The sequence below is a fragment of the Acidovorax sp. AC410 genome, assembly GCF_979253235.1.
In genome coordinates this window covers 6,689,747-6,912,420 of record NZ_CEEDCG010000001.1, presented here as the reverse complement: position 1 = coordinate 6,912,420, position 222,674 = coordinate 6,689,747, and the positions used below count along the sequence as shown (strand labels likewise).

206 protein-coding genes, 2 tRNA genes, 2 other RNA genes and 3 pseudogenes (2 of these 213 running past the window's edge) are annotated in these 222,674 nt (G+C 66.9%); 107 read left to right on the top strand and 106 right to left on the bottom strand.

The window, feature by feature from the left end; translation table 11 throughout:
* From rseP to AC0IZS_RS32075, 9 genes and pseudogenes are all read left to right on the top strand, one after another.
* A protein-coding gene (gene rseP / locus AC0IZS_RS32115) for an RIP metalloprotease RseP (RefSeq protein WP_471639361.1) crosses the window boundary here: on the top strand, nucleotides 1-423 show its final stretch. 939 nt of this gene lie to the left of the window's left edge; 423 of the gene's 1,362 nt are visible here — the last part of the coding sequence; the start codon falls outside the window, past its left edge; its stop codon occupies nucleotides 421-423.
* Between the two features lie 45 nt (nucleotides 424-468).
* Nucleotides 469-2,765 (top strand): annotated as a pseudogene (gene bamA, locus AC0IZS_RS32110) (outer membrane protein assembly factor BamA).
* Nucleotides 2,765-3,286: an OmpH/Skp family outer membrane protein gene (locus AC0IZS_RS32105; RefSeq protein ID WP_471639360.1), complete on the top strand. Its 522-nt coding sequence runs from the start codon at nucleotides 2,765-2,767 to the stop codon at nucleotides 3,284-3,286. The pseudogene bamA and the gene AC0IZS_RS32105 overlap by 1 nt, the downstream one beginning before the upstream one ends.
* Nucleotides 3,287-3,316: 30 nt before the next feature.
* On the top strand, nucleotides 3,317-4,297 hold the full coding sequence (lpxD, locus tag AC0IZS_RS32100; RefSeq protein ID WP_471639359.1) for a UDP-3-O-(3-hydroxymyristoyl)glucosamine N-acyltransferase: 981 nt from the start codon (nucleotides 3,317-3,319) through the stop codon (nucleotides 4,295-4,297).
* Between the two features lie 16 nt (nucleotides 4,298-4,313).
* Complete coding sequence (gene fabZ, locus AC0IZS_RS32095) at nucleotides 4,314-4,754, top strand: 3-hydroxyacyl-ACP dehydratase FabZ (RefSeq protein ID WP_322595751.1); 441 nt, start codon at nucleotides 4,314-4,316, stop codon at nucleotides 4,752-4,754.
* Between the two features lie 13 nt (nucleotides 4,755-4,767).
* Entirely contained in the window at nucleotides 4,768-5,565 is a 798-nt protein-coding gene (gene lpxA, locus AC0IZS_RS32090; RefSeq protein WP_471639358.1) for an acyl-ACP--UDP-N-acetylglucosamine O-acyltransferase, read from the top strand.
* Nucleotides 5,566-5,587: 22 nt separating this feature from the next.
* Entirely contained in the window at nucleotides 5,588-6,760 is a 1,173-nt protein-coding gene (gene lpxB, locus AC0IZS_RS32085) for a lipid-A-disaccharide synthase (protein WP_471639357.1), read from the top strand.
* Nucleotides 6,720-7,376, top strand: coding sequence for a ribonuclease HII (rnhB, locus tag AC0IZS_RS32080; protein WP_471639356.1), 657 nt, complete (start codon nucleotides 6,720-6,722; stop codon nucleotides 7,374-7,376). Before lpxB ends, rnhB begins: the two co-directional genes overlap by 41 nt.
* A gap of 34 nt (nucleotides 7,377-7,410) precedes the next feature.
* Nucleotides 7,411-8,202: a TrmH family RNA methyltransferase gene (locus tag AC0IZS_RS32075; RefSeq protein ID WP_471639355.1), complete on the top strand. Its 792-nt coding sequence runs from the start codon at nucleotides 7,411-7,413 to the stop codon at nucleotides 8,200-8,202.
* A gap of 17 nt (nucleotides 8,203-8,219) precedes the next feature.
* On the opposite strand, the gene AC0IZS_RS32070 is transcribed toward AC0IZS_RS32075, so the two are convergent.
* Nucleotides 8,220-9,023 (bottom strand): hypothetical protein, encoded by an 804-nt coding sequence (locus AC0IZS_RS32070; RefSeq protein WP_471639354.1) that lies wholly within the window; start codon nucleotides 9,021-9,023, stop codon nucleotides 8,220-8,222.
* Nucleotides 9,024-9,470: 447 nt separating this feature from the next.
* Here AC0IZS_RS32070 and carA point away from each other — a divergent pair, with 447 nt between their 5' ends.
* The 8 genes from carA to AC0IZS_RS32030 all read left to right on the top strand — a co-directional run bounded on the left by carA (nucleotide 9,471) and on the right by AC0IZS_RS32030 (nucleotide 17,375).
* Nucleotides 9,471-10,643 (top strand): glutamine-hydrolyzing carbamoyl-phosphate synthase small subunit, encoded by a 1,173-nt coding sequence (carA, locus tag AC0IZS_RS32065; protein WP_471639353.1) that lies wholly within the window; start codon nucleotides 9,471-9,473, stop codon nucleotides 10,641-10,643.
* Nucleotides 10,644-10,664: 21 nt separating this feature from the next.
* Entirely contained in the window at nucleotides 10,665-11,075 is a 411-nt protein-coding gene (locus tag AC0IZS_RS32060; RefSeq protein WP_471639352.1) for a hypothetical protein, read from the top strand.
* A gap of 10 nt (nucleotides 11,076-11,085) precedes the next feature.
* Nucleotides 11,086-14,331, top strand: coding sequence for a carbamoyl-phosphate synthase large subunit (carB, locus tag AC0IZS_RS32055; RefSeq protein WP_471639351.1), 3,246 nt, complete (start codon nucleotides 11,086-11,088; stop codon nucleotides 14,329-14,331).
* 127 nt (nucleotides 14,332-14,458) lie between these two features.
* Nucleotides 14,459-15,151 carry an AraC-like ligand-binding domain-containing protein gene (locus tag AC0IZS_RS32050; RefSeq protein WP_471639350.1) on the top strand — a complete coding sequence of 231 codons (693 nt, stop codon included), beginning with the start codon at nucleotides 14,459-14,461 and terminating at the stop codon, nucleotides 15,149-15,151.
* A gap of 6 nt (nucleotides 15,152-15,157) precedes the next feature.
* Entirely contained in the window at nucleotides 15,158-15,424 is a 267-nt protein-coding gene (locus AC0IZS_RS32045) for a helix-turn-helix transcriptional regulator (RefSeq protein ID WP_471639349.1), read from the top strand.
* 127 nt (nucleotides 15,425-15,551) lie between these two features.
* Nucleotides 15,552-16,280 carry an alpha/beta fold hydrolase gene (locus tag AC0IZS_RS32040; protein ID WP_471639348.1) on the top strand — a complete coding sequence of 243 codons (729 nt, stop codon included), beginning with the start codon at nucleotides 15,552-15,554 and terminating at the stop codon, nucleotides 16,278-16,280.
* A 134-nt stretch (nucleotides 16,281-16,414) separates the two neighbouring features.
* On the top strand, nucleotides 16,415-16,891 hold the full coding sequence (gene greA / locus AC0IZS_RS32035; protein WP_322595762.1) for a transcription elongation factor GreA: 477 nt from the start codon (nucleotides 16,415-16,417) through the stop codon (nucleotides 16,889-16,891).
* Between the two features lie 19 nt (nucleotides 16,892-16,910).
* A complete protein-coding gene (locus AC0IZS_RS32030) occupies nucleotides 16,911-17,375 on the top strand; it encodes a DUF4149 domain-containing protein (protein ID WP_471639347.1) in 465 nt (154 codons plus the stop codon).
* 6 nt (nucleotides 17,376-17,381) lie between these two features.
* Here AC0IZS_RS32030 and AC0IZS_RS32025 read toward each other — a convergent pair whose 3' ends face one another.
* A complete protein-coding gene (locus AC0IZS_RS32025) occupies nucleotides 17,382-18,155 on the bottom strand; it encodes a glycosyltransferase (protein WP_471639346.1) in 774 nt (257 codons plus the stop codon).
* 5 nt (nucleotides 18,156-18,160) lie between these two features.
* Nucleotides 18,161-18,637: a YhbY family RNA-binding protein gene (locus AC0IZS_RS32020; protein ID WP_322595765.1), complete on the bottom strand. Its 477-nt coding sequence runs from the start codon at nucleotides 18,635-18,637 to the stop codon at nucleotides 18,161-18,163.
* A 33-nt stretch (nucleotides 18,638-18,670) separates the two neighbouring features.
* Here AC0IZS_RS32020 and AC0IZS_RS32015 point away from each other — a divergent pair, with 33 nt between their 5' ends.
* From AC0IZS_RS32015 to AC0IZS_RS31990, 6 genes are all read left to right on the top strand, one after another.
* Entirely contained in the window at nucleotides 18,671-19,333 is a 663-nt protein-coding gene (locus AC0IZS_RS32015) for an RlmE family RNA methyltransferase (RefSeq protein ID WP_471639345.1), read from the top strand.
* 203 nt (nucleotides 19,334-19,536) lie between these two features.
* The gene (gene ftsH, locus AC0IZS_RS32010; protein ID WP_471639344.1) at nucleotides 19,537-21,465 is read left to right on the top strand and encodes an ATP-dependent zinc metalloprotease FtsH; all 1,929 of its coding nucleotides are present in this window, start codon (nucleotides 19,537-19,539) and stop codon (nucleotides 21,463-21,465) included.
* 185 nt (nucleotides 21,466-21,650) lie between these two features.
* Nucleotides 21,651-22,502, top strand: a complete 852-nt coding sequence (gene folP, locus AC0IZS_RS32005) for a dihydropteroate synthase (RefSeq protein ID WP_471639343.1) — start codon at nucleotides 21,651-21,653, stop codon at nucleotides 22,500-22,502.
* A 68-nt stretch (nucleotides 22,503-22,570) separates the two neighbouring features.
* Complete coding sequence (gene glmM / locus AC0IZS_RS32000; RefSeq protein ID WP_471639342.1) at nucleotides 22,571-23,905, top strand: phosphoglucosamine mutase; 1,335 nt, start codon at nucleotides 22,571-22,573, stop codon at nucleotides 23,903-23,905.
* 4 nt (nucleotides 23,906-23,909) lie between these two features.
* Entirely contained in the window at nucleotides 23,910-24,422 is a 513-nt protein-coding gene (locus tag AC0IZS_RS31995) for a GNAT family N-acetyltransferase (protein ID WP_471639341.1), read from the top strand.
* A 212-nt stretch (nucleotides 24,423-24,634) separates the two neighbouring features.
* Nucleotides 24,635-25,675, top strand: a complete 1,041-nt coding sequence (locus AC0IZS_RS31990) for an amino acid ABC transporter substrate-binding protein (protein WP_471639340.1) — start codon at nucleotides 24,635-24,637, stop codon at nucleotides 25,673-25,675.
* 18 nt (nucleotides 25,676-25,693) lie between these two features.
* Here the strand turns inward: AC0IZS_RS31990 and AC0IZS_RS31985 are convergent, their stop codons facing one another.
* Genes AC0IZS_RS31985 through AC0IZS_RS31975 form a run of 3 tightly spaced genes read right to left on the bottom strand, consistent with a single transcriptional unit; the run spans nucleotide 25,694 to nucleotide 29,555 of the window.
* Nucleotides 25,694-26,824, bottom strand: a complete 1,131-nt coding sequence (locus AC0IZS_RS31985; protein WP_471639339.1) for a CaiB/BaiF CoA transferase family protein — start codon at nucleotides 26,822-26,824, stop codon at nucleotides 25,694-25,696.
* An 8-nt stretch (nucleotides 26,825-26,832) separates the two neighbouring features.
* Entirely contained in the window at nucleotides 26,833-27,807 is a 975-nt protein-coding gene (locus tag AC0IZS_RS31980; protein WP_471639338.1) for a Bug family tripartite tricarboxylate transporter substrate binding protein, read from the bottom strand.
* A gap of 38 nt (nucleotides 27,808-27,845) precedes the next feature.
* The gene (locus AC0IZS_RS31975) at nucleotides 27,846-29,555 is read right to left on the bottom strand and encodes an acyl-CoA dehydrogenase family protein (protein ID WP_471639337.1); all 1,710 of its coding nucleotides are present in this window, start codon (nucleotides 29,553-29,555) and stop codon (nucleotides 27,846-27,848) included.
* Between the two features lie 104 nt (nucleotides 29,556-29,659).
* Between AC0IZS_RS31975 and AC0IZS_RS31970 the strand changes: the two genes are divergently transcribed.
* Entirely contained in the window at nucleotides 29,660-30,556 is an 897-nt protein-coding gene (locus tag AC0IZS_RS31970) for a LysR family transcriptional regulator (RefSeq protein WP_471639336.1), read from the top strand.
* Nucleotides 30,557-30,673: 117 nt separating this feature from the next.
* Here the strand turns inward: AC0IZS_RS31970 and AC0IZS_RS31965 are convergent, their stop codons facing one another.
* From AC0IZS_RS31965 to azu, 3 genes are all read right to left on the bottom strand, one after another.
* Complete coding sequence (locus AC0IZS_RS31965; RefSeq protein WP_471639335.1) at nucleotides 30,674-32,071, bottom strand: 3-deoxy-D-arabino-heptulosonate 7-phosphate synthase; 1,398 nt, start codon at nucleotides 32,069-32,071, stop codon at nucleotides 30,674-30,676.
* A 3-nt stretch (nucleotides 32,072-32,074) separates the two neighbouring features.
* On the bottom strand, nucleotides 32,075-32,353 hold the full coding sequence (locus tag AC0IZS_RS31960) for a hypothetical protein (RefSeq protein ID WP_179679308.1): 279 nt from the start codon (nucleotides 32,351-32,353) through the stop codon (nucleotides 32,075-32,077).
* 124 nt (nucleotides 32,354-32,477) lie between these two features.
* Nucleotides 32,478-32,945, bottom strand: a complete 468-nt coding sequence (gene azu, locus AC0IZS_RS31955; RefSeq protein WP_471639334.1) for an azurin — start codon at nucleotides 32,943-32,945, stop codon at nucleotides 32,478-32,480.
* Between the two features lie 195 nt (nucleotides 32,946-33,140).
* On the opposite strand from azu, the gene AC0IZS_RS31950 reads away from it, so the two are divergent.
* Entirely contained in the window at nucleotides 33,141-35,780 is a 2,640-nt protein-coding gene (locus AC0IZS_RS31950; RefSeq protein WP_471639333.1) for a diguanylate cyclase domain-containing protein, read from the top strand.
* 15 nt (nucleotides 35,781-35,795) lie between these two features.
* Here the strand turns inward: AC0IZS_RS31950 and AC0IZS_RS31945 are convergent, their stop codons facing one another.
* Entirely contained in the window at nucleotides 35,796-38,024 is a 2,229-nt protein-coding gene (locus AC0IZS_RS31945) for an EAL domain-containing protein (protein WP_471639332.1), read from the bottom strand.
* 285 nt (nucleotides 38,025-38,309) lie between these two features.
* Here AC0IZS_RS31945 and AC0IZS_RS31940 point away from each other — a divergent pair, with 285 nt between their 5' ends.
* Genes AC0IZS_RS31940 through AC0IZS_RS31920 form a run of 5 tightly spaced genes read left to right on the top strand, consistent with a single transcriptional unit; the run spans nucleotide 38,310 to nucleotide 43,819 of the window.
* Nucleotides 38,310-39,155 (top strand): GNAT family N-acetyltransferase, encoded by an 846-nt coding sequence (locus tag AC0IZS_RS31940; RefSeq protein WP_471639331.1) that lies wholly within the window; start codon nucleotides 38,310-38,312, stop codon nucleotides 39,153-39,155.
* Entirely contained in the window at nucleotides 39,155-40,033 is an 879-nt protein-coding gene (locus AC0IZS_RS31935; protein WP_471639330.1) for a UDP-2,3-diacylglucosamine diphosphatase, read from the top strand. Before AC0IZS_RS31940 ends, AC0IZS_RS31935 begins: the two co-directional genes overlap by 1 nt.
* Complete coding sequence (locus AC0IZS_RS31930) at nucleotides 40,030-41,121, top strand: glycosyltransferase family 4 protein (protein ID WP_471639329.1); 1,092 nt, start codon at nucleotides 40,030-40,032, stop codon at nucleotides 41,119-41,121. Before AC0IZS_RS31935 ends, AC0IZS_RS31930 begins: the two co-directional genes overlap by 4 nt.
* Before the next feature lie 38 nt (nucleotides 41,122-41,159).
* On the top strand, nucleotides 41,160-43,355 hold the full coding sequence (ppk1, locus tag AC0IZS_RS31925; protein WP_471639328.1) for a polyphosphate kinase 1: 2,196 nt from the start codon (nucleotides 41,160-41,162) through the stop codon (nucleotides 43,353-43,355).
* Nucleotides 43,355-43,819: a SixA phosphatase family protein gene (locus AC0IZS_RS31920; protein ID WP_471639327.1), complete on the top strand. Its 465-nt coding sequence runs from the start codon at nucleotides 43,355-43,357 to the stop codon at nucleotides 43,817-43,819. The genes ppk1 and AC0IZS_RS31920 overlap by 1 nt, the downstream gene beginning before the upstream one ends.
* Nucleotides 43,820-43,873: 54 nt before the next feature.
* Here AC0IZS_RS31920 and AC0IZS_RS31915 read toward each other — a convergent pair whose 3' ends face one another.
* From AC0IZS_RS31915 to AC0IZS_RS31900, 4 genes are all read right to left on the bottom strand, one after another.
* Entirely contained in the window at nucleotides 43,874-44,449 is a 576-nt protein-coding gene (locus AC0IZS_RS31915; protein ID WP_471639326.1) for a hypothetical protein, read from the bottom strand.
* A gap of 52 nt (nucleotides 44,450-44,501) precedes the next feature.
* Nucleotides 44,502-45,980, bottom strand: coding sequence for a Ppx/GppA phosphatase family protein (locus tag AC0IZS_RS31910; protein ID WP_471639325.1), 1,479 nt, complete (start codon nucleotides 45,978-45,980; stop codon nucleotides 44,502-44,504).
* Nucleotides 45,981-46,050: 70 nt separating this feature from the next.
* Nucleotides 46,051-47,241, bottom strand: coding sequence for an ABC transporter substrate-binding protein (locus tag AC0IZS_RS31905; protein WP_471639324.1), 1,191 nt, complete (start codon nucleotides 47,239-47,241; stop codon nucleotides 46,051-46,053).
* A gap of 20 nt (nucleotides 47,242-47,261) precedes the next feature.
* Nucleotides 47,262-47,750, bottom strand: a complete 489-nt coding sequence (locus tag AC0IZS_RS31900) for a fasciclin domain-containing protein (RefSeq protein WP_471639323.1) — start codon at nucleotides 47,748-47,750, stop codon at nucleotides 47,262-47,264.
* Nucleotides 47,751-47,943: 193 nt separating this feature from the next.
* On the opposite strand from AC0IZS_RS31900, the gene pstS reads away from it, so the two are divergent.
* The 7 genes from pstS (at nucleotide 47,944) to phoR (ending at nucleotide 54,635) form a co-directional block, all read left to right on the top strand.
* Nucleotides 47,944-48,984, top strand: coding sequence for a phosphate ABC transporter substrate-binding protein PstS (gene pstS / locus AC0IZS_RS31895; RefSeq protein ID WP_471639322.1), 1,041 nt, complete (start codon nucleotides 47,944-47,946; stop codon nucleotides 48,982-48,984).
* 129 nt (nucleotides 48,985-49,113) lie between these two features.
* A complete protein-coding gene (pstC, locus tag AC0IZS_RS31890) occupies nucleotides 49,114-50,076 on the top strand; it encodes a phosphate ABC transporter permease subunit PstC (protein ID WP_238541777.1) in 963 nt (320 codons plus the stop codon).
* On the top strand, nucleotides 50,073-50,969 hold the full coding sequence (pstA, locus tag AC0IZS_RS31885) for a phosphate ABC transporter permease PstA (protein ID WP_471639321.1): 897 nt from the start codon (nucleotides 50,073-50,075) through the stop codon (nucleotides 50,967-50,969). The genes pstC and pstA overlap by 4 nt, the downstream gene beginning before the upstream one ends.
* Before the next feature lie 26 nt (nucleotides 50,970-50,995).
* Complete coding sequence (gene pstB / locus AC0IZS_RS31880) at nucleotides 50,996-51,781, top strand: phosphate ABC transporter ATP-binding protein PstB (RefSeq protein ID WP_471639320.1); 786 nt, start codon at nucleotides 50,996-50,998, stop codon at nucleotides 51,779-51,781.
* Nucleotides 51,782-51,791: 10 nt separating this feature from the next.
* Complete coding sequence (phoU, locus tag AC0IZS_RS31875; RefSeq protein ID WP_007847672.1) at nucleotides 51,792-52,493, top strand: phosphate signaling complex protein PhoU; 702 nt, start codon at nucleotides 51,792-51,794, stop codon at nucleotides 52,491-52,493.
* 15 nt (nucleotides 52,494-52,508) lie between these two features.
* Nucleotides 52,509-53,225 (top strand): phosphate regulon transcriptional regulator PhoB, encoded by a 717-nt coding sequence (phoB, locus tag AC0IZS_RS31870; RefSeq protein ID WP_145698020.1) that lies wholly within the window; start codon nucleotides 52,509-52,511, stop codon nucleotides 53,223-53,225.
* 57 nt (nucleotides 53,226-53,282) lie between these two features.
* The gene (gene phoR / locus AC0IZS_RS31865; RefSeq protein ID WP_471639319.1) at nucleotides 53,283-54,635 is read left to right on the top strand and encodes a phosphate regulon sensor histidine kinase PhoR; all 1,353 of its coding nucleotides are present in this window, start codon (nucleotides 53,283-53,285) and stop codon (nucleotides 54,633-54,635) included.
* On the opposite strand, the gene AC0IZS_RS31860 is transcribed toward phoR, so the two are convergent.
* The 5 genes from AC0IZS_RS31860 to AC0IZS_RS31840 form a co-directional block, all read right to left on the bottom strand.
* Nucleotides 54,592-55,956: an MATE family efflux transporter gene (locus AC0IZS_RS31860; protein ID WP_471639318.1), complete on the bottom strand. Its 1,365-nt coding sequence runs from the start codon at nucleotides 55,954-55,956 to the stop codon at nucleotides 54,592-54,594. The two genes, phoR and AC0IZS_RS31860, sit on opposite strands and share 44 nt — an antisense overlap.
* Nucleotides 55,956-57,665 carry a hypothetical protein gene (locus AC0IZS_RS31855; protein ID WP_471639317.1) on the bottom strand — a complete coding sequence of 570 codons (1,710 nt, stop codon included), beginning with the start codon at nucleotides 57,663-57,665 and terminating at the stop codon, nucleotides 55,956-55,958. Before AC0IZS_RS31855 ends, AC0IZS_RS31860 begins: the two co-directional genes overlap by 1 nt.
* Before the next feature lie 147 nt (nucleotides 57,666-57,812).
* A protein-coding gene (locus AC0IZS_RS31850; protein ID WP_471636968.1) for an IS3 family transposase occupies nucleotides 57,813-59,053 on the bottom strand; the annotation gives its coding sequence in 2 pieces (ribosomal slippage) (nucleotides 57,813-58,696 and nucleotides 58,696-59,053; 1,242 coding nt in all).
* A 115-nt stretch (nucleotides 59,054-59,168) separates the two neighbouring features.
* A complete protein-coding gene (locus AC0IZS_RS31845) occupies nucleotides 59,169-59,435 on the bottom strand; it encodes a type B 50S ribosomal protein L31 (RefSeq protein ID WP_007847661.1) in 267 nt (88 codons plus the stop codon).
* Between the two features lie 124 nt (nucleotides 59,436-59,559).
* On the bottom strand, nucleotides 59,560-60,741 hold the full coding sequence (locus AC0IZS_RS31840) for a citrate/2-methylcitrate synthase (protein WP_471639316.1): 1,182 nt from the start codon (nucleotides 60,739-60,741) through the stop codon (nucleotides 59,560-59,562).
* Nucleotides 60,742-60,837: 96 nt separating this feature from the next.
* On the opposite strand from AC0IZS_RS31840, the gene AC0IZS_RS31835 reads away from it, so the two are divergent.
* Nucleotides 60,838-62,226, top strand: a complete 1,389-nt coding sequence (locus AC0IZS_RS31835) for a CoA transferase (RefSeq protein WP_471639315.1) — start codon at nucleotides 60,838-60,840, stop codon at nucleotides 62,224-62,226.
* Nucleotides 62,227-62,297: 71 nt separating this feature from the next.
* On the opposite strand, the gene rho is transcribed toward AC0IZS_RS31835, so the two are convergent.
* Nucleotides 62,298-63,560 (bottom strand): transcription termination factor Rho, encoded by a 1,263-nt coding sequence (gene rho, locus AC0IZS_RS31830; protein WP_007847642.1) that lies wholly within the window; start codon nucleotides 63,558-63,560, stop codon nucleotides 62,298-62,300.
* A gap of 261 nt (nucleotides 63,561-63,821) precedes the next feature.
* Nucleotides 63,822-64,154 (bottom strand): thioredoxin TrxA, encoded by a 333-nt coding sequence (gene trxA / locus AC0IZS_RS31825; protein WP_057205675.1) that lies wholly within the window; start codon nucleotides 64,152-64,154, stop codon nucleotides 63,822-63,824.
* Between the two features lie 108 nt (nucleotides 64,155-64,262).
* On the opposite strand from trxA, the gene AC0IZS_RS31820 reads away from it, so the two are divergent.
* The 3 genes from AC0IZS_RS31820 to AC0IZS_RS31810 are packed head-to-tail and all read left to right on the top strand — an operon-like array spanning nucleotide 64,263 to nucleotide 71,715.
* Complete coding sequence (locus AC0IZS_RS31820; protein ID WP_471639314.1) at nucleotides 64,263-66,809, top strand: PD-(D/E)XK nuclease family protein; 2,547 nt, start codon at nucleotides 64,263-64,265, stop codon at nucleotides 66,807-66,809.
* Nucleotides 66,806-70,312, top strand: a complete 3,507-nt coding sequence (locus tag AC0IZS_RS31815; RefSeq protein ID WP_471639313.1) for a UvrD-helicase domain-containing protein — start codon at nucleotides 66,806-66,808, stop codon at nucleotides 70,310-70,312. The genes AC0IZS_RS31820 and AC0IZS_RS31815 overlap by 4 nt, the downstream gene beginning before the upstream one ends.
* Nucleotides 70,313-70,350: 38 nt before the next feature.
* Entirely contained in the window at nucleotides 70,351-71,715 is a 1,365-nt protein-coding gene (locus AC0IZS_RS31810) for a TIGR03862 family flavoprotein (protein ID WP_471639312.1), read from the top strand.
* A gap of 161 nt (nucleotides 71,716-71,876) precedes the next feature.
* On the opposite strand, the gene AC0IZS_RS31805 is transcribed toward AC0IZS_RS31810, so the two are convergent.
* Both AC0IZS_RS31805 and ffs read right to left on the bottom strand, forming a co-directional pair.
* On the bottom strand, nucleotides 71,877-72,431 hold the full coding sequence (locus tag AC0IZS_RS31805) for a hypothetical protein (RefSeq protein WP_471639311.1): 555 nt from the start codon (nucleotides 72,429-72,431) through the stop codon (nucleotides 71,877-71,879).
* Between the two features lie 400 nt (nucleotides 72,432-72,831).
* Nucleotides 72,832-72,928: signal recognition particle sRNA small type (gene ffs, locus AC0IZS_RS31800), an RNA gene on the bottom strand.
* 233 nt (nucleotides 72,929-73,161) lie between these two features.
* On the opposite strand from ffs, the gene AC0IZS_RS31795 reads away from it, so the two are divergent.
* The gene (locus AC0IZS_RS31795; protein ID WP_471639310.1) at nucleotides 73,162-73,839 is read left to right on the top strand and encodes a hypothetical protein; all 678 of its coding nucleotides are present in this window, start codon (nucleotides 73,162-73,164) and stop codon (nucleotides 73,837-73,839) included.
* A gap of 83 nt (nucleotides 73,840-73,922) precedes the next feature.
* Here AC0IZS_RS31795 and AC0IZS_RS31790 read toward each other — a convergent pair whose 3' ends face one another.
* On the bottom strand, nucleotides 73,923-74,327 hold the full coding sequence (locus AC0IZS_RS31790) for a DUF4345 domain-containing protein (RefSeq protein ID WP_471639309.1): 405 nt from the start codon (nucleotides 74,325-74,327) through the stop codon (nucleotides 73,923-73,925).
* 70 nt (nucleotides 74,328-74,397) lie between these two features.
* On the opposite strand from AC0IZS_RS31790, the gene AC0IZS_RS31785 reads away from it, so the two are divergent.
* Nucleotides 74,398-74,988 (top strand): TetR-like C-terminal domain-containing protein, encoded by a 591-nt coding sequence (locus AC0IZS_RS31785; RefSeq protein WP_471639308.1) that lies wholly within the window; start codon nucleotides 74,398-74,400, stop codon nucleotides 74,986-74,988.
* Nucleotides 74,989-75,007: 19 nt separating this feature from the next.
* On the opposite strand, the gene AC0IZS_RS31780 is transcribed toward AC0IZS_RS31785, so the two are convergent.
* Nucleotides 75,008-76,573, bottom strand: a complete 1,566-nt coding sequence (locus tag AC0IZS_RS31780; RefSeq protein WP_471639307.1) for a methyl-accepting chemotaxis protein — start codon at nucleotides 76,571-76,573, stop codon at nucleotides 75,008-75,010.
* Between the two features lie 241 nt (nucleotides 76,574-76,814).
* Here AC0IZS_RS31780 and dnaX point away from each other — a divergent pair, with 241 nt between their 5' ends.
* The 6 genes from dnaX to AC0IZS_RS31750 all read left to right on the top strand — a co-directional run bounded on the left by dnaX (nucleotide 76,815) and on the right by AC0IZS_RS31750 (nucleotide 82,177).
* Nucleotides 76,815-78,788: a DNA polymerase III subunit gamma/tau gene (gene dnaX / locus AC0IZS_RS31775; protein ID WP_471639306.1), complete on the top strand. Its 1,974-nt coding sequence runs from the start codon at nucleotides 76,815-76,817 to the stop codon at nucleotides 78,786-78,788.
* 82 nt (nucleotides 78,789-78,870) lie between these two features.
* Nucleotides 78,871-79,203, top strand: a complete 333-nt coding sequence (locus tag AC0IZS_RS31770) for a YbaB/EbfC family nucleoid-associated protein (protein WP_007847962.1) — start codon at nucleotides 78,871-78,873, stop codon at nucleotides 79,201-79,203.
* Nucleotides 79,204-79,433: 230 nt separating this feature from the next.
* A complete protein-coding gene (gene recR, locus AC0IZS_RS31765) occupies nucleotides 79,434-80,030 on the top strand; it encodes a recombination mediator RecR (protein WP_471639305.1) in 597 nt (198 codons plus the stop codon).
* Between the two features lie 103 nt (nucleotides 80,031-80,133).
* Nucleotides 80,134-80,559 carry an MAPEG family protein gene (locus AC0IZS_RS31760; protein WP_057205690.1) on the top strand — a complete coding sequence of 142 codons (426 nt, stop codon included), beginning with the start codon at nucleotides 80,134-80,136 and terminating at the stop codon, nucleotides 80,557-80,559.
* A 187-nt stretch (nucleotides 80,560-80,746) separates the two neighbouring features.
* The gene (locus AC0IZS_RS31755) at nucleotides 80,747-81,799 is read left to right on the top strand and encodes an ABC transporter substrate-binding protein (RefSeq protein WP_471639304.1); all 1,053 of its coding nucleotides are present in this window, start codon (nucleotides 80,747-80,749) and stop codon (nucleotides 81,797-81,799) included.
* 225 nt (nucleotides 81,800-82,024) lie between these two features.
* Nucleotides 82,025-82,177 carry a DUF3096 domain-containing protein gene (locus AC0IZS_RS31750; protein WP_471639303.1) on the top strand — a complete coding sequence of 51 codons (153 nt, stop codon included), beginning with the start codon at nucleotides 82,025-82,027 and terminating at the stop codon, nucleotides 82,175-82,177.
* Between the two features lie 158 nt (nucleotides 82,178-82,335).
* Here the strand turns inward: AC0IZS_RS31750 and AC0IZS_RS31745 are convergent, their stop codons facing one another.
* A complete protein-coding gene (locus AC0IZS_RS31745; RefSeq protein WP_471639302.1) occupies nucleotides 82,336-83,919 on the bottom strand; it encodes a transglycosylase SLT domain-containing protein in 1,584 nt (527 codons plus the stop codon).
* The gene (gloB, locus tag AC0IZS_RS31740) at nucleotides 83,916-84,692 is read right to left on the bottom strand and encodes a hydroxyacylglutathione hydrolase (protein WP_471639301.1); all 777 of its coding nucleotides are present in this window, start codon (nucleotides 84,690-84,692) and stop codon (nucleotides 83,916-83,918) included. Before gloB ends, AC0IZS_RS31745 begins: the two co-directional genes overlap by 4 nt.
* Here gloB and AC0IZS_RS31735 point away from each other — a divergent pair.
* From AC0IZS_RS31735 to AC0IZS_RS31715, 5 genes are all read left to right on the top strand, one after another.
* A complete protein-coding gene (locus tag AC0IZS_RS31735; RefSeq protein ID WP_471639300.1) occupies nucleotides 84,691-85,518 on the top strand; it encodes a class I SAM-dependent methyltransferase in 828 nt (275 codons plus the stop codon). The two genes, gloB and AC0IZS_RS31735, sit on opposite strands and share 2 nt — an antisense overlap.
* Before the next feature lie 37 nt (nucleotides 85,519-85,555).
* Nucleotides 85,556-86,005: a ribonuclease HI gene (rnhA, locus tag AC0IZS_RS31730; protein WP_471639299.1), complete on the top strand. Its 450-nt coding sequence runs from the start codon at nucleotides 85,556-85,558 to the stop codon at nucleotides 86,003-86,005.
* A 140-nt stretch (nucleotides 86,006-86,145) separates the two neighbouring features.
* Complete coding sequence (locus AC0IZS_RS31725) at nucleotides 86,146-87,543, top strand: efflux RND transporter periplasmic adaptor subunit (RefSeq protein ID WP_471639298.1); 1,398 nt, start codon at nucleotides 86,146-86,148, stop codon at nucleotides 87,541-87,543.
* Between the two features lie 33 nt (nucleotides 87,544-87,576).
* A complete protein-coding gene (locus AC0IZS_RS31720) occupies nucleotides 87,577-90,726 on the top strand; it encodes an efflux RND transporter permease subunit (protein ID WP_471639297.1) in 3,150 nt (1,049 codons plus the stop codon).
* A 152-nt stretch (nucleotides 90,727-90,878) separates the two neighbouring features.
* Nucleotides 90,879-91,640, top strand: a complete 762-nt coding sequence (locus AC0IZS_RS31715; RefSeq protein ID WP_471639296.1) for an enoyl-CoA hydratase/isomerase family protein — start codon at nucleotides 90,879-90,881, stop codon at nucleotides 91,638-91,640.
* Nucleotides 91,641-91,691: 51 nt separating this feature from the next.
* Here the strand turns inward: AC0IZS_RS31715 and AC0IZS_RS31710 are convergent, their stop codons facing one another.
* From AC0IZS_RS31710 to AC0IZS_RS31685, 6 genes are all read right to left on the bottom strand, one after another.
* Nucleotides 91,692-92,735, bottom strand: a complete 1,044-nt coding sequence (locus tag AC0IZS_RS31710; protein WP_471639295.1) for a reverse transcriptase family protein — start codon at nucleotides 92,733-92,735, stop codon at nucleotides 91,692-91,694.
* Complete coding sequence (locus tag AC0IZS_RS31705; RefSeq protein WP_471639294.1) at nucleotides 92,698-93,006, bottom strand: helix-turn-helix domain-containing protein; 309 nt, start codon at nucleotides 93,004-93,006, stop codon at nucleotides 92,698-92,700. Before AC0IZS_RS31705 ends, AC0IZS_RS31710 begins: the two co-directional genes overlap by 38 nt.
* Before the next feature lie 36 nt (nucleotides 93,007-93,042).
* The gene (locus tag AC0IZS_RS31700) at nucleotides 93,043-93,279 is read right to left on the bottom strand and encodes a hypothetical protein (protein WP_471639293.1); all 237 of its coding nucleotides are present in this window, start codon (nucleotides 93,277-93,279) and stop codon (nucleotides 93,043-93,045) included.
* 476 nt (nucleotides 93,280-93,755) lie between these two features.
* Complete coding sequence (locus AC0IZS_RS31695; RefSeq protein WP_471639291.1) at nucleotides 93,756-94,397, bottom strand: glutathione S-transferase family protein; 642 nt, start codon at nucleotides 94,395-94,397, stop codon at nucleotides 93,756-93,758.
* A gap of 34 nt (nucleotides 94,398-94,431) precedes the next feature.
* Complete coding sequence (locus AC0IZS_RS31690; RefSeq protein WP_471639290.1) at nucleotides 94,432-95,340, bottom strand: helix-turn-helix transcriptional regulator; 909 nt, start codon at nucleotides 95,338-95,340, stop codon at nucleotides 94,432-94,434.
* Nucleotides 95,337-95,840: a YbhB/YbcL family Raf kinase inhibitor-like protein gene (locus AC0IZS_RS31685; RefSeq protein ID WP_471639289.1), complete on the bottom strand. Its 504-nt coding sequence runs from the start codon at nucleotides 95,838-95,840 to the stop codon at nucleotides 95,337-95,339. Before AC0IZS_RS31685 ends, AC0IZS_RS31690 begins: the two co-directional genes overlap by 4 nt.
* A gap of 174 nt (nucleotides 95,841-96,014) precedes the next feature.
* On the opposite strand from AC0IZS_RS31685, the gene AC0IZS_RS31680 reads away from it, so the two are divergent.
* On the top strand, nucleotides 96,015-96,500 hold the full coding sequence (locus tag AC0IZS_RS31680; RefSeq protein ID WP_471639288.1) for a VOC family protein: 486 nt from the start codon (nucleotides 96,015-96,017) through the stop codon (nucleotides 96,498-96,500).
* A 183-nt stretch (nucleotides 96,501-96,683) separates the two neighbouring features.
* Nucleotides 96,684-97,943: an MFS transporter gene (locus AC0IZS_RS31675; RefSeq protein ID WP_471639287.1), complete on the top strand. Its 1,260-nt coding sequence runs from the start codon at nucleotides 96,684-96,686 to the stop codon at nucleotides 97,941-97,943.
* A gap of 17 nt (nucleotides 97,944-97,960) precedes the next feature.
* Here AC0IZS_RS31675 and AC0IZS_RS31670 read toward each other — a convergent pair whose 3' ends face one another.
* Nucleotides 97,961-98,974 carry a LacI family DNA-binding transcriptional regulator gene (locus AC0IZS_RS31670; RefSeq protein ID WP_471639286.1) on the bottom strand — a complete coding sequence of 338 codons (1,014 nt, stop codon included), beginning with the start codon at nucleotides 98,972-98,974 and terminating at the stop codon, nucleotides 97,961-97,963.
* A gap of 422 nt (nucleotides 98,975-99,396) precedes the next feature.
* Between AC0IZS_RS31670 and AC0IZS_RS31665 the strand changes: the two genes are divergently transcribed.
* From AC0IZS_RS31665 to AC0IZS_RS31650, 4 genes are all read left to right on the top strand, one after another.
* Nucleotides 99,397-100,356 (top strand): Bug family tripartite tricarboxylate transporter substrate binding protein, encoded by a 960-nt coding sequence (locus AC0IZS_RS31665; RefSeq protein ID WP_471639285.1) that lies wholly within the window; start codon nucleotides 99,397-99,399, stop codon nucleotides 100,354-100,356.
* Nucleotides 100,357-100,421: 65 nt separating this feature from the next.
* Nucleotides 100,422-101,573: an L-talarate/galactarate dehydratase gene (locus AC0IZS_RS31660; protein ID WP_471639284.1), complete on the top strand. Its 1,152-nt coding sequence runs from the start codon at nucleotides 100,422-100,424 to the stop codon at nucleotides 101,571-101,573.
* A gap of 43 nt (nucleotides 101,574-101,616) precedes the next feature.
* A complete protein-coding gene (gene garD / locus AC0IZS_RS31655) occupies nucleotides 101,617-103,224 on the top strand; it encodes a galactarate dehydratase (RefSeq protein ID WP_471639283.1) in 1,608 nt (535 codons plus the stop codon).
* A gap of 47 nt (nucleotides 103,225-103,271) precedes the next feature.
* Complete coding sequence (locus tag AC0IZS_RS31650; protein ID WP_471639282.1) at nucleotides 103,272-104,042, top strand: SDR family oxidoreductase; 771 nt, start codon at nucleotides 103,272-103,274, stop codon at nucleotides 104,040-104,042.
* 4 nt (nucleotides 104,043-104,046) lie between these two features.
* On the opposite strand, the gene AC0IZS_RS31645 is transcribed toward AC0IZS_RS31650, so the two are convergent.
* Complete coding sequence (locus tag AC0IZS_RS31645; RefSeq protein WP_471639281.1) at nucleotides 104,047-104,388, bottom strand: metalloregulator ArsR/SmtB family transcription factor; 342 nt, start codon at nucleotides 104,386-104,388, stop codon at nucleotides 104,047-104,049.
* 94 nt (nucleotides 104,389-104,482) lie between these two features.
* Here AC0IZS_RS31645 and AC0IZS_RS31640 point away from each other — a divergent pair, with 94 nt between their 5' ends.
* Together AC0IZS_RS31640 and ubiG (AC0IZS_RS31635) are read left to right on the top strand one after the other, a co-directional pair.
* Nucleotides 104,483-104,863 (top strand): thiol-disulfide oxidoreductase DCC family protein, encoded by a 381-nt coding sequence (locus AC0IZS_RS31640; RefSeq protein WP_471639280.1) that lies wholly within the window; start codon nucleotides 104,483-104,485, stop codon nucleotides 104,861-104,863.
* A 37-nt stretch (nucleotides 104,864-104,900) separates the two neighbouring features.
* A complete protein-coding gene (ubiG, locus tag AC0IZS_RS31635; protein ID WP_471639279.1) occupies nucleotides 104,901-105,605 on the top strand; it encodes a bifunctional 2-polyprenyl-6-hydroxyphenol methylase/3-demethylubiquinol 3-O-methyltransferase UbiG in 705 nt (234 codons plus the stop codon).
* Between the two features lie 6 nt (nucleotides 105,606-105,611).
* On the opposite strand, the gene AC0IZS_RS31630 is transcribed toward ubiG (AC0IZS_RS31635), so the two are convergent.
* The 8 genes from AC0IZS_RS31630 to AC0IZS_RS31595 all read right to left on the bottom strand — a co-directional run bounded on the left by AC0IZS_RS31630 (nucleotide 105,612) and on the right by AC0IZS_RS31595 (nucleotide 112,903).
* A complete protein-coding gene (locus AC0IZS_RS31630) occupies nucleotides 105,612-105,938 on the bottom strand; it encodes a thioredoxin family protein (RefSeq protein ID WP_471639278.1) in 327 nt (108 codons plus the stop codon).
* Between the two features lie 84 nt (nucleotides 105,939-106,022).
* The gene (gene moeA / locus AC0IZS_RS31625; RefSeq protein WP_471639277.1) at nucleotides 106,023-107,312 is read right to left on the bottom strand and encodes a molybdopterin molybdotransferase MoeA; all 1,290 of its coding nucleotides are present in this window, start codon (nucleotides 107,310-107,312) and stop codon (nucleotides 106,023-106,025) included.
* Nucleotides 107,309-107,950 (bottom strand): molybdenum cofactor guanylyltransferase MobA, encoded by a 642-nt coding sequence (mobA, locus tag AC0IZS_RS31620; protein ID WP_471639276.1) that lies wholly within the window; start codon nucleotides 107,948-107,950, stop codon nucleotides 107,309-107,311. Before mobA ends, moeA begins: the two co-directional genes overlap by 4 nt.
* 60 nt (nucleotides 107,951-108,010) lie before the next feature.
* Nucleotides 108,011-109,147, bottom strand: a complete 1,137-nt coding sequence (gene moaA, locus AC0IZS_RS31615; RefSeq protein ID WP_471639275.1) for a GTP 3',8-cyclase MoaA — start codon at nucleotides 109,145-109,147, stop codon at nucleotides 108,011-108,013.
* Between the two features lie 64 nt (nucleotides 109,148-109,211).
* The gene (locus AC0IZS_RS31610; RefSeq protein WP_322595855.1) at nucleotides 109,212-109,973 is read right to left on the bottom strand and encodes an SDR family oxidoreductase; all 762 of its coding nucleotides are present in this window, start codon (nucleotides 109,971-109,973) and stop codon (nucleotides 109,212-109,214) included.
* A gap of 60 nt (nucleotides 109,974-110,033) precedes the next feature.
* Nucleotides 110,034-110,621 (bottom strand): DUF2889 domain-containing protein, encoded by a 588-nt coding sequence (locus tag AC0IZS_RS31605; protein WP_471639274.1) that lies wholly within the window; start codon nucleotides 110,619-110,621, stop codon nucleotides 110,034-110,036.
* Nucleotides 110,622-110,672: 51 nt separating this feature from the next.
* On the bottom strand, nucleotides 110,673-112,106 hold the full coding sequence (locus tag AC0IZS_RS31600; RefSeq protein ID WP_471639273.1) for an aldehyde dehydrogenase family protein: 1,434 nt from the start codon (nucleotides 112,104-112,106) through the stop codon (nucleotides 110,673-110,675).
* Nucleotides 112,107-112,198: 92 nt separating this feature from the next.
* The gene (locus AC0IZS_RS31595) at nucleotides 112,199-112,903 is read right to left on the bottom strand and encodes a Crp/Fnr family transcriptional regulator (protein ID WP_471639272.1); all 705 of its coding nucleotides are present in this window, start codon (nucleotides 112,901-112,903) and stop codon (nucleotides 112,199-112,201) included.
* Between the two features lie 109 nt (nucleotides 112,904-113,012).
* On the opposite strand from AC0IZS_RS31595, the gene AC0IZS_RS31590 reads away from it, so the two are divergent.
* The gene (locus tag AC0IZS_RS31590) at nucleotides 113,013-113,540 is read left to right on the top strand and encodes an Mpo1 family 2-hydroxy fatty acid dioxygenase (protein WP_471639271.1); all 528 of its coding nucleotides are present in this window, start codon (nucleotides 113,013-113,015) and stop codon (nucleotides 113,538-113,540) included.
* Between the two features lie 113 nt (nucleotides 113,541-113,653).
* Nucleotides 113,654-114,532 carry a bile acid:sodium symporter family protein gene (locus AC0IZS_RS31585; protein ID WP_471639270.1) on the top strand — a complete coding sequence of 293 codons (879 nt, stop codon included), beginning with the start codon at nucleotides 113,654-113,656 and terminating at the stop codon, nucleotides 114,530-114,532.
* Nucleotide 114,533: 1 nt separating this feature from the next.
* On the opposite strand, the gene AC0IZS_RS31580 is transcribed toward AC0IZS_RS31585, so the two are convergent.
* The 6 genes from AC0IZS_RS31580 to AC0IZS_RS31555 all read right to left on the bottom strand — a co-directional run bounded on the left by AC0IZS_RS31580 (nucleotide 114,534) and on the right by AC0IZS_RS31555 (nucleotide 122,612).
* Nucleotides 114,534-116,837 carry a DUF1631 family protein gene (locus AC0IZS_RS31580; protein ID WP_471639269.1) on the bottom strand — a complete coding sequence of 768 codons (2,304 nt, stop codon included), beginning with the start codon at nucleotides 116,835-116,837 and terminating at the stop codon, nucleotides 114,534-114,536.
* Between the two features lie 98 nt (nucleotides 116,838-116,935).
* Nucleotides 116,936-118,096, bottom strand: a complete 1,161-nt coding sequence (locus AC0IZS_RS31575; protein WP_471639268.1) for an ABC transporter permease — start codon at nucleotides 118,094-118,096, stop codon at nucleotides 116,936-116,938.
* Entirely contained in the window at nucleotides 118,096-119,271 is a 1,176-nt protein-coding gene (locus AC0IZS_RS31570) for an ABC transporter permease (RefSeq protein ID WP_471639267.1), read from the bottom strand. Before AC0IZS_RS31570 ends, AC0IZS_RS31575 begins: the two co-directional genes overlap by 1 nt.
* A gap of 7 nt (nucleotides 119,272-119,278) precedes the next feature.
* On the bottom strand, nucleotides 119,279-120,316 hold the full coding sequence (locus tag AC0IZS_RS31565; protein ID WP_471639266.1) for an HlyD family secretion protein: 1,038 nt from the start codon (nucleotides 120,314-120,316) through the stop codon (nucleotides 119,279-119,281).
* Between the two features lie 2 nt (nucleotides 120,317-120,318).
* On the bottom strand, nucleotides 120,319-121,770 hold the full coding sequence (locus AC0IZS_RS31560; protein WP_471639265.1) for a TolC family protein: 1,452 nt from the start codon (nucleotides 121,768-121,770) through the stop codon (nucleotides 120,319-120,321).
* A gap of 20 nt (nucleotides 121,771-121,790) precedes the next feature.
* On the bottom strand, nucleotides 121,791-122,612 hold the full coding sequence (locus AC0IZS_RS31555) for a metal-dependent hydrolase (protein WP_471639264.1): 822 nt from the start codon (nucleotides 122,610-122,612) through the stop codon (nucleotides 121,791-121,793).
* Nucleotides 122,613-122,729: 117 nt separating this feature from the next.
* On the opposite strand from AC0IZS_RS31555, the gene AC0IZS_RS31550 reads away from it, so the two are divergent.
* On the top strand, nucleotides 122,730-123,335 hold the full coding sequence (locus AC0IZS_RS31550; protein ID WP_471639263.1) for a TetR/AcrR family transcriptional regulator: 606 nt from the start codon (nucleotides 122,730-122,732) through the stop codon (nucleotides 123,333-123,335).
* A gap of 1 nt (nucleotide 123,336) precedes the next feature.
* Here AC0IZS_RS31550 and AC0IZS_RS31545 read toward each other — a convergent pair whose 3' ends face one another.
* Together AC0IZS_RS31545 and AC0IZS_RS31540 are read right to left on the bottom strand one after the other, a co-directional pair.
* Nucleotides 123,337-123,723, bottom strand: coding sequence for a VOC family protein (locus AC0IZS_RS31545; RefSeq protein ID WP_471639262.1), 387 nt, complete (start codon nucleotides 123,721-123,723; stop codon nucleotides 123,337-123,339).
* 79 nt (nucleotides 123,724-123,802) lie between these two features.
* Nucleotides 123,803-125,878 (bottom strand): sodium-translocating pyrophosphatase, encoded by a 2,076-nt coding sequence (locus AC0IZS_RS31540; RefSeq protein ID WP_471639261.1) that lies wholly within the window; start codon nucleotides 125,876-125,878, stop codon nucleotides 123,803-123,805.
* Nucleotides 125,879-126,155: 277 nt separating this feature from the next.
* On the opposite strand from AC0IZS_RS31540, the gene ppa reads away from it, so the two are divergent.
* Together ppa and AC0IZS_RS31530 are read left to right on the top strand one after the other, a co-directional pair.
* Nucleotides 126,156-126,698, top strand: a complete 543-nt coding sequence (gene ppa, locus AC0IZS_RS31535) for an inorganic diphosphatase (RefSeq protein ID WP_007848109.1) — start codon at nucleotides 126,156-126,158, stop codon at nucleotides 126,696-126,698.
* A 192-nt stretch (nucleotides 126,699-126,890) separates the two neighbouring features.
* Nucleotides 126,891-128,708, top strand: coding sequence for a methyl-accepting chemotaxis protein (locus AC0IZS_RS31530; protein WP_471639260.1), 1,818 nt, complete (start codon nucleotides 126,891-126,893; stop codon nucleotides 128,706-128,708).
* 88 nt (nucleotides 128,709-128,796) lie between these two features.
* Here the strand turns inward: AC0IZS_RS31530 and AC0IZS_RS31525 are convergent, their stop codons facing one another.
* Entirely contained in the window at nucleotides 128,797-129,609 is an 813-nt protein-coding gene (locus AC0IZS_RS31525; RefSeq protein ID WP_471639259.1) for an alpha/beta fold hydrolase, read from the bottom strand.
* Between the two features lie 361 nt (nucleotides 129,610-129,970).
* Between AC0IZS_RS31525 and AC0IZS_RS31520 the strand changes: the two genes are divergently transcribed.
* The 3 genes from AC0IZS_RS31520 (at nucleotide 129,971) to AC0IZS_RS31510 (ending at nucleotide 134,297) form a co-directional block, all read left to right on the top strand.
* Nucleotides 129,971-130,495 (top strand): chemotaxis protein CheW, encoded by a 525-nt coding sequence (locus AC0IZS_RS31520; protein WP_471639258.1) that lies wholly within the window; start codon nucleotides 129,971-129,973, stop codon nucleotides 130,493-130,495.
* Nucleotides 130,496-130,531: 36 nt separating this feature from the next.
* Nucleotides 130,532-132,406: a methyl-accepting chemotaxis protein gene (locus AC0IZS_RS31515; RefSeq protein ID WP_471639257.1), complete on the top strand. Its 1,875-nt coding sequence runs from the start codon at nucleotides 130,532-130,534 to the stop codon at nucleotides 132,404-132,406.
* A gap of 139 nt (nucleotides 132,407-132,545) precedes the next feature.
* Nucleotides 132,546-134,297, top strand: coding sequence for a methyl-accepting chemotaxis protein (locus AC0IZS_RS31510; RefSeq protein ID WP_471639256.1), 1,752 nt, complete (start codon nucleotides 132,546-132,548; stop codon nucleotides 134,295-134,297).
* Nucleotides 134,298-134,481: 184 nt separating this feature from the next.
* Here AC0IZS_RS31510 and AC0IZS_RS31505 read toward each other — a convergent pair whose 3' ends face one another.
* Complete coding sequence (locus AC0IZS_RS31505; RefSeq protein WP_471639255.1) at nucleotides 134,482-135,369, bottom strand: aldo/keto reductase family oxidoreductase; 888 nt, start codon at nucleotides 135,367-135,369, stop codon at nucleotides 134,482-134,484.
* Nucleotides 135,370-135,488: 119 nt separating this feature from the next.
* Between AC0IZS_RS31505 and AC0IZS_RS31500 the strand changes: the two genes are divergently transcribed.
* Nucleotides 135,489-136,412, top strand: coding sequence for a LysR family transcriptional regulator (locus AC0IZS_RS31500; RefSeq protein WP_471639254.1), 924 nt, complete (start codon nucleotides 135,489-135,491; stop codon nucleotides 136,410-136,412).
* A gap of 77 nt (nucleotides 136,413-136,489) precedes the next feature.
* Nucleotides 136,490-136,801, top strand: coding sequence for a hypothetical protein (locus AC0IZS_RS31495; RefSeq protein ID WP_471639253.1), 312 nt, complete (start codon nucleotides 136,490-136,492; stop codon nucleotides 136,799-136,801).
* A 15-nt stretch (nucleotides 136,802-136,816) separates the two neighbouring features.
* Here the strand turns inward: AC0IZS_RS31495 and AC0IZS_RS31490 are convergent, their stop codons facing one another.
* Nucleotides 136,817-138,040, bottom strand: coding sequence for a GNAT family N-acetyltransferase (locus tag AC0IZS_RS31490; protein ID WP_471639612.1), 1,224 nt, complete (start codon nucleotides 138,038-138,040; stop codon nucleotides 136,817-136,819).
* 107 nt (nucleotides 138,041-138,147) lie between these two features.
* Here AC0IZS_RS31490 and AC0IZS_RS31485 point away from each other — a divergent pair, with 107 nt between their 5' ends.
* Complete coding sequence (locus tag AC0IZS_RS31485; RefSeq protein ID WP_471639252.1) at nucleotides 138,148-139,812, top strand: NAD+ synthase; 1,665 nt, start codon at nucleotides 138,148-138,150, stop codon at nucleotides 139,810-139,812.
* A 71-nt stretch (nucleotides 139,813-139,883) separates the two neighbouring features.
* A complete protein-coding gene (locus AC0IZS_RS31480; RefSeq protein ID WP_015013651.1) occupies nucleotides 139,884-140,222 on the top strand; it encodes a P-II family nitrogen regulator in 339 nt (112 codons plus the stop codon).
* Nucleotides 140,223-140,344: 122 nt separating this feature from the next.
* Here the strand turns inward: AC0IZS_RS31480 and AC0IZS_RS31475 are convergent, their stop codons facing one another.
* The 6 genes from AC0IZS_RS31475 to AC0IZS_RS31450 form a co-directional block, all read right to left on the bottom strand.
* The gene (locus tag AC0IZS_RS31475) at nucleotides 140,345-140,938 is read right to left on the bottom strand and encodes an LOG family protein (RefSeq protein WP_471639251.1); all 594 of its coding nucleotides are present in this window, start codon (nucleotides 140,936-140,938) and stop codon (nucleotides 140,345-140,347) included.
* Entirely contained in the window at nucleotides 140,931-141,335 is a 405-nt protein-coding gene (locus AC0IZS_RS31470; protein WP_471639250.1) for a diacylglycerol kinase, read from the bottom strand. The genes AC0IZS_RS31475 and AC0IZS_RS31470 overlap by 8 nt, the downstream gene beginning before the upstream one ends.
* Before the next feature lie 79 nt (nucleotides 141,336-141,414).
* Nucleotides 141,415-141,960: an RDD family protein gene (locus tag AC0IZS_RS31465; protein ID WP_471639249.1), complete on the bottom strand. Its 546-nt coding sequence runs from the start codon at nucleotides 141,958-141,960 to the stop codon at nucleotides 141,415-141,417.
* A gap of 32 nt (nucleotides 141,961-141,992) precedes the next feature.
* The gene (locus tag AC0IZS_RS31460) at nucleotides 141,993-142,895 is read right to left on the bottom strand and encodes a DUF3106 domain-containing protein (protein WP_471639248.1); all 903 of its coding nucleotides are present in this window, start codon (nucleotides 142,893-142,895) and stop codon (nucleotides 141,993-141,995) included.
* A 20-nt stretch (nucleotides 142,896-142,915) separates the two neighbouring features.
* Entirely contained in the window at nucleotides 142,916-143,371 is a 456-nt protein-coding gene (locus AC0IZS_RS31455; protein ID WP_471639247.1) for a DUF3619 family protein, read from the bottom strand.
* Nucleotides 143,368-143,937, bottom strand: a complete 570-nt coding sequence (locus tag AC0IZS_RS31450; RefSeq protein ID WP_471639246.1) for an RNA polymerase sigma factor — start codon at nucleotides 143,935-143,937, stop codon at nucleotides 143,368-143,370. Before AC0IZS_RS31450 ends, AC0IZS_RS31455 begins: the two co-directional genes overlap by 4 nt.
* Before the next feature lie 318 nt (nucleotides 143,938-144,255).
* Between AC0IZS_RS31450 and AC0IZS_RS31445 the strand changes: the two genes are divergently transcribed.
* From AC0IZS_RS31445 to pbpG, 6 genes are all read left to right on the top strand, one after another.
* Nucleotides 144,256-146,055 carry an acetolactate synthase 3 catalytic subunit gene (locus tag AC0IZS_RS31445; RefSeq protein ID WP_471639245.1) on the top strand — a complete coding sequence of 600 codons (1,800 nt, stop codon included), beginning with the start codon at nucleotides 144,256-144,258 and terminating at the stop codon, nucleotides 146,053-146,055.
* A gap of 175 nt (nucleotides 146,056-146,230) precedes the next feature.
* On the top strand, nucleotides 146,231-146,722 hold the full coding sequence (ilvN, locus tag AC0IZS_RS31440) for an acetolactate synthase small subunit (RefSeq protein ID WP_007857867.1): 492 nt from the start codon (nucleotides 146,231-146,233) through the stop codon (nucleotides 146,720-146,722).
* Nucleotides 146,723-146,785: 63 nt separating this feature from the next.
* Nucleotides 146,786-147,802 carry a ketol-acid reductoisomerase gene (gene ilvC, locus AC0IZS_RS31435; protein ID WP_007857869.1) on the top strand — a complete coding sequence of 339 codons (1,017 nt, stop codon included), beginning with the start codon at nucleotides 146,786-146,788 and terminating at the stop codon, nucleotides 147,800-147,802.
* A gap of 276 nt (nucleotides 147,803-148,078) precedes the next feature.
* The gene (gene pssA, locus AC0IZS_RS31430; protein ID WP_471639244.1) at nucleotides 148,079-148,912 is read left to right on the top strand and encodes a CDP-diacylglycerol--serine O-phosphatidyltransferase; all 834 of its coding nucleotides are present in this window, start codon (nucleotides 148,079-148,081) and stop codon (nucleotides 148,910-148,912) included.
* Between the two features lie 206 nt (nucleotides 148,913-149,118).
* Nucleotides 149,119-150,657: a 2-isopropylmalate synthase gene (locus AC0IZS_RS31425; RefSeq protein ID WP_471639243.1), complete on the top strand. Its 1,539-nt coding sequence runs from the start codon at nucleotides 149,119-149,121 to the stop codon at nucleotides 150,655-150,657.
* Between the two features lie 115 nt (nucleotides 150,658-150,772).
* A complete protein-coding gene (gene pbpG / locus AC0IZS_RS31420; RefSeq protein WP_471639242.1) occupies nucleotides 150,773-151,852 on the top strand; it encodes a D-alanyl-D-alanine endopeptidase in 1,080 nt (359 codons plus the stop codon).
* A gap of 84 nt (nucleotides 151,853-151,936) precedes the next feature.
* On the opposite strand, the gene AC0IZS_RS31415 is transcribed toward pbpG, so the two are convergent.
* The 4 genes from AC0IZS_RS31415 to AC0IZS_RS31400 form a co-directional block, all read right to left on the bottom strand.
* Entirely contained in the window at nucleotides 151,937-152,812 is an 876-nt protein-coding gene (locus AC0IZS_RS31415; protein WP_471639241.1) for an IclR family transcriptional regulator, read from the bottom strand.
* A gap of 90 nt (nucleotides 152,813-152,902) precedes the next feature.
* Nucleotides 152,903-153,688, bottom strand: coding sequence for an arginyltransferase (locus AC0IZS_RS31410; RefSeq protein WP_471639240.1), 786 nt, complete (start codon nucleotides 153,686-153,688; stop codon nucleotides 152,903-152,905).
* Nucleotides 153,685-154,443: a leucyl/phenylalanyl-tRNA--protein transferase gene (aat, locus tag AC0IZS_RS31405; protein WP_471639239.1), complete on the bottom strand. Its 759-nt coding sequence runs from the start codon at nucleotides 154,441-154,443 to the stop codon at nucleotides 153,685-153,687. The genes AC0IZS_RS31410 and aat overlap by 4 nt, the downstream gene beginning before the upstream one ends.
* A 90-nt stretch (nucleotides 154,444-154,533) precedes the next feature.
* The gene (locus AC0IZS_RS31400; RefSeq protein WP_471639238.1) at nucleotides 154,534-155,202 is read right to left on the bottom strand and encodes a lysozyme inhibitor LprI family protein; all 669 of its coding nucleotides are present in this window, start codon (nucleotides 155,200-155,202) and stop codon (nucleotides 154,534-154,536) included.
* Between the two features lie 168 nt (nucleotides 155,203-155,370).
* Between AC0IZS_RS31400 and AC0IZS_RS31395 the strand changes: the two genes are divergently transcribed.
* Together AC0IZS_RS31395 and AC0IZS_RS31390 are read left to right on the top strand one after the other, a co-directional pair.
* Nucleotides 155,371-155,970, top strand: coding sequence for a putative pterin-binding protein (locus tag AC0IZS_RS31395; protein WP_471639611.1), 600 nt, complete (start codon nucleotides 155,371-155,373; stop codon nucleotides 155,968-155,970).
* Between the two features lie 22 nt (nucleotides 155,971-155,992).
* Nucleotides 155,993-156,415 (top strand): SRPBCC family protein, encoded by a 423-nt coding sequence (locus tag AC0IZS_RS31390; protein ID WP_471639237.1) that lies wholly within the window; start codon nucleotides 155,993-155,995, stop codon nucleotides 156,413-156,415.
* Nucleotides 156,416-156,431: 16 nt separating this feature from the next.
* On the opposite strand, the gene AC0IZS_RS31385 is transcribed toward AC0IZS_RS31390, so the two are convergent.
* From AC0IZS_RS31385 to AC0IZS_RS31375, 3 genes are all read right to left on the bottom strand, one after another.
* A complete protein-coding gene (locus AC0IZS_RS31385; protein WP_471639236.1) occupies nucleotides 156,432-156,614 on the bottom strand; it encodes a DUF3606 domain-containing protein in 183 nt (60 codons plus the stop codon).
* Between the two features lie 23 nt (nucleotides 156,615-156,637).
* A complete protein-coding gene (locus AC0IZS_RS31380; protein ID WP_471639235.1) occupies nucleotides 156,638-156,877 on the bottom strand; it encodes a hypothetical protein in 240 nt (79 codons plus the stop codon).
* 116 nt (nucleotides 156,878-156,993) lie between these two features.
* Complete coding sequence (locus AC0IZS_RS31375) at nucleotides 156,994-157,575, bottom strand: helix-turn-helix domain-containing protein (RefSeq protein ID WP_471639234.1); 582 nt, start codon at nucleotides 157,573-157,575, stop codon at nucleotides 156,994-156,996.
* Between the two features lie 86 nt (nucleotides 157,576-157,661).
* On the opposite strand from AC0IZS_RS31375, the gene AC0IZS_RS31370 reads away from it, so the two are divergent.
* Nucleotides 157,662-158,201: a GNAT family N-acetyltransferase gene (locus AC0IZS_RS31370; protein ID WP_471639233.1), complete on the top strand. Its 540-nt coding sequence runs from the start codon at nucleotides 157,662-157,664 to the stop codon at nucleotides 158,199-158,201.
* 23 nt (nucleotides 158,202-158,224) lie between these two features.
* On the opposite strand, the gene def is transcribed toward AC0IZS_RS31370, so the two are convergent.
* Entirely contained in the window at nucleotides 158,225-158,764 is a 540-nt protein-coding gene (gene def / locus AC0IZS_RS31365) for a peptide deformylase (RefSeq protein WP_471639232.1), read from the bottom strand.
* A gap of 227 nt (nucleotides 158,765-158,991) precedes the next feature.
* Here def and AC0IZS_RS31360 point away from each other — a divergent pair.
* The 3 genes from AC0IZS_RS31360 (at nucleotide 158,992) to AC0IZS_RS31350 (ending at nucleotide 160,076) form a co-directional block, all read left to right on the top strand.
* Nucleotides 158,992-159,067, top strand: a tRNA-Asn gene (locus AC0IZS_RS31360).
* A gap of 112 nt (nucleotides 159,068-159,179) precedes the next feature.
* A tRNA-Asn gene (locus tag AC0IZS_RS31355) sits at nucleotides 159,180-159,255 on the top strand.
* Between the two features lie 569 nt (nucleotides 159,256-159,824).
* Nucleotides 159,825-160,076 carry a hypothetical protein gene (locus tag AC0IZS_RS31350; RefSeq protein ID WP_471639231.1) on the top strand — a complete coding sequence of 84 codons (252 nt, stop codon included), beginning with the start codon at nucleotides 159,825-159,827 and terminating at the stop codon, nucleotides 160,074-160,076.
* 69 nt (nucleotides 160,077-160,145) lie between these two features.
* Here AC0IZS_RS31350 and AC0IZS_RS31345 read toward each other — a convergent pair whose 3' ends face one another.
* From AC0IZS_RS31345 to AC0IZS_RS31315, 7 genes are all read right to left on the bottom strand, one after another.
* Nucleotides 160,146-160,772, bottom strand: coding sequence for a hypothetical protein (locus AC0IZS_RS31345; protein ID WP_471639230.1), 627 nt, complete (start codon nucleotides 160,770-160,772; stop codon nucleotides 160,146-160,148).
* Nucleotides 160,773-160,786: 14 nt separating this feature from the next.
* Complete coding sequence (locus AC0IZS_RS31340; RefSeq protein ID WP_471639229.1) at nucleotides 160,787-161,080, bottom strand: H-NS histone family protein; 294 nt, start codon at nucleotides 161,078-161,080, stop codon at nucleotides 160,787-160,789.
* Between the two features lie 65 nt (nucleotides 161,081-161,145).
* The gene (locus AC0IZS_RS31335) at nucleotides 161,146-161,634 is read right to left on the bottom strand and encodes a hypothetical protein (RefSeq protein WP_471639228.1); all 489 of its coding nucleotides are present in this window, start codon (nucleotides 161,632-161,634) and stop codon (nucleotides 161,146-161,148) included.
* 29 nt (nucleotides 161,635-161,663) lie between these two features.
* Nucleotides 161,664-162,896 (bottom strand): hypothetical protein, encoded by a 1,233-nt coding sequence (locus AC0IZS_RS31330; protein WP_471639227.1) that lies wholly within the window; start codon nucleotides 162,894-162,896, stop codon nucleotides 161,664-161,666.
* Between the two features lie 455 nt (nucleotides 162,897-163,351).
* On the bottom strand, nucleotides 163,352-164,110 hold the full coding sequence (locus AC0IZS_RS31325; protein ID WP_471639226.1) for a hypothetical protein: 759 nt from the start codon (nucleotides 164,108-164,110) through the stop codon (nucleotides 163,352-163,354).
* Nucleotides 164,111-164,275: 165 nt separating this feature from the next.
* Nucleotides 164,276-164,617 carry a helix-turn-helix domain-containing protein gene (locus AC0IZS_RS31320; protein ID WP_471639225.1) on the bottom strand — a complete coding sequence of 114 codons (342 nt, stop codon included), beginning with the start codon at nucleotides 164,615-164,617 and terminating at the stop codon, nucleotides 164,276-164,278.
* Nucleotides 164,618-164,711: 94 nt separating this feature from the next.
* Complete coding sequence (locus AC0IZS_RS31315; RefSeq protein ID WP_471639224.1) at nucleotides 164,712-165,260, bottom strand: hypothetical protein; 549 nt, start codon at nucleotides 165,258-165,260, stop codon at nucleotides 164,712-164,714.
* Nucleotides 165,261-165,404: 144 nt separating this feature from the next.
* On the opposite strand from AC0IZS_RS31315, the gene AC0IZS_RS31310 reads away from it, so the two are divergent.
* Nucleotides 165,405-166,043 carry a hypothetical protein gene (locus AC0IZS_RS31310; RefSeq protein ID WP_471639223.1) on the top strand — a complete coding sequence of 213 codons (639 nt, stop codon included), beginning with the start codon at nucleotides 165,405-165,407 and terminating at the stop codon, nucleotides 166,041-166,043.
* A gap of 179 nt (nucleotides 166,044-166,222) precedes the next feature.
* On the top strand, nucleotides 166,223-166,666 hold the full coding sequence (locus tag AC0IZS_RS31305) for an SHOCT domain-containing protein (RefSeq protein ID WP_471639222.1): 444 nt from the start codon (nucleotides 166,223-166,225) through the stop codon (nucleotides 166,664-166,666).
* A gap of 91 nt (nucleotides 166,667-166,757) precedes the next feature.
* Here the strand turns inward: AC0IZS_RS31305 and AC0IZS_RS31300 are convergent, their stop codons facing one another.
* Nucleotides 166,758-167,681 (bottom strand): LysR family transcriptional regulator, encoded by a 924-nt coding sequence (locus AC0IZS_RS31300; protein ID WP_471639221.1) that lies wholly within the window; start codon nucleotides 167,679-167,681, stop codon nucleotides 166,758-166,760.
* A 74-nt stretch (nucleotides 167,682-167,755) separates the two neighbouring features.
* Between AC0IZS_RS31300 and AC0IZS_RS31295 the strand changes: the two genes are divergently transcribed.
* Together AC0IZS_RS31295 and AC0IZS_RS31290 are read left to right on the top strand one after the other, a co-directional pair.
* Complete coding sequence (locus AC0IZS_RS31295; RefSeq protein WP_471639220.1) at nucleotides 167,756-168,334, top strand: GNAT family N-acetyltransferase; 579 nt, start codon at nucleotides 167,756-167,758, stop codon at nucleotides 168,332-168,334.
* Nucleotides 168,331-169,533, top strand: coding sequence for an MFS transporter (locus tag AC0IZS_RS31290; protein ID WP_471639219.1), 1,203 nt, complete (start codon nucleotides 168,331-168,333; stop codon nucleotides 169,531-169,533). The genes AC0IZS_RS31295 and AC0IZS_RS31290 overlap by 4 nt, the downstream gene beginning before the upstream one ends.
* A gap of 48 nt (nucleotides 169,534-169,581) precedes the next feature.
* Here the strand turns inward: AC0IZS_RS31290 and AC0IZS_RS31285 are convergent, their stop codons facing one another.
* From AC0IZS_RS31285 to AC0IZS_RS31275, 3 genes are all read right to left on the bottom strand, one after another.
* On the bottom strand, nucleotides 169,582-170,340 hold the full coding sequence (locus AC0IZS_RS31285) for a 3-hydroxyacyl-CoA dehydrogenase (protein WP_007857914.1): 759 nt from the start codon (nucleotides 170,338-170,340) through the stop codon (nucleotides 169,582-169,584).
* Between the two features lie 130 nt (nucleotides 170,341-170,470).
* Complete coding sequence (locus tag AC0IZS_RS31280; RefSeq protein ID WP_471639218.1) at nucleotides 170,471-171,523, bottom strand: extracellular solute-binding protein; 1,053 nt, start codon at nucleotides 171,521-171,523, stop codon at nucleotides 170,471-170,473.
* Nucleotides 171,524-171,870: 347 nt separating this feature from the next.
* Nucleotides 171,871-172,419, bottom strand: coding sequence for a phasin family protein (locus AC0IZS_RS31275; RefSeq protein WP_322591765.1), 549 nt, complete (start codon nucleotides 172,417-172,419; stop codon nucleotides 171,871-171,873).
* A gap of 200 nt (nucleotides 172,420-172,619) precedes the next feature.
* On the opposite strand from AC0IZS_RS31275, the gene AC0IZS_RS31270 reads away from it, so the two are divergent.
* The 9 genes from AC0IZS_RS31270 (at nucleotide 172,620) to AC0IZS_RS31230 (ending at nucleotide 183,467) form a co-directional block, all read left to right on the top strand.
* Entirely contained in the window at nucleotides 172,620-173,597 is a 978-nt protein-coding gene (locus AC0IZS_RS31270; protein ID WP_471639217.1) for a histone deacetylase family protein, read from the top strand.
* A 2-nt stretch (nucleotides 173,598-173,599) separates the two neighbouring features.
* Nucleotides 173,600-174,058: an acyl-CoA thioesterase gene (locus AC0IZS_RS31265; protein ID WP_471639216.1), complete on the top strand. Its 459-nt coding sequence runs from the start codon at nucleotides 173,600-173,602 to the stop codon at nucleotides 174,056-174,058.
* A 135-nt stretch (nucleotides 174,059-174,193) separates the two neighbouring features.
* Entirely contained in the window at nucleotides 174,194-175,414 is a 1,221-nt protein-coding gene (pncB, locus tag AC0IZS_RS31260; protein ID WP_471639215.1) for a nicotinate phosphoribosyltransferase, read from the top strand.
* An 8-nt stretch (nucleotides 175,415-175,422) separates the two neighbouring features.
* Nucleotides 175,423-176,832: a sodium:proton antiporter gene (locus AC0IZS_RS31255; RefSeq protein ID WP_471639214.1), complete on the top strand. Its 1,410-nt coding sequence runs from the start codon at nucleotides 175,423-175,425 to the stop codon at nucleotides 176,830-176,832.
* A gap of 18 nt (nucleotides 176,833-176,850) precedes the next feature.
* On the top strand, nucleotides 176,851-177,837 hold the full coding sequence (locus AC0IZS_RS31250) for a 2-hydroxyacid dehydrogenase (protein ID WP_471639213.1): 987 nt from the start codon (nucleotides 176,851-176,853) through the stop codon (nucleotides 177,835-177,837).
* A gap of 76 nt (nucleotides 177,838-177,913) precedes the next feature.
* Nucleotides 177,914-179,698, top strand: coding sequence for a DNA recombination protein RmuC (locus tag AC0IZS_RS31245; RefSeq protein ID WP_471639212.1), 1,785 nt, complete (start codon nucleotides 177,914-177,916; stop codon nucleotides 179,696-179,698).
* Entirely contained in the window at nucleotides 179,695-180,876 is a 1,182-nt protein-coding gene (locus AC0IZS_RS31240; RefSeq protein WP_471639211.1) for an MFS transporter, read from the top strand. Before AC0IZS_RS31245 ends, AC0IZS_RS31240 begins: the two co-directional genes overlap by 4 nt.
* 186 nt (nucleotides 180,877-181,062) lie before the next feature.
* On the top strand, nucleotides 181,063-182,403 hold the full coding sequence (locus tag AC0IZS_RS31235; protein WP_471639210.1) for a surface lipoprotein assembly modifier: 1,341 nt from the start codon (nucleotides 181,063-181,065) through the stop codon (nucleotides 182,401-182,403).
* A gap of 17 nt (nucleotides 182,404-182,420) precedes the next feature.
* Nucleotides 182,421-183,467 (top strand): FecR family protein, encoded by a 1,047-nt coding sequence (locus AC0IZS_RS31230; RefSeq protein WP_471639209.1) that lies wholly within the window; start codon nucleotides 182,421-182,423, stop codon nucleotides 183,465-183,467.
* A 91-nt stretch (nucleotides 183,468-183,558) separates the two neighbouring features.
* On the opposite strand, the gene AC0IZS_RS31225 is transcribed toward AC0IZS_RS31230, so the two are convergent.
* The 5 genes from AC0IZS_RS31225 to AC0IZS_RS31205 all read right to left on the bottom strand — a co-directional run bounded on the left by AC0IZS_RS31225 (nucleotide 183,559) and on the right by AC0IZS_RS31205 (nucleotide 187,977).
* Nucleotides 183,559-184,422 carry an LOG family protein gene (locus AC0IZS_RS31225; protein WP_471639208.1) on the bottom strand — a complete coding sequence of 288 codons (864 nt, stop codon included), beginning with the start codon at nucleotides 184,420-184,422 and terminating at the stop codon, nucleotides 183,559-183,561.
* A 94-nt stretch (nucleotides 184,423-184,516) separates the two neighbouring features.
* Complete coding sequence (crcB, locus tag AC0IZS_RS31220) at nucleotides 184,517-184,903, bottom strand: fluoride efflux transporter CrcB (RefSeq protein ID WP_471639207.1); 387 nt, start codon at nucleotides 184,901-184,903, stop codon at nucleotides 184,517-184,519.
* 80 nt (nucleotides 184,904-184,983) lie between these two features.
* Complete coding sequence (locus tag AC0IZS_RS31215) at nucleotides 184,984-186,294, bottom strand: TRAP transporter large permease (RefSeq protein ID WP_471639206.1); 1,311 nt, start codon at nucleotides 186,292-186,294, stop codon at nucleotides 184,984-184,986.
* A 127-nt stretch (nucleotides 186,295-186,421) separates the two neighbouring features.
* The gene (locus tag AC0IZS_RS31210) at nucleotides 186,422-186,958 is read right to left on the bottom strand and encodes a TRAP transporter small permease (RefSeq protein WP_471639205.1); all 537 of its coding nucleotides are present in this window, start codon (nucleotides 186,956-186,958) and stop codon (nucleotides 186,422-186,424) included.
* Between the two features lie 2 nt (nucleotides 186,959-186,960).
* A complete protein-coding gene (locus AC0IZS_RS31205; protein ID WP_471639204.1) occupies nucleotides 186,961-187,977 on the bottom strand; it encodes a TRAP transporter substrate-binding protein in 1,017 nt (338 codons plus the stop codon).
* Between the two features lie 195 nt (nucleotides 187,978-188,172).
* On the opposite strand from AC0IZS_RS31205, the gene AC0IZS_RS31200 reads away from it, so the two are divergent.
* A complete protein-coding gene (locus AC0IZS_RS31200) occupies nucleotides 188,173-188,703 on the top strand; it encodes a winged helix DNA-binding protein (protein WP_471639203.1) in 531 nt (176 codons plus the stop codon).
* Nucleotides 188,704-188,758: 55 nt separating this feature from the next.
* A pseudogene (locus tag AC0IZS_RS31195) lies at nucleotides 188,759-192,402 on the top strand (hydantoinase B/oxoprolinase family protein).
* 3 nt (nucleotides 192,403-192,405) lie between these two features.
* Here AC0IZS_RS31195 and mnhG read toward each other — a convergent pair.
* The 16 genes and pseudogenes from mnhG to gyrA form a co-directional block, all read right to left on the bottom strand.
* Nucleotides 192,406-192,780: a monovalent cation/H(+) antiporter subunit G gene (gene mnhG / locus AC0IZS_RS31190; protein WP_471639202.1), complete on the bottom strand. Its 375-nt coding sequence runs from the start codon at nucleotides 192,778-192,780 to the stop codon at nucleotides 192,406-192,408.
* On the bottom strand, nucleotides 192,777-193,055 hold the full coding sequence (locus tag AC0IZS_RS31185; protein ID WP_322591709.1) for a K+/H+ antiporter subunit F: 279 nt from the start codon (nucleotides 193,053-193,055) through the stop codon (nucleotides 192,777-192,779). Before AC0IZS_RS31185 ends, mnhG begins: the two co-directional genes overlap by 4 nt.
* Nucleotides 193,052-193,552 (bottom strand): Na+/H+ antiporter subunit E, encoded by a 501-nt coding sequence (locus AC0IZS_RS31180; protein WP_471639201.1) that lies wholly within the window; start codon nucleotides 193,550-193,552, stop codon nucleotides 193,052-193,054. Before AC0IZS_RS31180 ends, AC0IZS_RS31185 begins: the two co-directional genes overlap by 4 nt.
* Complete coding sequence (locus tag AC0IZS_RS31175; protein WP_471639200.1) at nucleotides 193,552-195,270, bottom strand: monovalent cation/H+ antiporter subunit D; 1,719 nt, start codon at nucleotides 195,268-195,270, stop codon at nucleotides 193,552-193,554. Before AC0IZS_RS31175 ends, AC0IZS_RS31180 begins: the two co-directional genes overlap by 1 nt.
* Nucleotides 195,270-195,635: a Na+/H+ antiporter subunit C gene (locus tag AC0IZS_RS31170; RefSeq protein WP_322591706.1), complete on the bottom strand. Its 366-nt coding sequence runs from the start codon at nucleotides 195,633-195,635 to the stop codon at nucleotides 195,270-195,272. Before AC0IZS_RS31170 ends, AC0IZS_RS31175 begins: the two co-directional genes overlap by 1 nt.
* Nucleotides 195,635-198,621: pseudogene (locus tag AC0IZS_RS31165) on the bottom strand (monovalent cation/H+ antiporter subunit A). The gene AC0IZS_RS31170 and the pseudogene AC0IZS_RS31165 overlap by 1 nt, the downstream one beginning before the upstream one ends.
* Nucleotides 198,622-198,765: 144 nt before the next feature.
* Nucleotides 198,766-199,200, bottom strand: coding sequence for a ComEA family DNA-binding protein (locus AC0IZS_RS31160; protein WP_471639199.1), 435 nt, complete (start codon nucleotides 199,198-199,200; stop codon nucleotides 198,766-198,768).
* A gap of 77 nt (nucleotides 199,201-199,277) precedes the next feature.
* Nucleotides 199,278-200,432 carry a lipopolysaccharide assembly protein LapB gene (gene lapB / locus AC0IZS_RS31155; protein WP_471639198.1) on the bottom strand — a complete coding sequence of 385 codons (1,155 nt, stop codon included), beginning with the start codon at nucleotides 200,430-200,432 and terminating at the stop codon, nucleotides 199,278-199,280.
* Nucleotides 200,422-200,733: a LapA family protein gene (locus AC0IZS_RS31150; protein WP_179681181.1), complete on the bottom strand. Its 312-nt coding sequence runs from the start codon at nucleotides 200,731-200,733 to the stop codon at nucleotides 200,422-200,424. Before AC0IZS_RS31150 ends, lapB begins: the two co-directional genes overlap by 11 nt.
* Nucleotides 200,734-200,845: 112 nt before the next feature.
* Nucleotides 200,846-201,196, bottom strand: coding sequence for an integration host factor subunit beta (locus AC0IZS_RS31145; protein WP_057206225.1), 351 nt, complete (start codon nucleotides 201,194-201,196; stop codon nucleotides 200,846-200,848).
* Between the two features lie 78 nt (nucleotides 201,197-201,274).
* Nucleotides 201,275-202,960 (bottom strand): 30S ribosomal protein S1, encoded by a 1,686-nt coding sequence (gene rpsA, locus AC0IZS_RS31140; RefSeq protein WP_007852596.1) that lies wholly within the window; start codon nucleotides 202,958-202,960, stop codon nucleotides 201,275-201,277.
* Between the two features lie 196 nt (nucleotides 202,961-203,156).
* Nucleotides 203,157-205,211, bottom strand: a complete 2,055-nt coding sequence (locus AC0IZS_RS31135; RefSeq protein ID WP_471639197.1) for a bifunctional 3-phosphoshikimate 1-carboxyvinyltransferase/cytidylate kinase — start codon at nucleotides 205,209-205,211, stop codon at nucleotides 203,157-203,159.
* Nucleotides 205,211-206,095: a prephenate dehydrogenase gene (locus AC0IZS_RS31130; RefSeq protein ID WP_471639196.1), complete on the bottom strand. Its 885-nt coding sequence runs from the start codon at nucleotides 206,093-206,095 to the stop codon at nucleotides 205,211-205,213. The genes AC0IZS_RS31135 and AC0IZS_RS31130 overlap by 1 nt, the downstream gene beginning before the upstream one ends.
* A 99-nt stretch (nucleotides 206,096-206,194) precedes the next feature.
* A complete protein-coding gene (gene pheA / locus AC0IZS_RS31125; protein WP_471639195.1) occupies nucleotides 206,195-207,292 on the bottom strand; it encodes a prephenate dehydratase in 1,098 nt (365 codons plus the stop codon).
* A gap of 52 nt (nucleotides 207,293-207,344) precedes the next feature.
* Nucleotides 207,345-208,454: a 3-phosphoserine/phosphohydroxythreonine transaminase gene (gene serC, locus AC0IZS_RS31120; protein WP_471639194.1), complete on the bottom strand. Its 1,110-nt coding sequence runs from the start codon at nucleotides 208,452-208,454 to the stop codon at nucleotides 207,345-207,347.
* A 142-nt stretch (nucleotides 208,455-208,596) separates the two neighbouring features.
* Nucleotides 208,597-211,260, bottom strand: a complete 2,664-nt coding sequence (gene gyrA / locus AC0IZS_RS31115; protein ID WP_471639193.1) for a DNA gyrase subunit A — start codon at nucleotides 211,258-211,260, stop codon at nucleotides 208,597-208,599.
* A gap of 222 nt (nucleotides 211,261-211,482) precedes the next feature.
* Here gyrA and ompA point away from each other — a divergent pair, with 222 nt between their 5' ends.
* The 4 genes from ompA (at nucleotide 211,483) to ssrA (ending at nucleotide 214,154) form a co-directional block, all read left to right on the top strand.
* The gene (gene ompA, locus AC0IZS_RS31110; RefSeq protein ID WP_471639192.1) at nucleotides 211,483-212,130 is read left to right on the top strand and encodes an outer membrane protein OmpA; all 648 of its coding nucleotides are present in this window, start codon (nucleotides 211,483-211,485) and stop codon (nucleotides 212,128-212,130) included.
* Nucleotides 212,131-212,314: 184 nt separating this feature from the next.
* Nucleotides 212,315-213,043 carry a bifunctional 2-polyprenyl-6-hydroxyphenol methylase/3-demethylubiquinol 3-O-methyltransferase UbiG gene (gene ubiG / locus AC0IZS_RS31105; protein ID WP_471639191.1) on the top strand — a complete coding sequence of 243 codons (729 nt, stop codon included), beginning with the start codon at nucleotides 212,315-212,317 and terminating at the stop codon, nucleotides 213,041-213,043.
* A 22-nt stretch (nucleotides 213,044-213,065) separates the two neighbouring features.
* Nucleotides 213,066-213,755: a phosphoglycolate phosphatase gene (gph, locus tag AC0IZS_RS31100; protein ID WP_471639190.1), complete on the top strand. Its 690-nt coding sequence runs from the start codon at nucleotides 213,066-213,068 to the stop codon at nucleotides 213,753-213,755.
* A gap of 12 nt (nucleotides 213,756-213,767) precedes the next feature.
* Nucleotides 213,768-214,154, top strand: a transfer-messenger RNA (tmRNA) gene (gene ssrA, locus AC0IZS_RS31095).
* 95 nt (nucleotides 214,155-214,249) lie between these two features.
* Here the strand turns inward: ssrA and AC0IZS_RS31090 are convergent.
* The 5 genes from AC0IZS_RS31090 to AC0IZS_RS31070 are packed head-to-tail and all read right to left on the bottom strand — an operon-like array spanning nucleotide 214,250 to nucleotide 219,718.
* Nucleotides 214,250-214,732, bottom strand: coding sequence for a DUF2127 domain-containing protein (locus AC0IZS_RS31090; RefSeq protein WP_471639189.1), 483 nt, complete (start codon nucleotides 214,730-214,732; stop codon nucleotides 214,250-214,252).
* Nucleotides 214,733-214,774: 42 nt separating this feature from the next.
* On the bottom strand, nucleotides 214,775-215,368 hold the full coding sequence (locus AC0IZS_RS31085) for a DUF2894 domain-containing protein (RefSeq protein ID WP_471639188.1): 594 nt from the start codon (nucleotides 215,366-215,368) through the stop codon (nucleotides 214,775-214,777).
* Nucleotides 215,365-216,015, bottom strand: coding sequence for an OmpA family protein (locus tag AC0IZS_RS31080; RefSeq protein ID WP_471639187.1), 651 nt, complete (start codon nucleotides 216,013-216,015; stop codon nucleotides 215,365-215,367). Before AC0IZS_RS31080 ends, AC0IZS_RS31085 begins: the two co-directional genes overlap by 4 nt.
* A complete protein-coding gene (locus AC0IZS_RS31075; protein WP_471639186.1) occupies nucleotides 216,012-218,945 on the bottom strand; it encodes a DUF802 domain-containing protein in 2,934 nt (977 codons plus the stop codon). Before AC0IZS_RS31075 ends, AC0IZS_RS31080 begins: the two co-directional genes overlap by 4 nt.
* On the bottom strand, nucleotides 218,942-219,718 hold the full coding sequence (locus tag AC0IZS_RS31070) for a DUF3348 family protein (protein ID WP_471639185.1): 777 nt from the start codon (nucleotides 219,716-219,718) through the stop codon (nucleotides 218,942-218,944). Before AC0IZS_RS31070 ends, AC0IZS_RS31075 begins: the two co-directional genes overlap by 4 nt.
* 383 nt (nucleotides 219,719-220,101) lie before the next feature.
* On the opposite strand from AC0IZS_RS31070, the gene AC0IZS_RS31065 reads away from it, so the two are divergent.
* Nucleotides 220,102-220,239, top strand: a complete 138-nt coding sequence (locus AC0IZS_RS31065; RefSeq protein WP_471639184.1) for a hypothetical protein — start codon at nucleotides 220,102-220,104, stop codon at nucleotides 220,237-220,239.
* Nucleotides 220,240-220,265: 26 nt separating this feature from the next.
* Here the strand turns inward: AC0IZS_RS31065 and AC0IZS_RS31060 are convergent, their stop codons facing one another.
* The gene (locus AC0IZS_RS31060; RefSeq protein WP_471639183.1) at nucleotides 220,266-222,392 is read right to left on the bottom strand and encodes a TonB-dependent receptor family protein; all 2,127 of its coding nucleotides are present in this window, start codon (nucleotides 222,390-222,392) and stop codon (nucleotides 220,266-220,268) included.
* 234 nt (nucleotides 222,393-222,626) lie between these two features.
* Here AC0IZS_RS31060 and AC0IZS_RS31055 point away from each other — a divergent pair, with 234 nt between their 5' ends.
* Nucleotides 222,627-222,674, top strand: the beginning of a protein-coding gene (locus AC0IZS_RS31055; protein ID WP_471639182.1) for an EAL domain-containing protein. The gene runs 2,274 nt beyond the window's last position; 48 of the gene's 2,322 nt are visible here — the first part of the coding sequence; it begins with the start codon at nucleotides 222,627-222,629; the stop codon falls past the right edge of the window.

Sequence of the window (222,674 nt, the reverse complement as noted above, 5' to 3'; positions counted from 1 at the left end):
TCCCCTGAATTTGTAACCGTTGAATACGGCGTGCTCGAAGGTTTCTGGACCGGCGTGGTCAAGACCTGGGATGTTTCGCTGCTCACCTTGAAGATGATGGGGCGCATGGTGATCGGCGAGGCGTCCCTCAAGAACCTCAGCGGGCCCTTGACCATTGCGGATTACGCCGGCCGTTCGGCGAGCCTGGGCCTCACGCAGTACCTGGTGTTCCTGGCGCTGATCAGCGTGAGCCTGGGGGTGCTGAACCTGCTGCCGCTGCCTGTTTTGGACGGTGGGCACCTGATGTATTATCTTTGGGAGGGCGTGACGGGCAAGCAAGTGTCGGACGCATGGCTGGAGCGGCTGCAGCGCGGTGGCGTCGCAGTGCTGCTCCTCATGATGTCCATTGCCCTGTTCAACGATATCACCCGGCTTTTTGGCTAACCATTTTTCTGCCCTTGCCTTGCAAGGGCGGCTCCAGTTTCATTCATGAAAAATCCAATCAATCGCCTGGGCGTGCGTACCGCATCGGCCATTGCAGCCATGGTCTTTGTCGCCAACGCGGCGTGGGCACTGGAGCCTTTCAAGGTGCAGGACATCCGCGTGGAGGGCCTGCAGCGCGTGGAGCCCGGCACCATCTTCGCATCCATGCCGCTGCGCGTGGGCGATGACTACAACGACGAAAAGGGCGCTGCGGCCATCCGCGCGCTGTTTGGCCTGGGCCTGTTCAAGGACGTGCGCCTGGAAGCCTCGGGCAACGTGCTGGTGGTGGTGGTCGAAGAGCGCCCCACGATTGCCGACGTGGATTTCGCCGGCACCCGCGAGTTCGACAAGGATGCCCTCAAGAAGAGCATGCGCGAAGTCGGCCTGACCGAAGGCCGCCCCTACGACAAGGCGCTGACCGACCGCGCCGAGCAGGAACTCAAGCGCCAGTACATCAACAAGAGCCTGTACGGCGCCGAGGTGGTGACCACGGTAACCCCGATCGAGCGCAACCGCGTGAACCTCACCTTCTCGGTGGTCGAGGGCGAGCCCGCGCGCATCAACGAAGTGCGCGTGGTGGGCAACAAGGCCTTCAGCGAATCCACGCTCAAGGGCCTGTTCGACCAGGACACGGGCGGCTGGCTCAGCTGGTACACCAAGTCCGACCGCTATTCGCGTGCCAAGCTCAATGCCGACCTGGAAACCCTGCGCACCTATTACCTGCAGCGCGGCTACCTGGAGTTTCGCGTGGAGTCCACCCAGGTCGCGATCTCGCCCGACAAGCAGGGCATCTCGATCACCGTGAACGTGTTCGAAGGCGAGCGCTTCGTGGTCTCGGGTGTCAAGCTCGAAGGCAACTACCTGGAGCGCGAGGATGAATTCAAGTCGCTGATCACCATCCGCCCCGGCGAGCCCTACAACGCCGACCAGGTGACCGAGACCACCAAGGCCTTCTCCGAGTACTTCGGCCGTTTCGGCTTTGCCTTTGCGCGCGTGGAGGCCGTGCCCGAGATCGACCGCGAGAACAACCGCGTGGCCCTGGTGCTGCAGGTCGAGCCTTCGCGCCGCGCCTATGTGCGTCGCATCAACGTGAGCGGCAACAACCGCACGCGCGATGAAGTGATCCGCCGCGAATTCCGCCAGTACGAGGCCTCCTGGTACGACGGCGAACGCATCCGCCTCTCGCGCGACCGCGTGGACCGCCTGGGCTTCTTCACCGAAGTCAACGTCGAGACGCAGGAAGTGCCGGGCTCGCCCGACCAGGTGGACCTAGTGATCAACGTGGCCGAAAAACCCACGGGCTCGCTGCAGATGGGCGTGGGCTTCTCGAGCGCCGAGAAGGTGTCCCTGTCCTTCGGCATCAAGCAGGAAAACTTCTTCGGCTCCGGCAACTACCTGGGTGTGGACGTCAACACCAGCAAGTACCGCCGCACGCTGGTGTTCAGCACCACCAATCCCTACTTCACCGATGAAGGCATCTCGCGCACGGTGGACCTGTACTACCGCACCGACAAGCCTTATGAGGACCAGGGTGGCAACTACCAGCTGGTGACCACCGGCGGTTCGATGCGCTTTGGCGTGCCCTTCAGCGAGACGGATACGGTGTTCTTCGGGGGGGGCTGGAGCAGACCACCATCAAGGCTGGCACCAACATCCCGGCAACCTACCTGGCCTATGCCGACAACTTCGGCTACAAGAGCACCTCGATCCCGCTGACCGTCGGCTGGTCGCGCGATGACCGTGACAGCGCGCTGGCCCCCAACTCGGGCCGCTACCAGCGCCTGAATTCCGAATGGTCGGTGGCGGGCGACGCCCGCTACGTGCGCGCCAACTACCAGTACCAGCAGTATGTTCCGCTGAACAAGCGCTTCACGCTGGCCTTCAACGGTGAACTGGGCATCGGCAAGGGCCTCAATGGCCGGCCGTTCCCCGTGTTCAAGAACTTCTACTCGGGCGGTCTCGGCTCGGTGCGTGGTTTCGACCAGGGTACCCTGGGCCCGCGCGACGTGACGGGCTCCTCCCTGGGCGGCCCGAAGAAGGTCACCCTCAATGCCGAGCTGATCGCGCCCTTCCCGGGTGCGGGCAACGACCGTACGCTGCGCGTCTTTACCTTCATGGATGTAGGCAATGTGTATGGCGAGCATGAAAAAGTAACCGCCAGCGACATGCGAGCCTCCGTGGGGCTGGGCCTGAGCTGGATTTCCCCGCTGGGCCCGCTGCGCCTGGCCTTTGCACAACCGGTACGCAAGTTTGCTGGCGATAGAATCCAGAAACTGCAATTCCAGATTGGAACGTCTTTCTAATGAACTCCCTTTCCCGCCATTTCGCCCTGGTCATGTTGCTTGGCAGCTTTGCCATGGCGGTTCCCGCGCAAGCGCAAGAGTCCTTCAAGGCCGGTTTCATCAATACCGACCGCATCCTGCGCGAGGCCAACTCGGCCAAGGCGGCGTCGGCCAAGCTCGAACAGGAATTCACGCGCCGCGAGAAGGATCTCGTGGACATGGGCAATTCCCTGAAGACTGCTTCCGAAAAATTCGAGCGCGAAGCCCCTACGCTGGCCGAAAGCCAGCGCGCCATCCGCCAGCGCCAGCTGGTGGACCAGGACCGTGACTTCCAGCGCAAGCGCCGCGAGATCCAGGAAGACCTGAACGCCCGCCGCAACGAAGAGTACGCAGCCCTGCAGGAGCGCGCCAACAAGGTCGTCAAGCAGGTCGCCGAGGCCGAAAAGTACGACGTGATCCTGCAGGAAGTCGCCTACATCAATCCCAAGCACGACATCACCGACAAGGTGATCAAGGCGCTCAATGCAGCGCCTGCCAAGTAAGCAGCGGCACCAGCGCTGGGCAGGTGGCGTGTGAGCTTGCGTCTCGGGCACATCGTCGATGCGCTGGGGGGCACGCTGGAGGGGGGGGCGGGTGATACCGTCATTTCCCGCATCGCGCCGCTGGAGGTTGCGGGGCCGGGTGACCTCAGCTTCCTGAGCAACCCCCGCTACCAGCAGCAACTGGCCGCCTCCCGGGCGGCCTGTGTCATTGTGGCCCCGGCGATGCGCGAGGCTGCCGTGGCACGCGGCGCCTGCATCGTGGCGGACAACCCCTATGTCTACTTCGCCCGCGCCACGCAGTTGTGGCGCCAGCACACCGCGCCTGCAGGGCAGGGCGGGGTGCATGCCAGTGCGGTGGTCGATGCCTCGGCGCAGGTGCATCCCAGCGCCACCATCGGCCCCTTGTGCGTGGTCGAGCGCGGTGCGCACATCGGTGCCGGCACGGTGCTCAGATCGCGCGTGACGGTGGGCGAGAACTGCCATGTCGGCGAGCGCTGCATCGTGCATTCAGGCGTGGTGATCGGGGCCGACGGATTCGGCTTTGCGCCCGAGAAGGGCCAGTGGGTCAAGATCGAGCAACTGGGCGCGGTGCGCGTTGGCAACGACGTGGAGATCGGGGCCAACACCTGCATCGACCGCGGAGCCCTGGACGACACCGTCATCGAGGATGGCGTCAAGCTCGACAACCTGATCCAGATCGGCCACAACGTGCGCATCGGCAAGCACTCGGCCATGGCCGGCTGCGTCGGCGTGGCCGGCAGCGCGACCATCGGCGCGCACTGCACCGTGGGTGGCGGCGCCATCGTGCTGGGTCACCTGGAGCTGGCGGACAACGTGCATATTTCGGCGGCCACGGTCGTTACCCGCTCGCTGACACGGCCTGGCCAGTACACCGGCATGTTCCCCATCGACGACAATGCGCGGTGGGAAAAAAACGCTGCAACACTCAAACAACTGCACAGCTTGCGAGAGCGCATCAAGGCGCTGGAGCAAGCTCTCAAGGCAGCATGAACGGAAGAACAACTCGATGATGGATATTCACGCGATTCTCAAGCAACTGCCGCACCGCTACCCGTTCCTGCTGGTGGACAAGGTGATCGAGTTGGAGAGCAACACCCGCATCAAGGCGATCAAGAACGTCACCTTCAACGAGCCGTACTTCATGGGGCACTTTCCGGGCCGTCCGGTGATGCCCGGTGTGCTGATCCTCGAAGCCCTGGCCCAGGCTGCGGGGCTGCTGGCGTTCGACGCCATGGGCAAGGTGCCGGACGAGAACAACATCTACTACTTCGTCGGCATCGACGGGGCGCGCTTCAAGCGGCCGGTGGAGCCGGGCGACCAGCTGATCCTCACCATCACCATCGATCGCGTGCGCGGTGGCATCTGGAAGTTCAAGGGCCTGGCCAGCGTGGGCGACGAGGTGGCCTGCGAGGCCGAACTGATGTGTACCATGCGCCAGGTGGGTTGATTCTTTCCAGTCGGTGTCGAACGTGAGCAACATCCATCCCACCGCCGTGGTCGCCGAGGGCGCCCGCCTGGACCCTTCGGTGCAGGTCGGGCCGTATGCCGTGATCGGCGCCAACGTGGTGATCGGTGCCGGCACCACGGTGGGTGCGCACTGCGTCATCGAGGGCCACACCAGCATCGGCCAGGACAACCGCATCTTCCAGTTCGCCTCGCTGGGTGCCGCTCCGCAGGACAAGAAGTACGCCGGTGAAGCCACGCGCCTGGTGATCGGCGACCGCAACACCATCCGCGAGTTCTGCACGCTGAATACCGGCACGGTGCAGGACCGCGGCGAGACCACGGTGGGCGACGACAACTGGATCATGGCCTACGTGCATGTGGCACACGACTGCACCATCGGCCACCAGACCACCCTGGCCAACAACACCACGCTGGCCGGCCATGTGGATGTGGGTGACTGGGCCACCGTGGGCGGTCTCACGGGCGTGCTGCAGCGCATGCGCGTGGGTGCACACACCATGGTCGGTTTCTCCAGCCACGTCAACAAGGACGTGCCGCCCTACATGGTGGTGGACGGCAGTCCGCTGGCCGTGCGTGGCGTGAACCTGGTGGGCCTGCGCCGGCGCGATTTCTCGGCCCAGCGCATCGCCGCCATCCGTGAGATGCACAAGCTGCTGTACCGCCAGGGCCTGACCCTGGACGAGGCGCGCAAGCTCATCCTGGCCCTGCCCGGGGAGATGCCCGAAGCGGCCGGCGATGTGGCGCTGATGGATGCTTTCCTCGACAGCGCCGCCCACGGCATCGCGCGCTGATCCCTTGCCAAGAGACTGCTGAATGAAGGACAAGGCGCCCCGCGTGGCCATGGTCGCTGGCGAAGCTTCGGGTGATCTGCTGGCCGGCCTGCTGCTCGATGGCGTGCAGGTCCGCTGGCCGGCCGCCACCGCCCATGGCATCGGTGGGCCGCAGATGGCCAGGCGCGGTTTCACGGCCTGGTGGCCCAGCGACAAGCTGGCCGTGCATGGCTACAGCATGGAGGTGTTTCGCCGCCTGCGCGAGCTGCTGGGCATCCGCAAGCAGCTGCGTACACGCTTGCTGGCCGACCGGCCCGACATCTTCATCGGCGTGGATGCGCCCGATTTCAATCTGGGGCTCGAAGCCGACCTGCGCGCCGCCGGCATTCCGACGGTGCATTTCGTCTGCCCTTCCATCTGGGCCTGGCGGGCCGACCGCGTCGAGAAGATCCGCAAGAGCGCCGGCCATGTGCTGTGCATCTTCCCGTTCGAGCCCGAACTGCTCGCGCGCCATGGCATTGCTGCCACCTACGTCGGCCACCCGCTGGCCAGCGTGATCCCCGAGATGCCGGACCGCAGCGCTGCGCGTGTACGCCTGGGCCTGTCCGATGCCGACGAGGTGCTGGCCATCCTGCCCGGCAGCCGCTCTGCCGAGGTGCAGTACATCGCGCCCGCTTTTTTCCAGGCTGCCGCGTTGCTGCGCCAGGCACGCCCAAAGCTGCGCATGGTGGTGCCGGCCGTGCCCGCACTGCAATCGCGCATTGAAGAAGCCGCGCGCACGCACGGCGTGGCCGATGTGCTGCAGATCGTCACCGGCCAGTCGCACGCCGTGCTGGCTGCCTGCGACGTGACCTTGATCGCCAGCGGCACGGCCACGCTGGAAGCGGCCCTGTTCAAGCGCCCCATGGTCATCGGCTACCACATGCACCCCCTGAGCTGGTGGCTCATGAAGCGCAAGCAGCTGCAGCCCTGGGTGGGGCTGCCCAACATCCTGTGCGGCGAGTTCGTCGTGCCCGAACTGATACAGGATGCCGCCACGCCGCAGGCGCTGTGCGACGCGACGCTGCAGTGGTTTGACGCAAAAGTGCAGCATCCCGCTACCATCACGGCTTTGGAGCAGCGTTTTTCCGCGCTGCATGCAAGCTTGCGGCGCGACACTTCCCAACTGGCTGCCGATGCGATCGAGAAAATCCTTGCCACCACCGCTGCTGTCTGAACAGGTGAGCCTGGACTGGCATCCGCCCGGCCTCGTGGCCGGCGTGGACGAGGCCGGCCGCGGCCCGCTGGCCGGGCCCGTGGTGGCGGCTGCCGTCATCCTCGACGACCTGCGCCCCATTGCCGGGCTGAACGACTCCAAGAAGCTCACAGCCCTGCGCCGCGAGGCGCTGTTCGACGAGATCCGCGCCAAGGCGCTGTGCTTTGCCATCGCCGAGGCCAGCGTGGAGGAAATCGATCAATTGAACATCCTGCAGGCCACGCTCCTGGCCATGCGCCGAGCCGTGATGGGCCTGCGCTTGAAGCCCGTGCGCGTGCTGGTGGACGGCAACCAGTTGCCGCGGCTCGACGTGCCGTCCGAGGCCATCGTCAAGGGTGACGCGCTGGTCAAGTCCATCTCCGCCGCTTCCATCCTCGCCAAGGTCCACCGCGACCGCTGGTGCGAGGAGGTACACGCGCATTTTCCGCACTACGGCTTCTCGGCCCACAAGGGCTATGGCACCGTGGTACACATGGAAGCCCTGCGCGCCCATGGCGCCTGCATCCACCACCGGCGCTCGTTCGCGCCCGTGGCGCAGGTGCTGGTGCAGCCCGCCTCCGAAAGCATCAGCGCATGATGCCCGGCGGCCTGCGGCCGCTTTTTCCCGCCCCATGACATCTTCTTCCATCACCACCATCCACTCGCGCGACAACGCCTGGGTCAAGGACCTGCGCCGCCTGGCGCAGGACAACGGCGCCTACCGCAAGCAGGGCCGTGTCTGGCTCGAAGGCGACCACCTGTGCCGCGCGGCGCTGGAGCGCGGCGTGGCGCCGGCCGTGGCCGTGTTCGCCGAATCGCTGTGGCCCACGGCAGAGCCTGAATGGGGCCAGGCGGCGCCCAAGGTCGTGGTGCTGGCCGATGCGCTGTTTGCCGACGTCAGTGGGCTGGAGTCGCCGGCGAAGATGGGTTTCTTGCTCGACCTGCCCGAGGCCCGGGAACCCCGGCCCGGCGTGGCCGCCGTGGTGCTCGACCGTGTGCAGGACGCGGGCAACGTCGGCTCCATCCTGCGCAGTGCCTCGGCCTTCGGCTTTCGGCAGGTGCTGGCGCTCAAGGGCAGCGCCGCCCTGTGGTCGCCCAAGGTACTGCGCGCCGGCATGGGCGCGCATTTTGCGCTCGACCTGGTCGAGGGCCTGGCCCCCGAGGATCTGGCGGGCCTGCAGCTGCCCATGCTCGTCACCAGCTCGCACCAGGGCGACTACCTGCACCGCGCCGAGCTGCCCTGGCCCTGTGCCTGGGTCATGGGGCATGAAGGGCAGGGCGTGAGCGCCGTGCTGCAGGAGCGTGCAAGCCAGCACATCCGCATCGCCCAACCCGGTGGGGAGGAGTCCCTCAACGTGGGCGCCGCGGCAGCCATCTGCCTGCACGCGAGCGCAGCGCAACGCGCGCTGGCGGCCGGGCGCTGATCGGCGCTCCTGCCTGCCTATTGGTTGCGCAGGAATTGCTGGATGAAGTCGCCCTGATTGGGCGCATCCTGGTGGGTAGTGAACACCAGCTTCTGGCCTTCCACACGCAGCTTCATCTCCGCGCCGAACTGGCACTGGACCAGGCCCAGCGACGCGGCCTTGGCCTTGAACCCGGCATGGCCCTTGCACATGCTGTCCATCTGCGAGGCCACTTCACCGCAGAAGCTGGCGATGCTCAGCTTCTTGAGCTTGTCGTCGTCGATGGACTTCCAGTCCACTGCCGTCTTCACCGGGCTGCCGCAGGCAGCGGTGGCCGACGTGTCGGTGTTGGCCAGTTCCGTCTGTGCAGAGGCCAGGTGCTTGTCGCGGTCGAATCGGGCCAGCTTTTCCTGCACGCCGTCCTTTTGCTGGCGCGCATGGGCGGTCTTGAATTCGGCGATATTCAGGGCCTTGCTCTTCTTCTCGTCGAAGGCCAGGTCCACCGCGCCCTGGCGGCCTGGCAGGTAGGTGACATAGCGCTCGCCGCCGCCATAGCGGTTGGCCTGCTTGTGTACCAGGCCCCAGTCGCGGCCATCGAGCGTGGTCACATAGGCCTCGGTACCGCTGCCGCGCTGCTCCTGCTTGCCCAGGAAGATCACCTTGTCGATGGGATTGTTGAGGCCACTCACACGCATCAGTGCGGCCTTGCCGTCCGTGGTGGGCGCCAGCACCACCTCCAGGCCCTGCGGGCCCGAGAACACCTGCGGGTAGGCCGCCAGGTCCTGGGCGACAGCCAGGGTGGAAAACAGTGCGCACGCCAGTGCGATCGAAGTCTTGGTCATCCCGTCTCTCTCGGTGGTGTCAAACGATGCGGGAAAGTCTAGCGGAGGGCCCTGGCTCGGCCTGCACGCCGCGCCGGGAAGTTGTGTCGGTTCGTGAAAAGCTTCTCGGATCCCACACCGCGTTGTGGGCGTGCCGGCGCCGCCGCGAACGGCGAGACAAAAGCCATGCACCAGCTGTCGCCGCTTGTTACAATGAAATTTGCTATTTAAGTGATAGCGCGGCACATAGCCGGACTGACCATGCGACAGCGGACCGATGGCCCGCAAGTGGCGGTAAATGCAGGGCAAGGTGCTGGGTTAATCCGGCAAGATGGGCCTCTCAGGCTACAATTGGAGGCTTTCCCGCAAACACGTCGCCCGGCCGCACCCAAAGCAAACTTCCCACAAACAGCAGTCCCAGGACCTCTTCCTGCGACTCCGGGCGACCGTAACCATTCGGAGAACCCAGTGCTTTTGTCTCTCAAGGGAACCTTCCCGCCCGCCATCCTGGCGCTCGCAGACGGCACGGTCTTTATCGGCAATTCGATCGGTGCCACCGGCACCACCGTCGGCGAAGTGGTGTTCAACACCTCCATCACCGGCTACCAGGAAATCCTGACCGACCCGAGCTATTGCCAGCAGATCGTCACCCTGACGTATCCGCACATCGGCAACTACGGCGTCAGCCCCGAGGATATCGAAGCCGACAAGGTCCATGCCGCAGGCCTGATCATCAAGGATCTGCCGCTTCTGGCCAGCAACTTCCGCTCCACCGAAACGCTGTCGCAGTACCTGGTGCGCGAACGCACCGTGGCCATCTCCAACATCGACACCCGCAAGCTCACCCGCCTGCTGCGTGAAAAGGGCGCCCAGAACGGCGCCATCGTCGGTCTGGCCGAAGGCCAGGTGGTGACGCAGGTGCTGATCGACGAGGCCCTGGCCGCCGCCAAGGCCGCGCCCAACATGGCCGGGCTGGACCTGGCCAAGGTGGTGTCGACCAAGGTCCGCTACGAATGGACCGAGACCGAGTGGACGCTGGGCAAGGGCTACGGCAAGCTCGAGGCCCCGCAGTTCCATGTGGTGGCCTACGACTACGGCGTCAAGAAGAACATCCTGCGCATGCTCGCCCAGCGCGGCTGCAAGGTCACCGTGGTGCCAGCGCAGACGCCTGCTGCCGACGTGCTGGCCATGAAGCCCGATGGCGTGTTCCTCTCCAACGGCCCCGGCGACCCGCAGCCGTGCGACTACGCCATCGAGGCCACGCGCACCATCGTCGAGAGCGGCATGCCCACCTTCGGCATCTGCCTGGGCCACCAGATCATGGCCCTGGCCGCTGGCGCCAAGACCTTCAAGATGACCCACAGCCACCACGGTGCCAACCACCCCGTGAAGGACCTGGACACCGGCCGCGTGAGCATCACCAGCCAGAACCACGGCTTCGCGGTGGAGATGGACTCGCTGCCTGCCAACCTGCGCGCCACACACGTGAGCCTGTTCGACGGCACGCTGCAGGGCCTGGTGCGCACGGACAAGCCGGCGTTCTGTTTCCAGGGCCACCCCGAGGCATCGCCCGGCCCGCACGACATCGCCTACCTGTTCGACCGCTTCACCGACGCGATGCGGAGCGCGCGCACCCAATAAGCCCACCCAAGGAACTGCGCCATGAAACTCTTCAGCTTCCCCCAGGCTTCGCTCGAAAAAGCCATCCACAAGCGTGTGCTGACCCTGCCGTCGCCGCACCGCGAATGGTTCATCGAGCGCTGGGCGCAAAAGCCCTACAAGAAGTCCTTCATCGAGAACAAGGCCATGCCGCTGGTCACGCTGGTGGCCAAGGGCAAGACCTGGGACGACGAGACCTTCGCCGAAGCCATGGCCGATTGGGACGCGACGTTCTATGACGCGGAAACCGAAGTGCTGCTGCCCCTGGTGCAGGGCGATGGCCTGCTGCAGCTGATGCAGAAGAACCTGCCGCCCGAGCGCGCGCAGGCGCTCATCGCCAAGATCAACACGCGCCGCGACGCTGCAGCCGCCACGTCCGCCAGCCCCCAGGCAGCCGAACCCACGATCGACTGATCGACGCAACATGCCAAAACGTACAGACATCAAAAGCATTCTCATCATCGGCGCTGGCCCGATCATCATCGGCCAGGCCTGCGAGTTCGACTACTCCGGCGTGCAGGCCTGCAAGGCCCTGCGCGAAGAGGGCTACAAGGTCATCCTGATCAACAGCAACCCCGCTACGATCATGACCGACCCGGCCACGGCCGACGTGACCTACATCGAGCCCATCACCTGGCAGACGGTCGAGAAGATCATCGCCAAGGAGCGCCCCGACGCCATCCTGCCCACCATGGGTGGGCAGACGGCGCTCAACTGCGCCCTGGACCTGTGGCACCACGGCGTGCTCGACAAGTACAAGGTCGAACTGATCGGCGCCACGCCCGAGGCCATCGACAAGGCCGAAGACCGCCTGAAGTTCAAGGACGCGATGACCAAGATCGGCCTGGGCTCTGCGCGCTCGGGCATCGCCCACACCATGGAAGAGGCCTGGGGCGTGCAAAAGCAGGTGGGTTTCCCCACCGTGATCCGCCCCAGCTTCACGCTGGGTGGCACGGGCGGCGGCATTGCCTACAACCCCGAAGAGTTCGAGACCATCTGCAAGCGCGGCCTGGAAGCCTCGCCCACCAACGAGCTCTTGATCGAAGAATCGCTGCTCGGCTGGAAAGAGTACGAGATGGAAGTGGTGCGCGACAAGGCGGACAACTGCATCATCATCTGCTCCATCGAGAACCTGGACCCGATGGGCGTGCACACCGGCGACTCGATCACCGTGGCCCCTGCGCAGACGCTGACCGACAAGGAATACCAGATCATGCGCAACGCCTCGCTGGCGGTGCTGCGCGAGATCGGCGTGGACACGGGCGGCTCCAACGTGCAGTTCTCGATCAACCCCAAGGACGGCCGCATGGTCGTGATCGAGATGAACCCGCGCGTTTCGCGCTCCTCGGCGCTGGCCTCCAAGGCCACGGGTTTCCCGATCGCCAAGGTCGCGGCCAAGCTGGCGGTGGGCTACACGCTCGATGAGCTGCGCAACGAGATCACGGGCGGCATCACGCCCGCTTCGTTCGAGCCTTCCATCGACTACGTGGTCACCAAGATCCCGCGTTTCGCGTTCGAGAAGTTCCCCACGGCCGACAGCCGCCTGACCACGCAGATGAAGTCCGTGGGCGAGGTCATGGCCATGGGCCGTACCTTCCAGGAGTCCTTCCAGAAGGCCCTGCGCGGCCTGGAAGTGGGCGTGGACGGCATGAACGAGAAGACCCAGGACCGCGAAGTGCTCGAAAAGGAGCTGGGCGAGCCTGGCCCCGAGCGCATCTGGTACGTCGGCGACGCCTTCGCCATGGGCCTGTCGGTCGACGAGGTGTTCGAGCTGACCAAGATCGACCGCTGGTTCCTGGTGCAGATCGAGCAGATCGTGAAGATCGAGCTCGATATCGACCAGTTGGCGGCCGAGAAGGGCGATGGCGCACTGGCCGCGATCGATGCGAGCACGCTGCGCACGCTCAAGCAAAAGGGCTTTTCCGACCGCCGCCTGGCCAAGCTGCTCAAGACCACCGAGAAGGCCGTGCGCGAAGCACGCCGTGCGCTCAACGTGCGCCCGGTGTACAAGCGCGTGGACACCTGCGCCGCCGAGTTCGCCACCAACACCGCCTACCTGTACTCCACGTACGAGGAAGAGTGCGAGGCCGAGCCGACCAACAACAAGAAGATCATGGTGCTCGGCGGCGGCCCCAACCGCATCGGCCAGGGCATCGAGTTCGACTACTGCTGCGTGCATGCCGCGCTGGCGATGCGCGAGGACGGCTACGAGACCATCATGGTCAACTGCAATCCCGAGACCGTCTCCACCGACTACGACACCTCCGACCGCCTGTACTTCGAGCCCGTGACGCTGGAAGACGTGCTGGAGATCGTGGACAAGGAAAAGCCGGTCGGCGTGATCGTGCAGTACGGCGGCCAGACGCCTCTGAAGCTGGCCCTGGGCCTGGAAGCCGAAGGCGTGCCGATCATCGGCACCAGCCCCGACATGATCGATGCCGCCGAAGACCGCGAGCGTTTCCAGAAGCTGCTGGGTGAGCTCGGCCTGCGCCAGCCGCCCAACGCCACGGCCCGCACCGAGCCCGAGGCCCTGGAAAAGGCCGCCGCCCTGGGCTACCCCCTGGTGGTGCGCCCCAGCTACGTGCTGGGCGGCCGCGCGATGGAAATCGTGCATGAGCAGCGCGACCTGGAGCGCTACATGCGTGAGGCCGTCAAGGTGAGCAATGACTCGCCGGTGCTGCTCGACCGCTTCCTGAGCAATGCCATCGAGTGCGACGTGGACTGCGTGCGCGACTCCGCGGGCGTCACCTTCATCGGTGGCGTGATGGAGCACATCGAGCAGGCCGGCGTACACAGCGGCGACTCCGCCTGCTCGTTGCCCCCGTACTACCTGTCGCAGCCGACCATCGACGAGATCAAGCGCCAGACCGCTGCCATGGCCGAAGGCCTGAGCGTGGTGGGCCTGATGAACGTACAGTTCGCCATCCAGGAAGTCGATGGCAAGGATGTGATCTACGTCCTCGAAGTGAACCCGCGCGCCTCGCGCACGGTGCCCTTCGTGAGCAAGGCCACCGGCATCCAGCTGGCCAAGGTGGCCGCGCGCTGCATGGCCGGCCAGACGCTGGCCTCGCAGGGCATCACCAAGGAAGTGACGCCGCCGTACTTCAGCGTGAAGGAGGCTGTGTTCCCCTTCGTGAAGTTCCCGGGCGTGGACACCATCCTCGGCCCCGAGATGAAGTCCACCGGCGAAGTCATGGGCGTGGGCAAGACCTTCGGCGAAGCCTTCGTCAAGAGCCAGATGGGCGCGGGCACCAAGCTGCCCACCTCGGGCAAGGTGTTCCTCACCGTGAAGAACGCCGACAAGCCGCGCGCCGTGGACATCGCGCGCCAGCTCGTGGCCATGGGCTTCGAGCTCGTGGCGACCAAGGGCACGGCCGCCGCCATCGATGCGGCCGGCGTGCCGGTGCAGGTGGTCAACAAGGTGACTGAAGGCCGCCCGCACATCGTGGACATGATCAAGAACAACGAGATCGTGATGGTCATCAACACCGTGGAAGAGCGCCGCAACGCGATCGCCGATTCGCGTGCGATCCGCACCTCGTCGCTGCTGGCGCGCGTGACCACCTTCACCACCATCTTTGGCGCCGAGGCGGCCGTGGAAGGCATGAAGTACCTGGACAACCTGGACGTGTACTCGGTGCAGGAGCTGCACGCGCAACTCGCCGCCTGATCACGCCGGCCAGGAGTGGCCACCGAGCCCCGTGGAGCGCAGACTGGCTGCCTTCATGGGGCTTTTTCTTTTCGGGGCCGGGCATGCCCGGTTGCGTGCAGGCGCCTCCTGCCGCTAGATTGGCGCCATGCCTGCCGCCCCTGTATCCGCCTCTCCCGCGTTGCGCCGGTGGACCACCGACGTGGTCGCGCCCGCGGCGCGCCTGGACTACTGGGTAGGTGCCATCTGCGAAGCCTTCCTGGAGATGGACTGCAGCTCGCGTGAGGCGAGCACTTTCGACGGGGTGCTGCAAAGCCTGCCGGTGGCCACCCTCTCGGTCAACCAGGTGCGGGCTTCCACCCAGGACGTGTACCGCACCCCGGCCGGCATCGCATGCAGCCGGCAACTGCCCTTCTACCTGATTGCTCAGGCCGAGGCCGCATGGCATGTGCGCCAGGACGGGCAGGTGGCCCACCTGCGCCCGGGCGATGTGGCGCTGGTGGATTCGGCCCGGCCCTACGGGCTGCATTTTCCCGAAGGCGTGGGCTGCGTCTCCTTGCAGCTGCCGCGGACCTGGGTAGGCCAGTGGCTGGCGCAGGCCGAGGCGCGCGGCCCCCGCGTGGCCTGGCGCGACCAGGGTTGGGGCCAAAGCCTGGGCGCCCTGGCTGTGCAGCTCGCGCGCGACCCGGCGTCCGCCCAGGCCCTGCCGCCCGCGCTGCTGTCGGACCACCTGGGTGCCTTGCTGTGTGCCGCGCTGGAGCCGTCTGCGCCTCAGCCGGCCTCTGCGGGGCAGGGCCTGCATGCCCATCTGTGCGCGCTGCTGCGCGGGCGGATCGACTAGGCCGGCGTGTCGGCCCAGGCGCTTGCGCAGGAGGCCGGTGTCTCGCTGCGCACCCTGCACCGTGCTTTTGCGGCGCAGGGAGGCACCTTTGCGGGAACGCTGCGCCAGATGCGCCTGGTGCGTGCGGGCGAACTGCTGCGCAGGCCCCAGCTGGCCCATGTAGCGGTGGCCGAGATCGGGCGGCGCTGCGGTTTTGCCGATGCATCGCACTTCGCGCGCGCCTTCCAGCGCGCCATGGGCATGCCGCCTGCGCAGTGGCGGCGCGGCGGCTGAGCTGCTGGCACGCATGGCACAGTGCCCTGGCACTCGCAGGCCATCCGGGGACCCGTCTTCTTCCTAAGGTATCGCCAGGGCAGGGCATGTCGCCCGGTCTGGCAAAAAATACCCGAAGGAGACAACGATGGCAGATACCTATGTCCTGGTCCATGGCGCCTGGCACACCGGCGCCGAGATGGAGGCCACGGCCGGCCACCTGCGCGCACGCGGCCATACCGTGCATTGCCCCACGCTGGCGGGCAACCGCCCAGGCGACGACCGCGCGGCAGTGGGGCTGGCCGATGCGGTGGATTCGCTTGCCGCCTTCATCGAAGGGCAGAACCTGGACGGGGTGCGCCTGGTGGGCCACAGCTATGGCGGCATGGTCATCAGCCACATGCCGGCGCGGCTGCCGGGGCGCATCCGCCGGCTGGTGTACTGGAACGCCTTCGTGCCGCAGGACGGCGAATGCCTCAACGACCTGGTGCCACCGCATTACCGCGCGCTGTTCGACCAGCTGGCGGCGGCCAACGGCAATGCGGTGATGCTGCCGTACCCCATCTGGCGCGAGGCCTTCATCAACGATGCCGATGAGGCCCTGGCGAAAAGCAGCTATGCGCTGCTCAACGCGCACCCCTACCGCACCTTCACCGAACCGGCCCGCCTGCCCGTGCCCCTGGCCGCGCTGGAGATCGGCAAGAGCTACCTCAATGCCCAGCAGGACGTGGCGCTGCCGCACAGCCTGCCCTGGCACCCGCGGCTGTCGGAGCGGCTGGGCCTGTTCCGCCTGGTGGAGTGCCAGGGCAGCCACGAGATCTGCTTTTCCGACCCGGCGCTGGCAGCCGCCAGCATCGAGCGTGCCGGGCGGGACTGAAAGGCGGACCTCTTCCTGCGGGTGTTTTGGGGTGCTTGGACCCGCGCCCAACACGCGGCATAATCATGTCCATGACACCGCCCGGCCTGCGCCCGGCGGTGTCGTTTTTTTGACAACCCGGAACAACGACGGACATGACCACCATTCCCATCACCAAGCGCGGCGCGGAGAAGCTGCGCGAAGAGTTGCACCGCTTGAAGACCGTGGACCGCCCCTGGGTGATCACGGCCATTTCCGACGCCCGCGCGCAGGGGGACCTGAGCGAAAACGCCGAGTACGAAGCCGCCAAGGACCGCCAGGGCTTCATCGAAGGCCGCATCCAGGAGGTGGAGGGCAAGCTGTCCGCCGCGCAGATCATCGACCCGACCGCCGTGGATGCGGGCGGCAAGGTGGTGTTCGGCGCGACGGTGGAGCTTGAAGACGAAGAGTCCGGCGACACGGTGACCTACCAGATCGTGGGTGAGGACGAGGCCGATCTCAAGCAGGGCCTGATCAACGTCTCCAGCCCCATCGCGCGCGCACTGATCGGCAAGGAAGAGGGCGATACCGCCGAAGTGCAGGCGCCCGGTGGCATCCGCCGCTACGAGGTCGTCGCCGTCAGCTACATCTGAGGCCTGGATTTTTGATTTCATGATCGCTGCGCGCCTTCCGGCCCTGGCTGCCGCCCTGTGGTGGGGCAGCCTGACTACCGTGGGCTTCCTGGTGGTGCCCTTGCTGTTCGCCCACCTGCCCTCGGCCGCGATCGCCGGGCAGATGGCGGCGAAGCTGTTTGCCGCGCAGACCTGGGTCACCGTGGGCTGCTGCATGCTGCTGCTGCTCATTTCCCGGCGCCGGCACGAGGTGGTCCAGGAGCCCTGGGCCAGGGCCGCCCTGGGCTTCGTGCTGGGGGGCTTGCTGCTCGCCCTGCTGGTGCAGTTTGGCGTGTCGCCGCGCATTGTGGCGCGGCAGGACCTGCGGCTATGGCACACCGTGGGCACTGGGATGTACGTGCTGCAGTGGGTGTGTGCGCTGGTGGTGCTGTGGCGCACCGTGCAGATTCCGGCAGCCCTCACCGAAGACGGGGCCGGGCCCGCGTCTGCGCAGCCCGGGCCCTGAGCCCGACTACTCGTGCCAGTGCTCTGCCACCCAGGTGGCGGGGCGGATGTAGCGAAAACGCCGGTTGCGCTGCCCGGCCAGTGCGTCGGGTGGGTTGCACTCGCCGTGGAAGATCACGATGCGCGCATCCTGTGGCACAAAGGGCGCCTTCCAGTAGTTGCTGGGCCAGGCGGGAATGCCGTGGTACTTGAAGCTCGGGCACCAGGCCGCAGGCCAGTAGGCCAGCTTGCCCTGGCGGTGCAGAAAATCCGACAGGTAGGCCTGCTCGTTGCGGAACTGCTCGCGGATCTGCGCGAAATGGCCGCGAAAGTAGGCGAGCACCTCCGGGTGGGCACCGAGTTCGAAGCGGTACACCGACGAATTGCCCGTAACGCGCCAGGGTCGCTTGTAATCGTGGATGATGAGGAATTCGCCCGGCTGGGTGAAGAAATCATCGAGCGGGCCGGTGACGACCACGTCCACGTCCAGAAAAAGGGCCGTGCCGCGCAGGCCATGGAGGTCGGCGCTGAAGGTGACGAGCTTGGTCCAGCCGCGCTCGGGAATGCCGGCAGGCAGGTCGAGCGGCGGGATGGGCAGGCACTGCACCTCGCTGCGGATGCCGGCGCTGTTGTCGGTCAGGCAGATGAAACGGAAGTCACCCGACAGGTGCCTGCGCACCATGGCATAGAGCCGGTTGACGTATTCGGGGCCGTATTTCGTGCCCCATTTCATGCAGAGGATGTGGCGCTGGCTCCCGGGGGCCGCAGCGCTGCCTGCAGGAGGCGTGGCGGCGACGACCATGCGGATCAGTCGGCCTGGCGTTTCTTGACGGACTTGAGCTTGGGCTTCTTGGCCCGCTTGATCTGGCCGCCGGGCGTCAGGCGCTGGTTGCCCAGCACGCGCAACTGCTTGACTTCGGGACGCTGGCCAGCGCGCTTGCTGTACTTGAGTACCTTCACGTCGCGCGGGCCGGGCATGCGGTCCTCGTCGATGGTGCGCTCCTTGGCAGGCTGGGGGCGCCACAGCACCAGGAGCTTGCCGATGTGCTGGATGGGCGCGGCGTTCAGGTCGGCCGTGAGCTGCTGGTACATCAGCTCGCGCGCGGCGCGGTCGTCGTTGAAAACGCGCACCTTGATCAGCCCGTGGGCGTTCAGGGCGGCGTCGATTTCCTTTTGCACGGCGGGGGTGAGGCCATCGCCGCCCACGAGCACCACGGGGTTGAGGTGGTGGGCATCGGCGCGGTATTCCCGGCGCTCGGCGGGAGTCAATTGAATTTGGGGCATGGGCCGTATTATCGAGGCTGAAAGAAAAACGCAATGAAAGTTAAAACCCAAAGCAAAAAGGTCAACAAGGCGTGGCTCAATGACCACGTCAACGACACCTACGTCAAGTTGGCCCAGAAAGAGGGTTTTCGGGCCCGCGCGGCCTACAAGCTCAAGGAGATCGATGAGCAACTGCACCTCATCAAGCCCGGCAATACCGTCGTGGACCTGGGCTCCACGCCCGGCGCCTGGAGCCAGTACGTGCGCCGGCGCCTGTCGCCGGGCGGCGCGGCCACGGGGCAGCTCAACGGCACCATCATCGCCCTGGACATCCTGCCCATGGAGCCCGTTGAGGGCGTGACCTTCCTCCACGGGGATTTTCGCGAAGAGGCGGTGCTGGCGCAACTGGAGGCGGCGCTGGACGGCCGGGTGGTGGATGTGGTGGTCTCGGACATGGCGCCCAACCTCTCGGGCATTGAATCGGCCGATGCCGCCCGCATTTCCCATCTGGTCGAGCTGGCGGTGGAATTTGCCACCACCCACCTCAAGCCCGATGGGGCGCTGGTGGTCAAGCTCTTTCACGGCAGCGGTTACAGCGATCTGGTCACGCTGTTCAAGCAGACCTTCAAGGTGGTTAAACCCGTGAAGCCCAAGGCATCGCGCGATAAATCGTCAGAAACCTTCCTGGTCGGCATGGGGCTCAAGAAATCGGCGTGATGCGTCGAAATCTCCAAAAGGGGCTGCCTGAGAGGCAAAACCCCTGCCGATATGTGAAAAACCCCCGCAAATCCCGAGTGGTGCCCATGGCCGCTAGGGGGAATAGCCATGGCGCCTTGGCTTGAAAGACCTAAAATGGGCCACATATAGGCCGTGACGGCTTTGTGACCGTCGCCCTTTCTCCCTTGCAACTGGAGCCCCGCTTGAACAATCAGTGGTTTTCAAAAATTGCCGTATGGCTGGTCATTGCCATGGTGCTGTTCACGGTATTCAAGCAGTTTGACACCCGTGGCGGCGCCAGCGCAGGACATATCGGGTACTCCGAATTCCTCGAAGAAGTTCGTAACAACCGTATCAAGAGTGCCACCATCCCCGAGGGGCTGAGCGGCGGCGAGATCGTGGCCGTCACCAACGACGACCGCAAGATCCGCACGAACGCATCGGTGCTGGACCGCGGTCTCGTGGGCGACCTGATCAGCCACAACGTCAAGTTCGACGTGAAGCCCCGCGAAGAAGGCTCCCTGCTCATGACCTTGCTGGTCAGCTGGGGCCCCATGCTGCTGCTCATCGGTGTGTGGGTGTACTTCATGCGCCAGATGCAGGGCGGCGGCAAGGGCGGCGCCTTCAGCTTCGGCAAGAGCAAGGCGCGCATGCTCGACGAGAACAACAACCAGGTCACGTTCGCGGACGTGGCCGGCTGCGACGAGGCCAAGGAAGAAGTCAAGGAAGTCGTGGACTTCCTGAAAGACCCGCAAAAATTCCAGAAGCTCGGCGGCCGCATTCCCCGGGGTCTGCTGCTGGTCGGCCCTCCCGGTACCGGCAAGACCCTCTTGGCCAAGTCCATCGCGGGTGAAGCCAAGGTGCCGTTCTTCAGCATCTCGGGCTCCGACTTCGTGGAAATGTTCGTCGGCGTGGGCGCGGCCCGTGTGCGCGACATGTTCGACAACGCCAAGAAGAACGCCCCCTGCATCATCTTCATCGATGAAATCGACGCCGTGGGCCGCCAGCGCGGTGCAGGCCTCGGCGGTGGCAACGACGAACGCGAGCAGACCCTGAACCAGATGCTGGTCGAGATGGACGGCTTCGAAACCAACCTGGGTGTGATCGTGGTGGCTGCCACCAACCGCCCCGACATCCTGGACGCGGCCCTGCTGCGCCCCGGCCGTTTCGACCGCCAGGTCTATGTGACGCTGCCCGACATCCGTGGCCGCGAGCAGATCCTGAACGTCCACATGCGCAAGATCCCGATCGGGCAGGACGTGGCCCCGAGCATCATCGCCCGTGGCACGCCCGGCATGAGCGGTGCCGACCTGGCCAACCTGTGCAACGAAGCGGCCCTGATGGCTGCGCGCCGCAACGCCCGCACCGTGGAAATGCAGGACTTCGAGAAGGCCAAGGACAAGATCCTCATGGGCCCCGAGCGCAAGAGCATGGTCATGCCCGAGGAAGAGCGCCGCAACACGGCCTACCACGAGTCCGGCCACGCCCTGATCGGTAAACTGCTGCCCAAGTGCGATCCGGTACACAAGGTCACCATCATCCCCCGTGGCCGTGCCCTGGGCGTGACGATGAGCCTGCCCGCACAGGACCGCTACAGCTACGACCGCGAGTACATGCTCAACCAGATCAGCATGCTGTTCGGTGGCCGCATCGCCGAAGAAGTGTTCATGAACCAGATGACCACCGGTGCCAGCAACGACTTCGAACGTGCCACGCACATCGCGCGCGACATGGTCACCCGCTACGGCATGACGACGGCCCTGGGCCCGATGGTCTACGCCGAGAACGAAGGCGAAGTGTTCCTGGGTCGCTCGGTCACCAAGACCACGAACATGAGCGAGCAGACCATGGAAAAGGTCGACAGCGAAGTGCGCCGCATCATCGACGAGCAGTACGACCTAGCGCGCCGCCTGATCGAAGAGAACAGCGACAAGATGCACGCCATGGCCAAGGCCCTGCTCGAATGGGAAACCATCGATACCGAGCAGCTCGACGACATCATGGCCGGCAAGCCGCCCCGCCCTCCCAAGGACTGGACGCCGCGCACGCCTTCGTCGGGTGGCGACACCCCGGGCGGCGGCACACCTGCCGTGGCCACCGAAGCTGCACCTGCAGCACCGTCGGCCGCCTGATCCAGGCAAGGCCAGCGACCCGCGGTTTGACCGCACCAACGGGGCCCAGTGCCCCGTTTTTTGTGGCTGGGCCCGGTAGGACATCCATTTCCTCTTCCTCGCATCCATTTCCCGAGCGGCCACTCTGCCTGAGCGCCCCTGGAGGCGCCCTTCAGTCCCACCGGCGGACCATCTCTCCCCCTTCCATGTTCTGGCAGACCTCCCGCTTCGCCCTTGACCTTGCCCAGCCACAGGTCATGGGCATCGTCAACGTCACCCCCGACTCCTTCTCGGACGGCGGGCAGCACGCCAGTACGGCGGCTGCGTTGCGCCATTGCGAGCAACTGGTGAAAGACGGCGCCCATATCCTGGATATCGGTGGTGAATCCACCCGTCCCGGCAGCCCGGCGGTGCCGCTGGACGAAGAACTGGCCCGCGTGCTGCCGGTGGTGCAGGGGGCGGTGTCGCTGGGCGTGCCGGTCTCGGTGGACACCTACAAGCCCGAGGTGATGCAGGCTGTGCTCGACCTGGGAGCCGACATCGTCAACGACGTCTGGGCATTGCGCCAGCCCGGTGCGGCGGCCGTGGTAGCCGCCCACCCGCAGTGCGGGGTTTGCCTGATGCACATGCACCGCGATCCGCAGACCATGCAGGTGGCGCCCATGGCTGGTGACGTGGTGCCCCAGGTGCTCACGTTTTTGCTGCAGGCCGCGCAGGCCCTGCAAACCCTGGGCGTAGCCCGTGAGCGCATGGCGTTGGATCCCGGCATTGGCTTCGGCAAGACGGTGGCGCAGAACTTCGCCTTGCTGGCGCGCCAGCAGGAGCTGGTGGCCACAGGCTACGCGGTGCTGGCCGGCTGGTCGCGCAAGTCGTCCCTGGGTGCGGTGACAGGGCTGGCCGTGGCCGGCGACCGCATGGTGCCCAGTGTGGCGGCGGCACTGCTGGCGGTGGTGAACGGTGCGCGCATCGTGCGCGTACACGATGTGGCCGACACCGTGGCGGCGCTGGCCGTTTGGCACGCGATGCAGACGATGGAGCGGCAGCAGCAACAGCCGTGATGGCAGTGCGCCCGATGGCGGGCGCGAGGCAAAACCAACAAGCGACAGAACCCGAGGAGATTCCACCCATGACACGCCAGTATTTCGGCACCGACGGCATCCGCGGTACCGTGGGCCAGGCCCCCATCACCCCCGACTTCGTGTTGCGCCTGGCCCATGCCGTGGGACGCGTGCTGCGCCGCACCGAAGAACGCCCCACCGTCCTGATCGGCAAGGACACGCGCATCTCGGGCTACATGCTCGAAAGCGCGCTGGAATCGGGCTTCAATTCCGCCGGGGTGGACGTGGTGCTGCTCGGCCCGCTGCCCACGCCGGGAGTGGCCTACCTCACGCGCGCGCAGCGTGCCAGCCTGGGCGTGGTGATCAGCGCCAGCCACAATGCGTTCCCCGACAACGGCATCAAGTTCTTCAGTGCCCAGGGCACCAAGCTGCCCGACGCCTGGGAGTTGGCGGTGGAGGCAGCCCTGGCCGAAGCCCCCGTCTGGGCCGACTCGGCCAGCCTGGGCAAGGCGCGCCGGCTCGACGACGCGGCGGGCCGCTACATCGAGTTCTGCAAGAGCACCTTCCCGCAGGACCTCACGCTCAAAGGCCTGAAGATCGTGGTGGATGGGGCCCATGGCGCGGCCTACCAGGTCGCACCCAAGGTGTTCCACGAACTGGGGGCGGAGGTGCTGTCCATCGGCTGCGCGCCCGACGGCCTGAACATCAACCACGAGGTGGGCGCCACGCATCCCGAGGCGCTGGTGCGCTCGGTGCGCGCCAACCGCGCCGACTACGGCATCGCGCTCGATGGCGATGCCGACCGGCTGCAGATGGTGGATGCCTCTGGCCGCCTGTACAACGGCGACGAACTGCTGTACCTGATGGCCGCCGATCGCCTCGGCCGTGGTGAAGAGGTGCCTGGCGTGGTCGGCACCCTCATGACCAACATGGCCGTAGAGGTGGCGCTGCAGCAGCGTGGCGTGCAGTTCGTGCGTGCCAAGGTGGGTGACCGCTATGTGCTCGAAGAGCTGGCGCGCCACGGCTGGACGCTGGGCGGCGAGGGCTCGGGCCACCTGCTGGCGCTGGACCGCCACACCACGGGCGACGGTCTGGTCAGCGCCTTGCAGGTGCTGCAGGCTTGTGTGCGCAGTGGCAGGAAGCTGCCCGAACTGCTCAGCGATGTCACCCTGTACCCCCAGGTGCTGCTCAACGTGCGCCTGGCGCCCGGGCAGGACTGGAAATCCAACCCGGTGCTGGCCCGCGAGACGGAGGCCGTGAAGCAGGAGCTGGGCACCACCGGCCGCGTGCTGATCCGTGCCAGCGGTACCGAGCCCTTGTTGCGCGTGATGGTCGAGGCGCGCGAAGCCCAACTGGCCAGCCGCAGCGCCCAGCGCCTGGCCGATGCCGCGCGTGCCGGTTGATTCCATGCCCGACGTAGCCATCGATGTGCGCCGCGTGGACTATGCCGAGCCCGGCGACGCCCAGGCACTGGTGCAATTGCTCGACGGCTATGCACGCGATGCCGCGGGCGGTGGCCAGCCGCTGCCCCGGCAGGTGCTGCAAGGCCTGCCCGCTGCACTGCAGCAGCGCCCACAGGCCTTCAGCGTGATCGCCTGGGCGCAGCAGGGCGCGGACACGGCGCCTGTGCCCGTCGGCCTCGTCAACTGCTTCGAGGGCTTTTCGACCTTTGCCTGCCAGCCCCTGGTCAACGTACACGACGTGGTGGTGGCCCCGGGCTGGCGTGGCCAGCGCATCGCGCAGCGCATGCTGGCGCTGGTGGAGACCATTGCGCGCGAGCGCGGGGCCTGCAAGCTCACGCTGGAGGTGCTCTCAGGCAACACCAGCGCCATGGCGCTGTACCTGCGCGAAGGTTTCGCGCCGTATGCACTCGACCCGGCGATGGGCCAGGCGCAGTTTCTGCAGAAAAATCTGGCTTGACCGCCACACCATCCACCGCCCCGGTCGGTGTAAGCAGCTGTTTACTTTTCGACGGGGGATTGCGAACCGTGTAGCCTGACGGCTCCCCCTCGTAAATCCCGATGCAGTCGCACAGCAGCTATCGTCCAGAATCTCGCACCCACAAGGTGGCGGCAGGCGGTGCACACACCAAGCATGCACTGCACCCGCATTTTCCAAGGAGCACGCCTTTCATGATCCATTCTCCCCTGCGCACGGCCGCCGCCCGCCTGCTCCTTGCCGCTGCCTGTGCCGCAGCCCCCTGGTCGGCCCATGCCGGCAAGACGCTGGATGGCATCAAGGCCCGGGGCCTGGTGGTCTGCGGTGTCAACACGGCGCTGGCCGGCTTCTCGGTGGCCGATGCCGGGGGCAAGTGGTCGGGCCTGGATGTGGACATCTGCCGCGCGGTGGCGGCGGCGGTGCTGGGCGATGGCGACAAAGTCAAGTACGTGCCACTCAACACCCAACAGCGCTTCACGGCCCTGCAGTCGGGCGAGATCGACGTGCTCTCGCGCAACACCACCTTTTCGCTCACGCGCGATGCCTCGATGGGACTGCACCAGACCGCCGTCACCTACTACGACGGCCAGGGCGTGATGGTGCTCAAGAAGAGCAACATCAAGGGCATGAGGCAGCTCAAGGGTCAGACCGTGTGCGTGCAGTCGGGCACGACCACCGAGAAAAACCTCCTCGACTATTCGAAGACCCACGACCTGGGCATCAAGCCTGCCGTGTTCGAGAAGGTCGAGGCAGCCACCGCGGCCTATTTCGCAGGCCGTTGCGTGGGCTACACCACCGATGCCTCGGGTCTGGCCTCGGTGCGCAACAAGGAGGCCAGGAACCCTGCCGAACATGTCGTGCTGCCCGAGCTGATCTCCAAGGAGCCGCTCGGTCCCATGGTGCGCCGTGGCGACGACGAATGGTTCGCCATCGTCAAATGGGTGGTCTACGGCCTCATCGAGGCCGAGGAATACGGGGTTACGCAGGCCACGGTGGACCGCCAGAAGGCCGGCAGCACCGACCCCGTGGTGCAGCGCCTGCTGGGGGTTTCGGAGGACACCGGCAAGCTCCTGGGGCTGGACCGCGACTGGCTGGCCCGCGCGGTCAAGGCCACGGGCAACTACGGCGAGATCTTCGAGCGCAATGTCGGTCCCAAGTCTGCCCTGGGCCTGCAACGCGGCCTGAACAACCAGTGGAACAAGGGCGGGCTGATGTACGCCTTCCCTATCCGCTGAGGTTTGCCGTTGGCGCGGTCAGCCCTCGAAGCCCGTGCCTGGCGTCAGGGGGGCATGGCGGTAGGTGGCCGGTGTGCGGCTGAGCTTCACCGGCGCACCGATGCCGCGGTAGCCGCCCGGCAGGTCCACCACCATCTCCCGGTGCGCCGTGTGCGGATGCGACAGCGCAGCATCGACGGACAGCACCGGCGCCGCGGGCACACCGGCGGCCATCAGGGTGTCCACCAGGGCAGCACCGTCGAAATCCTGCATTGCCTCCTCCAGCGCGGCCTTCAGGGCCACGCGGTTCACGGAGCGGTCGCCGGCCCTGGCGTAGCGGGCATCGCTTGCCAGTTGCGGCAGGCCGATGCAGCGGCACAGGCTGGCGAACTGCCGGTCGTTGCCCACGGCGACGAACAGCGCTTGCGTGCCGGTGGCCAGCGTGTCGTAGGGGTAGATGTTCGGGTGCGCGTTGCCCGTGCGCCGGGGCGAATTGCCGTCCTGAAACCAGTTGGCCGCGTGCGGGTGCAGCAGCGAGAGGCCGCTGTCGTACAGCGCTGCTTCGACGAACTGCCCGCGGCCGCTGCGCTGGCGCTCCTGTAGCGCCAGCAGCACACCGATCACGGCGTTCAGGCCGGTCACCATGTCCACCACCGGCAGGCCCACGCGCAGCGGGCCTCCTTCGGCTTCCCCGTTGATGCTCATGATGCCCGCCATGGCCTGCACCGCCGCGTCGTAGCCGGGCAGGGACCCGAGCGGGCCATCGGACCCGAAACCCGTGACGCGGCACCACACCAGGCGCGGGAAGCGCCGTGACAGCTCCGCGTAGCCCATGCCCCAGCGCTCCATCGTGCCGGTTTTGAAGTTCTCGATCAGCACATCGGCCTCGGCCACCAGCGCCAGCAGTGCGTCGCGGCCCTGCGTGCTGCCCAGGTCCAGGTGCATGGCGCGCTTGTTGCGATTGAGCCCGTGGTAATACGAGGCCACTCCGTTCTTGAAGGGCGGGCCCCAGGTGCGGGTGTCGTCGCCCTGTGGGGGTTCCACCTTGAGCACGTCGGCGCCATGGTCACCCAGAATCTGGCCGCAGTAGGGGCCGCCGAGGATGCGCGAGATGTCCAGCACGCGGATGCCGGCCAATGCGCCCTGGGGGCGGGAATCGGAGGTGTTCATGGCGGGCCTCAGTCGAGTTGCGCGCCGGACTGCTTGACGACGCCGGCCCACTTGCCCACCTGCGCTTCGATGAACCTGCCCAGTTGCTCGGGCTTGGGCGAAGGGGCGGGCTCCAGCCCCTGGGACGCCAGCAGCTGCTTGACCTTGGCGGTGTTCAGCACGTCGATGAAGGCCTTGTTGAGTTTTGCGATGCGCTCGGGCGGCGTGCCCGCCGGCGCCACGATGCCGAAGAACACGCTCACGTCATAGCCCGGCACCCCTTGCTCGGCGACGGTCGGCACCTCGGGCAATGCCTGCGAGCGGTCTGCCGTGGTGACGCCCAGGGCGCGCAGCTTGCCGCTCTTGACGTAGGGCAGTGCGGTCAGTACATCGGTGAAGCTCATGGTCACCTGCCCGCCGAGCAGGTCGGTCAAGGCCGGCCCCGTGCCCTTGTAGGGGATGTGCTGCAGGTCCACGCCGGCCGAGGCGTTGAACAGCACGCCTGCCAGGTGCGACGAGGCCCCGTTGCCCGAGGAGGCATAGCTCAGCTTGCCGGGCGAGGCCTTGGCGTAGGTGATCAGCTCCTTCACGGTCTTGGCGGGCACCGAGGGGTTCACCACCAGGATGTTCGGCAGATGGCCGACCTGGATCACCGGGGCAAAGCTCTTCACCGGGTCGTAGCCGATCTTGCGGTACAGGCTGGCGTTGATGGCCAGCGGGCCCGAGGTGCCAAACAGCAGGGTCTGGCCATCGGGCGCCGAGCGCGCCACGTACTCGGCACCGATGTTGCCACCGGCTCCTGCCCGGTTCTCCACCACCATGGGCTGGCCCAGCCGGTCCTTCATCTCGGCCGCCAGCGTGCGCGCCATGGCATCGGTGGGCCCACCGGGCGGGAAGGGGATCACCAGCGTGACGGGGCGGTCCGGAAAGGTGTCGGCATGCGCGAGCGGCACCAGTGGCAGCGCGGCGGCCGTGGCGAGCACGAGGGGGGTGAGAAGTCGCATCGGTTTGTCTCCGTGTTGTGGTGTGGGGGAAAAGGGGCTCAGGCCGGCACGGCGTTCGTGGTGCCGCCGGCCCATTCCAGCGGTATGCGTGCCGGGGCCAGCGGGTCGCGTGGCAGCACGCGGTGCAGCAGCACCAGCTGCGCCCATTCGATGCGCTGCGCAGAGCCGCCGCGTGCTCCCTCCCAGGCCATCGCGATGGCGCTGGTGACGTGGTAGAGCGCCGACGCGGCCTGGCGTGCGAGTGGGTCGCCGCCCTCTGCAGCGGCCAGCAGGGCCAGCGATGCGGCGCGCGCGAGCGCACTGCGCAGTGCGGCGGCAAAGCCCGGCGCGATGGCGGTGTCGTCCAGCAGCGCCTCGCAATGGGCCTGCAGCACGGGCAGCGAGCCTTCGCGCTTCACCGCGCGGACCACGTCCAGGGCCACGATGTTGCTGGTGCCCTCCCATATCGAGCCCAGGTGCGCGTCACGCACCAGGCGGGGGTCGCTCCACTCCTCGATGTAGCCGCAGCCGCCGCGCACTTCCATGGCGTCGCCGGTCACCTTGCGTGCGTCGCGGCAGGCGCGGAACTTGATGAGCGGCGTCAGGATGCGCAGCAGCGGGTAGGCCGCCGCCTCGCCCGCGTCGGAGCGCGCCAGTGCCTGGGCGGTCTGGAACACCATGCTGCGCGCCTGCTCTGCGGGCAGCACCAATTTCTGTAGCTGGCGCTGCATCAGCGGCATGTCCTGCAGGCGCTTGCCAAAGGCCCGGCGTTCGCGGGCGATGTGCTCGGCCTCGGCGACGGCGCGGCGCATCAGTCCCGCTGCGCGCACGCCGTTGGACAGGCGCGAGTTGTTTACCATGTCGGCCATCTGCACGAAGCCGCGGCCCTGCTCGCCCACCAGGTAGGCCACGGCCCCTTCGAGCCGGATCTCGCCGCTGGCCATGGAGCGCGTGCCCAGCTTGTCCTTGAGCCGCAGGATGCGGTAGTGGTTGGGCGCCCCGCCATCGAGCAGCCGGGGCAGCAGGAACAGCGAGACGCCCTTCAACCCCGGGGTGCCTCCATCGCAGCGCGCCAGCACCATCGCAAAGTCGGCATCGGGGTTGGAGCAGAACCACTTGTCGCCGGTGAGGCGCCATTGGCCCTGGTCGTCGAGCCAGGCGCGGGTCTGCGTGGCTGCGATGTCCGAACCGGCCGCCTGCTCGGTCATGAACATGGCGCCCTGGGCCACGCTGTCGAAGTCCAGGTTCTGCAGGCGCGGCATGAAGCGCGCGACCAGTTCGGGGCTGCCGAACTTCTTCAGGGTGCGCGCCAGCGAATCGGTCATCGACACCGGGCAGCACAGGCCGAACTCGGCCTGCACGAAGAGGTAGGTCAGCACGTACTTGACCAGGGGCGGCATGCTGCCCTTCCAGCCCAGCGTTTCCTGGCGGTGCGACATCGCGGCCAGGCCGAACTCGCTGAACGCCAGCCGCTCCATCTCCACATAGGCCGGGTGCTTGTGTACCCTCTGCGCGTCGATGCCCGTGCGGGTGCGCAGCGAGAGGGTGGGTGGGTTCCTGTCGGCGGTGCCGGCCAGCTCGTCCAGCACACCGCCCGCCAGCGCCCCCAGCCGTTCGAAGTGCGGGCGCAGGTGCGCCAGCAGGTCGGGCGGCAGGTAGAGCGACAGCAGCCGGTGCAGCTCGGTGTCGTTGTCGTAGAGGCTCGCGCCATGGCGGTCGGGCACGGGATGGCTGCAGGCCTCGTCGGATGGCGAAGAGTCGGTGGGCATGGCGTGTTGTCTCCTTTGCCGCGATTCTTGGCCGGTGAATAATTCTTGTCTAATATTGATTAGGTCTTGTTCATTCCGATTTGAATATCGTTGAAGGGTTCGCCATGGAACTGCGCCACCTGCGGTACTTCGTTGTCCTGGCCGAGGAACTGCACTTCGGCCGGGCCGCCCGGCGCCTTGCCATCTCCCAGCCGCCGCTGAGCGTGGCCATCCGCCAACTGGAGGAGTCGGTGGGCGCGCAGCTGCTCGAGCGCAGCAGCAAGGCGGTGCGCCTCACGTCGGCAGGCCAGGCGCTGCAGGCCTCGGCGCTGAGCCTTTTGCAGGCGGCCCAGGAGGCTGCCACCGAGGCGCGCCAGGTGGCACAGGGGTCTGCGGGCCGGCTGCGCATCGGCTTTGTTGGCTCTATGCTCTACCGCGGCCTGCCGCAGGCGCTGGTGCGCTTCCAGGCCGCCCACCCTGCCGTGCGGGTCACGCTGACCGAGCTCAATTCGGCCGAGCAGATGGCCGAGTTACTGCATGACCGGCTGGACATCGGCTTTGCCCACACGCACCGCGTGCCCGCTGAACTCGACTGCCGGTTGCTGGTGTCCGAGCCCTTCGTGGCATGCCTGCCTGCGGGCCATCCCCTGGCGAGGAAGCGCAGGCTGGCAGTGGCCAGCCTGCAGGGCCAATCCTTCGTGCTGTTCTCCCGCAATGCCTCACCCGACTACCACGCGCGCATCCTGTCGATCTGCGCCGACGCAGGCTTCTACCCCGAAGTGCGGCTGGAGGTGCGGCACTGGCTGGCCGTGGTCTCGCTGGTCTCGCAGGGCATGGGGGTGGCGCTGGTGCCCGATGCCATGCGGCATTGCGCGTTGCCGGGCGCCGTGTTCCGTCCGCTCGAAGATTCGGGCAAGCAGTCGGAAGCCTACGGGGTCTGGCATGCGGCATCGCGCAACGTGCTGGTGGTGCAATTGCTCGATGAGTTGGAGCGTTTCGTGGGCACGCGCCAGGCGCCCTGATGCAGTTTGCGTCCTACGGATTTGCATTCAATCGTATAGCTAGGCGGGAAGCCGCAGACAGTGCTATAGCACGGCAAGGCGAACCAACGACGTTAGACGGTTGAAGGCAAATCCGTATCAGGGGCCGATGGCGGCGGACAGATCCGCCACATGCACCACCAACTCCCGCACACGGCGCATCGCCGGGTACTGGTGGAGCACGGACTCCCACTGGGGGGACTCTCGCAGCCGATGCCAGACCGGTTCCAGATCCCGCACATCCGCAGGCTGGCCCCGGGCCTCTGCACTGGCAAAGGCCAGGCTCTCGGGTGCGGACAGCAGTTGCATGCGGCTGGCGGCGCTCAGCAGGTGCGGCGCGCCCTCGGCCAGTGCATCACAGCAGTACAGCACAGTGCCGAGCAGCTCGGCATCGCCCGTGCCCAGGGCGCTCAGCGCCGCGCCGCGCAGCAGCACCGGGCCTTGGTGCGTGCTGAAGGTGTATGCAGCCTCCGGGTCCGCCTGGGCGAGCAGGCCCAGGCCGCGCAGCAGGCGCGGAAAATCCGTGGTGGCCGCGTCGATGGAGGCCTTGGCTTCGACCAGCAGGCACACATCCCAGGCGGGCTCTGGCGCACCGGCGGGCGCCGCCGCCTGCCGCAGCAGCACCGCATCCCATTCGCTCTTGGCGCGCTCTGCGCTGCCCGGTAGCGTGGACGGTACCCGCATCGACGTCACCACGCGCCATGCGCCTGCCGTTCCCTCGATCGCACCCTCAGCCGCATTGAGCCGCTGCGCCAGCGTTTCGAGCGCCTGTGCGGCCAACGCCTCCACCGCTGCGCCACGCTGCTGCGCGACCTGGCCCTTCGCGACGGCGGCGGGGCTGCCCGAGCGGGGGCCATGCTGGTCACGCAGGGCCTGGTATTGCTGCACCAGCGGGTCGGCGGCGAGCACCGTGGCGCGCCGCATGCGGGCGAGCGCCGCACCGTCCAGCAGCCGTGCCAGGTCGCGTTGCAATCGCGCCTCGCCAGCCAGCTGCGGCATGGCGAGCAAGCGCCGTGCGGTGGCTGCAAGCGCATCCCACTGCGCCGAGGCGTGGTCTGCATGCAGCTGCGCCAGCGCCTCGCGCTGGAGGCCTGCGGTGCACTGAGGGAGTTTGGCGGGATGCGCAACGGTGTTGACGATGCTGCGCAGCTCGCGCTCGTCCTTCTCGGCATGGGCCTGCAGGGCCATGGCCTCGCGCACCGGGGGCGCGTGGTGCGCGAGCACCATGGCCTGGTAGGCAGCATCGCCACTGTCCGCGCGCAGGGCATCCCCGATCAGGCGCGCCAGCGAGCCAGTGAACAGGCGCTGGGTGGCCGCATCGGGCGGCTGTGCATGCTGCGCAGCGCTGCGTGCCTGGTCGATGGCCATGGCCAGCGCGGTGGCGGAGCTGGTCTCCAGCCGTTGCGCGCAGGCTGCCGGCGCTGCGGGCAGGCGGTAGCGGCGCATGACCGTGCGCAGCACCTGTTCGAGCAAGGCAGGGTGGGGCAGCGGGGGCACGAATCAGGCGCCGCCGTTACCGCCCACCGGCGTGTCCGGGCCGGCACCCCGGTGGGTCTTGGTCCAGTCGTAGGGTGTGCCGTCGGGCAGCAGCCGGGCCTCTACCGTGTTCACGCCAGGCCGGCCCACGCTCTCGGCCAGCTCCGTCGAGAGGCTCACATGGCGTTTGCCGGCCTTGCGCCGGGCCTCGCAGAACTGCAGGGCGGGCGCCAACTCGTGGGCGCCAAACGCCTGCATGGCGGCCACTCCGGGCGCTTCTTGCCAATAAACGACGATGCTCATGCGGATCCGGGCTTTCTTCTGGGTTGCGTGCGGTGTATCCCGCCGATCGTGCCAGAAAGCTGAACCGGCTACCGGGGCGCTTGTCCGACCGCGCCCGAATGCCGTGCGCCCGGCCATGCCACCGTCACTTGGCCAGCGCCAGCGTGCCCTTCATCAGGCTCGAATGCCCGGGGAAGGAGCAGAACCAGGCGTAGGCCTCGCCCGCCTTGAGTTTGGCCACGTCAAAGGCCACCACATCGGCCTCGCCGCCGCCGATGACCTTGGTGTGCGCGATCACGCGGGTATCACCCGCCTTGACATAGGCCTTGTCGACACCGGCCGCGATGCCGTCGGCGGCCGTGCCCTGGGCGTCGGCTGCCTTGGTCAGCACCCAGTTGTGGCCCATGGCCGTCTTGGGCAGCTTGCCCACGTGCTTGAGCTTCACGGTGAACTGCTTGCAACTGGCGGGAACGGCGATGCTCTGCTTGTTGAACTGCATGGCATCGTTGCCTTCGATCTCCACATCGCAGGTGGCGGCCAACGCCGGGCCGGCAAGCAGGGCGGTCAGCAGCACGGCGGCGGCATTCTTCTTCATCATCATCCTGGTCGTCATCTTGCATTGCTCCATCGGTAAAAAAGCGGTGTCGTGGCCCCCGCGGTAGCGGGGGGTCTGGCGATGAGTGGACCATCGGTGGCCGCCGGGCCCCATGATGTGCGTCAAAGCGGGTGCGTTCTCGCTCGGCAATATTTACGTGAGGGCAGGGGAGCGCCCGATATTTCGGGGCCCCGGCTTGAGCTAGCATGGGCCATGGCCGAGAATTTCGCACCCCCGACCGCGCGCGCCGAGCACCCCGGCCGCCGGCTGGCGGCATTGCTGACGGGGGCCAACACCCTGCTCGCGGCGCTGCTGTGCGGCCTGGTGCTGTGGGTGCTGTCCTCGTCGCGGCAGAACCACGAAGAGCGTGCCCGCACCACGGCGGAAAGCCTGGTGGCGATCACCGGGGCCAACGTGGGCTCCGAACTGGGCCTGATCGATGCGGTGCTCAGGATGACGCTGGACGACCTCCTGCGCAGCGGGTTTGGCACCCGTGCGACGGACGACGACATCCAGCGCCTGCTCGGCGAGCGGCGCAGCCTGCTCGTGGGCGCCGAGGGCTTTCGCCTGGCGGATGAGAAGGGGGCAGTGCGGTGGGGCAACCTGGAGGCCGGGGCGCCGGTGGCCGACATCTCGCACCGCGCCTTCTTCCAGCAGGCCCGGCAGGCCACCTCGGGTGATCCCATTGTCTCCAGGCCCGTGGTGTCGCAGATCTCGGGCAACTGGGTGATCGTCATCGCGCGGCCTCTGGCCGTGGACGGCAGGTTCGCCGGGGTCCTGTACGCGACCATCCGGGTGGACCACTTTGCACAGATGTTCCACGGCTACGAGCTGGGTGAGCGCGACGCCATCACGCTCAGGACGCGGGACCTGCGTTTCGTGGCATGGATGTCGCCCGGGAACGAGGTCCATGTCGAGATCGGATCGACCCAGGTCTCCGACGAGCTGCGGGCTACCCTGGCGATCAAGCCTTCATCCGGCGTCTACACAGCCGCTTCTGCGACCGATGGCGTGGAGCGGACGGTCGCCTACCGGGAAGTGCAGGGCTGGCCGTTCATCGTCTTTGCAGGGCTCAACAACCAGCATTTCTTCCAGCCCCTGGCGCAGGAGGCACGCACGCTGTCGCTGATGGCGGGGCTCATGTGGCTGCTGAGCTGCGCTGCCGCCGTCGTGGTCTACCGGCTGGGGCTGCGCGAGCTGGGTACCCTGCGCGCCCTGGGGGCGCAGAGCCGGCGCACGCAGATCCTTTTGCGCGTGGCCGGTGACGGCATCCACATCATCGACCGGCAGGGTCATCTGGTCGAGATGAGCGATTCGTTCGCGCAGATGCACCGATCCTCCCGGGAGGGGCTGCAGGGCACGCATGTGTCCACCTGGGACGCCAACCAGAACGAGGCGGCCATCCGCACCTGGCTGGCCAAGGTGGGTGATGGCGACCGGCAGCGCGTGGAAGTTCAGCACCGGCGCGCGGATGGCCAGGTCATCGACGTCGATTTGCACTGGCATGCGGTGGACATCGACGGGCAGTTGCTGATCTTCGGCTCCGCCCGGGACATCACCGACAGAAAGCGCCTGCTGAAGAGCCTGGAAGAGTCTGCGGCGCGCATCCGCGACCTGTATGACCACACCCCCTGCGGGTATTTTTCGCTCGATGCCGAGGGCTGTGTCGTACACATCAATGCCACCCTGCAGCAGTGGCTGGGCAGCACGCCCCTGGATTCCCATGCCCGCTTCAGCGAGCTGCTGCAGGGCGAGCACCGCCAGCGCTTTCATGACCACTTTCTCATGCTCACCCTGCAGGAGCGGGCGCCCGAGATCGAGGTCGAGCTGGCGCCGCCGGGCGCCGCGCGCCGCTTCGTGCGCATCAACTCCACGGCCGTGCGCGATGGACAGGACGGGCAGGGCAACTTCCTGATGAGCCGCACCGTGGCGGTCGATGTGACGGCGCAGCACGCAGCGCTGCGCCAGGTGCAGGCCCTGCTGCACGAGCAGTCGGCCATGCTCAACAGCGACCTGGTGGGCATGCTCAAACTCCGCGGCCGCACCATCACCTGGAAGAATGTCGCCATGGAGCGCATGCTGGGCTATGGGCCGGGTGAACTCGGGGGGACCGAGGTCCAGGCCCTGTATGCGCGCGGCGAGGACTACCGCCACGTGGAAGAGGCCGCCGCGCTGCGGCTGGGCCGGGGCCAGAACTACCGCACCGACGTGCGCCTGCAGCACAGGAGCGGCGAGGCCATCTGGGTGGACCTGAGCGGCGTGCGCCTTTCCGACAGCGAGACCTTCTGGATGGCGGTGGACATCTCCTCAGCCAAGCGGGCGCATGCGCAGATCACGCACGTGGCCTTCCACGATGCACTCACGCAGCTGCCCAACCGCCTGCTGCTCGTGGACCGCCTGCGCCAGGCCCTGGCGGCGGCGCAGCGGGCCGGCCACGGGGTGGCGGTGTGCTTTGCTGACCTGGACGGATTCAAGGCCGTCAACGACCAATTTGGGCACGAGGCGGGCGACCAGCTCCTGGTCGAACTGGCCCGGCGCATCTCCGGCAGCATCCGCGCATCGGACACGGCGGCGCGCATCGGGGGTGACGAGTTCGTGCTGGTCCTCACGCCCGTGGCCGGGGATGAATGGCGTGCCGTGCTCGATCGGCTGATGCAGGCGGTTTGCCAGCCCGTGCACCTGCCGGGCTCCGGAGCGCCGGTGCGGGTCGGCATGAGCATTGGCGTCGCGCTGTCGCAGGGCCGGCTCGATGCGCAGGAACTGCTGGTCGAGGCGGACGAGGCCATGCTGCAGGCCAAGCGGTCCGGCAAGCACCGCGTGCAGCTGGCGCAGGCGGTGCAACCGCTGTCTTGAAGCTTCGCTGGAGAACTACGCGGGCAGGTACTGGCGCAAAAAAAGTTCCAGCTCGTCGGCCGGCAATGGCCGGCTGAACAGGTAGCCCTGGGCCTCGTCGCAGCCCTGCTCACGCAGGAAGGCCAGCTGGCCTGGCGTTTCCACGCCCTCGGCCGTGGTGCGCATGCCCAGGGCCTGGGCCATGCGGATGATGGCGCTCACGATGGCGCGGTCGTTGCCGTCGTCGCCCAGGTCGCGCACGAAGGACTGGTCGATCTTGAGCTTGAAGATCTGGAAGCGCTTGAGCTGGCTCAGCGACGAATAGCCGGTGCCGAAGTCGTCCATGGACATGCGCACCCCGCGCGAGTGCAGGCTGTCCATGGTGGCCACTGCCGAATGCGGGTCGTCCACGGCCACGCCCTCGGTCAGCTCCAGCTCCAGGCAGTCGGGCGGCAGCTCGAAGATGGTCAGGATGCGGCTCACCAGCTCGGGCAGCTGCGGCTGGCGGAACTGGATCGCCGAGAGGTTGACCGCCATGGTCAGCCCCGGAAACCCATTGGCGTGCCAGTCCTTGAGCTGGGTGAGCGCGGTGCGCAGCACCCATTCGCCGATCTGCAGGATCTGGCCGCTGTCCTCCGCGATGGGGATGAACTCGGTGGGCGAGATGCTGCCCATCTGCGGGTGGTCCCAGCGCAGCAGCGCCTCCACGCTGTGTACCTGGCCCGTGGCCAGGTGGATCTGGGGCTGGTAGTGCAGGTGCAGCTGGCCGCGCTCCAGTGCGCGGCGCAGTGCGTTCTCGATCTGCAGCGCACGCACCGACTGGGCCTGCATCTCGGGCGTGAAGAAGCGAAAGGTGTTGCGCCCGTCGAGCTTGGCGCGGTACATGGCCACGTCGGCCGACTGGGTCAGCGTGTCGAAGTCGGCACCGTCCTGCGGGAACAGGGCCACGCCCATGGACGGCGCCATCGTCAGCTCGTGGTGGTCGATCTGGTAGTGCTGGCGCGAGGCTTCCTGCAGCTTGCCGGCCACGCGTGCGGCCCCGTGTGCGTTGGCGCCCGGCAGCAGCAGGATGAACTCGTCACCACCCAGGCGCGAGACGGTGTCCTTGTCGCGCACCACGGCGCGCAGGCGCTTGGCGATCTCCACCAGCAGGGCGTCGCCCACGCGGTGGCCCAACGAGTCGTTGACATGCTTGAAATGGTCCAGGTCCAGGAAGATCAGCGCCAGCGGCGTATTGCCCTCCTGCGCCACGCGGATCGCTTCCTGGGCACGCTCGGACAGCAGGGCGCGGTTGGGCAGGCCGGTGAGCGGGTCGTAGTGGGCCAGCCAGTAGATGCGGTCCTGGTCGGCCTTGCGGTCACTGATCTCGCGGTGCAGGTTGTCCACCGTGTCGCGCAGTTCGCGCGTGCGGTCCTGGACCTGCTGCTCCAGCTCCTCATGCACACGTGCCAGGGCTGCCTGGGCCTGCTTGCGCTCGGAGATGTCCATGGTGATCCAGATCGAACCCTGGTCCGGGTCGTCAGGGTCGATGAACTTGGCGCGGACCTCGCAGGTGAGCGGCGTGCCGTCCCTGCGGCTCATGACCACCTCGCCCTCGTAGGACTGGCCGGCGGCGAGCACGGGGTAGCAGCGGTGACCCACTTCCTCCCAGTCTTCGTCGCTGGCATACCAGCGGCGCGAGGGGCTGCCCGCCAGCTCGCCGGGACCATAGCCCAGCATGTGCTCGAAGTGGCGGTTGCAGCGCGTCAGGTGCCGATCGCGCAGGAACACGATGCCCACCATGGCCTGGTCGAACAGCACCTGCTTTTCGCGCACGGCGGCGCTCAGCAGGGCCTGGGCCTGCTTGTGCTCGTCGATGTCGTCGAGGATCCAGATCGAGCCCTCGCTCGTGTCGGCCGGGTTGATCAGCCGGCCTGTGAGGCTGCCCCAGAACAGCCGCCCGTTGCGCCGGCGCATCTGGCGCTCCACGCGGTAGGCCTGGCCCTTGGCGAGCACGGGGTAGGCTTCGCGCCCCAGTGCACGGAAGGCATCGCGGTCGGGGTAGAAGGCCTCGCTGCTCAGGCCCGCCAGGCGCTGCGCCGATTCGTAGCCGAAGATTTCGGCATAGCGCTGGTTGCAGCGCACCACCACGCGCTGGCGGATGAACACGATGCCCACGCCCGCGCTCTCCAGCAGCATCTGCTGCTCGCGCAGCGTGCGCTCCAAAGACGCGTCGGAAGAGTCCCCAGACGGCAGGCGTTCTGGGGCAATGGACAGCAAGGACATGGCGGCCGAACCCGGAAGGGAGAGGCGCGATGCCCCAAAAAAATGTTCCAAAGTGTAGCAGCCCAGGCTTACAGCGGTAACCGCTTGGTAACCGGTCCCCGGCTGTGCCGCAAGGAGGGCCTTCGGGCACCCACCCGCATGCCGTGCCCCTGTGTCACGGCGTTGACATCGCACGGACATGCAGGCGTCACCTGCGGCTTTCAAACTCCAGCGCATTGAAGCACACCACCCGGTGATCCGGGGCACCAGCGGCCATGGGGCCGCCTTGTATGAAGGAGTTGATCCATGAGCGATTTGCCCAACCCCACCCTGCCGCTGTCCCCTGTCGCATCGCCCAGGGGCACCGTCCACCGCGCTGAATCTGCGGTGGGCGCGGTCGCTGCGGTGGCCGGCATGCCGGTGCGCGGTGGTGTGGAAGTAGCGTGGGCACGGCACCTCGATGAGGTGCGCCAGGCGCAGAAGCTGAGGTTCGACGTGTTTGCCGGGGAAATGGGCGCTCGATTGACGACCCCCGTTCCGGGCCACGACGTGGATTTGTTCGACGACTACTGCGAGCACCTGCTGGTGCGGGATGCGGCCAGCCGGCAGGTGATTGGCACCTACCGGGTGCTGACCCCCGCGCAGGCGCGCCGCGTGGGCAGCACCTACAGCGATACCGAGTTCGATCTCACCCGGCTGCGCACCCTGCGCCCGCGCATGGTCGAACTGGGGCGCAGCTGCGTGCATCCCGAGCACCGCCATGGCGGCGTGATCATGGCGCTTTGGAGCGCGCTGGCCGACTTCATGGTGCGCAACCAGCTCGACACCATGATCGGCTGCGCCAGCATCCCCATGCTGCACAACGGCGTGATCAGCGGCGACGCGGCGGCCAGCATCTGGAACCAGGTGCGCCAGACGCACCTGGCCCCCATCGAATACCATGTGCTGCCGCGCCTGCCGCTGCCTGTGGAGAAGCTCGACGGCTCCATCTTCGTGGAGCCGCCGGCCCTCATCAAGGGCTATCTGCGCCTGGGTGCCCGGGTGCTCGGTGCCCCGGCCTGGGATCCGGATTTCAACTCCGCAGACCTGCCCATGCTGATGCGCCTGGCGGACCTGCACCCCCGCTACCGCAAGCACTTCCTGGGGGCCTGATGCGCGCCGCGTTCGACGCGCTCGGCGACTGGACTGCGCACGTGGGAGGTGGGCAGGACACTGCCGCCGACGCCGACGACGCACATCCACCGGGCCACCGCCACCTGCGTGCGGTGTTCATCTCCGACCTGCACCTGGGCACGCCCGGCTGCCAGGCCGAGGGCCTGCTCGACTTTCTCAAGCACCACCCGAGCGACCACCTGTACCTGGTGGGCGACATCGTGGACGGCTGGCAGCTGCGCCGGCGCTGGTTCTGGCCCCAGGCCCACAACGACGTGGTGCAAAAGCTGCTGCGCCGTGCGCGCAAGGGCTGCCGCGTGGTGTTCGTGCCCGGCAACCACGACGAGTTCGCCCGCGCCTTCGTCGGCCATTCGTTCGGCGGCATCGAGGTGGCCGAGGACACGGTGCACACCACGGCCGATGGCCGCACCCTGTGGGTGACGCACGGCGATTATTTCGATGGCGTGATCCAGTGCGCCAAGTGGCTCGCCTATCTGGGCGACAACCTCTACGAATTCACGCTCAAGCTCAACCGCTACCTGAACACCCTGCGCGCGCGCATGGGGCTGCCGTACTGGTCGCTCTCGGCCTACCTCAAGGGCAAGGTCAAGAAGGCGCTGAACTACGTGACGGACTTCGAGGTGGCCGTGGCCGCCGAAGCCCGCCGCCGCGGCCACGACGGCGTGGTCTGCGGCCACATCCACCGCGCCGAGATGCGCGAGATCGACGGCATCCTGTACTGCAACGATGGCGACTGGGTGGAAAGCCACACCGCGCTGGTCGAGCACATGGATGGCCGCCTGGAGCTGGTGCAATGGCACACCCTGCCGGGGCACCAGGCAAGCACGCAAACCCGCAGCAGCGAGATGGCCGTATGAAAATCGCCTTGTTGTCCGACGCCTGGGCCCCCCAGATCAACGGCGTGGTCACCACCCTGGTGGAGCTGGTGCGCTATATGGAGGGCGCCGGGCACCAGGTGCATGTGATCCAGCCGGGCCTGTTCAAGACCCGGCCCTGCCCGGGTTACCCGGGTATCGACCTGGCCGTCCGTCCCGGGCGCGAGATCGAGCGCATCCTGGACGAACTGCAGCCCGATGCCATCCATCTGGCGACCGAAGGGCCCATCGGCTGGGCCGGGCGCAGCTACTGCCTGCGCAAGAAGCTGGCCTTCACCACGGCTTTCCACACCCGGTTTCCTGAGATCCTGAATGCTGCGGCGCACATTCCGCTGGGGCTGGGCTACGCGCTGTTCCGGCATTTTCACCGTCCTTCGTCGGGGGTGATGGTGCCCACGGTAGGGGTTTTGAAGATGCTCGAGCGCCGGGGTTTCCGCAACCTCCGGCAATGGACGCATGGGGTGGACACCACCGCCTTCACCTACCAGGGCGAGGCCACGCCCCACCCGCTGGTGGGCGCCCTGGCCCATCCGGTGGCCCTGTACGTAGGGCGCGTCTCGTACGAGAAGAACATCGAGGCCTTCCTGCAGCTGGACATGCCGGGCAGCAAGGTGATCTGCGGCGTGGGCCCGCTGGAAGAGCGGCTCAAGGCCCGCTACCCGCAGGCACGCTGGCTCGGCATCCTGGACCGGGCCACCCTGGCCGGGGTGTACGCGGCGGCCGACGTGTTCGTGTTCCCCAGCCGCTCGGAGACCTTTGGCCTGGTGATGCTGGAGGCCATGGCCTGTGGCACGCCCGTGGCCGCCTACTTCGAGGACGGCCCGATGGAGGTGCTGGGAGTCCATGCCGGCGGCCAGGCGCGCGGCGGCGTGCTCGACACCGACCTGATGACCGCTGCCCAGAATGCGCTGGCCGTGCCGCGCCACGAGGCGCGCAACCGGGCGCTGGAGTTCACCTGGGCACATGCCGCCCGCCTGTTCCAGCAATTCCTGGTTCCGGCCCGCCCGCACGGAGATGACGACAGGGTTTCTGTCACAAAAACTGTCACATCACTGTCATCTGGCCGTTAAATACTGGAGACACCAGCCCTTGTGGCTTTCGAGTGTCCATGCCTTCCTTATCCTCCAGAAAACCTGTGATTTCGCAATGTGACAGCCCCGATGACCGCCAGGACGCCGCCGCTGCGGCGACCGAGCCTGTGTCCACACCAGCGCTGGCTACCGCCGTGCCGGGGGCGCCCATGTTCCTGGACCGGGACCACAGCATCCTGGGCTTCAATGAGCGTGTTTTTGACTGGGCCGTGCGCACCGACGTGCCCCTGCTCGAGCGCCTGCGCTACCTGTGCATCGTCTCGTCCAACCTCGACGAGTTCTTCGAGGTTCGCGCCGCCGCCCACCTGACCGCAGCCAAGAGCGGCGAGGGCAAGGGGGTCTATACCGCAGCCTCCTTCGTGGCACTGGCATCCAAGGCCCACGACCTGGTGGCGCGCCAGTACTCGCTGTACAACGACTCCCTGGTGCCCGAGTTCGCCCGGCACGGCATCCGCATCGTCTCCCACGGCGACCGGTCATCGGCCCAGCGGGCCTGGGTGCATGAGTACTTCATGCGCGAGGTGCGCCCGCTCTTGATCCCGGTGGGGCTGGACCCGGCCCACCCGTTCCCGCAGGTGGCCAACAAGTCGCTCAATTTCATCGTGCGGCTGCATGGGCACGATGCCTTCGGCCGCAAGAACGAGGTGGCCATCGTCAAGGTGCCGCGTGCGCTGCCGCGCCTGGTGCGCATGCCGTCGCGCCTGGCGGCCAAGGGCGAATCGCTGTTCGTGAGCCTGTCGAGCATCATCCGCGCGCACCTGGCGGACCTGTTCCCCGGGCGCGAGGTCACGGAGTTCTCGCAGTTCCGCGTCACGCGCCACTCCGATCTGGCGCTCGACGAGGAAGACGTGCGCAACCTGCGCACCGCCCTGCGCCAGGGTCTGCAGCACCGCCACTATGGCCAGGCCGTGCGGCTGGAGGTCTCGGCCGGGTGCTCGCAGTTCCTCTCGCGCTTCCTGCTTGAGCAGTTCGACCTGCCCGAGCCGGCGCTGTACCGCGTGCATGGCCCCGTGAACCTGGTGCGCCTGACGCAACTGGTGGACCTGGTGAACGACCCTGCGCTGCTGTTCCCTGCATGGCGCTCGGCCTGGCCGCACCAGTTGGTGCCGGGGGTCTCGATCATGGAGCAGTTGCAAAAGCGCGATGTGCTCATGCACCAGCCGTTCGAGAGCTTCGACGGGCTGCTGGCCTTTCTGCGCGAGGCGGTGAACGACCCGCAGGTGCTGGTGATCAAGCAGACCATCTACCGCACGGGCGCCGATTCCGAGCTCATGGACCTGCTGACCGAGGCCGTGCGCCGCGGCAAGGAGGTCATGGCCGTGGTGGAGCTCAAGGCGCGCTTTGACGAAGAGGCCAACATCAACTGGGCCGAGGCGCTTGAATCCATTGGCGCGCAGGTGGTGTACGGCGTGGTGGGCCTCAAGACGCATGCCAAGATGCTGCTGGTGACGCGCCGCGAGGGGCGCCAGCTGCGCCGCTACGGGCACCTGTCGACCGGCAACTACAACGTGCGCACCGCGCGCCTGTACACCGACCTCAGTTACCTCACGGCCGACGAGGACACCACCGCCGACATGGACGGCGTGTTCAACCACCTGGCCAGCCAGAACCGGCCGCCCAAGCTGCGCAAACTGCTGCTCGCGCCCTTCCATCTGCAGCGCCGCATGGTCGAGAAGATCGAGCAGGTGGGCCTGGCCGCCAGCCGGGGCGAGGATGCGCGCATCGTCGCCAAGATGAACGCACTGACCGACGAGGCGCTGATCCGTGCCCTGATCCTGGCCGGCCAGCGCGGTGCCAGCATCGACCTGATCGTGCGCGGCGCCTGCATGCTGGCAGCGCAGGTGCCGGGCGTGACCGACAACATCCGCGTGCGCTCGGTGATCGGGCGCTTTCTGGAGCACACGCGCGTCTTCTACTTCCGCGCCGGTGGCGAGGAAGACCTGTACCTGTCGAGTGCCGACTGGATGAACCGCAACATGATGCGCCGCGTGGAGCTGGCCTGGCCTGTGACCGAGCCGCGCCTGCGCCGCCAGATCGTCGACGAATGCCTGGTGGCCTACCTGCACGACGACCGCGATGCATGGACGCTCAACCCCGACGGCACCTATGCCCGGGCGCCGCATCCCGAAGACGGGCAGGGCGCGCAGGCGGCGCTCATGGTGCGCTACGGACCGCCTGCGCCGGTGGCGCGGGTGGAGCAGCAAGGAACGTGATGATGGATTTGATCCTGTGGCGCCATGCCGAGGCCGAAGAGGCCCAGGACGGCTCGGACGATCTGACCCGTGCGCTCACGCCGCGCGGCGAAAAGCAGGCGGCGCGCATGGCTGCCTGGCTGGACCGCCAGTTGCCCGAGGGCCTGCGTGTGCTGGCCAGCCCGGCACGGCGCACCGAGCAGACGGCCGACGCGCTGGGCCGCAAATTCAAGATGCGCGCCGAACTGCTGCCCGGCGGCACTACTGAAGAGCTCCTGGAGCTGGCGCAGTGGCCGCGGGCGCGCGGTGCCGTGCTGATCGTGGGCCACCAGCCCGTGCTGGGCCAGACCATTGCGCAGTTGCTGGGCATGCAGGCTCCCGAATGCGCGGTGCGCAAGGGCGCCGTGTGGTGGCTGCGCCAGCGCCAGCGCATGGACGAGAGCCAGACGGTGCTGATGGCCGTGCAGTCGCCGGAGTTCGTCTGACACTGACGGCAGCACCTTCAGTTGCTACCACGCAGCGGCCCTCGGGCCGCTTTCTTACTTGCGGCCGTTCTTGGCGGCAGGGGCCTCGGCCTTTGGGCGGCCGGTCTTGATCGACGGCACGGCCTGCAGTGCGCTGCGCAGGGCGGTGTCAGACAGGGTGGCCAGCAGCTTGAGGCCGGCGCGCAGCAATTCGCTCTTCTTGGTGGGCTGGGCCAGTGCGGCGGCGCGCTGCTTGAGCGTCTCGACCACGGCGTACTCGTCCTTGGGGATGGTGAAGCTGTCGCGCACCAGCTTGGGCTTCTTGACCTTGGCGTCCTTGGCGGGTACCACGGGTGCTGCGGGCTTGGTCGCAGGCTTGCTCACGGTGGGCGCTGCAGCCTTGGGCTTGGCGGCGGCCTTGGCTGCCGGCTTTGCGGCGGTTGCAGGCTTGGCTGCCGGGGCCTTGGCGGCTGCCTTCGGGACGGCGTCAGGCTTGGTGGCTGCAGCTTTCTTCGGTGCCTTGGCTGCCTTGACGGCCTTGGAAGCAGCGGTGCTTTTCACGGCGGCGGGTGCCTTGGCGGCGGGGGCTGCAGCCGGGGTGGCTGCAGCGGTAGGAGTGGCGGGGGCGGTTGCTGGTGCAGTGGTGGTCATGGCTTCAAAAAATAAAACGGTATAAACAGTTTATACGGTTTTTATTTTCAAGTCACGGCAGTTCTGCCACCAGCTCCCATGGGGTCTTCTGCCAGGCCAGCATTTCCTCGCGCAGCAGGTGGGCCGATTGGGGGTAGCCCAGCGCCCAGCCCCGGCGAGCCGCCAGCAGAAAGCGGTTGCCCTTGACCTGCAGCTGCAGGCCTTCGGTGTCCGGGTCGCGGCGGGCATGGCACAGGGCCACGGCCAGGCGAAGGCACAGCAGCTGCAGTGCGAATCCCGGGTCTTCGAGGTCCACATCGAGCTTGCGCACCTTGCCACGCTGGCCCAGCACCAACTGGCCCAGGCGGTGCAGCTCGGGCATGGCAAAGCCGGCGGCGTCGGTGTGGTCCAGGATGTAGGCGCCGTGGCGGTGGTAGTCGCTGTGCGAGATGCGGCAGCCGATCTCGTGCAGGCGCGCCGCCCAGTCGAGCTTGCGCGAGGCGCGCTCGCTGCCGGCAGGGGCCGCCTGGTCGAACAGCTGGCAGGCGATCCGTGCCACGCGCTCGGCATGCTCCATGTCCACGCCAAAGCGCTGCATGAGGCCGTTGACCGTGGTGCTGCGCAGGTCGGTGCCGGGCTGTTCGCGGTCCAGCAGGTCGTACAGCGCGCCCTGGCGCAGCGCGCCCTGGGCCACCTGCATCTGCTCGATGTGCAGCAGGTCGAACACGGCGCGCAGCACGCTGATGCCGCCGCCGATCACGGCGCGGCGCTCGTCCTTCAAGCCATCGAGCCGCACGCGGTCGGCGCTCTGCGCGCGCAGCAGGCGTTCATGCAGCCAGTCAAGGCCTTCGCGCGTGATCAGGCCTTCGGGCGCACCTGCGGCGGTGAGGATGTCCCCGACCGCGCCGGCCGTGCCCGAAGACCCGTAGGCCACGTCCCAGCCGTCGGGACGGAAGGTGGCCAGGGCCTCGTCGAGCACCGCCTTGGCGGCGATCTCGGCGGCCATGAAGGCCTGGGGCGTGAACAGGCCCCCGGCGAAGTAGCGCGAGGACCAGGCCACGCTGCCCACGCGAAAGGAGGCCACGGAGTGCGGCGTGAACTGCTGGCCCAGGATGAGTTCGGTGGAGCGCCCGCCGATGTCCACCACCAGGCGGCGCTCGTCGGACTGGGGCAGCAGGCGCGCCACGCCCTGGTAAATCAGCCGGGCTTCCTCGGGGCCCGAGACCACGTCGATCGGGTAGCCCAGCACCTGGCTGCCGCGCACGATGAATTCATCACGGTTGCGCGCCTCGCGCAGGGTCTGGGTGGCCACGGCACGCACCTGCGTGCGCGAAAAGCCTGCCAGGCGCTCGCCGAAGCGGGCCAGGCAGTCCCAGCCGCGCTGCATGGCTTCGGGGGTGAGGTTGCGGTTTTCGTCCAGGCCATTGCCCTGGCGCACGGTTTCCTTGAGGTATTCGACGCGCTGGACATGGCCGTGCTCGTAGCGGCCGATTTCAAGGCGAAAGCTGTTGGATCCCAGATCCACAGCTGCGAGCAGTGTTCCGTTGTGCATGGTGGTGCGCGGGGGGCGCGTTTTTCCTTTCGGCCCAGCATAGCACCCGGGCCGGCGCGCAAGAGCGAGTTCAGCCAATGATGCGCCCGTTCGTGGTGAGCATGCTCTGGGTCACATAGGCATTGGTGCGCTGGCGCCCCTGGTAGCCGATGGCATAGCCGCCGATGTTCACGGCGGCGCGCTTTTGCAGGGCGGCCAGCATGCTGGCGCGGGTGACCGGGCCGGTGATGCCGCCCATCACCTCGGCGGTGTAGCGCGCGGCGATGTAGCCGGCCAGGCCCAGGGGGGAGGGGGGCTCGTCGTAGAAGCGCGCCAGGGCGTCGCGGTAGCTGCGCACCACGGGCAGGCTGGCGTTCACCAGGGGCACAGCCTGCGTGACGATGACCGAGGCCTTGGCGGCGGTGGGTCCCATCTGCGCCAGCACCTGCAGGTTCACGTCGGCCAGCGCCACCACATAGCACTGCCGGCCCTGGGGCAGCGCGAGCTGGTCCAGGAACGAAAAGAGTTCGGGCGTGCCGCCGATGAAGAGGATGATGGTCTGGTCCACGCGCGCTGCGGCGCCGGCCTTGGTGGCGGTGCCTGGCAGTGCAATGGCCTGCGCCTTGAGCGCCATCGATTGGGCCGCGTGGGCCACCATGGCCTCGGACTGGCGCCGCACGGCCGCGCTGGCATAGGCCACGCCCACCGTCTGTACGCCCATGCTGGCCAGGTTCCTGATGGCGTGGGTGATCTGCGCCTCGTGCCCGGCGAACACGTCGAACACCGTGTCGCCCGCGCCGGTGGCCGTGGCGACGCCTGCGGTGTCATGCAGCCAGGGGGCGACGAAAGCCAGCGGCGACTCCGTGGCGGCCTTGGCCTGCAAGGCGATGAGCCCGCTGGCGGCCGTATTGCCCACGCAACCCGACAAGGCGATGCAGCTGGCCTGGCGCTGCGCGCTCTGCCAGGCGGACTGCAGGCTTGCAGGGGTGCCATCGGTCTCCAGCGTCTGGTGCCGCACAGGCCGGCCCTGCACGCCGCCCTTGGCATTGATCTCTTGCCAGGCGGTGCGCGAGCCGACCAGGAAGTCGCGGCTCACATCCTGCTGGTCGGCAGACAGGTCCGCCACCTGCGCCACCACATGCGGCCGGTCGGCATCCGCTTTTTTGGCGGATGACTCCGTGCCCTGGGTCCAGGCATTGCCCGCAAGGCCCATGGCCGCCACCCCTTGCAGCCAGTGGCGGCGCAGAACGCCGGGATGGCCGGGGCAGGGTGTGCGTGTCATGTCGTGCGGTTGCTGGCCGATTACTTCTTGGGAGGCATCAGCACGCGGTCGACCACATGCACCACGCCGTTGGTGGCCACGATGTCGGCCTTCTCCACCATGGCTTCTTCCACCGTCACGAAGGTGCCGGCGCGCGACAGGGCGACGTCGGAGCCGTTCAGGGTCTTGGTGTTGCCGGATTTGATGGCGGCCGCGGTCACATTGCCGGCCACGATGTGGTGGCTGAGCACGGCCTTGAGCTGGGCAGGGTTGGCCTGCAGGTCGGCCAGGGTCTTGGCGGGCACGGCCTTGAAGGCGTCGTCCGATGGGGCAAACACGGTATAGGGGCCGGCGGCCTTGAGGGTGTCGGCCAGCCCGGCCTGTGCCGCCAGCTTGTTGAAGGTGCTCAGCGAAGGCGTCTTTGCAATCGTGCCGTCGAGGTTGGCGGGGGTGGAACCGGTGCTGGCGCAGCCGGCCAGGGCGGCGGCGGCCAGGAGAAGGGCGGATGGCAGTGCGTAACGGCGGAACATGTGATTCTCCAGGTAGGTAGCCGATTCATCTCGGTGGCGGGAGACTAAGCAGGCACCGTGACAGCTGGATGACAAACGTAAACGCCTGTACGCAGGAAGCGGATGTGTGACAACCGACTTCCGTGTCACGACAATGTCACATACGGGTCCTAGAGTCGCCTCATCCCAACTCACTCTCCCAAGAGGTATCTCCATGAAAATGTCCGCGATTCGGGTCCTTGTAGCTGGTGTGGTCGCTGCTGGTGCGTTCTCTCAGGCCATGGCGCAGCAGGAAGCCACCGGTGCAGGCGCCAGTTTTCCGGCGCCTCTGTACTCCAAGTGGGCGGCTGACTACAACAAGGCCACGGGCGTCAAGATCAACTACCAGTCGGTGGGTTCGGGTGCCGGCATGCGCCAGATCGAGGCCAAGACCGTGGACTTCGGTGCCTCGGATGCACCTCTGAAGGACGAGGAACTGGCCAAGAAGGGCCTGGTGCAATTCCCCACCGTGATCGGTGGCATCGTTCCCGTGGTGAACATCAAGGGCATCGCTCCCGGCCAGATGAAGCTGAGCGGCCAAGTCCTGGGCGACATCTACCTGGGCAAGATCACCAAGTGGAACGACGACGCCATCAAGGCGCTGAACCCCGGCGTGAACCTGCCTGACGCCGCCATCGCCCCCGTGCGCCGCGCCGACGGCTCGGGCACCACCTTCGGCTTCACCAACTACCTGAGCAAGGTGAACGCCGAGTGGAAGTCCAAGGTTGGCGAAGGCACGGCCGTGAACTGGCCCACCGGTGCGGGTGGCAAGGGCAACGAAGGCGTGGCCGCCTTCGTGGGCCGCCTGCCCAACTCCATCGGCTACGTGGAATACGCCTACGTCAAGCAGAACAAGCTGACCTACACGCAGCTGCAGAACGCCGCCGGCAACTACGTCTCGCCTGACGATGCCACGTTCAAGGCTGCTGCTGCTGGCGCCGACTGGGCCAAGAGCTTCTACCAGATCCTGACGAACCAGCCCGGCAAGGATTCGTGGCCCATCACCTCCGCCACCTTCATCATGATGCAGAAGGCGCAGGACAAGCCTGTGCAGGCCACCACGGCGCTCAAGTTCTTTGACTGGGTCTACACCCAGGGCGACAAGACCGCCGCGGACCTGGACTATGTGCCCATGCCCGACAGCGTGAAGGCCATCATCCTCAAGTCATGGGGTGATATCAAGGATACGTCCGGCAAGGCCGTAGCGTTCAAGTAATTTGACAGGGCCGGCAGTAAGCCGGCCCTTCAACTTCAAATCCATTGAATCAAGGCAACCAACGTGTCCACAACGATGCCGGTCCGCGACAATCCGTCCATTGCGACGGCCCCTTTGCGTACTGAGAAAATGCCCCCCTCTCCACACCGCCCCCTGATCTCCGGCGTGCTTGCCGACAAGCTGTTCGGTTTCTTTGCACGTGGCGCTGCCATCCTGACCCTGCTCCTGCTGCTGGGCATCCTGGCTTCGCTGGTGGTGGGGGCCTGGCCGTCCATCGCCAAATATGGCCTGGGCTTCCTCACCAGCAGCGTCTGGGACCCCGTGCAGAACGAGTACGGCGGCCTGGTGATGATCTACGGCACGCTGGCGACGTCTGCCATCGCGCTGCTGATCGCCGTGCCCGTGAGCTTCGGCATCGCCCTGTTCCTGACCGAGCTGTCGCCCTCCTGGCTCAAGCGCCCTCTGGGCACGGCCATCGAGTTGCTGGCTGCCGTGCCCTCCATCGTCTATGGCATGTGGGGGCTGATGGTGTTCGGTCCCATCCTCGCCACCTATGTGCAGCAGCCGCTGCAGTCCCTGTTCCAGGGCGTTCCCTACCTGGGTGCGTTCGTGTCGGGCCCTCCGGTGGGCATCGGCATCCTGTCGGCCGGCATCATCCTGGCCATCATGATCATCCCGTTCATCGCCTCGGTGATGCGCGACGTGTTCGAAGTCACCCCCGCCCTGCTCAAGGAGTCGGCCTACGGCCTGGGCTCCACGACCTGGGAGGTGGTGTGGAAAGTGGTCCTGCCCTATACCAAGACCGGTGTGCTGGGCGGCATCATGCTGGGCCTGGGCCGTGCGCTGGGCGAGACCATGGCCGTGACCTTTGTCATCGGCAACATGAACCAGCTGTCCTCCCTGTCGATGTTCGAGGCGGCCAACAGCATCACCTCGGCCCTGGCCAACGAATTCGCCGAAGCCGGCGAAGGCCTGCACCAGGCCTCGCTGATCTATCTGGGCCTGGTCCTGTTCTTCATCACCTTCGTGGTGCTGACCTGCTCCAAGATCCTGCTGTCCCGCCTGCAAAAGAATGAAGGAGCCCGCTCATGAGCACCGCCACCCCCAGTACCGGGCAACGCCTGATCTCGGCGGCCGAGCTCGACCAGCAGCGCCAGGCGCGCTACAACAGTCGCAAGCGCGTCAACCAGATCGCCCTCGTGCTGTCGCTCGCCGCCATGGCGTTTGGCGTCTTCTGGCTGATCTGGATCCTGTGGGAAACCGTGCGCCTGGGCGTCGGTGGCCTGAGCATCGCCCTGTTCACGCAGATGACCCCGCCACCCAATGAAGCAGGTGGTATCTCCAACGCCATCTTCGGTTCGTTCGTGATGGTGCTGCTGGCCACCTTCGTGGGCACGCCCATCGGCATCATGGCCGGCATCTACCTGGCCGAGTACGAGACCAAGAGCCTGCTGGCTTCGGTCACGCGCTTCGTCAACGACATCCTGCTGTCGGCGCCCTCCATCGTGATCGGCCTGTTCGTGTATGCGGTGGTGGTGGCGCGCTTTCGCAGCTTCTCGGCCTATGCCGGCATCCTGGCGTTGGCGTTGATCGTGATCCCGGTGGTCATCCGCACCACCGAGAACATGCTGGTGCTGGTGCCATCGAGCCTGCGCGAAGCGGCCTACGCCCTGGGAACGCCCAAGTGGAAGGTCATCATCCTGGTGACGCTGCGCGCAGCCCGCGCCGGCGTGATCACCGGTGTGCTGCTGGCCGTGGCCCGCATCGCCGGCGAAACCGCTCCGCTGCTGTTCACGGCGTTGAACAACCAGTTCTGGAACGGCGACCTGTCCAAGCCCATGGCCAGCCTGCCCGTGACCATCTTCAAGTTCGCCATGAGCCCGTACGAGAACTGGCAGCAACTGGCCTGGGCCGGTGTGTTCCTCATCACCGTCGCCGTTCTCGGCCTGAACATCCTGGCGCGGGTCCTGACCCGCCACAAGTAAGCCCTAGCAGCAAGAAAGACACCCTCATGTCCGCTATTCTCAAGAACGACGCGCCCAACAAGTCCAAGATCACGGTGCGCGACCTGAACTTCTACTATGGCAAGTTCCATGCCTTGAAGGGCATCAACCTCGACATCCCCGAGAACAAGGTCACGGCCTTCATCGGCCCCTCGGGTTGCGGCAAGTCCACGCTGCTGCGCACCTTCAACCGCATGTTCGAGCTGTACCCCGAGCAGCGCGCCGAAGGCCAGATCGTGCTGGACGGCGAGAACCTGCTGACCAGCAAGCAGGACGTGGCCCTGGTGCGTGCCAAGGTCGGCATGGTGTTCCAGAAGCCCACCCCGTTCCCGATGTCGATCTACGACAACATCGCTTTCGGCGTGAAGCTGTTCGAGAGCCTGAGCGCCACCGACATGGACGACCGCGTGGAATGGGCGCTGCGCAAGGCCGCCCTGTGGAACGAAGTCAAGGACAAGCTCAACCAGACCGGCTCGGGCCTGTCCGGCGGCCAGCAGCAGCGTTTGTGCATCGCCCGCGGCATCGCCATCAAGCCCGAGGTGCTGCTGCTTGACGAACCTTGCTCGGCGCTGGACCCGATCTCGACCGCCAAGGTGGAAGAGCTGATCGCCGAGCTCAAGAACGAGTACACCGTGGTCATCGTGACCCACAACATGCAGCAGGCCGCGCGCTGCAGCGACTACACCGCCTACATGTACCTGGGCGACCTGGTCGAGTTCGGCGAGACGGAACAGATGTTCTTCAAGCCGCAGCGCAAGGAAACCGAAGACTACATTACCGGCCGTTTCGGCTAAGGAGACAGCAATGCCCGACAAGCACCTTTCGTCGCAGTTCGACTCCGAACTCAACAGCGTCTCCGCCCGCGTCATGGAAATGGGCGGCCTCGTGGAGTCGCAGATCCGCCAGGCGGTCTACGCCCTGTCGCAGTTCAGCATCGAAGCCGTGGAGCAGGTCGCCGCCATCGAAGTGCGCGTGAACGCCATGGAAGTGGAGATCGACCACGAGCTGTCCTCCATCATCGCCCGCCGCCAGCCCACCGCGCGTGACCTGCGCCTGCTGCTGGCGTTTTCCAAGGCCACGGCCAACCTCGAGCGCATGGGCGACGAGGCCAACAAGATGGCGCGCATGGTGCGCTCCATCATCGAAAGCGGCGCCGCGCGCTCGCTGCCATCGAGCGACCTGCGTGTGGCGGCCGAGCTGGCCTCGGGCCTGCTGCGCAAGGCGCTGGATGCCTTCGCCCGCCTGGACACCGCGATGGCCGTGTCCATCCTCAAGGAGGACGACCTGATCGACAAGGAGTTCGACGGCTTCGTGCGCAAGCTGGTCACCTACATGATGGAAGACCCCCGCACCATCTCGCCAAGCCTGGACCTTCTGTTCCTGGCCAAGGCCATCGAGCGCATCGGCGACCATTCGAAGAATGTGGCCGAACTCATCATTTACCTGGTCAAGGGCAAGGACGTGCGCCACACGGCCCTCGATGAGATCGAATCGGCCGTGCTGTAGGCCTGTGAACGCTGTATGAGAAAGTTACCCCGTGTTCTGATTGTCGAAGACGAACCTGCGATCGCCGAGCTGATCGCGGTCAACCTGCGGCACAACGGATTCCAGCCCTTCTGGGCCGAAGATGGCGATTCGGCCCAGCGCGAGCTCGATGCCGTGCTGCCCGACGTCATCCTGCTCGACTGGATGCTGCCCGGCCAGAGCGGCCTGTCGCTGGCGCGCAAGTGGCGCGCCGACGCGCGCACCAAGGCTATCCCGATCCTCATGCTCACCGCCCGCGGCGACGAGCCGGACAAGGTGGCGGGCCTGGACGCCGGTGCCGACGACTACATCACCAAGCCGTTTTCCACCCAGGAGCTGCTGGCGCGCATCCGTGCCGTGCTGCGCCGCCGTGCCCCTGAGCAGGTCAGCGACAGCGTGACCATCGGCGAGCTGGTGCTCGATGCCGGTACCTACCGCGTGGCCTTCCAGGGCCAGCAACTCAAGGTGGGCCCTACCGAGTTCAAGCTGCTGCACTACCTCATGAAGCATGCCGAACGCGTACACAGCCGTTCGCAACTGCTGGACAAGGTCTGGGGCGACCATGTCTTCATTGAGGAGCGTACAGTGGACGTGCATGTCAAGCGCCTGCGCGAAGCGCTGGGCGCCGCGTCGGTGATGGTGGAGACGGTGCGCGGCGCCGGCTACCGCCTGACGGCGCAATCGCAACCCCAGGTGCAGCAACTGCAGGCCTGATGGTTCACGGGGCGCCGCACGGCGCCCCTGGTTTTCTGAGAAGGCTTTGCAACCTGCATGCTCTGGCGATTCACGTATTTTCTGCTCTGGCAAATCGCTGGCGGCGGACTCGGTTGGTGGCAGGGTGGGCCCTGGGGTGCGGCCCTGGGAGCGGCGATCGCGGCCTGGGCATGGTTCGTGTGGGACCTGCTGCGCGGCGCGCGCGTGCTGCGCTGGCTGCGCACCGGCGAGCTGTCGCGCGCGCCGGTCATGCGCGGCATGTGGGGCGAGGCGGCCGACCGGTCGCGGCGCCTGCTGCGCCTGCAGGCCCAGGAGGTGCAAAGCAGCCAGAACCGCCTGCAGGAGATCCTGGCCGCGCTGCAGGCCACGCCCAACGGTGTGGTGCTGCTCGATGCAAAAGGCCACATCGAGTGGTGCAACCAGATGGCGGCCTCCCAGTTCGGCTTTGACGCGCAGCGCGACGTCATGCAGTCCATCGGCAATCTGGTGCGCGACCCCGAGTTCACCGCCTATTACACCGCCCAGGATTTCACACACGACGTGGTGCTGGAGGGACGCAACAGCACGCCTTCGCGCCCGGTGCGCATCTCCGTGCACCTGCACCCCTATGGTGATGGGCGCACGCTGCTGCTGTCGCGCGACGTGACCGCGCTGGAGCAGGCCGAGGCCATGCGCCGCGATTTCGTGGCCAACGTCTCGCACGAGATCCGCACACCGCTCACGGTGCTCATGGGTTTTGTCGAGACGCTGCAGACCCTGCCGCTGGCGCAGGACGAGCGGGCACGCTACCTGGGCATGATGTCCCAGCAGGCCGCACGCATGCAGAGCGTGGTGCAGGATTTGCTCACGCTGTCGCGCCTGGAGGGCAGCCCACCACCCGGCATGGCCGAGTGGATGCCGGTGCAGGGCCTGCTGCAGCGCTGCGAGGAGGAGAGCCGCGCCCTGTCGACCCTGCTCACGCAGACCCAGCAGCGCCACCATACGCTGCAGTTTCCCACCAAGGCGGAACTTCTGGCGCAGGGGGATATTGCCGGTGTGCCGGCCGAACTGCAGAGCGCGCTGTCCAACATCATCAACAACGCCGTGCGCTACACGCCTGCGGGCGGCACGATCACGGTGAACTGGGCGCGCAAGGACGATGGCTCGGCCACGTTCTCGGTCAAGGACACGGGCCCGGGCATCGCGCCCGAGCACATCCCGCGGCTGACCGAACGCTTCTACCGGGTGGACCGCAGCCGCTCGCGCGAGACCGGGGGCACGGGCCTGGGCCTGGCCATCGTCAAGCATGTGCTGCAGCGCCATGGCGCCACGCTCAGTATCCAGAGCACCCTGGGCAAGGGCTCGACCTTCTGCGTCACCTTTCCGGTCAACCGGCTGCGCCTGCCAGTGCCGCAGGCGCTGGCAGCCTGATCGCACGCCAGAGCATGGCTGCGAACAAGGTGGCCGTCACGGCCAGGGCGGCAGCGCTGGCGGCCCAGAAGGTGGCCGGCGTGGCCACTGCGCCCAAGGGCCCCAGGCCCTGGTAGGCCAGCAGATACCCGCCACCCAGGCCGGCGCCCCAGAGCAGGGTGCAGTACACCACCAGCGGCGCCACGGTGATGCGGTAGCAGCGCAGCACGAACACGCACAGGGTCTGCAGTGCGTCGGCCACGTGGTAGGCGGCCACCCAGGCCAGCAGCCCGCCCGTCACCGCCACCACCTGCGCGTTCGATGAGTACAGCGCACCCAGGTGGTTGCGTGCGAGGAACATCAGCGCCGCCAGGGCCAGGCCGATGGTGCCGGCCAGGCGCACTCCCAGCAGCGCCACCTGGCGCGCTTGCAGTGGCTCGCCCGCACCCAGCCAGTAGCTCACGCGCGCGCTGGTGGCAATGGCCAGGGACAGCGGCACCATGTACAGCACGGCCGCGAGGTTGGACGCTATCTGGTGCGCGGCCGAAGCCACCGTGCCCTGGCGCGCGATGAACAGCGCCATGAGCGTGAACGAGGTCACCTCCACCATCACCGCCAGACCGGCTGGCACGCCCAGGCGCGCAAAGCCCGCGATGGTGGGCCAGTGCGGGCGCTCCAGCCGCTTCCAGAGGGCCAGCGGCTCGTACAGCACCTGTGTGCGCAGCAGCCAGATCGCCAGCGCCAGCATGCTGCAGTTGACCACCAGCGTGGCCCAGGCGCAGCCCACGGCGCCCTGCGCGGGCAGGCCCGCGCCGCCGAAGGTGAACCAGATGGACAGCGGCACCTTGATGAACAGCGAGCCCACCTGCAGCCAGGTGACCAGTTGGGGGCGGCCCAGCGCCTGGTTGAGTGTGCTGTAGATGCGGAACAGCAGGGCCGGCGGCAAGGCGAGCGCCAGCACGGCCAGGTAGTTCTCGACCTCGCTGCGCAGTGCGTCGGGTACCTCGGTCCAGCGCAGCACAGCACCGGGCGAGAGCAGCACCGCCATGCCCAGGGCGCTGGCCACCGCGCACAGGTACAGCGACTGGCGCAGCGAGGCGCCGAGCTGCTGCCGGTGGCCTGCACCGCGCTGCTCGGCCCATACCGGCAGCAATGCGCTGAGCACGCCGATCAAGGCCACGTAGACGCTGATGAAGATGGCCGAGCCCACCGAGAGTGCCGCCAGCGAGGCCTCGCTGTAGCGGCCCGCGACGATGGTGTCGGCCACGCCGAAGGCCATCACCGCCAGTTGCCCGGCCAGCACCGTCACGGCGTGGCGGGAAATGGTCGACAGCTCGCTCATCAGTTTTTGGTTTCGGTTTCGATGCGGCGGAACACCACCAGGAAGTCGGTCTTGTCGGTGGGGCGCGCCACGGTGGCCACACGCTCCCATTGCAGGCCGTCCACCGCGGAGGCGGGCGCGGGCCAGGAGGCAATGTCCGAGACCAGCCACTCGCAGCCGCTCACCGACAGGCTGGCCGGGTGCAGCGTGAGGCCAGCGTGGTACTGCAGGGCGGCCACCTGGGCGCGGCTCAGGCCCACGGTCTGCACGCAGCCCGGGTCGTCACCCACGACGGCGCTGATGGCGCGCATCTGCGGTACGTAGCTGCGCGCAAAGTCCAGCAGCGGCAGCCACAGGCTCATGAGCAGCAGCCAGCTCAGGGCTGCGCCGCTGGCCGGCAGCACCAGGCTCTTCCAGATGGGCGCGCGGTTGCGCGAGGCGCGCCACCACACCAGCGCGCACCAGCCCACCGAGGCCGCCAGCGCCACCACCAGGGCCAGCAGCGAAAACGCGGGCACGAAGCCAGGCGCCAGCTTGGCCACGTTGGCCGCGGGCTTGGCGGGCACGCCGGTCTGCATGGCGATCCAGATGACCCAGATGGCCAGGGCCGAGACGCTGAAGAAGATCAGCGTGAACCAGTCGATCAGCGCCCCCATGCTGCGGCTGAGCGTGGGCAGGGCAAAGGCCGCCAGCGCCGCCAGCGCGGGCAGGCCCAGCAGCAGGGCACGGTCGGCCGGCTGGGTGGTGATGGTGGCGCCGATGGAGATGGCCGTGAACCACAGCGGCAGCAGCAGGTGGCGGTGCCACTGGCGGCTGGCGATCTGCTTGCGCCAGCGCCACAGCGTCCACAGTGCCAGGGGCCAGGCCGGCCAGCCGAACCAGACCAGCAGCCGCGCCAGGCTGGCCCATTCCTTGCCGCCACCCTCTGTGCTCACGATGCGCCAGCGCCACAGGTCGAGCTGCCAGGCCAGCGCTGCCGCAGCCACGATGACCAGCGCCGTGGCCACCGCCCAGGCCTTGCACTGGCGCTCGTCCTTGTCGGGCAGGCGCAGCGCCAGCAGCACGCCACTGGCGCCCAGCAGCACGGTGAGCGCAGGGGCGCCCGCCAGCGTGAGCCCGAAGGCGCCCACCAGCATGGCACCCAGCGCCTTGCTGGCGTGGTAGGGCAGCACGGCAAAGGCAAAGAACAGGAAGGAGGTGCAGCTCAGTTGCACCAGGTAGCTCGTCACCTCGTGCGAGAGCTGGGCCAGGCCCAGGCAGGCGATCAGCGCGAGCAGGGCGCCATCGGCAATGGCGCGTGCATAGTCGAGCGGGGTGGCTTCGCCGCCGAAGGCAAAGGCCACGGGCTGCGCACCCGGGCTGCGCGCCAAGTAGTACACGCCATACCAGGTGGCCATGAAGGTGAGTGCCAGCAGCGCGGCAAAGGGTATGCGCACGGCGATTTCGGGCGACAGCCAGGCGGGTGCCCACTGGATGGCCAGGGCCCCGATCCAATAGGGCAGCAGGCCCTCGGTTTCAGGCGCCATGCCGCCCAGCAGCGGGTTGAGCCAGCTGGTACGCCCCTGCGCCAGCTCCAGCATGTAGCCGTAGGCGGTGATGTCGGCGCTCTTCCACGGCGCGCGCCCCACGAAGCCGGGAATCACGTAGGCAATGCACAGCAGCATCAGGGCCCAGCGTGGCAGCGGCCGCACGGCATTCTGGGTAACGATGGCTGGGGTTGGTGGATTCACGCGTCGGGCAGTGGCGTTAGGGAGCCGCCAAGAATAAGGGATAAGCGCCTGGGTTCCGTCAGCAGGCGGTGGTGGTCCGGGTAAATCTGGTAACCCAGGTCACAGGGCATGGTGACCCGTCCTGAATAGCGTTGACACCTCAAACGGTTAAACAAGCCGGAGCAACCCGGCCAATGACGCCCGATGCACCGCATCGGGTGTTTGCATTTTCAGCGACAGATGAACCCTCTCGTGGTTGTATATCTCTATTGACTGCTGCACCATGCGCCTGGCTTGATGGATGTCTTGTGGCCGGCTCAACAGGAACTCCGTCTTCAGAATCCCGTTGACCCGCTCGGCCAACGCGTTCTGGTAGCAGTCGTAGCCGTCCGTCATCGAGCAGGTAAGTCCATGGCTGCGGTGAAGCTGCTGGTAGTAGGTCGAGCAGTACTGAATCCCCCTGTCCGAATGGTGTACCAGGCGCTGGCGGGTCTGGCGCTGCCTGAGCGCCATCTGCAACGCCTGCGCCACCTCCTCGGTCTGCAAGCTCTCGTGCACGTGCCAGCCCACGATCTTGCGGGAGTGGGCATCCGTCACCAGGCTCAGGTACACGAACCTGCCTGCGGTGGGCAGGTAGGTGATGTCGGCCACCCAGACTTGCTCACTGTGGGCAGCATGCACCTGCTGTGGCCCGACCTTGAGCAGATTGGGATGGCGCCTGAAGCGGTGGTGGCTGTGGGTGGTCTTGTGGTACGCACGTCCAGGAGGAACCAGCATCCTGGCGTTGCGCAACACGTCGAACATGGCGTCCCGGCCCAAGACAATGCCCTGCAGGCCCAATGGTTCACGCAGCATGTGATGCAGCTTTCGCGTGCCCACCCGAGGCTGGCGCATGCGCAGCTCCTTGACCTGTTGAACGACAACCTTGGCGTGCTCCACGCGCTGGGCATGTCGGCAGCGCCCTTGGTAATACGCTTGGCGACTCACGCCCATGTGCTGGCAAGCCCTGCTCACGCTCAGCCCTTGGATGAGGGCTTGGTCGAGGACTTGCCAGAAGGCTTTTTTACGATGCGCACCCCATAGTCCTTGCGCAGCACGTCGATCACGGCTTCGAACAACTGCGCCTTCTGCTGGGATTGCTGCAATTGCGCCTTCAGCGCTTTGATCTCTTGCTCGGGTGTGAGGGGGCTGGGGGCTTTGTCGATGGGCATTGCCGTCAATGATGCCGCACGCGGCCAGCCCAGTCTGCCGTGTTTGCGAAGCCACGCCAGCACCGTCGACTTGCCCTGGATGCCGTAATGCACCTGGGCTTGTTTGTAGGTGAACTGGCCTTTTTCTACCTGCTCGACAACTGCCAGCTTAAAGGCCATCGTGTAGTCGCGCTGCGTGCGCTTGGTCCTTGATTCCATGACACTTTTCCTTTTTGGGGAGGGAAGGTGTCAACGCAGGGCAGGACGGGTCATGGCCAAGAAAAAGGCAGCTCGGTTGCCCGGGCTGCCTTCTTGGCGTACGGCGTGCGAAGGATTACTTGGCAGCGGTAGCAGTGGTCTTGCCGAAACGGTTGCGGAACTTCTCCACGCGGCCGCCCATGTTGTCCACGGACTTTTGCGTGCCCGTGTAGAAGGGGTGCGATTCGCTGGAGGTATCGAGCTTGAACAGGGGCAGCTCACGGCCGTCGTCGGTCTTGCCCATTTCCTTGGTGTTCACGCACGAACGGGTCACGAACTTGAAACCGTTGGACAGGTCCACGAACAGAACTTCGCGGTAGTTGGGGTGAATGCCTTCTTTCATGATCAATCCTTGTCAAGTGCGGGAGCCGTGCTGGACCCGGAGCAACCTTTGCGCCGTGGAGCATCCAGCGTACTTTCCGCAGAAAAAGCCCTCCATTATAACCCGAGTGTCGAGATATCCAAACTCAGGTGGGCCGCGGGCCCGTGTAGGCGGCCCGCGGCCGTATCAATGCCCCGCTGCTGCGCTGCTCCAGCGCATGCGCGATCCAGCCCAGCGAGCGGCCCAGCGCAAACAGCCCGTAGGCGGCACCCTGCGGCAGGGCCAGGTGGCGGCGCACGGCCACCAGCGCGAAGTCGAGCGAAGGGTGCTGCCCCACCAGGGCCCGGGCTTCGCTGATCCCGGGGGCCCACGCGGGCCGCCGGGGCAGAATGCGCGCCAGCAGCAGGCGGGCGCGCACGTCGCCCTCGGGGTACAGGTGGTGGCCAAAGCCGGGCAGGGCCTCGCCGCGGGCCAGTCGCTGCTGCAGGCCTGCGGTGGGCAAGGATCCGCCCAGTTCGTCCCACAGTGCCTCCACCCGGGCCGTGGCCCCTCCGTGGCGCCCGCCGGTCAACGCCGCCAGCCCGCCCACCACGGCGGCGCGCAGGCTGGCGCCGGTGGAGGCCACGCAGCGCGCCGTGAAGCCCGACGCATTGAGCTCGTGGTCGGCGCAGAGCACCAGGGCCATGCGCACCAGGTCGGCGCCGTCCGCGTCGAGCTGCCAGGCGTTGGCGCACTGTTCGTGGATGGGGGCTGCGCTTGGCGCGGTGCCCAGCAGGCAGGCGGCCAGCAGCCGCACCAGGGCGCCGCAGCCCTCGGCCAGGCGCTCGGGCGCGGCCTGCCAGCGGGCGGTGGGCGCATCGTCGCTGGCGATGGTGAAGAGCGGCAGCAGGGCTTCCTCCGGCCGGCGGCCGGCCAGATGCGATTGGACCGTGGCCAGCACGGGGGAAGCCATCGGGGCTGTGCTGCCAAAGGCGGCGGATTCTGCGCACTGCCAGAGCCGGGCCGCCACGGCCTCCACAGCGTCCGATTCCGCCAGGTCCTCGATGTCGGCACCGCGCAGGTACAGCCGACCGTCCTCGATCAGCGTGATCGCCGATTCCAGCACGGGCAGCCCCCAACTCAGTGTGGCCTTGGCCACCTCGCGCGGCTTGCGGCCACGCTTGCGCTGGCCGGCCAGCATGTCCACGTCGGCCTGCGCATAGCGGCTCTCGCGTGGCGTAGGGCCAGAGTGGGCATGCAGCAGGCCGCGGCTCACGTAGGCATACAGCGTGGCGCGCGAGATGCCCAGGCGCTCGGCGGTTTCGGCGGCAGTGAGGTAGCTGGACATGGGCGGATCAAGGAAAAGTATGTTGAAAATATAAATCAATATTGACAATAAATGGCGCCAACCTATTCTGGGAAGCCTCTTTCCAGGAGGTTTTTCATGGTCGCCCACCCGATTTCCATTTCCACAGGCGCCCTGGCGTTGGCTGGCGAGGCATGGAGCGCGTTGAATGGTCCCGCATCGGCACTGGACCACCTGTCCGTTGCAGGCCGGGGTGATCTGCCCTCGGTGTTTCCGGTCACGGACCTGGCCACCGCCTCGGTCGGCGTGGCGGGATTGGCGGTGGCCGAACTCCTTGCGCAGGCGGGTGGCGCCTGGCCGGCCGTGCAGGTGGACCGGCGCCTCGCGTCCTTCTGGTTCGGCATGTCGCTGCGCCCGCAGGGCTGGGCCCTGCCGCCGGTGTGGGATGCCGTGGCCGGGGACTACCGCGCGGCCGATGGCTGGGTGCGGCTGCACACCAATGCGCCGCAGCACCGGGCCGCGGCCCTGGCGGTACTGGGGGTGGAGGCCGAGAGGGAGGCTGTCGCGCGCGCGGTGGCGAGCTGGAATGCCGACGCGCTGGAGGCCGCCGTGGTGGAGCGGGGCGGTTGCGCTGCCGCCATGCGCAGCGTGGCGGATTGGGATGCCCACCTGCAGGGCCGGACGGTGCAGGCGGAACCCCTGGTGCATTGGAATATTGAAAACCCGGTGGGCAGGCCCGACTGGCGCATCTATCCTGCACGGCCGCTGCGCGGTGTGCGGGTGCTCGACCTCACGCGCATCCTGGCTGGGCCCGTGGCCACGCGTTTCATGGCGGGCTTCGGGGCCGATGTGCTGCGCATCGACCCGCCCGGTTGGGAGGAGCCCGTCACCGTGCCCGAAGTAGTGCTGGGCAAGCGCTGTGCGCGGCTGGACCTGGGGGTGCCTGCCGATCGGTCCGTGTTCGAGGACCTGCTGCGCCAGGCCGATGTGCTGGTGCATGGGCTGCGGCCCGGCGCGCTGGAGCGGCTGGGGCTTGGTGGGCAAAGGCGGCGCGAACTCAACCCGGGCCTGGTGGACGTATCGCTCAGTGCCTATGGCTGGAGTGGCCCGTGGCAGGGCCGGCGCGGCTTCGACAGCCTGGTGCAGATGGGCACCGGCATCGCCGAGGCGGGCATGCGGCTCTCGGGCCAGGGCCGGCCTGTGCCGTTGCCCGTGCAGGCCATCGACCACGCCACGGGCTACCTGATGGCGGCGGCTGCCGTGCGCGGGCTGGTGCGCCGCAGGGCCACCGGCGCGGGCTGCACGGCGCGGCTGTCCCTGGTGCGCACGGCGCACTGGCTGGTGTCCGCCGAGAGGGGCCCTGTGGAGCCTCTGGCGCCCGAGCAGCTAGATGATTTGAATGGCGCGCTGGAGCCCACCTCCTGGGGCTCGGCACGGCGGGTGTTGCCACCACTGCAGGTGCAGGGCGCAGCCATGGGCTGGGACCGGCCGGCGCTGGCCCTGGGCTCAGCGCAGCCGCATTGGTAGACGGCCTTCACGCAACAACGCCCCGCAGGCCGTGGAGCCTGCGGGGCGTTGTGAAAGGTGACAGGGAGTGCCTAGCCGCCCCGGCGCATCATGTCGAAGAAGTCGACGTTGGTCTTCGTGGCCTTCATGTTCTTGATCATGAGTTCCATGGACTCGATCTCGTCCATGTTGTACATGAACTGGCGCAGGATGCGGGTCTTCTGCAGGATCTCGGGCACCAGGAGCAGCTCTTCGCGGCGCGTGCCGCTCTTGTTGAGCTCGATGGCGGGGAACACGCGCTTTTCATACAGGCGGCGGTTCAGGTGGATTTCGCAGTTGCCGGTGCCCTTGAATTCTTCAAAGATCACTTCGTCCATGCGGCTGCCGGTGTCGACCAGTGCCGTGGCGATGATGGTCAGCGAGCCACCTTCCTCGACCTTGCGCGCGGCGCCGAAGAAGCGCTTGGGGCGCTGCAGCGCGGCGGCGTCCACACCACCCGACAGCACCTTGCCGCTGGAGGGCACGACGTTGTTGTAGGCGCGGGCCAGGCGGGTGATGGAGTCGAGCAGGATCACCACGTCCTTCTTGAGTTCGACCAGGCGCTTGGCGCGCTCGATCACCATCTCGGCCACATGTACGTGGCGCGCAGCGGGCTCGTCGAAGGTGGAAGCGATGATTTCGCCCTTGACCGTGCGCTGCATTTCGGTCACTTCTTCAGGGCGCTCGTCCACCAGCAGCACCATCAGGTGTACGTCGGGGTTGTTGGCCGTGATGGCGTGGGCGATGTGCTGCATCATCACCGTCTTGCCGCTCTTGGGCGGGGCGACGATCAGTGCGCGCTGGCCGCGGCCGATGGGCGCGATGATGTCGATGATGCGGCCGGTGATGTTCTCTTCGCTCTTGACGTCGCGCTCCAGGCGCATCTGCTCCTTGGGGAACAGCGGCGTCAGGTTCTCGAACATCACCTTGTGCTTGTTCTGCTCGGGCGGGCCGTCGTTGACCTTGTCGAGCTTGGTCAGGGCAAAGTAGCGCTCGCCATCCTTCGGGGTGCGCACTTCGCCTTCGATCATGTCGCCCGTGTGCAGGTTGAAGCGGCGCACCTGGCTGGGGGAGATGTAGATGTCGTCCGTGCTCGCGGTGAAGCTCGTGTCCGGGCTGCGCAGGAAGCCGAAGCCGTCGGGCAGGATTTCCAGCACCCCGTCCGCAAACACCTGCTCTCCTGCCTTGGCGCGCTTCTTGATGATGGCAAACATCAGCTCCTGCTTGCGCATCCGGCCCGTGTTTTCGATTTCGAGTTCTTCGGCCTGCTTCAGGACTTCAGACACGTGCAGTGCCTTGAGTTCGTTTAAGTGCATGGAATGACTCCTTGGCGGAGTAGGTAGGTGTCTCGGGGGAGGTGGGCTGTTCGCCGGTGGTCTGCTGATGGCAGTCACGGCGTGCCTGGGGATCTCTCGAACCGGTTGCCAATGCGTGCAAGCCGGTGATCTGCTGGAATTATGACAGGAAAAAATCCGGGAAGGCCAGGCCGCTGCCCTCGGGCATGTGAAGAGATGCAAGCGGCGGTGAAATGCGAGGCGGTGGCACCCCGGCCCGGAGTGCCACCACCAGCAGTGGCGTTATGCCAATTGCTGGTCGACGAAAGCCGTCAACTGCTCCTTGCGCATGGAGCCGATCTTGGTGGCCGACAGCTGGCCGTCCTTGAAGAACATCAGCGTGGGAATGCCGCGGATGCCGAACTTGGCGGGCGTTTCGCGGTTCTCGTCGATGTTCAGCTTGGCGATCTGCAGCTTGCCTTCATAGGCCTTGGCCAGGTCGTCGAGGTGGGGGGCGATGTCCTTGCAGGGGCCGCACCATTCGGCCCAGTAGTCCACCAGCACGGGGGTGGTGGACTGCAGTACGTCGGCTTCAAAGCTGGCGTCGGTGAGGTGCTTGATGAGTTCGCTGGCCATGGCGTATTCCTTGTATCTGGGCGGTTGAGACCGGGGTACGTATAAAGTTGGGTCATTGTGACAGAAACCAATCCCACGTTCACCGGTGTGGCCGGGCCCTCCGATGCTATGACTGTCATAGCTAAAACCGATCAGGCCGCCCCTTGTTGGGCGCGGGTGCTGGACGCCGTGTCGCGGCATCTCGCCGCGTGCGGCGCGCATCCGGCCCGTACCGTGGTGCTGGTGCCCTATGCGCAGCTCATGCCCTGGGGCCAGCGCCTGTGGGCGCGCCGGCGGCCGGACAGCTTTGTTCCGCGCTTCGAGACCACGCGCAACTGGGCCCACCAGTTGGCGGCTTTCGTGCCCGAGGGCCGGGACCTGGCCGGCGACGTGGCGCGCGATACGCTCACCGCGCGCACGCTGCTGGACCAGGCGGGCCTGTCGGCCCAGCGTGACGTGCTGGCAACGCCGCTGCAGGAGGCCGCCGCCCAACTGGCCCTGGCCGTGGCGGCCGTGCCGCCTGCGCAGCGCGACGCCTGGGGCGTGCAGGCGCGCGGCCTGCTGCCGGTGGCGGACGAGGGCAGCGCCCTGCGCTTCGAGGCCGTGGTGGCGCGCATCGCGCTCGAATGGGCGCTGGCCTCGCGCTATGCCACCGATGTGCTGTTCGAGCCAGGTGTGCGGGCCGCCACCGATGCGCTGGTGGTGCTCGAAGGCTTCCAGGCCGAGCCACTGGCCGCCGCGCTGCAGGCCCAATGGGGCGAGCGGGCCCGGGTACTGCCGCTGTATGCCCCCGGCGAGGATGGCGGGTCGCAAGGACAGATCGCCCTGCATGCGGCCACCGACGCCGAGGACGAGGCGCAGCGCGCCGCCGCCTGCGTGCTGGCCCACCTGGCCGCAGGCCGCACGCCCGTGGTGCTGGCCGCTACCGACCGGGCACTGACCCGCCGTGTGCGCGCCCACCTGGGCAGCAGCGGCGTGGACGTGCGCGACGAAAGCGGCTGGACCCTGTCGACCACGCGCGCGGCCGCGCAGGTCATGGCCGGATTGAAGGCCTGCGCCTGGGATGCCGATGCCGACGCCGTGCTCGCCTGGCTCAAGCAGGTGCCCGCGTGGCCGGCCGCCACGCTCAACCCGCTGGAAAAGGCGCTGCGCCGGGCATCCCTCGCGCGCTGGGACGCCGTGGCCGCGCGCGACTGGAGCGCGCAACCGGCGCTGGCGGCCGGCGTGGCGCAGACCGAGGCCTGGCGTGCCGGACTGCGTGCGCCGCGCCCGCTTGTGCAATGGCTTGCGGCCTTGCGGGCGCTGCTGGAGGCCACGGGCCAGTGGGCCCTGCTTGAGGCCGACGAAGCGGGCGAGCGCGTGCTGGCCGTGCTGCGCCTGCCCGAGGGCCTGCAGGCCGAGCTCGAAGCCTGGGAGGGCGTGGGCCGGCGCATGGCCCTGGCCGAGTTCACGCGCTGGGCCGATGAGGTGCTGGAGGCCGCGCGCTTCGTGCCCCCGCCTCCGCCTGGTGCGCCGGTGGTGATCCTGCCGCTACCGCAACTGCTGGCGCGGACCTTTGCCGCGCTGGTGCTGCCGGGCTGCGACGAAAAGCGCCTGCAACCCGCGCCCGAGCCGCCCGGCGAATGGACGCAGGCCCAGCGCGAGGCCTGGGGCCTGCCCACCCGCGATTCGCTGGAGGCCGCGCAACGCCTGGCCTGGCGCAGTGCGCTGCAGACCCCCGTGGTGGACGTGCTGTGGCGCACGGGCGACGAGGGCGGAGAACCCCTGCTGGCCAGCGCCCTGGTGCTGGCGCTGCACCTCGACGGCACGGCGCATGCGGGCCAGGACCTGCGCCTTGTGCGCAGCGTGGCCAGCGCACCCACGGCCCGGCCGCTGCCCAGCGGCCAGGCACTGCCGGTGCACAGGCTCTCCTCCACCGCATATTCGGACCTGCGCCACTGCCCCTATCGCTTCTTTGCGCTGCGCCAACTGGGCCTGCAGGAGGCCGAGGAACTGGGCAGCGAGGTGGACAAGCGCGATTTCGGCAACTGGCTGCACGAGGTGCTGCAGCATTTCCACGAAGGGCTGCTGGAAGCCCCGCTCGATGCCGGGCCAGCGCGCATGCGCCGGCTCGAAGAATCGGCCCAGGCCGTCACGGCGCGCCAAGGCCTCACGGGGGGCGACTTTCTACCCTTTGCCGCGGGTTGGCCGCAGGTGCGCGACGGCTACCTGCGCTGGCTGGCGCAGCACGAGCAACAGGGTGCGGCCTTTCGCCAGGCCGAATTGCGCACCACGCAGCCCCTGGGCAGCATGGAGCTGGTGGGCACCATCGACCGCATCGATGCCGTGTCGGGCACCGGCGAAGTGACCCCCCTGGTGATCGACTACAAGACTGAAAGCGACTCCGTCACGCGCCAGCGCATCGGCGCCGGGGCAGAAGACACGCAGCTGGCCTTCTACGCCGCGCTGCTGAGCCATGACACCCTGCGCGCGGCCTACGTCAACGTGGGTGAACGGGGCGAGACGCAGATGCACGAGCAGGAGGAGGTGGTGGCCCTGCGCGACCTGCTGGTGGAGGGCATACAGCACGACTTTGAGCGCATCGCCGCGGGCGACCCCATGCCCGCGCTGGGCGAGGGCATGGTCTGCGAATACTGCGTTGCGCGCGGCCTGTGCCGCAAGGACTTCTGGGCATGACGAACGCTGCGTACGAGCACAACGGCCAGGGCGTGTCACGCGAGGCCTTCTACGCCATTGCCTGCGACCCGGCGCGCAGCGTGGCGGTCGAGGCCTGTGCCGGTGCGGGCAAGACCTGGATGCTGGTCTCGCGCATGCTGCGCGCGCTGCTCGACGGCGCCGCGCCGCACGAGATCCTGGCCATCACCTTCACCAAGAAGGCTGCGGGCGAAATGCGCCAGCGCCTGCAGGAATGGCTGGAGCAGTTTGCCGATGCACCGCTGGACCAGCTCACGGCGGAGCTCGTGGCGCGTGGCATCCACCCCGAGCGGGCGCTGGAGCAGCGCGAGGCCTTGCGCGGTCTGTACCGGCAGATCCTCGGCAGTGGCCGCCCGGTGCAGATCCGCACCTTCCACAGCTGGTTTGCCGCACTGCTGGGCACGGCGCCGCTGGCGCTGCTGCAGGCCCAGGGTCTGCCCGCCAACTTCGACCTGCTGGAGGACGATGCCGAGGCCGTGCGCGAGGTGTGGCAACCCTTCCTGCATGCGGTGGACGGCCACGCCGGCCTGCGCGCCGACTACGAGGCGGCCGTGTTCCGCCACGGCCGTTCGCAGACGCACAAGGCGCTCGCAGCGGCCCTGTCCAAGCGCGTGGAGTTCGACCTGGCCGACGAGGCCGGCGTGGTCGATGCTTCGGTGCCGCCGTTTTTCGACCACTGCCCCGAGCTGGCCGGACTGGGCAGCCCCGCCGAGGCACTGCGGGGTGAGCTCGTGCGCCGCCGCTGGCTCGACCGCGCCCAGGCCCTGGGCACCGAGTCTGCCAAGACGCCGCAGAAGGCGGCCGATGCCATCGTTGATGCTTTTGCCTGCGATGACCTGGACTTGCGCCTGGACCTGTTGCGCAAGGCCCTGTTCGTGGCCAAGGAAGACCGGCTGTCGAAGAACCTGGAAAAGTTCGCCGCCGCGCAGGAAGCCGAGCCCGAACTGCAGCGCCTGCTGGTGGCGCGCCGCCAGCACGACGCCTGGCAGCACCAGCAGCGCATGGCGCGGCTGGCGCGCTGCCTGATCACAGAGTTCGCCGCCGTCAAGAACGCGCACGGCTGGGTGGACATGAACGACGTGGAGCGCACGGCCCTGGTCATGCTGGCCGACCCGGTGCTCAGCGGCTGGGTGCAGGAACGGCTCGATGCGCGCGTGCGCCACCTGCTGGTCGATGAGTTCCAGGACACCAACCCATTGCAGTGGCAGGCCCTGCATGCCTGGCTGTCGGGCTACGCGGGCTCGGGCGGCGGTGCCACGGCGCCCAGCGTGTTCATCGTGGGCGATCCCAAGCAGAGCATCTACCGCTTTCGCCGGGCCGAGCCGCAGGTGTTCATCGCGGCGCAGACCTTCGTGCGCAACGGCCTCGGTGGCGACCTGCTCAGTTGCGACCACACGCGCCGCAACGCCACGGGCGTGATCGTGGCCGTCAACGATGCCTTGGGCACGGCGCAGGCGCAGGGGGAGACCAGCGGCTTTCGCGACCACACCACCGAATCGACCGACCCGGGCGAGCTGCTGCGCCTGCCGGCCATCGAGCCTCTGGAGGGCAGTGGCTCCGCCGGTGGCGCCTTGCTGGCCTGGCGCGACAGCCTGACCGAGCCGCGCCACGAAGCCGAGGAAACCCAGCGCATGCGCGAATGCGAGCAGGCCGCGCGCTGGGTGGCGGCGCAGATCGCAGGGGGTGTGCCGCCCAAGGAGGTGCTGGTGCTGGCGCGCAAGCGCGACCGCCTCGCCTCCATGCAGGATGCGCTGCGTGCTCTGCACCTGCCCTGCGTGCAGCCGGAAAAGGCCGATCTGTTCGATGCAGCCGAAGTGCAAGACATCGTGGCCTTGCTCGATGCGCTGGTTTCCACCGGGCACGACCTGTCGCTGGCGCGCGCGCTCAGGTCGCCGCTGTTCGGGCTGGGCGACGATGCGCTGGTGGCCCTGGCGCTGCTGCGCCGCCAGCCCGAGCATGCCACCCTGAGCTGGTTCGAACTGCTGCAGCGGCCCGAGCTGGTGCAGGCCACGCCAGCCGCCGCTGCCGGCCCCGTGCTCGCGCAGTACAAGGCCTGGGTGGACACCTTGCCCCCGCACGATGCGTTGCACGCCATTTATGCCCATGGCGACGTGCTGGCCCGCTTTGCGGCGGCGGCGCCGGCCACCCAGCGCGCAGCGGTGCAGGCCAACCTGCGCGCGTTGCTGGCCGCCGCGCTGCAGCACGATGGCGGGCGCTACCTCACGCCCTATGCCTTCGTGCGCGCCATGAAGAAGGGCGGCGTGCGTGCGCCCGGCCGGGTGGATGCGCAGGCCATCCGCCTGCTCACGGTGCACGGCGCCAAGGGGCTGGAGGCCGAGTGCGTGCTGCTGCTCGACACCGACACCCGACCCCAGAAAGCCGAGACCATGGGCGTGCTGGTGGACTGGCCTGGCGAGCAGCCGGTGCCCACGGGCTTCGTCTTCCTGGCCAGCGAGTCGAGCCCGCCGCCCAGCGCGGTGGATGCCCTGGCCGTGGAGCAGCAGGCGCGCCAGCGCGAGGAGCTCAACATGCTCTACGTGGCCATGACGCGGGCCAAGCACTGCCTGGCCCTGTCGTCCGTGCAGCCCGCGAATTCTGCCCCTGGCAGCTGGTGGAACCGCCTGGCCCTGCTGGTGCAGGAAGTGGAGGTGCCCGGCGACGATGGCGCCGCGGCCCTGGGGGCCGAAGCCGGCGCGGCAGAGGTCTTCGCCGTGGCCGGGTTGCCGGTGCTGCCTCCGGAGCTCGGCCAGGGCCGCAAGGGCGAGTTGGGTGCCGGCCTGGTCGAGGGGTTCGGGGGGGCGAACGGTGCCGACGGCCCGGCCGAGCGGCAGGCGCGCGAGTCCACCCCAGAATCCCGCCTGGGCGAGGCCATGCACCAACTGCTGGAGCAGGCCGGCGTTGCGGGCATGGCGCTGGCCGATCTGCGCACCCGTGGCTGGCCGCCCGCGCGCCTGGCCCGCCTGGCGCAGGACCACGAGATCACCACCGCCGCGGCCACGCGTGCGGCGCAGCTGGCCCAGCGCATCCTGGCGGGCGAGGGGGCCTGGGCCTGGGACCCGGCCGAAATGGACAGCGCCATGAACGAGGCGCCCCTGAACCACCAGGGCCAGAGCCTGCGGCTTGACCGGCTGGTACACCGGCCCGTTGCACGCCAGGGCGCAGGCCCTGCGCCGGGCTGGTGGGTGCTCGACTACAAAAGCGCTGCCCAGCCAGAGCGCCAGCCCGGCTTGATGGCCCAGCTGCAGCGCTACCGCGAGGCGGTGCGTGCGCTGATGCCCGGTGAGCCGGTGCATGCGGCCTTCCTGACCGGTGACGGGCGCATGGTCGTGGTGCCTGCGGATTCCGGTGCGGCGGGCGGGGATGGCGCCATGGGGCATACTCTCGCCCCCGCACCACCTCCACTGTCTGCTGCGGCCCCTGCGCCCGCCAAGCCCCGTCGGTCGCCGCCCGCCGTGGATGATTCCCCCCAGGGTTCGCTGTTCTGAGCCCGGCCGTTTTCCTGATTTTCGAAAGCCCCAGCACCATGAACGCAAGCACCTCCATCGCCCAGGACGCGGCCACCCCGGGCCTGGCCTGTGATGTCGCCATCGTGGGCGGCGGCCCGGCCGGCCTGATGGCGGCCGAGGTGCTCGCGCAGGCGGGCGTGGCCGTGCATGTGTTCGATGCCATGCCTTCGGTGGGCCGCAAGTTCCTGTTGGCCGGCAAGGGCGGACTCAACCTCACGCATTCCGAGCCGCACGAAACCTTCGCCACCCGCTTTGCCGGCCGCGAAAAGCAGGTCGAGCCGCTGATCACCGCCTTCGGCGGCCCCGCCGTGCGCGACTGGGCCCAGGGACTGGGTGTGGAGACCTTCGTGGGCACCTCGGGCCGCGTGTTCCCGGCCGACATGAAGGCTGCGCCGCTGCTGCGTGCCTGGCTGCAGCGCCTGCGCAGCCAGGGCGTGCAGTTCCACATGCGCCACCGCTGGCTGGGCTGGGCCGATGCAGGGCAGGGCGGCGCGCTGCGCTTTGCCACGGCTGCGGGTGAGGTGGTCGCGAGCGCCCGCGCCACGCTGCTGGCACTGGGCGGTGGCAGCTGGGCCCGCCTGGGCTCCGACGGTGCCTGGGTGCCGTTGCTGGAGGCGCGCGGCGTGGCCGTGGCGCCGCTGCGCCCGGCCAACTGCGGCTTCGATGTGGTGCGTGCCGATGCGCCTGTGGGTGAGACGCGGCGTGATTTTTTCCGCGAACTGATTGGCCGCACGCCTGCGCCCGCCGTGGGCTGGACGCCGCATTTCACCGAGCGTTTCGGTGGCCAGCCGTTCAAGACCGTGGCCATCAGCTTCACCGACAGCGAAGGGCGCAGCTTCAATCGCCGCGGCGAGTTCGTCGCCACGGCCACGGGCGTGGAGGGCAGTCTGGTCTACGCTGTCTCGCAGCTGCTGCGCGACGAGATCGAGGCCCATGGCCACGCCACCTTCCACCTCGACCTGCTGCCCGACCACACGCCCGAGCGCGTGCTGGTCGAGGTGCGCCACCCACGCGGTTCGCGCTCGCTGTCCAGCCACTTGAAGAGCCGCCTGGGCCTGGACGGCATCAAGGCCGGCATCCTCTACGAGCACCTTGGCAAGGACGGCATGGCCGACCCCGTGGCCCTGGCCCATGCCATCAAGGCCCTGCCCGTGACGGTGGTGGCTGCACGGCCACTGGATGAAGCCATCAGCACGGCCGGCGGTGTGCGCTTCGAGGCGCTGGATGCCCAGCTCATGGCAACCGCCGCACCAGGTGTGTTCTGCGCGGGCGAGATGCTCGACTGGGAGGCCCCGACGGGCGGCTACCTGCTCACCGCGAGCATGGCCAGCGGCAGGGTGGCAGGGGAGGGCGCGTTGCGCTGGCTGGGGCGGGCCAGCTAGGAGGCTGTCGGACTTGGAAATCGTCGGCTGCAAATCGGCCGCAGCGGTCCATTTTTCACCGTCTTTTTGCCCCATAGCCTGGCTATGGGGCTGCAAATCCGGCAAAAACTGTCCTCGCTGGGCCCGATTTTCGCTTTCGACGCTCCAAGTCCGACAGCCTCCTAGAACCTGGACCGGTAGTACAGCATCGGTCCGCCCTTGCGGGCCCGCAGCACCAGGCGCGAGCCGCTTTGCAGCTGCACGCCGACGGCGCCGAACTCCGGTTTCAGTCCGCCGGTCTTGGCGGTCGCCCATTGCACCTCCAGGCGCGTGCCGTACGAGGGCTGCTGCGCCTGCCGGATCATGCCCAGGGCGTCCGGGGTCTGCGCTCCCTGCGGTGTGCGGGCCCAGGCAGAGATGTCGAGCTGGCGCCCGCTTTCCAGCCGGGACCTCCAGCGCACGCCCAGGTCCAGGCTGGCGGGGGCTGCGGCCTCTGCGGCCAGCGGCACGGCGCCCGCGGCAGGCGCGCTCAGACCCAGGGACAGGCCGAAGCGGGTGGGCGAGTCCGGCGTGAGCCAGCGCGTGATATCCAGGTGCTGGTTGCTGAGGGCGTTGCCGCCTGATCCGCCCCCCGTGGCGGGGCTGCGCACGGTGTTGTCACCCATATCCGGCAGCACTGCGCTGTTGACCTCGTAAGCCAAGGACGAGCGTGCGGATTCTTCGTGCAAATGGGCCATCGCCTCCTCCCCGAAATACGGGGCGTCCGCGGCTACTGCCAGGCCCGGTACGAACAGCACCATACCCAGGGCGCAGACGGGGCGGCTCCATGGCGGGGCCACAGGGCCTGTTCCCGTGGCAGGGCCATGGAAAAGCGCTGTAGTGCGGTGGCGGGCTTTGGACACTTGCACGGTCATGGCGGTGGACATGGCAGCACCCGAAAAGGCGGATAAGCGATGTCACAAAGTGTGCGCCTGTGCCACGCTGCCGGAAAGTGCCTACCGCCGCAAAACTGTGTCGGACAGCACCGACACGGGCAGAAAAACAGCGGGAATGGGGGTGGGGGAAAGGATGGTGCAATGCGCGCATGCGGCGCCTGCACATTCAAGGGCTGCGCACCTGCGCGGCAGCAAGAAAGAAGTTGACGAGCCTTACCCCCGGCACTGACTCTACAGTTAGGGCTGCTTGGTTCCCCACCTGACCCGGTTGGCCGCTTTGCCATGCGGGGAGGCCCGTCGCTGGCTATTGTAGCGGGTGTGCGCCAGCCCATCGGCTTCGAAGGCCAGTTTGTCCTTGCTCGGCGTGGATTTTTTGCAGGGCCTGTACGGGCGGGGGAGCTGGGGGACGTCCTGGCGGGCGTTGGTAGGCCATCTCTATCGATTCGTTGTTGCCATTGGTATAGTGCGTCGCCGGCGTCGCTGCGCGATGCACGGAGCACAACATTCACTACCAACGAGGGAGAGAGAAATCATGGGTATTCGACGCTATGGCGTGATGGTATTGCTGGCCTCTGCGGCTGTTTTCCTGACCGGCTGCGCCACCAATCGCAGCGAGTTGAAGGTAGCGGGGCCCGCAGCCCCTGCCACGGCGCCCGCGGTGACCAAGGCACGCGCCGTGGTGATCCAGTCCGTGACGGACCAGCGGGTGTTCGAGGCCGCGCCGCGCACGCCCGACATTCCTTCGCTGGGTTTTGGCGGCGCTGCCGCCGCCACCGACGCCGTCAAGGCCCGCGCTGTGGCCCGCAAGCGCAACACCTACGGCAAGGCCCTGGGCGATGTGCTGGTGCAAGACGGCCAGACGGTGACCGGCCTGGTGCGCGAGAACCTGGCCAGTGCCTTCCAGCAACTGGGCTACCGCGTGGCCAAGGATGTGGCCAGTGCAGGCCCCGATCCCCTGCTGGTGGATGTGCGCATCCGCAAGCTCTGGTCGTGGGTGAACATGGGCTTCTGGGCCATCACGATGAATGCCGACGTCGAGACCAGCATCCATATCGCGGGCAGCGAGACCGCGGCCACGAGCATCAGCGTGCATGCCGAAGAGTCCCAGGGCGCCGCGACCGATGGGGCCTGGTTGTCGATCGTGCAGAAGGGGCTGAGCACCTACCGCGAAGAAGCGGTGAGGAAACTCGGCGCGCCTTCATTTCCGTAAGGTCCCGCGGACCCTCCAAGCCCTGGCTGGCAGGAGGAGGGGGCTGCCTGCATCCCTTTTTCGGGCCTGCCAGGCCCCGGTGATTACGGCACCACGCGGCCAGACTGTGCAGCCACCCGGCGCTGCCAGGCAATGAAGGCCGGGGCCCCCAGGAGCTCCAGCACCGTGAAGCCGATGAACGGCGCGGGCGGCAGGCCCAGCCAGGCCATCGACAGCACCCGGCCCACGCCGCCCAGGAACACGGCACCCCAGAGCACCGCGAACAAACGCCCCTCGCGCTCGATCTGCGGCACCAGTGACAGCATGGCGAGCCCGAGCGCGAGCCAGACACCCCCGAAAAAGCGCAGATTGCCATCGAGCAGGGCCTCGCGCGGCAGGCCGCTGGCGTGGTACAGCGGATCATCGATCCCCATCATCGTCAGCACGCCGGTGGCCACCGGGATGAGCGCCATTGCGGCAGTGGCGGCTTGGAGCAGGCGTCGGGTCATGGGTTGATCTTTACAGCGTCAAGATGAATCGATTGTCTGGGCCAATCTTGACTGTGTCAAGATTGCCGCCATGAACGATCCGCAAGCTTTCCGCACGCCCTATCACCATGGCGATCTGCGCGCCGCCCTGGTGGCCGCTGCCGAGGCCTTGCTGGCCTTGGGCAGCACGCTCAGCCTGCGCTCGGTGGCCAAGGCGGCGGGCGTATCGCATGCAGCGCCGTACCACCACTTCGCCAACCTGGACGCGCTGCTGGCCGCCGTGGCTGCGCGGGGCTTTGACGATCTGGCGGCGGCCATGCGGGGGGCGCAGCGGGGCGGCGACACTGAGGCCACCCTGGTGGGGCACTGCACGGCCTATGTGGCGTTCGCGCTGGCGCGCCCCGCCGTGTTCCGGCTCATGTTCAGCCCCCTGTTGCAGAAAAAGGCCGACCACCCGGCGCTGCAGGTGGCCGCGGACGGATCGTTCCTGGTGCTGTTGCACGCGGCCAGGGAGCATGTGTCCGAGGGCGCTGATGAACTCGCCCTGGCGGGGTGGAGCCTGGCCCACGGCCTGGCCAGTCTGGCGATCGACGGGGCCCTGTCCACCGCGCCCATGGCCGTGCCTTCGGCGCACGAACTGGCGTCCCTGCTGGCGGCGCGGCTGCTCCCGCCCAGGGGCTGATGCGGCGGCAGGGCGCCTGCTACGCCAGCTTGAAGACGCTGACCAACTGTTCGAGCTTGGCGGCCTGCACGTTCAGCGATTCGGCGGCCGAGGCCGCTTCCTCCACCAGGGCGGCGTTCTGCTGCGTGACCTGGTCCATGTTGGAGATGGCCACGTTCACCTGGTCGATGCCCGAGGACTGCTCCTGGCTTGCAGCGGCGATCTCGCTGATGATCTGCGTGACCTGCTGCACGCTCTTCACCACCTCGGTCATGGTGCTGCCGGCCTCGTCCACCAGGCGCGTGCTTTCACCCACCTTGTTGACCGAGGCGTCGATCAGCTGTTTGATCTCCTTGGCCGCTTCGGCACTGCGCTGGGCCAGGCCGCGCACCTCGCTGGCCACCACCGCAAAGCCGCGGCCCTGCTCGCCGGCACGCGCCGCCTCCACGGCGGCATTGAGCGCGAGGATGTTGGTCTGGAAGGCAATGCCATCGATCACGCCGATGATGTCCACGATCTTCTTGGACGAGGTGTTCACCTCGCCCATGGTGCTGACCACCTGGTTCACCACGGCGCCGCCGCGCACGGCCACCTGCGATGCGGTGTTTGCCAACTGGCTGGCATGGCGTGCGTTGTCGGCGTTCTGGCGCACGGTGCTGGTCAGCTCCTCCATGGAAGCGGCTGTCTGCTGCAAGGAGCTTGCCTGCTGCTCGGTGCGCGCCGAGAGGTCGTTATTGCCTGCCGCAATTTCGGTCGATGCGGTGGCGATGGACTGCGTGCCCGAGCGCACCTCGCTCACGATGTTGGCGATGCTGGTGCGCATGTCCTGCATGCCGTGCAGCAGGCTGGAGTTGTCCCCGGGCTTCAAGGCGATGTCCATCGACAGGTCCCCCTGCGCCATCTGCTCGGTGATGCGGGCCGCATAGTCGGGCTCGCCGCCCAACTGGCGCAGGATGCCGCGCGAGATCAGCATGCCCACACCCAGCAGCAAGGCGGCCAGCACCACCGCGCCCAGGCCGAACTTGATGATGCGCTCATTGACGGTCGAATTCACCGTGTCCACATACACCCCCGAGCCCACCACCCAGCCCCAGGGCGCAAAGCCCTTGACGTAGGAGGCCTTGAGCACCGGGTCGGTATTGCCCGGCTTGGGCCACAGGTAGAGCACGAATCCGGCTTCGCGGGCCTTGACCACGTTCACGAACTCCACGAACAGGCGCATGCCCGTGGGGTCCTTGTTGTCCGACAGGTCCTTGCCATCGAGCTCGGGGCGGATCGGGTGCATCACCATCACGGGCTGCATGTCGTTGATCCAGAAATACTCATTGCCGCTGTAGCGCATGGCGCGCAGGCTGTCCTTGGCCATCTGCTGGGCCTGGGCTTCGGGCATCTTGCCGGCCTTGGCCTGCGCGTGGAAATGGACGATGAGGCTGTGCGCCGACTCGACGTTCTGGCGCACGCTGCTCTTGCGCTCCTCCATGATGAGGCTGCGCTCCGAGCCGAGCAGGATGGCGGTGATGACCGCGATGCCGGCGAGCGCGCAGGCAATCAGAAGGCCCATGCGCCTGGCGATGCCCATGGGTCGCCGCTGGGAGGTATCCACCATATACAGCCACCTTCCGTCGTGCGTTGGCGGCAGGCGCGCGCAGGCCACCCACCTCTGACCCTGGCCAAAAACTTTCGACCAGACCATCGGTCCATGCTAGGCAGGGTGTTGCAGGATGTACAGAGGAACTGCCCGCAGTGTTTTCCCGGGTTGCCAGCGGCGGGTTTTGGGAGGTGAAAGCGGGTGCAAGTGGCGGCGAGCGCTGCGCAGGGGCATCCACAGACCCCCTTAGAATCAGGCCATGTCCTATCTCGTGCTCGCCCGCAAGTACCGCCCCCGCAATTTCACGGAAATGGTGGGGCAGGAGCACGTCGTGCAGGCGCTCACGAATGCCCTCACCCAGCAGCGCCTGCACCATGCCTACCTGTTCACGGGGACTCGGGGGGTGGGCAAGACCACGGTTTCGCGCATTCTGGCCAAGTCGCTCAACTGCCAGGGGCCGGATGGCACGGGCGGCATCACCGCCACGCCCTGCGGCGTGTGCCAGGCCTGCACCGACATCGACAGCGGTCGTTTCGTCGACTACACCGAGCTCGACGCCGCCTCCAACCGCGGCGTGGACGAGGTGCAGAGCCTGCTGGAGCAGGCCGTGTACAAGCCGGTGCAGGGGCGCTTCAAGGTCTTCATGATCGACGAAGTCCACATGCTCACCAACACGGCCTTCAACGCCATGCTCAAGACGCTGGAGGAGCCGCCCGAGTACCTGAAGTTCGTGCTCGCCACGACCGACCCGCAGAAGGTGCCCGTCACCGTGCTCAGCCGCTGCCTGCAGTTCAACCTGCGCCCCATGGCGCCCGAGACGGTGCTCGGCCACCTGACCCAGGTGCTGGCGGCCGAGAACGTGCCCGCCGAACCCCAGGCGCTGCGCCTGCTTTCGCGCGCCGCGCGCGGCTCCATGCGCGACGCGCTCTCGCTCACCGACCAGGCGATCGCCTTTGGCAGCGGCCAGTTGCAGGAAGCCGGCGTGCGCCAGATGCTGGGCGCGGTGGACCGTTCCTATGTGTTCCGTCTGATCGAGGCGCTGGCACTAGGCGACGGCAAGACGGTGGTGGAGACCGCCGATGCCCTGCGCATGAACGGCCTCTCGGCCGCCTCCACGCTGGAAGAGATGAGTGCCGTGCTGCAGCGCATGGCCGTCTTCCAGGCCGTGCCGCAGATGGTGGGCGCGGTGGATGCCGACGACCCCGAGGCCGCCGAGACGGCACGCCTGTCGGCCGCCATGCCCGCCGATGAGACGCAGCTGCTGTACAGCATGTGCCTGCACGGCCGTGGCGAGCTCGGCCTGGCGCCCGATGAGTATGCGGCCCTGACCATGGTGCTGCTGCGCCTGCTCGCGTTCAAGCCCCCGGCCGGCGACGGCCCGGCGGAAAAAAAAACTCTGACGCGGCCTGATCCTGCGGCTTCGGCCCCCGCTCACGCCCCGGTTGCGGCCCCTGTGCCGGCGGCCCCGGCCCCGGCACCGGCTCCGGTGGCTGCCACCCCTGTCGCCGCTCCGTTGGACGCAGAGCCTGCGGCTGCCAAGGTCGTCGCTGCACCGGAGGTTCCCGCTCCCGCACCTGCTGCGCCCGTTGCCGCGGCGCCCCAGTCCACGGCATTGCCGGTGCGCACGCTCGACGATTTCGACCGGCAGCACGGCGGGTCTGGCGATGAGGGCGATGGCGACGAGCACGCCCGGTCATCGTCACCCGCCACGGCCGTGGCCGAGCGCCCGGCCGCCGACGTGATGTCCATTCCCGTGCGCAGCATGGCGGCCGAGCCCGGCGCGCGCTTGCAGCCCACGGCGCATTCGCCCTCGGCGGCATCGCTGCCTGCCTCGGCCCGCTATACGCCCACCGAAGAGGGCGAGGTCTGGTACGCCACCGTGCAGCAGATGGTGGCCGCCGAGGTGATCACCGCACTGGTGCGCGAACTGGCGCTGCAGTCGCAGTTGGTGGCGCGCGACGGGTCCCACTGGCTGCTGCGCGTGGAGCGCGAGTCGCTCAACCAGCCGACGGCGCGCGAGCGCCTGCGCACCGCGCTGGAGGCTGCCGGCCATGCCACCCAGATCACCGTTGAGGTGGGCGTGGTGATCGACAGCCCCGCGCGCCGCAACGCCGCCGCTGCCGCTGAGCGCCAGCGCGTGGCCGAAGAGATCGTGATGAACGACCCCTACGTGCAGACGCTGCTGCGCGACCATGGCGCGAAAATCGTGCCGGGCAGCATCAAGCCTGCGTGAGCGGTTTTTCGCCGATGCCGATTGATCGATAGATAGACAGACAGACAGACAAACTACAACCTCCAACCCAAGGACCACCACCATGTTCAACAAAGGACAACTCGCCGGCCTGATGAAGCAGGCCCAGGCCATGCAGGACAACCTGAAGAAGGCCCAGGACGAACTCGCCTTCATCGAGGTGGAAGGCGAATCCGGCGCCGGCCTCGTGAAGGTGCTCATGACCTGCAAGCACGATGTCAAGCGCATCACCATCGACCCCAGCCTGCTGGCCGAGGACAAGGACATGCTCGAAGACCTGGTGGCTGCAGCATTCAATGCGGCGGTGCGCAAGGCGGAAGAGACTTCCAGCGAGAAGATGGGCAAGCTCACTGCAGGCATGCCAGGCCTCCCCGGCGGCATGAAACTCCCTTTCTAAGTTAGCTGGCTACCGAGCGGGCAATCTGCGTCGTTGGGCGGTGCTCGGAATCCTCACGTACTTCAAGTACGTTCCGGTTCCTGTGCTCCGTCCGCCTAGCAGCTTATCCCACTCGCTACGCCCTGGAGGGCGGGGTGTGAAGGCAGGGGCGGCGCATCGTTCGCTTTGCTCACTGGCGCCTGTGTAGACGTCGCATTTTTTAACGGGCACTTGCTGCTTACACTGGGCCTATGGCTTCTTCTTCTACCAACTCCCTTGATGTTTTGATCCAGGCGCTCAAGCGGCTGCCGGGGGTGGGGGTGAAGTCGGCTTCGCGCATGGCGTTCCATCTGCTGCAGCATGACCGCGAGGGGGCTCAGGCCTTGTCGCGGGCGCTGCAGGATGCGGCTGTGTCGGTGCACCATTGCAGCCGCTGCCATACCTTCACCGAGGCCGAGGTGTGCAGCACCTGCCTGGATCCGGAGCGCGATGCCACGCGGCTGTGCGTGGTGGAGACGCCGGCGGACCAGTCGGCGCTGGAGCGCACGGGGGCGTTCAAGGGGCTGTACTTCGTGCTCATGGGGCGGCTCAGTCCGCTCGATGGCATCGGCCCCAAGGAGATCGGCCTGCACAAGCTCATGGACCGGGCCAGCGACGGCACGGTGCAGGAGGTGATCCTGGCGACCAATTTCAATGCCGAGGGCGAGGCGACCGCGCATGTGATCAGCGAGGCGCTCAAGGCCCGGGGCCTGCACGTCACGCGGCTGGCGCGCGGCGTGCCGGTGGGCAGCGAGCTGGAATACGTGGACCTGGGCACCATTGCCCATGCGCTCGTGGACCGGCGCTGAGAGGGCCTGGGCCCGGGGCCGCTTAGAATCCGCCCCCGACTATCGATTCAATAGCTTCCCAGGTAAGGCTGGCAGGCAATAGCAACAAGAAAGTGCAACAAGAATGAACTCCTCCATGCACATGGCCCGCTTCACGGCGGCCTACTGGTGTGTGCTGGTGGCTGCGCTGCTGCCCATGGTGTGCTCCTACCTGGCCAAGAGCGGGGGGCTGGGAAAATCGCGCGGGCAGGGCGGTTTCGACAACAGCGACCCACGGGCCTGGCTGGCCCGGCAGACAGGCTGGCAGGCACGCGCCAATGCGGCGCAGACCAACAGCTTCGAGGCGCTGCCGTTCTTCATCGGCGCGGTGATCATTGCGCACCAGCTCGGCGCAGGCCAGACACTGCTGGATCTGGCTGCCCTGCTGTGGGTGTTTCTGCGCATTTTTTACATCATGATGTATGTGGCGGACATGCCCACCGTGCGCAGTGCGCTGTGGTCGGGTGCCTTGCTCGTCAACATCGGCATCCTGTTCATGGGATACCGCTGATCGCCAGGGCTGGCGGGCGTTTTCCGTCCGCGGCCGGGCTCGCGCGGCCCGCTTTTTTGCCCCTCGCGGGCCCCACGCCACTGTCACCTACGTATTAGTCCTCAGGGGTAGTCCCTGATGCCTGCCGGGCTATGCTGGGGCACGATTGTTGCAGTGCAACAATGGCCTCTTCGCCTTTCATTTTTCCATGCCCAGTCCCTTGCTCAGCCGCCGCGCATTTGGTGCCGTATCCGCCCTCTCGGCGGCTGCGGTGTTTGCGCCTGCCGTGCTGTCGCAGCAGGCGGCCGCGCCGGGGCTGGGTCGCGTCACGGTGGCCGTGGGCGGGCAAAGCGTGCTCTACCACCTGCCGCTGGCGCTGGCCGACCTGCTGGGCTATTTTGAGAGCGAAGGGCTGCAGGTGGTGGTGTCCGACTTTGCCGGCGGTGCCATGGCACTGCAGGCCGTGTTGCAGGGCGCGGCCGACGTGGGGTCGGGGGCCTACGAGTACACCATCCGCCAGCAGGTGCGTGGCAGCTACCTGCGCGCCATGGCCGTGCATGGCCGCGCGCCGCAGATCGCCATGGGCGTTTCGCGCAAGGCGCTGCCGCGCTACGACGGGCTCGATGACCTCGCAGGCCGGCGCATCGGTGTCTCGGCCCTGGGTTCGTCCACCCACCTCATGGCCATCCACTTGCTGGCGCGCGCCGGTGTGCGCGAGCGCGACGTGAATTTTGTCGGCGTGGGTGCGGGCACGCCGGCCGTGGCGGCGCTGCGCACGGGCCAGGTGCATGCGCTGTGCCATGCCGATCCCATCATGACCCTGCTGGAGCAGAAGATGGACGTACACATCGTGGGCGACATGCGCACCTTGAAGGGTGCGCAGGAGCTGTTTGGCGGCAACATGCCGGCGGGCTGCCTGTATGCACCCCAGGCCTTCGTGCAAAAGCAGGCCGCGCAGGTGCAGGCGCTCACCAATGGCATCGTGCATGCGCTCAAATGGCTGCAGACGGCCGCGCCGGCCGACCTGATCAAGGTGGTGCCGCCTGGCTACCTGCTGGGCGACCGTGGTCTGTACCTGGCCGCCTTCAGCCGCGTGCGCGAGACCTTCTCGCCCAACGGCCTGATGCCCGACGACGGGCCCGCCACCGCGCTGCGCGTGCTGGGACGCACCGGCTCCGAGGTGGCCGACGTGAAGGTCGACCTGGCGCGCACCTTCAGCAACGAGTGGGTGCGCAAGGCGCGGCAGAAGTACAACGTCTGATACGGATTTGCCTTCAACCGTCTAACTTCGTTGGTCCGCCTTGCCGTGCTACAGCACTGTCTGCGGCTTCCCGCCTAGTTATACGATTGAATGCAAATCCGTATGAGACTGCCTGCGCATCAAGCGCCTTCTGCGCTTTCGGGACGGGAAGATGGCTTACATTGGCCGGCATCCGGTTTGCCGTAGCCTCGGCACACCAGCTTCCTACCCACCAAGGATTTCCCCATGGCATTCACACTCAGCATCGGCCCGCTCGTCTCCCTGATCGCGGGCATCCTCATCCTCGTCATGCCGCGCCTGCTCAGCACCATCGTGGCCATCTACCTCATCGTCATGGGTGTACTAGGACTGATGGGCATGCATTCCCTCAAGCTCTGAGGGAGGTGAGCCGCTGAGAAAACTTCCCTGGCGTCGTTGCTCCGTCTTGCCGTACTTTCAGTACTGTCTGCGACGGAGCGCCTAGCCAGGAAGCTTTTTCAGCAACTCTTGAGAGCGGGGTCTGAGCTGCTGCTCAAAGCGCAGTAGACCCTTGGGGCTCAACGCTTCTTGACCTTCGATGGCGTGCCGCCGCGCTTGGCGGGGGCTGAGGCTGGCGCCTTGGCCGCGCTTTGCTTGTTGCCGCGGGCCTGCACCACGTTGCGTACGTTCGACGAGCGCACCTGCGTGGCTGCCGCCGTGGCGGCACGCACCGGCAGGTAGACCACGATCTGCTGGCCGAGCTTGAAGGCGGCGCTGGCCTTGACGTCGTTCCAATCGGCCACGCTCGCGGCCGCCAGGTTGTAGCGCTTGGCCACGCTGGCCACGGTTTCGCCCTTGCGGGCGCGCACCGTGGTGCGGCGCGTGACGATTTCGGGCGCCAGGGCCAGTTGGCCGTTGTCGGCCAGGTGCGATGACACGTCTTCGCGCGTGGTCACCGAGCGCGGCACCATCAGTGCCGAGCCGGCCTTGATCAGCATGCGCGGAGGGATATTGTTCATGGCGCGCAGGTCGGCTTCGCTCATGCCGGTGCGCTGGGCGGCATCGGCCACGGTCATGGTGGTGGGCACGGACCACACTGTCCAGCTGGCGTACTGGCCTTCGCGGCGTGCTTCCAGGTTGCGCTGGAAGACCTTGGCGTTGTCCCAGGGCAGCAGGATCTGCGGCGTGCCGGCCGCCAGGATCACGGGGCGCTTGTACGAGGGGTTGAGCGCGCGGAAGTCGTCCTCGCGGATGCCCGAGAGGCTGGCCACCAGCGCCACGTCGATGTCGTGGGTGATGTCCACCGTCTGGAAGTAGGGGTGGTTCTCGATCAGCGGCAGTTCGGTCTTGAAGGCGTCGGGGTTGGCCACGATGTTCTTCACCGCCTGCAGCTTGGGCACGTACAGCCGGGTTTCCGCCGGCATGTTCAGGTCGGTGTAGCTGGTGCCCAGGCCCGCCTTCTGGTTGCGCGCAATGGCGCGGCCCACGCTGCCCTCACCCCAGTTGTAGGCCGCCAGGGCCAGGTGCCAGTCGCCGAACATACCGTAGAGCTTTTGCAGGTAGTCGAGCGCCGCACGGGTCGATGCCAGCACGTCGCGCCGGTCGTCGCGAAAGGCGTTCTGCTTGAGGTCGAAGTAGCTGCCCGTGGCCGGCATGAACTGCCACATGCCAGCGGCCTTGGCGCTGGACACCGCCTGGGGGTTGAACGCGCTCTCGATGTAGGGCAGCAGCGCCAGCTCGGTGGGCATGCCCCGGCGCTCCAGCTCCTCGACGATGTGGAACAGGTACTTGCTCGAGCGCTCCGTCATGCGCTGGATGTAGTCGGGCCGCGTCGCATACCACTGCTCGCGGTCCTGCACCAGCTCGTGCTGCAGGTCGGGCATGGCAAAGCCGCGGCGCATGCGGTCCCACAGGTCGGCCGGGGCTGATAGCGAGGCCACGCCGCCGCCATTGGAGGCGTTCACTGCCATGATGGGCTGCAGCGGCCCATTGGGGATGAGCGGCGTGTGCGCGGGGCGCGCCGGGGTCTTGTTGTTGTTGTTGTTGGAGGGGGTGGCGGGGCCGTCGGGCGAGCCGCCTGCCACGGTGGTGTCGGTTCCGGTAGTGGCGCAGCCAGTCAGCCAGAGCATGCCGGCCAGGCACGCGATGTGCACAATTTTCATCGAAACTCGTTTTTCCATTGGCGCAGGGCCGCCAGTACGGCCACCGCGTCGTGTTGATCTGCCTGCGGGTCGAACCGCTGTGCCGACTGGCACAGCTCGGCTTCGCGCACGCGCAGGAAGGGGTTGATACCGCGCTCTTGCGCAATGGTGGAGGGCAGGGTGGGCAGGCCGCGCGCCCGCTGTGCCTCGCACCAGCCGAGGTAGTGGACCAGATCCTGGTTGCCGGGTTCCACAGCGCGCGCAAATTTGAGGTTCGATAGTGTGTATTCGTGCGCACAACACACCCTGGTGTTGCCGGGCAGGGCCGCCAACTGGTCGAGCGAATCGAGCATCTGCGCCGGCGTGCCCTCGAACAGCCGCCCGCAACCGCCCGAGAACAGCGTGTCGCCGCAGAACAGCACCGGCACGCCCCCCATGTCCGCGCAGTAGTAGGCGATGTGCCCGGCCGTGTGGCCCGGCACGTCCAGCACCGTGAAGTGCAGGCCGGCCACGTCCACCGTGTCACCGGCAGCCAGGCGCACCAGCGGTTCGGGGATCTTTTCGCGTGCCGGGCCGTAGACGGTGGCGCCCGTGGCCTCGCGCAGCACGTCCACCCCGCCCACGTGATCGTTGTGGTGGTGCGTGACTAGAATGGCCTGCAATCGCAGTCCCAGGTCGTGCAAAGCCTTCTGTACCGGTGCGGGATCTCCCGGGTCCACGACAATGGCCTGGCGTGCGTCGTGCAGCATCCAGATGTAGTTGTCGGCAAAGGCGGGCAGCGGTAGCAGGTTCATGAGCGATCAAATTATAGGTTTGCACCATTGGTTCGATTCCCCGCCCGGCCGTTACCTGCTGGCCTGGGAGCAAGCCCGCCTGGATGAGGCGGTGGCGGACCTCTTCGGCTACCACGCCGTGCAGCTGGGCATGCCCCTGCTGGACGGTCTTCGCACCAACCGCATGCCGCACCAATGGCTGGCCCTGGGGCAGGAGGCCGTGGGCGAGGGGGGGCTGGCCGCCGAACCCGGCTTGCGCGAGGATGGTACGCCACGCCAGGCCATTGCCCTGCTGGCCGAACCCGTGGCCCTGCCGTTCGCCGAGGCCAGCCTCGACCTGGTGGTGATGCCCCATACCCTGGAACTGAGCATAGACCCCCACGCCGCCCTGCGCGAGGTGGCGCGCGTGCTGGTGCCCGAAGGGCGCGTGGTCATCAGCGGCCTCAACCCCATGAGCCTGTGGGGCCTGCGCCAGCGGCGTGCGCGGCTGTATGGCCGGCTGGGGCATGGCACGCTGTACCTGCCCGACGTGGGCGAGTTCATTGGCTACCGCCGCCTGCGCGATTGGCTGCGATTGTTGAGCTTCGAGGTCGAATCCGCCCGGTTTGGCTGTTATTGTCCGGCGGTGCGCAGCAGCCAGTGGATAGAGCGCTTTGGCTGGCTGGACCCGCTGGGCGAGAAATGGTGGCCGATCTTCGGGGCCGGGTACTTCCTGGTGGCCGTCAAGCGCGTGCATGGCATGCGCCTGCTGGAACCCGGCTGGCGCAGCGCCCGCCAGCGCAACGCGGCCACGGTGCCCGTGGCGCACCGCACCCCTTCGCCACCGGGCGCCACCCACAGGCGCTGATGGCGACGGCCATGAAAGAAGAGAACAGGAATCCAATTTGAACGAGGTCGTGATTTACACCGATGGCGCCTGCAAGGGCAACCCCGGCCCCGGCGGCTGGGGCGTGCTGCTGCGCGCAGGCACGTCGGAGAAGGAGTTGTTCGGCGGCGAGCTGGGCACCACCAACAACCGCATGGAGCTGCTGGCCGTGATCGAGGCGCTGGCTGCCCTCAAGCGCCCCTGCGCCGTCACCCTGTACCTGGACAGCGAATACGTGCGCAAGGGCATCACCGAATGGATCCACGGCTGGAAGGCCCGCGGCTGGCGCACCGCCAGCAAGGCCCCGGTGAAGAACGTGGAGCTGTGGCAACGCCTGGATGCGCTGGTCGCCAACGGCGGGCACCGCATCGACTGGCGCTGGGTCAAGGGCCACTCTGGCGATCCCGGCAACGAGCGCGCCGACCAACTGGCCAACAAGGGCGTGGACAAGGCGCTGGGCCGGATCTGAGGCGCAAGGGGCATGGATCTGTCTCCAATGCCCCACCCCCGGTATCGCCGGAGGCTGCGGTTTTGGACACACACTGATACATTGGTGGATTGCCCGCATTCGTGCGGCTCCACCGATTTCACTGCTGCTGTTGCTGATCCATGGCGTCCAAAACCCGTTACATCGTTGTTGCTGTCGTCGGCATCGCTGCCGCATCGGGGGCCGCATGGTGGCTTCAGCGCCCTGCAGCGCCGCCCAAGACGGACGGTGCGGCTGCGCCTGCAGGGGGCAGTGGCCCTTCGGCCGGTGCGCGGGGCCCGGGCGGGCCAGGCGGCGCAGGCCGGGTGGTGGCCGTAGAGGCCGTGCCCGTGCGCCAGATGGCGCTGCGCGACGATGCCGAGGCCGTGGGCAGCCTGCGCTCGCGCCGCAGCGTGGTGCTGCGCCCCGAAGTCAGCGGGCGCATCACGGCACTCAATTTCACCGATGGCCAGCGCGTGCGCCAGGGCCAGGTGCTGGTGCAGTTCGACGACCAGTTGCCCCGCGCCCAGGTGCAGCAGAGCCAGGCCGAGCTGTCCATCGCCCAGGCCAACCACAAGCGCAACCAGGAGCTGGTGGCCCAGGGCTTCATCAGCCAGCGCTCGGTCGACGAGAGCGCCGCCAACCTCGAAGTGGCCCAGGCCAAGCTGGCGCTGGCGCAGGCCACGGCCTCGCGGCTGCGCATCCTGGCGCCGTTCGACGGCATTGCCGGCATCCGCGGCGTGAACGTGGGTGACTACCTCAAGGACGGTGCCGACATCGTCAACGTGGAAGACCTGGACGTGGTGTACGTGGACTTTCGCCTGCCTGAGCGCCTGCAGGGCAAGGTGCGCACCGGCCAGACGGCGCGCGTGGCCTTCGATGCACTGCCCGGTGTGCGCTACGCCGCCGTCGTCCTGGCCATCAACCCGCAGATCGATGCCGATGGCCGCGCCGTGGCCGTGCGCGGTTGCATCGACAACCGCCGCCTGCAACTGCGCCCCGGCATGTTCGCGCGCGTGACCACCGTTTTCTCCGAACGTGCCAACGCCCGCGTGGTCCCCGAGGAGGCCATCGTGCCCGAGGGCAGCAACGCCTTCGTCTACAAGGTGATCGACGGCAAGGAGCCGGGCACCCGCGTGAGCCAGCGCACCGCCGTGAAACTGGGCGCGCGTGCCCCCGGCCTGGTGGAGGTGGTGGACGGCCTGGCCGCCGATGATCTGGTCGTCACCGCCGGCCAGCAACGCATCCAGCGCGACGGCACGGCCGTGCGCGTGGTGGTGCTGGGCCAGTCGGAGGCGGCTGGCAAGGCCAAGGGCGCTGCCGGGCCTGCGCGCGCGGCCTCGGGCGCTGCATCGGGTACGGTTGCCGCGGCCGATGTGCCCGCGTCTGCCGCACCCGCCCCCGTGCCGGCCCCGGTGGCACCCGCCGCACCTGCCGTGGTCGCGCTGGCCGAGCCACTGCCCGGACCCAACCCCTGCCAGGCGGCGGGCACCGCCCCGGGCCGCCAGACCCCTGCCGCAGCGCCACGCCAGCCCGGCTGAGCGAGCTGGCGCCCCCATTCATGAGCCCCTGCCATGCAACTCGCTGAACTATCGATCCGCCGGCCGGTGCTGGCCACCGTGCTGTCGCTCCTGGTGCTGCTGGTCGGGGCCGTGAGCTTCACGCGCCTGTCGGTCCGCGAATACCCCAAGATCGATGAGCCCGTGGTCACCGTCAGCGTGCGCTATGCGGGGGCCTCGGCCGAGGTGATCGAGTCGCAGGTCACCAAGCCGCTCGAAGACTCGATTGCCGGCATCGACGCGGTGGACGTGATCACCTCCATCAGCCGCGCCGAGCAAAGCCAGATCAGCGTGCGCTTTCGCCTGGAGAAGGACGCCGACAACGCCGCCGCCGAGGTGCGCGACCGCACGGCCCGCGTGCGCAACCGGCTGCCCGACGCGGTGGACGAGCCCGTGATCGCCAAGGTCGAGGCCGACGCCTCGCCCGTGATGTGGCTGGCCTTCAGCAGCGACACCCGCACCCCGCTGGAGATCAACGACCTGCTCAACCGCATCGTCAAGCCGCGCCTGCAGACCGTGACCGGCGTGGCCGACGTGCCCATCTACGGCGAGCGCCGCTACGCCATGCGCGTGTGGCTCGACCCCGAGCGCCTGGCCGGCTACCGCCTGACCACGCAGGACGTGGAAGACGCCATCCGCCGCAACAACCTGGAGCTGCCCGCCGGCCGCATCGAGTCGCAGCAGCGCGAGTTCAGCGTCACCTCGCAGACCGACCTGGCCAGCCCCGCGCAGTTCTCGAACGTGGTGATTCGCACCGTCAACGGCTTTCCGGTGCGCATCCGCGACGTGGCGCGGGTGGAGGAGGGCGCCGCCAGCGACCGCAGCCGCGTGCGCCTGAACGGGCGCGAGGCCATCTCCCTGGGCGTGATCCGCCAGGCCACGGCCAACCCGCTGGAGCTGTCGGCCGGCGTGCGCGCCATGCTGCCCACGCTCAAGGCCGACCTGCCGCCCGACATCGCCATCGACATCGCCAACGACAACTCGCTGTTCATCGACCGCTCGGTGAAAAGCGTCTACACCACCATTGCCGAGGCCGTGGTGCTGGTGGCGCTGGTGATCTTCGTCTTCCTGCGCACAGCGCGTGCCTCCATCATCCCCATCGTCACCATCCCGGTGAGCCTGGTGGGCAGCTTTGCGCTGATGTCGCTGGCGGGCTTCTCGATCAACACCCTCACCTTGCTGGCCCTGGTGCTGGCCATCGGCCTGGTGGTGGATGACGCCATCGTGATGCTGGAGAACATCTACCGGCACATCGAAGAGGGACTCGATCCGTTCTCGGCCGCGATCAAGGGCGCACGCGAAATCGGCTTTGCCATCGTCGCCATGACGCTGACCCTGGTGGCCGTGTATGCGCCGCTGGCCTTCACGCCCGGCCGCACGGGTCGGCTGTTCGTCGAGTTCGCGCTGGCGCTGGCCGGCGCCGTGGTGGTCTCGGGCTTCGTGGCGCTCACGCTCTCGCCCATGATGTGCTCGCTGCTGCTCAAGCACAACCCGAAGCCCAACTGGTTCGACCGCTCCATGGAGCGCTGGCTCACGGCCCTCTCGGACGCCTATGGCCGGCTGCTGCGCTGGATCGTCACCGCGCGGTGGGGGGGCCGGGCGGGTGGCGTGCGCGGCGCGCTGTTCCAGGCGCGCTGGCTGGTGATCCTGGCCATGGCGGTCAGCGGCGCCGCGCTGGTGCTGGTCTACCCGAGCATGCGCCAGGAGCTCTCGCCGCTGGAAGACCGCGGCACCATCCTGGTCAACGTCACCGCACCCGACGGCGCCACGCTGGACTACACCAACCGCTATGCGCTGGAGCTCGAAAAGGTGGGCCGCGACTACCCCGAGTTCGACCGCATCTTCGCCAACATCGGCAACCCCACGGTAGCCCAGGGCAGCGTGATCTACCGCACCGTGGACTGGGAGAACCGCTCGCGCAGCACGCTCAACCTGGTGCGCGAGTTGCAGCCCAAGGTGGTTGGCCTGCCGGGGGTGAATGCCTTTTTGATCACGCCGCCCTCGCTGGGCCAGCCGTTCCGTGCGCGCCCGCTCACCTACGTGATCCAGACCTCCGACAGCTATGAGAACCTCAACGCCGTGTCCAACGCCATGATGGCCGAGATCGCCAAGAACCCCGGCATCATCTCCCCCGAGGCCGACCTGCGCTTGAACAAGCCCGAGCTGCGCATCGCCGTCAACCGCGACCGCGCCGCCGACCTGGGTGTGAGCGTGGACGTGGTGGCCAAGGCCATCGAGACCATGCTGGGCGGGCGCACCGTCACGCGCTACAAGCGCGACTCCGAGCAGTACGACGTGATCGTGCAGACCCAGGCCAGTGGCCGTACCACGCCCGAGAACATCGACAGCATCTACGTGCGCGGCCGCAACGACGCGATGATCCCGCTGTCCAGCCTGGTCAACGTCAAGGAAAGCGTGAGCCCGCGCGAGCTCAACCACTTCGGCCAGCGCCGCTCGGTCACCATCACGGCCAACCTGTCACCCGAGTATTCGCTGGGCGAGGCCCTGACCTTCATGGACAGCACGGCCGCCAAGGTGCTCAAGCCCGGCTACACCACCGACCTCAACGGCACCTCGCGCGAGTTCCGCAGTTCGCAAGGGGCCCTGGGCATCGTCTTCCTGCTGGCGCTGGTGTTCATCTTCCTGGTGCTGGCCGCGCAGTTCGAGAGCTTCATCGACCCGCTGGTGATCATGGTCTCGGTGCCGCTGTCCATGATCGGCGCGCTGCTGGCGCTCAAGTGGAGCGGGGGCTCGCTCAACGTGTATTCGCAGATCGGCCTGATCACGCTGGTGGGGCTGATCACCAAGCACGGCATCCTGATCGTGGAGTTCACCAACCAGCTGCGCGAGCAGGGCCTGGAGATGGTGGATGCGCTCGTCAAGGCCTCGGCCCAGCGCCTGCGCCCCATCCTCATGACCACGGGCGCCATGGTGCTCGGCGCCATCCCCCTGGCCCTGGCCTCGGGCGCCGGTGCCGAAACACGCTCGCAGATCGGCTGGGTGATCGTGGGTGGCATGTCGCTGGGCACGCTGCTCACCATCTTCGTCGTGCCCACCATGTACACCCTGTTCGCGCGCAAGGCCGTGCCGGGCGCCAACACCGCCGTGGCCGCGGAGGAACCCGCCGAGCCGCTGCACCCTCCGCACGATTACGTGGCGAAGTAGTAGCCGGGGGGAGGGGCGACGGCCGCTGGCGCGCACCGTCTGGCATATTGGCGCATGTTGTGCGCGCCCAGGCACCGCGTGCGTTCAATTCAAGCGCATGCCATGCTGCGGTGCCCCACCCAGGCCTTATTGCCGCAGAAAGATCCCTTCGCATGAGCTTTGCCACCCACACCGTTGAAGGCGCCGTCAGCGTCGTCACCCTGCAGCGCCCCGAGCGCCTCAACGCCATCAGCGGTACTTTGCTGGTCGATTTGCACACCGCCCTGCAGGCCGCTCAGAACGAGCCCGCCACGCGCGCCATCGTCTTCACGGGCGCCGGCCGCGCCTTCTGCGCAGGCGACGACCTCAAGGAGTTTGCCGAGCAGTCCGAAAGCCCCGCCACCATCGCCGAGCACAGCGAGCGCATCCAGCAGATTACGCGCGACATCATGTTCGGCCCCAAGCTCGTCATCGGCGCCGTGCATGGTTATGCCGTGGGCGGCGGCTTCGAATGGGTGCTTAACTGCGACATGGTCGTGGCGGCCGACACCCTGGTTTGCTTCTTCCCCGAAATGGCGTTGGGCCACTTCGTCACCGGCGGCGTCACCCACCTGCTGCCCCAGATCCTTGGCCATCAGCGCACCATGGAACTCATCGTGCTGGGCGAGCGCCAGAGCGCAGCCGACCTCAAGGCCTTGGGCCTGGTCAATCGCGTGGTGCCCGCCGACCAGATGCTGCCCACCGCCATGGCCCTGGCCGCCGAGGTGGCCACCCGCTCAGCCGGCGCCACCGCCCGGCTCAAGCGCGTGCTCACATCGGGCCTGGGGCCGCGCATTGAAGAGGCGCTGGTGGTGGAGAGCAAGGTCGCGAATGCGTGCTTTGCGGACCCGGATACTGCGCAGCGGATCGCGGTGTTTGCAAAAGGGCGCTTGTGAGCTGTCCTGACTACGCTTGCGGATCGATAACCATCGCGCAATTCGCTAGAGCTAGGGCGGAGTGCTACTGAGGTTCTCAATCTCCCATGGGGCCAGATCTGGCAATGTGTCAAAGGGCGATTCCCTACCGGTGATCACTGGAGCGCTTTCTCCTGCTCCAAGTAAATCTCGTGTCAGCTGCAGTCGTCTGCGCAGTGGAATTGCGAGATTCGGATGGAAGCGGCCCAGCTCCCCGACACGGCTCGCAGCCTTGTTCAACGCTGCCAACGCGACTTGGTGTTCTATCCCTGGGATTCTGGCAAGTAGCTCTGCCTCATGAACAGCCGCTCGCGCATTGCTTCTCTTGGCTGGGGGCAGCGAAGCCTTTCGATTCACGACCAGTTTGGTCGTGATCATGCGTTTTGTTGCCGGATAAATTTCATGCTTCTCTCGCTTCGCTGAAAGCCCGTTGCGGCTGAGCATTCCGTAGACATCAGCAATCAGTTGGGTTTTTCTGCCCGGTGCGAGTGGAGTTGTTGAAGACAGGGCGATGTCATCGACGTATCTTGAATAGACAATGCCTTGGGCTGCCAGTTTTGCATGAAGCAGCGGCTCGTCGCGCCACATCGCTAGGTTGGCAAGGTATGAGCTTGGAATGGCTCCTTGTGGCAGGGAGCCTTCCTTTACCGTAAGAGCGGTCAGGATTTCCGAAACTGCTTGGGGAAACTTAAAAAAGTGCCGCCATATGTCAAATACGAGCTCATCAGAAACAGCGCCGAAGAAGCCTTTCACATCTTCGCATATGACCACGGCTTGATTCTGGTGCAGCTCGGCGTTGACTTTGTAGTCACGCCCCTTCAAGCTTCCTGTCAAATATTGGGGAAAGTTGACATGGACAAGTAGCGTTGTTTTGATGCGTGCATGAAGTGGCTTCAAAGGGGCATTGGCATCAAAGGTTTGCCGCCCAGTCTTCAGCTTGACTGCTCGATACATCCCGTCTGCGCGACCCGCTATTTCTACAAGATCACGCTCGGATATGCGAAGCATAGATGCGAGCGTAGGAACAGAGCCGATTGGTCTATGTGGATAGGTCGGTCTGACTAGGTTCAGGCTCATTGAGCAACTCCAGTGCCATCGTCGCGAGTTGTCCGGCAAGGTCCTTGTTAATTCCCTTCAGCTCGTTTTCCTCAGAGCCTAGAAAAAACAAAATTTCAAGTGGGACATGGAGGCCTGCAGCGATGCGTTGAAGCGTGGAAAGAGGTGGATCACGCAGTGATCGCTCCAGCAAGGACAAATACGACACAGACATGCCTACACGCTGTGCCAGTTGAGCTTGCGAAAGCTTTCGCCTTGTTCTTGCAAGCTGTATTGCGCTGCCGATATTCATGATGTATTGAACAAAGAATGGGCTTGGGGGCCTGAGTCACTTGAACCAATCGCTGAGGTTGGTCACCACATGGATGACTCTCGCGATCGCCTCTAGAACACGGGCGGCGAGCAACGCCGCATCCGCAGTTTTTTCGAAGCCGCATGGTGCTTTTTCAAGCTCCTTGATAAGGCTGTTCAGTTCACTCAAATCACCATCGTCGAGTTGGCTACGGTGTGCATCGCGAAGCTTCTTCAACACCGCGATGTGGTTCGCACGAGATTGCTTGTCCATTTCACTCTCCATTTCCGGGCACATGCCCGTCCCCCAAGAAGCAGGTTCCGAAAAGGAGCCAACTCGACTACCAAGCCCATCACAGTTGCCGCTGGCTGCTGTATCGTCCCCCTAGCAAGTGCCGCCCGTCGCTGCGATTTCGCGGTGCTAAGCACTGCGATCGTCGCGGCTAGGTCCTGCAGCCTGCGTGGTGTTCCGATTGCTGCCACCGCGCCGGTCTCCCGGTTAAGCGGTTTGCGTTAACGCTCTGTTTACTGTCCAACAGAGTGACCTCGCTTTCGCGAAGCCCGATCACTGACTTTTGCTCTTTGGGTGCTGGAGAAAACCTTCAATCTGTCAAACCTCGTCGGCACGGTTCGTGCCGCCGTGACCGAATAATACGACTTTCAGTCCGTATTTGTTGACTGTCAGTACGTTTTATTTGTGTGCACTTGTAACGTAAGACGGATTGATCTGGCACGGTCTGGTGCAACTTGCTATTTCAGCAGCGGCACCAGATCCGGATCCCCCTTCGCCATCGCGCGCTGGTACGCCGGCCGCGCGCCGATGCGCTGCAGGTAGGCGCGGATGTGCGGGTACGGCGCAAGGTCCAGCGGCTGGAACAGCCGCATGGTGGTGAGCGAGAACACGCTCATCACATCGGCGGCCGTGAACTCCTGGCCCGCAAGGTAGGGCACTTCGCCCAGGCGTGCCTCCACCAGCGCCAGCACCCGGTCCAGGCGCACCTGCGCGTTCTGCTGCACTGGGTGGTCCGCCGGCAACTGGGCGCGGTTGACCACCATCATGCGGCCCAGCACGGGCATCAGGTTGCCGTTGGAGAAATGGAACCAGTACAGGAACGCCGCGTAGTCCGCATGGTCCGGCGAGAGCTTGAGGCGGCCGCCGCCGTGCCTGGCGATGATGTATTCGACGATGGCGGCCGACTCTGCCAGCAGCAGGTCGCCGTCTTCGATGACCGGCGCGGCGCCCAGCGGGTGCAAGGCCTTGAGTTCGGGCGGCGAGAGGCGCGTGACGGCGTCGCGCGTGTAGTGCACGAGGTCGTAGGGCAGGCCCAGTTCTTCGCAGAGCCAGACGATGCGTTCGGACTGGGAGTGGCCGAGGTGGTGGATCTTGAGCATGGGGTAGTGGTTGGTTGAGGGTTTGGAAAAGGGATCAGTGGGCCCCGCGCTCATGGCCGCGCACGGCCGTGGGTGCAAAGCCAAAGCGCTGCCGAAACCGCACGGCAAAGCGCGAGGGTGATTCGTAGCCCACCGACAGCGCGATGGACGATACCGGTTGCGCCGTGGCCTGCAGCAGCGTGAGCGCGGTGGCCATGCGTGCATCCACCAGCAGCTGGGTGAGCGATGCGCCTTCGGCCGTGAGGCGCCGGCGCAGCGTGGCTTCGGACACGGCCATTTCGCTGGCGATGCGGCCGGCGGTCCAGTCGGCGTCGAGCTGCCTCGCGATCAGCGCGCGCACCCTGACCGATACACCGGGGTTCGCTGGTGGGGCGTGCAGGGCGATGCCGTGCTGCTCCAGCAGCCAGTGCAGCACCTCCAGCACGCGCTGGCGCGCGACGGAGGCGGGCAGGGCTTGGTCGGGCGCCAGGGATTGCGCGGCGCGCTCGAACGCGCTGGCCAGCGTTGGTGCCACCTGGGGCACCCGGCGCACCGATGCGCTCGCGCTGCCGGAGCGCTCGGCCTGCGCAGCACGGGCCAGGTAGTAAGGGTCTTCGAGCAGGGCGGTGTCGAACACCAGCCAGCGGGCCTCGTAGTGGTCCACACCGCGGGGCACGGCGTTGGTGAAGTCCACTGTCTGCTGGCCGTCGATGACGATGGCCTGCCCTGGCATGGCGCGTGCCGTGGCGCCGCGCTCGGCGCGCACGGTCTTGGTGCCCTGGTCGACCAGGATCAGCGCAGGCTGGTCCATGCGCATGCGCAGTATCTCCAGCCCGCGCCCCTGCAGCACGTGGGCCGCCATGCCCACGCCGGGCAGGGCGTGGATGCTGCGGGCCGGGGCTGCGCCGTCGGGTGGGGCGTGGCGTGGGCGCATGGGGCTGTGGTTCATCGATGCCGCGCTCATCGTGCGCCCATGGCGGTGAAGCTGGCCTTGCCCACCGTGTGGGCGCCGGCCATGAAGGCCAGCAGTGCTGGCGTGGCCGTGGGCGGCAGGTCCAGCCGCGGCACATCGAGCGCGGTCACGGTGACCACGTAGCGGTGCGTTTCGCCGGGCGGGGGCAGGGGGCCCACATAGCCGGGCACGCCCATGTCGGTGTTGATCTCCACGGCGCCTGGTGGCAGGGCACCGGTGCCTGCCACCCCGGCGCCGCGCGGCAGCGCACGGGCACTGGCCGGGATATTGGCCACGGCCCAGTGCCACCAGCCCGAGCCGGTGGGTGCGTCGGGGTCGTACAGGGTGACGATGAAGCTCTGCGCGCTGGCCGGCGCGCCCTGCCACTCGATCTGCGGCGACAGGTTGTCGCCCGGGCCGCCCATGGCGCTGGCGAATTGCGCGCGGGCCACGCGGCCGTCGGCCATGTCGGGGCTGTGTACGGTGAAGGCTTGTGTGGTGTTGGAAGGCATGTCGGATCCCGGTGGTTGGTGTTCGACAAGTCTAGGTTTCGGGGTGCTTTCAAAGGGTGCGGCGCCAATCGCATTCTGTGCCAATCCGATCAAGCGGGTGTCCTACAAGCGCTTGCCTTGCCGACGGGCATCGAACGCGACACACTGGCCGCTTTTCCCACACCGGAGACCTGCATGCCCGCCGCCAAGAATACCGTCTGCATCTGGTACGACAGCGAAGCCGAGGCCGCTGCCAACTTCTACGCCCAGACCTTCCCGGACAGCAAGGTGAGTGCCGTGCACCAGGCACCCTCGGACTTCCCGGGCGGCGGCAAGAAGGGCAATGTGCTGACGGTGGAATTCACTGTCGCCGGCATCCCCTGCATCGGCCTCAACGGCGGCCCGCAGTTCAAGCACAGCGAGGCCTTCTCGTTCCAGATCGCCACCGACGACCAGGCCGAGACCGACCGCCTGTGGAACGCCATCGTCGGCAACGGCGGGCAGGAGAGCCAGTGCGGGTGGTGCAAGGACCGCTGGGGTATCAACTGGCAGATCACCCCGCGCGTGCTGACCGATGCCATGGCACAGGGCGGCGAGGTGGCCAAGCGTGCCTTTCAGGCCATGATGCCGATGAGGAAGATTGATGTAGCCAAAATCGAAGCGGCAGTGCGCGGCGATTAGTCCTACCCCCCACTCGGCCAGTTGCGCAGCGGCAGCGCGTGTTGACGCTCGCGCAAAAGCTGCGCCATAATCCGCCCCGCAGCTGCAAGCCAGCCTGTCGTAAGCGTTACCGTCATCCAACGCGTCCTTTGTCGAGAGGAGCCCAGTAAGGGCGTGTCTCGGCGTTTTAAAGGCGCGCTCTCCATGACGTCACGCATTTCGCATTCTTCTTCTCCATCCCCCTCCGTTTCTTCCGTAGTTCGCCCGCTCGGGTCCGTTTCTGCACCTGCGCCCGCCTTGTTGTTTGCGGCGCTGGCACCGGTGGTGCTGGCGGTCTTCCTCGGTTTTCTGTCCATCAGCATTCCGCTCGGCGCCCTGGCGCTGGAGGTGCGCGACCACCTGGGCTTTGGCGCGGCCACCGTGGGCTGGGCCATCGGCCTGCAGTCGCTGGCCACCTTGCTCACGCGCCACCAGGCGGGCACGCTGTGCGACCAGCGCGGGCCGCGCTTTGCCGTGTTGCTGGGCCTGCCGCTCACGGCCTGCTCGGGGCTGGCGTATGTGCTGGGCAGTGTGCTGCCCCTGGGTGCTGGAACCAGCCTGGCCGTGCTGATCCTCGGCCGCCTGGTGGCAGGCCTCGGTGAAAGCCTGTTCCTCACCGGCCTCATGAGCTGGGGCATTGCGCGGGTGGGGCCTGCACGCACGGGTTCTGTCATGTCCTGGGCGGGCATTGCCATCTATGCCGCGCTCGGCCTGGGCGCACCGCTCGGGCTGGCGGTGCAGCCGTCCTTCGGCTTTGCCGGCGTGGGCGTGCTCGCGCTGATCACACCGCTGCTGGCTTGGGCCATCGCGCTGCGGCTGCCGGCCGTGCCGGCCGTGCCGGCCTCGGGTGGGCAGCAGCAACGCGTGCCGTTCCACCGCGTGCTGGGCCTGATCTGGCGGCCGGGGCTGGTGCTGGCGCTGGCCACTGTGCCGTATGCGGCGATGGCTGCGTTCCTCACCCTCAACTACGCGGCCCACGGCTGGGCCCATGCGGGCACGGCGCTGCTGGGCTTCAGTGCGGCCTACATCCTCGTGCGCCTGGTCGGCTCGGGCCTGCCGGACCGCCTGGGTGCCACGGCCGTGGCCGTAGGTTCGCTGGCCTTCGAGGCCGTGGGCCAGGTGCTGATCTGGCAGGCGGGCAACCCCGCCATGGCCGTGCTGGGTGCCACGCTCACGGGCCTGGGCTTTTCGCTCGTGTTCCCGGCCATGGGCGTGCTGGCCACGCGCTCGGTGCCACCCGAGCAGCGCGGCCGCGCGGTGGGCAACTTCATCGCCTTTGCCGACATTGCGCTGGGCGTGACGGGGCCGGTGGTGGGCATGGCGACGCACTGGTTCGGCATCGGCACGGCCTTTCTCGTGGGGGCGGGAGCCACATGCGTGGCGCTGGCCTTGCTGGCTACTGTGCGGCTGGGGCGCAGGGCATAGGCCTGGGCACCCGGCGGTTACGCCGCGTCCACCGACGTGGAGCGCCGCTCGATCAGCCGAAACCCCAGGTCCACGATGGGCTGCGCCACTGTCTCGCCATTGCAGCGGGCCATGATGAGCTGGGCGGCCAGGCGGCCGATCTCGGGGCCATCCACATGCACGGTGCTGATCGACGGCAGCATGTGCGCGCCGAACTCGGCGTTGCCGAAGCCCACCACGGCCAGGTCCTCGGGCACGCGCAGGCCGCGCGCCTGGGCCTCCACCAGCACGCCGTGGGCCAGGGTGTCGGAGCTGCAGCACACGGCCTGCAGCCCGGGTTCCTTGTCCAGCAACTCGGCCAGTGCGCGGCGGCCCAGGGCCAGGCTGCTGGGGGCGGGCACCACGGCGGTGGGTACGTCGTCACGGCCCAGGGTGGCCAGAAAGCCTTCGCGGCGCAGCATGGCGCGGTGGTCGCTGCCGGTGGCAATGCCGACCTTCTTCCAACCGCGCGCGAGGAAGTAGCCGGCCACCGCACCACCCACCTTGAGGTGCGAAAAGCCGATCACCATGTCCACCGGCCGGTCGCTCAGGTCCCAGGTTTCCACCACGGGAATGCCAGAGCGCTTGAGTCGGTCGCGCGCCTTTTGCGATTGCACCAGGCCGGTCATCACGATGCCGTCGGGCTGGCGGCTGATCATGGTGTTGAGCACAGCCTCCTCGCGCTCTGCGTCGTAGTTGGTCTGCCCCACGATGACCTGGTAGCCACCCGCGGCCAGGGCCGAGGTGAGGGTCTGCACGGTGGGCAAGAACTGCGATACCGACAGCGCCGGCACGATGGCCGCGACCATGCGGCTGCGCTTGGACTTGAGGCCACCCGCGAGCAGGTTGGGGATATAGCCCGTGGCCTCCACGGCCTCGCGCACCTTGGCGATGGTCTTGTCCGACACCACGCCCGGGTTGCCCAGCGCGCGCGACGCGGTGATGAGCGACACGCCCGCGACCTTGGCCACGTCGTGCAGGGTGACGGGCTTGTGAGGGGAGGGGGAGTTCATGGGGGAGGGCGATGGCAAGGGCGTGGTGAGTGGGGCCATACCCTACCAAAAATCCGGGGAGGCCCCCGCACTGGCCAGGTGGGGCGTGGTGCGATGACGACGGGTAGGGGCTCTCGCCGGCGGAGCCGATGGGCGTGCGGGCGGTGGTTTGCGGCCCGGCAGGCCTGTCTTCTTCGGGCAAACCCTGGTCTGAATCGGGTTGACGGCTCAAAATGACAACGATATCATTTGCGCCGGACTGTGGCAATGAGCAGTTGGCGAGGCCGACAAACCAACACACAAAAATCGCCCGACGATGCTGCTCTGGCAACAAAATGACAACGTTGTCATTTTGGGCCGTGCCATCAGACCTTTTCACCCAAGGCCACAGCAACTGCGGGGGCTGGCCATCGGGACCATTTCCATAAAGAAGGAGACAACGCATGAAAAAGACACTCACCGCCCTGTGCATCGGCCTGGCCGCCCTGGCATCGCACGCCCAGACCTGGCCCGACAAGGCCGTCACCCTGGTGGTGCCGTTCCCACCCGGTGGCTCCACCGACCAGGTGGCGCGCGCCGTAGGCCCGCTGCTCACCAACAAGTTCAAGCAGTCCTTCCTGGTGGAGAACAAGGCCGGGGCCACGGGCACCATCGGCGCCACCTTCGTCAAGCGCGCACCGGCCGATGGGTACACCTTCCTGGTCACCTCGCTCGGGCCCCTGGTGATCACGCCGCACCTGCTCAAGGGCATGCAGTACGACGCGCTCAAGGACTTCGACCTGATCACCGTGGCCGTGCAGTCGCCCAATGTGCTTGTCGTGCCCACCAACTCGCCGCTCAAGTCGGTGGCCGACGTGGTCGCCCACCTCAAGGCCAACCCCGGCAAGATGACCTTTGCCTCGGCGGGCAACGGCTCCAGCGACCACCTGACGGCCGAGCTGTTCTGGCAGCAGACCGGCACCACCGCCATTCACGTGCCCTACAAGGGCGGCGCGCCCGCGCACACCGACATCATGGGCGGGCAGGTGGATGCCTCGTTCCAGAACGTCAACTCGGTGGTGCAGTACATCAAGGGCGGCAAGATGCGCGCCCTGGCCGTCACCAGCGCCGCGCGCTCGCCCGTGCTGCCCGATGTGCCCACCCTGACCGAGGCTGGCGTGAAGAACGTCGAGGTCACCTCCTGGCAGGCCATCGTCGCGCCCAAGGGCCTGCCGCCCGCCGTGCGCGAAAAGGCCCACGCCGCGTTTGCCGAAGCGCTCAACGACCCGAAGGTCAGGGACCAGTTTGTCGGCATCGGCTTCGAGATGGTGGTCAACACGCCGGCCCAGTTCGCGGACTTCCAGAAGAAGGAGTACGCGCGCTGGAAGACGGTGATCGAGACCGGAAAGATTTCTATCGATTGATTTCCGCGTGCCCCAGGCGCTGCCTTGGGGCCTCTGCTTTCCCTGTTGTTCTCCAGCCCCTGCCCATGACTGCCTCCACCCCCTCCGCCGCCAACGACTCCATCGCCTGGGTCCGCGTTTCCTCGTGCTACCTGCCGCTGGCCAACCCGATCAGCGACGCCAAGGTGCTCACCGGCCGGCAGAAGCCGATGACCGAGATCGCGATGCTGTTCGCCGAGATCGAAACCCGGGACGGCCACAAGGGCCTGGGGCTGAGCTATTCCAAGCGCGCGGGCGGGCCGGGGCAGTTTGCCCACGCCAAGGAGATCGCGCCCGCGCTGATCGGCGAGGACCCGAGCGACATCTCGCGCCTGTGGACCAAGCTGTGCTGGGCCGGCGCTTCGGTGGGGCGCAGCGGCATGTCCACCCAGGCCATCGGTGCCTTCGACGTGGCGCTGTACGACCTCAAGGCGCGCCGTGCGGGGCTGTCACTGTCCAAGCTGCTGGGCTCGCAGCGCGACTCGGTGCAGTGCTACAACACGTCGGGCGGTTTTCTGCACACACCCATCGACCAACTGGTGGTGAACGCAGGCGCCTCCATCGAGCGCGGCATCGGCGGCATCAAGCTCAAGGTGGGCCAGCCCGACCGGGCGCTGGACATCACGCGCGTGGAGACCGTGCGCAAGCACCTGGGCGAGCATGTGCCGCTGATGGTCGACGCCAACCAGCAGTGGGACCGCCCCAACGCGCAGCGCATGTGCCGCATCTTCGAAGAGTTCAACCTGGTGTGGATCGAGGAGCCGCTTGATGCCTACGACTTCGAAGGCCATGCCGCGCTGGCCGCCACCTTCGACACCCCGATTGCCACCGGCGAGATGCTGACCAGCGCTGCCGAGCATGGCGAACTGATACGCCACCGCGCGGCCGACTACCTGATGCCCGACGCGCCGCGCGTGGGCGGCATCACGCCCTTCCTCAAGATCGCTTCGCAGGCCGAGCACGCGGGCCTGAGCCTGGGCCCGCACTTCGCGATGGAGTTGCACGTACACCTGGCCGCCGTGTACGCCACCGAGCCCTGGGTCGAGCATTTCGACTGGCTGGAGCCGCTGTTCAACGAGCGCCTGGAGATAAAGGACGGCCGCATGCTCGTGCCCACGCGCCCCGGCCTGGGCCTGAGCCTGAGCGAGCAGGCGCGCGCCTGGACGCGCGAAACGGCAGAGGCGGGACATCGCCCTTGATGCACCTGCGGTAGATTGAGAAAAACAGCACCGAGAACACCCCATGACCAATAGCACCGCATCCACCATGACCCCGGCGCGGCCACCCCTGCACATCAAGATGGACGAGCGCGACAACGTCGCCATCGTCGCCAACGACGGGGGGCTGCCTGCGGGCACGGTGTTCCCCTCGGGCCTGACCCTGGTGGACAAGGTGCCGCAGGCGCACAAGGTGGCGCTGGTGGACATTGCCGAAGGCGGCGAGGTGCGCCGCTACAACGTGCCCATCGGCTATGCCCTGAAACCCATCCCTGCGGGCAGCTGGGTGCACGAGCGCCTGCTGCGCATGCCCGAGGCGCGCGAGCTCGAAGGCCTGCCCATCGCCACGGTGAAGCCCGAGCCGCAACCAGCCTTGGAGGGCTATACCTTCGAGGGCTATCGCAATGCCGATGGCTCGGTGGGCACGCGCAACATCCTGGCCATCACGCAGACGGTGCAGTGCGTGGCCGGCGTCACCGACTTTGCCGTGCAGCGCATCAAGGCCGAGCTGCTGCCGCGCTTTCCGAACGTGGACGACGTGGTGGCGCTGGAGCACACCTATGGCTGCGGCGTGGCCATCGACGCGCCCGACGCGGTGATCCCCATCCGCACGCTGCGCAACATCTCGCTCAACCCCAACTTCGGCGGCGAGGTGATGGTGGTCAGCCTGGGCTGCGAGAAGCTGCAGCCCGAGCGCCTGCTGCCGCCCGGCAGCATCCCCCTGGTGGACGAGCGCAACGTGGCCGACACGGGCACGAGCGCCGAGACGCCGCTGGACGTGGTGTGCCTGCAGGACGATGCGCACGTGGGCTTCATGTCCATGGTCGATTCCATCCTGCGCCAGGCCGAGCTGCACCTCAGGCGCCTGAACGCGCGCCGGCGCGAGACCGTGCCCGCCAGCGAACTCGTGGTGGGCGTGCAGTGCGGCGGCAGCGACGCGTTCTCGGGCGTCACGGCCAACCCGGCCGTGGGCTACTGCACCGATCTGCTGGTGCGTGCGGGCGCCACGGTGATGTTCTCGGAAACGACCGAGGTGCGCGACGGCATCGACCAGCTCACCTCCCGTGCCTCCACGCCCGAAGTGGCCGAGGCCATGATCCGCGAGATGGCCTGGTACGACGCCTACCTGCAGCGCGGGCGCGTGGACCGCAGCGCCAACACCACGCCGGGCAACAAGAAGGGCGGCCTGTCCAATATCGTGGAAAAGGCCATGGGCTCCATCGTCAAGTCGGGCAGCTCGCCGATCTCGGGCGTGATCGCGCCGGGCGAAAAGCTCCGGCAGCGCGGCCTGATCTACGCGGCCACCCCCGCCAGCGATTTCATTTGCGGCACCCTGCAGCTGGCTGCGGGCATGAACCTGCATGTGTTTACCACCGGCCGTGGCACGCCCTATGGCCTGGCCCAGGTGCCGGTGATCAAGGTGGCTACGCGCGACGACCTGGCGCGCCGCTGGCACGACCTGATGGACATCAACGCCGGAACGATTGCCACCGGCGAAAAGACGATTGCCGATGTGGGCTGGGAGATGTTCCAGCTGATGCTGGACGTGGCCAGCGGCCGCAAGAAGACCTGGGCCGAGCAGTGGAAGCTGCACAACGCGCTGGTGCTGTTCAACCCGGCACCGGTGACCTGAAGGCCTTGCCTCACACTATCGTTTTTGTTTCCACCAGGAGTCCTCGCGTGTCCTCTCTCCCAGCCCAGAAAGTCGCTCTCGTCACCGGCGCTGGCAGCGGCATCGGCCGTGCCGTTGCCCTGCAACTCGCCAAGGATGGTTTCCACGTCGTGGCCACCGGCCGCCGTACCGAATTGCTCGATGCCCTGGTGGCCGAGGTGCAGGCTGCGGGTGGCAAGGCCCTGGCCGTCACCTCCGACGTGCGCGACCCCGCCAGCGTGGATGCGCTGTTCCAGGCGGTTGAAAAGGAATGCGGCCGCCTGGATGTGCTGTTCAACAACGCCGGCATCGGCGCGCCCGCCGTGCCCATGGACGAGCTGCCCGTGGAGAAGTGGCTGGACGTGGTGAACACCAACATCACCGGTGTGTTCCTGTGCGCGCGGGCGGCCTTCGGCCTCATGCGCCGCCAGTCGCCGCAGGGTGGCCGCATCATCAACAACGGCTCGATCTCGGCCCACACGCCGCGGCCCTTCAGCAGCCCCTACACGGCCAGCAAGCATGCCGTGCTGGGCCTCACCAAGTGCCTGGCACTCGACGGGCGTCCCTTCAACATCGTGGGTTGCCAGATCGACATCGGCAATGCGCTGACCGACCTGTCGGTCCGCATGACCAAGGGCGAGGGCGTGCGCCAGGCCAACGGCACCATGGCCACCGAGCCCATGATGGACGTCAAGCACGTGGCCGAGGCCGTGGGCTACATGGCCGGACTGCCGCTCTCCGCCAATGTGCTCAACATGACGGTCATGGCATCGAACATGCCGTTTGCCGGAAGAGGCTGAGCCTTTATTCGGTAGCCGGCTTGGTTTTCGATGCCGCCTTGGCCTTGCTCTGGGCCAGGGCGCGGCTTTCCTTCTTGAGCCCCGTGGACACGGGGCACACGCTCTGCATGAAGCCCGTGAGGGTGTGGGCAAGGTTGTCGCGCTGCAGGCTGTAGAAGACGAACTGGCCGCGCTTTTCCGAGGTGACGAGGCCGGCGTTCTCCAGCACCTTGAGGTGCTGCGAGAGCGAGGGCTTGCTCATCTCGAAGCGCGCAGCGATCTCGCCCGCCGACAGCTCGGTCTCGGACAGGTAGGCCAGGATCTTGCGCCGAGGGATGGACGCAAGCGCTTCGAAGATTTTTTCCATCTGCGCATTCTAGCGAAGCTGTGTCGTGACTTATTTAATTAAATATTTAGGTATTTAACTAAATATTGCTATGATGGCTGCAAAGGAAATGGCCATGCGCAACACCCCGAACCCCACCGCCACCGTGTACTACAACAGCGCCTGCCCCGTGTGCGATGCCGGCATCTGCGCCATGCGGGAGCGGCTGGCAACCGATGAGGGTGTGCAGTGGGTGGACGTGCACCAGCACCCCGAGGTGCTCGATGCCCTGGGCCTGGACCTCGAAGCCGTGCGCGAGCGCCTGCACGTGGCCGACGGGCAGGGGCGCATGCAGGTGGGTGCCGATGCCCTGGCCGCCGCCCTGCGGCGCGTGCCGCGCTGGGGCTGGCTGGCCGCGCCGCTGCGCTGGTGGGGCCTGCGCCGCATCACCGACCTTTTCTACAACGCCTTTGCGCGCCGGCTCTACCGTTGGAACCGAGCCCAGGGCCACTGGTAAGCCAGTCGATCTTTCCGATTTTCAAAGGAGCAACACCATGGTCCACACCAATTTTGACGCCGCCGAACTCGCCAGATTCCAGCAATTGGCCGACCGCTGGTGGGATCCCGAGTCGGAATTCCGACCGCTGCACGAGATCAACCCGCTGCGCCTGCAGTGGATCGACGATGCCGTATTGCTCACCGGCAAGCGGGTGCTCGACGTGGGCTGCGGCGGCGGCATCCTGGCCGAGTCCATGGCCCGGCGCGGTGCCGATGTGCTGGGCATCGACCTGGCGGACAAGCCACTCAAGGTGGCCACGCTGCATGCCCGCCAGACTGGCGCCAGCGTGGCCTACCGCGCCGTGTCGGCCGAGGAACTGGCGGCCGAGCAGCCTGGCAGCTACGACGTGGTGACCTGCATGGAGATGCTGGAGCATGTGCCCGACCCGCGCCTGGTGATCGAGGCCTGTGCGCGGCTGGTCAAGCCCGGTGGCTGGGTGTTCTTTTCCACGATCAACCGCACGCCCTTTGCGTGGCTGATCGCGGTGGTTGGTGCGGAGTATGTGCTGCGCCTGTTGCCGGTGGGCACGCACGACTGGCGCAAGTTCATCCGCCCACACGAGCTGGTGGCCGATGCGAAGGCGGCGGGCCTCGCGCTCAAGGACTCGCGCGGGCTGGGCTACAACCCCTTCACCCGGGCCTTCAGGCTGCACCGCGCGCTGCGCGTGGGCTACCTGCTGGCAACGAAGAAGCAGGGTTGAAGGGAGTCAACCTGCAACGGCCTGCAGCGCCTGCTGCACATCGGCTGCCTGCTGCGGGCGCACCAGGCGCTCCACTTCCTTGCCATCCTTGAGGAAGACCAGCGTGGGCCAGAGCTTCACGCCGAAGGTGCGCCCCAGGCGCTGGCCGGGGCCGTCCTCGACCTTGACGTGGGCCACGTCGGTGCGGTCCTTCAAGGCGCCTTCGATCAGGGGCTGGGCACGCTGGCAATGGCCGCACCAGGGCGTGCCGAACTCGACGACGGTGGCACCGGCCAACTGGTCCACTTCATCGCGCGAAGGGGGCTGTACAAGGTGTGTGGCTGCGTAAGGCATGGTGAATCTCGTTCGAATGGGATGTTCAGTACAGCGTAGGCCGTGTTTCGGCATGCGTGGAGAAGTCCATGCCGCACCTGCGTGTCAGATCACGCCGTCAAAGACCATGACGTCCACCGGTTCACCGATGGCCACTTCACCCTGGCCGTGGTGCAGCACGATGAGGCCGTTGGCCTGCACCATGGAGCTGAGCACGCCCGAGCCCTGGTTGCCCGTGGTGCAGACCTGCAGGCTGCCGTCGGGCGCGGTGCTCACCGTGCCGCGCTGGTACTCGGTGCGGCCGGGCTTCTTGCGCAGGGCCTCGGTGCTGGTGGCGCGCATGAGGGGCGCGGGGGCGTGCGTGCTGCCCATCATGCGCAGCAGGGCGGGGCGCACGAAGGCCAGGAAGGTGACCATCACCGCCACCGGGTTGCCGGGCAGGCCGAACAGCACGGCTCTGCGGCCGTCAGGCGTGTCGCCCGCCAGGCGACCCACGGCCATGGGGCGACCGGGGCGCATCGCAATGCGCCAGAAGGCCACATCGCCCAGTTGTTTCATCATGGTGCGCGTGTGGTCCGCCTCGCCCACGCTCACGCCGCCGCTGGTGATGATGGCATCGGCCTGCTGCGCCGCCTGGCGGAAGGCCGCCTCCAGCAGGGCGGGCTCGTCGCGCACCACGCCCAGGTCGATCACCTCCACGCCCAGGCGCGTGAGCAGGCCGAACACGGTGTAGCGGTTGCTGTCGTACACCGCGCCCTCGCGCGGCGCCTCGCCCAGGCTCAGGATCTCGTCGCCGGTGGAAAAATAGGCCACGCGCAGGCGGCGATGCACCGTGACGGTGGGCAGGCCCAGGCTGGCCACCAGGCCCAGCGCGGCCGGCGTGAGCAGCTCGCCCTGCGCCAATGCCACGCTGCCTTGCATCAGGTCTTCGCCCTTGAAGCGGCGGTTGTCGCCCGGGCGCAGCACGTCGGCGGCGATGGTGATGGAGCCGTCTGCCCCGGTGGTGGTGAACTCCTGCGGCACCACGGTATCCAGCCCCGTGGGCATGATGGCCCCGGTCATGATCTTCACGCACTCGCCGGCGGCCACCGTGCCCGCCCAGGCCTTGCCGGCCAAGGCCGTGCCCACGGGCCGCAGCGTGAGCGGCTGGCCCGGCACCAACTGGGCGCCGGCCAGCGCATAGCCATCCATGGCCGAGTTGTCGTGCGGCGGCACGCTCACGGGCGAGACGACGTCGCTGGCCAGCACGCGCCCCAGCGCGTCGAAGAGGGGCAGGGTTTCGCTGCCCTGCACCGGCTGCACCAGGCGCGCGAGAAAGGCATTGGCATCGGCAACGCTCAGGGCCTTGGGGTCGTAGCCCTGCAGTTCGGCGGCAATCTGGGCAAGGGTCTTCATGGGCGGTCGGATGGTGTGCCGGCCTCCAGCGCGTGCAGCTCGGCCAGGGTGTTGGCGTTGAAGAAGGCCTGCGGGTCGTCGCCCGGGGCGTTGAAGGGCACGATGGCGCAGGCATGCTGGCCGGTCCACGCATCGATCTTGCGGCCGCCGGCCTGGGTGAAGGCCACCAGGCTCTCCAGCAGGTCCACGCGCAGCAGGCAGAACACGGGCTGGGGGCGCACGGCCACCTGGCCGCTGCCATCGTCCTCGGGGGCTGCGGCCATGGCGATGTCGGCACCCGCTTCGTCGGCCGCTGCAGCCAGGCGCGTCGCCAGGTCCAGCGGGAACAGGGGGGTGTCGCACGGCACGGTCAGCATCCACGGGGTTTCGCAGCGCTCCAGCCCGGTCATGAAGCCGGCCAGCGGGCCGGCGTAGTCGGCCAGCACGTCAGGCCACACTGGCGCGCCGAAGGATTCGTAGGCTGCCAGGTTGCGGTTGGCGTTGACCATGGTGGCCCCGGTCTGCATCTGCAGCCGCATCAGCGTGTGCAGCGCCAGCGGCATGCCGCGAAAGCCCTGCAGGCCCTTGTCTACGCCGCCCATGCGGGAGCCGCGGCCCCCGGCCAGCACAAGGCCGGTGATGTCCTGGATGTCGATCATGGAGAGGGGTGGCCCGGTGTGCGTTGAAGAAAAATTGAAAGGGCAGCCGTGGCTGCGCCATCACCCGCCGATGTAGCTCATCTCCACCCGGCGCGGCCCTGGCGTGGCGTCCGCGGGCAGGCTGCTGCGCAGCTCCGAGTAGCGGTCGCTGCGGCCCTGCCAGATGGGAGCGATGGCCGATGCGATGGCCTCGTCGCTCGCGCCGCCGCGCAGCAGGCTGCGCAGGTCATGGCCCTGGGTGGCGAACAAGCACAGGTACAGCTGGCCTTCGGTGGACAGGCGGGCGCGGTTGCAGTCGTGGCAGAAGGCCTGCGTGACGCTGCTGATCACGCCGATCTCGCCCAGCGCTGGGTCGTGGCGGCCGCTGGCATCGGCATAGCCCCAGCGCTCGGCGGTCTCGCCGGGGCTGGCAGGGTCCAGCGGCACCAGGGGCAGGTGGGCGCGCAGGCGCTCGATGAGTTCGGCCGAAGGCAGCACCTCGTCCATGCGCCAGCCGTTGGTGGCGCCCACGTCCATGTACTCGATGAAGCGCAGCGTGGTGCCCGTGCCGCGAAAGTGCCGCGCCATGGGCAGGATCTCGTGGTCGTTGGTGCCGCGCTTGACCACCATGTTGACCTTGATCTGCGACAGGCCCGCCGCATGGGCTGCCTCGATGCCCGCCAACACGTCGGCCACCGGAAAATCCACGTCGTTCATGCGCCGGAACACCGTATCGTCCAGGCCGTCGAGGCTCACCGTCACGCGGTTCAGGCCCGCATCCTTCAGCGCGCGGGCCTTGCGCACCAGCAGCGATCCGTTGGTGGTCAGCGTGAGGTCGGGGGCCGTGCCGTCCACCGTGCGCAGCGCGGCCAGTTGCTCCACCAGCGCTTCGAGGTTCTTGCGCAGCAGCGGCTCGCCGCCCGTGAGGCGGATCTTGCGCACCCCGTGGGCCAGGAACAGCCGGGCCAGGCGCGTGATCTCCTCGAAGCTGAGCAACGCGCTGTGGGGCAGGTAGGGGTAGTCCTTGTCGAACACCTCCTTGGGCATGCAGTAGCTGCAGCGGAAGTTGCAGCGGTCCGTCACGCTGATGCGCAGGTCGCGCAAGGGGCGACCGCGCGTGTCCACCAGGTGGCCCGTGGGCGCCTGGCCATGCAGCGGCACCACCGCCCGGAGGGCGGCGCTGCGCTGGTCCACCAGGGGGATCACACGTTCGGCCATGGGGGCATTTTGCCGCAGTTGCCGCCTTGGGGATGCGGCCCCCCAACTTGCCCTTGTGGGGCGCTTAGACGCAGCGGCCGCCGTCCACCTCGATGCACACGCCATTGATGAACGAGGCCTCGTCGCTGGCCAGGTAGAGCGCGGCGTTGGCCACGTCGAGCGCGGTGGAAAAGCGCCCCAGCGGGATGGTGGCCAGGAACTTGGCGCGGCGCGCGTCGTCCACCGGGCCGCCGGCAAATTCGGCGGCCAGGCCCGTATCGGGGTTGAACACGGGGTTGATGCAGTTCACGCGGATGTTGTCGGGGCCGAGTTCGGCCGCCATGGACTTGCTGGTGATGATCACGGCGCCCTTGGAGCCGTTGTACCAGGTCAGGCCCGGGCGCGGGCGCAGGCCGGCGGTGGAGGCGATGTTGATGATGCTGCCGCCGCCCACCTTGCGCAGCGCCGGCACGGCGTGGATGGCCGAGAGGTAGATGCTCTTCATGTTGATGGCATAGACCTTGTCGAACTCTTCCTCGCTCACTTCCAGCATGGGGCGGTTGCGGTGCGTCCAGCCGGCGTTGTTGACCATCACGTCGAGCTGGCCGTACAGGCGCACGGCCTCGTCCACCAGGGCCTTGACCTGGGCGGAGTTCGTCACGTCGGCCTTGAAGAAGGCGGCCGTGCCGCCGGCGGCGGTGATCTCGGCCACCACGCGCTGGCCGCCGGCTTCGTTGATGTCATTGACGATGAGCTTGGCGCCTTCGGCCGCCAGTCGCTTGGCGATGCCCTCGCCAATGCCATTGCCGGCGCCGGTGACGATGACGGACTTGTTCTGTGCACGCATGGAGTGTCTCCCTGTCTTTGGAAAAAAGTGTGGCGGTGAAGAGTGGTGTGCCGACCGTGGTCAGCGTTCGGCGGGCGGTGCAGCCGTGTCGGGTTTGCTGATTGCAGCGGGCACGCGGCCATAGAACTGCGGAAAGTGCTCCTTCACGCCGTTGCCGTCGAAGGCCCAGCCCGTGCACTGGCCCAGGTGGCGTGGCGGGTCGCCATTGGCGGGTGGCGCGAACACGGCGGTGACGGACTGGAAGGCGGCCGTGGCCAGGTTGAACAGCAGCTCGCGCAGGTGGGTGCAGCTGGCCACGCCACCCAGGTGCTTCTGGATGGCCTGGCGCCAGCCGCGGGTCATGCTGCAGCCCACCATCTGCTGCAGCGCGGCCTGGGCCAGCGGGCAGTCCTTGAGCGGGTGGGCGTCCATCGCCACGTCGATGGCCTGCACCACGAGCTGGCGGTCCACCGTGACGCGCAGCAGCATGTGGTGGATGGGCTCGCCCGCGCGCCGCACGCCCTCGCCACGGTGTACGGGGGCATCGTAGGCCTTGCTGTCGTGCAGCTCGCCTTCGATGTCCCACAGGCCGTCGTCGCGTTCATAGCCCTGGTAGGTCACGCGCCGGACATGCCGGGCGGTGCGGGGGGCGGGGGGGCTCAGGGGCATGGAAAGAGGTCTTGCGCAAATCGGTGCCCGCCAGGTCGGCGAGCGCCGGAATCAACCGTGCTTGATCGCCACGGTCTTGAGGGTGGTGAAGCCGTACAGCGCCTCGAAGCCCTTCTCGCGCCCGTAGCCGCTGGACTTCACGCCGCCGAAGGGCAGCTCCACGCCGCCGCCGGCGCCGTAGTTGTTGATGAACACCTGGCCGCTGTGTACGCGCTTGGCCATGCGGAACTGGCGCGAGCCGTCGCGCGTCCAGATGCCGGCCACCAGGCCGAACTGCGTGGCATTGGCCAACTCCACCGCATGGTCCTCGTCCTGGAAGGCCATGGCCGAGAGCACGGGGCCGAAGACTTCCTCCTGTGCCAGGCGGTGCTGCACGGGCACGTCGCGCAGCAGCGTGGGGGCCTGGTAGAAGCCGCCTTCGGGCGACTCGTCCACCACCACGCCCTGGGCCACCATGGGGATACCGGCCACCTGCGCGTCGGACAGAAAGTCCCACACGCGCTGCTGCTGGGTCTGGCGGATCAGCGGGCCCACATCGAGGTCCATGGCCGCAGGGCCTACGCGCAGGCCTTCGAAGGCCTTGCCCAGGCGTGCGAGCAGGGGTTCATAGATCAGCGAGTCGATCAGCACGCGCGAGCCAGCGCTGCAGGTCTGGCCCGCGTTCTGCACGATGGCGTTGATCACCACGGGCACGGCAGCGTCCAGGTCGGCATCGGCAAAGATGATCTGCGGGCTCTTGCCACCCAACTCCAGCGTCACGGGGCAGTGGCGCTCGGCCGCCACCTGCTGGATCAGCGTGCCGATCTTGGGGCTGCCGGTGAAGCTGATGTGGTCGATGCCCGGGTGGCGCGCGAGCGCGTCGCCCACTTCGTGGCCGTAGCCGGTGACGATGTTCAGGGCCCCCGAGGGGAAGCCCACCTCGGCCGCCAGTTGCGCCACGCGGATCAGCGACAGGCAGGCGTCCTCGGCCGGCTTGACCACGCAGACGTTGCCGGCGGCCAGGGCGCCGCCCACGCTGCGCCCGAAGATCTGCATCGGGTAGTTCCAGGGAATCACATGGCCGGTCACGCCATGCGGTTCGCGCCAGGTGAGCACGCTGTAGCCGTCCAGGTAGGGCAGGGTTTCGCCATGCAGCTTGTCGCAGGCGCCGGCATAGAACTCGAAGTAGCGTGCCAGCGCCAGCGTGTCGGCGCGCGCCTGTTTGGTGGGCTTGCCGCAGTCGCGCTGCTCCAGCGCGGTCAGCTCGTCGGCATGTTCGAGCACCTTGGCCGACAGGCGCTGCAGCAGGCGGCCCCGGTCGGCGGGTGCCATGCGCTGCCACACCGCGTTGTAGCACTGGCGCGCGGCATGCACCGCCGCGTCGATGTCGTCGGCGTTGCTGCGCTGGATCTCGTCGAAGGGCTGGCCGTCGGACGGGTCGATCACGGCAAGCGTGCGGCCCGACGAGGACGGAACAGAGGCGTTGGCGATGTAGTTCAGTTGCATGGCAGCATTTTGCCCGGAAATGCAAAGTGTTCTTAGTATTTTGCTCGAAAATGCCCTTGGGTGATAACCCGTAAGCGCTGGTAGCTATTGTTTCAATAGCAAGTGGCGCGCAGGGCCGCCAGGTCCAGGATCTCCACCTCGCCGCGGTGCACGCGCACCAGGGCGCGGCCCTCCAGCTCCTTGAGGATCTGGTTCGTGGTCTGGCGCGAAATGGCCAGCATCAGCGACAGCTGCTCCTGCGAAATGCCGATCACCCGGCGCGACTGGCCCTCGGCCGTCCACTGGCCGTAGCCCTCGGCCATCATCACCAGGCGGCGCGCCAGGCGCTGGGCGGCAGGCAGCAGGGCAAGCTCTTCCATGGCCACGAAGGCGGTGCGCAGCTTGTCAGTGAGCAGCAGGGCCAGCGCATGCCAGTGCTGCGGGTGGGCGGTGAGCCAGGCCTGCAGGGGCTCGTGCGGTACCTGCAGCAGGGTGCTGGCCTCGGCCGCATGGGCGTCGTGCGTGCGCGCCGAGTTGTCGAACACCGAGATCTCGCCGAACCAGTGCGGCGGCTCCAGCCGCGTAAGCAGGGCGGCGCGCGCCTCGTCGGCCTTGCCCCCTGTGCCCGAAATGCTGATCGCGCCGCGCACCACGGCGTACAGCCCGCAGGGGGCATCGCCGCGCAGAAACAGCACCTCGCCCGGCGCCAGCTGGCGCAGGTGGGCCATGCCCAGCAGCGGCTGGGCGAAGTCGGGCGGCAGATGGGCGAACCAGCGGCCGGTCTGGAGCACGGGAAGGTAGGCGGCGGGGTCGGTCATGCGGGCGAGGGCAGGGAATCGGGCAGGGCGTTGTGTCGGCTTTCCGACAGACTGTGGCCGGGCATCGGGTGAGTATGGATGCTGCTCAAAACAATACCAGGAGACACCCATGAAAACCCTGATCGACCAGCTGTCCCAGTACGCCGACTACCACCGCGACCCGCGCAACATCCACACCCACTTCGTGGGCGTGCCGATGATCATGTTCGCCGTGGTGATCCTGCTCTCGCGCCCCACCTGGCTGCTGGGCGGGGTGCCCGTGGGCCCGGCGCTGGTGGCAGCCATCGCGGCCAGTGTCTTCTACTTCCGGCTCGATACGCGCTTTGGCCTGGTGATGGCCACGCTGCAGGCCGCCATGCTGGCCGGTGGCCAGTGGCTGGCGCTGCAAGGCACCACGCTGTGGCTGGCCACGGGCGTGGGCCTGTTCGCCGTGGGCTGGGTCATCCAGTTCGTGGGCCACTACTACGAGGGCCGCAAGCCCGCCTTCGTGGACGACCTGGCAGGCCTGATCGTGGGGCCGCTGTTCGTGGTGGCCGAGCTGGGCTTTCTGATGGGTCTGCGCAAGGAAGTGCAGCACGCCATCGAGCAGCGCAGCGGGCCGGTGCGCCTGCGCACGGGGCCGGCTGCCACAGCCTGACCCGGCGCTTCTCCTTCTCTCTCCTCCTTCATTGAATCCGGCCCACGGCACCGCATGGCGGTGCCGTGGGCTTTGCCACAGGAGCGCGGCCCGCCTGGCCGCGTGAGCGCACCATGAGTTTCATTTCCATCCTGCCCACACTGCTGTTCATTGCGCTGGGCCTTGTCATGTTCGGCCTGGGCTTGTCGCTCACCGTGGCGGACTTCAAGCGCCTGCTGCAGTACCCGCGCGCCGTGGCGCTGGCCCTGGTGCTCCAGGTGCTGGTGCTGCCGGCGGCCTGCTACGGCCTCATCGTGCTGCTGGGCGTGCCGCCGCTCTATGCCGTGGGGCTGATGCTGCTGGCAGCCTCGCCAGGCGGCGTGTCGGCCAACCTGTTCAGCCACCTGTTCGGCGGCAACGTGGCGATGAACATCTCGCTCACGGCCATCAACACGCTGCTGTCCATCGTGAGCCTGCCGCTCATCACCAACTGGGCCATCGCCACCTTCGCCAAGACCGGCCAGGTGGTGCCGCTGCAGTTCGGCAAGGTGCTGGAGGTGATCGTGATCGTGCTCATCCCCGTGGTCGTGGGCATGTGGGTGCACCGGCGCGCCCCGGCCTTCAGCGCGCGCATGGAAAAGCCGATGAAGCTCTTCAGCGCCGTGGTGCTCGCGTCGTTCGCGCTGATTGCCATTGCCAAGGAATGGGCGGCGCTGTCGGCATCGTTTGCGGATATCGGCCCGGCCGTGCTGCTGTTCAATGCGCTGAGCCTGGGTGCCGGCTACTTCCTGCCGCGCGCGGTGGGCATGGACAAGTCCATGGCCACGGCCATCGGCTTCGAGATCGGCATCCACAACTCCACGCTGGCGATCTTCATCGCGCTGTCGGTGCTGAACAACTTCCAGCTCGCGCTGCCGGCCGCCATCTACTCGGTCAGCATGTACATCATGGCGCCGCTGTTCGGCATGCTGGTGCTGCGCAGGCCGGGGCAGAACGCCGCCGCAAGGCCCTGACTTACAGCCTGCTTTCCACGCTGTTGCGCATGGCGGCCTGCGCCACGGCGTCCAGGGCGACATCCACCACGGGCTGCTGGCTGAGCACCTGCAGGCTGCCTTGCTGGATGCACCGGTCGAGCAGCCGCAGGGTCATCGACTGGGTGCGGCCCGACGCGTTGGTGAAGAGGAAGAAGGTGCCCTGCGAGCCGACCCAGGACAGCTGGGTGCGCTCCCACTGGCCCGCCACCAGCAGGTTGACCCAGCTGCCGACGGCCAGCGCAGGTCGGGTGGGTCCATCCACCGGGGTGGGGGCGGGCGGGGGCTCCAGGGTCCCGGGCTGGGAAGGCTGCAAGTCGTCCATGAAGCCGGAATCCTGGGCTTCCGATGGCGCAAGCCACGGCTCCTCGTCCATGAGCGGGGTTGCTTGTTCCGCAGGCTCCGTTTCGGCGGGCAAAGCGGCAGGCTTGGGCCCGCCCTGGAAGGCCTGCTGGTGCAATTGCATCAACTGCGCGAAGACGGCTTCGGTCCTGTCAGCGGGGTAGTCGATCAGTGCGAGGCCCTCGCGCAGGCGAGGCAGCAGTTGGGGGATCAGGCGCGCGAGCTCACCGGTGTTCGTGCGGGTCAGTTCGGGCTGCGCGCTCCAGACCAGGGCACCCACCAGCTCCTGGTAGCGGCCCGGATCGGCGCTGCCGGTCCTGTCGGTCAGGCGCGCCTGGGCCATGACCTGGGCCCAGGGGCCGAGCAGGAAGTGGGCAATCTCGCCGGGAATGTTGTCGAGCTGCGGCAGCAACCGGATCTCGCCGGACAGCCTGGCCGCCAGGAGGTGGCGCTGCTCCGCGTGCTGCAGCGCCTCGATGGCGCGCTGGCGCTCCTGTTCGCGCGCCTGCTCGCTGTCCGCCCATTGCACGTGCAACTGCTGGCGGACCTGCTCGAAATCGTCGGCTCCTTCGATGGTGGCTGTGGCCAGCGGGCCGGCAATGTCCATGAGGGAGCGCATGAAGCGCTTGAAGCCGGGTGCCTCGGGCCCGTTGAAGGCCATGGCGTGGTCGGTGATGTCCTGCAGCAGGCGGCGCGCGGGGTGCTCCTTGTTGCTGAAGAACCGGGGGTCGGCCAGCGCCAGCTGCATCAGGGCGGGCTCCAGGGCGCGCACGAACTGCTGCACGGGCCACGGCAGTCGGCTGTCGCGCGCGATGTTGTCCACCATCAGTGCGACCACCTCCATGCCCAGGGCGTCGCCCAGCCCTGCGGCGCGCCGCTGCCCTGGCTCGCCCGGCTGGGAGCGCTGGCCGCCCAGGCGCTCCATCATCTGGCCGACCTGGTTCATTTCCTGCAGCGCCTCGAAGGCGGCGGGCACGGTCATGGCGAAATCCGTGGCGGGCGGGTCGATCTGCGGAAGCTGAGCCGGGCTGTCGAACTCGCGTGCAAAACGTTCGGCGAAGGGCTCATCGTCCGGCCTGGCCGCCGGGGCCTGCGCCGGCGCGGGCGGCTCGCTGAACTCGCCGAGCAGCAGGCGGCGCAGCCGGTCGAGCGTGAGCAGCGGGTCGCCGGAGCCTGCCGGTACCGGCATGTCCGTTTCGGCGCCGAAGCCGGGAGAGGTTTCGCCATTGCTTGGGGCAACGTACACATACTGGCCGTCGGCCTGGCGCATGGCGTAGCCCACGGGCTGCACGCCGCCTTGCTTGAGCAGATCGATCTGCGCCAGGTAGAGCCCCTTGAGCTCGGTGCCCAGCGCCTTGGCCATGTGCGCCATCCAGTCGTTGCGCACCTGCGCGGTGGCCTGCATCTGCGACACCACGGCCTGCAGTGCCTGCAGGAAGACTTCGGGGCGCAGGGGGTTGTGCTCGGGCTGCACCCTTTGCAGGCCCTGGGCCGCGCACACCAGGGCGTCGAGGTCGGCCAGAGGGCCCTCCACGGCAGACGCCAGGACCTGCCTGGCGCGGGCGCGCTCGACGCTTTCGGTGATCTGCGACTCGTCCATCAGTTCGAGCTGGTCGAAATGGATGGTGAACAGGGAGCGCGAGGGCTTTTCCTCCCCTGGCGCGGTGGTCTGCTGTTCGAGCGCCTTGCGCAGCGCGCCAGGGTAGCGCTCGCCCATCACAGAGGTGAGCCGCATCAGTTGCTGCTGCGCTTCGAGCATGCCCTGGTGCTCGCCCGGGGTGCGGGCCTGGTCCTGGCGCAGTTGCAAAGACATGCGCGTCGCCTCGGCGACGCGCTCCATCAGCTGCCTGGAATCCGCCAGCACGCCCTGGACGATGCGCTGGTAGTGCGGGGCGTTGCCGCCGAAAGAGGCAGGGTCAGGCGGTGCGGAGTGTTTCAAGGCCATCTTCTCTGGAAATACCGGAATGCCTGTGATGGTACGCGGGCTTGCCGCCCAGGTGCCCAAGAATCTGTTCAAGAAGACCTGAACAGGTTCTTGGGTCCTCAGCCCGGTTGGCCAGGGCCTGGCCGGGTCCAGGCCAGCAGCGCCACCGTGCCTGCAGCGCACAGCGCCACCAGCGCACACAGCTGGGGCAGGGCCGCCGCGAGGGGCGCCCCCAGCTGGTTGAGCCGCAGCGAGGCCTGCACGCCCGAGGTGCTGGGCAGCAGCCAGCGCAGCCACTGCAGCGGCTCGGGCAGGGCCTCCACGGGCCACGAGAAGCCGGCCACGAAGGCGATCGGCAGGGTGGTGAACAGCAGTACCTGCAGTGCGCGCTCGCGGTTGCCCACCCACAGGCCGATCAGCGCGCCCAGGGCCGCGATGGCGGGCACATAGCAGGCCAGCAGCGCCAGCGCGCCCAGCGGGTTGCCGCCTCGTGGGTAGTCGTGCAGCAGGAAGATCCAGCCGAAGTAGAACAGGCCACTGATCCAGCCCAGCGTGCACAGCGCCAGCAGCCGGCCCAGCCAGGTACGGGTGCGCGCCCGGTGCCGGCCGGCCTCCACCCAGGTGCCGGTGAGCATGGCCGCGCCCATGAGCAGCGTCTGCTGCAGGATCAGCAGGGCCACGGCAGGCACGACGAAGCTGCCATAGCCCTCGGTCGGGTTGAACAGCGCCACCATCTGCAGTTGCACCGGGTTGCGGCTGGCCGCGGCCTGCTGCGCGCTCTGGCCCGCAGCCTGCAGCTTGCGGATCTCGATGCCGGCGGACACGGTGCCCACGGCCTCGGCAAAGCCGTACTGCACGGCCTTGTTGAGCAGCGCATAGGCGCCATTGCCTTCAACGCGGACCAGGGCCTCCTCGCCGCGCACCACGCTGCGCTTGAGGTGGGCGGGGATCAGCGCATAGCCCTCCACCTCGCCGCGCCACAGCGCTTCTTGCGCCTCGCGTTCGCTGGCGGTCACCAGGCGCACCTCGATGCGCGGGTCGGCCTCGGCAAAGCGCGTGATCTGGCGCGACAGGCTGCTGCGGTCCATGTCCACCACGGCCACGGGCACACGGGTGAGCACCTCGTCGGCATAGAACCAGGGGTAGAAGAAGCCATAGAGCACGGGCGCGGCCACGAGCAGCAGCAGCACGCCCTTGTCGCGGCTGATGGTGGCCAGGGCCTGCAGCCAGGCGCTCCAGAGGGTCGAGGGTTCGGCAGAGGTTTCGTACCGTTTGTCCATCACCGTCCTCCCCAGCTTTCAGGCTTGTTGCGTGCCAGTTGCAAGGCCAGCGTGCAGATCGCCAGCAGCACGGCGGTGGCCGCCATCAGCGCGACCACGGTGGAAACACTGGTGCGCAGCGGCGCGCCCATCTGCAGCTGCTCGATCTGCAGGCGGATGTAGTGGGTGTAGGGCATGGCCTCGGCCCAGGCGCGCGCGCTGGCCGGCATGCCCGCCAGCGGAAAGGCCACGCCGCTGAACGCAAACGCCGGTGCCGCGAAGAAGCCGGCGCCCGACAGCGCCGTGCGCAGCGAGCGCGTGGCGCCCGCCAGCGCCGCACCGGCGGCCAGCGACACGGCCATCAGCAGCGCCAGCCCGGTCGCCACCCAGGCCAGGTTGCCCGGCGGGTGCCAGCCGCGCCCCCAGGTGATGCCCGTCAGCGCCAGCAGCGCCACCAGCGTCAACGAGGCCCATGGCAGGGCGAGCTTGCCCACCAGGGCCGCACCCGTGCGCAGCACACCACCGCCCGCGTTCAGCCATTCGCCCAGCGTGTGGTCGCGCAGTTCGCGGCCCACGGTCCAGGCGCCGGCCGTCATGGCCAGGATGTGCAGCAGCGCCGGAATCAGCGCCGCGCCCAGGAACTGCTCGTAGTTGGTGGACACGTTGAACAGCGCCACCAGTTGCGTGTGGATGGGCTCCATGCTCACGCGCACGGCCTGGGCCGGCTCGCCGCGCTTGTTGCGCGCCGCCATCTCGATGCCGGCCGACAGCGTGCCCACCACGGCACGCACGTCGCGCTGCAGCACGCCCGAGTGCGTGCCCAGCTGCGCGTTGTGCAGCAGCGTGACCTGGGCCGTGCGGCCCTCCTTCACGGTGCGCGCAAAGTCGCGCGGGAGGGTGACGATGGCGTAGACCTCCACGCTGCGCAGCGCGCGTTCGGCCTCGGCCGTGTTGGTGTAGTGCTGCACCACCTGCAGGCCGGGCGTGGCGTCCAGCATGCGCACCATCTGGCGCGACAGGGCCGAGTGGTCGTCGTCCAGCACGCCCACGGGCAGGTGGCGCGGCAGGCCGGCCGAGAAGATCCAGCCCATGAGCAGCACGGCCAGCAGCGGCACCCAGGTGACCATGGCCAGGTCCCAGGGGCTCTTGAGCAGGCGCTGTGCCTCGCGGCGAAAGCTGTGGACCAGGGGATTCATGGCGTGGTCAAGGCGCAGGGCGTTGCGTGCCGGCCCATTGCACCAGCACCGTCATGCCGGGGCGGGCGCCTTCGATGGGGCTGGCCGGGCGCGCGCGCACTTCGAAGGTGCGCACGTCGAAGCCCTGGCCGGCGCGCGTGGCGCGCCAGGTGGCGAAGTCGGGCAGGGCGGCCGTGTGGTAGACCTTGAAGCGCACGGGCTTGCCGGCAGTGCCGAGGGCCGGCAGCGTGGCTTCGAACTCCTGGCCGATGGCAAAGCGCTGCAGCCGGTCTTCGCGCACGTTCAGCACCACCCACTGGTCGGCCAGGTCCACCACCGTGACCACGGCCACGCCCTGGGGCGAGAGCTCGCCGCTGCGCGCCAGCACCTTGGCCACCTCGCCGGCCACGGGGCTCTTGAGCTCTGTCTCGGCCTGGGCGGCCTTGACCTCGGCGACCACGCCGGCCACCTGGCGCGCCTGGGCGCTGGCGGCGGACCGGTCCTCGGGCCGGGCACCGGCGCGCGCCAGCTCGTACTGGGCCTTGGCGGCCAGGGCCTGGTCGCGTGCGGCCTTGTGGTTGGCCTCGGCCTCGTCGCGCTTTTGCGCGGCCACCAGGCCTTCGCGGGCCAGGCCGTCCACCCGGCGGTAGGAGGATTCGGCTAGGTCGGCCGCCGTCACGGCGCGCTGCCAGGCCAGGCGCGCCATCTCCACTTCCTGCGGGCGGGCGCCGTGCGCGGCCTTGTCGGCCACGGCCTGGGCCGCTTCCTGCGCGGCGGTGGCTTGCGCCAGCTTGGCCTGCACCTCAGGGCTGTCCATGCGGATCAGCGGGGCGCCCACGGCGATCTGGTCGCCTTCCTTGACCAGGATCTGCGCGATGCGCGCGGTGACCTTGGGTGCGATGTCGGCCTCGCGGGCTTCCATCTGGCCCTGGAACACCTCGGGGGCCGGTTGCGAAGCCTTCCACAGGCCGAAGCCGACGAAAGCGCCCACGGCCACCAGGGCCATGGCGCCCAGTACCGCAGCCTTTGTGCTGCCCTTGCCGTTGATCTTGCTGCTGTCGCTCATGTTCATTCCACCTTCACATCGGCACGTGCCATGTATTTGCCAAATTCATCGGACAGGCCGCAGCTTTCGAGCAGCTCGGCCAGGGCCTTCACGTAGTCGTGGGCGGCCTGGGCGCGTTCGGTCTGCGCCTTGGCCTGGTTGACCTGGGCGTCGATCAGGTCCAGCGTGGTGCTGGTGCCGGCGCGCAGGCCCGAGGTGCGCAGGCGCAGCACCTCGTCGGCCACCTCCAGGCCGGGCTGCAGCCCGAAATAGGCGCGCCGGGCCTGCTCCAGCGCCTGCCAGCGCTTTTCCACCAGCAGGGCGATGTCGTTCTGCGCCTGGGCGCCGCTGCGCTCGGCCTGCTCGATCTGGCGCGAGGACGATGCGGCCAGCGCATCGCGGTCGATGGAGTCCCACAGCGTGAAGCGCACGCCGATGCCGGCCACCCAGTCTGCATCCCTGCCGCTCTTGAGCTGGCGCTGGCCGAAGGCGAAGACCTGTGGCTTGCGCAAAGCCTCCTGCGCCGCATGCAGTTGCTCGGCCTGGCCCTTCTTGGCGGCCACCTTGGCCAGGCCCGGGTGGCGCTGCAACGCGGCATCGACGAAATGGGGCAGGGGCTCCACCGGCTGGCCGAGCACGAAGAGCGGGCTGGTGGGCGCCACGCGCTCGCTGGCCTTCACCGTGCGGGTGAGGGCGGTGGCGGCCAGGTCGGCGTCGTCGCGGGCCTTGCGTGCGTTGCGGCGGGCCTCCTCCAGCGCGGCGCGGGCCTGCAGGCGCTCCACGCGGGCGATCACGCCGGCGTCCAGCATCTTCTGCGCGGCGGCATCGTGCTGCTCGATGGTGGCCAGGGCCGACTCGCGCAGCCGGGCCGCCTGCTCGGCGAGCTGGGCGCCGAAGTAGCGCTGCACCAGCACCGTGGTGACCTCGTGGCCGGTCTTGTCGGCATCGGCCTGCACTTCGGCCGCCTGTGCCTCCACCAGGCCGCGCGCAGCATCACCGGCACCGCCCATGTAGATGGGCCAGATGCCCGAGACCGAGGTGCTGGTGTCCGTCTTGTGGCGGTTCAGCGTGTAGCTGGCCGGCAGATGGGGCAACTGGGCCAGCGAGCCCGCCAGCTGCGGCGGCAGCTGCTGCAGCACGCCCGGCAGGGCCTGGTTCACGGGGTTGAGGTCCAGGTCCAGGTTGGCGTTGTAGGCGTACGCGGCGCCGCTGAGCGAGACCACCGGCCCGCCCAGCCGTGCCAGGGCCTGGCGGCGCAACTGCGCGCTTTCCACCGCGTTGCGCGATGCGGCGAGCTGGTCGGAGCGCGCCGTGAGCTGCTCCAGTGCGGCCTGGAAGGCCATGGGTTCAGCCTGGGCTGGCAGCTGCATGGCGAGTGCGGCCAGCAGGGCGGCGGCCCGCAGTGAAGAAATACGCAGGCAAGGGAGGGGCTTGCCGGCCGCCGCATGCGGCCGGTGAGAGGGGCTCTGGGTCATGGTCTAAGGGGTGTTCGTGCTCAGCGTGCGCCCACGGGGATGTAGGCATCGCGGTGGTCTGCCAGCCAGCGCTCGGAGAGGTCGCTGCCCTGCTGGCTGGGGTGGAAATCGCGCCGCAGGTAGTCGCGCCAGGGACGCCAGGTCTCGCGCACCAGGCCTCCCTTGCCGAAGAGCGTGCGGGCCGCGCTGCGCCATGTGCGCCACTGCCACAGCGTGCCATCGCGGCGCAGGTTGCCCACGGTCTGGCGCAGCACGTCGCCCAGGAACACCAGGGTGATGCGCCGGAACCAGGTGATGCGCCAGGCATGGTCGCCGTCCAGCGCCTGGTAGATGTCGAAAGCCGTGCTCTTGTGCTCGGCCTCTTCAGCGCAATGCCACTGCCACATGGTGGCCAGGCGAGGATCGGCCCCGGCCAGGACTTCTGGGTGGCCCAGCAGCCACTCGGCCAGCAGGGCGGTGAAGTGCTCGTTGGCGGCGGTCACCGCCAGCGGATGGCGCGGGTCGGCGCCCTCGAAGAGCTTCATGCGCTCGGCCGCGCGCGGGGCCCAGGTGTTGACCAGGCCCTGCGTGTCGAGGTGGCCGTTGAACAGCGCATGGATGCGCCGGTGCGTGGCCTCCTGCCCGATGAAGCCGCGCACCTCGTCGGCGTACTGCGCTTGCCGGTCGGCGGGCAAGGCCTTGTGGCCATTGCGCACTGCGTCGATGAAGAACTGCTCGCCGACGGGAAAGCTCATGGACAGCGCATTGAAGAGCGCCGTGCGAAAGGCGTCGCCACCGCACCAGTGGCGCGCAAAAGGCGCTTCCAGGTCGATGAGCAGGCGGCGGACGACGAGTTCGGTCATGGCGGGCTCCAAGGGATGAAAAGGGCTGGTACTGCATGGTACCAAGTGCATATGATGCGACCCGGATGTGGTACTGTCAAGTACCTTTTCGGATCTTTCCTGGAACCGTTCGCCACCATGACCGAAGCCTCGACCACCGCCAGCTCGTCCACCGTGCACCGCTCCCGCCTGCTGGAGGGCATGGCGCGCGCCGTGGCCGCGCGCGGCTATGCCGACACCACCATCGCCGACATCGTGCGCGAGGCCAGCGTCTCGCGCCGCACCTTCTACGAGAACTTCGCCGACAAGGCCGAATGCCTGATCGCGCTGTATGAGGTCGCCAGCGGCAATGCCATCACCGTGCTGCGCAACGCCATCGACCCGCACAGCGACTGGCAGGCCCAGGTGGAGCAGGCCATGGGTGCCTACTTCGGCGTGCTTGAGCGCAACCCGGTGCTGCTGCGCACGCTGTTCGTGGAGATGCTGGGCCTGGGCGCGCCGGGGCTGGCAGCGCGCCGCCGCGCCAACCAGCAACTGGCCGACCTGATGCTCGACGTGGTGAACAACCGCCCGGGCGAGCGCCTGCGCAAGGCTCCGCTGCAGCCCATGATGGCCATGGCCGTGGTGGGCGGCATCAACGAGATGGTGCTGCAGTCCATCGAGCAGGGGCGCGCCAACGACCTGCAGGAGCTGGTGGATCCGGCCGCGATGCTGCTGCGCGCGGCGATCTCGGCGGAGTTCTGAATCAGATCTCGTTGGCGATCTCGATCAGGTTCTCGTCCGGATCGTAGATATAGACCGAGCGCAGGCGGTGCTGTGCGCCCGTGGCGCCCACGGGCCCCTGCACCACGGCCACGTCTTCGGCCGCGAGGTGCAGCAGCACTTCGTCGAGCGGCGTGCGCGTGAGAAAGCACAGGTCGCCCGAGCCCGCCGTGGCATGGCGCACGTTCGGGTCCACCACCGTGCCGACCTCGTGCAAGTTGATCTTCTGATCGCCGAAATGCAGTGCGTAGCGCCCCGGCTTGAACTCGCGTGCCACCATGCCCAGCACGCGTTCGTAGAAGGCCATGGTGGCCGGGATGCTGGCGACGGTCAGGACCACATGGTCCAGCGATTGCACGGTGATAGGCATGGCAGTGCGGTGGGATGGCGTGGAAAAAGAAAAGGCCCGCCGAAGCGGGCCGTGGCTGCATGGCGGATGCCGCAGCGTATCAGCTCCCGTGGAACCTCACCACCAGTGGCACGATGAGCAGCGCCACGATGTTGATGATCTTGATCAGCGGGTTGATGGCCGGGCCGGCCGTGTCCTTGTACGGGTCGCCCACGGTGTCGCCGGTCACGGCGGCCTTGTGCGCCTCGCTGCCCTTGCCGCCATGGTGGCCGTCCTCGATGTACTTCTTGGCATTGTCCCAGGCTCCGCCGCCCGTGCACATGGAGATGGCGACGAAGAGCCCGGTGACGATGGTGCCCATGAGCAGGCCGCCGAGCGCCTTGGGCCCCAGGAGCAGGCCGACCACGATGGGCACCACCACGGGCAGCAGGCTGGGGATCACCATCTCCTTGATGGCGGCGGTGGTCAGCATGTCCACGGCCTTGCCGTACTCGGGCTTGCCCGTGCCGTCCATGATGCCGGGGATGGTGCTGAACTGGCGGCGCACCTCCACCACCACCGCGCCGGCCGCGCGGCCCACGGCCTCCATGGCCATGGCACCGAACAGGTAGGGGATCAGCCCGCCGATGAACAGGCCGACGATGACCAGCGGGTCCGACAGGTCGAAGCTGATGGCTTTGCCATAGCTCTCCAGCTTGTGCGTGTAGTCGGCAAACAGCACCAGGGCCGCCAGGCCCGCCGAGCCGATGGCATAGCCCTTGGTCACGGCCTTGGTGGTGTTCCCCACGGCGTCCAGCGGGTCGGTGACGTCGCGCACGCTGCTGGGCAGCTCGGCCATCTCGGCAATGCCGCCGGCGTTGTCGGTGATGGGGCCGTAGGCGTCCAGGGCCACCACGATGCCCGCCATGCTCAGCATGGACGTGGCCGCCACGGCAATGCCGTAGAGCCCGGCGAGCTGGTAGGACGCCAGGATGGCCAGGCACACGAAGAGCACCGGCCAGGCCGTGGAGCGCATCGAGACCCCCAGGCCGGCGATGATGTTGGTGCCGTGGCCCGTGGTCGAGGCCTGCGCGATGTGCTGCACGGGCGAGTACTGCGTGCCGGTGTAGAACTCGGTGATCCAGACCAGCGCGGCCGTGAGCACCAGCCCCGTGGCGCAGGCGCCGAACAGGCGCATCTGGCTGCCGCTGGCGCGGATGGCGTTGTCCGGCATGATCCACATGGTGACGAAGTAGAACGCGATCAACGACAGAATGCCCGCGATCGCCAGGCCCTTGTACAGGGCGGGCATCACGTTCTTCATGCCCGGCGAGGCCTTCACGAAGAAGCAACCGATGATCGATGCCACGATGGACACGGCGCCCAGCGCCAGCGGGTACACCGCAGCGTTGACCGGCGCGGCCACCACCATCAGCGCGCCCAGCACCATGGTGGCAATCAGCGTCACGGCATAGGTCTCGAACAGGTCGGCCGCCATGCCGGCGCAGTCGCCCACGTTGTCGCCCACGTTGTCGGCGATCACGGCCGGGTTGCGCGGGTCGTCCTCGGGGATGCCGGCCTCCACCTTGCCCACCAGGTCGGCGCCCACGTCGGCGCCCTTGGTGAAGATGCCGCCACCCAGGCGCGCAAAGATCGAGATCAGCGAGGAGCCGAAGGCAAAGCCGATCAGCGGGTTGAGTGCCTCGGCCAGCATGGGGCCCGAGGTGATGCCCCGCGACAGCACCCAGTAAAAGCCCGTGACACCCAGGAGGCCCAGGCCCACGACCAGCATGCCGGTGATGGCACCGCCGCGAAAGGCCACATCGAGCGCGGGGCCGATGCCCTGCGTGGCGGCCTGCGCGGTGCGCACGTTGGCGCGCACCGAGACGTTCATGCCGATGAAGCCGCAGGCGCCCGAAAGAAAGGCGCCCAGGACAAAGCCGAGCGCGGAGGTCAGGTCCAGAAAGGCACCGATGAGAATGGCCAGCACCACGCCGACAAGGGCAATGGTCTTGTACTGGCGTGCCAGGTAGGCGGCTGCACCGGCCTGGATGGCGCCGGCAATCTCCTGCATGCGCGCATTGCCCGCATCCTTGGCAAGAATCCACCCACGGGCCCAAACGCCGTAGGCCACCGCAATCAATCCGCAAACCACTGCCAGTATCAGAGGGGACGTCAGCGCTGAGTTGTCAGCCATTCATTTCTCCTTGGTTTTTTCAGTTGCACGGAAGGAAACACAACGCAGGTCGGTGGTGCTTCCGCTGCGTTGCTTCCTCGTGCTCCTGCGAGAAGAACCTGCTCAAAATCGAGAGCAGGTTCTCAAGGAGTCGATTGGCCAACAGGCCCAATTTACAGGCAAACGCCGGTTTGCAAGCGGGCAGAAAGGGGCATGCGCCTAAAATCAGGGTTAATCCCGACGCTCTTGGTCCTGAACCGGGCTCGCGGGTTATCGTTTCAAACCACACTCCACAGACATGTCCCTGAACCACGTACCTCCTGGCAAGAACGCCCCCGACTCCTTCAACGTCGTCATCGAGATCCCGATGAACGCCGACCCGATCAAGTACGAAGTGGACAAGGAATCGGGCGCGATCTTCGTGGACCGCTTCATGACCACGGCCATGCACTACCCCACCAACTACGGCTACGTGCCGCAGACGCTGTCGGGCGACGGCGACCCGGTGGACGTGCTGGTGATCACCCCCTATCCGCTGTTCCCCGGCGTGGTCGTGCCCTGCCGCCCCATCGGCATCCTGATGATGGAAGACGAAGCCGGCGTGGACGGCAAGGTGCTGGCCGTGCCCACCGACAAGGTGCTGCCCATCTACACCCACTGGCAGAAGGTGGAAGACGTGAACCCGATGCGCCTGAAGGCCATCAGCCACTTCTTCGAGCACTACAAGGACCTGGAAGCCGGCAAGTGGGTCAAGGTGCTGGGCTGGGAAGGCCTGGACGCCGCCAAGAAGGAAATCATGGACGGCATCGCCAACTTCAAGGCCAAGAACAACGCGGCCTGAGTGCCCCGGCCGGCTGCCCCTGCGGTGGCCCGCTGACCGGAAAGCATGCATGCCCTCGCGGGCTGCATGCTTTTTTTCATGGAAACCCCGCACTGTGCAGTGCCCCCGCCGTTGCTAGACTGGGCAAAGCCAGGGTGTCGGTGCGCAATCCTGCGCACGCCCTGGCACGAATGGCCGTGGCCAAGGGGTGATATGAAGATTTCCGACGTGCGTATCGGGCTCAAGCTGGGGATCGGGTTCTTTGCCCTGGTGCTGCTCACGGGTCTCCTGGGAGCGGTCTCGCTGTTCCAGCTGTCACGCATCCACCACAACGCGCAGGAGATCGCGAGCAACCTGCTGCCCAGCGTGGGCTACACGGGCGAGCTTCGGGTGCTCATGAACCGCATGCGGCGCTCCGAAGCCGGCATGATCACTGCCCGCAGCACGGCCGAAGTCCAGGCCTTCGCCGAGCAGATGAGCGCGCGCGCCAAGGACCTGGAGCGCGTGGAGGGGCAGTACGAACCGCTGGTCAGCGCGGGTGAGGAGCGCGAGGCCTTCCAGGCCTTTCGCACGCGCAAGGCAGCGTACTACAAGCTGCAGGCCAACCTGGTGGATGTCGCCAAGGCGGTGGACTTCAGCACCAACGACACCCTGGCCTTGAGCGCCGATGCCTTGTCCGGGCTGTTTGCCGGTGAGTCAGAAACCGCCTTCGTGGCTGCCGCCGAAACCCTGGGCCAGTTGCAGAAGATCAACTCGGCGCAGGCCGACAAGGAGCAGGCCGAAGTGGCATCGGTCTTCCAGGCGGCCCGCGTCTGGGTGCTGGGCACGCTGGCCGCCTGCGTGGCGCTCGCCGTCGTGCTGGGCGTGTCGATCACGCGCTCGGTCACGCGCCCCGCAGGCCAGGCCGTGAGCGCTGCACGTGCCATTGCCGAAGGCGACCTCACGGCCGCCATGCCGGCCCATGGCAACGATGAGATGGGCCAGCTGCTGTCGGCCCTGGAAGACATGCGCTCCAACCTGGCCCGCGTGGTCACCGGGGTGCGCGGCAACGCCGAAAGCGTGGCCTCGGCGAGCGCACAGATCGCCTCGGGCAACAACGACCTGTCGGCACGCACCGAGCAGCAGGCCTCGGCACTGGAAGAAACCGCCGCCTCGATGGAAGAACTGGGCTCCACCGTGCGCCAGAACGCCGACAACGCGCGCCAGGCCAACCAACTGGCCCTGAACGCCTCCACCGTGGCCGTACAGGGCGGCGACGTGGTGGCCGAAGTGGTGGAGACCATGAAAGGCATCAACGCCAGCAGCAGCAAGATCGCCGACATCATCAGCGTCATCGACGGCATCGCCTTCCAGACCAACATCCTGGCCCTGAACGCGGCGGTGGAAGCGGCCCGTGCGGGCGAGCAAGGCCGGGGCTTTGCCGTGGTGGCCAGCGAAGTGCGCAGCCTGGCCGGGCGCAGCGCCGAAGCGGCCAAGGAAATCAAAAGCCTGATCACCGCCAGCGTGGAGCGGGTGGAGCAAGGCACGCTGCTGGTGGACAAGGCCGGGACCACCATGACCGAAGTGGTGGCAGCCATTCGGCGCGTCACGGACATCATGGGCGAGATCAGCGCGGCCAGCAGCGAACAAAGCGCAGGGGTAGGCCAGGTGGGAGAAGCGGTCACGCAGATGGACCAGGCCACCCAGCAGAACGCGGCCTTGGTGGAAGAGATGGCGGCAGCGGCCAGCAGCCTGAACAGCCAGGCGGGCGAGCTGGTCAACGCGGTGGCGGTGTTCCGGCTGGCGGGCGATGGCAGCGGTGCAGGCAACTACCGCGCACCGGCACCGGCACCGGCCCCCGCAGTGCGCAAGCCGGTGGCCATGCCAGCGCCGGCAGCGCGGGCAGCGGTGGGATCCAGGCCTGCGGCCAAGGCACCGGCGGCAAGCCGGCTGGCGGCCCCCAAGGGGCCCGCACCCAGCCCGACAGCGGCAGCAACCAAGGCGCCGGCCAAGGCGGCCGGGGGCGGGGATGACGAATGGGAGAGCTTCTGATTGCAGGCTGGCAGGCTGTCCCTGGGCCGCCTTCTCTTTCAACCCGCCGTCGGCGGGTTTTTCACTTCTGGACCGGTGCGGACCGCGTTCAGCGTGGCCGGTGCGGATCCGGAAACACCAGTTGCAGCCCCGGCAGGGCAGGGCGTTTGAAGGCTTGCCACGCGGCTCCCGGCCCCTGCGGCTGGGCCAGCCGGTCGGCCACCACCCACCAGGCGCTCGGGTTCAGGCCAATGCCGAAATGGCTGGCCACCACCTCGATGTTCTCGGTGTGCGGGTTGTGCGGGGAGGGGGCCTGCAGGCTGCCACGCCAGGCCACCACGCCATCGCTGCGCGAGTAGATGCTGGTGGTGGGCACGGGCGGGGCCTCGGGCAGGTTGTAGTTCTCGGTCTCGCGCTCGATGCTGCGGCCACTGGCGAACTGGTAGATGCGCCAGGCATTGGTGGAGGTGTGGGGGCCGGCAAAGGGCGTGCCCAGCGTCACCACGCAGCGCACCAGGTCGGGCAGTTCCTTGGCCAGTTCTCGGGCATAAATGCCGCCCAGGCTCCAGCCCACCAGGCTCACCTTGCCCCCACTGCGCTGCGCGGCCTGCTGCAGCTGCTGCTTGGCGTTGTCCAGCACGCCTTCGCGCGGGCCCAGGTTCAGGCCCTGGCCCCAGCCCTGGGTGTCGTAGCTGCGCGATTCCAGGTAGCGGCGCAATGGCGCCGTCGTGGCGTCGCCGGCCGTGAGCCCGGGGAAGACGATGACGGTGTGCCCGTCGCCCCGGGGGGCGCGCTGCAGTACCGGCCAGGCGGGCAGCACGGCCCCGAATTCCCAGGGCGCGCGCAACTCCAGCGCCAGCAAGGGCAGGCCGGGGGCAGGCATGTGGTGGGGGTGCGTCTCTTTTTTGGTGAACAGCGTCATCAGGTCATTCCATGGGCACAAGGCAACTGCCCGGCGGTGTCAGGAGGCGGTGCGGCGGCAAGGGCGCCAGCTGTGCAGCGGCCCGCCATTCGACAGCCTGGGTAACGGTAACATTTTTTTGCGCCAGAACCCTCGCCGGGAGTGGAGGCAGCTCTCCAATGAGGCATGGACCAGTCTCCCCGCAGGGGCAACGCCGCCGGGTCGCCCATGGCTTCTTCTGTTGGCAGCCCGGCCGGCAGTGGCAGCCCATTGGCCGTATTTCGTTTTGAAATGTAACTTTTCGCTGCTATGCTTTTGGGAGTGCCTGTGGCGCCGGGCACCAACCGGTGGCCGGTGCCGTTCCCTTCCGAAATCATCCGCCATGAACCAACCCTTTGCTGCTGCCTCTTCTGACACCCCTTCCCGCATTGCCCAGCCCGCCGGCCGTGCAGGGGAGTACCTGAGCTTTCGCCTGGGGGCAGAGGAGTACGGCATCGACATCCTTCGGGTGCAGGAGATCCGCTCGTACGAGCAGCCCACCCGCCTGGCCCATTCCCCGGATTTCATCAAGGGGGTGATCGACCTGCGCGGGCGCATCGTGCCCATCCTGGACCTGCGCGTGAAGCTGCGCTGCCCGGAGGCGAGCTACACCGATTTCACGGTGGTCATCATCCTGGACATGGGGTCCTTGCTGGTCGGTGCCGTGGTGGATGCGGTGGCCGACGTGGTCACCCTGACCCAGGAGCTCATCAAGCCCGTGCCGCAGTTCGAGCCCCAGGGCCAGCTCGATTCGGCCTTTGTCGCCGGCATCGCCAGCGTGGGTGAGCGCATGCTGATCCTGATGGACATCGAGGCGCTGCTCAGCAGTGGCGAATTGGGGCTCGTCCGAAACGCTGCGCACGCATAACTTGAAAACACCAAAGACCAACTGAAGAGGGACTGGATGAATCGCTTGAATATTTCCACACGGCTGGTGGCCGCCTTTGCCGCCATGGTGCTGTTGCTGATCGCCCTGGGAGGGGTGGCATTGGCACGCTCTGCCAGCCAGCGCGCGGCGCTCAATGACATCGTTACCATGCGCATCCCCATCACCAGGGCCATGGGCATGCTGGCCGATGGGGTGAATGTGCAGGCGATCCAGTTTCGCAATCTGGCGATCTTTTCGTCGGAGGCCATCGTCAAGGCCTCGCGCGAGCAGGTCGGCATGGCGCGCTCGACGATTGCCAAGCAGCTGGAAACGCTCACCGCGCTGATCCAGTCCGAGAAGGGCAAGGCAAGCCTGGCCCGCATGCAGCAGCACCGTGCAGAATTCCTCAAGCTCGGAGACCAGTACCTGGGTCTGATCGACAAAGACCAGAAGGATGAGGCGCTGAAGCTGCTGGTGGAGCAGTTGCGCCCTGTTCAGCTCGCCTACCAGAAGGAAATCCAGGAGCAGGTGGACTACCAGGCCCAGGTCACGGCCGCTGCGGGCGAGCGGGCCGAGGCTGCGGCCGGCGCATTGCAGCGCGATGTGCTGATCGCCGGGGCAGCAGCCATCGCCCTGGCGATCTTCCTGGCCATCACCATCATCCGCTCCATCACCCGCCCCCTGGCCCAGGCCGTGCAGGCCGCCGACCGCGTCGCCGCTGGCGACCTGAGCAGCGACATCGTCGTGCAGTCGACGGACGAGACCGGCCACCTGCTCAGCGCCCTGCAGCGCATGCAGCAAAGCCTGGTGGCCACCGTGGCCACCGTGCGCGGCAACGCCGAAAGCGTGGCCTCGGCGAGCGCACAGATCGCCTCGGGCAACAACGACCTGTCGGCGCGCACCGAGCAGCAGGCCTCGGCGCTGGAAGAAACCGCCGCCTCGATGGAAGAACTGGGCTCCACCGTGCGCCAGAACGCCGACAACGCGCGCCAGGCCAACCAGCTGGCCCTGAACGCCTCCACCGTGGCCGTACAGGGCGGCGACGTGGTGGCCGAAGTGGTCGAGACCATGAAAGGCATCAACGCCAGCAGCAGCAAGATCGCCGACATCATCAGCGTCATCGACGGCATCGCCTTCCAGACCAACATCCTGGCCCTGAACGCGGCGGTGGAAGCGGCGCGTGCGGGCGAGCAAGGCCGGGGCTTTGCCGTGGTGGCCAGCGAAGTGCGCAGCCTGGCCGGGCGCAGCGCCGAAGCGGCCAAGGAAATCAAAAGCCTGATTACCGCCAGCGTGGAGCGGGTGGAGCAAGGCACGCTGCTGGTGGACAAGGCCGGGAGCACCATGACCGAAGTGGTGGCAGCCATCCGGAGGGTGACCGACATCATGGGCGAGATCAGCGCGGCCAGCAGCGAACAAAGCGCAGGGGTAGGCCAGGTGGGAGAAGCGGTCACGCAGATGGACCAGGCCACCCAGCAGAACGCGGCCTTGGTGGAAGAGATGGCGGCAGCGGCCAGCAGCCTGAACAGCCAGGCGGGCGAGTTGGTGAACGCGGTGGCGGTGTTCAGGCTGGCGGGCGATGGCAGCACCGCGAGCAGCTACCGCGCACCGGCACCGGCACCGGCACCGGCACCGGCACCGGCACCGGCACCGGCACCGGCACCGGCACCGGCACCGGCACCGGCACCGGCGCCGGCGCCGGCGCCAGCGGTGCGCAAGCCAATGGGCATGCCAGCACCAGCGGCGCGCGCGGCGGTCACGTCCAGGCCTGCCACCAAGGCAACTGCGGCCAGCCGGCTGGCGGCGCCCAAGGCTGCAAAAGCGGCGCCCGCGCCGGCCCCGTCGGCCAAGGCGGCTCCATCGCCCGCACCCAAGGCGGGTGGTGGTGGCGACGATGAATGGGAAAGCTTCTGATTGCGTTTACCCAGGGTGCGAGGGCTTCGCAGCGGTCTCGCGCACCGGCTCCATCGTCCGAAACTTGAGAGGGCGTCGCGGGCTTTGGCTTGAATCTTGCAGAACTGTGTTTACAGTTCGTTACTTCAGGAGACAGGCCATGAACCGGTTCAAGATTTCCACACGTCTGGCGGTATTGCTCGCGGTGCTGTGTTGCCTGGTGCTGCTGGTCGGCGGGGCGGGGCTGCTGGGCATGGGGCAGTCCAACGCCGGGCTCAAGTCGGTGTACGACGACCGCGTGGTGCCTCTCAAGCAGATCAAGACTGTGGCCGACATGTATGCGGTCAACGTGGTCGACTCCGCGCACAAGGTGCGCGACGGCGGCATGACCGCCGCCCAGGGCCTGCAGTCGGTGACCGATGCACGCAAGGCCATCGACAGCAACTGGAGCGCCTACCTGGCCACCAGGCTGGCGCCCGAGGAAAAGACGCTGGTGGACCGCTTCAAGCCCCTGCAGGCCAAGGCCGATGCCGCCACCGACACGCTGCTGGGCCTGTTCCGCTCCGGGGATGTTCCGGCGATCACGGCTTTTGCCGCCAAGGAGATGTACCCGGCGATGGACCCGCTGCAGGAGGTGCTGGGCCTGCTCATGCAGGTGCAGCTCGACCAGGCCAAGATGGAGTACGACCGGGCGGCGGCCAGTTACCAGACCATTCGGGCACTGTCCGTGGGCGCGGTGGTGCTGGGCGTGCTGCTGGCCGTGCTGGTGGGCGGCACCATGATCCGCCAGATCTCGCGCTCGCTGGACAACGCGGTGGGCATCACCGATGCCGTCGCGCGTGGCGACCTCACCGTGCCCATCCACGTCCAGGGACGGGACGAAATCGCGCACTTGCTCGGCGGTCTGGGCTCCATGCGTGACAACCTGGCGCATGTGGTCTCGGGCGTGCGCGGCAATGCCCAGGGCGTGGCCTCGGCCAGCTCCGAGATCGCCTCGGGCAACCATGACCTGTCCATCCGCACGGAGGAGCAGGCCAGTGCCCTGCAGCAGACAGCCGCCTCCATGGAGGAGCTTAGCTCCACCGTCCGGCAGAACGCCGACAACGCGCGCCAGGCCAACCAGCTCGCATTGAGCGCCTCCACCGTGGCGGTGCAGGGTGGCGACGTGGTGTCCGAAGTGGTCGAGACCATGAAGGGCATCAACGACAGCAGCAAGAAGATTTCCGACATCATCGGCGTCATTGACGGTATCGCCTTCCAGACCAATATCCTGGCGCTCAACGCGGCCGTGGAAGCCGCCCGCGCCGGGGAGCAGGGTCGGGGCTTTGCCGTGGTGGCCAGCGAGGTGCGCAGCCTGGCGGGCCGCAGCGCCGAGGCGGCCAAGGAGATCAAGAGCCTGATCCATGCCAGCGTGGAGCGCGTCGAGCAGGGCACGGCGCTGGTCGACAAGGCGGGCACCACCATGACGGAGGTCGTGGCCTCGATCCGCCGCGTGACCGACATCATGGGCGAGATCAGTGCGGCCAGCACCGAGCAGAGCCAGGGTGTCTCCCAAGTGGGCGAGGCGGTCACACAGATGGACCAGGTCACGCAGCAGAACGCCGCCCTGGTCGAGGAGATGGCTGCCGCCGCCGGCAGCCTGAGCCACCAGGCCCAGGCCCTGGTGGACGCGGTGGCGGTGTTCAAGCTGTCGGCGGATGCGCCAGCGGCCGAGGCCGCCACCGCGCCTCGCGCGCGTCCTTCGCCCCCGGTCTCTCCGCCTGCCGCCCGCAAACCGGTCGCCGGCGTGGCGCCGCGCAAGCTCGCGGCACCACCTGCACCCACCGCAGGAAAAGCCGCTGCCAAACCGCCTGCGGCCGCAGCGGGGGCGACCGCCAAGGCGGCTTCCGAGGATGAGTGGGAGAGCTTCTGAGGTGGTGCGCAGGCCCTGCACTCGGTAGGAGAGGCGGTCGCACCAAAGTGGGGTGTTTTGTGAGCGCGGAAGGGCAGTGTGGTTGCTGGTTGCCCTTGTCTGGTGCTTTCGGAGCGATGGATTGAACTGTTGTGGTGCATCCGATGGGGCGATGGCCCCACCGGGGTCAAGATCCACAGCTGGTTCAGTGCATTGGTGGGGCGTCTGGCCCCTCCAGGGCGTTCAGCCGTGCCACTGCCTCGGGCGGCAATTGCAGTTGCGCCGCCGCCAGGTTCTGCTCCAGGTGGGCGACGGACGAGGTACCCGGAATCAGCAGAATATTGGGTGAGCGCTGCAGCAGCCAGGCAAGCGCCACCTGCATGGGCGTGGCGCCGAGGTGCTCGGCCACTTCCGACAGCACGCCTGACTGCAGCGGCGTGAAACCGCCCAGCGGGAAGAAGGGCACATAGGCCGTGCCTTCGGCGGCCAGTTGCGTGAGCAGGGCTTCGTCCTCGCGGTGGGCCAGGTTGTACAGGTTCTGCACGCAGGCAATGGGGGCGATCCTGCGGCCCTCCTGCACCTGGCGCGCCGTCACATTGCTCAGGCCGATGTGGCGGATCAGACCCTGGCGCTGCAGCTCGGCCAATGCCGTCAGGGGCCCCTCCAGCGACCCTTCGGCCGGGCCATGCACGCTGAACATGGCACGCAGGTTCACCACGTCCAGCACGGGAAGGCCCAGGTTGCGCAGGTTGTCATGCACGGCCTGCGTGAGCTCCTCTGCCGAGAACGCAGGCAGCCACGAGGCGTCTTCGCCGCGCCGGGCGCCCACCTTGGTGACGATGGTCAGCCCGTCGCGGTAGGGGTGCAGCGCCTCCCTGATGATCTGGTTGGTCACGTGCGGGCCGTAGAAGTCGCTGGTGTCGATGTGGTCCACGCCACTTTCCACAGCGGCGCGCAGCACGGCCACGGCGGCGGCACGGTCCTTGGGCGGGCCGAACACGCCAGGCCCGGCCAGTTGCATGGCGCCGTAGCCCAGGCGCTTCACATCACGGTGGCCGAGGCGGTAGCTGCCGGCCTTGTCGATTGCTGTCATGGGAGAGTCCTTTCAATGGGGGATGTATCGACTGTAGGCACGCAGCCTGTGTACGATAAGCCGGTTGAGTACGTACGGGTTGTGCGGTTTTGCGAACAATCAAGCGGAGGGTTCTGTTCATGGCCGAGCAGTTGGGCGATCTGGCCGCCTTTGTCGCCGTGGCGCGCGGCGGCGGTTTCCGCGAGGCGGCGCGCCTGGGCGGCGTCAGCGCGTCGAGCCTGAGCGAGGCCGTGTGCCGGCTCGAGGCCCGCCTGGGCGTGCGCCTGCTGCACCGCACGACGCGCAGCGTGGCGCCGACCGAGGCGGGCGCCCGCCTGCTCGAACGCCTGGGCCCGGCGCTGGGCGAGGTGCAGGCTGCACTTGATGTGGTCAACGGCTTTCGCGACCGGCCCGCCGGCACCCTGCGCCTGAACGTGCCCGCCAGCGCCGCGCGCCTGGTGCTGCCCGCCATCGTGCCGCCGTTCCTGGCGGCCTACCCCGACATCCGCCTGGACGTGGTGGTGGAGGAAAGCTTTGTCGACATCCTCGCCGAGGGCTGCGACGCCGGCATCCGCTACGACGAGCGGCTTGAGCAGGACATGATCGCCCTCCCCATCGGCCCGCGCTGGCAGCGCATGGCCACCGCCGCCTCGCCCGCCTACCTCGCCGCGCGCGGCCGACCCGCGCACCCGAGCGAGCTGATGCAGCACGCCTGTCTGCGCGGCCGGTTTGCCAGCGGCACCATGCCCGCCTGGGAGTTCGAGCGCGATGGCGAAGTGGTTGTCGTGGATCCCTCCGGCCCCTTGATCGTGCGCATCTCGGGCGGCGTGGATCTGGCGGTGGAGGCGGCGCTCGCGGGCTGCGGCATCATCCACATGTTCGAAGGCTGGCTGCAGCCGCACATCGACAGCGGGGCGCTGGTGCCGGTGCTCGAAGACTGGGCGCGGCCTTTTTCAGGGCCGTTTCTCTACTATTCGGGGCGGCGGTACCTGCCGGCGCCGCTGCGGGCGTTTGTGGATTTTGTGCGGGAGCGGGGTGTAGAGGGGACGGACTCCAATCCATGAAAGCCGTGCTGACGGTGTGTTGACTGGCGCACGCGGATCGTGGATAACCTCTCAGACGTGCGGCAACAAGGACAAGCATGCAAGCCCAGATCAACCACCACACAGACACTGACCTGCTGCGGCGCTATCGCGAGCGCGGTCTGTGGGGCGGTTTGGCGCTTGGTGCGATAGGCGGGGCCATGGTTTGCGGGCCGCATGTCCATGACTGGTCGCTCGCTGCTTCGGGTGCTGTGGTGCTTGGCCTCTGTACGGGGCTCGGATTGCTGGGCTGGTTTTTCGGGTCCTTGGCGGTGGGCTCGGTCGCAGGTGTGGGAGCGCACGATGCCGCCGAACCGGATGGGCATGCCGATGGTGCGCACCATGCCGACCCGGGCGGCGACGCCAATTGATATGCGCCAGATACGTCACCCCTGCCTGAACGGACTGCGCCCCTGCAGTTCTTCCAGATAGCCCTCCACCCCCTGGCCTTCACGCTCCAGAAAACGCTCCACCGCTTCGGCAAACGCCGGGTGCGCGATCCAGTGGGCACTGCTGGCCTGCACGGGCAGCAGGGCGCGGGCCATCTTGTGCTCGCCTTGGGCGCCGCCCTCGAAGCGCTGGGCGCCGTGTTCAATGCACCACTGCAGCGGCTGGTAGTAGCAGGCCTCGAAGTGCAGGCAGTCCACCCGCTCCAGCGCACCCCAATAGCGGCCATAGGCCACGAGCCCGTCCGTGCCGTCATCGCTCAGCGCGATCAGGCTGCTGGCGATCGGATGACCATCCTTCTCTGCGATGAACAGCAGCCAGGCCTCGGGCATCGTCTGCGCCATGCGCGCGAAGAAGTCGCGCGTGAGGTAGGGCGGGTTGCCATGCTCCAGGTAGGTGCGCTCGTAGCAGCGGTAGAAGAAGTCCCAATCGGCGGGGCTGATGTCGGCGCCGCGTGACCAGCGGAACGTCACGCCTGCCTCGGCGACGCGTTTGCGCTCCTGGCGGATCTTCTTGCGCTTGTCCTGGGCCAGGCTGGCGAGGAAGTCTTCGACGCTGGCGTAGCGGGGCGGTGGTGTGTTGTTGCCGTCCGGGGATGCGGGTGACGCGGGTGCCGTCGGCGATTCATTCTTCCAGTGGAATTGGACCGTATGGCGCAGCATCAGGCCTTCGTCGGCACTGGTCTTGATGTCATCGCCACTGGCGAACAGCACATGCACCGACGACACGCCCTGGCTCTCGCACCACTGGCACACGGCCTGCACGAGCAGGGCGCGGCTCTCTTCGTCGCGCGCCAAGAGGCGGGTGCCTGGCACGGGGGTGAAGGGCACGGCGATGGTGGCCTTGGGGTAGTAGGGCACGCCGTGCTGTTCGTAGGCGCTGGCCCAGGCCCAGTCGAAGACGTACTCGCCGTACGAGTGGCTTTTGAGGTACAGCGGGCAGGCGGCCAGCAGTGTGTCCTCGCCGTCCCACAGCGTCATGAAGCGCGGCGTCCAGCCCCTTTTCGGCGTGGCGCTGCCGCTCTCGTGCAGGGCCGTGAGGTATTCGTGGCGCAAAAAGGGCGTGGGGTGGCTTTGCAAAGCCAGCAGGCCGTTCCAGGCATTGGCGTCCACCTCCTGCGGGGAGGCGAGCACGCGGGCGATAATGTGCAATTGCTCAGCCATGTGTGCCCAGCGGCCTGCATTGCACTGCCAGATGGCGGTCTGCGGCGGGTTGCGGGCCTGCATTGGCGGTTGTCTTCAACCTGGCCCCAAGGGGCTTCTCCAGTTCCATGACGCTCTCCATTTGCACAGCGCAGCTCAATTTTGTGGTGGGCGACATGCCCGGCAATGCACTAAAGATCATTGCCGCGGCGCGGGACGCCCATGCCCAGGGTGCGCAGTTGCTGCTCACGCCCGAGCTGGCGATCTGCGGCTACGCGGCGGAGGATTTGTTCCTGCGCCCGGCCTTCATCGCCGCCTGCGATGATGCCGTGAAAACCGTGGCCCGTGAGACTGCGGGGTTGAAAGGCCTGGCCATCGTGCTCGGCCATCCCCAGGCCGTGCGTGACGGTGCCCCGGCCTTCAGCGCCTGCTTCAACGCCGCCAGCGTGCTGCGCGATGGCGTGGTGGAGCAGACCTATGCCAAGCGCGAGCTGCCCAACTACCAGGTGTTCGACGAGCGCCGCTACTTCGTGGCCGGGCAGGCGCCTTGCGTGTTCGAGGTAGCGGGCCTGCGTGTGGGCCTGCTGGTCTGCGAGGACGCCTGGTTCGCCGCGCCCGCGCGCGACGCCGCAGCCGCCGGTGCACAGCTGCTGGCGGTGATCAATGCCTCGCCCTTTCACCTGGGCAAGAGCGCCGAGCGCGAGGACACCATGCGCGAGCGCGTGCGCGAGACGGGGCTGCCCCTGGTTTATGCCCACCTGGTGGGTGGGCAGGACGAGGTGGTGTTCGAAGGCCGCTCCTTCGCCCTGGGTGCCGATGGTGCCGTGGCGGCACGCGCCCCGGGCTTCGAGGAAGAACTGTTCTGCGTGCAGGTGGAAGCGGGTAACGGCACCACGCCGCCGGCATTCCAAGGCGACATCGCCCCGCTGCGCAGTGCCGAGGCCGACCTGTGGGACGCGCTGGTGATGGGCGTGCGCGACTATGTGGGCAAGAACCGCTTCCCCAGCGTGCTGCTGGGCCTGTCGGGCGGCATCGACTCGGCCCTGGTGCTGGCGATCGCCGTGGATGCGCTGGGCGCAGACAAGGTGCGTGCGGTGATGATGCCCTCGCCCTACACGGCGGACATCAGCTGGATCGATGCGCGCGACATGGCCGCCCGCATGGGCGTGCGCTATGACGAGATCTCTATCCAACCCCAGTTCGAGGCCTTCAAGGCCGCGCTGGCCAACGACTTCGCCGGCCTGGCCGAGGATACGACCGAGGAGAACCTGCAGGCGCGCATCCGCGGCACGCTGCTCATGGCGCTCTCCAACAAATTCGGCTCCATCGCGCTGACCACGGGCAACAAGAGCGAGATGTCCACTGGCTACTGCACGCTGTACGGCGACATGGCCGGCGGCTTCGCCGTCATCAAGGACGTGGCCAAGACCACCGTGTTCGCGCTGTGCCGCTGGCGCAATGCCCACGACCCGTATGGCACGGGCGCCAGCCCCATCCCCGAGCGCATCATTACCCGCCCGCCGAGTGCCGAGCTGCGCCCCGACCAGAAGGACCAGGACAGCCTGCCGCCCTACGACGTGCTGGACGCCATCGTCTCGCGCTACATGGAGAACGACGAGCCCATCGAATCCATCATCGCCGCCGGCTTTGCGCGCGCCGATGTGGAGCGCGTCACCCGGCTCATCAAGATCAACGAATACAAGCGCCAGCAGGCGCCCGTAGGGATTCGCGTCACGCGCCGCAGCTTCGGCAAGGATTGGCGTTACCCTATCACCAATAGCTTTCGCGCTTGATGCAGTTCTGACGGCCTGAGCCCAGGCCTCGAGCAGCCGTTCCCTTTTTTTTCATCTCCAGGAGACCCGCCATGAAAATGATCACCGCCGTCATCAAGCCCTTCAAGCTCGAAGAAGTCCGCGAGGCCCTGGCCGAATGCGGCGTGACGGGCCTGACCGTCACCGAGGTCAAGGGCTTCGGCCGCCAGAAGGGTCACACCGAGCTGTACCGTGGTGCGGAATACGTGGTGGACTTTCTGCCCAAGGTGAAGGTCGAGGTCGTCGTCAAGAGCGAGGACGTGGACCGCTGCGTGGATGCCATCGTCAACGTGGCACGCACCGGCAAGATCGGTGACGGCAAGATCTTCGTGACCGCAGTCGAGCGCACGGTGCGCATCCGCACGGGCGACTTGGACGACGCTGCTGTATAAGCTCCCCCTGAGTCGCTTCGCGCCTTCCCCCCTGAGGGGGGACGCCCCCAGCGCGGCGGGGCGGCCCTTGCGCGGGGGCTCTGGCTTCGGTCGTGCCAGTTTTACCGGCCTCGGCTCTGGGTTCAGATCACCGAGCGCAGTGGAATCTGACTCGCATTGTTGCCGGCTTGTTCGACCAACATCTGCAACAGGGCAGGCGTGTCCGCACTGGCGTGCAGCAGCCCCATCTGCCATTCACCCATGAATCCGCTGGCCACGCTGTGGTCCAGAAAGGCCAGCAGGCCGTCGTAGTAGCCGGCCACGTTGAGCAGGCCCAGGGGCTTGTCGTGGTAGCCCAGCTGGCGCCAGGTCCATACCTCGAACAGTTCCTCGAAGGTGCCGATGCCGCCGGGTAGGGCGATGAAGGCGTCGCTGCGTTCGGCCATCATGGCCTTGCGTTCGTGCATGGTCTGCACGATGTGCAGCTCGTCGCACGCTCGGTTGGCAAGTTCCTTGTCCACCAGGGCCTGGGGGATGATGCCGACCACGCGGCCGCCGGCCCGGCGGGTGGACTCGGCCACCGCGCCCATGAGGCCGCTGCGCCCGCCGCCGTAGACCAACTGGCCGCCATGCGCGCCGATCCACTCGCCCACGGCTGTGGCGGCCTGGGTGTAGGCGGGGTTTTCGCCGGGGCGCGAGCCGCAGTAGACGCAGATGGAAAAAGCCGGTTCAGCCATGGGTGATCCTCTGGAAGATGGCCCCCGCCCAGATGCCCACGCACAGCAGCAGGGCCAGCAGCACTGCGGCGCTGCCCATGTCCTTGGCGCGCTTGGACAGATCGTGCCACTCGGGCCCGATGCGGTCGATGGCGGTCTCGATGCCGGTGTTGAGCAGCTCGACGATCATCACGATCACCACCGAGCCGGCCAAGAGGGCCACCTCTACCCAGCTGCGCCCCAGCCACAGCGAGGCGGGCAGCAGCACGATGGCAGCAACGGCTTCCTGGCGAAAGGCCTTTTCACCCCAGCCGGCGCGCAGGCCCTCCAGCGAGTAGCCGGCAGCGTGCCATATGCGATTCAGCCCGGTACGGGCTTTCTGGGGATTGGCAGGGGCGGTAGGCTGGGGTGTGGACATAAGGAAAAACCGGGATTCTCGCGCAGTGTTGTGACGGTGGGCTTAAGAACCTGCTCAAAGAAGCCCGCACCGAAGGTGCCTATTTCTTGCTGTGCTCGAAATGCACCAGCCGGGTGCGGGCCAGTGCATCGTGCCAGAACTGCCGCTCTGGATGGAAGCGCGCAAGAATGGCCCATACGGCCACCCAGCCGATGACGAGCACCGTGGTCTCCGCGCCCGAGAGCGCGAAAGGCGACACGGCGGCCAGCGGAGGCAGAAACCACAACCAACTGAGCACGTAGCGCAGCAGGGCACGCGGCTGGCTGATGGGTCGGCCGGCGCGGTCCACCACGCGGATGTTCCAGGTCTTCATGGCCAGGGTCTGGCCCTTGGCCCAGAACCAGGTGAAGTAGATGCCGAACACCACGAACAGAAAGGCCTGCAGCGCATGGCGGTTGTCCATGGCGTTGCGGGTCTGGCTCAGGGTGCCGAACAGGTAGCCGGCGATGAACACCACGCCGAACATCAGCATGCCTTCATACAGCCAGCAGGCCATGCGGCGCATGAGGCTGGGGGTGGTGGCAGGTGTCGTGGCCACGGGCGCCATGTCTGCGTGCGGCGTGCTGGGGGTGGGGGAGGCGGACATTCCGGGCTGCGGGATCGGCGCGGCGGGCGCCGTCAGTTGTTGGGGTACAGGCCTGAATTGTCGGCGCTGGGCGGTGCTGCGGGGGCTGCCGGGTCGGAGCCCGCAGGCGCCAGCGGTGGCAGTGCAGCGGGTACGGCGGTGGGCACGGTCACGGGGGCTGTTTCCACCACCACAGGGGCCGCCGGGCTGGACGCCGAGGCCTCTGTGGGGGGCTGCGCTGCAGAAGGTACCGGCATGGCCAGGCGCGGGCCGTGGTCGGTCACTGGCGGGATCTTGGGCGCGTTGGGGCGCAGGGGGTTGGCCTGCGTGGCAGCGGGCACCTGCACCAGCTTGCGCGGGGATACCGGGCGCAGCGCGGTTGCCGCGCCCTGGGGATTGGGCGGGGCCGTGGCGGCCAGCAGGTCGCGCTCCTCAGCCGTCAGGGCCTGGTAGGCCTCCCACTGGGCAAGCTTGTTGTCTCGGGCCAGGCGGTTGGTGCTGGCGTAATTCAGGCGCGCCTGGCTGCGCTGCTGTGCGCTCAGGCTGGCCCATTCGGTCATGCGGCTGTGCAGCTTGGCCTGCTCTTCCTCGGGCAGCTCCGGAAAATTCACCGCCAGCGCCAGCCATCGGCGTTTCTGCACCTCGCTGATCAGCGCCCAGCGCTCGGCCAGGGGGTAGAGCGCGAGCTTTTGCCGGGTGTTCAGGGTTTCCCAGCCCGGGCCGGCGGCCACTTCGGCCAGGCCTTCGGAGGGCAGGGCGGTGGCGCTGCCGGAGGGGCGCAAGGCTGTCGCCGCCGTGGGGGTGGGGCGCGTGGCGGCCGAGGGCAGCAAGGTGGCAGGCGCCATGCCCACCTGTTGCACGACCGTCACGGCGACGGCGCTCAGCGCGCCCAGAAGCGCCAAAGCCAGCACGATGGCTGGCAGTGGTGGGCGGGCGTCGGGGAGTCCTTTATGCATGCATCGGGCAGTGGGCCAAATCAGTGATTTTGCGCTGCCGTCTTGAGGAACTGGACAAATCCCGGGTCGGAGTAGGCTTCTGGAGGCAGCTCGTCGGTCAGCAGGGCGGCATCCACCTCGGCGATCTCGTTGGCGCCAAACTCGTCCTGCACCGTGCTGATGAAGAACAGACCCACCACCAGCGCGATCAGCGGCACGGCAGACACCAGGGCATTCCACCAGCTGCTGCCCTCGCTGCCACCGCCGCCAAGGGCGGCCGAGGAGCCGCCGGCCAGCACCACCGGAGCGGCTGCCCTGGCCGGTGCGCGCACGGGGGCCAGCACCTTGCGCCGGGCCAGCGCCTGCATGCGCGATGCGCGCAGGCGCTCGGAGATGTCATAGGGCAGATCCTGCGAGCCGTCCGTCAGCCGTGCCGATACGCGGCGGGCAAAACGTTCTGCTGCAGCTTCCTGGGAGGGGTTAGGGGTGGTGTTCACAATTCTATTCCTTTGGCTTTCAGTGCCTTGCTGAGGGTTTGTATGGCACGAAAACAGTGCGTTTTCACACTGCCTTCCGAACAACCCATGGCGGCTGCCGTTTCTGATACATCCATTTCTTCCCAGTAACGCATGAGGAAGGCTTCCCGTTGACGTGCTGGCAATTCTTCTATTTCTGCCTCGATCTGCCGGAAGGTCTGGGCCCTGCGGGTCAGGTCTTCGGCACTTTCGGCCTTGTCCCCGTCGTCTGGTCCGGAGTACGCCTCCAGTAGATCAAAATCCATGCCATCTTCTCCGGGCCCTTCGAAGTCGCTCATGCTCGAAAACAGTGCATTGCGTGTCTTTTGGCGCCGAAACCAGTCCAGGGTGCTGTTGGAGAGGATGCGCTGGAACAGCATCGGCAGCTCGGCCGCCGGCTTGTCGCCATAGTGTTCGGCCAGCTTGAGCATGCTGTCCTGCACGATGTCCAGGGCCGCTTCCTCATTGCGGACGTGGTAGACCGAGCGCTTGAAGGCGCGCTTTTCTACACTTTTGAGGAAGTCGGAGAGTTCTTGTTCGGTTGCCAAGAGGGGTCAGCCCGGGAATGGGGTGTTGCAAGGACACGCCAGTGCGGCGCCTCAACAACAGATGCAGGACACCTCTTCGCAGAGGAGTCCAGCCGCCGATTATCGCATCCCTCGGTGTTTTTTTAGACGCGGTGTGCATTTGCGCGTGTTGCAGTGCGATAATTGGCGCTGCAATTCAAAAGGCAAACGGGTCACGGTCCGGCGCGGCAATCATCCACGCCCATGTCCTTGGCCTCAAGTTCCAAGCTGGCTTCACAAGAGTCCATGCAAGGAGCACCCAAGGTTTTTCGTCAGAGAAATTCACAAAGGTTGATCATCATGGAAATCTCCAAGGCCGAAATCACTTCGGCGGCCGCTGCTGCGCAGGGCAACACCCCCTCTTCTTCCGCTTCCGGCTCTGTGGACCTCATGGGCTCCGAGATCCTGGTCAAGTCGCTCCAGGCCGAGAATGTCCAGTACATCTGGGGCTACCCTGGCGGTGCGGTTCTGTACATCTACGACGCGCTGTACAAGCAGGAAACCATCCAGCACGTGCTGGTGCGCCATGAGCAGGCGGCCGTGCATGCCGCTGATGGCTATGCCCGCGCCACCGGTGAAGTCGGCGTCGCCCTGGTCACCTCCGGCCCCGGCCTGACCAACGCGGTCACCGGCATCGCCACGGCGTACATGGACTCGATCCCCATGGTGATCATCTCCGGCCAGGTGCCCACGCCCGCGATCGGGCTTGATGCCTTCCAGGAGTGCGACACCGTCGGCATCACGCGCCCCATCGTCAAGCACAACTTCCTGGTCAAGGACCCGCGCGACCTGGCCGTCACGCTCAAGAAGGCCTTCCACATCGCCCGCACCGGCCGTCCCGGCCCCGTGGTGGTCGATATTCCGAAGGACGTGTCCTTCAAGAAGGCGGCCTACACCGGCTACCCCCAGAGCGTCGAGATGCGCTCGTACAACCCCGTGCGCAAGGGCCACAGCGGCCAGATCCGCAAGGCGTTGCAACTGCTGCTGGCCGCCAAGCGCCCCTACATCTACACCGGCGGCGGCGTGCTGCTGGGCAATGCCACCAACGAGCTGCGCACGCTGGTGGACATGCTGGGCTACCCGGTGACCAACACGCTGATGGGCCTCGGTGCCTACCCCGCGTCGGACCGCAAGTTCCTGGGCATGCTGGGCATGCACGGCACCATCGAAGCCAACAACGCCATGCAGAACTGCGACGTGCTGCTGGCTGTGGGTGCGCGCTTCGACGACCGCGTGATCGGCAACCCCAAGCACTTCGCGCAGAACGACCGCAAGATCATCCACGTGGACATCGACCCGTCGAGCATCTCCAAGCGCGTGAAGGTCGACATCCCGATCGTCGGCGACGTGAAGGACGTGCTCACCGAGCTGATCTCCATGGTCCGCGAGAGCAGCACCCGCCCCGACGCCGGCGCCCTGGCCGCCTGGTGGGACACCATCGAAGGCTGGCGCAAGCGCGACTGCCTGAAATACAGCATGGGCAGTCCCGACGTCATCAAGCCCCAGTACGTGGTGGAAACGCTGTGGAACATGACCAAGGACGTGGACACCTACATCACGTCCGACGTGGGCCAGCACCAGATGTGGGCCGCCCAGTACTACCGCTTCGACGAGCCGCGCCGCTGGATCAACTCCGGTGGCCTGGGCACCATGGGTGTGGGCATTCCCTATGCCATGGGCATCAAGCTGGCCAAGCCGCAGGCCGAGGTGTTCTGCATCACCGGCGAAGGCTCGGTGCAGATGAACATCCAGGAACTGTCGACCTGCCTGCAGTACAACACGCCGATCAAGATCTGCTCGTTGAACAACCGCTACCTGGGCATGGTGCGCCAGTGGCAGGAGATCGAGTACTCCGGCCGCTACAGCCACAGCTACATGGATGCGCTGCCCAACTTCGTGAAGCTGGCCGAGGCCTATGGCCACGTCGGCATGCTCATCGAGCACCCCAAGGACGTGGAGCCCGCGCTGCGCGAAGCACGCAAGCTCAAGGACCGCACGGTGTTCATGGACTTCCGCACCGACCCCACCGAGAACGTGTTCCCGATGGTGCAGGCCGGCAAGGGCATCACCGAAATGCTGCTGGGCTCCGAAGACCTGTAAACACCGGCCTTCGGCTCCCGCTGCGGCCTGCAGCAAGCGTCAATTGCGATTGCGATTGCTGCAGGCCAATCTCCTGCTATCAGTTCGATAGCTTCACTTCGACGAATCTATTGTCTGCCGAGCCTGCGCATTACCGTGCGCAGGGGAGGGCAGCGAAAAGAGGAATGTCTTCATCATGAAACACATCATTGCCGTTTTGCTGGAGAACGAACCCGGTGCGCTGTCGCGCGTCGTGGGCCTGTTCTCTGCCCGTGGCTACAACATCGAATCGCTCACCGTGGCGCCCACCGAGGATCCATCGCTGTCGCGCATGACGATCCAGACCACGGGCTCCGACGACGTGATCGAACAGATCACCAAGCACCTGAACCGCCTTATCGAAGTGGTCAAGGTGGTCGACCTCACCGAAGGTGCCTACACCGAGCGCGAGCTCATGATGGTGAAGGTGCGCGCCGTGGGCAAGGAGCGCGAGGAGATGAAGCGCATGGCCGACATCTTCCGCGGCCGCATCATCGACGTGACCGAGAAGAGCTACACCATCGAGCTCACCGGCGACCAGTCCAAGAACGACGCCTTCCTGCAGGCCATCGACCGCACCGCCATCCTGGAAACCGTGCGAACCGGCGCCAGCGGCATCGGCCGAGGCGAGCGAATTCTTCGCGTGTAAGACAATCCACCCCGCTTTTCCAATTTCAACCCCCCAAACAACGCATTTCAACCGGAGCGACCCATGAAAGTTTTCTACGACAAAGACTGTGACCTGAGCCTGATCAAGGGCAAGACCGTTGCCATCATCGGCTACGGCTCGCAGGGCCACGCCCACGCACAGAACCTGAACGACAGCGGCGTGAAGGTCGTGGTCGGCCTGCGCAAGGGTGGCGCCTCGTGGGACAAGGTCGGCAAGGCCGGCCTGAACGTGATGGAAGTCAACGACGCGGTCAAGGCCGCCGACGTGGTCATGATCCTGCTGCCCGACGAGCAGATCGGCGAGGTCTACACCAACAATGTGGCCCCCAACATCAAGCAAGGCGCATCGCTGGCCTTCGCCCACGGCTTCAACGTGCATTACAACCAGGTCGTGCCCCGCGCCGACCTCGATGTGTGGATGGTCGCCCCCAAGGCCCCGGGCCACACCGTGCGCAACACCTACACCCAGGGCGGCGGCGTGCCCCACCTGGTGGCCGTGCACCAGGACAAGTCCGGCAAGGCCCGTGACCTGGCCCTGTCGTACGCCATGGCCAATGGTGGCGGCAAGGCCGGCATCATCGAGACCAACTTCAAGGAAGAAACCGAGACCGACCTGTTCGGCGAACAGGCTGTGCTGTGCGGCGGTGCCGTCGAGCTGATCAAGATGGGTTACGAAACCCTGGTCGAAGCCGGCTACGCCCCTGAAATGGCCTACTTCGAATGCCTGCACGAGCTCAAGCTCATCGTGGACCTGATCTACGAAGGCGGCATTGCCAACATGAACTACTCGATCTCGAACAACGCCGAGTACGGCGAGTACGTGACCGGCCCCGAAGTCATCAACGAGCAGTCGCGCGTTGCCATGCGCAATGCCTTGAAGCGCATCCAGAGCGGCGAGTACGCCAAGATGTTCATCCAGGAAGGCCGCCTGAACTACCCAAGCATGACGGCCCGCCGCCGCAACACCGCCGACCACAGCATCGAAGTGGTCGGTGGCAAGCTGCGCGCCATGATGCCCTGGATCGCCAAGAACAAGCTGGTCGACCAGACCCGCAACTGATCTCGCGATCCACTGCGCCCTGCGTACACGATCCCAAAGGCCACTTCGGTGGCCTTTTTCGTTGCCGGGTTGGGTTGCACCTGCCACCCACGGTGGTCTGCATGGCCTTGCGTAATCAATTGTTAACAGGCGCATGGCTCCGGTGCCATCCGGTGCAGCTACACTGCGCCTTCGGTTCTCTCGGAGGGGGTGCCATGCGCCGTGCGGCGCAGGTGCCGATTACTATAAATTTGGTAGCTGTTCACGCCGGCCGGCCCGGCGATGGAGATTTGTTCGATGCATGACGGCAAGGATTCCGCCGACGGTTCTGGTGTGATGGTGCGCAAGCGGCGCAAGGGCATCTACATCCTGCCCAACCTGTTCACGCTGGCCGCGTTGTTCGGGGGCTTCTATTCCATCGTGATGGCCATGAACGGGAGCTTCGACCGGGCGGCCGTGGGCGTCTTCTGCGCCATGGTCCTCGACAGCCTGGACGGCCGCGTGGCGCGCATGACCAACACGCAGAGCGCTTTTGGCGAGCAGATGGATTCGCTTTCGGACATGGTGTCCTTTGGCGCTGCGCCCGCGCTCATCGCCTACGAGTGGTCGCTCAAGGGCCTGGGACGCTGGGGCTGGATAGCGGCCTTCGTCTACTGCGCCTGCGCCGCGCTGCGCCTGGCGCGCTTCAACGTGAATACGGGCGTGGTCGACAAGCGCTACTTCCAGGGCCTGCCGTCGCCAGCGGCCGCCGCGCTGGTGGCCGGCTTCATCTGGCTCATGACCGAGCTCGGCGTGAGCCGCGGCATGGACACCTGGCTCACCTGGAACCAGGTCACCTGGATCATGTTCGCCTTCACCCTGTACGCCGGCCTCACCATGGTGACCAACGTGCCGTTCTACAGCTTCAAGGACATCCAGATGAAAAAGAGCGTGCCCTTCGTCGTGATCGTGCTGATCGCGCTGGGCATCGCCGTCATCAACATCTCGCCGCCCATCATGCTGTTCAGCGTGTTCGTGCTGTATGGCCTGAGCGGCTACGGCGTGTACGCCTGGCGCAAGGCCAAGGGGCAGCACAGCAGCGTGATCAGCACCTCCACCGACGAGCCCGACGAGCGCGGCCTGCACAAATGACCGCCCGCGGGCGCTTTGTGCTACATTGGAAGGCATGAACACGTTGGCCATTGCGATCCTACTGCTAGCTCCCCACGGGCGGAGACGGTAGGCGCACGCGCACACGTTTTCCACAAAGGCCCGTATGCACCCGCAACGGGCCTTTTGCTTTGGGCGCCAGAATTCAGCGTTGCGGACCACCCCACCATCAATACCAGGAGAACCCCATGGCCGACAAACTCATCATTTTCGACACCACCTTGCGCGACGGCGAGCAATCGCCCGGCGCCTCCATGACCAAGGACGAAAAGCTGCGCATCGCACGCCAGCTTGAGCGCCTGAAGGTGGACGTGATCGAGGCCGGGTTTGCTGCCAGCTCCAACGGTGACTTCGAGGCTGTGCAGGCGATTGCCCACGCCATCAAGGACTCGACCATCTGCTCGCTCTCGCGCGCCAATGACCGCGACATCGCGCGGGCGGCCGAGGCGCTCAAGGGTGCCAACAGCGCACGCATCCACACCTTCATTGCCACCTCCGCGCTGCACATGGAAAAGAAGCTGCGCATGACGCCCGAGCAGGTGCTGGAGCAGGCGCGCCAGTCGGTGCGCTTTGCGCGCAACCTCGTGGCCGACATCGAGTTCAGCCCCGAAGACGGCTACCGCAGCGACCCGGACTTCCTGTGCCGCGTGCTCGAAGTGGTGATTGCCGAAGGCGCCACCACCATCAACGTGCCCGACACCGTGGGCTACGCCATCCCCGAGCTGTACGGCAACTTCATCAAGACGCTGCGCGAGCGCATTCCCAACAGCGACAAGGCCATCTGGTCGGTACATTGCCACAACGATCTGGGCATGGCCGTCGCCAACTCCCTGGCCGGCGTGAAGATCGGCGGCGCCCGCCAGGTCGAATGCACCATCAACGGCCTGGGCGAGCGCGCCGGCAACTGTTCGCTTGAAGAAGTCGTCATGGCCATCAAGACGCGCCGCGACTACTTCGACCTCGACCTCAACATCGACGCCAAGCACATCGTTGCCGCCAGCCGCATGGTCAGCCAGACCACCGGCTTCGTGGTGCAGCCCAACAAGGCGGTGGTGGGCGCCAATGCCTTCGCCCACGCCAGCGGCATCCACCAGGACGGCGTGCTCAAGGCGCGCGACACCTATGAAATCATGCGCGCCGAAGACGTGGGCTGGAGCGCCAACAAGATCGTGCTGGGCAAGCTCAGCGGCCGCAACGCCTTCAAGCAGCGCCTGCAGGAGCTGGGCGTGAGCCTGGAGAGCGAGACCGAGGTCAACAGCGCCTTCACCCGCTTCAAGGAGCTGGCCGACCGCAAGAGCGAGATCTTCGACGAGGACATCCTGGCCCTGGTCAGCGACGAAAGCGTGACCGCCGAGAAGGAGCAGTACGGCTTCGTCTCGCTGTTCCAGCAGAGCGAAACCGGCGAGCACCCCCGTGCGCGCATCGTCTTCACCGTGGACGGCCACGAGGTGCGCGGCGAGTCCGAGGGCAATGGCCCGGTAGACGCGTCGCTCAAGGCCATCGAGTCCCACGTCAAGAGTGGCGCCGAGATGGTGTTGTATTCCGTCAACGCCATCAGCGGCTCCACCGAGAGCCAGGGCGAGGTCACCGTGCGCCTGCAGAACAGTGGCCGCGTGGTCAACGGAGTGGGCGCTGACCCCGATATCGTGGTCGCGTCGGCCAAGGCCTACCTCAGCGCGTTGAACAAATTACAAAGTAAAGCTGACCGGGTGGCTGCACAGGGATAAGCGTTGAATTTATAATTCATTCACTTTCTTGGAAAGTCGCGCAAGGTCTTGATCTTGCGCGACTTTTTTTGATTCTGTACACTGGCCCACACTTCTTACCCTTTGGAGCACTTTGATGCACCATGGCCGCAGCACCGCAATGAACCGTTTTTTCCAGCTTCTGGGCTTTGTTGTTGTGAGTGCGGCGCTCGCCTCGCCCATGGCACACGCCAACGAGCGCAAGAAGGCGCCCGCCAAGAAGCAGGTGGCATCGGCCACCGCCAAGAAGTCCGCCGGCCCGCGCAAGGCCGCCGTTGCCGCCAAGCCGGTGCGTGTCACCGCCAAGACCTCCAGGGCAGCCACCCGCGTGGCGTTCGTCCCCGCCAAGCAGTCGTTTGGCCAACTGGCCGGCCTGCACGAGGTGAATGACCCGCTGGACCTCAAGTCCAGTGTGGCGCTGGTGATCGACCAGGACACCCATGAAGTGCTGCTCAGCAAGAACGACCACGCCGTTCTGCCGATCGCATCGCTCACCAAGCTCATGACCGGCCTCATCATCTCCCAGGCCAAGCTGCCCATGGATGAGCAGCTCACCATCACCCAGGACGATGTGGACACCGAAAAAGGCAGCCGCTCGCGCCTGACGGTGGGCTCCACGCTGACCCGCGGCGAAATGCTGCACCTGGCCCTGATGTCCAGCGAAAACCGCGCCGCCCACGCCCTGGGCCGCACCTATCCCGGCGGTCTGGACGTGTTCGTGGCGCAGATGAACGCCAAGGCGCGCCTGCTGGGCATGACCGACACCAAGTACGTGGAACCCACGGGCCTGTCCAGCCGCAACCAGAGCAGCGCCCGCGACCTGGCCACGCTGGTCAACGTGGCCCATGGCGACCCGGTCATGCGCGAGCTGTCCACCTCGCCCGGCTACGAGCTGGCCCTGGGTGCGCGCACCCTGCAGTTCAACAACACCAACGGCCTGGTGAAGAACCCCACCTGGGACATCGGCCTGCAAAAGACCGGCTACATCTCCGAAGCCGGGCGCTGCCTGGTGATGCAGGCACAGTTCGCTGGCCGCAAGGTCATCATGGTGTTCCTCGACTCGGCCGGCAAGTTCAGCCGCCTGGGCGACGCCGAGCGCGTGCGCCACTGGGTCGAATCCATGCCCGCCGCCATCAGCCCCGTGAAGACGGTGGTGCACGGCAACACCAACGGCTGAAGTTGCGCTGCCTGCCGGCCCGCTGGGCAGGCAGGTCCACCATCCCCAAAAGAAAACCCCGGTGGCGTGAGCCCCGGGGTTTTGTCATGGGGCGGGCCGCAGCCTGCAGCCAGGGTCACTCGACCGGCGTGTGCAGGATCTCGCCGCTGTGCAGGGGGAAGACACGGACGACGTGGGTACCCTGGCGGGCACATAGCCCAGCGCCAGCGAGATCTCCTGCGCCGTGGCCTGCAGCTTGGCCATCCAGCCTTCGTCCAGCCGGTCGGCCGGGGCCGAGATGGACAGGCCGGCCACCAGCTTGGCTTGGTCGTCGTAGACGCCGGCGGCCATGCAGCGCACGCCCAGCTCCAGCTCCTCGTTGTCGCGGGCCGTGCCGTACTGGCGCGCCTTGGCCAGCTCGCGTTCGAGCACGGGCAGCTGCGTGATGCTGTTGCGGGTGTGGCCGGCCAGCCCGGTGCGGGTGGCATAGGCGCGCACGCGCTGCGGGTCGTCCAGCGCCAGGAAGAGCTTGCCCGTGGAGGTCAGGTGCAGCGGCGCGCGGCCGCCGATGGCGCGCACCACCTGCATGCCAGAGCGCTCGCTGTAGGCGCGCTCCACGTACACGATCTCGTCGCCCTGGCGCATGCTCAGGTTCACCGGCTGCTGGATCAGCTTGTGCAGGTTGCGCATGGGGGCCAGCGCCGCATCGCGCACGCTCAGCCGCGCCTTGACCAGGTTTCCAAGCTCCAGCAGGCGCATGCCCAGCCGGTAGCTGCCCGATTCGGGCCGGTCCACGAAGCGGCCGATGGTCAGGTCATTGAGGATGCGGTGCGTGGTGGACGGGTGCAGCCCCGTCTTCTCGCTGATTTCCTTGAGCGAGATGGCGTCCTCGCGCGATGCGAGCACGTCGATCAGCGTGAACATGCGCTCCAGTACCTGGACGCTGGGTTTGATCGGGATACCAGGGTCGATTTTTTTCATGGGCTGCAGAGATTCTGGACGCTTGCCGGATAAGGGATATCCACAACATCCTGATCACTGCATCTTACCTTGTGAAATGCGACGGCACCATCAGGGGCCCTGGGTGGCCACTACCGGGGTGTTGCCAGTGCCACCGTGGTCCACGCGCTGCCACACGTTGTCCTGCCGGATTTCATGGGGCAGAAAGCGCGCCTTGTAGTTCATCTTCGGGCTGGCGGCGATCCAGTAGCCCAGGTACACATAGGGCAGGCCCATGGCACGCGCCTGCTCGATCTGCCAGACCACGTTGTAGGTGCCGTAGCTCACGCGCGCCTCGGGCTCGTAGAAGGTGTACACCGCCGACAGGCCGTCGTTGAGCACGTCGAGGATGGACACCATCTTCAGCGCGCCGGGCTCCCCGGTCTCTGCATCCACCTCGCGGAACTCCACCAGCCGCGAATTGACGCGGCTTTGCAGCAGGAACTGGGTGTACTGGTCGATGCTGTCCTGGTCCATGCCGCCGCCCGCATGGCGGCCGTTCTGGTAGCGCAGGTACAGCTGGTAGTGCTCGGGCACGAAGCACAGGCGCAGCACGCGCGCCTGCAACTGGCCATGCTGCGCCGCAGCGCGCCGCTGGCTGCGGTCCGGCCGGAACTCCTGCGCACGCACGCGCAGCGGGGTGCAGGCCTGGCAGCCGTCGCAATAGGGGCGGTAGGTGAACATGCCGCTGCGCCGGAACCCCGTGGCCACGAGGCCGGAGTACACATCGCTCTGGATCAGGTGGCTGGGCGTGGCGACCTGCGAGCGCGCCTGCCGGTCCGGCAGGTAGCTGCACGGGTAGGGCGCTGTCGCATAGAACTGCAGGGTCTGCAGCGGCAGGTCGTTGAGTTGCGTCATGCCATGGACGGTGGGTGGGGCAGCAGTTGGTTCCAGTATACGGGCTCGAAAGTCCACGTGCCGCCCGGCAGGCCTTGCGCCACGCCGATCTTGTTCAAGAACTGCTCGCGCGGGATCTCGCGCGCCCCCAGCGACGCCAGGTGGCGCGTGTTCTGCTGGCAGTCGATCAGCGCCACGCCCTGCACGCGGCAAATGGCCACCAGCGCCGCCAGCGCGATCTTGGAGGCATCGGTTGCGTGCGCGAACATGGATTCGCCGAACACCGCGCGCCCGAGCGCCACGCAGTACAGCCCGCCCACCAGTTGCCCGTTGATCCAGGTTTCCACGCTGTGGGCCGAGCCTGCCGCGTGCAGCGCTTCGTAGGCGCGCACCATGTCCGGCACGATCCAGGTGCCCGCCTGCCCCTCGCGCGGGGTGGATGAGCAGGCGCGTATCACCTGGCCAAAGGCCGTGTCCACCCGCACCTCGCAGTGGCTGCCGGCGGCGGCAAACTTCTGCAGCGTCTTGCGCAGCGAGCGGTGCAGCCGGAACTCGGCCACCGGCAGCACCATGCGCGGGTCGGGCGCCCACCACAGGATGGGCTGGCCCTCGCTGAACCAGGGGAAGGTGCCCTGCCCATAGGCGGCCCTGAGATGCTTCACATCCAGCGCGCCGCCGGCAGCCAGCAGGCCGGGCGCCGGATCGTCGGGGCCCCAGGCGCTCGCCGGGCTGGGAAAGGGGTCGTGGGGTTCCAGCCAGGGGAGTTGGGCGGGCATGGGGGCGAGGCGGGGATGCGAAGGAACGACGAATGAATGGTTTGATTGTGCGGCAAGCGCCGCAGCTGGCGCAGGCCCGTGGTGTTTGCGCTACTTGCGCCGGTAACCGCCCACAAAGCTCACGTTCATTCCGCCGCAGCCATCGTCCTCCTTCACGGCCAGGCCACCGCGCTGCAGCGCCAGCGTGGCCGTGCAGCCATCACCGTCGTACGCCAGCAGCCCGTTGCGCAGGGTGCCCACGCCGCGTATCTCGCCCACATTGACCTGGCCATTGGCGGCGTTGGGGCCGTACCAGACGGCATCGCCCGCCAGGTAGACCTTGCCGTCCTGCAGGCCGACGATGGCCAGGCTGGCGCTGTCCTTGTCGGGCTTGCCCTGGTGGTAGCGGGTGTAGGTGCCGTTCCACTTGGCGCTTGCTGCGGTGGCGGGCGCAACGCTCTGCAGCAGCGTAATGCGGCCCGCGAATTCCTGGCCCAGGCAGCGGGCGTTTTTGCACTGCGTGACCTCATAGGATTGGAGCCATTCGCGCTGCCACTGCACCAACTGCGGCCGCGCCTTGGAGCGCGTGATCGCGTCCTTGAAGGCGGTGTTGAGCTGCTCGTCCAGTGCGGAAAGCGGGGCATCCGCGCAGATCAGCTTTTCCATGGCCGACCGGGCCTTGGCGCAGTCGAAACTGGCGGCGCTGGCCAGCGGGGCCAGGGCTGCGATCAGGGCCGCCAGGGCAAGGCGCAACAAGGGCTGGGCAAGGGTGGTCGGCATGGCGGGGTTCCTGCTCGGTAAGATGCGCGCGCGAACAGTGCGGCAGGCCGAAATCATACGATCCCGCCAGGCCAATTGCCGCTTGACACAAGCGCATGCCAAACGCACGCTACGGCCCCGCACCAGCGGTCCATTACCAACAACCAACCATCGGAGAGAAGCATCGTGATCAACAAGCGTGATTTTGTCGCCAGCGTCGGCCTGGCCGGAATGCTGTTGCCAGCATCCCATGCCGTTGCAGCCCCCAATGCCAAGGCGGGCACTGCGCAACCCGTTTTGCTGACGGTGAGCGGCGCCGTGGGCAAGACCAACCGCGGCGCGCTCGACCCCGTCATCGACCAGATGATGGGCAAGCACAGCATCCAGTTCAGCAAGGCCTTCGCGTTCGACGCAGCAGCGCTGCAGCGCCTGCCCGCGGTGACCATCAAGCCCACGCTCGAATACGACAGCAAGCCCCACACGCTCGAAGGCCCGCTGCTGGTCACCGTGCTCGAAGCCGCAGGCGTGCCGCGCAACAGCAACGTGCAACTGGGCCTGCGTGCGGTGGATGGCTACAACGTCGCCATCAGCCTGGCCGACGCAGCGCAATACCGCATGATCGTCGCCACCCGCATCGACGGCCAGCCCATGGCACTCGGCGGCCTGGGGCCGCAGTGGGCCGTGTACGACGCCGACAACGTGGCCCCGTTCAAGGACAAGCCCGTGAAGGAACGCTTTGCGCTGTGCCCTTGGGGCCTGTACCACATTGACGTGAAGGCGGCGGCGTAGGCCCGCTTGCGCGGAGATTGCCATGGCGCCCATCGTTCAAGAAGCCCTCATCGTCAGCCAGCCGGTGGCTGTGGCGGCGCAAGCCGTCTATGAGTTTGCCCACCGCATGCACAACCTGCCCCTGTGGGCCTCGGGTCTGGCCACAGGCATCGAGCAGCGCGATGGCAATTGGTTCACCGACTCGCCCATGGGCAAGGTGCAGGTCGCTATGGCGCCCGCCAACCCGTTCGGTGTGCTCGATCACGACGTCACGCTGCCCGATGGGACCACGGTGCACAACGCCTTCCGCGTCACCCCGTGCGGTGAACAGGGCAGTTTGCTCAGCTTCGTGGTGCTGCGCCTGGCGGGTGTCAGCCAGGCAGACTTCGATGCGGATGTGGTGCACGTGCGCAAGGACCTGGTCGCATTGCAGCAATTGATGGAAAAGCGGCAAGCGGCGGACTGAGGAGGGCAGGCCCGTCTCAGTGCTTGCTTCGTGTCAGGTAGTTGAGCACCGCGTCGGCCGAGTTGCCCACGGCCGCCACGGCATTGCGCAGTTCCTGCTCGGTGCATTCGAGCGTTATGGTCCAGGCGTGCACCTCGTGGTCCTGCGCCAGGCTGATGAACCGGCGATCCGTGTCGGGGTCTTGGGGGATATCGGGCATGGTGGCCGGCGTCGATGGGGCGTCTACCGTGTCTTGTCGTCGGTCTCGCCCGTCACGCCCTTGCCCTGGCGCGAAGCCGGCTTCGGGTTGGCATGCTCCTCGGTGGCGCCCTGCCGGTGCCCCGACGGGTCTACCGCGTCCAGGGGGCCAACCCCTGGCTGTTCGCCGCCGGGGCGGTTGGCATAGGTCTCGCCCAGCGTGCCAGACTCGTCTTTCAGCCCATACTGGCTGTGGCCGGGCTTCGGGGTCGTCGTATTGGGCATGGCATGCTCCTGGGGTAAGAAGCCTTGATGCTAGGGGTGCGGCGCATGCCGGGGTGTAGGACCCTGTCGGCTATGCCGGTGCTCGCCGTCCTGCCAGCGCTTTGGCAGTAGGTGGTTCAGTTGCTGCGCAACAGCACCACGGCGTAGGTGCAGTCCGCAGCCGTCTCGTTGCTGAACACGCAGTCCGCAGGCGGCCCCAGTTCCAGGCAGTCGCCGGCATCCATGGCATGCCGGGTGTCGCCCTCCATGAACACCAGCGACCCTTGCAACACCCAGATCAATTGCCGCTTGGCGGTGTAGGCAGCAGCAGGCATGGGCACCTGCGCACCGGCGGGCAGCACCACCTGCACCAGGTCCAGCGGCAGGTCGGAAGGGGGCGACACATGCGTGCGCACATAGCGGGTCTGCGGGTCGGTCCACACCGGCTGGTCGGCCCGGCGCAGTAGCCGGCCCTCCTTGGCCTCAGCGCGGGCGATCAACTGCGACATACTGAGCCCGAACGCGCCCGACAGCCGTGCCAGCAGCGTCGCCGTAGGGCTCGATTCGCCCCGCTCCAGCTTGTGCACCATGGCCCGCGACACGCCCGAGTGCGCCGCCAGGTCAGTCAGCGACCAGCCCCGGCCCTCGCGCTCAATGCGCACCCGGGCGCCAATGCGCTGGCTCAGGCTATCGACTGCACTATCTACTTTGGTGGACATGTGTTTCATCATGGTGGACAATAATCCACCAAAATACGTTATTCGTCCATCATAGTGGATGGAGAGCCCTGCAACCCATGACCGCCATGACCACCCTACAGATACGCGATGCCCATGCGGGCGACATTGAAGGCATCCTCGCCATCTACAACGACGCCGTGGCCAACACCACCGCCATCTGGAACGAAACCCTGGTGGACACCGCCAACCGCGCCGCCTGGCTGGCCGACCGCCAGCGCCTGGGCTACCCCGTGCTCGTCGCCGTTGACGACCAGGGCGCCGTGGCCGGCTACGCCTCGTTCGGCGACTGGCGCGCCTTCGACGGCTACCGCCACACCGTCGAACATTCGGTGTACGTGCACCAGAACGCCCGCGGCGCGGGCCTGGGCAAGCGGCTGATGCAGGCCCTCATCGAACGCGCCCGCGCCATCGGCAAGCACGTCATGGTCGCCGGCATCGAGGCTGGCAACACCGCATCGATCCAGTTGCACGAGCGCCTGGGCTTCACCCAGGTGGGCCTGCTGCCCGAAGTAGGCACCAAGTTCGGCCAATGGCTGGACCTGGCCTTTCTGCAGCTCAAGCTGGATGCGCGCACGGATCCCGATGGGGCAGGACGGGGCGGTTGACCTCTACCTGCTAAGTAAGCAGCTCAGTCATCTTCCTGAGCGCTTATTTCAGGGAACAGGATTTCTGTGTACCCGAATTGGGTAAAGTCCCGCACCCGCATAGGGTACAGCTTGCCGATCAGGTGGTCGCACTCGTGCTGCACCACCCGGGCATGGAAGCCATCCACCGTGCGGTCGATCGGGTCGCCATACAGATCGAAGCCCGCATAGCGAATGCGCGCCCAGCGCGGCACCTTGCCCCGCAGGCCTGGCACCGACAGGCAGCCCTCCCAGTCCTCTTCTTCCTCGTCGCCCAGCGACGTGATCACCGGGTTGATCAGCACCGTGGGCGGCACGATGGGCCTGCTCGGGTAGCGCGGGTTGCGGTCGTTGGAGCCGAAGATCACCAACTGCAGGTCCACCCCGATCTGCGGCGCCGCCAGCCCCGCGCCGTTGACGGACTGCATCGTCTCCAGCATGTCGCGCACCAGCAGGTGCAGCTCGTCCGTATCGAACGCGGTCACGGGCTGGGCCACGCGCAGCAGGCGCGGGTCGCCCATCTTGAGGATGGTGTGGATGGTCATGGCGTGGGAAGCAAGAAAAAGAAGGCGGTGTTCGTCGTCATCGCGGTCAGCAAGCAGCAGCCACACATCATGCCGCAAGGCCGACAGCCCCGCAGCAGCGGGGCTGGGCGCGGCGGCGCGCCGCGCGGGTGGGGGCCACTGCCGGCGCAAAACTTCCCCCAAGATTGCACGCAACATCGCCCGGACTGGAAAACGCCCGAATTTTGTGTATATAATCTAAGTCTTGTTCCTCGATAGCTCAGTTGGTAGAGCGCCGGACTGTTAATCCGTAGGTCCCTGGTTCGAGCCCAGGTCGAGGAGCCAAGAATTCAGGTGCTGTGCCCCGCTGCAATTTTCGGGCACACACCGGCAAGCCGTGAGCAAGCTTGCCACCATCGCAGCACACCATCTTGTTGATGTCGTCAGTACCGATCATTCCTCGATAGCTCAGTCGGTAGAGCGCCGGACTGTTAATCCGTAGGTCCCTGGTTCGAGCCCAGGTCGAGGAGCCATTCATTGGCAGTAAAAGGCTACCCTTCGGGGTGGCCTTTTTGCTTTGGGGTGGCGGTTCATGCTGGTCCGATAGATCTGCTGCATGGGGCTCGCATCATGCGCTTGATGGCCTGCGCGGCATCGGATCGGTGAGGTTCGGCGGGTTCTGCTGCGGGGTCGTTGTGGCGCAAGGCTCTGCGCACAGCTCTGGTCAGCGAGTGGCCGGCTATGGCTTGATGATCGCGGGCATTGATGGTCGCCATGTGGGGCTCATTGCGGGCCTTGATGCGGGGTGGCCTGAGCGGTGCGCATTGAGGCGATAGATGCCGCGCGGATTGATGCCGTGTGGTGGGGGGGGGGCTGGTTGGTTATCTACGGGTGCGTTGGTAGGGAAAACTCTAAGGGGTGTTTTTTGGGGGCTCTGTTGCTTGCGCGCAAAGTAGCCTTGACGATGCAGAGCCCGAGGTTTTAAATAGAGACACCAGCTAAGGAGTTGATGTCATGAATCATCGTTCTGCAGATTTTTCGAGCGTCATAGGATTTCTTGTCTATTCAGGAAATTTATGTTGTCAACGCTCAAAGGATCTGTATGAAAACCGTCAACTTCGCTGTTAAGGCACTCGCTTCCTTCTTCATCGTTCTGCGCCAAAATCCGGTCGCCGCAGTGGCTGTCGCAGTCCTCGCGCTGCTGGCCTACATGGTGCAAATCGCGGCAGATGCGATCAGCACGTCGCAGGGCCACTTCATGATGCTCACTGGGTTGATGGGGGTGGTTATCTTGGCTTCCATCGCAGTGCTGTTGATTGTCAAGAAGCCTGTTCCGGCAGGTCGCCGCAAGTAATATTTATTCGATGGTTAAAGGCTCGCTTCGGCGGGCCTTTTTCATTGGGTGACTGCATTCCGCAGGTAGTCATGGGGGCGTAGATATGCGCTGCGTGGGCAGAGCGGTCGGGTTCGCTGTGAATGCAGAAGTGGAGCGGGTGCTCGAAATCCAGTTGACTACAAGGAAAAAAAGCAAGACAAGAACGACTATCAGTCCGATCCATTTGCTCACAGCGAAAACCATTTCGCCGCGCTCGACTTTTACCCATTCTGACGCAAGCAGTACCCGGGAATTGCGGATAAATTCATCCTGCTTGAGTTGGCAGGCTTGAATGTCAAGTGGGAAGGTTGACATCAAATTTTCGAGTTCATCCAATGACTGTAGCAGCGCTCCGCCGCTTGAAATTCCTGGATTCAAGCGTGTTCGAATGGCAGTGTTGGCAATGTTTGCTGCAACAAAATGGGACTGGCTTGCGTCGAGGAACTCCTTTTGCGACGGTCCATAGGCGTAAACAGCTCGAATAGCAATGAAGTGCGCAACAACTTCAGCAACTTCTTTCCGCAGACCGTCAATCCAGGATTGGCGGAACTCAGAGACCTTGTTCTCTTTGGCGATCACCAGTCCTAGGTAGCCTATGAACGCTCCAATGAGCGCCGCTGATATCGAGCCAATCGCTGCATCAGGAAGGGAGGAAAGAGAGTTTGTAAGTCCCATGCGACCTCATTCCGTCAAATAGCGAATGCAGCGCGATCCTTGTCAGCAATCCACACAGGCGCGCGACCCCGTCCCGTCCAGGTCGCTCCGGTAGCGGGATCACGGTATTTCGCTTCCACCTTTGTGCCCTTGGTGTTGGACGTACGGGCCTTCTTGCCGCCTCCAAATACATCTTCGGAAGTCAGTCCGAACTCAGCGATGAGGGCGCGCGCTTCAGCGATGGCGCCTGACTGTTCGGCCTTGCGAGTCTCCTCGATGAGGCGGTCAAGTTCGGCTTTGCGGGCGATGAGTGCTTTGTAGTTGGACATGGTATTTAAGATGGCGTATAAATTGAAATGGATTTTCCGATAGATTCGTTGTTTACGACAGCACTTTACATAGAAAACCTTGATTCTAACTCTGATGCTAAGTTTGCTAACCTGTTTTCGGAAAGGCGTAGTTTTTGTGCAAGCACTCTCTGTATCATTTGAACATAGCCGAGCGACCCCACGGCATCTGCATGATGATCGTGATCGAGTGCCATTCCAGTAATATCTTGCCAACTGCGATCCCAATTCAGGCGCACTGCATACAAGTCTCGCTTTTCATCCGCCGGAGTTGTGTCGCAGAAAATTGCGGTAAACGCCAAATATTTTCCATCGAGAGAGGGTGCGAACTCGACTCCGAGGCGGCCAAGTGGTGTTTTGAATGCAATGCTGTCACCGTCTTCAATTGCTTCTACTTGATAGTTTTGTTGAAGGTGGTCCTTCACTTCGCCTCGGAGGAATGTTTCTCGAAAGGTGGTAACTTCCCTCTTGGCATAGTCAATGTACGGAGCAAAGGTACTCTGAAAAACTCTATCAATTAAATCTGGTCGTGTCATTTAGGGCTCTCTTGCAGATGCTTGCATGGTTACGTCTTTGCGCCCAAGTCAAAGGCCAAAAGGGATAAAGTTATTTCTCGATCTTTGTCTTGAGGTAAGAAAAATGTATAAATGTCGCTGGTTTCATCCATTTGCACAGGCCCGCTGACATAGCCTGGATGAGCCTTAATTTGTTCGCGCATTTTTGCGACGACGCTGGAAAATCCCGCATTGCGGTTGAAAACAACGATGGCGGTCTTGGTATCTCGCCAAGTCAGGTAGCCTAGAAGCTGGTCTATTGTCGCAACGAAGCGCTTTTCGCCGCCCCATATTTTGAACTCGGCCACGAAGATGTTTCCTGTCTCGTGACGGATCAGGATATCCGTTTTTCCTGTAAAATTGAAGGCTTCGCCAGTCGCATTTCCGAAGTGCGCATTGAGAGGAACAAGGAACATGTCGCGCAAAGTCTCCTCGTCGAGGCTGCGTGTCCTTGAGGAACTTTGTTCAATACTACGTCCCGCTCCGCGAATAATGCCAAGGATATTTTGATATACATCCTTATCGAGTGTAGGATCCGGCGGCGCCGAGGGCCTCATAGGTGGGAGCTGTGGCTTTATTTTCTGCTTGACTCCCGGGGGTACGAATGTCCGAGTGTCACCCGGTTTTTCTTTGATCTTAATACCCAATCCTGCAAGGGCATTCGCTGAACTCTTTTGTTGTAAGAGGCGTGCGCTACGCGCTTCGATTCGCTTCCGAACCTCAAGTTCAAGTTGGACTGGATAACTGGACCACATAGACCGGTGCCAACCCAGATACTTATCAATTGAATTGAGCAGCGAGTCCACCTCCTGCTTCACCGCTTCTGGCGCCAGCGTGCGGCCCGCAACTGTGAATTTCAGCTTTGCTTCCTCCACCACTGCTATAGGGGGGCTCGTATCATACGTATTAGATCGCATTTTAAATATGGTAGCATCTCCGGTGAATGGAATCTCAAAATCGTAGGCTTCTCCCGGTACAACTATTTTACGTTTGTCCCAAGGGTCGTATGCCTCGAAGGGGCGTTCGTGGTGACTGGCCTCCATACCTTCACGATCAAGTGTTGGTACAACCACTTCGTACTTTTCAACAAAATACGCGACGAGAGCTTCTACATCTGTATTGAGCAATCGCTGCTCTTGCAATCCGTCAGCCTCAGCACATGCGGAATCAATCTGTGCCCTGAGTATGCCGTGACCATCTTGGTCGGAGAAAAGATAGTTTCGCTCGTGCTTTGATCCGTACACTTTGTCCCCTTACAACAATTATTGCCAGTCTACATTCAATTCTTGGGTTATGCCGTAGAGTGAACTGATCACACCCTGGGAAATTTATGAGTGACTAGGACTTCATGCACGATATGCATGACCGCGGCTATAGGCCCGGGTAGCATTGGGCCAGATAGCGGATGCGCCTGCCCTTCCTTCATTCTCCCAGGACACCATAAAACAGATGCCACAGCGGACTGGTGCGCGTCTTGGGGGCGTTAAGGCATTTATGCCGCTCGTAGTTTTGCAGGGGATCATCTGCCCTGAACTGGGGGCACATGCCCACCTGACTCGCATATCGGTAGTTTTCCAGTGAAATCAGTCTAATAGAGAGCACCATTGCAACAAAGACTAGGCCGGCAATAACTAAGTTTTTGAGAATATTCTATTTTTTAAGCTGTAGATGTGCGGAGCGATGCGATTATTCTAAGTATTTATTCAACGAAACGCTGTTTGATGTCGTTTGCCATCCGCGCTCGCATGTCTGCGCGACTCTTCTCTGATTCAAGGTTCTTTTTTGCCAACAGTTGGATCAGCATTGACGCCCAGTTGCCTCGCTTCTTAAAGGCTTTTACATCCACGGGTCTGTACCAGGTCACGTAGTCGCTGTACACCACCTCACAACTGATCGCGAAGACTTCCTCTCCGTTCTCCAATAGTTGGAAATCCTGATATACGGTTGCCTCTATGGCGTCCCATTGAAGAGTTACGATGCTGTACCGCGTGCCCTGGTAGCCGAACTGCAGGATCCTGTTCTTATAATCCTGAATCTCTTCTTCGCTGGGGCTGTCGATGCCCAATTTATTCAATTGCTGCCAATCATCCCGCTTTGACCAAGCCGGATAGCTGCGCAGTTCCTCCCACAGTTGTGCGAGTGCCGTATCCAAATGGTTGGCCTTTGCAGAAGTGGTTAGCCTCTCCTTTAGCTTTTCGTCATCGCTGACTTGAACTTCAACGGCCTTCTTGTACGCATCCCCTTCGCTTTTTGCACTGCTCTCTGCTGCGAGGCGCTCAGCTTGTACTGCATTCAGAAAGGGGTCTGAGTCTTGTGTTGGCGTGTCGGGTTCAGCAGCGCGCGTCGCGAAGCCGGGTTCAGGCTGGGAGCCGGGCTTCTTTTTGGGATTGTTGGCGCGCCACATCCACCAAACCAATACAGCGATGAAAAGCGCGGCGTAGATTGTCTCGGCGTCCATGTAGTGCCTCCAAACCTCAGTATGCCCTAGACGTACAAGCGCGCTATGCGGGTTTTGAAGCGTCATGCTATTCGTGAGGTGCCGACATTGGGATGCATGATCGTCGGGTCGTCGGGTCGTCGGGTGGCCGATTGAACCCTTCTGGAAGACGCCCCCGTCAAGTCGTCAGGTCACAGAAGACTCCAGCGCCTCTATGAAAACCTTCGCGACCTCGCGCCGCGCCTCCGGTGGCCGCTTGTGCAACGCAAGCAGCAACGCCGCAATCTCGTCATCCTCGCAGTACAGGTAGGCCAGGGGCACGCTAAACACTCTGGCGATGAGCCTTGCAGTGCCTACAGGGGGCTCATGGACGCCCCGTTCGTAGCGACTGATCCGCATCCGGCTGGCTGATTCTTCCAGACCGATTTCTACCCCGACCTTCTCCTGAGACCAGCCACGGGCTTCCCGGAGGGCCTGCATGCATCTTCCCAAGATCGCAGGAGAGGAGGACGGCTCGGCAACAGGCATGTATCGATTCTCGTAACAAGGCTCGGGCCAGTCGTTACGCTGCTCCTGACTCGGCATCTGCACCGGCGCGAAGTCGCTCGGCCGTCATCGATCTCTACCGATTCTTCATGTGCTCCCGGTAGGCCGCCAGCTCCTTGGCGTCGTAGTTCTCGCAGGAAGACAAGACCAGCATGTCGAAATCGCCGGAGTCGTCGTCGAAGTAGACCTGCGAAGCCAGCACCACGAAGCGCCGGTAACCCACGTACCCGCCAAAGCCATTGCGGGCGTTGACCTCTCCGCAGAGGAACCGGTCCTTGCCCACCTTGAGGCTGCGCAGCTTGGCCGTGTCGGGGTCCTTCAGGTTACGCAGGAGTGTGGCCTTGCCCGCGGCCATGACGGCGCGGGCATCGGCCGGGTTGGATTTGAAGGGCCTTGGCTTGGGCATAGGGGGCTCGGGCCGTGCCGGGGTGGCGGCGCCCACCAGGCATTCCACCATCCGCTTTTCCCGCACCGAAGCGGGCAGCGGGCCGAGTTCGGCCTCGCAGTCCTCTGCGGACTTTTGTGCGTGTGCGGTCGTGGTGGCTGCCCACAGGGCCGTGGCAAGCAGCATTGCAAACCAGGTCTTCTTCATTGTTCCCTCCATGACGCCAGCACTGTAGTGCATGGCGCGCACCCCTCCCAGCAAGAACGCCAACCCCATGTGCTTGCACCAATGAACGGATGCTGGCTCGGATGCGTTCGGAGGCAGGTCGGCAATGCAGCAACAAACCAGTACGATCTGCAGTGTGTGATGCACTGGAGGACATTCATGATCCGCAAAGGGCTTCAAGGTGGGTGGCAGACAGCACTGCGCTCGTGCGTCGCCATGGCCTGCTGCGGCCTTGTTTGCACAGCCGCATCCGCCGGCGTGACCGATGGCGATCTGTTCGGCCACCGCCTGGGCACCCGCCTCGCGACGACCCCGGCCACCATGGGCTACTGGAGCCAGGGGCGGGCCGTCATCATTGTCGACAAGCCCGAGATCCCGCCCGAGTTCGAAAAGCTCGAACTGCTCACCACCCCCAAAACCTACACCATCGGCAACATCTACGCGACCAAGAGCCTGCCGGAGCGAACCGCCGCCTTCTCCCTGGCCGAAAAGTACAAGGACCTGTTGCCCACGCTCTACCGCGCGCAGTGCGTGCGTGAGCGGGACGGCTTTGGCGGGGTGGTGCTGGACATGCGCTGCGGCCAGTACCAGCTCACCATCCAGATCTACTCACCGGACCGGCAGAACCCCAATGGCCTGTACACGGTGCAGATCGGTTTGACGATGGCGAAGGAGACGCGGGTCGGCTACGACTGGCAGGTGCTGCTGGACGAGGAGATGGACGCGGTTGACAAAGAGGGGCGCCAGCGCCGACTGGAGCAAGCCAGAAAGGACAGGAGCCTGCGCGGCTTTCCTTAGTAGGTTGGGTGCCAGCCCGGCATGCTCCCGTCTTCGGTAAAGTCTGTTCGTTGGCGGGCTGGTGAACGGACGGCCATGTTGTGCGGGACGGAACGGGCCGGGCAGGCCTGCCAGGTCAAGCCTGTTTATCTTTTGTGCCAGATAAATGATTGGAGGGGTTGATGGGACTGCGGTATTCCATGAAAGGCGTGCAAGACACGCTGGAGGTCTTTGAGGACAGGCTGACGATCACGCCAAAGGGAGTCCTTGGCTTTTTGAACAAAGGTCTTCAAGGTACTAAGACAATCCCTTTTTCCTCCATCAAAGCTGTGCAGCATCGAGAGGCCGGATGGATTGCCAATGGCTTTCTGCAGTTCACGATCCTTGGTGGCACAGAAAACATGGGCGGTGTGTTTTCGGCGGCCAAGGATGAAAACTCGTTCATTTTTTCCAACAGCGACAACAACAATGCGCGGGTGACGGAAATCAAGGAATTCATCGAACAGGCTGTCGCTGCCGCCGGGCAGGCCCCCGCAGGCCCTGTGAGCATGGGGGACGAACTGGTCAAGCTCGCATCCCTGCGGGCCCAGGGCATCTTGACGGAAGAAGAATTCCAGGCCGCCAAGAAAAAGATCCTGTCGTAGAGTCTGTGGGACTGCCGTGCGCAAGCGCGGGCCGGCGGGATGCGTGCCACGGCCCTGCCGCGTGCCCTGGTCCGGGATGAGCGTTTTGCTGTCAACGCCTGGCAGCCTTGAGCGCCTTGCGTTGCTGGCTGCCCGTATGGCCCAGCGCCTCCAGTGCCGCCACCGTTTCCCTCAACCCCCGGTGCAGCCGCTTGTCCTTGCGCACCACCACGGCCAGGGTGCGGGCCAGGGGCGGCGACAGGGGGCGCACTTCCACAGCGCTGCCATGCGTGCCCTGCACGGCCATGCCGGGCAGCACGGCGCAGCCCAGGCCGGCGGCGACCAACTCCTTGATGGCTTCCACGCTGCCCAGCGACATGGCGGGCTGCAGGGCCACGCCTGCCTGGGCGAACCAGGCGTCGGCGATGCGGCGGGTCTGGCCGCCGCGCTCGAACAGCAGCACGGGGTGGCGGGCCAGGTCGGCGGCGGTCACTTTCTTGGGCAGGGGGGTGCCCTTGGGGGCGATGGCAACGAATGCGTCCTGCAGCACGGGCGTCACATCGAGCATGCGGCCGCTGGCGGGCAGGGTGACCAGGCCCAGGTCCAGCGTGTTGTCTTCCACCGCCTGCACGATGTCGGCGGTGTTGCCGGTGCGCACGGTGATCTCCAGGCCCGCAAAGCGCTGGCGCAGCGCGCCCAGCACGGGCGGCAGCAAAAAAATGCAGGCCGTGGCGCCGGTGCCCAGGCGCACGCGGCCTGCCGTGCCGCTGGCGTGGTGGGCCACGGCGTGCAACGCGTCGGCCACGGCGGCGTCGATGCGGGCCACGTGCACCAGCAGCTCTGCGCCCGCGGCCGTGGGGCGCAGCACGCGGCCCACGCGCTCTACCAGCGGCGTGCCCAGGCGCTTTTCGAGCTGGCGCACCTGCAGGCTCACGGCGGGTTGGGTCAGGTCCAGCCGTTGGGCGGCGGCCGAAAAGCTGCCCAGTTCGATGGCGGTGGCAAAGCCGTGCAGTTGATCGAGGTTGATGCGTTCCATGCCAAAGAATTTCTCATACTTTGCATAAGTTGTGAAAGCTTCTTTTATGGATTGCGGCGCGCCACACTGGCGCCATGCATTCCTCTTTCGCGCTCACTTCGCCACTTTCTTCCTCTGTCGCGGCGCCGCATGTGCGCGATGCGGCCGATGCCGATCTGCCCGCCATCCAGGCGATCTATGCCCACCACGTGCTCCATGGCCTGGCCTCGTTCGAGGAGGTGCCGCCCGGCGTGGACGATCTGCGCACCCGCCATGCGGCCGTGCGCGCCGCAGGCCTGCCCTACCTGGTGGCCGAGGTCGATGGCGCGGTGGCGGGCTATGCCTATGCCACGCCGTACCGCCCGCGCTCGGCCTACCGGCATACCGTGGAGGACTCGGTCTACGTGGCGAAGGACATGGCGGGGCGGGGCATTGGCGCCGCGCTGCTGGCCGCGATCATCGCGCGCTGCGAGGCGGGGCCCTGGCGCCAGATGCTGGCAACCATAGGGCAGGGCGATGGCAATGCGGGCTCCATCGCGCTGCATTCGCGCATGGGTTTTGCGCGCATCGGGGCCCTGCGGTCGGTGGGGTTCAAGCACGGGCAGTGGCTCGATACGGTGCTGATGCAGCGGCCTCTGGGGGTGGGGGATGGCGCGTTGCCCACGGCGCAATGACACCCGCTGGAGTGATGCGCCGGTTGGTGTGGTGCCTGGGCTTCTCACAGTTCATCTGCTGGGGCATTTCGTATTACATGCTCGGCGCATTTGGCGAGGCCATGGTGCGCGACCTGGGCTGGCCGCGCACGCTGGTGCATGGCGGCTTTGCGCTGGCGCTGCTGGTGATGGGCGGGGTGTCGGGCATCGCCGGCCGCTGGGTGGACGAGCGCGGTGGCCGCACCGTGATGGTGGTGGGCTCGCTGCTGCTCTTTGCCGGCTGCCTGGGGCTTGCCGTCGGGAAGGGTGTGGTGGCTTACTACCTGGCCTGGGCCGTGGTCGGGCTGGCCATGCGGCTCACGCTGTACGACGCGGCCTTTGCCACGCTGGCCCATGTGGCCGGGCAGGGCGCGCGCCGGCCCATGGCGCAGATCACGCTGCTCGGCGGGCTGGCCTCCACGGCCTTCTGGCCGCTGGGGCATGCGCTCGCTGAGTCACTGGGTTGGCGCGGGGCGCTGTGGGTGTATGCGGCGCTGGCGCTGCTCACGGTGCCGCTGCACCTGGCGATTCCGCGCGCTGGCGGGGCGGCGCACACCAGCCAGGTGCTGCCTGCGCCGACCGAGCCCCTGGCCGCTGCGGGGGCGGACCGCCTGTGGGCGGCCGCGCTGTTTGCCGCGGTGACCACGCTGGTGAATTTTCTCAACGCAGGCATGTCGGCGCACATGGTGGGCCTGCTCGCAGGCCTGGGCCTGGCGCTGCCGTTGGCGGTGGGCATTGCATCGCTGCGCGGGGTGGGCCAGTCCGGCGCGCGGCTGGTGGAGGTGCTGTTTGGTGCCCGGATGCACCCGCTGGCGCTGGGGGCGTTTGCGGCCCTGCTGCTGCCGCTGGCCTGCCTGGCGGGCGTGTGGGCGGGGCAGGTGCTGGCCATGGCCGTGGTGTTTGCACTGGTGTACGGCGCGGGCAACGGGCTGCTCACCATCACGCGAGGCACGCTGCCATTGGTGCTGTTTGAGCACCGCATCTATGGCGCTTTCGTGGGGCGGCTGGTGGCGCCGGGCTTCCTGCTGTCGGCCTGTGCGCCGGTGGTCTATGCAGCGGTCATGGATGCCTATGGGGCGGGCGCTGCGATCTGGCTCTCGGTCGCCGTGGCGGTGCTGGTGTTCGCTGCGTCGATGGCGCTGCAGTGGCGCTTTGGGCCGCGTGCCAAGTGGGCCCCGTAAACGACAACGCCCCGGCAGACCGGGGCGTCGTCGGTTTGTTGAAGGCGCTTACTTCGGTGCCAGGCGGATCGCGCCGTCCAGGCGGATCACTTCACCATTGAGCATGTCGTTTTCCAGGATGTGCTTGACCAGCTTGGCATAGTCCTGCGGCGTACCCAGGCGGCTGGGGAAGGGCACGCCGGCGGCCAGTGCGTCCTGCACTTCCTGGGGCATGCCGAACAGCATGGGGGTGCCGAAGATGCCGGGGGCGATGGTCATGTTGCGGATGCCGTTGCGCGCCAGGTCGCGGGCGATCGGCAGCGTCATGCCGACCACGCCGCCCTTGGATGCGGCGTAGGCGGCCTGGCCGATCTGGCCGTCGTAGGCCGCGACGCTGGCGGTGGAGATCAGCACGCCGCGCTCGCCGGTGGCTTCGGGCTCATTCTTGCTCATGGCTTCGGCGGCCAGGCGGATCATGTTGAAGCTGCCGATCAGGTTCACCGTGATGGTCTTGCTGAACACGGCCAGCGCGTGCGCGCCATTCTTGCCCACGGTTTTTTCCGCGGGGGCGATGCCGGCGCAGTTCACCAGGCCGGCCAGCTTGCCCAGCGACACGGCCTTGGCCACCACGGCCTGGCCGTCGGCCTCGTTGCTCACGTCGCACTTCACGAAAGCGCCGCCGATGTCCTTGGCCACGGCTTCGCCCTTGTCGGCCTGCATGTCGGCAATGACCACGGTGCCGCCCTGGGCGGCCAGCATGCGCGCCGTGCCTTCGCCCAGGCCCGATGCGCCGCCGGTCACGATGAATACCTTGCCCTTGATGTCCATGTGCTGTCTCCTGAAAAGTAAGTGACGTTAACGTAAACGTCAATTATGGCCCAGCTCCCTGCGGGCGCAAAAAAGCCCGGGCGCTGCCGGGCTTGATCGGGGTGCCGCCGGCCGGGGCAGGGTGGCGGGCTTACTGGAAGCCCACGCGGTCGAGCATCTGCTGTACCTTGGTCACGTTGGCGCCCACGGCGCTGATCGGGATGGTCTCGCTCTTGAAGGGCGCATTGCCCGTCATGGCCTTGAGGGCCGGGTTGTCGATGTTCAGGCCCTTGGCGGCGGGCCACTCGTTGTTGCCGTTGGCAAAGTAGTTCTGCGCTTCGGCGCTGGCCAGGTACTCGAGGAACTTGATCGCGTTGTCGCGGTTCTTGGCGTTCTTGGCCACGGCGCCGCCGGCGATGTTCAGGTGCGTGCCCCACGATTGCTGGTTGGGGAACACCACGCCCACCTTGTTGACCACGGCCACGTCTTCGGGCTTGCCCGAGCGCATCATGCGCGCCAGGTAGTAGCTGTTGGTGACGGCGATATCGCATTCACCCGATGCCACGGCCTTGATCTGGTCGGTGTCGCCGCCCTTGGGGGCGCGGGCCAGGTTGCCCACCATGCCCTTGAGCCAGGCCTCGGCCTTCTGCTCGCCCATGTGCTCGGTCACTGCGCCGAACAGGCTCAGGTTGTAGGGGTGCGAGCCCGAGCGGATGCACAGCTTGCCCTTGTTCTTGGCGTCGCCCAGTTCCTCATAGGTGTCCACGTCTTCCTTTTGCACCTTGACCTTGTTGTAGACGATCACGCGGGCGCGGGTGGACAGGCCGAACCAGGCAATGCCACCGTCGGCCGCCGGTGTGCTGCGCAGGTTGGCGGGGATGGCGTCGCTCAGCACCTTGGACTGGATGGGCTGGAACAGGCCATCGACCTCGCCCTTGTACAGGCGCGCTGCGTCCACCAGCAGGATCACGTCGGCGGGGGAGGCTGTGCCCTCGGCCTTCAGGCGCGCCAGGATGCCGGCGTCGTCCGCATCCACGCGGTTGATCTTGATGCCCGTGGCCTTGGTAAAGCCGGTGTACAGCGCTTCGTCCGTGGAGTAGTGGCGCGCCGAGTACAGGTTCACCACCTGCTCCTGGGCAGATACGGCGCCGGCAGCAGCGGCCAGCGCGCAGGCGGTCAGCAGGGCTTTCACGGTCTTCGACATGGAATGCATCTTTCGAGGTGTAACGACGGGGCGATGATAAAACAAACGCGAATTATTCTTAATAAAACCAAGGGGGAGGGATGGATTTGATACCGCGCTCCAGGGCCGGGGATCCATCCATGGCAAGCGAAACCGCAGGCCGCCTAAATGCTATCAAATGAGGAGCAAGCCAGGCAAAAAAAAAGCCCGGGGTTACCGGGCTTTGAATTGGATCCAGGAAACGGGGGTTTCGAGAGGATCCAAGGAGACAACTGAGGGCCCCGAACTGTGTTCCGGGCCATGGGTTGAATTATCAGGGTAATCCCTGCGTTGCGCCTAGAGTCTGCACTCCAGACGCAATGGATGGCTTAGCGCTTGCGGGGAGCAGCGGTCTTCGCGGCGTTGGCAGCGGTGCTGGCCACGGCGTTGAAGTTGGCTTCGGCCACGTCCGACGCTTGCTTGACGGCCTTTTGAACCGATTCGAAAGCGTTGTTGGCAGCAGAGACGGCGCTCTTCATCACGGCCACGGCGGTTTCGGAACCGGCGGGTGCGTTCTTGGCAGCGCTGTCGACCAGGTTGGTGAAGCTCTTTTGAGCGTCAGCAGCTTGCGATTCGAAAGCCTTGCCGAATTCGGCGGCGGTGCCCGAAGAGATGTCGTACAGGTGACGGCTGTAGGCAGCGGTCTTTTCAGCCAGAGGCTGGAACAGGCCGGCTTGCAGGGCCAGCAGTTCTTGTGCGTCCTTCACGCCCAGGAAAGCCTGGGTGTGGCTGGAGGCTTCCGACAGGGCAGCGCGCGAAGCGGTCACGTTCAGTTCGACCAGCTTTTCGACGCCTTCGAAAGCCTTGGTGGTCAGACCAAACAGGGTTTCGATGTTGGCCTTGTGGGATGCCAGAATTTGTTCAGCGGTCAGCGACATGTCATATCTCCTAAAAATAAGGCCCAGGGGGCCGAGGTGGTTTACAGACAATCTGCGCTGTCGTTGACCTGGTGAGTCATGTTGCAGTGCAGCATGGGTTGAATTTTAGGGACTTGGTGGATGATTGCAAGTGCTTTTTGTTGCGCTGCAGCAATTTAGAGGTGACACCCCAACACCGCAGCCATTGCCACAATGGCGTCATGCATGCCTATTACGCAGACCAGTTCGTGCTGCCGCTGCCCGAGGGCCACCGTTTTCCCATGGCCAAATACCGTCTGTTGCGCGATGCGGTGGCCACCCACCTGCCCGGCGTGGCCCTGCAGGTGGCGCTGCCCGCGACCGATGGAGAACTGGCCCTGGCGCATGCGCCGGCCTACATCGACGCCATTGCCAGCGGCACCCTGCCTGCGCCGGCGCAGCGCGAGATCGGCTTTCCCTGGAGCCCGGCCATGGCCGAGCGCGCGCGCCGTTCGGTGGGCGCCACCATCGCGGCCTGCCGCGTGGCCATGGCGGGTGGCGAGGGTGGCGGCATCGCGGGCAATCTGGCTGGCGGCACGCACCACGCCTATGCCGACAAGGGCAGCGGCTTTTGCGTGTTCAACGACATGGCCGTGGCCGCCCGGCTGATGCAGGACGAGCATGCGCGCGCCGCGTCGGCCATGGGCGCCAACCCGCTGCCGCTGCGCGTGGCCGTGATCGACCTCGATGTACACCAGGGCAACGGCACGGCGCGCATCTTCCAGGGCGACGACTCGGTGTTCACCCTGTCGCTGCATGGCGCGCGCAACTTTCCGTTCCGCAAGGAAGCCGGGGACCTGGACGTGGAACTGCCCGACGGCTGTGGCGACGACGACTACCTGGCCGCGCTGGAGCAGGCGCTGGACACGCTGGACCAGCGCTTTGCGCCCGGCCTGGTGCTCTACCTGGCCGGGGCCGACCCGCATGTGGGCGACCGCCTGGGGCGGCTGCACATCAGCCACGACGGCCTGGAAGCGCGTGACAGGCGCGTGTTCGACTGGGCTTGGCAGCGCCGTGTGCCCGTGGCCTTCGCCATGGGTGGCGGTTACGGCACGGACATCGCCGACACCATCAAGGCCCAGCTCGCCACCTGGCGCGTGGCCCACCAATACCAGCAGCGCTGGCAGAAATCCTTGCAACCCTCTCTTTCTTCTGTTTGACCATGACGACCACTTCTCCCGCACCACGCCCGGCGCCGCAAGCGCGCAGCAGCTACCGCGCCTTCCGCTCCATCAGCACCCGCTGGGCCGACAACGACGTCTATGGCCACGTGAACAACGTCGTGTACTACAGCTGGTTCGACACCGCGGTGAACGCCCACCTCATCGAGCAGGGCGTGCTCGACATCCACGCAGGCAACACCATCGGCCTGGTGATCGAGACGCAATGCAACTACTTTGCGCCGCTGGCCTTTCCGCAGGTGGTGGAGGCCGGCATCCGCGTGGCGCGGCTGGGCGGCTCCAGCGTGCGCTACGAGGTGGGGCTGTTCGCCCATGGCGAGGCCCAGAGCGCCGCTGCCGGGCACTTCATCCACGTGTATGTGGACCGCACAACGCGCCGCCCCGTGCCCGTGCCCGAGCCGTTGCGCGAGGTGCTGCAGGCGCTGGTGATGCCGGGGTGAAAGGCTGCGGCCGCACGGGGGCAAACCCTTGCCAGCGTGCGCTGCAATGATCGTTGCGATGGCCTACACTGTGCGGCTTTGCTGCCCGTTGGCTGGCAGCGCTCCCTGGGCCATTCGCTGCGGCCCGCTTCGACAATGATCATCACCAGCCTGCTCGACACCGACCTGTACAAGTTCACGATGATGCAGGTGGTGCTGCACCAATTCCCCGGGGCGCAGGTCGAGTACCGCTTCAAGTGCCGCAACCCCGGCGTGCAACTGGCGCCCTACGCCAACGAGATCCGCGACGAGATCCGCTCGCTGTGCAGCCTGCAGTTCCAGGACGCCGAGCTGGCCTACCTGCGCTCCATGCGCTTCATCAAGAGCGACTTCGTGGACTTTCTCGGGCTGTTCCGCCTGAACGAGAAGTACATCACCATCACGCCGCAGCACAACGGCGAGATCGAGATCACCATCCGCGGGCCCTGGCTGCACACCATCCTGTTCGAGATTCCGGTGCTGGCCATCGTCAACGAGGTGTACTTCCGCAACACGCAGAAGGTGCCCAATTTCCCCGAAGGCCGCCGCCGCCTGGACACCAAGATCGCCCAGCTGCAGGCCGATGGCCTTTCGGAGCTCAAGATCGCCGACTACGGCACGCGCCGGCGCTTTTCCCGCGCCTGGCACGAGGAAGTGCTGCGCGTGCTGTGCGCGCGCCTGGGCACGGGCGACCGCCGCCCGGGTGCCCCCGTGGGGCCCGGTCAGTTCGCCGGCACCAGCAATGTGCTGTACGCCATGAAGCTCGGTGTGACGCCGCTGGGCACCATGGCGCACGAGTACCTGCAGGCCTGCCAGGCGCTGGGCCCGCGCCTGCGCGACAGCCAGGTCTTCGGCTTCGAGATGTGGGCCAAGGAATACCGCGGCGACCTGGGCATCGCGCTGTCCGACGTGTACGGCATGAGCGCCTTCCTGCGCGACTTCGACCTGTATTTCTGCAAGCTGTTCGACGGCGCGCGCCACGACAGCGGCGACCCGTTTGCCTGGGGCGAGCGCCTGCTGGACCACTACCGCAAGAACCGCGTGGACCCGTTGACCAAGACGCTGATCTTCAGCGACGCGCTCACGGTGCCGCGCACCATCGAGCTGTACCAGCAGTTCCGCGGCCGCTGCCAGCTGGCCTTCGGCATCGGCACCAACCTGACCAACGACCTGGGCAGCCCGCCCGAGCACGAGCCGCTGCAGGTGGTGATCAAGATGACCCAGTGCAACGGCCAGCCCGTGGCCAAGCTCTCCGACACGCCCGGCAAGGGCATGTGCGATGACGAGAAGTACCTGGCCTATCTGCGCCAGGTGTTCGACATCCCCGCCACCGCCTGATTCCTGGCATGGGCATTTCACGCGGGCTGGTTGTGGTGGGGCTCACGGCGTTGCCGGGCATGGCCCTGGCGGCGGACATCGACGGCAGTGCCCTGTCCGTGCTGTGGGGTGTGCCGTTTGCCGGCCTGCTGTTGTCTATCGCCCTCATGCCGCTGCTGCTGCCCAGCTTCTGGCACCACCACTTCGGCAAGGTGGCTGCCGCCTGGGGGCTGGCCTTTCTGGTGCCGTTCGCGCTCACCTTCGGTGTGCCTGCCGCGGGCGTGAGCCTGGTGCATGCGCTGGTGGCCGAGTACATCCCCTTCGTGATCCTGCTCACGGCGCTGTACACGGTGTCCGGCGGCATCTACATTCGCGGCAACCTGCACGGCAGCCCGGGGCTGAACACGGCCATCCTGGCCATCGGCGCGGTGCTGGCCAGCTTCATGGGCACTACGGGTGCGTCGATGCTGCTGATCCGCCCGCTGATCCGCGCCAACGACAACCGCAAGCACGTGGCGCACGTGGTGGTGTTCTTCATCTTCATCGTCTCCAACGCCGGCGGCTCGCTCACCCCGCTGGGGGATCCGCCGCTGTTCCTGGGCTTCCTCAAGGGCGTGGACTTCTTCTGGACGGTCAGCCACATCTTCCCGGAGACCCTGTTCCTGGTGGGCGCTCTGCTGGCGATCTTCTACGCCCTGGACTCCTGGTATTACCACCGGCGAGAAGAGACGTTACCGGTGGACCCCACGCCCGATAGCCGGGCCATAGGCTTCGATGGCAAGCTCAACTTCGCACTGCTGGGCGTGGTGGTGGCGCTGGTGCTGGTCAGCGGCTTCTGGAAGTCTCCCGTGGCGTGGACCATAGCCGGTGCCGAGGTTGGCCTGCCTGGCCTGGTTCGCGATGTCGGCCTGGTCATCGTGGCGCTGGTATCGTTCAAGCTCACCCCCGCCCAGGTACATGCGGACAACCAGTTCGGCTGGGGCCCGATGCAGGAGGTGGCCAAGCTGTTCGCGGGCATTTTCCTGACCATCATCCCGGTGATCGCCATGCTCAAGGCCGGCGTCAACGGCCCGTTCGGTGCCATCGTCTCGGCCGTCACGCGGCCCGACGGCTCGCCCGACCCGGCCATGTATTTCTGGGCCGCGGGGGCGCTCAGTTCCTTTTTGGACAATGCGCCCACCTACCTGGTGTTCTTCAATACCGCCGGGGGCGACCCGGCCGTGCTCATGACCACCCTGGCACCCACGCTGGCCGCCATCTCGGCAGGGGCGGTGTTCATGGGCGCCAATACCTACATCGGCAACGCGCCCAACATGATGGTCAAGGCGATTGCCGAAGACCGCGGCGTGAAGATGCCCAGCTTCTTCGGCTACATGCTGTGGTCGGGCGGCATCCTGGTGCCGCTGTTCGTCTTGATGACCTTTATTTGGTTTCGCTGATCTGGAGATCGAACTTTCATGAGCAAGCCCCGCATCCTGGTCGCCCGTGCGATCTTCCCTGACATCGTCGAGCGCCTGCGCCAGCACTTCGAGGTGCAGGACAACCCCGAGGACGTGATCTGGACCCCGGCCGAGCTGGCCGAGCGCCTGGCTGACAAGGACGGCGCCTTCACCACCGGCAGCCAGCGCATCGATGCACCGCTGCTGGCCGCTGCGCCGCGCCTGCGCATCGTGGCCAACATGGCCGTGGGCTACAACAACTTCGACGTGGAGGCCATGACCGCTGCCAGCGTGCAGGGCACCAACACGCCCGACGTGCTGACCGAGACCACGGCCGACTTCGGCTTTGCGCTCTTGATGGCCACCGCGCGCCGCATGACCGAGAGCGAGCACTACCTGCGCGCGGGGCAGTGGACCAAGTGGAGCTATGACATGTTCTCGGGCTCGGACATCCATGGCAGCACGCTCGGCATCATCGGCATGGGCCGCATCGGCCAGGGCATCGCGCGCCGCGGTGCGCACGGCTTTGGCATGAACGTGGTCTACCACAACCGCTCGCGCCTGCCGGATGCACTGGAGGCCGAATGCAAGGCCCGCTACGTGGGCAAGGAAGAGCTGCTGCGCACGGCCGACCACGTGGTGCTGGTGGTGCCCTATTCGCCGGCATCGCACCACACCATCGGCGCGGCAGAACTGGCGCTGATGAAGCCCACCGCCACGCTGATCAACATTGCGCGCGGTGGCATCGTCGACGACGCGGCCCTGGCCGTGGCCCTGCGCGAGCAGCGCATCGCAGCAGCGGGCCTGGACGTCTTCGAGGGTGAGCCCAGCGTACACCCCGACCTGCTCACCGTGCCCAATGTAGTGCTCACGCCGCACATCGCCAGTGCCACGGTGCCCACGCGCCGCGCCATGGCCAATCTGGCAGCAGACAACCTGATCGCCTTCTTCGAGACCGGTGCCCCGCTGACACCCGTGAACACCCCTGTGCCACGCGCACGCTGATCCGTTTTTGCATACACAATAGCCGCCTGCCATCGCGCACCGCACCGGTGCGCAATCTCCTAGCCAGGCTTCTTTTTTGACTACCGACACCCTCATTCTGCTGGCCGCGCTGGCCCTTGTCCTGTTGTTGCTGGTGCTCGTGCTGCTGCGCCGCCCGCGCGTCGATCTGCCGCCCGAGTTGGCCGCCCGCCTGCAGGCGCTGGAGCAGACGGCCCAGGCCACGCAACTGGCCGTGGCCCGCAATGATGGGGCCATGGAAGCCCTGGCCCAGCAGATGCGTGGCTTCACCCAGACCACGCAGGCCACGCTCGAAACTGTGCGCCACGCCGTGGACGAGCGCCTGGCCCAGGCGGTGACCGAGTCGCGCAATGGCCGGGCCGAGCTGCTGGCGGCATTCGGCGTGTTCGAGGGGCAACTGGCCAAGCGCTTTGACGGACTGCAGCAGTCCGTGGCGGGCCGGCTGGAAGAGAGCAGCAAGGCCCTGCTGGCCAACCTGGCGCAGGGCCAGGCCGATTCGGCCGTGGCGCGCAAGGAGCTGTCGGACACGCTCACCGGTTTTCGCACCGAGCTCACCACCACCACAGCCGGGCTGGCGGCCGAGAGTGTCAAGTCCCGCGAGGCCATGGCCGAGAGCGGGGTGCTGTTCGAAAAGCGCATCCAGGAGCGCTTCGAGGCGCTGACCCTGGCCACGCGCACCACGCTCGACTCGCTCAAGGGCGACATCCAGAGCCAGCTCGGGACCATGTCCGGCGCGCTCAAGGACCAGCTCGAAGCCAATGGCAACCAGATCCGCCACCAGTTCTCGGTGCTGCAGGACGCCGTCTCGCAGCAGCTCACCGGCATGCTGCAAGGCAGCCAGACCAATGCCGAGCAACTGCGCAATGCGCTCAACGAGCGCCTGGCTGCGATCCAGGCCGACAACTCCACCAAGCTCGAAGAGATGCGCCGCACGGTGGACGAAAAACTGCACGCCACGCTGGAGCAGCGCCTGGGCGAATCCTTCAAGCTGGTGAGCGACCGGCTCGAACAGGTACACAAGGGCCTGGGCGAGATGCAGACCCTGGCCGGCAGCGTGGGGGACCTCAAGCGCGTGATGACCAACGTGAAGTCGCGCGGCACCTGGGGTGAAATGCAGCTCGGGGCCATCATCGAGAACGTGCTCACGCCCGACCAGTTCGCGCGCAACGTCAAGACCGTGCCGGGCAGCGATGACCTGGTGGAGTTCGCCATCCGCCTGCCGGGCAAGAGCGACGAGCACCCCGTGTGGCTGCCCATCGACTCCAAGTACCCGGTGGAGCAGTACCAGCGCCTGATGGACGCGCAGGACGCGGCGGACAAGGGGCTCATCGCCTCGGCCGGCAATGCCTTCGAGGCCTCCATCAAGCTCGAAGGCAAGAAGATCTTTGCCAAGTACGTCTCGCCCCCGCACACCACCGATTTCGCCGTGCTCTACCTGCCCACCGAAGGCCTGTTCGCCGAGGTGATCCGCCGCCCCGGTCTGGTGGAGGCGCTGCAGAACGACTGCCGCGTGATGATCACCGGCCCGGCCAACCTGGCGGCCATGCTCAACAGCCTGCAGATGGGCTTCAAGACCCTGGCCATCGAGAAGCGCTCGTCCGAGGTCTGGAGCCTGCTGGGCATGGTCAAGACCGAGTTCGCCAAGTTCGGCGACGTGGTGGAGGCGACCAAGAAGTCCATCGACTCGGCCGCCAAGCGCTTCGAGGAAGTGGGCGTGCGCACCCGCGCCATCCAGAAGCGCCTGCGCGATGTGCAGGACCTGCCCGCACCCGATGCGGCCGGCGTGGTGCCCAAGCTGCGCCCGCCCATGTCGGCCGCTGACGCCCAGGACGAGCTGCTGTGAACGTGGCGCTGGCCCGCCTGATCGCCGGCCAGATCTGCGTGCATGCCTGCATGGCGGGCATGCGCCTGGCGGCCCCCCTGCTGGCGCTGCGCGAAGGCTACAGCGCCGCCGCCGTGGGGGTGCTGCTGGCGCTGTTCGCGCTCACGCAGGTGTTCCTGGCCCTGCCAGCCGGGCGCTATGCCGACCGCCATGGCCTCAAGCGCCCGGTGGGCTATGCCGTGGCCGTGGCCACCGCAGGCGCTGCGGCCGCGCTGGTGTTCCCGGTGTTCCCCGTGCTGTGCCTGGCGGCGCTGGCCACGGGGGGCGCCACGGGCGCCGCCACGATTGCGCTGCAGCGCCATGTGGGGCGCGCCGCACACGATGCCACGGCGCTCAAGCAGGTGTTCAGCTGGCTGGCCATCGGGCCGGCGGTGTCCAACTTCATCGGGCCGTTCTGCGCCGGGCTCATGATCGACCATGCCGGCGTCATCGCCGGCGACACCCAGGGCTACCGCGCCGCGTTCGCGCTCATGGCGCTGCTGCCGCTGGCCACCTGGTTCTGGGTGCGCGACACGGTGGAGCTGCCGCCGGTGATCGCTGCGGCCGGCGGCCCGCCCCAGCGCGCCTGGGACCTGATGAACGAGGTGCCGTTTCGGCGCCTGCTCATCGTCAACTGGATCCTCTCCTCGTGCTGGGACGTGCACACCTTCGTGGTGCCGCTGATCGGGCATGAGCGCGGGCTGTCGGCATCGGTCATCGGCTCCATCCTGGGGGCGTTCGCGATTGCTGCGGCCGTCATCCGCGTGCTGATGCCCCTGGTGGCCGAGCACCTGCGCGAGCGCGTGGTGGTGGCCGCAGCCATGGTCGCCACGGCCGCGTTGTTTGCGGTGTACCCGGTGATGCCCACCGCGCTCACCATGGGCGTGTGCTCGGTGCTGCTGGGCTTTGCGCTGGGTTCGGTGCAGCCCATGGTGATGAGCCTGTTGCACCAGATCACGCCCTCCCACCGCCATGGCGAGGCACTGGGCCTGCGCCTCATGGCCATCAACGCATCGAGCGTGCTCATGCCCATGCTGTTTGGCACCGCCGGTGCCGTCATCGGCGTGGGCGGGGTGTTCTGGGTGGTGGGTGCCGCCGTGGGGGCAGGGGCGCGCCTGGCCTGGAACATGGGCGAGCCCGGGGCCGGGCACGGGCGCTGACCCGGGCCGGCGGCCGCGCCACTTTGTAAAAATCCGCCTGCGCTGGCGAAATCGGAGTAGATTTCGGTAGCGTCTGCTCACATCGTTTGCAAAAAGCTGCATGACCGGCCCGGTCCTCGGGTGGCCGGCCTGGTGGCCTTTTGGCCTGCCGGGGCAAGACGCCCAACCCGCATGAGGAGACTTCCCATGGGTGTTTTTCGTCTTGCCCGCTGTGGCGCGGGGCCGCTGGCCCTCTCATCCCTGCTCTGGCTGGCGCCCGTGGGGGCGGCTCAGGCCGATGCGCTGACCGAACAGGCTGCGGCCCTGGTGCAGCGCGGCTCAGCGCGCGAGGCCTTCGACCTGCTCGATGCGCAGGAGGCGTCCCGCGCGGGCGACCCGGCCTTTGACGCCGCCATGGGCAGCGCCGCCCATGCGGCGGGCCAGTACAGCCGCGCTGTGATGGCCTGGGAGCGCGTGGTGGCGGCGCAGCCGGACAACATGGCCGCGCAGGTGGCGCTGGCCCGTGCGCTGTACGCCGTGGGCGACCAGCGCGGCGTGCAGGCCCTGTCCGACCTGGCCCGGGCACAGGGCATCCCGGTGGATGCGGCCCTCAGCATCGACCAGTTTCTGGTCTCCTACGACCGGGCCGCGAGCGAAGGCGGCTCCAGCCTCAAGGGCTATGCCGAGCTGGCGCTGGGACATGACTCCAATGTGAATGCCGGGCCGGCATCGATGCTGCTGCCATCGCCCGTGCCGGGCACGCCCGCCTGGACGCTGGCCCCCTCGGCGCTGGCGCGGTCGGCCGATTTCCTGGCGGCGCTGGTGGCGGTGCGTGGGCGCTATGTGATGGACGCGCGCTGGTCGCTGGTCGGCGCTGCGGTGGGTACGCCGCGCCGCAACGATGGCGGTGCCGGTGCATTCGATTCCGACCAGTTCGACGCCAGCGCCGGTGTGTCCTGGCGCTCGGAGCGCCACGAATTCATCGTTCAAGGGCAGGGCGCCTACTATGCGCTCGACGGCACGCGGCTGCGCAGCATCGGCGGGCTGCTGGGCGAGTGGATCTACCGGCTCGACGGCTTTCGCCAGTGGGGCAGCTTTGTGCAGTCGGCGCGCCTGCACTACCCCACGCAGCCGCTGCGCGACGTGCAGCGCACGGTGCTGGGCACCTCGTATGCCCACGTGTTCCGCGAGGGCAGCCTGGCCTACGCGGGCGTGCATGGCGGGCGCGAAGAGCCCGATGCAGCCGGTGTGGACTACCTGGGTCACCGGCTGGTGGGTGTGCGGGCGGGCGGACAACTGGCGCTGGCCCGCAACTGGGCACTGTTTGCCAACCTGGACTGGGAGCGGCGCCGCTATGGCGCGGCCGACCCGTTCTTTGCCGTGGTGCGGCGCGACCGGCAGGTGAATGCCTCGTTAGGGGTGTCATGGGTTCCCGCCACGGCCTGGCGCATCACGCCGCAGTGGACGGGCACGCACAACGATTCGACCCTGCCGGTTTCCGAATACCGGCGGCGCATCTGGTCCGTCACCGTACGCCGTGAGTTTTGACGCAGAAGGGGTACTTCATGACAACCGAACCTCGCCTGTCCCGCATCGCGCTGCTCATGGCCATGGTGGCCGCCTGGCCGGCCTCCGGGTTGGCCGCTGCCGGCCTGGTGCAATTTGCCACCGGCGAGGTCAGCCTGCGCCGGGGCAATGCCACCAGTGGCGTGGCCAAGGGCGCCGAGCTGGACAATGGCGATGTGCTGCTGACTGGCAGTGCCGGGCGCGCCCAGATCCGCTTCACCGATGGCGGCCTGGTGGCGCTGTACCCGGACTCGCAGTTCACCGTGACGCGCTATACCGACAGCGGCGACCCGGCGCAGGACAGTTTCGTCGTGAACCTGCTGCGCGGCGGCATGCGGGCGGTGACGGGCCTGATCGGCAAGCGCAACCCGGGCAGCTACAAGGTCATCACGCCCACCGCGGTGGTGGGCATCCGGGGTTCGGCCTTCCTGGTGGGCTTCAATGCGCAGGGCCAGCTCACGGTGGCCGGCGAACAGGATGAGATCGAGGTCTGCACCGAGGCGGGCTGTGTCGGGGTGAAGGCCGGCGAAGCGGTGCTGGTGCTGTCCAGCCAGAAGCTGCCGGTGTACACGAACACGCGCGCACTGCTGCCCCTGCCTGCGCTGCCCCTGCCGCAGATGGCTGGCGATCAGTTGGGCGGCGATGGTCACCGCACCAGCGTGTTCGTGATTCCGCGGCCGCCGCCACCTCCACCGCCGGTGCATGTGCCACCACCGCCGCCTGTGGTGGACCCGGTCGTGCCCCTGCCGCCACCACCTCCACCTCCACCACCACCGCCGCCGCCAGCACCGGTTCCGGTACCCCCGCCGCCACCCCCAGCCCCGCCACCGGGTCCGGTTCTTCCGCCCATACCTGCTCCGGGTCCTGCGCCGATACCGGTGCCGCCACCGGAGGTCCAGCCTCCACCACCGCCCAGCACCGGCACGGTCACAACCACCACGCCCGGCGCCACGACAACGCCGCCCCGGCCGCCGCCGACCACGCCCATCTTCGTGCTGCCGCCAGGGGTGATCTTGCTGCCCCCGTCCCCGCCACCGATACGCTGATTGCTGATCGGCAGGGCATGCGGCACCGCGCAGCACCTGGCGGCTCCAAGGGCTGCTGCCCGTGGCCGCGGTGCCGGGGCGCGCAGCGACTTCAGATCTTGTAGAACGCCTTGATCAGGCCCCAGGCTTCCTGGGGATCATCGGTGTAGTGAAAGAGCTTGAGGTCCTGTGGCGAAATCGTGCCTTCTTCCACCAGCACGTCGAAGTTGACCAGACGCTTCCAGTAGTCGGTGCCGAAGAGCACGATGGGCACGGGCTTGGCCTTGCCGGTCTGCACCAGGGTCAGCACCTCGAACAGCTCGTCCAGCGTGCCGAAGCCGCCGGGGAAGGCCACCAGCGCCTTGGCACGCATCATGAAATGCATCTTGCGCAGCGCGAAGTAGTGGAACTTGTAGCACAGCGAGGGCGAGATGAAGCGGTTGCCACTCTGCTCGTGGGGCAGGGCGATGTTCAGACCCACGTTGAGCGCGCCCACATCGTGGGCGCCACGGTTGGCGGCTTCCATGATGCCGGGGCCGCCGCCGGTGCATACGTAGATGCGGTCGGCAGGCGCATTGCGCTCGCTGTGCTCGGCCACCAGGCGGGCGAACTGGCGGGCCAGGTCGTAGTAGCGTGCATTGCGCACGGCCTGTCGAGCCTTGGCAATGACAGCCTCGTCACCGCTGGCCTCGGCTGCCGTCAGCTGTTCGGCGGCCTCGTCGGGGGCGACGAAGCGGGCGCTGCCATAGACCACCACGGTGCTCTCGATGCCCTGCGCGGCCTGGCCGAGGTCGGGCTTGAGCATCTCCAGCTGGAAGCGTATGCCGCGCGTCTCGCGGCGGAACAAAAATTCGGGGTCGGCGAACGCCAGGCGGTAGGCATCGGCGTGCAGGGGGTTGCCTTGGGAGGCGTGGGTCTGCAGCTCTGCCCAGGCATCGGCCAGGCGGCTCTCGTTGAGTTGGGTATTGGCATCCATGGGGTCATTGTGCCGAGGTTCCATGGCAGTTTCCGGCGCAGGGGCGCTCTTTTTGTGAGGAAATCCGACCTGTCAGCAAGGCAGGCCTGGTGGATCAGGCGCGCTGCGCCAGGAACCAGGTGGCGCTCTGGATGCCCAGCACCGTGAGTACCAGGGAGCCCGCGACATGCAGGCCTGTGGTGCCCAGTGCCAGAAGATAGCGCTGCTGCATCAGCATGGCCACCACTTCGGCCGAGAAGCTGGAGAACGTGGTGAGCCCGCCCAGGAAGCCCGTGACCAGCGCCAGCCGCCAGGCCGGGTCGAGCTGCGGCAGGGCCTGGAAAACGGCCACGCACACGCCGATGAGGTAGCCGCCCACCAGGTTGGCGGCCAGCGTGCCCCAGGGCAGCACCGACGCGCCCGTGGTCAGCCACAGCCCCAGCCGCCAGCGGGCCAGCGCGCCCAGGCTGGCGCCGATGCAGATGGCCACGACTGCAAGCATGGTTCGTACTTTCCTGTTGATGCGAACGCTATTGTGGCCTACCCGTCATCCATGCCCTTGCGCGCAGCGCCTCAGGAGGCTTACTTCTCCACTCCCATCACCAGGTCCGGCAAAATGGTCACGATCTGCGGAAACAGGGTGATCAGCGCAATGCACACCACCAGGCACAGGAAGAACGGAATGGCGGCACGCGCGATGGTGTTGCTGTCCTTGCCGGTCATGTTCTGCAGCACGAAGAGGTTGAAGCCCACGGGCGGCGTGACCTCGGCGATCTCGACCAGCAGCACGATGAAGATGCCGAACCAGATCAGGTCGAACCCGGCCTGCTGGATCATGGGCAGCACCACGGCGCTGGTCAGCACGATCATGCTGATGCCGTCGAGCGCGGTACCCAGCACCAGGTAGACCACCACCAGCACGCTGATCAGCGCAAACGGCGACAGCTGCATGGCGTTCACCCACTCGGCCAGCTCGCGCGGGATGCCGGTGAAGGCCATGGTCTTGGTCAGGAAGGCGGCGCCCGCCAGGATGAACATGATCATGCAACTGGTGCGCGTGGTGCCCATCAGCCCGTCCTTGAAGTTCTGCCAGGTCAGCGAACGGCTCCACAGCGCCAGGCCCAGCGAGCCCAGCACGCCGAAGGCTGCGCACTCGGTGGCGGTGGCATAGCCGGTGACCAGCACCGCCACGATGAAGACGATGAGCACGCCCACGGGGATCAGGTTGCCCGACTTGCGGATCTTCTCGCGCAAGGTCGAGGGCGGGTCGGCCGCAGGCACCTTGTCGGGGTTGCGCAGGCTCCACCAGCCGATGTAGCCCGAGAACAGCAGCATCAGCAGAATGCCCGGCAGAAAGCCCGCCAGGAAGATGCGGATGATGGAGGCATCGGCCGCCACGGCGTAAACCACCATGGTGATGGACGGCGGGATCAGGATGCCCAGGGTGCCCGCCGTGGCCAGCGCGCCGAGCGCCAGCTTCTCGTCGTAGCCGCGCTTCATGAGTTCGGGCAACGCTACCTTGCTGATGGTGGCGCAGGTGGCGGCCGACGAGCCCGAGACCGAACCGAAGATGCCGCAGCCCAGGATGGTGGTGTGCATCAGCCGGCCGGGCACGCGGTTGAGCCAGGGGCGCAGACCCTCGAACATCTCTTCGCTGAGCTTGGTGCGGAACAGGATCTCGCCCATCCAGATGAACAGCGGCAAGGCCGCCAGCTCCCAACTGGCATTGCTCTCCCAGAAGGCCGAGAACAGGTTCTTGGCCGGCTGCGTCGAGGTGAAGAAGGCCTGGCCCACCCAGCCGCAGATCGCCAGGGTCATGGCGATCCAGACACCGCCGGACAGCAGCACCAGCATCAGTATCAGCAGGACACCGCCCACCATCAAAATATCCATGTCGTGCTTTCTTGTGGCCCCTGTCGCTTCCGCTTCAGTGCGGCAGGCAGCCTGTTGTTATCGGCGGGGCTCAGAAGATGTGAATGAATCCCGCATGAGCGGGCATGGCGGGTTCATTCACACCGTCTCAGATGTCAGAAGAGAAGTCGCCCTTGGCGTGGCGTTCTTCGACGGCGCGCACGAAGGTGGGCACGCCGCCGCGCAGCACGATGATGAATTCATCGACCACGGCCACCCACAGCAGGATGGAGCCGAGCGCAAAGCTCAGCTGCGGAATCCACAGGGGCATCGGCAGCAGGCCCTGGGAGATGTCGTTGAACTCCCAGCTCTCGTAGGTGTAGCTGCAGGCCGCCCACATGAGGTAGCCCACGGCCACCGAGCCGATGGCCAGCGCCACCACTTCGAGCTGGCGGCAGCGGCGCGGGGGCAGCTTTTCCAGCAGCAGCGTCACGCGCACGAAATCACCGTGCTTGAAGGCGTGGGCCATGGCCAGAAAGGCGGCCGCGGCGCAGAACCAGGCCACGATGTCGTTGATGGCGCCCGTGCGCAGGCCCAGCTCGCGCATGATGCTCTGCGCAACCATAAGCACGCAGATCAGCACGATGCAGCCGGCGCCTGCGGCGCCGGCGGCCAGGTAGATGCGGTCGAGCCAGCGGCGCAGCATGGTCACTTCTTGGCCGGTGCCGCAGCAGCAGGGCCGCTCTTGCGGTAGGCGGTGATGATGGCCTCACCCTCGGGTCCGGCCTTCTTGATCCAGTCGGCCAGCATGATCTCGCCCACCTGGCGCATGTCGGCCATGAGCTTGGGTGCCGGCGTGACGATCTTCATGCCCTTCTCGGTCAGTGCCTTCTTGTACCACTCGGTCTTCTCGGCGCTGACCTTCCAGCCGCGCGTTTCGGCTTCGGCCGATGCCTTGAGCAAGGCGTCCTGGCTGGGCTTGTCCAGCGCATCGAAAGCCTTCTTGTTCACGATGACGGCGTTCTTGGGCAGCCAGGCCTGGGTGTCGTGAAAGAGCTTGATGCTCTCGTAGATCTTGCTGTCATAGCCGGTGGAGCCCGAGGTCATGGTGGCTTCCACCACACCCGTGGCCAGCGCCTGCGAAAGCTCTGCCGCCTGGATGGTCACGGGCTGCGCACCGATCAGTTCGGCGATCTTGGCCGTGGCGGGGCTGTAGGCGCGCCACTTGATGCCACGCAGGTCGGCCACCGAAGCCAGTTCCTTCTTGGAGTAGATGCCCTGCGGGGGCCAAGCCACGGCGTACAGCAGCTTCATGCCCTGCGAGCCCAGCAGCTTGTCCAGCGATGCCTTCTGGGCGTCGTACAGGCGCTTGGAGTCTGCATAGGAAGTGGCGAGGAAGGGGATGCCGTCCACGCCATACAGCGGGTTCTCGTTTTCAAAGTTGCCCAGCAGCACTTCGCCCGCAGGCGCCTGGCCGCCCTGCACGGCGCGCTTGATCTCGTTGGCCTTGAACAGCGAGGCGTTGGCATGCACCGTGATCTTGAGCTTGCCGGCGGTGGCCGTGTCCACGTCCTTGGCGAACTGCACCAGGTTTTCGGTGTGGAAATTGCTGACCGGGTAGGCGGCGGCAAGATCCCACTTGGTCTGGGCCATGACCGAAGTAGCGGTGAAACCGAAGGCCAGTGCCAGGCCGAGAGCAGTGACGGGGAAGATTCGACGCTTCATGGAATAGCTCCGCAGGTGAAGAGGACGTGGGAAAGGAAAGGAGTCAGGCTCTCGGCGACTGTATCGAAAACAACTCGTTACCGCCTAGGTGTTTTGCCTGAACGTTGACAAATTGCCAACAAATCATTGGTGACTTGCCTACAATTGCCACATGCACATCCCGTGCCAGTTTCGACTTCTGCAAAGGCGCTTTCCATGAAACCTGCGGCCCGGGCCAAGGCCGATTCCGGACCCATCGTGTCGTCCGCGCACCTGGTGTCGGCGCAGAGCGCCGAGATGAGCGAGTTCGAGTTTGGCCTCATCGTCGCGGGCAATGCCTTTCACCGCTGGGTGGTGCATTGCATGTCGGCGGCGGGCCTCAAGGACCTCACGCCGCTGGACGTGGTGGTGCTGCACCATGTGACGCACCGGGCGCGCGACAAGCGCTTGGCGGACATCTGCTTCATCATGAATGTGGAAGACACCCACCTGGTGAACTACGCCCTCAAGAAGCTGCAGAACCTGGGCGTGGTGGCCTCCCAGAAGAACGGCAAGGAGGTGACCTACGCGGCCACCGACGTGGGCCGGGCCTATGTGCAGCGCTACCGCGAGATCCGCGAGCGCTGCCTGATCGACGCCCTGCATGCCGACGATGCCCTGAACCGCGACATCGGCGAACTGGCCCGTTTGCTGCGGGTGCTCTCGGGCATGTACGACCAGGCGGCGCGTTCGGCGGCTTCCCTGTGATGGGCGGTGGCACCGTTCCTTGGCTTCCTCCTTTTTACCTACCGATTGCATGACGATGGCATCTTCTGCTTCCACCCACCCTGCGCGCTGGCAATTCTGGATCGACCGGGGGGCACCTTCACCGACGTGGTCGGCAAGCGGCCCGACGGCAGCCTGGTCACGCACAAGCTGCTGTCCGAGAACCCCGAGCAGTACAAGGACGCGGCCGTGGCCGGCATCCGCCACCTGCTGGGTCTGAAAGCGGGGGAGCCGGTGACACCCGAGGTGGTGGAGTGCGTGAAGATGGGCACCACCGTGGCCACCAATGCGCTGCTGGAGCGCAAGGGTGAACCCACGCTCCTGATCACCACCCGGGGCTTTCGCGATGCACTGCGCATCGCCTACCAGAACCGCCCGCGCCTGTTCGACCGCCACATCGTGCTGCCCGAGCTCTTGTACACCCGCGTGATCGAGGCACAGGAGCGCATGGGTGCGCACGGCGAGGTGATCGAGGCGCTGGACGAGGCGCACCTCAAGGAACGCCTGTGGGCGGCGTATGACGCCGGCCTGCGCAGCGCGGCCGTGGTCTTCATGCACGGCTACCGCTACACCGCACACGAGGAGGCCGCCGCCCGCCTGGCGCGCGAAGCCGGCTTCACGCAGGTGAGTGCGTCGCACGCCACCAGCCCCATGATGAAGCTGGTGAGCCGCGGCGACACCACGGTGGTGGACGCCTACCTCTCGCCCATCCTGCGCCGCTATGTGGAGCAGGTGGCCAGCGAGATGCCGGGCGTGCCGCTGTTCTTCATGCAGTCGTCCGGCGGCCTGACCGACGCGCATGCCTTCCAGGGCAAGGACGCCATCCTCTCGGGCCCGGCTGGCGGCATCGTCGGCATGGCACGCACGGCCGGCCTGGCCGGGCACCAGCGCGTGATCGGCTTCGATATGGGGGGCACCTCCACCGACGTGAGCCACTACGCGGGCGAGTTCGAGCGCGAGTTCGAGACCCAGGTGGCCGGCGTGCGCATGCGCGCGCCGATGATGAGCATCCACACCGTGGCGGCCGGCGGCGGCTCCATCCTCGGCTTCGACGGCGCACGCTTTCGCGTCGGGCCCGAGAGTGCCGGCGCCAACCCCGGCCCGGCCAGCTACCGCCGCGGCGGCCCGCTGGCCGTGACCGACGCCAACGTGATGGTCGGCAAGATCCAGCCCGCGCACTTCCCGCGCGTGTTCGGCCATGGCGCCAACGAGGCGCTGGACGGCGATGCCGTGGCGCAAAAATTCGCCGCGCTGTCGCAGCGGACCGGCCGTGCCGGCGAGGACGTGGCCCACGGTTTCATCCAGATCGCCGTGCAGCAGATGGCCAATGCCATCAAGAAGATCTCGGTGGCGCGCGGCTACGACGTGACGCGCTACACCCTGCAGTGCTTTGGCGGTGCCGGCGGCCAGCATGCCTGCCTGGTGGCCGATGCCCTGGGCATGACGCGCGTGTTCGTACACCCGCTGGCCGGTGTGCTCAGCGCCTATGGCATGGGCCTGGCCGACCAGAACGTGATCCGCGAGCAGGCGGTGGAATGCAAGCTGGCGCCCGATGCGCTGGCGGGCATCGAGGCCACGCTGGAGCGCCTGGCCGCGGCCGCGCGCTCTGAACTGGAGCAGCAGGCGGGCGACGGCACCGCCACGGTGCATCGGCGCGTACACGTGCGCTACGAGGGCAGCGACAGCGCCCTCATCGTTCCGTTCGGTAGCATCGAGGCCATCATGGCGGGGTTCGAGTCGGCCTACCGCCAGCGCTTCGCCTTCCTCATGCAGGGCAAGGGCCTGGTGGTGGAGGCCGTATCGGTCGAGGCCGTGGTGGCGGGCGATGCGCCCGAGGAGCCGCGCCACGCCCTGAACCCGGCGCGCGAGGTTCCGCGCCGCAGCACCGTGCGCATGTACACCGGTGGAACCGACGGGGTGCCCGCCTGGCACGACGCGGCCCTGGTGGTGCGCGAGGACCTGCGCCCGGGCGACATGATTCCCGGGCCGGCCATCATCGCCGAGAAGAACGCCACCACCATCGTCGAGCCCGGCTGGGAGGCGCAACTGACCGACCTCGACCACCTGCTGCTGGAGCGCCGCGTGGCGCGGGCCGTGCAGCACGCGGTGGGGACCACGGTGGACCCGGTGCTGCTCGAAGTGTTCAACAACCTGTTCATGAACATCGCCGAGCAGATGGGCCTGCAACTGCAGAACACGGCCTACTCGGTGAACATCAAGGAGCGCCTGGACTTCAGCTGTGCGCTGTTCGACGCGGCGGGCAATCTGATCGCCAATGCGCCGCACATGCCGGTGCATCTGGGCTCGATGGGCGAGAGCATCAAGACCGTGATCCGCGACAACGCGGGCCGCATGCAGCCCGGTGACGTGTTCGTGCTCAACGACCCGTACCACGGCGGCACGCACCTGCCCGACATCACGGTGATCACCCCGGTCTACATCGGCGAGGAGGCCGAGCCCACCTTCTACGTGGGCAGCCGCGGCCACCATGCGGACGTGGGTGGCATCACGCCAGGCTCCATGCCTCCGTTTTCCACGCGCATCGAAGAAGAGGGCGTGCAGATCAACAATGTGAAGCTGGTCGAGCGCGGCGTGCTGCGCGAGGCCGAGATGATCGCGCTGCTGGAAAGCGGTGAGTACCCCTCGCGCAACCCGCAGCAGAACATGGCCGACCTGCGCGCGCAGATCGCCGCCAACGAAAAGGGCCAGCAGGAGCTGCGCCGCATGGTGGGCGAGTTCGGCCTGGATGTCGTGCAGGCCTACATGCTGCATGTGCAGGACAACGCCGAGGAATCGGTGCGCCGCGTGATCACGCGCCTGAAGGATGGCCAGTTCACCTTGCCGCTGGACAATGGCTCGCAGATCACCGTGGCCGTGCGCGTGGATGCCAAGAACCGCAGCGCCGAGATCGACTTCACGGGCACCAGCGCGCAGCAGACGCACAACTTCAACGCCCCCACGGCGGTGTGCATGGCGGCGGTGCTGTATGTGTTCCGCACCCTGGTGCAGGACGACATTCCGCTCAACGCGGGCTGTCTCAAGCCGCTCAAGGTCATCATCCCGCCGGGCTCCATGCTCAACCCGAACCCACCGGCCTCGGTGGTGGCGGGCAATGTGGAGACCTCGACCTGCATCACCAATGCCCTCTACGGTGCGCTGGGCCTGATGGCAGCGGGGCAGTGCACCATGAACAACTTCACCTTCGGCAGCGAGCGCTATCAGTACTACGAGACCATCTCGGGCGGCAGCGGTGCGGGCGGCGTGTGGGATGCCTCGGGTGCGCTGGTGGACGGCTTTGCCGGCACGAGCGTGGTGCAGTGCCACATGACCAATTCCCGCCTCACCGACCCCGAGGTGCTGGAGTTCCGCTTCCCGGTGCGGCTTGAAGGCTACGAGATCCGCAAGGGCTCGGGCGGTGCCGGCCGCTGGGCCGGCGGCGATGGTGGCGTGCGCCGCGTGCGCTTCCTGGAGCCCATGACGGCCAGCATCCTCTCCAATGGCCGCCACCATGGCGCCTTCGGCATGGCCGGCGGTTCAGCGGGGGCGGTGGGCGTCAACAAGGTGGTGCGTGCCAACGGCCAGGTGGAGGCACTCGACCACATCGGCCAGGCGCAGATGCAGCCGGGCGATGTGTTCGAGATCCACACCCCTGGAGGCGGTGGCTTCGGCCAGCCCCGTTGAGGTTCAGGAGTCCTTGCGCCCGGGGGGCGTGACGCTGCTCAGGCTGGGCGGCACGTCCTGCCCGGCCTGGCGGGCCCGGAACAGGGCTGCGCGCATCAAGAAGATCGAGGTCACCGGCACGGTGACGGCCACGAAGCCGGCGATCAGCAGCGCATGCAGCGCCAGGCTGCCGTCGGCCACCGAAAAGTAGACCACCGTGGCATGCATGATGCACCAGCATCCCATGGTCGCGGCGATGGAAGGCGCGTGCAGGCGCTCGAAGAAGGTCGGCAGGCGCAGCAGGCCGGTGGCGCCCAGCAGGGCCATGGCAGCGCCCAGCAGCACCAGGGCAGCGACCACGATTTCCAGCCACAGGGGCAGTGCGCTGGCGGGCGTCATTCGATCACCTCGCCGCGCAGCAGGAACTTGGCCATGGCCACCGATCCCACGAAGCTGAACAGTGCCAGCAGCAATGCCGCCTCGAAGTAGTTCTTGCTGCCATACAACAGGCCCAGCACCAGCATGAGCAGCATGCCATTAAGGTACATGCAGTCGAGTGCCAGCACCCGGTCCTGCGCCGAGGGGCCCTTGAGCAGGCGGGCCAGCGCGCAACCCATGGCCAGCACCAGCATGAAGAGGGCGGCGGGCAGGGCCCAGTCGAGTATGGGGGTCATGATTCGAATATCTCCATGAGGGGGTGCTCGTAGCGCCGCTTGATCTGGGCGATGAACGCCGCTTCATCGCCCACCTCCAGCACGTGCAGCATGAGCACGCTGCGGTCCACCGCAAGCTCGGCCCAGGCCGTGCCGGGGGCGATGCTGACGATGACCGCCAGCACCGCCAGCGCATTGGCATCGCGCAGTTCCAGCGGAATCTGCACGAAGACCGAGGGATGGCGCCTGTGGCCGGGCGAAAGCAGCAGCCGCGAGACGGCGATGTTCGATTGCACGGTGTCGGCCATCACCGTGAGGGCCAGGCGCAGCACGGTGCCCGGGGCGCGCACGCGCACCGGCAACGGGCGCAGCCCCGCCGTGAGCAGCGGGATGGCGAGTGCGAGGACGCTGCCCAGCACCAGGTTGCCAGCGCTGACCGAACGGTTGAGCAGCAGCCACAGCGCGAGCAGCGCCAGGGACAGCAGGGGCGCGGGGAGGATGCGCTTGACGACCCGCATCATTGCGGCCTCCCGTTCGCGCCGGGCGCGGTGCCGGGCGGGTTGGGCACGGGCATGGCGGACATCACGGCGCGCACATAGGTGCCCGGCGCGTGCAGCGCATCGGCCGTGGCCTGGGTGTAGCGCATCACGGCACCGGCCTGCCAGGTCAGCAGCGCGCAGCCCACGAGCAGCATGGCGATGGGCAGGCCTTCCAGCACCAGCAGCTTGGGCGAGGCGCGGTCGTGCGAGGCCCAGAAGTGGCGTATGCCCGCACGCGTGAGGGCGATCAACGCCAGCAGGCCTGTGCCCACCATCAGTGCCAGCAGCGCCCAGCCCGCGGAGCCGAGCACGAAGCCGCCCGACGGCCCCAGGCCCAGCGGGTTGAGCAGGGCATGGATCATGGCGAACTTGCCCACGAAGCCGGGCAGCGGCGGCAACCCGGCGATCACCAGGGTGCAGGCCATGAAGGCCAGGCCCAGGAAGGCCACGGCGGCGGGGATGACCTGGCCGATCAGCACCTCCTCCTTGTCGTCCAGGTTCAGGCCCTGCGTGGGCACCAGGTCGGGGGTGAGGAAGGGGGCGTCGTCGGTCTGCTCGTGGGGCGCGAGGTTGGAGCCGTCGTTGCGCCAGCGGTCGATCAGGTCGGTCAGCAAGAAGAGCGCGCTTACGGCCAGCGTGGAGCCCAGCAGGTAGTACAGCAGCCCGGCCGTGAGCAGGGTCTGCCCGAAGCCCAGGGCCGCCAGCAGCGTGCCCGACGAGAGGATGGCCGCATAACCCGCCAGGTGCCCCAGGCGCTGCGAGCCCAGCATGCCCACGGCGCCGAAGGCCATGGTCACCAGCCCCGCGCCGATGAGCCACTGGCTGCCGAACTGGGCCGAGTCGCCGGCATCGCTGCTGAACATCAGCGTCCATAGCCGCAGGATGCTGTAGACGCCCACCTTGGTCATCAGCGCGAACAGGGCGCCCACCGGTGCGGTGGCTGCGCTGTAGGCCGGCACCAGCCAGAAGTTGAGCGGCCACACTGCGGCCTTGATGAGGAAGGCCACGGCCAGGATGCCGGCCGCTGCATGCAGCAGCCCGCGGTCGGACGCATGGATGCCCGCGATGCCACGGGCCAGGTCGGCCATGTTCAGCGTGCCGGTGATGCCGTAGAGCATGGACACGCCGATCAGGAACAGCGACGAGGCCGCCAGGTTGATGGCGATGTAGTGCAGCCCGGCCGATACGCGCGGCCGGCCCGAGCCGTGCAGCAGCAGCCCGTACGAGGCGGCCAGCATGATCTCGAAGAACACGAACAGGTTGAACAGGTCGGCCGTAAGGAAGGCGCCCGCCAGACCCATGAGCTGGAACTGGAACAGCGGGTGGAAATGCACCCCCGCCTTGTGCCAGCGTGCCACCGAGAACAGCACCGTGGCCAGCGCCACCGTGCTGGCCAGCACCAACATCATGGCCGAGAGGCGGTCCAGCGCCAGCACGATGCCGAAGGGGGCTGGCCAGTTGCCCGGCAGGTACACCCCCAGGCTGGTCTGCACGCCAGGCTGCTTGGCCTGCACCAGCAGCAGCACAGAGATGACCAGGCCGAGGAAGGTGGAGCCCACGTTCATGGCCACCTTGGTGCGCTGGCGCTCCTCGCGCAGCAGCAGCATGAGGCCGGCCGTGAGCAGCGGCAGCGCAATCGGCGCCAGGATCAGGTGCGGCATGAGCAGCGCCGTGACGTGTGCGGTCAGCTCGCCCATCATGGCATCTCCTGGGCGTCTTGGGCGCGGGTGCCGTCCACGTGGTCGGTGCCCGACATGCCGCGCGATGCCAGCAGCACCACCAGGAACAGCGCCGTCATGGCAAAGCCGATGACGATGGCCGTGAGCGTGAGCGCCTGGGGCATGGGGTCTGCATAGTGGGCCAGGTCCTGCGGCAGGCCGGCCCTGAGCACCGGCTCCTTGTTGATCGCCAGGCCCAGACGGCCCATGCTGAAGATGAACAGGTTCACGGCGTACGACAGCAGCGCCAGCCCCATGATGACCTGGAAGGTGCGCGGGCGCAGCAGCAGCCACACGCCCGAGCCGGTGAGTATGCCGATGGCCAGGGCCAGAATCAGTTCCATCAGAGGGCTCCTTGGGCCGTTGGGGCGTGGTTCGGGGTGGTGGCGACCGATGCGGCGGCCATGGCGGCGGCCTGCTCCTCCAGCGCTTCCTCGGCGGCGCGGGCGTTGTAGCGGTGGCTGCGCACCGACTGGTGGGCGATGGCCGTGAGGATCAGCAAGGTGGAGCCCACCACCAGCGTGAACACGCCGATGTCGAAGAACAGGGCACTGGCCACATGCACCTCACCCACGACGGGCAGGTGCAGGTGCGCCGTGTGGCTGGTGAGGAAGGGGTAGCCCCAGAACAGCGCCCCCAGGCCCGTGGCCAGGGCGATCAGCAGGCCGGTGCCGATCCAGCGGCGCGGGTACAGGGGCAGGTGGGCCTCGACCCACGAGGTGCCCGACACCATGTACTGCAGCAGCAGCGCCACCGAGAACACGAGCCCGGCCACGAAGCCGCCGCCCGGCTCGTTGTGTCCGCGCATGAAGAGGTACACCGCCACCAGGGTCGCAAACGGCAGCAGCAGGCGCACCAGCACGGCGGGCACCATGAGGTAACCCACAGCGGTGTCCGTGGTCTGGCGCGGGTTGGCCAGGTCGGTGGCCACGTCGGCCGGCACCGCGCGTTGCTGGGGCGGCAGGTCCATCACCTCGCGTGCCGGGCGAAAGCGCCGCAGCAGCGCATACACGGTGAGCGCCACGATGCCCAGCACCACGATCTCGCCGAAGGTGTCGAAGCCGCGGAAGTCCACCAGCATCACGTTGACCACGTTGGTGCCGCCGCCATCGGTGAGGGCACGCTCCAGGAAGAAGGTGGAGGTGCTCTCGGGGAAGGGGCGGCTCATCATGGCAAACGACAGCAGCGCCATGCCGCAGCCGGTGACCAGGGCCAGGGTCATGTCGCGGTAGCGGCGCAGCTGGGTGCGGCGCTCCTGCGCCAGCGTGGGCACGCGCAGGCTCTCGTCACGCCGCGGCAGCCAGCGCAGGCCCAGCAGGATGAGGATGGTGGTCACCACCTCGACCACGATCTGCGTGAGCGCCAGGTCCGGCGCCGAGAACCACAGAAAGGTCAGGCAGGTACACAGGCCGGCACCGCCGAGCAGGGTGAGGGCGGCCAGCCGGTGGTACTTGGCCTGCCACGCGGCCGCCACGGCACACAGGGAACCCAGCAGCCAGAGCACCGCGAACGCGGGCGACAGCGGCAACTGCTCACGCGCGCCGATGGGCAGGCCGCGGACCCACAGCGGCAGCGTGCCGGCCACCAGGGCTGCAGCCACCAGCCACAGCATCTGCCACTGCAGGCGCCCGGTGCCCAGCACGCGCCGGCCATTGCGCCCGGCCAGCGACAGCCAGGCCAGCAGGCCCTCGAAGAGCTGCTTGCCGTTGATGTGGCGCATGAGCGGCGGTGCATCGAGCGCGCCGCGCGCGCGCAGCCAGCGCAGTAGCAGGTACAGGGCGATGCCGCCGGCCAGTGCCACCAGGCTCATCACGAAAGGGGTGTTGAAGCCGTGCCATACGGCCAGGCTGTAAGTGGGCAGCTCGCCGCCCACCACCGGGCGCGCGGCGGCCTGCAGCACGGCGCCGACAGACCAGGCCGGCAAGGTGCCCACCACCAGGCAGGCCAGCACCAGCAGTTCGACCGGCACGCGCATCCAGTGCGGGGGCTCGTGCGGGGCATGGGGCAGGTCGGTGGCGGGCGGGCCCCAGAACACATCGACCGTGAAGCGCAGCGAGTACGCCACGCTGAAGATGCCGGCCACGGTGGCGGCCACGGGCAGCAGGGTTTCGAGCCAGGGCACGGTGTTCACGAACACCGTCTCGGCGAAGAACATCTCCTTGGACAGGAAGCCGTTGAGCAGCGGCACGCCCGCCATGGCCGCGCTGGCCACCATGGCCAGCGTGCCGGTGATGGGCATCATGCGCACCAGGCCCGACAGGCGCCGGATGTCGCGCGTGCCGCTCTCGTGGTCAACGATGCCGGCGGCCATGAACAGCGAGGCCTTGAAGGTTGCGTGGTTCATGATGTGGAACACGGCGGCCACGGCCGCCAGCGGGCTGTTCAGGCCCAGCAGCAGGGTGATGAGGCCCAGGTGCGAGATGGTGGAGTAGGCCAGCAGCCCCTTGAGGTCGTTCTGGAACATGGCCGCATAGCCGCCCACCAGCAGCGTACACAGGCCTGCGCCGCCCACCAGCCAGAACCACTGCTCCGTGCCCGCCAGCGCCGGCCACAGCCGCGCCAGCAAAAAGACGCCGGCCTTGACCATGGTGGCGGAGTGCAGGTAGGCCGACACCGGCGTGGGTGCCGCCATGGCGTTCGGCAGCCAGAAGTGGAAGGGGAACTGCGCGCTCTTGGTGAAGGCGCCCAGCAGGATCAGCACCAGCGCCGTGAGGTACAGCGGGTGCGCCTTGATCAATGCGCCGGCGGCCAGCACGTGGTCCAGGTCGTAGCTGCCCACGATGTGGCCCAGCACCAGCATGCCGGCCAGCATGCACAGCCCGCCTGTGCCCGTGACGGTGAGCGCCATGCGCGCGCCGCGCCGCGCATCCTTGCGGTGGTGCCAGTAGCCAATCAGCAAAAAGGAGAACAGGCTGGTCAGCTCCCAGAACAGCGCGATCTGGATGATGTTGCCCGAGAGCACCACGCCCACCATGGCCCCCATGAAGGCCAGGAAGAAGGAGAAAAAGCGCGGTACCGGGTCGGCCGCCGACATGTAGTAGCGCGCATACAGCACCACCAGCGAGCCCACGCCCAGCACCAGCATGCAGAACATCCAGGCGAAGCCGTCGAGCCGCAGCACCAGGTTCAGGCCGAGTGCCGGCAGCCAGACGATCTCCTGGCGCAGCACCTCCCCCCTGCGATCTGGGGGAAGTACAGCGCGGCCTGCACCGTGCAGAACAGGGCGATGAGTCCGGCCAGGGTGGACTCGGTGTTGCGGGCGTTGGCGGGCAGGACGGCCGCCAGAAGGCTGCCGATGAAGGGGAGAAGGATGAGGGTGATCAGGGGCATGCCTGAACGATTTTAGGGTGTGCTTCGAAAGTCCCTTTGCGCGGCCGGAGAGGCGGCGCCCCGCATGGGCGCAGGACGCCCATGAAAAAGCCCGCCGAAGCGGGCTGGTGGGCAGGCGGATGCGCTCCGGGCGCCTCCTGGGCCTTACTTTTTCGCGTCGCTGGCAGCTGCCTGGGGTGCGGACGCGGCGGTGGCTGGCGCTGCGGCCTTGTCTTTCTTCTTGCCGGCGGGCTTATCATCGCCCTTGGCTGCGGTCTTGCTCGCCTTGGCGTCTGCTTCTTTCTTCTTCTTGTCGGCCTTGGCCTGGGCTGCGGCGCTGAAGCGCTTGCCGTTGACGGTCAGGCCTTCGGCCGAGAACTTGGCGGCCGTCTTCTCGCCCACGCCGCCCACGCGGCCGATGAAGTCGTTCCAGTCCTTGAACTCGCTGGTCTTGCGCTCGTTGAGGATCTTCTCGGACATGGCCGGGCCGATGCCCTTGATGCCATCGAGTTCGGCCGCACTGGCCTTGTTCACGTCCACGGCCGCAAATGCGGTGCCGGCAAACAGCAGGGCGATGATGAACAGGAATTTCTTGAACATGGATACGACTCCCTCGGTGTTGTGGTGCCGATCATCATATCGGTCGGCGCCCTGGGATCAAGTCGCTTGTGCCACCGCTACAGTTCTTCCACGCGCCGAGCCGGGTAGCTGTCCCAGGTCTGGCAGCCCGGGCATTGCCAGAAGTGCTGGCGTGCCTCGAAGCCGCAGGCTGCGCAGCGGTAGCGGGTGAGGGGTTTGACGGCATGGTCCAGCGCGCGCTGGACCTGCGGGTGGAAGGACTCGTGCTCCAGCTTTTCGCCGGCCAGCCATTTGGCGGCGGCCACCAGGGATTTTTCCTTGTCCAAGTGGTCCACATAGCGCTGGCGGGCGCCTTCGCCGGCACCCTGGGCGGTGTCGATGGCGACCAGGCTCTCCAGCACGTCGAGCGAGGGCCCGCCGTCGTAGTGCTCCTGCAGCAGGGCCTGGACCTGGGCCGTCTGGCCCGTGGTGGCGGCCACCTCGACCATCAGCGGCGCAGCCAGGGGCAGGGCGGCGGGGTTGTGCTGGCCCAGTGCCTTCAGGGTGGCCAGCGCGGCGGCCGGCTGGCCCATGAGGTGCTGCAGGCGTGCCATGTCGATGCGCGCCCGTGCGGCGCCCGGCGCGGCGGCCACGGCCTGCTCCAGCAGGGCCAGGGCGCCGGCGTGGTCCGCCTGGCCGCTGAGCGCCGCGGCCTGCTCGCACAGGTAGTGCGCCTGGCGGGTGCTGAAGTCGCCCTGGTCGGCATCGTGCATCTTGCGCGCGATGGTGGTGGCATGGGGCCAGTCGCGCGAGCGTTCGTAGATGGCCAGCAGCGCCAGCCGCGCCTGGGCTTCGAAGGGCGTGCCTTCCAGGCGGTTGAGCGCATCTTCGGCGCGGTCGAGCAGGCCGGCCTTGAGGAAGTCGAGTGCCAGCGCATGCTGGGCGCGCTCGCGGTCGGTGCGGCTGAGGTCACCGCGCGAGAGCAGGTGCTCATGCACGCGCACGGCCCGGTCGTACTCGCCACGGCGGCGAAACAGGTTGCCCAGGGCAAAGTGCAGTTCCGAGGTGTCGGGGTCGTTCTGTACGGCCTCGATGAAGGCGTCGATGGCCTGGTCCTGCTGCTCGTTGAGCAGGAAGTTCAGGCCCTTGAAGTAGGCCTTGGGTGCGCGGCGGTTCTCGGCACGCAACTGGCGCAGGTCGAAACGCGATGCCAGCCAACCGAGCACGAAGGCCAGCGGCAGGCCCAGCAAAATCCAGCTGAGGTCAAATTCCATGGATGGGGGGCATCTCGGCAGGTGCGGCTTCGGCCGGGACAGCGGCCTTGGCGGGAGTTGCGGGCGGCGCTTGCTTGAGGGCCTGGCGCGCCACGCTGCGGTGCTTCCACCAGCGTGGCACCATGCCCAGCACGCCCACGATGAGGCCGGCGGAAAACGCCGTGAGCACGACCAGCACCAGTGGCGCGCGCCACTGTGTGCCGAAGAAGAAATGCACGGTGGCGTCCTGCTGGTTGTTCAGCGCGAACGCGAAGAGGGTAAAAAAAATGGCTGCCTTGAGCAGCCACAGGAGGTATTTCATGGGGCTCCCCGGTGGTGGGGAGATTCTAAGGCGGCAGTGGAGCCGTCCCTGTGATGGTGCGCACCCGTGTGGGGAATGCGCGTCCCTGTGGGCGATCCGTTCGCCCGGCGTGTCAACCCGAGGTACCCGTGGCCTTGGCCGCGGCTGCCGGGGCGGGCGCACCGTCGTCTTCCATCTCGGCCGTGCGCTTGTCCACGGCTTCGCGCAAGGCCTTGCCTGGCTTGAAGTGGGGCACGCGCTTTTCGGGGATGGCCACGGCTTCGCCGCTGCGCGGGTTGCGGCCCATGCGCGGCGGACGGTGGTTCACCGAGAAGCTGCCGAAACCCCGGATCTCGATGCGATGGCCACGCACCAGCGCGTCGCCCACGGCGTCAAGAATGGTCTTGACGGCGTATTCGGCATCGCGGTGGGTGAGCTGGCCAAAACGGGCGGCCAGTTCTTCAACAAGGTCAGAGCGGGTCATGGTATCGGGATGTCGGGTAGAAGAGAAGCGGGCGCACGAGGCGCCCGCTGACTGACCTTCAGGAGGTCAAGCCGTCACTCACTTGTCGGAGTTGTCCAGCTTGGCGCGCAGCAGAGCGCCCAGGCTGGTCGTACCGGCGCTTTCGCGGCTCGATTGCTGGCTCAGGCTGGCCATCGCGCCTTGCTCGTCGGCCATGTCCTTTTGCTTGATCGACAGCTGGATGTTGCGGGTCTTGCGATCCACATTGACCACCACAGCGGTGACTTCGTCGCCTTCCTTGAGCACGTTGCGGGCATCTTCCACGCGGTCGCGGGAGATTTCCGAAGCGCGCAGGTAGCCCACGATGTCTTCGCCGAGGTCGATTTCAGCGCCACGGGCGTCCACGGTCTTGACCTTGCCGGTCACCGTCTGGCCCTTGTCGTTCACGGTCACGAAGGTGGTGAATGGGTCGCCGTCGAGCTGCTTGATGCCCAGCGAGATGCGTTCACGGTCCACGTCCACGGCCAGCACGATGGCTTCCACTTCCTGGCCCTTCTTGTAGTTGCGAACAGCGGCTTCGCCGGGTTCGTTCCACGAGAGGTCGGACAGGTGCACCAGGCCGTCGATGCCGGCAGCCAGGCCCACGAACACGCCGAAGTCGGTGATCGACTTGATCGGACCCTTGACGCGGTCACCGCGCTTCGTGTCCTGTGCGAATTCTTGCCATGGGTTGGCCTTGCACTGCTTCATGCCCAGGCTGATGCGGCGCTTGTCTTCGTCGATTTCCAGAACCATGACTTCGACTTCATCACCCAGCGAAACCAGCTTGGCGGGAGCGATGTTCTTGTTGGTCCAGTCCATTTCGGAGACGTGTACCAGGCCTTCGATGCCGGGTTCGAGTTCGACGAACGCGCCGTAGTCGGCAATGTTCGTGATCTTGCCGAACAGGCGCGTACCTTGGGGGTAGCGGCGGTTCACGCCCATCCATGGGTCGTCGCCCATTTGCTTGAGACCCAGCGAGACACGGTTCTTCTCGGTGTCGAACTTGAGGATCTTGGCCGTGATTTCCTGACCAGCCGTCACCACTTCCGATGGGTGACGCACACGGCGCCATGCCATGTCGGTGATGTGCAGCAGGCCGTCGATGCCGCCCAGGTCCACGAACGCACCGTATTCGGTGATGTTCTTGACCACGCCTTGAACGATGGAGCCTTCCTTGAGGGTTTCCATCAGCTTGGCGCGCTCTTCGCCCATGGAGGCTTCCACCACGGCGCGGCGGCTCAGCACCACGTTGTTGCGCTTGCGGTCGAGCTTGATGACCTTGAATTCCAGGGTCTTGTTCTCGTAAGGCGTCAGGTCCTTGATAGGACGCGTGTCGATCAGCGAACCGGGCAGGAATGCGCGGATGCCGTTGACCAGAACGGTCAGGCCGCCCTTGACCTTGCCGCTGGTGGTGCCGGTGACGAATTCGCCGGATTCCAGGGCCTTTTCCAGGCTCATCCACGAAGCCAGGCGCTTGGCGGTGTCGCGCGACAGGATGGTGTCGCCGTAGCCGTTTTCGATGGAGCCAATGGCCACCGACACGAAGTCACCCACTTGGACTTCGACTTCGCCCTTGTCGTTCTTGAATTCTTCCAGCGGCACGTAGGCTTCAGACTTGAGGCCGGCGTTGACCACGACGAAGTTGTGTTCCACGCGCACGACTTCGGCGGTGATCACTTCGCCTGGGCGCATTTCGGTACGCTGCAGGGATTCTTCAAAAAGGGCGGCAAAAGATTCTGACATGTGTTTCCTTGCCACAAACAGGATTCCGGGAGCACCATTGCTTCCGTTTTTATAGCTGCTTGCGGTGGTTTTTTGCGGCAAAGCCGCGGTTAGGTGGTGGTTGATCCACAGGGCCCGTGCGCTGGTGAGCGAGCGGTGCCTTTCGGGGCCGTGCAGGGCTTGCGCCCTGGCTTGCAGCGCCTTGCGGCCCTGCCAGTCAGCCCTGCGCGGCCGGGGCTGCGAAAGGCTGCCGCTCCTGCCACCAGACAAGCACCTGATCGACGGCTTCATCAATCGTCAATTCGGAGTTGTCCAGCACCAGGGCGTCCTGCGCGGGCTTCAAGGGGGCGACGCTGCGGGAACTGTCCCGCGCATCGCGCGCCTCAAGGTCTGCACGAAGGTCGGCTATGTTAGCCGAAAATCCCTTTGAAATCAACTGCTTATACCGGCGCTCCGCACGGCAGGCGGCGCTGGCCGTCAAATACACCTTGAGCGGGGCCTGTGGGAAGATCACCGTGCCCATGTCGCGGCCGTCGGCCACCAGGCCCGGCAGGCGCCGAAAGCTGTGCTGCAGGTCCACCAGGGCCTCGCGCACGGCAGGCAGGGAGGACACGCGCGAGGCGTTCATGCCCGCTTCCTCGGTGCGGATGGCGTCGGTCACGTCGTCGTTGCCCAGCAACACGCGCCCGCCCTCGAAATGCACGGGCAGGGTCTTGGCCATGTCGGCAATGCGGGATTCGTGCGCGGCATCGATGGCCAGGCCCTGGCGGATGGCGGCCAGCGCCGTGATGCGGTACATGGCGCCCGAGTCGAGAAAGCGGTAGCCCAGGCGCTGGGCCACGGCCGCTGCCACGGTGCCCTTGCCCGAGGCCGTGGGGCCGTCGATGCAGATCACCGGGATCTGGTCGGTGGCGGCGTGCGCCACCGAGAACAGCGCCTCGAAATAGTCAGGAAAGGTCTTGGCCACGCACTTGGGGTCTTCGATGCGCACCGGCAGGCCTGCGGGGTTGAACGCCGCGAGCGAAAAGCACATCGCCACGCGGTGGTCGTCGTAGGTGTGGATGCTGGCGGCCTTCCAGTCGGCCAACTGCGTGGGCGGGGTCACGCGGATGAAGTCGGCGCCTTCCTCCACCGTGGCGCCGAGCTTGCGCAGCTCGGTGGCCATGGCGGCGATGCGGTCGGTTTCCTTCACGCGCCAGCTGGCGATGTTGGTCAGCCGGGTCGTGCCCTCGGCATACAGTGCCATCACCGCCAGGGTCATGGCCGCATCGGGAATGTGGTTGCAGTCGAGGTCGATGGCCTTGAGCGGCCAGCCCTGGCCGGGCTCGCCGCGGCGGATGTGCAGCCAGTTGGCGCCGCCGGTCAGCTGCGCGCCCATGGCGCGGGCGGCCTCAACAAAGCGGATGTCGCCCTGGATCGAATCGAGCCCCACGCCATGGATGCGGATGCCCTCGGGCAGCCCTTCATGGCTGGCGGCGATGGCGCCCAGCGCAATGAAATAGCTGGCCGAGGAGGCGTCGGCCTCGACGTGGATGTCGCCGGGCGAGCGGTACTGGCTGCCCGCGGCGATGGTGAAGCGCTGCCAGTCCTGGTGCGTGACGTCGATGCCGAAGCGCGCCAGCAATTGCAGGGTGATGGCGATGTAGGGCTTGGAGATCAGCTCGCCCACCACGTCGATCACGATGTCCTGGTCGCGCGCGGCCAGCGGCAGTGCCATGAGCAGGGCGGTGAGGAACTGGCTGGAGACATCGCCGCGCACGCGGATGGGCTCGGCCAGCGCCAGGGCCGGCACACCCTGGCCGTGCGCAATGCGCAAGGGCGGGTAGCCGTCGTTGCCCAGGTACTCGATCTGGCAGCCGAGCTGGCGCAGCGCGTCAACCAGGTCGCCGATGGGGCGCTCGTGCATGCGCGGCACGCCCGACAGCTCGAATTCGCCACCCAGCAGCGACAGTGCGGCGGTCAGCGGGCGCATGGCCGTGCCGGCATTGCCCATGAAAAGCCTGGCCGGGGAGCGGGGCGTGCCGCCGCCCAGGCCGGTGATGCGCACGGTGCGGTTGCTGCCGTCCTCGTCCACTGTGCAGCCGATCTGGCGCAGGGCGTCGAGCATGACGCGGGTGTCGTCCGAGGCGAGCAGGTCATGCACGGTGGTGGTGCCGGCACTCAGTGCGGCCAGCAGCAGCACGCGGTTGGAGATGCTCTTGGAGCCGGGCAGGTGGACTTCGCCGCCTGCGGCGTCGAGGGCTGGCAGGTCGAGGCAGGGGGTGCTGAACATCAACGGCCCTTGCTCGTGCGCTGCGCACCCATGCGCCAGTGCGCGCGGGTCTCGCTGGCCAGGGTGATCATGTCTTCCAGGGCCTGTGCGTCGCTTTTCTGCATGGCCTGCTCGATGTTCTGCAGCGTCTGCTGGAACAGGCGTGACTGGGCCAGCAGCTCTTCGCGGTTGGACAGCAGGATGTCGCGCCAGACCTTGGGGTCGCTGGCGGCAATGCGCGTGAAATCGCGAAAGCCCGGGCCGGCCAGCGACAGGAAGTCATCGCCATCGTTCTGGCCGGTGATGCTGTTCATCATGGCAAAGGCCAGCAGGTGGGGCAGGTGGCTCACGGCGGCGAAGGCCGCGTCGTGCGACTCGGGCGACATGCTGGTCACGCGGCAGCCCAGGGCGGTCCACACGGTCTCGGCCTGGCTGAGCTGCGTGGTCAGCGTTTTCTCGATGGGGGTCAGAATGACCTGGCGGCCGGAGTACAGCTCGGCATCGGCATGTTCCACGCCCGAGACCTCGCGGCCGGTGATGGGGTGGGCGGGCACGAAGGATCCCACCTGGTCGCGCAGTGCGCGGCGCGCGGCCTGCACCACGTCGGCCTTGGTGGAGCCCACGTCCATGATCAGCATGTTGGGCGTGACCAGGTGGCGGATGGCCTTGAGCGTGGCCTCGGTGGCGGCCACGGGCACGGCCACCAGCACGATGTCAGCGCCGGCTACGGCCAGCAGGGCCGACGGGGCTTCCACGTCGATCACGCCGAGCTGGCGCGCGCGGTCGGTGGTGGAGGGCGACTTGCTGTAGCCCACCACCCGCTTGACGAGGCCGGCCTTCTTCATCGCCAGGGCGAAGGAGCCGCCCATGAGGCCGCAGCCGATGAGTCCCAATTGTTCAAACATGGTGCGATTCCGGCGTGTGTCGGTGCGGGGCCGTTCCCCGCGAGAGCGCGGTCGCCCCGACAGGGGGGGCGGCCGGGCGTTGGGCGGTGCGCGTTGGCATCATGGCGCGACCGGGTAGGTGCCCAGCACCTTGTAGAAGGCGCACAGGCTGCGCAGCTCTTCGAGTGCGCGCGCCACGTGGGGCTGGGCGGGGTGGCCGTCCAGGTCGATGTAGAAGTAGTACTCCCACTGGCCGGTGCGCGCCGGCCGCGATTCGAAGCGCGTCATCGACACGCCGTGGGCCTTGAGCGGCACCAGCAGGTCATGCACTGCGCCGGGCCGGTTGGGCACCGAGACCACCAGGCTGGTGCAGTCCTTGCCCGAGGGTGGGGGCGTCTGCAGCGTGTGCGGCAGGCAGATGATGGCAAAGCGCGTGCGGTTGTAGGCGTCGTCCTGGATCGCGTGCGAGACGATGTGCAGGCCGAACTGGGTGGCAGCGCGTTCGCTCGACAGCGCGGCCCAGGTGGGGTTGGTGGTGGCCAGGCGGGCACCTTCGGCATTGCTGGATACCGGGCGGCGCTCGGCATGCGGCAGGTGCTTGGACAGCCAGGCCTGGCACTGGGCCAGGGCCTGGGGGTGGGCCATGACCACTTCGATGCCGTCGAGCGAATTGCTGGTGCGCAGCAGGTTGTGGCGCACCAGCAGGCTCACCTCGCCCACCACGTGGGTGGGGGTGTGCAGGAACAGGTCGAGCGAGCGCGTGACCACGCCTTCGGTGGAGTTCTCCACGCCCACCACGCCGTACTGCGCGCTGCCTGCGGCCGTGGCATGGAACACCTCGTCGAAGTTGGCGCAGTACATCAGGTCGGCCGCGCCGCCGAAGAATTCGATGGCGGCCTGCTCGCAGAAGGTGCCCTCGGGGCCGAGCACGGCCACGCGCTGGGGCGATTCGAGCGCCAGGCAGGCGGACATGATCTCGCGCCAGATGGCGGCCACGTGCGCGCCCTTGAGCGGACCGGGGTTGGCGGTCTGGATCTTGTCGATGACCTGGGCCACGCGGTCGGGCCGGAAGAACGGCGTGCCCTCGCGCTTCTTGACCTCGCCGACCTGTTCGGCCACCAGGGCCCTCTGGTTGAGCAGCGTGAGCAGTTGCTGGTCGATGGAGTCGATCTGCACGCGCAGACTGGCGAGATCAGGGGAGGCTTGCGGTTGGGTCATGAAAGGGGCAACTTTTCTGGCGGGCGTCCGGCGGAAGGTGGAGGGAGGAGGCTCAGGCGCGCTTTTGTTCAAATTCTCGCATGTAGTCCACCAGCGCCTGTACGCCGGCCAATGGCATGGCGTTGTAGACGCTGGCGCGCATGCCGCCCACGGACTTGTGGCCCTTGAGCTGCAGCAGGCCGCGCTCGCGCGCGCCGGCCAGGAAGGCGTCGTTGCGCGACTCGTCGCGCAGGAAGAAGGGGATGTTCATGCGCGAGCGGCAGTTGGCGGCCACCTTGTTCACGTACAGCTGCGAGGCATCGATGGCGTTGTAGAGCAGTTCGGCCTTGGCGATGTTGCGCCGCTCCATGGCGGCCACGCCGGTCAATTCACCCTCGCGCTGGCGCAGCAGCCACTGGAAGGTCAGGCCCGCCACGTAGATGCCCCAGGTGGGCGGGGTGTTGTACATGGACTCGTTGTCCGCCACGGTCTTGTAGTCGAAGGCGCTCGGGCAGGCAGGCAGGGCGTGGCCGAGCAGGTCTTCGCGCACCACCACCAGCGTCAGGCCAGCGGGGCCCAGGTTCTTTTGCGCGCCGCCGAAGGCCAGGCCCACGCGCGACCAGTCCACGCTGCGCGACGCCACGTGCGACGAGAAGTCGATGACCAGGGGCGCGTCCGAGCCCAGCGCCTTGAGGTCGGGCAGTTCGTGGAATTCGATGCCGTTGATGGTCTCGTTGCTGCAGATGTGCAGGTAGCTCGCGCCGCGGCTCAGGTTCCAGGTGGCAGGGGCGGGCAGCGTCGTGAAATCGCTGTCCTGGCTGCTGGCGGCGATGTTGACTTCGGAGGCGTACTTGCGTGCCTCCTTCTGCGACTTCTGGCTCCAGCTGCCGGTGACCACGAAATCCACCGCGGCGGCGCGCGAGAGGTTCAGCGGCACGATGGCGTTCTCGGCCAGGCCACCACCCTGCATGAACAGGATCTTGAAGTTCGCCGGCACGGCCAGCAGGCTGCGCAGGTCGGCCTCGGCCTGCTGGTAGATGGACAGAAACTCCTTGCCGCGGTGGCTCATCTCCATCACGCCCATGCCGCTGCCATGCCAGTCCAGCATTTCGGAGGCGGCTTGCTGCAGCACTTCGGCGGGGATGGCGGCGGGACCGGCGGAGAAGTTGTAGGGGCGGTTCATGTCAAGCAAACGGAAAGGTGATGGCTGTCTCGATGGGCTGGCGGCCTGCGCCGCTCTGGCCCGCATTACTTCATGCTGTGCCCGGGGTGCATGGCGCGCAGCACCCGGTGGGCCCGGGGTGCCGCCGCGCGCATGCGGTCCGTCAGGATTCGGAGGGACCGTCGGTGTCCGGCGCGGCATCGCTGCCGGTATCCGCCGCGCCGCCTTCGCCCTCGATCACGTTGGCATCGTTCTCGACGATGCGCTGCAGGCCGCTGAGCTGGGAGCCTTCGTCCAGTGCGATCAGCGTCACCCCCTGCGTGGCACGGCCCAGTTCGCGGATCTCGGAGACACGGGTGCGCACCAGCACGCCCTTGTCGGTGATCAGCATGATCTCATCGTCGGCATGCACCAGCGTGGCGGCCACGACCTTGCCGTTGCGCTCGCTCTGCTGGATGGCGATCATGCCCTTGGTGCCACGGCCATGGCGTGTGTATTCGACGATGCTGGTGCGCTTGCCGTAGCCGTTCTCGGTGGCGGTGAGCACGCTTTGCGTCTCGTCCTCGGCCACCAGCATGGCGATCACGCTCTGGCCGTCTTCCAGCGTCATGCCGCGCACACCGCGGGCCTGGCGGCCCAGGGGGCGCACATCGTTCTCGTCGAAGCGCACGGCCTTGCCGCCATCGCTGAACAGCATCACGTCGTGCGCGCCGTCGGTGAGGGCGGCGCCGATCAGGTAGTCGCCGTCATCGAGGTTGACGGCGATGATGCCGCCCTTGCGCGGGTTGCTGAATTCGTCGAGCGCGGTCTTCTTCACGGTGCCCATGCTGGTCGACATGAACACGTAGCGGTCGGCCGGGAAGGTGCGCATGTCGCCGGTGAGTGCCAGCACCACGTTGATCTTCTCGCCCTCTTGCAGCGGGAACATGTTCACGATGGGGCGGCCGCGCGAACCGCGCGAGCCCGCCGGCACTTCCCAGACCTTGAGCCAGTACAACCGGCCGCGGTTGGAGAAGCACAGGATGTAGTCGTGCGTGTTGGCGATGAAGAGCTGGTCGATCCAGTCGTCTTCCTTCGTCGCCGTGGCCTGCTTGCCCCGCCCGCCGCGCTTTTGCGAGCGGTATTCGGACAGCGGCTGGCTCTTGATGTAGCCGGTGTGGCTGAGCGTCACCACCATGTCGGTCGGGGTGATCAGGTCTTCGGTGGACAGGTCCTGCGCGCTGTACTCGACGATGCTGCGGCGGGCGCCCAGCTTGGTCTGGCCGAACTCCGTCTTGATGGAGGTGAGCTCTTCGCCAATGATGGTGGAGACGCGCTCGGGCTTGGCCAGGATGTCCAGCAGGTCTTCGATGACCGACATGACTTCCTTGTACTCGGCCACGATCTTGTCCTGCTCCAGGCCCGTGAGGCGCTGCAGGCGCATCTGCAGGATTTCCTGGGCCTGGGTTTCCGACAGGCGGTACAGGCCGTCCTGTCCCATGCCGAATTCCTGCTCCAGGCCATCGGGGCGGTAATCATCGGCACTCACCACGCCGCCATCGGCACGGGTGCGGGTAAGCATCTCGCGCACCAGTTTGCTGTCCCAGGGGCGGGCCATCAGCTCGGCCTTGGCCACCGGCGGGGTGGGGGCGTTGCGGATGATGGCGATGAAGTCATCGATGTTGGCCAGGGCCACGGCCAGGCCTTCGAGCACATGGCCGCGGTCGCGCGCCTTGCGCAGCTCGAACACCGTGCGGCGGGTGACCACTTCGCGGCGGTGTTGCAAAAAGACGCTGATCAGGTCGCGCAGGTTGCACAGGCGGGGCTGGCCTTCGATCAGCGCCACCATGTTCATGCCGAAGGTGTCCTGCAGCTGCGTCTGCTTGTACAGGTTGTTGAGCACCACCTCGGGCACTTCGCCGCGCTTGAGCTCGATCACCAGGCGCATGCCCGACTTGTCGGACTCGTCCTGGATATGGCTGATGCCCTCGATCTTCTTCTCATGCACCAGCTCGGCCATGCGCTCCTGCAGCGTCTTCTTGTTGACCTGGTAGGGCAGCTCGTCGACGATGATCGCCTGGCGCTGGCCACGGTCGATGTCCTCGAAGTGGCACTTGGCGCGCATCACCACCTTGCCGCGGCCGGTGCGGTAGCCGTCCTTCACGCCGTTGATGCCATAGATGATGCCGGCCGTGGGGAAGTCCGGTGCGGGGATGATCTCCATCAGCTCATCGATCGTGGCATCGGGGTTGCGCAGCATGTGCAGGCAGCCATCGACCACTTCGTTGAGGTTGTGCGGCGGAATGTTGGTGGCCATGCCCACGGCGATGCCGGATGAGCCATTGACCAGCAGATTCGGCAGCTTGCTGGGCAGCACGATGGGCTCCGTCAAGCTGCCGTCGTAGTTCGGGCCGAAATCGACAGTGTCCTTGTCGATATCGGCCAACATTTCGTGGGCAATCTTGTCAAGGCGAATTTCGGTGTACCGCATTGCAGCCGCGTTGTCGCCATCGACCGAACCGAAATTGCCCTGACCGTCAATCAACGTGTGGCGCAGGCTGAACGGCTGTGCCATCCGCACGATGGTGTCGTAAATGGCAGAGTCCCCGTGGGGGTGGTACTTACCCATCGTCTCGCCAACCGCCTGAGCACTCTTGCGGTACTTGCTGTTGTAGTTGTTGCCCATCTCGTGCATGGCATACAGCACGCGCCGGTGTACGGGCTTCAAGCCATCTCGCGCGTCGGGCAGAGCGCGGCCCACGATCACGCTCATTGCGTAGTCGAGGTAGCTGTTGCGCATCTCCTCTTCGAGGCTGATGGGCAGGGTTTCTTTGGCAAACTGGGTCATAGGGCGGCGGTGACGGCGAAGGAGAATCATTTTAGAGGGGAAAGCGTGTAGCGCTCCCGCAACATATCGTCGCAATTACGGTTTTGTCCTACGGGCCCCAATGCGGTGCGGGCGCTTTTGCCCAGTTACGTATGGCACAATCGTTTGAACGCTTTGGGTGATGGTCACCTCAAGCGTCCTGATTCGCAGCGCGGCTGCGGCTTTTTCCCCAAGAGGAGAACCATGAAGAAACTGAACAAAGTGGCGATGTTGTTTGCCTCTGCAGCGCTTGCAACCGCCGCTGGCGCACAAACTGTTGACAACTGGAGAGACGCTTCTGGCCAACTGGTTTGGAAGAACGGCACCAACGAATACTGCTGGCGCAATGCCAACTGGACGCCGGCTACCGCCGCTCCAGGCTGCGATGGCGCCATTGCCGCTCCGGCACCCGCCGCTGCTGCTCCAGCTGCAGCTCCTGGCGCTGCTCCAGCTCCAGCTCCAGCACCAGCTCCAGCTGCTCAGCCACCAGTGATGGCCAGCAAGGTCACCTACGCTGCTGACGCATTCTTCGACTTCGACAAGTCGGTGCTGAAGGCAGAGGGCAAGGCCAAGCTGGACGACTTGGTCTCCAAGGTCAAGGGCATCAACCTGGAAGTCATCATCGCCGTGGGTCACACCGACTCCGTGGGCTCCGATGCTTACAACCAGAAGCTGTCGGTCCGTCGTTCCGAAGCCGTCAAGGCTTACCTGGTGTCCAAGGGCATCGAAAAGAACCGCGTGTACACCGAAGGCAAGGGCGAAAAGCAACCAGTGGCTGACAACAAGACCGCTGAAGGCCGCGCCAAGAACCGCCGCGTGGAAATCGAAGTGGTTGGCACCCGCGCCAACTAATCTCTCGATTGGTTCGCACCAAGAAAGCCCCGGCAACGGGGCTTTTTTTCGTCTGGACCTTCCCTGTTTTTGTACGGGTACGAAACGCGGACCCCTGGGTGGCCAGTGCGTGCTCTTATATATGGGCAGCAAGAGCATTCCCTTGGGGATTGGGCCCGATGCAGCATCGTTGACAATGCACACCATGAGCGAAGAAACGACCATTACCCCTCCCCTCAATGCCGACCCGGCCGAGCTGGCCAAGTTTTCCGCGCTGGCCCACCGCTGGTGGGATCCGGAGAGCGAGTTCCGCCCGCTGCACCAGATCAACCCCCTGCGCCTGGACTGGATCCACGCCCTGAGCGGCCTGGGCGGCAAGCGCGTGCTTGACGTGGGCTGTGGTGGCGGCATCCTGGCCGACTCCATGGCGCGCAAGGGGGCCGACGTGACAGGCATCGATCTGGCCGCCAAGGCGCTGCGCGTGGCGCAACTGCATGCGCTTGAAGCTGGCACCAAAGGGGTGCAGTACCGCGAGATCAGCGTGGAGGCCCTTGCGCTGGAGCAGCCCGCCAGCTTCGACGTGGTGACCTGCATGGAGATGCTCGAGCACGTACCCGACCCGGCCTCCGTCGTCAAGGCCTGCTCCGAACTCGTCAAGCCCGGCGGCTGGGTGTTCTTCTCCACCATCCACCGCAATGCCAAGGCGTTCATGCTGGCCATCGTGGGGGCGGAGTACGTGCTCAACATGCTGCCACGCGGCACGCACGAATACGCCAAGATGATCCGCCCGAGCGAGCTGGCATCGCACTGCCGTGCTGCAGGCCTGGATGTGCTGCAGACCCGGGGACTGGAATACAACCCGATCACCAAGCGCTATTGGCTGAGCAACGACACCAGTGTGAACTACATGTTTGCGACACGGCGCGCCGCCTGATCCGACCCGAAAGCCTTTGCCAGTGACGACATCTTTCCCCAGCCCCGTATTCCACAACATCCGCGCCGTGCTGTTCGACCTGGACGGCACCCTGATCGACAGCGCCCCCGACCTCGCCGCCGCCGCCGACAAGATGCGCACCGACCGCGGCATGGAATCCCTGCCGCTGGCGCGCTACCGCCCCATGGCCGGCGCCGGAGCGCGCGGCATGCTGGGCGAGGCCTTCGGCCTCAAGCCCGAGGATGCGGAGTTTGCCGCCCTGCGCGAGGAGTTCTTCGCCAACTACGAAGCGCGCATGACGGTGCTCACCGAGATATTCGACGGCGTGCCGGCACTGGTCGAGGCGCTGCAGGCCCGGGGCCTGGCCTGGGGCGTGGTCACCAACAAGGCCATGCGCTTCACCGACCCGCTCACGCGCGCCATGCCGCTGTTTGCCAGCGCGGGCGCCGTGGTCAGCGGCGACACCACGCCGCACGCCAAGCCGCACCCGGCGCCACTGCTGGAGGCGGCGGCGCGCTTGAAAATCGACCCCAGCCATTGCATCTACGTGGGCGATGATGAGCGCGACATCATCGCGGGCCTGGCCGCCGGCATGGGCACCGTCGCTGCCACCTACGGCTACCTGGGATCCGCCCAGGCGCCGCATGCCTGGGGCGCACATGCTGCAATTAAATCTCCCTCCGAGCTCTTGCAACTGCTGGGACAGGCCTAAAATAGGAAGTCTGGGGCTGTCCTGGTTTCGACGTGGGTTCGGAGTCAGTGTGGTGCATGTCGAGCTTGATTCACGCTCGTAAATCTCGATTTAACAAACTAACTGCAAACGACGAACGTTTCGCACTCGCTGCTTAATTGCCAGTGAGCCTTGCAACAGTTGGCCGATGGGCTGGGCAAGGGGGTTCTGAGCAATCAGCGCCTCCCGGCTGCAAGGATAATTACATGGGCTGGCTCCAATCCGGGTACCTTGGGTTGGGGCGAGATTCAAGGGTACTGGCGGCCGGTGTAGCGTGCGACTGCGCGACACAGGCGGCGAGATCCAAATCAGACCGCTAAACATGTAGATCTGCCTGGTGAAGGCTTGCGGACGCGGGTTCAATTCCCGCCAGCTCCACCACCTATTGACCAAAGGCGCTCATCCTGACCGGATGAGCGCCTTTTTCTTGGCCAATGCCTGCCAGTTCGCGTCAATTGGCGTGGATTGGGGCTCGTTCACCCCTGCCGGCGCCGCCACAGTTGCTGCCCCAGAAATCCCACGACGACCAGGTTGGCGAGCACCACGGCGGCCGACGCCACGCTCGGGTGGTGCGCGAAGTGCCACAGCTCGAACGGGACGTACAGCGCGCCAGACAGCGCGCCCAGCCATTCTCCCCACCACCGGTCCTGCCACAGGCCATAGGCCTCGGCGAAGCGCACCAGCACATAGGCTGCGGCGGCCAGTAGCAAGGGCTTGAGGTCGGTGCCCATCAGGTGATCGATGTCGGTGAGGACCATGGCCGGATAGCGGTCGCCGGGCGCGAGGCCGATGTGCCCGATCAGCGAGGCCACGATGTGGTGCAGGTCGTGGTGCTGCAGCCCCACGAATCCCAGGCTGGCCGCCAGGGCGGCAAAGCCCTTGAGGGCCTCGAAGGCGGCGATGGCGCGCAGTGCCTGGCGATGCGGTGGCGGGGCGTCCCCAGGCGTTGGCGGGTTCATGCCCGGCATGGTAGCCGCAGGGCGCGCTTGCCTGTCGCTCGATTACCGCCTGGTGCGGTTCGGGCGGGGCGCCCTGGGCGCCGGGCGCGCCAGATCGGCATTGGTCTGCTCCAGCCAGAGCAGCGCATCCATCTGTGCCATGAACCGGCGCAGGTAGTCCGGCGAAAGGGCGCGCATCAGGCCCAGCGAGCGCAGCATGAGCTTGTGCGAGTTGAGCGGGCCTGCGTTTTCGGGCGCCTTGTGCAGCGCCTGCGTGACCTGCTGGTCGGCGGAGATCTTGGACCAGACCTCGCTGAACTGGCGCACGCTTTTCATCTCCGACATGCTCGCGCTTTCGCTGGTGCGCACGTGGTCGGCCTCCGCCCGCGCGCGCGCAGCCAGGTCGCGGTTGAGCAGGGACAGGGGCGAGTCCGTTGTGCAGGTGGCCGGGGATGCTGGTGGTGTGGCGGGTGCAGTGCCGGCCCGCGCGGCGTAGTCGGCCACGGCGGCCTGCAGGCGTTGCTGCAGCAGCGCCTGCACGGCGGGTGGCTGCGTCTGCATGCGCCGCGCCAGTGCCTCCAGGTAGTGAAAGCGCGCGGCGTCGTGGCCGTCGCTGCCGTCGGCCTTCAATGACTCCAGCGTGGGCTGCTCGCTCATGGTGGCTTGGGTTGGGGGGCCTTGGGAACCGGGGCCATCTCCACGCGGCGGTTCTGCGCGCGGCCCTTTTCGTCGGCGTTGTCGGCCACGGGCTGCTCGGCGCCGAAGGCGGCGGCGAACACCTGGGACGAGGGCATGCCTTCTTCGGCCAGGGCGCGCGTCACGGTCAGCGCGCGCTGGGCCGAGAGTTCCAGGTTGTCGGCAAAGCGCTGGTTGCCGCCGCTGCGCAACAGGGTGTTGTCGGTGAAGCCGCTCACCATCAGCATTTCGTCGCGTTCGCGCAGGTACACCAGCAGGGGTTGCACCAGGGTCGTGAGCAATTGGCGGCCTTCGGGTCGCAACTCGGCCGAGCCTGCCCCGAACAGCACGCTGCCGCTGATGCCGATGCGGCCGTTGCTCACCGTCACGCGGCCGCTCGCCAGGGGGATGGCCAGGGCTTTTTCCAGCGCCATGCGGCGCTGCTCTTCCATCTGGCGCTTTTCCACTTCCTGCTTGAGGCTGGCGACCAGGTCGATCTGTACCACCAGCACGCCCACCAGGATCAGCACGAAGGCGCCCAGCAGGCCGGCCATCAGGTCGCCGAACACGGCCCATACGGGGGCGGTCTGCTCGGTGGCGTCGTCCAGCGTGTCGTCGAAACCGGTCACGCGGCCACCCCTTGCGGGGCCGCTGCAGCGGCCTGGCCGTGCAGTCGGCGCAGGTCTTCGACGATGCCTTGCTGCGAGGAGATGCTCAGGTCGATCACCTCGCGCGCCTGGGCCACGTAGTAGGCCAGTTGCTCATCGCTGCGGCCCAGGGACTGGCCGATGGCGCTTTCGATGCCCTGCAGGCCCTGCAACAGCTTGTCGTTGCTGGCGGTGAACAGGCCCACGCCATGGCTGAACGACTCGCCCAGGCTGGCCAGTTCCACGGCGCTGGCGGCCACATGCACGGCCACCTCGTCCACCTTGCCAGCCTGCGTGCCCAGGGCTTCGCTGAACTGCTGGCCTGCCTGCGTGAGCACCTGGGCGGCCGAGCCGACCAGCGATTCGATGGCCGCGCGCTGCTGTACGGCGGCCTCATTGACGGAATACAGCAGCGTGGCGAGCTGGTCCATCATCGCCGTGCGCTCTTCCAGCGCGAGGTTGTCGCGCTCGCCCAGGCGCGTCATCTCCTGGCGCAGCTGGGTGATGACCTCGGCTGCGGCCTGCGGCACGTCGGACGCCGTCTGCAGCAGGCGCGTGAGCGGTGCTTCGAGGGCCGAGCCCAGCGTAGCCAGGTGCCCGGCCACGGCGGTCTGCAGCGTATCGAGCCGGTCCACGGCCGCCTGGCCACGCGCGGCCTCGTCATCGCGCAGGGCCGCCAGCTCGGTGCGCCACACGCTGGTGAGCGCCTCCATGCGCTCGCCCTGGGCCTGTTCCCAGCGGGCTTCAGCCTCTACGCGCGTGCGCAGCAGCGCGTCGGACTGCTCCATCACGCGGGTGGTGCTGCCCAGGGTCTGCTGCACCTGGTCGGACATGCGCTCGGTCAGTTGGGCGGCCGTTTCCTCCAGCGTGCGGTACAAGCCCTGCTGCTGTTCTGCGGCCTGGGTGCCCGCGCGTTCCAGCTGCGCCGTGACGGCACCCGCCATGCCCTCCATGGAGCGGCTCCAGGTCTCCAGGCGCTGCTGGTCGGCCTGCACCTGGGCGGTGTGCGACTGCGCCACGGTGTCCTGCAGCGACGCCAGCAGCGCACCCGCGCGCTGTTCAAAGGACTGCGTGGCGGCCTGCAGTGCGCGGTCGAGCTGCGTCGCGGCGCTTTCCAGGGCCTGACCCACGGCGCGCTGCTGCTCCACCGTCTGGTGGCCTGCGCGCTGCCATTCGGCGGCCAGCGTGCCGGCCATGCCTTCCATGGACCGGTTCCAGCCTTCCAGCCGCTGCTGGTCGGCTTGTGCCTGGGCCGTGTGCGATTGCGCCACGGTGTCCTGCAGCGATGCCAGCAGGGCGCTGGCGCGCTGCTCGAAGGATTGCGTGGCAGCCTGCAGTGCGCGGTCGAGTTGTGTGGTCGCGCCTTCGAGGGCCTGGCCCACGGCACGCTGCTGCTCCACCGTCTGGTGGCCTGCGCGCTGCCATTCGGCGGCCAGCGTGCCGGCCATGCCTTCCATGGACCGGTTCCAGCCTTCCAGCCGCTGCTGGTCGGCCTGTGCCTGGGCCGCGTGCGATTGCGCCACGGTGTCCTGCAGCGATGCCAGCAGGGCGCTGGCCCGCTGGTCGAAGGCCTGGTGGGCGGCTTGGAGGGTGCGCTCAAGCTGGCTGGCGGCCCCGACCAAGGCCTGGCCTGCTGCGTGCTGCTGTGCAGCCGCCTGTGTGCCGGCGCGCTGCCACTCGGCTGTGAGCGCACTGGCCGTGTGGTCCATGGATCGGTTCCAGCCCTCCAGGCGCTGCTGGTCGGCCGCCGCCTGGGCTGCGTGGGATTGGTCCACTGTCTGCTGGAGCGCGCCCAGCAAGGCGCTGGTGCGCTGTTCGAACCCCTGGGTCACGGTCTGCAAGGCGCCATCGAGCTGCGCCACCAGCGTGCCCTGGGTCTGTGTGTGGCTGTGCAGGGCATCGGTCCAGGTGGCGGCCACCTGGCGCGCCGTCCCTTCCCACTGGGCGGACAGGGCCTGCATCTGCGCATCGGTGGCCTCGCGCAGGCGCTGGTGCGAGCGCTCGGCCTCCTGCGCCAGGGCGGCCATGGCCTGCTCGACCACGGGGCGGATGGTGTCGCCCGCCTGGCGGGCACTGGTAGTCAGGCTCTCTTGCAGCGACGCGCCCACGGTGCTGGCCAGCGTGGTGTACGCACTGGCTGCCTCGCGGTGAAAGCCCTGCTGCTGGGTGAGCAGTTGCTCATTGAGCTGCCCGTGGCGGTGTTCCAGGCCCTCCACCAGGCTCTGCAGGCGCTCGGCAATCAGCGGCATGGCCTGGGCCTGGGCCTGCAGGGCGGCAAACATCGCTTCGCGCCTGTGCGCCGCCGAGAAGGGGCGCAGCAGGGTGGCAATGCGGGTGTCGAGCAGGCGCAGCACCTGCAGGCGCTCGCGCCGGGCGATGGCGGACATCAGGCCCAGCATGGCCGAGGTGGCCACGCCGGCCACCGAGGTGCCGAACGCCAGGCCCAAACCCTTGATGGGCGCGGCCAGTGCCGCGCGGATGGCTTCGAGGTTGGACGATGCCTCCAGCGCGAACACGGCGCCATTGAAGGTGACCACCATGCCCAGAAAGGTGCCCAGCATGCCCAGCATGACCAGGAGGCCCACCAGGTAGGGGGTGAGGGCGGGGCCGGGCAGTGCCACGCGCTCGCCTTCGATGCGCTGGCGCACCGGTGTGCGCAAGGCGGGGTGCAGGCGTTCCAGCCAGGCCCCCAGGTCTGTCTGCGGCTGGGCCGGGTCGTCCGCCAGCGCAGCGGCAAGCGAGGTGCTCGCCGAGCGAAATTTCACCAGCTCATAGGCGCCCAGCAGGTACACGCTGGCAATCACGCCGGTCATCGCCAGCGCCAGCGGGCTGGTCCCCACGAAGCCCCAGGCCACCCATCCCACCACCGCCAGGCCGGCTGCAAACACGCCGGCCGTCACACTCTTGTTCATTCCTGATTACCTGTTCTTCTGTTCTCGTTGCGGGCTGCTTCCAGCAGCCCCATGATCGGTTGCAGGCGCACCTGCATCTCGGCCAGCAGCAGGGCCTGCAGGTCCTGCTCGAAGCTGGCCAGCCAGCCGCCGGCCCTGCGCCAGCGCTGCGGGTCATCGGCCTGGCCCGATTCCTCAAGCCGTGCCTGGTGGGCCTTTCGCAGCTGCACGAAGCGCCGTTCCAGGTGGCCGGGCAGGGAGGCCCACAGCCGCTCTTCGCGTGCGCCCAGCATCTGTGCCATCACCCCGTCCAGCGCCGCCAGTTGGCGCAGTGCCGCCGAGCCCTTGAGCAGGCCGGCCCGCACCTGTGCGCGCAGCGCCACCAGGCGCGTATCCATCTGCTTTTGCAATTCCAGGTAGCGTGGCCCGTGGGCGGCGAAATCGGCCTGGACCGACGGATCGGGCTGCTCGACGGGCGTGTTGTCGGCACGCTCGCGCACGGGCCGCGCCGGTTTGGCCGGCACCGTGGCCAGGCGCATCAGGTCGGTCTTGGTCTTCTGGAAGAGTTCCTCCAGTGCCAGCGGGTCCAGGGCCGGTTCCTGGGGCGCCGGTGCCTGGGTGGCGTGGGTTTCTATGGAGCGCAGTGAGCCGTTGAGCTCGACCGCATCCACCACGCTCAGCCACCGGCCCAGTTGCTCGGCCACATCGTTGCTCGCCTGGGCGCGCTGCGCCTGCGTCCATTGCGCAAGCAGGACGACGAGGCGTGAACTATCGAGTCGATGGGGCAGAGACATCCGGGGAAAAGACCAATCCACTGCGCCATGCCTCACTGGAGAGGCTGGCATCGGGGGCGGTCCCCGGTGGGCAAAACCGCGTATTTTCGTTCATATGGACCCCGATCCTGAAAAGCGGGTCCCTGGCGTTGCAGGTGTTACATGCAAGGCCGCCTTGAAAACGGGCGTTGGAAGTGAAAATTCGATAAGCCGCTGCAAATTTGACCATTGCGGCGCCATGTGCTGCCAAAGCTCTTCAACGGCCGCCAGGGTGATGGAGGGGCAATATTCGGATGCGGGAATGCGCTGGCCGACTGCTGTATAAGCAATCAGCAATGCAATCCTCAAAAAACACCCCTGCGAATTCCTGTGGCTTCTGCGGTGCGACCAGCTACCGCCGCGTCGTGGCACGTGACACCCTTGGCGTACTGCGTGCCACCGAACGCCTGCTGTGCACCGGTTGCACGCGCGAGTTTCCGGACGTGAAAACCTGGCGCCAGGGCATGCAGGACACGCCTTCGGTCTTCTCTGCCGCGGCTTGAGAGAAGAAGGGGCTGTTCGGCCGCCGCTATAGAAACCGGGCCCTGAGACCCACCATGATGCGCCGCCCGGCGGCCGGCTCGAAGAAGCGGCCGTTGCCGTCGTTCACGATCAGCGAGCCGGCGTAGCGCCGGTCCAGCAGATTGTCCAGGCGCGCCCACGCCTGCCAGCGCGGGCTGGCTTCGGCGGCCTTGCCGAAGGTGTATCCGGCGCGCAGGCCCACCACCGCAAAGCCGGGTGCCGCCTCGCTGTTCACGTCGTTGGCGAACACCTTGCCGGACACATCCAGCGTGGCGCCCAGTTGCCAGGCGGCCGTGGGCGCATAGTCCAGCGCCAGTTGTGCCACGTGGCGCGCGGTGCCGGGCAGGCGGTTGCCGGCGGCCACGCGGGCGCCCCCCGCGCCGGTGTAGGCATCGCCAAAAAAGGCATCCAGATAGGTGTAGGCCGCGCGCGGCTTCCAGGCGCCGGCCTGCGCACTCCAGGCCAGTTCCAGCCCGCGGCGGCGCACGTTGTCGGCGTTCTGGAAGATGGTGCGGCCGTTCACCGTGGCGGCGGGCACGATCTCGCCCTGGCTGCGCGCGTCGAACCAGGCCGCCTGCACCTGGTGCATGTCTGCCTGCCACTTGGCCCCGATCTCCATCTGCCGGCTGCGCGAGGCGGCCAAGCCGAAGTTGGGCCCGGTGTTGCCCGGGCTGTAGGCCATCTCGGCCAGGGTCGGGGTCTCGAAGCCGCGGCCCAGGTTGGCATACAGGTTGAGCTGGTCGCTGGCGCTCCACACCGCTCCCAGCACCGGGCTGGTCTGGCGCCAGGTGCGGGCACCGCTGTCGTCGGGGTTGGTGGGGGTGATGAAGTGGTCGGCCACGCGCATGTTCACGCGGCTCGCGCGCAGGCCGGCAATGGCGCGCCAGGTGGGCGTGATCCATGCATCCACCTGCGCGAACAGGTCGGTGTTGCCCGCGCGGTCGCGCTCGTTGCGCCGGAGCGCCCCCGGCTCGCCGTTCTGGTTGACCCGGCCCTGGCGCTGCTCGGTGAGCCGGTCGGCGTCCACGCCCAGGGTCCAGGTGAGCGGCAGGCCCGACGGCATTTTGGCGGTGTGCGTCCAGGCCAGGCCCAGGCCATGGTAGTCGCGGTCGAGGTCCACCACACCCCCTGCGCTGTTTTCGGCCGCGCCGCTGAACGACAGGTATTGGGTGAGTCGGCGCGTGCCGCCATAGGCGCGTGCGCGCACGCTGTCGGCCGCGCCCAGTTGCCGCTCCAGCACCAGGCCCCACTGGTTCTGTGCCACCGACTTGCGCGTGCCGAAGGTGCTGGCCACCTCGGGTGCCTGGCGTGGGTTGGCATGGAACTGCGCGCGCGTGAGGCCCAGCGGGTCCTGCGCATTGGGCTGGTCGTAGAGGTTGAGCAGGGCGGTGATCTTTGTGTCCGCGTCCGGGCGTGCCACCAGCTTGCCGTTGAGGTGGGTGCGCCGCGCGGCGCTGTGCTCGCGCCAGCCGTCGGTCTCGAAACGCGATACGTCCAGCAAGCCGCCCAGCGTGCGGTCGCCGAAGTCGAACGACACGTCCGCCAGCCGCTGGCCGAACGAGCCTGCCGCGATGGAAGCCTGCGCTGCGCCGCCCTCGCGCGGCTCGCGTGTGCTCACCTGCAGCACGCCGCCAGCCGCATTGCCATAGAGCTGGGCCAGCGGGCCGCGCAGCACATCCACCTGCGCGGCCGACTGCAGCTGCGCCGTGGCCGCCTGGCCCTGGCCGTCGGGCATGGTCGCAGGGATGCCGTCCACCAGGATGCGCACGCCGCGCACGCCGAAGGTGGAGCGCGCTCCGAAGCCGCGCACCGCGATCTGCAGGTCCTGGGCGTAGTTCTGCCGCTCCAGCGCCACCACCCCGGCCTGCCCGGCCAGCAGCTCCGACAGGTTCACGAGCGGCGTGGCCGCGGTGAAGCCATCGACCTGCACGCTGGTGTGGCTGGCCGCGCTGTCGAAGCGGCGCTGGGCCTCGGCGTTGCCCTGTACCTCGACAGGGGCCAGCGTGCCCTCTTCGCGCGGCTGTGCCATGGTGGGCGCTGCTGCCAGGGTGGCCAGCGCTGCCAACGCCGTGGACAAGGCCTGGGCGCGGCGGCCGGGCAGATGGCTGTGCGGGGCAAGGACAGGAGGGTGCATGGCGAAAGGGTCGGAGAAGGGCGTGGCCAGCGTAGCGCAGGATGCCCGGGTGGCCTGTCAGCGGATGTCCCGGGCTTGGCCATGCCCTGACCGAGTCACGCTCTGCGGGACGAAAGCCACAGCATGCCTCATTCCTGTCACATTGCCATGCGAAGGTGGGGTTCGGGGCGCTGCGGCGTCCTTGCTCCGCATTGCCGCCGGGCAACTTGCGGGTTGCCCTCTCCTGCAACCCCTATGCCCTCGACACCTGTGCCAGCAAGCAGCCTGCTGCCTTTCGACTAC

Bases quoted from the DNA above. Each gene is read 5' to 3' on its own strand.
- ilvN (WP_007857867.1), top strand. From the start codon at position 146,231: ATGAAACACATCATTGCCGTTTTGCTGGAGAACGAACCCGGTGCGCTG.
- AC0IZS_RS31275 (WP_322591765.1), bottom strand. From the start codon at position 172,419: ATGTCGCTGACCGCTGAACAAATTCTGGCATCCCACAAGGCCAACATC.
- AC0IZS_RS31920 (WP_471639327.1), top strand. From the start codon at position 43,355: ATGATGGATTTGATCCTGTGGCGCCATGCCGAGGCCGAAGAGGCCCAG.
- AC0IZS_RS31385 (WP_471639236.1), bottom strand. From the start codon at position 156,614: ATGCCCGATATCCCCCAAGACCCCGACACGGATCGCCGGTTCATCAGC.
- AC0IZS_RS31915 (WP_471639326.1), bottom strand. From the start codon at position 44,449: ATGACCACCACTGCACCAGCAACCGCCCCCGCCACTCCTACCGCTGCA.
- AC0IZS_RS31265 (WP_471639216.1), top strand. From the start codon at position 173,600: ATGACGACCACTTCTCCCGCACCACGCCCGGCGCCGCAAGCGCGCAGC.
- AC0IZS_RS31560 (WP_471639265.1), bottom strand. From the start codon at position 121,770: ATGACCCAGAGCCCCTCTCACCGGCCGCATGCGGCGGCCGGCAAGCCC.
- AC0IZS_RS31215 (WP_471639206.1), bottom strand. From the start codon at position 186,294: ATGGATATTTTGATGGTGGGCGGTGTCCTGCTGATACTGATGCTGGTG.
- AC0IZS_RS32025 (WP_471639346.1), bottom strand. From the start codon at position 18,155: ATGGTCGTCGCCGCCACGCCTCCTGCAGGCAGCGCTGCGGCCCCCGGG.
- AC0IZS_RS31205 (WP_471639204.1), bottom strand. From the start codon at position 187,977: ATGAAGCGTCGAATCTTCCCCGTCACTGCTCTCGGCCTGGCACTGGCC.
- lpxB (WP_471639357.1), top strand. From the start codon at position 5,588: ATGAAGGACAAGGCGCCCCGCGTGGCCATGGTCGCTGGCGAAGCTTCG.
- AC0IZS_RS31480 (WP_015013651.1), top strand. From the start codon at position 139,884: ATGAAAATGATCACCGCCGTCATCAAGCCCTTCAAGCTCGAAGAAGTC.
- fabZ (WP_322595751.1), top strand. From the start codon at position 4,314: ATGATGGATATTCACGCGATTCTCAAGCAACTGCCGCACCGCTACCCG.
- AC0IZS_RS31590 (WP_471639271.1), top strand. From the start codon at position 113,013: ATGAAAACCCTGATCGACCAGCTGTCCCAGTACGCCGACTACCACCGC.
- recR (WP_471639305.1), top strand. From the start codon at position 79,434: ATGGCTTCTTCTTCTACCAACTCCCTTGATGTTTTGATCCAGGCGCTC.
- AC0IZS_RS32040 (WP_471639348.1), top strand. From the start codon at position 15,552: ATGGCAGATACCTATGTCCTGGTCCATGGCGCCTGGCACACCGGCGCC.
- pstA (WP_471639321.1), top strand. From the start codon at position 50,073: ATGAGCACCGCCACCCCCAGTACCGGGCAACGCCTGATCTCGGCGGCC.
- ppk1 (WP_471639328.1), top strand. From the start codon at position 41,160: ATGCCTTCCTTATCCTCCAGAAAACCTGTGATTTCGCAATGTGACAGC.
- AC0IZS_RS31315 (WP_471639224.1), bottom strand. From the start codon at position 165,260: ATGCACTACAGTGCTGGCGTCATGGAGGGAACAATGAAGAAGACCTGG.
- AC0IZS_RS31515 (WP_471639257.1), top strand. From the start codon at position 130,532: ATGAATCGCTTGAATATTTCCACACGGCTGGTGGCCGCCTTTGCCGCC.
- moeA (WP_471639277.1), bottom strand. From the start codon at position 107,312: ATGAAGACCCTTGCCCAGATTGCCGCCGAACTGCAGGGCTACGACCCC.
- AC0IZS_RS31685 (WP_471639289.1), bottom strand. From the start codon at position 95,840: ATGCCTTCCAACACCACACAAGCCTTCACCGTACACAGCCCCGACATG.
- ubiG (WP_471639191.1), top strand. From the start codon at position 212,315: ATGAGCGAAGAAACGACCATTACCCCTCCCCTCAATGCCGACCCGGCC.
- aat (WP_471639239.1), bottom strand. From the start codon at position 154,443: ATGCCCGCCCAACTCCCCTGGCTGGAACCCCACGACCCCTTTCCCAGC.
- AC0IZS_RS31570 (WP_471639267.1), bottom strand. From the start codon at position 119,271: ATGAATCCCCTGGTCCACAGCTTTCGCCGCGAGGCACAGCGCCTGCTC.
- def (WP_471639232.1), bottom strand. From the start codon at position 158,764: ATGACCATCCACACCATCCTCAAGATGGGCGACCCGCGCCTGCTGCGC.
- rnhB (WP_471639356.1), top strand. From the start codon at position 6,720: ATGCGATCGAGAAAATCCTTGCCACCACCGCTGCTGTCTGAACAGGTG.
- pbpG (WP_471639242.1), top strand. From the start codon at position 150,773: ATGCACCATGGCCGCAGCACCGCAATGAACCGTTTTTTCCAGCTTCTG.
- AC0IZS_RS31750 (WP_471639303.1), top strand. From the start codon at position 82,025: ATGGCATTCACACTCAGCATCGGCCCGCTCGTCTCCCTGATCGCGGGC.
- AC0IZS_RS31610 (WP_322595855.1), bottom strand. From the start codon at position 109,973: ATGCGTGCACAGAACAAGTCCGTCATCGTCACCGGCGCCGGCAATGGC.
- AC0IZS_RS31745 (WP_471639302.1), bottom strand. From the start codon at position 83,919: ATGAAAATTGTGCACATCGCGTGCCTGGCCGGCATGCTCTGGCTGACT.
- pheA (WP_471639195.1), bottom strand. From the start codon at position 207,292: ATGACCCAACCGCAAGCCTCCCCTGATCTCGCCAGTCTGCGCGTGCAG.
- AC0IZS_RS31845 (WP_007847661.1), bottom strand. From the start codon at position 59,435: ATGAAAGAAGGCATTCACCCCAACTACCGCGAAGTTCTGTTCGTGGAC.
- AC0IZS_RS31460 (WP_471639248.1), bottom strand. From the start codon at position 142,895: ATGCATAAAGGACTCCCCGACGCCCGCCCACCACTGCCAGCCATCGTG.
- folP (WP_471639343.1), top strand. From the start codon at position 21,651: ATGTTCTGGCAGACCTCCCGCTTCGCCCTTGACCTTGCCCAGCCACAG.
- AC0IZS_RS31295 (WP_471639220.1), top strand. From the start codon at position 167,756: ATGCATTCCTCTTTCGCGCTCACTTCGCCACTTTCTTCCTCTGTCGCG.
- AC0IZS_RS31160 (WP_471639199.1), bottom strand. From the start codon at position 199,200: ATGTTCAAGAAATTCCTGTTCATCATCGCCCTGCTGTTTGCCGGCACC.
- pncB (WP_471639215.1), top strand. From the start codon at position 174,194: ATGATCATCACCAGCCTGCTCGACACCGACCTGTACAAGTTCACGATG.
- AC0IZS_RS31905 (WP_471639324.1), bottom strand. From the start codon at position 47,241: ATGACACGCACACCCTGCCCCGGCCATCCCGGCGTTCTGCGCCGCCAC.
- AC0IZS_RS31490 (WP_471639612.1), bottom strand. From the start codon at position 138,040: ATGGCTGAGCAATTGCACATTATCGCCCGCGTGCTCGCCTCCCCGCAG.
- AC0IZS_RS32105 (WP_471639360.1), top strand. From the start codon at position 2,765: ATGAACTCCCTTTCCCGCCATTTCGCCCTGGTCATGTTGCTTGGCAGC.
- AC0IZS_RS31960 (WP_179679308.1), bottom strand. From the start codon at position 32,353: ATGAGCATCGTCGTTTATTGGCAAGAAGCGCCCGGAGTGGCCGCCATG.
- AC0IZS_RS31910 (WP_471639325.1), bottom strand. From the start codon at position 45,980: ATGCACAACGGAACACTGCTCGCAGCTGTGGATCTGGGATCCAACAGC.
- AC0IZS_RS31200 (WP_471639203.1), top strand. From the start codon at position 188,173: ATGAAACCTGCGGCCCGGGCCAAGGCCGATTCCGGACCCATCGTGTCG.
- glmM (WP_471639342.1), top strand. From the start codon at position 22,571: ATGACACGCCAGTATTTCGGCACCGACGGCATCCGCGGTACCGTGGGC.
- ppa (WP_007848109.1), top strand. From the start codon at position 126,156: ATGTCCCTGAACCACGTACCTCCTGGCAAGAACGCCCCCGACTCCTTC.
- AC0IZS_RS31665 (WP_471639285.1), top strand. From the start codon at position 99,397: ATGAAAAAGACACTCACCGCCCTGTGCATCGGCCTGGCCGCCCTGGCA.
- AC0IZS_RS31425 (WP_471639243.1), top strand. From the start codon at position 149,119: ATGGCCGACAAACTCATCATTTTCGACACCACCTTGCGCGACGGCGAG.
- AC0IZS_RS31555 (WP_471639264.1), bottom strand. From the start codon at position 122,612: ATGACCGAACTCGTCGTCCGCCGCCTGCTCATCGACCTGGAAGCGCCT.
- AC0IZS_RS31785 (WP_471639308.1), top strand. From the start codon at position 74,398: ATGAACGATCCGCAAGCTTTCCGCACGCCCTATCACCATGGCGATCTG.
- AC0IZS_RS31805 (WP_471639311.1), bottom strand. From the start codon at position 72,431: ATGGCCCATTTGCACGAAGAATCCGCACGCTCGTCCTTGGCTTACGAG.
- AC0IZS_RS31695 (WP_471639291.1), bottom strand. From the start codon at position 94,397: ATGCTCAAGATCCACCACCTCGGCCACTCCCAGTCCGAACGCATCGTC.
- AC0IZS_RS31935 (WP_471639330.1), top strand. From the start codon at position 39,155: ATGCGCGCCGCGTTCGACGCGCTCGGCGACTGGACTGCGCACGTGGGA.
- AC0IZS_RS31400 (WP_471639238.1), bottom strand. From the start codon at position 155,202: ATGCCGACCACCCTTGCCCAGCCCTTGTTGCGCCTTGCCCTGGCGGCC.
- AC0IZS_RS31690 (WP_471639290.1), bottom strand. From the start codon at position 95,340: ATGAGCGCGGCATCGATGAACCACAGCCCCATGCGCCCACGCCACGCC.
- AC0IZS_RS31705 (WP_471639294.1), bottom strand. From the start codon at position 93,006: ATGAATATCGGCAGCGCAATACAGCTTGCAAGAACAAGGCGAAAGCTT.
- AC0IZS_RS31350 (WP_471639231.1), top strand. From the start codon at position 159,825: ATGAAAACCGTCAACTTCGCTGTTAAGGCACTCGCTTCCTTCTTCATC.
- AC0IZS_RS31305 (WP_471639222.1), top strand. From the start codon at position 166,223: ATGAAAGGCGTGCAAGACACGCTGGAGGTCTTTGAGGACAGGCTGACG.
- phoR (WP_471639319.1), top strand. From the start codon at position 53,283: ATGCTCTGGCGATTCACGTATTTTCTGCTCTGGCAAATCGCTGGCGGC.
- AC0IZS_RS31680 (WP_471639288.1), top strand. From the start codon at position 96,015: ATGCCCGCCGCCAAGAATACCGTCTGCATCTGGTACGACAGCGAAGCC.
- AC0IZS_RS31770 (WP_007847962.1), top strand. From the start codon at position 78,871: ATGTTCAACAAAGGACAACTCGCCGGCCTGATGAAGCAGGCCCAGGCC.
- pstS (WP_471639322.1), top strand. From the start codon at position 47,944: ATGAAAATGTCCGCGATTCGGGTCCTTGTAGCTGGTGTGGTCGCTGCT.
- ompA (WP_471639192.1), top strand. From the start codon at position 211,483: ATGAAGAAACTGAACAAAGTGGCGATGTTGTTTGCCTCTGCAGCGCTT.
- AC0IZS_RS31575 (WP_471639268.1), bottom strand. From the start codon at position 118,096: ATGGACAAACGGTACGAAACCTCTGCCGAACCCTCGACCCTCTGGAGC.
- AC0IZS_RS31475 (WP_471639251.1), bottom strand. From the start codon at position 140,938: ATGGCTGAACCGGCTTTTTCCATCTGCGTCTACTGCGGCTCGCGCCCC.
- AC0IZS_RS31720 (WP_471639297.1), top strand. From the start codon at position 87,577: ATGCAACTCGCTGAACTATCGATCCGCCGGCCGGTGCTGGCCACCGTG.
- AC0IZS_RS31085 (WP_471639188.1), bottom strand. From the start codon at position 215,368: ATGAGCGAGCAGCCCACGCTGGAGTCATTGAAGGCCGACGGCAGCGAC.
- AC0IZS_RS31325 (WP_471639226.1), bottom strand. From the start codon at position 164,110: ATGGACGCCGAGACAATCTACGCCGCGCTTTTCATCGCTGTATTGGTT.
- AC0IZS_RS31230 (WP_471639209.1), top strand. From the start codon at position 182,421: ATGACAACCGAACCTCGCCTGTCCCGCATCGCGCTGCTCATGGCCATG.
- AC0IZS_RS31390 (WP_471639237.1), top strand. From the start codon at position 155,993: ATGGCGCCCATCGTTCAAGAAGCCCTCATCGTCAGCCAGCCGGTGGCT.
- AC0IZS_RS32075 (WP_471639355.1), top strand. From the start codon at position 7,411: ATGACATCTTCTTCCATCACCACCATCCACTCGCGCGACAACGCCTGG.
- AC0IZS_RS31090 (WP_471639189.1), bottom strand. From the start codon at position 214,732: ATGAACCCGCCAACGCCTGGGGACGCCCCGCCACCGCATCGCCAGGCA.
- AC0IZS_RS31985 (WP_471639339.1), bottom strand. From the start codon at position 26,824: ATGAACACCTCCGATTCCCGCCCCCAGGGCGCATTGGCCGGCATCCGC.
- AC0IZS_RS31060 (WP_471639183.1), bottom strand. From the start codon at position 222,392: ATGCACCCTCCTGTCCTTGCCCCGCACAGCCATCTGCCCGGCCGCCGC.
- AC0IZS_RS31735 (WP_471639300.1), top strand. From the start codon at position 84,691: ATGAGCGATCAAATTATAGGTTTGCACCATTGGTTCGATTCCCCGCCC.
- AC0IZS_RS31145 (WP_057206225.1), bottom strand. From the start codon at position 201,196: ATGACCCGCTCTGACCTTGTTGAAGAACTGGCCGCCCGTTTTGGCCAG.
- AC0IZS_RS31300 (WP_471639221.1), bottom strand. From the start codon at position 167,681: ATGGAACGCATCAACCTCGATCAACTGCACGGCTTTGCCACCGCCATC.
- AC0IZS_RS31495 (WP_471639253.1), top strand. From the start codon at position 136,490: ATGCAAGCCCAGATCAACCACCACACAGACACTGACCTGCTGCGGCGC.
- phoU (WP_007847672.1), top strand. From the start codon at position 51,792: ATGCCCGACAAGCACCTTTCGTCGCAGTTCGACTCCGAACTCAACAGC.
- AC0IZS_RS31990 (WP_471639340.1), top strand. From the start codon at position 24,635: ATGATCCATTCTCCCCTGCGCACGGCCGCCGCCCGCCTGCTCCTTGCC.
- AC0IZS_RS31335 (WP_471639228.1), bottom strand. From the start codon at position 161,634: ATGACACGACCAGATTTAATTGATAGAGTTTTTCAGAGTACCTTTGCT.
- gloB (WP_471639301.1), bottom strand. From the start codon at position 84,692: ATGAACCTGCTACCGCTGCCCGCCTTTGCCGACAACTACATCTGGATG.
- AC0IZS_RS31675 (WP_471639287.1), top strand. From the start codon at position 96,684: ATGACGTCACGCATTTCGCATTCTTCTTCTCCATCCCCCTCCGTTTCT.
- AC0IZS_RS31510 (WP_471639256.1), top strand. From the start codon at position 132,546: ATGAACCGGTTCAAGATTTCCACACGTCTGGCGGTATTGCTCGCGGTG.
- AC0IZS_RS31210 (WP_471639205.1), bottom strand. From the start codon at position 186,958: ATGCTGCGCCGCTGGCTCGACCGCATCTACCTGGCCGCCGGCGCCGCA.
- moaA (WP_471639275.1), bottom strand. From the start codon at position 109,147: ATGGCCGAACGTGTGATCCCCCTGGTGGACCAGCGCAGCGCCGCCCTC.
- AC0IZS_RS31380 (WP_471639235.1), bottom strand. From the start codon at position 156,877: ATGCCCAATACGACGACCCCGAAGCCCGGCCACAGCCAGTATGGGCTG.
- AC0IZS_RS31565 (WP_471639266.1), bottom strand. From the start codon at position 120,316: ATGAGCGACAGCAGCAAGATCAACGGCAAGGGCAGCACAAAGGCTGCG.
- AC0IZS_RS31150 (WP_179681181.1), bottom strand. From the start codon at position 200,733: ATGAAATACCTCCTGTGGCTGCTCAAGGCAGCCATTTTTTTTACCCTC.
- crcB (WP_471639207.1), bottom strand. From the start codon at position 184,903: ATGCTTGCAGTCGTGGCCATCTGCATCGGCGCCAGCCTGGGCGCGCTG.
- AC0IZS_RS31940 (WP_471639331.1), top strand. From the start codon at position 38,310: ATGAGCGATTTGCCCAACCCCACCCTGCCGCTGTCCCCTGTCGCATCG.
- AC0IZS_RS31835 (WP_471639315.1), top strand. From the start codon at position 60,838: ATGGTCGCCCACCCGATTTCCATTTCCACAGGCGCCCTGGCGTTGGCT.
- AC0IZS_RS31310 (WP_471639223.1), top strand. From the start codon at position 165,405: ATGATCCGCAAAGGGCTTCAAGGTGGGTGGCAGACAGCACTGCGCTCG.
- AC0IZS_RS31585 (WP_471639270.1), top strand. From the start codon at position 113,654: ATGAGTTTCATTTCCATCCTGCCCACACTGCTGTTCATTGCGCTGGGC.
- AC0IZS_RS31075 (WP_471639186.1), bottom strand. From the start codon at position 218,945: ATGAACAAGAGTGTGACGGCCGGCGTGTTTGCAGCCGGCCTGGCGGTG.
- AC0IZS_RS31595 (WP_471639272.1), bottom strand. From the start codon at position 112,903: ATGACCGACCCCGCCGCCTACCTTCCCGTGCTCCAGACCGGCCGCTGG.
- pstC (WP_238541777.1), top strand. From the start codon at position 49,114: ATGCCCCCCTCTCCACACCGCCCCCTGATCTCCGGCGTGCTTGCCGAC.
- AC0IZS_RS31180 (WP_471639201.1), bottom strand. From the start codon at position 193,552: ATGCGGGTCGTCAAGCGCATCCTCCCCGCGCCCCTGCTGTCCCTGGCG.
- AC0IZS_RS31470 (WP_471639250.1), bottom strand. From the start codon at position 141,335: ATGTCCACACCCCAGCCTACCGCCCCTGCCAATCCCCAGAAAGCCCGT.
- serC (WP_471639194.1), bottom strand. From the start codon at position 208,454: ATGAACCGCCCCTACAACTTCTCCGCCGGTCCCGCCGCCATCCCCGCC.
- AC0IZS_RS31820 (WP_471639314.1), top strand. From the start codon at position 64,263: ATGACTGTCATAGCTAAAACCGATCAGGCCGCCCCTTGTTGGGCGCGG.
- mobA (WP_471639276.1), bottom strand. From the start codon at position 107,950: ATGATCGACATCCAGGACATCACCGGCCTTGTGCTGGCCGGGGGCCGC.
- AC0IZS_RS31715 (WP_471639296.1), top strand. From the start codon at position 90,879: ATGAGCTTTGCCACCCACACCGTTGAAGGCGCCGTCAGCGTCGTCACC.
- carB (WP_471639351.1), top strand. From the start codon at position 11,086: ATGCCAAAACGTACAGACATCAAAAGCATTCTCATCATCGGCGCTGGC.
- AC0IZS_RS31630 (WP_471639278.1), bottom strand. From the start codon at position 105,938: ATGCCTTACGCAGCCACACACCTTGTACAGCCCCCTTCGCGCGATGAA.
- pstB (WP_471639320.1), top strand. From the start codon at position 50,996: ATGTCCGCTATTCTCAAGAACGACGCGCCCAACAAGTCCAAGATCACG.
- AC0IZS_RS31860 (WP_471639318.1), bottom strand. From the start codon at position 55,956: ATGAGCGAGCTGTCGACCATTTCCCGCCACGCCGTGACGGTGCTGGCC.
- AC0IZS_RS31950 (WP_471639333.1), top strand. From the start codon at position 33,141: ATGGCCGAGAATTTCGCACCCCCGACCGCGCGCGCCGAGCACCCCGGC.
- AC0IZS_RS32050 (WP_471639350.1), top strand. From the start codon at position 14,459: ATGCCTGCCGCCCCTGTATCCGCCTCTCCCGCGTTGCGCCGGTGGACC.
- AC0IZS_RS31840 (WP_471639316.1), bottom strand. From the start codon at position 60,741: ATGTCCAGCTACCTCACTGCCGCCGAAACCGCCGAGCGCCTGGGCATC.
- AC0IZS_RS31810 (WP_471639312.1), top strand. From the start codon at position 70,351: ATGAACGCAAGCACCTCCATCGCCCAGGACGCGGCCACCCCGGGCCTG.
- pssA (WP_471639244.1), top strand. From the start codon at position 148,079: ATGCATGACGGCAAGGATTCCGCCGACGGTTCTGGTGTGATGGTGCGC.
- lapB (WP_471639198.1), bottom strand. From the start codon at position 200,432: ATGGAATTTGACCTCAGCTGGATTTTGCTGGGCCTGCCGCTGGCCTTC.
- AC0IZS_RS31070 (WP_471639185.1), bottom strand. From the start codon at position 219,718: ATGTCTCTGCCCCATCGACTCGATAGTTCACGCCTCGTCGTCCTGCTT.
- AC0IZS_RS31790 (WP_471639309.1), bottom strand. From the start codon at position 74,327: ATGACCCGACGCCTGCTCCAAGCCGCCACTGCCGCAATGGCGCTCATC.
- AC0IZS_RS31375 (WP_471639234.1), bottom strand. From the start codon at position 157,575: ATGTCCACCAAAGTAGATAGTGCAGTCGATAGCCTGAGCCAGCGCATT.
- AC0IZS_RS31270 (WP_471639217.1), top strand. From the start codon at position 172,620: ATGCATGCCTATTACGCAGACCAGTTCGTGCTGCCGCTGCCCGAGGGC.
- AC0IZS_RS31530 (WP_471639260.1), top strand. From the start codon at position 126,891: ATGAAGATTTCCGACGTGCGTATCGGGCTCAAGCTGGGGATCGGGTTC.
- AC0IZS_RS31485 (WP_471639252.1), top strand. From the start codon at position 138,148: ATGACGCTCTCCATTTGCACAGCGCAGCTCAATTTTGTGGTGGGCGAC.
- rpsA (WP_007852596.1), bottom strand. From the start codon at position 202,960: ATGTCAGAATCTTTTGCCGCCCTTTTTGAAGAATCCCTGCAGCGTACC.
- AC0IZS_RS31320 (WP_471639225.1), bottom strand. From the start codon at position 164,617: ATGCCTGTTGCCGAGCCGTCCTCCTCTCCTGCGATCTTGGGAAGATGC.
- AC0IZS_RS31505 (WP_471639255.1), bottom strand. From the start codon at position 135,369: ATGACAGCAATCGACAAGGCCGGCAGCTACCGCCTCGGCCACCGTGAT.
- AC0IZS_RS31710 (WP_471639295.1), bottom strand. From the start codon at position 92,735: ATGAGCCTGAACCTAGTCAGACCGACCTATCCACATAGACCAATCGGC.
- mnhG (WP_471639202.1), bottom strand. From the start codon at position 192,780: ATGACGCCCGCCAGCGCACTGCCCCTGTGGCTGGAAATCGTGGTCGCT.
- AC0IZS_RS31250 (WP_471639213.1), top strand. From the start codon at position 176,851: ATGAGCAAGCCCCGCATCCTGGTCGCCCGTGCGATCTTCCCTGACATC.
- AC0IZS_RS31795 (WP_471639310.1), top strand. From the start codon at position 73,162: ATGGGTATTCGACGCTATGGCGTGATGGTATTGCTGGCCTCTGCGGCT.
- AC0IZS_RS31975 (WP_471639337.1), bottom strand. From the start codon at position 29,555: ATGCCCACCGACTCTTCGCCATCCGACGAGGCCTGCAGCCATCCCGTG.
- trxA (WP_057205675.1), bottom strand. From the start codon at position 64,154: ATGGCCAGCGAACTCATCAAGCACCTCACCGACGCCAGCTTTGAAGCC.
- AC0IZS_RS31670 (WP_471639286.1), bottom strand. From the start codon at position 98,974: ATGAACTCCCCCTCCCCTCACAAGCCCGTCACCCTGCACGACGTGGCC.
- AC0IZS_RS31225 (WP_471639208.1), bottom strand. From the start codon at position 184,422: ATGGATGCCAATACCCAACTCAACGAGAGCCGCCTGGCCGATGCCTGG.
- AC0IZS_RS31255 (WP_471639214.1), top strand. From the start codon at position 175,423: ATGGGCATTTCACGCGGGCTGGTTGTGGTGGGGCTCACGGCGTTGCCG.
- AC0IZS_RS31185 (WP_322591709.1), bottom strand. From the start codon at position 193,055: ATGACCCCCATACTCGACTGGGCCCTGCCCGCCGCCCTCTTCATGCTG.
- AC0IZS_RS31815 (WP_471639313.1), top strand. From the start codon at position 66,806: ATGACGAACGCTGCGTACGAGCACAACGGCCAGGGCGTGTCACGCGAG.
- phoB (WP_145698020.1), top strand. From the start codon at position 52,509: ATGAGAAAGTTACCCCGTGTTCTGATTGTCGAAGACGAACCTGCGATC.
- AC0IZS_RS31780 (WP_471639307.1), bottom strand. From the start codon at position 76,573: ATGGTGGATACCTCCCAGCGGCGACCCATGGGCATCGCCAGGCGCATG.
- AC0IZS_RS31660 (WP_471639284.1), top strand. From the start codon at position 100,422: ATGACTGCCTCCACCCCCTCCGCCGCCAACGACTCCATCGCCTGGGTC.
- AC0IZS_RS31130 (WP_471639196.1), bottom strand. From the start codon at position 206,095: ATGTTTGAACAATTGGGACTCATCGGCTGCGGCCTCATGGGCGGCTCC.
- AC0IZS_RS31640 (WP_471639280.1), top strand. From the start codon at position 104,483: ATGCGCAACACCCCGAACCCCACCGCCACCGTGTACTACAACAGCGCC.
- AC0IZS_RS31500 (WP_471639254.1), top strand. From the start codon at position 135,489: ATGGCCGAGCAGTTGGGCGATCTGGCCGCCTTTGTCGCCGTGGCGCGC.
- AC0IZS_RS31980 (WP_471639338.1), bottom strand. From the start codon at position 27,807: ATGCGACTTCTCACCCCCCTCGTGCTCGCCACGGCCGCCGCGCTGCCA.
- AC0IZS_RS31235 (WP_471639210.1), top strand. From the start codon at position 181,063: ATGGGTGTTTTTCGTCTTGCCCGCTGTGGCGCGGGGCCGCTGGCCCTC.
- garD (WP_471639283.1), top strand. From the start codon at position 101,617: ATGACCAATAGCACCGCATCCACCATGACCCCGGCGCGGCCACCCCTG.
- dnaX (WP_471639306.1), top strand. From the start codon at position 76,815: ATGTCCTATCTCGTGCTCGCCCGCAAGTACCGCCCCCGCAATTTCACG.
- AC0IZS_RS31175 (WP_471639200.1), bottom strand. From the start codon at position 195,270: ATGGGCGAGCTGACCGCACACGTCACGGCGCTGCTCATGCCGCACCTG.
- AC0IZS_RS31900 (WP_471639323.1), bottom strand. From the start codon at position 47,750: ATGTTCCGCCGTTACGCACTGCCATCCGCCCTTCTCCTGGCCGCCGCC.
- AC0IZS_RS31600 (WP_471639273.1), bottom strand. From the start codon at position 112,106: ATGCAACTGAACTACATCGCCAACGCCTCTGTTCCGTCCTCGTCGGGC.
- AC0IZS_RS31525 (WP_471639259.1), bottom strand. From the start codon at position 129,609: ATGACGCTGTTCACCAAAAAAGAGACGCACCCCCACCACATGCCTGCC.
- AC0IZS_RS31760 (WP_057205690.1), top strand. From the start codon at position 80,134: ATGAACTCCTCCATGCACATGGCCCGCTTCACGGCGGCCTACTGGTGT.
- AC0IZS_RS31545 (WP_471639262.1), bottom strand. From the start codon at position 123,723: ATGCCTATCACCGTGCAATCGCTGGACCATGTGGTCCTGACCGTCGCC.
- AC0IZS_RS31520 (WP_471639258.1), top strand. From the start codon at position 129,971: ATGAACCAACCCTTTGCTGCTGCCTCTTCTGACACCCCTTCCCGCATT.
- AC0IZS_RS31445 (WP_471639245.1), top strand. From the start codon at position 144,256: ATGGAAATCTCCAAGGCCGAAATCACTTCGGCGGCCGCTGCTGCGCAG.
- AC0IZS_RS31945 (WP_471639332.1), bottom strand. From the start codon at position 38,024: ATGTCCTTGCTGTCCATTGCCCCAGAACGCCTGCCGTCTGGGGACTCT.
- rho (WP_007847642.1), bottom strand. From the start codon at position 63,560: ATGCACTTAAACGAACTCAAGGCACTGCACGTGTCTGAAGTCCTGAAG.
- AC0IZS_RS31345 (WP_471639230.1), bottom strand. From the start codon at position 160,772: ATGGGACTTACAAACTCTCTTTCCTCCCTTCCTGATGCAGCGATTGGC.
- greA (WP_322595762.1), top strand. From the start codon at position 16,415: ATGACCACCATTCCCATCACCAAGCGCGGCGCGGAGAAGCTGCGCGAA.
- ilvC (WP_007857869.1), top strand. From the start codon at position 146,786: ATGAAAGTTTTCTACGACAAAGACTGTGACCTGAGCCTGATCAAGGGC.
- AC0IZS_RS31415 (WP_471639241.1), bottom strand. From the start codon at position 152,812: ATGAAAAAAATCGACCCTGGTATCCCGATCAAACCCAGCGTCCAGGTA.
- AC0IZS_RS31645 (WP_471639281.1), bottom strand. From the start codon at position 104,388: ATGGAAAAAATCTTCGAAGCGCTTGCGTCCATCCCTCGGCGCAAGATC.
- AC0IZS_RS31550 (WP_471639263.1), top strand. From the start codon at position 122,730: ATGACCGAAGCCTCGACCACCGCCAGCTCGTCCACCGTGCACCGCTCC.
- AC0IZS_RS32020 (WP_322595765.1), bottom strand. From the start codon at position 18,637: ATGCCCCAAATTCAATTGACTCCCGCCGAGCGCCGGGAATACCGCGCC.
- AC0IZS_RS32030 (WP_471639347.1), top strand. From the start codon at position 16,911: ATGATCGCTGCGCGCCTTCCGGCCCTGGCTGCCGCCCTGTGGTGGGGC.
- AC0IZS_RS32070 (WP_471639354.1), bottom strand. From the start codon at position 9,023: ATGACCAAGACTTCGATCGCACTGGCGTGCGCACTGTTTTCCACCCTG.
- AC0IZS_RS31605 (WP_471639274.1), bottom strand. From the start codon at position 110,621: ATGCCCCTGAGCCCCCCCGCCCCCCGCACCGCCCGGCATGTCCGGCGC.
- AC0IZS_RS31290 (WP_471639219.1), top strand. From the start codon at position 168,331: ATGACACCCGCTGGAGTGATGCGCCGGTTGGTGTGGTGCCTGGGCTTC.
- AC0IZS_RS31700 (WP_471639293.1), bottom strand. From the start codon at position 93,279: ATGGACAAGCAATCTCGTGCGAACCACATCGCGGTGTTGAAGAAGCTT.
- AC0IZS_RS31370 (WP_471639233.1), top strand. From the start codon at position 157,662: ATGACCACCCTACAGATACGCGATGCCCATGCGGGCGACATTGAAGGC.
- AC0IZS_RS31170 (WP_322591706.1), bottom strand. From the start codon at position 195,635: ATGGAACTGATTCTGGCCCTGGCCATCGGCATACTCACCGGCTCGGGC.
- AC0IZS_RS31340 (WP_471639229.1), bottom strand. From the start codon at position 161,080: ATGTCCAACTACAAAGCACTCATCGCCCGCAAAGCCGAACTTGACCGC.
- AC0IZS_RS31280 (WP_471639218.1), bottom strand. From the start codon at position 171,523: ATGTCGAAGACCGTGAAAGCCCTGCTGACCGCCTGCGCGCTGGCCGCT.
- AC0IZS_RS31580 (WP_471639269.1), bottom strand. From the start codon at position 116,837: ATGGCCTTGAAACACTCCGCACCGCCTGACCCTGCCTCTTTCGGCGGC.
- AC0IZS_RS31285 (WP_007857914.1), bottom strand. From the start codon at position 170,340: ATGGACATCAAGGGCAAGGTATTCATCGTGACCGGCGGCGCATCGGGC.
- AC0IZS_RS31970 (WP_471639336.1), top strand. From the start codon at position 29,660: ATGGAACTGCGCCACCTGCGGTACTTCGTTGTCCTGGCCGAGGAACTG.
- AC0IZS_RS31410 (WP_471639240.1), bottom strand. From the start codon at position 153,688: ATGACGCAACTCAACGACCTGCCGCTGCAGACCCTGCAGTTCTATGCG.
- ubiG (WP_471639279.1), top strand. From the start codon at position 104,901: ATGGTCCACACCAATTTTGACGCCGCCGAACTCGCCAGATTCCAGCAA.
- AC0IZS_RS32060 (WP_471639352.1), top strand. From the start codon at position 10,665: ATGAAACTCTTCAGCTTCCCCCAGGCTTCGCTCGAAAAAGCCATCCAC.
- AC0IZS_RS32015 (WP_471639345.1), top strand. From the start codon at position 18,671: ATGAAAGTTAAAACCCAAAGCAAAAAGGTCAACAAGGCGTGGCTCAAT.
- AC0IZS_RS31930 (WP_471639329.1), top strand. From the start codon at position 40,030: ATGAAAATCGCCTTGTTGTCCGACGCCTGGGCCCCCCAGATCAACGGC.
- AC0IZS_RS31465 (WP_471639249.1), bottom strand. From the start codon at position 141,960: ATGTCCGCCTCCCCCACCCCCAGCACGCCGCACGCAGACATGGCGCCC.
- AC0IZS_RS31995 (WP_471639341.1), top strand. From the start codon at position 23,910: ATGCCCGACGTAGCCATCGATGTGCGCCGCGTGGACTATGCCGAGCCC.
- AC0IZS_RS31540 (WP_471639261.1), bottom strand. From the start codon at position 125,878: ATGGCTGACAACTCAGCGCTGACGTCCCCTCTGATACTGGCAGTGGTT.
- gyrA (WP_471639193.1), bottom strand. From the start codon at position 211,260: ATGACCCAGTTTGCCAAAGAAACCCTGCCCATCAGCCTCGAAGAGGAG.
- azu (WP_471639334.1), bottom strand. From the start codon at position 32,945: ATGACGACCAGGATGATGATGAAGAAGAATGCCGCCGCCGTGCTGCTG.
- AC0IZS_RS31725 (WP_471639298.1), top strand. From the start codon at position 86,146: ATGGCGTCCAAAACCCGTTACATCGTTGTTGCTGTCGTCGGCATCGCT.
- AC0IZS_RS31135 (WP_471639197.1), bottom strand. From the start codon at position 205,211: ATGTTCAGCACCCCCTGCCTCGACCTGCCAGCCCTCGACGCCGCAGGC.
- AC0IZS_RS31755 (WP_471639304.1), top strand. From the start codon at position 80,747: ATGCCCAGTCCCTTGCTCAGCCGCCGCGCATTTGGTGCCGTATCCGCC.